The organism is Paenibacillus sp. y28 (assembly GCF_037137075.1).
In the GTDB taxonomy this organism is placed as follows: Bacteria; Bacillota; Bacilli; order Paenibacillales; family NBRC-103111; genus JBBBNV01.
Window position 1 is genome coordinate 57672 of record NZ_JBBBNV010000003.1, and the last position, 166793, is coordinate 224464.

General features: G+C 53.9%; 137 protein-coding genes, 17 tRNA genes, 1 rRNA gene and 2 pseudogenes (1 of these 157 only partly in view). 37 read left to right on the forward strand and 120 right to left on the reverse strand.

Translation table 11 applies throughout. The annotated features are described in order from the left end of the window. Both WBG83_RS04825 and WBG83_RS04830 read right to left on the reverse strand, forming a co-directional pair. On the reverse strand, window positions 1–329 hold the 5' end (the start) of the coding sequence (locus WBG83_RS04825) for a Gfo/Idh/MocA family protein (protein WP_336743194.1). The gene continues 694 nt to the left of window position 1, outside the view; 329 of the gene's 1023 nt are visible here — the first part of the coding sequence; its start codon is at window positions 327–329; its stop codon lies beyond the left edge, outside the window. Window positions 330–372: 43 nt separating this feature from the next. Then, window positions 373–1143 carry a sugar phosphate isomerase/epimerase family protein gene (locus WBG83_RS04830; RefSeq protein ID WP_336743196.1) on the reverse strand — a complete coding sequence of 257 codons (771 nt, stop codon included), beginning with the start codon at window positions 1141–1143 and terminating at the stop codon, window positions 373–375. Between the two features lie 124 nt (window positions 1144–1267). On the opposite strand from WBG83_RS04830, the gene WBG83_RS04835 reads away from it, so the two are divergent. After that, window positions 1268–2098, forward strand: coding sequence for a helix-turn-helix transcriptional regulator (locus WBG83_RS04835; protein WP_336743197.1), 831 nt, complete (start codon window positions 1268–1270; stop codon window positions 2096–2098). Window positions 2099–2251: 153 nt separating this feature from the next. Here WBG83_RS04835 and kduD read toward each other — a convergent pair whose 3' ends face one another. The 5 genes from kduD to WBG83_RS04860 form a co-directional block, all read right to left on the reverse strand. Next, window positions 2252–3013, reverse strand: coding sequence for a 2-dehydro-3-deoxy-D-gluconate 5-dehydrogenase KduD (kduD, locus tag WBG83_RS04840; protein ID WP_336743198.1), 762 nt, complete (start codon window positions 3011–3013; stop codon window positions 2252–2254). Window positions 3014–3379: 366 nt separating this feature from the next. Then, complete coding sequence (locus WBG83_RS04845; protein ID WP_336743199.1) at window positions 3380–4090, reverse strand: Crp/Fnr family transcriptional regulator; 711 nt, start codon at window positions 4088–4090, stop codon at window positions 3380–3382. A gap of 498 nt (window positions 4091–4588) precedes the next feature. Continuing rightward, entirely contained in the window at window positions 4589–5224 is a 636-nt protein-coding gene (mobA, locus tag WBG83_RS04850) for a molybdenum cofactor guanylyltransferase (RefSeq protein ID WP_336743200.1), read from the reverse strand. 267 nt (window positions 5225–5491) lie between these two features. After that, complete coding sequence (locus WBG83_RS04855; protein WP_336743201.1) at window positions 5492–6436, reverse strand: formate/nitrite transporter family protein; 945 nt, start codon at window positions 6434–6436, stop codon at window positions 5492–5494. Window positions 6437–6455: 19 nt separating this feature from the next. Next, the gene (locus WBG83_RS04860) at window positions 6456–6974 is read right to left on the reverse strand and encodes a hemerythrin domain-containing protein (protein ID WP_336743202.1); all 519 of its coding nucleotides are present in this window, start codon (window positions 6972–6974) and stop codon (window positions 6456–6458) included. Window positions 6975–7219: 245 nt separating this feature from the next. On the opposite strand from WBG83_RS04860, the gene WBG83_RS04865 reads away from it, so the two are divergent. The 4 genes from WBG83_RS04865 to WBG83_RS04880 all read left to right on the forward strand — a co-directional run bounded on the left by WBG83_RS04865 (window position 7220) and on the right by WBG83_RS04880 (window position 15845). After that, window positions 7220–8695 (forward strand): tagaturonate reductase, encoded by a 1476-nt coding sequence (locus WBG83_RS04865; RefSeq protein ID WP_336743203.1) that lies wholly within the window; start codon window positions 7220–7222, stop codon window positions 8693–8695. 22 nt (window positions 8696–8717) lie between these two features. Continuing rightward, window positions 8718–10232 carry a UxaA family hydrolase gene (locus WBG83_RS04870; RefSeq protein WP_336743204.1) on the forward strand — a complete coding sequence of 505 codons (1515 nt, stop codon included), beginning with the start codon at window positions 8718–8720 and terminating at the stop codon, window positions 10230–10232. A gap of 721 nt (window positions 10233–10953) precedes the next feature. Next, window positions 10954–11349 carry a hypothetical protein gene (locus tag WBG83_RS04875; RefSeq protein WP_336743205.1) on the forward strand — a complete coding sequence of 132 codons (396 nt, stop codon included), beginning with the start codon at window positions 10954–10956 and terminating at the stop codon, window positions 11347–11349. Window positions 11350–11462: 113 nt separating this feature from the next. Beyond that, complete coding sequence (locus tag WBG83_RS04880; protein WP_336743207.1) at window positions 11463–15845, forward strand: NEAT domain-containing protein; 4383 nt, start codon at window positions 11463–11465, stop codon at window positions 15843–15845. Window positions 15846–15982: 137 nt separating this feature from the next. Here the strand turns inward: WBG83_RS04880 and WBG83_RS04885 are convergent, their stop codons facing one another. The 5 genes from WBG83_RS04885 to WBG83_RS04905 form a co-directional block, all read right to left on the reverse strand. Further along, entirely contained in the window at window positions 15983–16531 is a 549-nt protein-coding gene (locus tag WBG83_RS04885; protein ID WP_336743208.1) for a hemerythrin domain-containing protein, read from the reverse strand. 255 nt (window positions 16532–16786) lie between these two features. Continuing rightward, the gene (gene pflA / locus WBG83_RS04890; protein WP_336743209.1) at window positions 16787–17560 is read right to left on the reverse strand and encodes a pyruvate formate-lyase-activating protein; all 774 of its coding nucleotides are present in this window, start codon (window positions 17558–17560) and stop codon (window positions 16787–16789) included. A 118-nt stretch (window positions 17561–17678) separates the two neighbouring features. After that, window positions 17679–19958, reverse strand: coding sequence for a formate C-acetyltransferase (pflB, locus tag WBG83_RS04895; protein ID WP_336743407.1), 2280 nt, complete (start codon window positions 19956–19958; stop codon window positions 17679–17681). A 68-nt stretch (window positions 19959–20026) separates the two neighbouring features. Then, complete coding sequence (gene adhE / locus WBG83_RS04900; protein WP_336743210.1) at window positions 20027–22639, reverse strand: bifunctional acetaldehyde-CoA/alcohol dehydrogenase; 2613 nt, start codon at window positions 22637–22639, stop codon at window positions 20027–20029. Window positions 22640–22759: 120 nt separating this feature from the next. Further along, on the reverse strand, window positions 22760–24037 hold the full coding sequence (locus WBG83_RS04905; RefSeq protein WP_336743211.1) for a class II aldolase/adducin family protein: 1278 nt from the start codon (window positions 24035–24037) through the stop codon (window positions 22760–22762). Window positions 24038–24414: 377 nt separating this feature from the next. Between WBG83_RS04905 and WBG83_RS04910 the strand changes: the two genes are divergently transcribed. Continuing rightward, window positions 24415–25491, forward strand: a complete 1077-nt coding sequence (locus WBG83_RS04910) for an acyltransferase family protein (RefSeq protein WP_336743212.1) — start codon at window positions 24415–24417, stop codon at window positions 25489–25491. A gap of 137 nt (window positions 25492–25628) precedes the next feature. On the opposite strand, the gene mgrA is transcribed toward WBG83_RS04910, so the two are convergent. Continuing rightward, window positions 25629–26618: an L-glyceraldehyde 3-phosphate reductase gene (gene mgrA / locus WBG83_RS04915; RefSeq protein WP_336743213.1), complete on the reverse strand. Its 990-nt coding sequence runs from the start codon at window positions 26616–26618 to the stop codon at window positions 25629–25631. A 126-nt stretch (window positions 26619–26744) separates the two neighbouring features. Between mgrA and WBG83_RS04920 the strand changes: the two genes are divergently transcribed. Beyond that, on the forward strand, window positions 26745–27617 hold the full coding sequence (locus WBG83_RS04920) for an AraC family transcriptional regulator (protein ID WP_336743214.1): 873 nt from the start codon (window positions 26745–26747) through the stop codon (window positions 27615–27617). 207 nt (window positions 27618–27824) lie between these two features. On the opposite strand, the gene WBG83_RS04925 is transcribed toward WBG83_RS04920, so the two are convergent. Next, window positions 27825–28235 carry a c-type cytochrome gene (locus WBG83_RS04925; RefSeq protein ID WP_336743215.1) on the reverse strand — a complete coding sequence of 137 codons (411 nt, stop codon included), beginning with the start codon at window positions 28233–28235 and terminating at the stop codon, window positions 27825–27827. A gap of 246 nt (window positions 28236–28481) precedes the next feature. Here WBG83_RS04925 and WBG83_RS04930 point away from each other — a divergent pair, with 246 nt between their 5' ends. From WBG83_RS04930 to tatA, 4 genes are all read left to right on the forward strand, one after another. Then, window positions 28482–29249: a gluconate 2-dehydrogenase subunit 3 family protein gene (locus WBG83_RS04930; RefSeq protein WP_336743216.1), complete on the forward strand. Its 768-nt coding sequence runs from the start codon at window positions 28482–28484 to the stop codon at window positions 29247–29249. A 23-nt stretch (window positions 29250–29272) separates the two neighbouring features. After that, window positions 29273–30997: a GMC family oxidoreductase gene (locus tag WBG83_RS04935; protein WP_336743217.1), complete on the forward strand. Its 1725-nt coding sequence runs from the start codon at window positions 29273–29275 to the stop codon at window positions 30995–30997. A 126-nt stretch (window positions 30998–31123) separates the two neighbouring features. Further along, window positions 31124–31885 carry a twin-arginine translocase subunit TatC gene (tatC, locus tag WBG83_RS04940; RefSeq protein WP_336743218.1) on the forward strand — a complete coding sequence of 254 codons (762 nt, stop codon included), beginning with the start codon at window positions 31124–31126 and terminating at the stop codon, window positions 31883–31885. 37 nt (window positions 31886–31922) lie between these two features. After that, window positions 31923–32114: a twin-arginine translocase TatA/TatE family subunit gene (tatA, locus tag WBG83_RS04945; protein ID WP_336743219.1), complete on the forward strand. Its 192-nt coding sequence runs from the start codon at window positions 31923–31925 to the stop codon at window positions 32112–32114. Window positions 32115–32299: 185 nt separating this feature from the next. Here the strand turns inward: tatA and WBG83_RS04950 are convergent, their stop codons facing one another. The 7 genes from WBG83_RS04950 to WBG83_RS04980 form a co-directional block, all read right to left on the reverse strand. After that, window positions 32300–34795 (reverse strand): glycoside hydrolase family 65, encoded by a 2496-nt coding sequence (locus WBG83_RS04950; protein WP_336743220.1) that lies wholly within the window; start codon window positions 34793–34795, stop codon window positions 32300–32302. Between the two features lie 245 nt (window positions 34796–35040). Then, window positions 35041–36522, reverse strand: a complete 1482-nt coding sequence (locus WBG83_RS04955; protein WP_336743221.1) for a helix-turn-helix transcriptional regulator — start codon at window positions 36520–36522, stop codon at window positions 35041–35043. 317 nt (window positions 36523–36839) lie between these two features. Beyond that, window positions 36840–38552 carry a hypothetical protein gene (locus tag WBG83_RS04960; protein WP_336743222.1) on the reverse strand — a complete coding sequence of 571 codons (1713 nt, stop codon included), beginning with the start codon at window positions 38550–38552 and terminating at the stop codon, window positions 36840–36842. Between the two features lie 46 nt (window positions 38553–38598). Next, window positions 38599–39897: an efflux RND transporter periplasmic adaptor subunit gene (locus WBG83_RS04965; RefSeq protein WP_336743223.1), complete on the reverse strand. Its 1299-nt coding sequence runs from the start codon at window positions 39895–39897 to the stop codon at window positions 38599–38601. A 25-nt stretch (window positions 39898–39922) separates the two neighbouring features. Continuing rightward, entirely contained in the window at window positions 39923–43036 is a 3114-nt protein-coding gene (locus tag WBG83_RS04970) for an efflux RND transporter permease subunit (protein WP_336743224.1), read from the reverse strand. Window positions 43037–43215: 179 nt separating this feature from the next. Continuing rightward, the gene (locus tag WBG83_RS04975; protein WP_336743225.1) at window positions 43216–44589 is read right to left on the reverse strand and encodes a sensor histidine kinase; all 1374 of its coding nucleotides are present in this window, start codon (window positions 44587–44589) and stop codon (window positions 43216–43218) included. Beyond that, entirely contained in the window at window positions 44589–45266 is a 678-nt protein-coding gene (locus tag WBG83_RS04980) for a response regulator transcription factor (RefSeq protein WP_336743226.1), read from the reverse strand. Before WBG83_RS04980 ends, WBG83_RS04975 begins: the two co-directional genes overlap by 1 nt. Window positions 45267–45311: 45 nt before the next feature. Between WBG83_RS04980 and WBG83_RS04985 the strand changes: the two genes are divergently transcribed. Both WBG83_RS04985 and WBG83_RS04990 read left to right on the forward strand, forming a co-directional pair. Beyond that, on the forward strand, window positions 45312–45971 hold the full coding sequence (locus WBG83_RS04985; RefSeq protein WP_336743227.1) for a DMT family transporter: 660 nt from the start codon (window positions 45312–45314) through the stop codon (window positions 45969–45971). A 158-nt stretch (window positions 45972–46129) separates the two neighbouring features. Next, the gene (locus WBG83_RS04990) at window positions 46130–46426 is read left to right on the forward strand and encodes a hypothetical protein (protein WP_336743228.1); all 297 of its coding nucleotides are present in this window, start codon (window positions 46130–46132) and stop codon (window positions 46424–46426) included. A 196-nt stretch (window positions 46427–46622) separates the two neighbouring features. On the opposite strand, the gene WBG83_RS04995 is transcribed toward WBG83_RS04990, so the two are convergent. Together WBG83_RS04995 and WBG83_RS05000 are read right to left on the reverse strand one after the other, a co-directional pair. Then, a complete protein-coding gene (locus WBG83_RS04995; RefSeq protein ID WP_336743229.1) occupies window positions 46623–49103 on the reverse strand; it encodes an S-layer homology domain-containing protein in 2481 nt (826 codons plus the stop codon). 293 nt (window positions 49104–49396) lie between these two features. Next, a complete protein-coding gene (locus tag WBG83_RS05000) occupies window positions 49397–50002 on the reverse strand; it encodes a TetR/AcrR family transcriptional regulator (protein WP_336743230.1) in 606 nt (201 codons plus the stop codon). Window positions 50003–50191: 189 nt separating this feature from the next. Here WBG83_RS05000 and WBG83_RS05005 point away from each other — a divergent pair, with 189 nt between their 5' ends. Then, complete coding sequence (locus tag WBG83_RS05005; protein WP_336743231.1) at window positions 50192–51400, forward strand: MFS transporter; 1209 nt, start codon at window positions 50192–50194, stop codon at window positions 51398–51400. Window positions 51401–51609: 209 nt separating this feature from the next. Here WBG83_RS05005 and WBG83_RS05010 read toward each other — a convergent pair whose 3' ends face one another. Continuing rightward, complete coding sequence (locus WBG83_RS05010) at window positions 51610–53091, reverse strand: oligosaccharide flippase family protein (protein ID WP_336743233.1); 1482 nt, start codon at window positions 53089–53091, stop codon at window positions 51610–51612. A 122-nt stretch (window positions 53092–53213) separates the two neighbouring features. Continuing rightward, entirely contained in the window at window positions 53214–54104 is an 891-nt protein-coding gene (locus WBG83_RS05015) for a LysR family transcriptional regulator (RefSeq protein WP_336743235.1), read from the reverse strand. A 192-nt stretch (window positions 54105–54296) separates the two neighbouring features. Between WBG83_RS05015 and WBG83_RS05020 the strand changes: the two genes are divergently transcribed. From WBG83_RS05020 to WBG83_RS05045, 6 genes are all read left to right on the forward strand, one after another. Next, complete coding sequence (locus tag WBG83_RS05020; RefSeq protein WP_336743237.1) at window positions 54297–55364, forward strand: branched-chain amino acid aminotransferase; 1068 nt, start codon at window positions 54297–54299, stop codon at window positions 55362–55364. 20 nt (window positions 55365–55384) lie between these two features. Beyond that, on the forward strand, window positions 55385–55603 hold the full coding sequence (locus tag WBG83_RS05025; protein WP_336743239.1) for a DUF2536 family protein: 219 nt from the start codon (window positions 55385–55387) through the stop codon (window positions 55601–55603). A gap of 80 nt (window positions 55604–55683) precedes the next feature. After that, on the forward strand, window positions 55684–56031 hold the full coding sequence (locus WBG83_RS05030; protein WP_336743240.1) for a YojF family protein: 348 nt from the start codon (window positions 55684–55686) through the stop codon (window positions 56029–56031). 41 nt (window positions 56032–56072) lie between these two features. Then, window positions 56073–56726, forward strand: coding sequence for a bacillithiol biosynthesis deacetylase BshB2 (gene bshB2, locus WBG83_RS05035; protein WP_336743242.1), 654 nt, complete (start codon window positions 56073–56075; stop codon window positions 56724–56726). A gap of 195 nt (window positions 56727–56921) precedes the next feature. Continuing rightward, a complete protein-coding gene (locus WBG83_RS05040; protein WP_336743244.1) occupies window positions 56922–58379 on the forward strand; it encodes a hypothetical protein in 1458 nt (485 codons plus the stop codon). Between the two features lie 351 nt (window positions 58380–58730). Continuing rightward, window positions 58731–59507: a Fic family protein gene (locus WBG83_RS05045; protein WP_336743246.1), complete on the forward strand. Its 777-nt coding sequence runs from the start codon at window positions 58731–58733 to the stop codon at window positions 59505–59507. A gap of 354 nt (window positions 59508–59861) precedes the next feature. Here the strand turns inward: WBG83_RS05045 and WBG83_RS05050 are convergent, their stop codons facing one another. The 4 genes from WBG83_RS05050 to WBG83_RS05065 all read right to left on the reverse strand — a co-directional run bounded on the left by WBG83_RS05050 (window position 59862) and on the right by WBG83_RS05065 (window position 64177). Beyond that, window positions 59862–60557 carry a metal-dependent hydrolase gene (locus WBG83_RS05050; RefSeq protein WP_336743247.1) on the reverse strand — a complete coding sequence of 232 codons (696 nt, stop codon included), beginning with the start codon at window positions 60555–60557 and terminating at the stop codon, window positions 59862–59864. A gap of 448 nt (window positions 60558–61005) precedes the next feature. Continuing rightward, complete coding sequence (locus tag WBG83_RS05055) at window positions 61006–61908, reverse strand: DMT family transporter (protein ID WP_336743248.1); 903 nt, start codon at window positions 61906–61908, stop codon at window positions 61006–61008. A gap of 74 nt (window positions 61909–61982) precedes the next feature. Beyond that, window positions 61983–62909 (reverse strand): dipeptidase, encoded by a 927-nt coding sequence (locus WBG83_RS05060; protein WP_336743250.1) that lies wholly within the window; start codon window positions 62907–62909, stop codon window positions 61983–61985. 26 nt (window positions 62910–62935) lie between these two features. Further along, complete coding sequence (locus WBG83_RS05065; protein WP_336743252.1) at window positions 62936–64177, reverse strand: aminopeptidase; 1242 nt, start codon at window positions 64175–64177, stop codon at window positions 62936–62938. 362 nt (window positions 64178–64539) lie between these two features. On the opposite strand from WBG83_RS05065, the gene WBG83_RS05070 reads away from it, so the two are divergent. Continuing rightward, on the forward strand, window positions 64540–65742 hold the full coding sequence (locus tag WBG83_RS05070; protein WP_336743254.1) for a hypothetical protein: 1203 nt from the start codon (window positions 64540–64542) through the stop codon (window positions 65740–65742). On the opposite strand, the gene WBG83_RS05075 is transcribed toward WBG83_RS05070, so the two are convergent. From WBG83_RS05075 to WBG83_RS05090, 4 genes are all read right to left on the reverse strand, one after another. Next, on the reverse strand, window positions 65743–66369 hold the full coding sequence (locus WBG83_RS05075; protein ID WP_336743256.1) for a hypothetical protein: 627 nt from the start codon (window positions 66367–66369) through the stop codon (window positions 65743–65745). It abuts the gene before it with no gap. After that, the gene (locus WBG83_RS05080) at window positions 66369–66563 is read right to left on the reverse strand and encodes a hypothetical protein (RefSeq protein WP_336743257.1); all 195 of its coding nucleotides are present in this window, start codon (window positions 66561–66563) and stop codon (window positions 66369–66371) included. Before WBG83_RS05080 ends, WBG83_RS05075 begins: the two co-directional genes overlap by 1 nt. Before the next feature lie 281 nt (window positions 66564–66844). After that, the gene (locus tag WBG83_RS05085; protein ID WP_336743258.1) at window positions 66845–67456 is read right to left on the reverse strand and encodes a nitroreductase family protein; all 612 of its coding nucleotides are present in this window, start codon (window positions 67454–67456) and stop codon (window positions 66845–66847) included. Window positions 67457–68015: 559 nt separating this feature from the next. Then, entirely contained in the window at window positions 68016–68975 is a 960-nt protein-coding gene (locus WBG83_RS05090) for a polysaccharide deacetylase family protein (protein WP_336743260.1), read from the reverse strand. Window positions 68976–69118: 143 nt separating this feature from the next. On the opposite strand from WBG83_RS05090, the gene WBG83_RS05095 reads away from it, so the two are divergent. The 3 genes from WBG83_RS05095 to WBG83_RS05105 are packed head-to-tail and all read left to right on the forward strand — an operon-like array spanning window position 69119 to window position 72690. Beyond that, on the forward strand, window positions 69119–70582 hold the full coding sequence (locus tag WBG83_RS05095; protein WP_336743261.1) for an FG-GAP repeat domain-containing protein: 1464 nt from the start codon (window positions 69119–69121) through the stop codon (window positions 70580–70582). A gap of 16 nt (window positions 70583–70598) precedes the next feature. Further along, on the forward strand, window positions 70599–71306 hold the full coding sequence (locus WBG83_RS05100) for a response regulator transcription factor (RefSeq protein WP_336743262.1): 708 nt from the start codon (window positions 70599–70601) through the stop codon (window positions 71304–71306). Then, on the forward strand, window positions 71293–72690 hold the full coding sequence (locus tag WBG83_RS05105; protein WP_336743264.1) for an ATP-binding protein: 1398 nt from the start codon (window positions 71293–71295) through the stop codon (window positions 72688–72690). Before WBG83_RS05100 ends, WBG83_RS05105 begins: the two co-directional genes overlap by 14 nt. 176 nt (window positions 72691–72866) lie before the next feature. Here WBG83_RS05105 and WBG83_RS05110 read toward each other — a convergent pair whose 3' ends face one another. The 4 genes from WBG83_RS05110 to WBG83_RS05125 all read right to left on the reverse strand — a co-directional run bounded on the left by WBG83_RS05110 (window position 72867) and on the right by WBG83_RS05125 (window position 76563). Continuing rightward, complete coding sequence (locus WBG83_RS05110; RefSeq protein WP_336743408.1) at window positions 72867–73262, reverse strand: MmcQ/YjbR family DNA-binding protein; 396 nt, start codon at window positions 73260–73262, stop codon at window positions 72867–72869. Between the two features lie 193 nt (window positions 73263–73455). Then, a complete protein-coding gene (locus tag WBG83_RS05115; protein ID WP_336743266.1) occupies window positions 73456–74499 on the reverse strand; it encodes an NADH:flavin oxidoreductase in 1044 nt (347 codons plus the stop codon). Between the two features lie 239 nt (window positions 74500–74738). Then, window positions 74739–75296, reverse strand: a complete 558-nt coding sequence (locus WBG83_RS05120; RefSeq protein WP_336743267.1) for a TetR/AcrR family transcriptional regulator — start codon at window positions 75294–75296, stop codon at window positions 74739–74741. A 166-nt stretch (window positions 75297–75462) separates the two neighbouring features. After that, the gene (locus tag WBG83_RS05125; protein WP_336743268.1) at window positions 75463–76563 is read right to left on the reverse strand and encodes a glycoside hydrolase family 88/105 protein; all 1101 of its coding nucleotides are present in this window, start codon (window positions 76561–76563) and stop codon (window positions 75463–75465) included. Window positions 76564–76715: 152 nt separating this feature from the next. On the opposite strand from WBG83_RS05125, the gene WBG83_RS05130 reads away from it, so the two are divergent. Then, window positions 76716–77552: a helix-turn-helix transcriptional regulator gene (locus WBG83_RS05130; RefSeq protein ID WP_336743270.1), complete on the forward strand. Its 837-nt coding sequence runs from the start codon at window positions 76716–76718 to the stop codon at window positions 77550–77552. 137 nt (window positions 77553–77689) lie between these two features. Here the strand turns inward: WBG83_RS05130 and WBG83_RS05135 are convergent, their stop codons facing one another. The 5 genes from WBG83_RS05135 to WBG83_RS05155 form a co-directional block, all read right to left on the reverse strand. Beyond that, a complete protein-coding gene (locus WBG83_RS05135; RefSeq protein ID WP_336743272.1) occupies window positions 77690–78058 on the reverse strand; it encodes a GIY-YIG nuclease family protein in 369 nt (122 codons plus the stop codon). A 22-nt stretch (window positions 78059–78080) separates the two neighbouring features. Further along, entirely contained in the window at window positions 78081–79289 is a 1209-nt protein-coding gene (locus tag WBG83_RS05140) for an MFS transporter (RefSeq protein ID WP_336743274.1), read from the reverse strand. Window position 79290: 1 nt separating this feature from the next. Further along, window positions 79291–79770 carry a DUF6530 family protein gene (locus WBG83_RS05145; RefSeq protein ID WP_336743276.1) on the reverse strand — a complete coding sequence of 160 codons (480 nt, stop codon included), beginning with the start codon at window positions 79768–79770 and terminating at the stop codon, window positions 79291–79293. Between the two features lie 339 nt (window positions 79771–80109). Beyond that, window positions 80110–80931 (reverse strand): TrmH family RNA methyltransferase, encoded by an 822-nt coding sequence (locus tag WBG83_RS05150; RefSeq protein WP_336743278.1) that lies wholly within the window; start codon window positions 80929–80931, stop codon window positions 80110–80112. 28 nt (window positions 80932–80959) lie between these two features. Next, complete coding sequence (locus WBG83_RS05155; protein ID WP_336743280.1) at window positions 80960–81622, reverse strand: potassium channel family protein; 663 nt, start codon at window positions 81620–81622, stop codon at window positions 80960–80962. A gap of 203 nt (window positions 81623–81825) precedes the next feature. On the opposite strand from WBG83_RS05155, the gene sspI reads away from it, so the two are divergent. Beyond that, window positions 81826–82038: a small acid-soluble spore protein SspI gene (gene sspI / locus WBG83_RS05160; RefSeq protein WP_336743282.1), complete on the forward strand. Its 213-nt coding sequence runs from the start codon at window positions 81826–81828 to the stop codon at window positions 82036–82038. A gap of 256 nt (window positions 82039–82294) precedes the next feature. Here the strand turns inward: sspI and WBG83_RS05165 are convergent, their stop codons facing one another. Continuing rightward, a complete protein-coding gene (locus tag WBG83_RS05165) occupies window positions 82295–82804 on the reverse strand; it encodes a GNAT family N-acetyltransferase (RefSeq protein ID WP_336743285.1) in 510 nt (169 codons plus the stop codon). Between the two features lie 419 nt (window positions 82805–83223). On the opposite strand from WBG83_RS05165, the gene WBG83_RS05170 reads away from it, so the two are divergent. Next, window positions 83224–84015, forward strand: coding sequence for an AAC(3) family N-acetyltransferase (locus WBG83_RS05170; protein ID WP_336743287.1), 792 nt, complete (start codon window positions 83224–83226; stop codon window positions 84013–84015). A gap of 398 nt (window positions 84016–84413) precedes the next feature. Here the strand turns inward: WBG83_RS05170 and WBG83_RS05175 are convergent, their stop codons facing one another. The 12 genes from WBG83_RS05175 to WBG83_RS05230 form a co-directional block, all read right to left on the reverse strand. Next, window positions 84414–85133, reverse strand: a complete 720-nt coding sequence (locus tag WBG83_RS05175; RefSeq protein ID WP_336743289.1) for a C40 family peptidase — start codon at window positions 85131–85133, stop codon at window positions 84414–84416. A 108-nt stretch (window positions 85134–85241) separates the two neighbouring features. Continuing rightward, window positions 85242–85490 carry a hypothetical protein gene (locus WBG83_RS05180; protein WP_336743290.1) on the reverse strand — a complete coding sequence of 83 codons (249 nt, stop codon included), beginning with the start codon at window positions 85488–85490 and terminating at the stop codon, window positions 85242–85244. Between the two features lie 40 nt (window positions 85491–85530). Next, window positions 85531–86265, reverse strand: coding sequence for a helix-turn-helix domain-containing protein (locus WBG83_RS05185; protein WP_336743291.1), 735 nt, complete (start codon window positions 86263–86265; stop codon window positions 85531–85533). 200 nt (window positions 86266–86465) lie between these two features. Next, on the reverse strand, window positions 86466–87572 hold the full coding sequence (locus WBG83_RS05190; RefSeq protein WP_336743410.1) for a Gfo/Idh/MocA family protein: 1107 nt from the start codon (window positions 87570–87572) through the stop codon (window positions 86466–86468). A 17-nt stretch (window positions 87573–87589) separates the two neighbouring features. Continuing rightward, on the reverse strand, window positions 87590–88309 hold the full coding sequence (locus WBG83_RS05195) for a ThuA domain-containing protein (protein WP_336743292.1): 720 nt from the start codon (window positions 88307–88309) through the stop codon (window positions 87590–87592). A 106-nt stretch (window positions 88310–88415) separates the two neighbouring features. Further along, entirely contained in the window at window positions 88416–89582 is a 1167-nt protein-coding gene (locus tag WBG83_RS05200) for a Gfo/Idh/MocA family protein (RefSeq protein ID WP_336743293.1), read from the reverse strand. A gap of 61 nt (window positions 89583–89643) precedes the next feature. Then, on the reverse strand, window positions 89644–90687 hold the full coding sequence (locus WBG83_RS05205; protein ID WP_336743412.1) for a LacI family DNA-binding transcriptional regulator: 1044 nt from the start codon (window positions 90685–90687) through the stop codon (window positions 89644–89646). Window positions 90688–91176: 489 nt separating this feature from the next. After that, complete coding sequence (locus tag WBG83_RS05210; protein ID WP_336743295.1) at window positions 91177–93510, reverse strand: putative bifunctional diguanylate cyclase/phosphodiesterase; 2334 nt, start codon at window positions 93508–93510, stop codon at window positions 91177–91179. 162 nt (window positions 93511–93672) lie between these two features. Further along, window positions 93673–94044: a hypothetical protein gene (locus WBG83_RS05215; protein WP_336743297.1), complete on the reverse strand. Its 372-nt coding sequence runs from the start codon at window positions 94042–94044 to the stop codon at window positions 93673–93675. Window positions 94045–94337: 293 nt separating this feature from the next. Then, a complete protein-coding gene (locus WBG83_RS05220; protein ID WP_336743299.1) occupies window positions 94338–95921 on the reverse strand; it encodes a peptide chain release factor 3 in 1584 nt (527 codons plus the stop codon). A 79-nt stretch (window positions 95922–96000) separates the two neighbouring features. Continuing rightward, window positions 96001–97068 carry a metallophosphoesterase family protein gene (locus WBG83_RS05225; protein WP_442955792.1) on the reverse strand — a complete coding sequence of 356 codons (1068 nt, stop codon included), beginning with the start codon at window positions 97066–97068 and terminating at the stop codon, window positions 96001–96003. Between the two features lie 102 nt (window positions 97069–97170). Then, window positions 97171–98193, reverse strand: coding sequence for a metallophosphoesterase family protein (locus WBG83_RS05230; RefSeq protein ID WP_336743303.1), 1023 nt, complete (start codon window positions 98191–98193; stop codon window positions 97171–97173). Window positions 98194–98316: 123 nt separating this feature from the next. On the opposite strand from WBG83_RS05230, the gene WBG83_RS05235 reads away from it, so the two are divergent. Both WBG83_RS05235 and WBG83_RS05240 read left to right on the forward strand, forming a co-directional pair. Then, a complete protein-coding gene (locus tag WBG83_RS05235) occupies window positions 98317–98634 on the forward strand; it encodes a cupin domain-containing protein (protein WP_336743305.1) in 318 nt (105 codons plus the stop codon). Window positions 98635–99156: 522 nt separating this feature from the next. Continuing rightward, window positions 99157–100239: a hypothetical protein gene (locus WBG83_RS05240; protein WP_336743306.1), complete on the forward strand. Its 1083-nt coding sequence runs from the start codon at window positions 99157–99159 to the stop codon at window positions 100237–100239. Window positions 100240–100523: 284 nt separating this feature from the next. Here the strand turns inward: WBG83_RS05240 and zwf are convergent, their stop codons facing one another. The 5 genes and pseudogenes from zwf to WBG83_RS05265 form a co-directional block, all read right to left on the reverse strand. Next, window positions 100524–102077, reverse strand: a complete 1554-nt coding sequence (gene zwf, locus WBG83_RS05245) for a glucose-6-phosphate dehydrogenase (protein ID WP_336743307.1) — start codon at window positions 102075–102077, stop codon at window positions 100524–100526. Window positions 102078–102458: 381 nt separating this feature from the next. Next, on the reverse strand, window positions 102459–103964 hold the full coding sequence (locus tag WBG83_RS05250; protein ID WP_336743308.1) for a hypothetical protein: 1506 nt from the start codon (window positions 103962–103964) through the stop codon (window positions 102459–102461). Window positions 103965–104192: 228 nt separating this feature from the next. After that, entirely contained in the window at window positions 104193–105734 is a 1542-nt protein-coding gene (gene wsfD / locus WBG83_RS05255; protein ID WP_442955795.1) for a glycan biosynthesis hexose transferase WsfD, read from the reverse strand. A 282-nt stretch (window positions 105735–106016) separates the two neighbouring features. Further along, the gene (locus tag WBG83_RS05260) at window positions 106017–106469 is read right to left on the reverse strand and encodes a GtrA family protein (protein WP_336743312.1); all 453 of its coding nucleotides are present in this window, start codon (window positions 106467–106469) and stop codon (window positions 106017–106019) included. Window positions 106470–106699: 230 nt separating this feature from the next. Then, window positions 106700–107635: pseudogene (locus WBG83_RS05265) on the reverse strand (glycosyltransferase family 2 protein); the annotation flags it as partial. A 169-nt stretch (window positions 107636–107804) separates the two neighbouring features. On the opposite strand from WBG83_RS05265, the gene WBG83_RS05270 reads away from it, so the two are divergent. Together WBG83_RS05270 and WBG83_RS05275 are read left to right on the forward strand one after the other, a co-directional pair. Then, window positions 107805–108191 carry a hypothetical protein gene (locus WBG83_RS05270; RefSeq protein WP_336743314.1) on the forward strand — a complete coding sequence of 129 codons (387 nt, stop codon included), beginning with the start codon at window positions 107805–107807 and terminating at the stop codon, window positions 108189–108191. A gap of 273 nt (window positions 108192–108464) precedes the next feature. Next, window positions 108465–109478 carry a cation diffusion facilitator family transporter gene (locus WBG83_RS05275; RefSeq protein ID WP_336743316.1) on the forward strand — a complete coding sequence of 338 codons (1014 nt, stop codon included), beginning with the start codon at window positions 108465–108467 and terminating at the stop codon, window positions 109476–109478. A 277-nt stretch (window positions 109479–109755) separates the two neighbouring features. On the opposite strand, the gene WBG83_RS05280 is transcribed toward WBG83_RS05275, so the two are convergent. From WBG83_RS05280 to WBG83_RS05355, 16 genes and pseudogenes are all read right to left on the reverse strand, one after another. Continuing rightward, a complete protein-coding gene (locus tag WBG83_RS05280; RefSeq protein ID WP_336743317.1) occupies window positions 109756–110640 on the reverse strand; it encodes a hypothetical protein in 885 nt (294 codons plus the stop codon). Window positions 110641–110748: 108 nt separating this feature from the next. Next, window positions 110749–112995, reverse strand: a complete 2247-nt coding sequence (locus tag WBG83_RS05285; protein ID WP_336743319.1) for a heavy metal translocating P-type ATPase — start codon at window positions 112993–112995, stop codon at window positions 110749–110751. 429 nt (window positions 112996–113424) lie between these two features. Continuing rightward, the gene (locus tag WBG83_RS05290; RefSeq protein ID WP_336743321.1) at window positions 113425–113628 is read right to left on the reverse strand and encodes a copper ion binding protein; all 204 of its coding nucleotides are present in this window, start codon (window positions 113626–113628) and stop codon (window positions 113425–113427) included. A 31-nt stretch (window positions 113629–113659) separates the two neighbouring features. Then, entirely contained in the window at window positions 113660–114001 is a 342-nt protein-coding gene (locus tag WBG83_RS05295) for a metal-sensitive transcriptional regulator (RefSeq protein ID WP_336743323.1), read from the reverse strand. A 77-nt stretch (window positions 114002–114078) separates the two neighbouring features. Beyond that, the gene (locus WBG83_RS05300; RefSeq protein WP_336743325.1) at window positions 114079–116520 is read right to left on the reverse strand and encodes an EAL domain-containing protein; all 2442 of its coding nucleotides are present in this window, start codon (window positions 116518–116520) and stop codon (window positions 114079–114081) included. An 87-nt stretch (window positions 116521–116607) separates the two neighbouring features. Next, window positions 116608–117750: a response regulator gene (locus tag WBG83_RS05305; RefSeq protein ID WP_336743326.1), complete on the reverse strand. Its 1143-nt coding sequence runs from the start codon at window positions 117748–117750 to the stop codon at window positions 116608–116610. A gap of 270 nt (window positions 117751–118020) precedes the next feature. Further along, window positions 118021–119379, reverse strand: a complete 1359-nt coding sequence (locus tag WBG83_RS05310) for an Nramp family divalent metal transporter (protein WP_336743327.1) — start codon at window positions 119377–119379, stop codon at window positions 118021–118023. A 109-nt stretch (window positions 119380–119488) separates the two neighbouring features. Then, window positions 119489–119674 carry a hypothetical protein gene (locus WBG83_RS05315; protein WP_336743328.1) on the reverse strand — a complete coding sequence of 62 codons (186 nt, stop codon included), beginning with the start codon at window positions 119672–119674 and terminating at the stop codon, window positions 119489–119491. Window positions 119675–119745: 71 nt separating this feature from the next. Further along, window positions 119746–119892 (reverse strand): annotated as a pseudogene (locus WBG83_RS05320) (slipin family protein); the annotation flags it as partial. Between the two features lie 377 nt (window positions 119893–120269). Further along, window positions 120270–121241 carry a helix-turn-helix transcriptional regulator gene (locus WBG83_RS05325; protein ID WP_336743329.1) on the reverse strand — a complete coding sequence of 324 codons (972 nt, stop codon included), beginning with the start codon at window positions 121239–121241 and terminating at the stop codon, window positions 120270–120272. 275 nt (window positions 121242–121516) lie between these two features. Beyond that, a complete protein-coding gene (locus tag WBG83_RS05330; protein ID WP_336743330.1) occupies window positions 121517–122848 on the reverse strand; it encodes a sensor histidine kinase in 1332 nt (443 codons plus the stop codon). Window positions 122849–122853: 5 nt separating this feature from the next. After that, complete coding sequence (locus WBG83_RS05335) at window positions 122854–123534, reverse strand: response regulator transcription factor (RefSeq protein ID WP_336743332.1); 681 nt, start codon at window positions 123532–123534, stop codon at window positions 122854–122856. Further along, window positions 123485–124087, reverse strand: a complete 603-nt coding sequence (locus WBG83_RS05340) for a ferric reductase-like transmembrane domain-containing protein (protein WP_336743334.1) — start codon at window positions 124085–124087, stop codon at window positions 123485–123487. Before WBG83_RS05340 ends, WBG83_RS05335 begins: the two co-directional genes overlap by 50 nt. A gap of 19 nt (window positions 124088–124106) precedes the next feature. Continuing rightward, window positions 124107–125129: an FAD:protein FMN transferase gene (locus tag WBG83_RS05345; RefSeq protein WP_336743336.1), complete on the reverse strand. Its 1023-nt coding sequence runs from the start codon at window positions 125127–125129 to the stop codon at window positions 124107–124109. Beyond that, the gene (locus WBG83_RS05350; protein ID WP_336743338.1) at window positions 125129–125512 is read right to left on the reverse strand and encodes a hypothetical protein; all 384 of its coding nucleotides are present in this window, start codon (window positions 125510–125512) and stop codon (window positions 125129–125131) included. The genes WBG83_RS05345 and WBG83_RS05350 overlap by 1 nt, the downstream gene beginning before the upstream one ends. A gap of 322 nt (window positions 125513–125834) precedes the next feature. Continuing rightward, a complete protein-coding gene (locus tag WBG83_RS05355) occupies window positions 125835–126029 on the reverse strand; it encodes a KTSC domain-containing protein (RefSeq protein WP_336743340.1) in 195 nt (64 codons plus the stop codon). Window positions 126030–126266: 237 nt separating this feature from the next. Between WBG83_RS05355 and WBG83_RS05360 the strand changes: the two genes are divergently transcribed. Further along, the gene (locus WBG83_RS05360; RefSeq protein ID WP_336743342.1) at window positions 126267–127526 is read left to right on the forward strand and encodes a hypothetical protein; all 1260 of its coding nucleotides are present in this window, start codon (window positions 126267–126269) and stop codon (window positions 127524–127526) included. Between the two features lie 302 nt (window positions 127527–127828). On the opposite strand, the gene WBG83_RS05365 is transcribed toward WBG83_RS05360, so the two are convergent. From WBG83_RS05365 to WBG83_RS05400, 8 genes are all read right to left on the reverse strand, one after another. Beyond that, window positions 127829–128479, reverse strand: coding sequence for a response regulator (locus WBG83_RS05365; protein WP_442955796.1), 651 nt, complete (start codon window positions 128477–128479; stop codon window positions 127829–127831). Window positions 128480–128499: 20 nt separating this feature from the next. Beyond that, a complete protein-coding gene (locus tag WBG83_RS05370) occupies window positions 128500–129528 on the reverse strand; it encodes a sensor histidine kinase (protein ID WP_336743414.1) in 1029 nt (342 codons plus the stop codon). Between the two features lie 42 nt (window positions 129529–129570). Then, window positions 129571–130218: a cell wall-active antibiotics response protein LiaF gene (gene liaF / locus WBG83_RS05375; RefSeq protein ID WP_336743346.1), complete on the reverse strand. Its 648-nt coding sequence runs from the start codon at window positions 130216–130218 to the stop codon at window positions 129571–129573. Between the two features lie 237 nt (window positions 130219–130455). Continuing rightward, window positions 130456–131136, reverse strand: coding sequence for a PspA/IM30 family protein (locus WBG83_RS05380; protein ID WP_336743348.1), 681 nt, complete (start codon window positions 131134–131136; stop codon window positions 130456–130458). A gap of 4 nt (window positions 131137–131140) precedes the next feature. Beyond that, complete coding sequence (locus tag WBG83_RS05385) at window positions 131141–131749, reverse strand: PspC domain-containing protein (RefSeq protein ID WP_336743350.1); 609 nt, start codon at window positions 131747–131749, stop codon at window positions 131141–131143. A gap of 2 nt (window positions 131750–131751) precedes the next feature. Further along, on the reverse strand, window positions 131752–132459 hold the full coding sequence (locus WBG83_RS05390; RefSeq protein WP_336743352.1) for a PspA/IM30 family protein: 708 nt from the start codon (window positions 132457–132459) through the stop codon (window positions 131752–131754). Window positions 132460–132637: 178 nt separating this feature from the next. Continuing rightward, window positions 132638–132949 carry a hypothetical protein gene (locus WBG83_RS05395; RefSeq protein ID WP_336743353.1) on the reverse strand — a complete coding sequence of 104 codons (312 nt, stop codon included), beginning with the start codon at window positions 132947–132949 and terminating at the stop codon, window positions 132638–132640. 296 nt (window positions 132950–133245) lie between these two features. After that, window positions 133246–133443: a sterol carrier protein domain-containing protein gene (locus tag WBG83_RS05400; RefSeq protein WP_336743355.1), complete on the reverse strand. Its 198-nt coding sequence runs from the start codon at window positions 133441–133443 to the stop codon at window positions 133246–133248. Between the two features lie 464 nt (window positions 133444–133907). On the opposite strand from WBG83_RS05400, the gene WBG83_RS05405 reads away from it, so the two are divergent. The 3 genes from WBG83_RS05405 (at window position 133908) to WBG83_RS05415 (ending at window position 137311) form a co-directional block, all read left to right on the forward strand. Beyond that, window positions 133908–134717: a C40 family peptidase gene (locus WBG83_RS05405; RefSeq protein WP_336743357.1), complete on the forward strand. Its 810-nt coding sequence runs from the start codon at window positions 133908–133910 to the stop codon at window positions 134715–134717. A gap of 242 nt (window positions 134718–134959) precedes the next feature. Next, entirely contained in the window at window positions 134960–135058 is a 99-nt protein-coding gene (locus WBG83_RS05410; protein ID WP_336743359.1) for a YjcZ family sporulation protein, read from the forward strand. 159 nt (window positions 135059–135217) lie between these two features. After that, window positions 135218–137311 (forward strand): ATP-binding protein, encoded by a 2094-nt coding sequence (locus WBG83_RS05415; RefSeq protein WP_336743361.1) that lies wholly within the window; start codon window positions 135218–135220, stop codon window positions 137309–137311. A 146-nt stretch (window positions 137312–137457) separates the two neighbouring features. Here the strand turns inward: WBG83_RS05415 and moaA are convergent, their stop codons facing one another. The 3 genes from moaA to WBG83_RS05430 form a co-directional block, all read right to left on the reverse strand. Beyond that, the gene (moaA, locus tag WBG83_RS05420) at window positions 137458–138462 is read right to left on the reverse strand and encodes a GTP 3',8-cyclase MoaA (protein WP_336743363.1); all 1005 of its coding nucleotides are present in this window, start codon (window positions 138460–138462) and stop codon (window positions 137458–137460) included. Between the two features lie 99 nt (window positions 138463–138561). Continuing rightward, on the reverse strand, window positions 138562–139311 hold the full coding sequence (locus WBG83_RS05425) for an AAA family ATPase (RefSeq protein ID WP_336743365.1): 750 nt from the start codon (window positions 139309–139311) through the stop codon (window positions 138562–138564). 69 nt (window positions 139312–139380) lie between these two features. Next, window positions 139381–139827, reverse strand: a complete 447-nt coding sequence (locus tag WBG83_RS05430; RefSeq protein ID WP_442955797.1) for a thiol-disulfide oxidoreductase DCC family protein — start codon at window positions 139825–139827, stop codon at window positions 139381–139383. 249 nt (window positions 139828–140076) lie between these two features. Between WBG83_RS05430 and WBG83_RS22570 the strand changes: the two genes are divergently transcribed. Further along, window positions 140077–140217: a hypothetical protein gene (locus tag WBG83_RS22570; protein ID WP_442955798.1), complete on the forward strand. Its 141-nt coding sequence runs from the start codon at window positions 140077–140079 to the stop codon at window positions 140215–140217. Window positions 140218–140362: 145 nt separating this feature from the next. On the opposite strand, the gene WBG83_RS05435 is transcribed toward WBG83_RS22570, so the two are convergent. The 7 genes from WBG83_RS05435 to WBG83_RS05465 form a co-directional block, all read right to left on the reverse strand. Beyond that, on the reverse strand, window positions 140363–140701 hold the full coding sequence (locus WBG83_RS05435) for a hypothetical protein (protein ID WP_336743368.1): 339 nt from the start codon (window positions 140699–140701) through the stop codon (window positions 140363–140365). Between the two features lie 301 nt (window positions 140702–141002). Next, window positions 141003–142541, reverse strand: coding sequence for an extracellular solute-binding protein (locus tag WBG83_RS05440; RefSeq protein WP_336743371.1), 1539 nt, complete (start codon window positions 142539–142541; stop codon window positions 141003–141005). A gap of 150 nt (window positions 142542–142691) precedes the next feature. Then, window positions 142692–145058 (reverse strand): helix-turn-helix domain-containing protein, encoded by a 2367-nt coding sequence (locus tag WBG83_RS05445; protein WP_336743372.1) that lies wholly within the window; start codon window positions 145056–145058, stop codon window positions 142692–142694. Window positions 145059–145143: 85 nt separating this feature from the next. After that, window positions 145144–146013: a carbohydrate ABC transporter permease gene (locus WBG83_RS05450; RefSeq protein ID WP_336743374.1), complete on the reverse strand. Its 870-nt coding sequence runs from the start codon at window positions 146011–146013 to the stop codon at window positions 145144–145146. A gap of 11 nt (window positions 146014–146024) precedes the next feature. After that, window positions 146025–147014 carry an ABC transporter permease gene (locus tag WBG83_RS05455; protein ID WP_336743376.1) on the reverse strand — a complete coding sequence of 330 codons (990 nt, stop codon included), beginning with the start codon at window positions 147012–147014 and terminating at the stop codon, window positions 146025–146027. Window positions 147015–147112: 98 nt separating this feature from the next. Next, window positions 147113–150529, reverse strand: coding sequence for a glycosyl hydrolase (locus WBG83_RS05460; RefSeq protein WP_336743378.1), 3417 nt, complete (start codon window positions 150527–150529; stop codon window positions 147113–147115). A 256-nt stretch (window positions 150530–150785) separates the two neighbouring features. Beyond that, complete coding sequence (locus WBG83_RS05465) at window positions 150786–151250, reverse strand: YhcH/YjgK/YiaL family protein (RefSeq protein ID WP_336743380.1); 465 nt, start codon at window positions 151248–151250, stop codon at window positions 150786–150788. 200 nt (window positions 151251–151450) lie between these two features. Here WBG83_RS05465 and WBG83_RS05470 point away from each other — a divergent pair, with 200 nt between their 5' ends. Continuing rightward, window positions 151451–151894, forward strand: a complete 444-nt coding sequence (locus WBG83_RS05470) for a flavodoxin (protein ID WP_336743382.1) — start codon at window positions 151451–151453, stop codon at window positions 151892–151894. A 216-nt stretch (window positions 151895–152110) separates the two neighbouring features. Here the strand turns inward: WBG83_RS05470 and WBG83_RS05475 are convergent, their stop codons facing one another. From WBG83_RS05475 to rrf, 26 genes are all read right to left on the reverse strand, one after another. Next, window positions 152111–153082, reverse strand: coding sequence for a Gfo/Idh/MocA family protein (locus WBG83_RS05475; RefSeq protein ID WP_336743384.1), 972 nt, complete (start codon window positions 153080–153082; stop codon window positions 152111–152113). A 212-nt stretch (window positions 153083–153294) separates the two neighbouring features. After that, window positions 153295–154611 carry an ABC transporter substrate-binding protein gene (locus WBG83_RS05480; RefSeq protein ID WP_336743386.1) on the reverse strand — a complete coding sequence of 439 codons (1317 nt, stop codon included), beginning with the start codon at window positions 154609–154611 and terminating at the stop codon, window positions 153295–153297. A gap of 121 nt (window positions 154612–154732) precedes the next feature. Next, a complete protein-coding gene (locus WBG83_RS05485) occupies window positions 154733–155764 on the reverse strand; it encodes a glycoside hydrolase family 88/105 protein (RefSeq protein ID WP_336743388.1) in 1032 nt (343 codons plus the stop codon). A gap of 40 nt (window positions 155765–155804) precedes the next feature. Beyond that, window positions 155805–156689: a carbohydrate ABC transporter permease gene (locus WBG83_RS05490; protein WP_442955793.1), complete on the reverse strand. Its 885-nt coding sequence runs from the start codon at window positions 156687–156689 to the stop codon at window positions 155805–155807. Window positions 156690–156695: 6 nt separating this feature from the next. Next, complete coding sequence (locus WBG83_RS05495) at window positions 156696–157592, reverse strand: carbohydrate ABC transporter permease (RefSeq protein ID WP_336743390.1); 897 nt, start codon at window positions 157590–157592, stop codon at window positions 156696–156698. 652 nt (window positions 157593–158244) lie between these two features. Beyond that, window positions 158245–159798, reverse strand: a complete 1554-nt coding sequence (locus tag WBG83_RS05500) for a response regulator transcription factor (protein WP_336743392.1) — start codon at window positions 159796–159798, stop codon at window positions 158245–158247. Beyond that, entirely contained in the window at window positions 159791–161563 is a 1773-nt protein-coding gene (locus WBG83_RS05505; protein ID WP_336743394.1) for a cache domain-containing sensor histidine kinase, read from the reverse strand. The genes WBG83_RS05500 and WBG83_RS05505 overlap by 8 nt, the downstream gene beginning before the upstream one ends. A gap of 487 nt (window positions 161564–162050) precedes the next feature. Then, entirely contained in the window at window positions 162051–164276 is a 2226-nt protein-coding gene (locus WBG83_RS05510; protein WP_336743396.1) for a heavy metal translocating P-type ATPase, read from the reverse strand. A gap of 483 nt (window positions 164277–164759) precedes the next feature. Then, window positions 164760–164842, reverse strand: a tRNA-Leu gene (locus WBG83_RS05515). 42 nt (window positions 164843–164884) lie between these two features. Then, window positions 164885–164961: transfer RNA gene (locus WBG83_RS05520), tRNA-Arg, on the reverse strand. 13 nt (window positions 164962–164974) lie between these two features. Further along, window positions 164975–165063: transfer RNA gene (locus WBG83_RS05525), tRNA-Leu, on the reverse strand. Window positions 165064–165078: 15 nt separating this feature from the next. Then, window positions 165079–165152: transfer RNA gene (locus WBG83_RS05530), tRNA-Cys, on the reverse strand. Window positions 165153–165162: 10 nt separating this feature from the next. Then, window positions 165163–165237: transfer RNA gene (locus tag WBG83_RS05535), tRNA-Gly, on the reverse strand. A 12-nt stretch (window positions 165238–165249) separates the two neighbouring features. Next, window positions 165250–165321, reverse strand: a tRNA-Gln gene (locus WBG83_RS05540). Between the two features lie 9 nt (window positions 165322–165330). Continuing rightward, window positions 165331–165406: transfer RNA gene (locus WBG83_RS05545), tRNA-His, on the reverse strand. 17 nt (window positions 165407–165423) lie between these two features. Further along, window positions 165424–165497: transfer RNA gene (locus WBG83_RS05550), tRNA-Trp, on the reverse strand. A 7-nt stretch (window positions 165498–165504) separates the two neighbouring features. Then, a tRNA-Tyr gene (locus tag WBG83_RS05555) sits at window positions 165505–165590 on the reverse strand. A 16-nt stretch (window positions 165591–165606) separates the two neighbouring features. Next, window positions 165607–165682: transfer RNA gene (locus WBG83_RS05560), tRNA-Thr, on the reverse strand. A 13-nt stretch (window positions 165683–165695) separates the two neighbouring features. After that, window positions 165696–165771 (reverse strand) — tRNA-Phe (locus WBG83_RS05565). A gap of 18 nt (window positions 165772–165789) precedes the next feature. After that, window positions 165790–165866: transfer RNA gene (locus tag WBG83_RS05570), tRNA-Asp, on the reverse strand. 35 nt (window positions 165867–165901) lie between these two features. Continuing rightward, window positions 165902–165975, reverse strand: a tRNA-Met gene (locus WBG83_RS05575). Window positions 165976–165989: 14 nt separating this feature from the next. Continuing rightward, window positions 165990–166065 (reverse strand) — tRNA-Val (locus WBG83_RS05580). 51 nt (window positions 166066–166116) lie between these two features. Beyond that, window positions 166117–166191: transfer RNA gene (locus WBG83_RS05585), tRNA-Glu, on the reverse strand. Between the two features lie 10 nt (window positions 166192–166201). Beyond that, window positions 166202–166290: transfer RNA gene (locus WBG83_RS05590), tRNA-Ser, on the reverse strand. A gap of 3 nt (window positions 166291–166293) precedes the next feature. Next, window positions 166294–166369: transfer RNA gene (locus tag WBG83_RS05595), tRNA-Asn, on the reverse strand. Between the two features lie 51 nt (window positions 166370–166420). Further along, a 5S ribosomal RNA gene (gene rrf, locus WBG83_RS05600) occupies window positions 166421–166537 on the reverse strand. Between the last annotated feature and the right edge of the window lie 256 nt (window positions 166538–166793).

The following is a 166793-nucleotide window of genomic DNA, read 5'->3' on the forward strand; positions in this document are numbered from 1 at the left end:
TCAATCATCGCTTCCGCCTCGTCGGACGTGGTGGCCATCGGCTTCTCAACAAGCACATGGACACCTGCATTAGCAGCCGCTATCGCCACCGGAGCGTGCAGTGCATTCGGAGTGCATACGCTCACCGCATCAAGCTGCTCCTTCGCCAGCAGCTCCTCATAGCTAGAGTAAGCACGGGCGCCGTACTGCCCGGCGTAAGCCTGAGCCCGTTCCAGCCGGATATCGCAGAAGGCCACCAGCTCGACCTCGGGAATGGCGGCATACTCCGGAATATGGCGGTGCTTCGAGATGGAACCGCAGCCGATAACAGCCACTTTTATTTTGGACATGATCGTTCGCTCCTTATCTTGGCAATTTACGTAGGCGAATGCGCTATTTCCAGCCCTTCGCACGCAGCCAGGCCATGCTTTCCGCCACGCTGTCCAGCGGCGGCCGCGGGCAGTTGTCCTGCTCCACGATAAGCCACTCCACGCCGGCTTCGACCGCTGCCTCGGCTACCGCCTGCAGGTCCACTATGCCGCGGCCCAGCTCAACCGTATCCAGGCCGGCCTGCGCTTGAGGCAGATAATCCTTCAGGTGCAATAACGGCAGACGTCCGGCATAACGGCGTATATAGGCCAGCGGGTCCTGCCCGGCATACTGAACCCAGCACACGTCCAGCTCCACCTGCACCGCAGCCGGGGTTGTATACGTGTACATGGCATCAAAGGCAAATTGTCCATCCACCTCGGCCTCAAACTCAAACGCATGGTTATGGTAGGCAAACGCCAGCCCCCGCTCCCGCACCGTGTGACCGGTCTGTTCAAGGAAGGCGTACAGCGCTTTCCAATCCGCCTCATGCCGGCGCTCCTCCTCTGCCACATAGGGGCAGATTAACACTTTGCCGCCAATCGTTTTCAGATACTCGATTTGACCGTCCAAATCCTCGCGAAGCGCCTTCAGACTCACATGGCTGCCGATGGCCTGAAGCCCCAGCTCATCCAGCAGCTCCTTCAGCTCGCCCGCATTTAGCCCGCCATAGCCCGCGAACTCAACTCCCTCATACCCAAGCGCGGCCACCTTGGCCAGCGTCGCTTTGAAATCCTGCGCTGTTTCCTGGCGCAGCGTGTACAGCTGCAACCCGATTCCCACGTTTCTTGCCATGCGGACACCTCCATACTCATCGTTAGCCAATCTGATTTCAATTTAAACCCAAATCCGATAAAATGAACATAACAAATCTAACTGTACCTGTACTATTTGATTGGGATTGGAGGACTGCTGTCAGGTGCCACGAAGCGAAGTGTTAATGTGCGGCTATTCGTTTCATAACGACAAATATTATACGGGGTACAAAAACGGCATCACCTCCTACCTGTTCCGGCTGCAAACCGAAGGCCGCGCCCAAGCGACCGTGTACAACGAATGGACGCCGCTTGAAGCAGGAGATCTCCTTCTGTACCGGCCGGGAGACTATTATGAGCTGCGAATCGGAGAGGAGCACGATGCTGCCGAGAACGGCGGCGATATTCAGAGCGGGGATTACTTCCTGTTTGCCGAGGGAGGCTGGCTGGACCGGTGGTGGGCGTCCTCCCCGAAGCCGCAGCTGGCGCGTATTGACCCGGATGACCGGCTTATCGGCCTATGGCGGCAGATGATCCTGGAGAAACGGCGGGCACAGGAGGAAAACACGGAGCTGACGGGCTACCTGCTGCATGCCTTCTGCCTGACCGTAGACCGGGCGCTGCGGGTACCGGAGGCAAGCCGGGGCCAAGGAAAAGCTTTTCTCGGGCTCCGCATGAAAAATTACATCCAGGAGCACGCCGGCCGGCCGTTCAAAATCGAGGATGTCGCCGGGCATGTCGGCTTGAGCGTGTCCCGCGCGGTTCACCTGTTTAAAGCCTGCTTCGGGGTCACCATCATGCAGCATGCCCTAGAGATTCGTCTGGCCGCCGCCGTGGAACGGATGAAGTACAGCACGATGACGCTGGAGCAAATCGCCGAGACGTGCGGCTTTGGGACGTATTCGTATTTTCACCGGGTTTTCCGGCATAAATATAGCCTCTCCCCGGCGGCTTTCCGGAAAGAGGCGAACCCGTATTTTCAGCGGAGAAAATAATGCAGTAGACAAGCTTCGCCGCCGGGTTCGACAGACCGCTGCTCCGTGCCGAGACGCGCGCTTGGAATTCGCACGTGTTGGGGTACGAAGCGGCGGTGGCAGCGGCTCAGCGGCATTAAGCGGTAAACGTCCCGCTGCGATGCAGGGGCAGCGTTAACGCGCCAGCCAGCCTCCGTCAACCGCCAGCGTATGGCCGTTGACATAGCTGGAAGCTGATGACGCCAGGAAAACGACAGGACCGGCCAGGTCTCCCGGAAGCCCCCAGCGCTCAGCCGGAATCCGGTCCAGTATCGCCTTGCTGCGATCCTCGTCCGCCCGGATCGGCGCGGTATTATGGGTCGCCATATACCCCGGGGCAATCGCATTCACATGAATATCATGCTTCGCCCATTCATTGGCCATCAGCCGGGTAATGCCCATGACGCCGCTTTTGCTGGCTGTATAGGAGGGAACCCGGATGCCGCCCTGAAAGGACAGCATGGACGCAATATTAATAATTTTGCCGCCGGTCCCCTGCTTGATGAATTGCCTGGCCGCCGCCTGACCGAAGAAGAAAACGGTTTTGACGTTGATGTTCATCACATCGTCCCAGTCCTTCTCGGTAAATTCAATCGCGTCGGCTCTGCGGATGATTCCGGCGTTGTTCACCAGTATATCCACCTTCCCGAAGGCCTCGACCGTTTGATCTATAATGCCTTGAATGGGGTCAAGGCGCATCAGATCGGCCTGAATTCCGAGAAATTTCCGGCCTCGCGCGCTGACCTGCAGCTCGGTTTCCGGCATCGCTACATAATCGACCCCGACAATATCCGCCCCGGCTTCAGCCAGGCCGAGCGCCATTCCCTGTCCCAATCCCGTGCTGGCCCCGGTTACAATAGCAACTTTATTAGAAAGATCGAATCTGGAAAGAATCATTGTTCAAGCCTCCTTGTGATATAATTCACATTTCTCCCCGCAAAATCCGGCCATTCTGTTCCCGGTTGAGAACGAAGGCCTGCGGAAATCGGTTTCGTTCCGCTTGCGGGCTGCCATGCCGCATATGCTGACGCATGGTCCTGCCGGCTGCATGAAGCAGACGCCTGTGTGCCGTAGCTCTCCCCTTTCTCGCCAGCACATTCCGGGATGCCTGTCTGACTGCGCCGCGGCTGGACTGCTCTGTCTTCTCCTCTACCATACCGCAGTCCGCGCCGCGCAGGCTGTATTTTTTCTCACACCTTGCTTTTGTTCAATCATGCATGATAACCGCATACGAAAAACCGGCTGAGTTCAGCCGGCCGTAATCTACATTCTGCACAGCTCGCGCGGGCAGTTCTCGCATTGACACACATTGCGCAAATAGTCCAAATCCCGGATGAGAATATGCCCATCCTGATATTCCACGACATTCTCCTTGCGCAAATCGCTCAGCATCCGGTTCACGCTCTCCCTCGTCGATCCGATCATATCGGCCATTTCCGTATTGCTCAGCTTTAAATCAATGAAGATTTCCTTCTCTCTTGCGGTGCCGTAAGAATTGCTCAGCCGGATGAGCAGCGAGCAGAGCGCCCCCATCTTGCCGAACATCATCAAATCCCGGAATTTGGTCTGCGTCAAGCGGTGCATCAGGCCCATCCATTTCATGAATTCAATGGCCAGGTCGCCATGCTGCCACAGCAGCACCTCCAAATCCTTTCTTTGAATGATCCCGATTTCCGAATCCTCCATAGCCTCCGCGCTGAAGGAATGAACCGAATCCTGGAACGGGTCCACTTGTCCGAACAAATCCCCGCTTTGATGCAGGTACATGGTCAAATCCCGGCCGGTATCCGAGCTTTTCAAAATTCTGACGCGTCCCGAGATGACGAAATACAGCTTCTGGGCAAGGTCCCCTTCCCAGAACAAGTAACTTCCTTTCTTGACTTCCTTGATATACATGATGCTTTTCAGCCGTTCAAAGTTTTCCTTCGATATAAAATCAAGAATTCCGTTCATTTGACTGTGCACCGCCGCCATCTCAGCCAGCCCCTTTCGTGCTTCTTCCTGGTTTTATTGTATGAAATTCGAAGGCGCATGAGTATCAGGAGATCTCCTGATTTTCACAGGAAAAAACCCTTATTAGCATGTGAGAAGAATCACACATAACAAAGGTTTATTTCCCGTATAACAGAACCTGCATCCTGTAACAGTTGCTTGTGCTGACGATGGTTACATTCCTCCATTTCTAGAATGACAGCCGCTATAACAGCAGTCGCCTATGCACGGGCAGGCAGCGCTTCGGTCTTCGGATACGGGCCGGGCCCGGCTCATCTCTGCGGCGGATTACCGGTATAATCGGTCATTTAACGGTAAAAATCGTTCTTGCAGGCGGTGAATCAGCCGTCATCGAAAAGCTTCTTGCAGCGCGATCCCGCTCCTTCATCCCATGAATAGCATGAATAGCATGAATAGCTCGGCCCGCAGCACGGATGCTGCACTAAGGGTTTTCCCTGACGCAGGCCGCGGCAAAAGCCCCTATAGCTCCAGACGCAGCTCCTCGGCTTTCACCGATGGCGAATTGAAGGAGGACGAGAGCGACTCGTAATCTTCACGTGTATCGATAGCTTCGACAAACCGGCAGCCAATCCCATGCTCCCGAAACGTCTGCTCCGGCACCTGGCCCCAGTGCAGTCTGTTCAGCCAGTCTTCCGGCACCGGCTTCTCCTGCTCAAGCAGCGCCGCTAGCGATGGAGCGCCGGATTTGCCGAACACGCCGTGGAACGGATGCGGCCTGCGCCCAATAAACGGAACCACGGCCTCCAGGCCTTGCTCCAGCTTGCTCTGCAGCAGTACGGCGGCGGCGGCGGAAATAAACGGCATGTCGCAGCTAACCACCCACACCGCCGGATTCTGGGCCAGCGTTAAGCCTGCATGCATACCGCTGAGCGGTCCTTTGCCGGGAAAATAGTCCGTTATAATGCGTATATCTCGCTCTACCGCCCTCAGGAACAGTCCCGGATCGTTAGTGACGATAATAATCTCGCTACAGCACCTTCTCATCTCACCGATTTGACGCTCAATTAACGTTCTATGGTCCAATAAGAGGAATGCTTTATGTTCCCCGTTCATTCCCCGGTTGGGTCCCCCGGCCAAAATCACTCCTGAAAGCATGTTCATCCTCTCCTTCACTGAATCTTCACAAAAAGTATAGATTCATTACAACATAGGAGCTGACGGTTAGCAGTGACATGCATCACCCGCCGGATGAGCAGTCTGTTAGCCTGTTCTTCAGGAGCTAGTCTTTTTTCATTGTTGATGATCCGCCCGGCCCCGCCGCACTGCCCGTTTGCCCTCCCCAAGCCGCCGGAAGCTGGTCAAAGCCAGTCCGGCGGCTTGCTGCCTTTGCCGCAATCGGGACGTTTCGTCTTCGCACTCTATTTAGTTGATATAGGAATCGGGCGGAAGGACGGCCTCCCGGGAGCGGACCGGGTATACCGGCGTTACCGCCTTTCCGCACCGCGCGCATCTCCCAGCGCGCGGTGTTTCGCTGCATGACGGCGGTCGGTCGACCACATCTGCGGCGCCCGCTTCCGCCTCGGTACCGGCCGCACCCGGCTTGGGCCGCATATACGCCAGATGGTACAAGCCCGCTACAAACAGCACGCCGCCGGCGCCGTTGCCCAGGAATACGGGAACAAAGTTGGCGGCATACTGCCCCCAAGTGGCATGCCCGGCAAAGATCGCGGCGGGAATCAGGAACATATTCGCCACAATGTGCTGGAAGCCGAGGGCTACAAACGCCATCGTCGGAAACCAAATGGCAAGCAGCTGACCGGCGCCGTCCTTGGCCCCATAGCTCATCCACACCGCCAAGGAGACGAGAAGATTGCAGCCGATGCCCGAAATGAAGGCCTGCAGGAACGGCTCCTCCAGCTTGGCATGCGTCAGGGCAAGCGTCTGGGCCAAATAAGGCCCGTGCTCTGTCATGCCGCCGAGATGGCCGAATACATAAGCGACGAGGATGGCTCCGGCAAAATTGCTTAAAGTAATCGCCGTCCAATTCGCCGCCCACTGCCGGCCGCTCACTTGTCCGGCGAAGCCGGCAAACGGCACCGCCATCATATTCCCCGTAAGCAGCTCCCCGCCCGCCACCAGACAAAGAATGAGCCCGATAGGGAAAACGGCGGCCCCGATGAAGAACCGGAAGCCCTCCCAGGAAGGCGGCATGCCCGCGCTGACACGAATAGCCAGAAGAAAGCCAAGCGAGATATACACCCCTGCGGCGAAGCCGAGAAGGAGCTGCGTACGGAGCGGCAGCCAAGCCTTGCGGCACCCGGCCTGAACCGTATGGAGTGCAATTTGGTCCGGTTTTGCGAACCCCATAGAAGCACCTCTCCCCCCGTTAAAATCCGAAGCCGTTCGAACGGTCGGCCAGCGCCGCGATAATTTCTTCCTCCTGGGCAAAATGCTGTCTCATCACGGCGGTCATTTGCAGCAGATACGAAGCAAGCTCCTGGGCCTCGGGACGGCTGACGGGCCTCGTAATCCGTTCCACCGGCTCAAAGTAAGCGTCGAAAAACTGCTCAGCCAGCTCATGCTCTTGCTTCATTAATGTAAACTGGGCCAGCTCCTCATCAAAATACCACGAGATCAGAGGAAACAGCTGCGCCTCCTCCCATTTCAGGTGCTGATCCAAATCCGTCCGGAAGGCCGCGGCCCTTTGCTTCAAGTCGCGCAGCGCTCCCGCCCAGTTCACGACCTTCTCGTCAAGGCCGACGGCCTGAGCCCGGACATGAAGCTCCTCGAGGCGCTCCTTCAGAAGCATATGCTCCTCCTCAAGCCGCTGAACCCATTCATTCAGCTGGTACAATGGATACACAACAGGCGTATACAAGGGGTGATAAGTGGCAGGCTGTCTCATGATTTATCCCTCCGTGAATGAGTAAAATTCAAACGTTGTTGTTGATACCCACAGTATATCGCGATAAAACCTGTAAGTATGTGAAATTAATCACATGACAAAAGCTGTTTTCTTCATCGTCTCATATTCCTTCAGCTTTGTGACTAATCTCACATGCGCTGGCAATGAATCATGCAACAATAGGAATTGTCAAAGGTTCTTGGAAGTTCCTGTATGTCTAATCAGCATAGAAACGGAGGATGCACATGATGATCATGAAACAAAAGCCGGGCGCCAAGCATCCGGAACGGGTATTACAGTTCGGAGAAGGGAATTTCTTGCGGGGGTTTGTGGATTGGATGATTCACCGCATGAATCAGCAGGGCCTGTATGACGGCCAGGCTGTAGTTATTCAGCCGATTGCCGAGGGCCTGTCCGATCAAATCAATGCGCAGAGCGGAATGTACACCCTGCTGCTGCGGGGGATGCTGCAGGGCAAAATGGTGGATGAAGCCGATTTGATTACTTCCATCCGCCGTGCCATCAATCCATATCACGATTATAAAGCGTTTCTTCACTGCGCATTAAACCCGGACCTGCGCATTATTGTATCCAATACCACGGAATCGGGCATTGCCTATGATCCCAAAAATCAATACTATGATGCGCCTCCTGCTTCGTTTCCGGGCAAGCTGACCGTATTTCTCCATAAACGCTTCAAGGCTTTTCAGGGAGACCCTGCCAAAGCATTCATTATTCTTCCCTGCGAGCTCATCGAACGCAACGGGGAACAGCTGAAGCAAATCATTGTCCGCTATGCCAACCAGTGGGGGCTTGGCGAGGATTTCATTGCATGGCTGGATCATAACCATTTCCTGAACACGCTCGTCGATCGTATTGTGACCGGCTACCCCAAAGAGGAGATGAAGCAGCTGACCGCCCGTTTCGGGTATGTCGACCATTTGTTTAATACCGCGGAGCCGTTCCATCTCTGGGTCATTGAAGGCGACACCCGGCTTGCCGAGGAATTCCCGTTGACCCAGGCCGGACTGAATGTCATCTGGACCGATAACATGACCCCTTACCGGACCCGCAAAGTGCGGATACTGAACGGCGCGCATACGATGACAGTGCTTGCAGCTTACCTGGCAGGCAAAGACACCGTCAAGGAATGCATGGATGATAAATGCATCTCGGCCTTTATGAATAAAGGGCTATTCGAGGAAATTATCCCGACGCTGGATCTGCCGAGAGACGAGCTGGAGTCCTATGCGAATGCGGTTATTGAACGCTTTGCCAATCCGTTCATTCATCATCATCTGCTCAGCATTGCGTTAAACTCGGTCTCGAAATTCAAAACACGGGTTCTGCCCTCCCTGCTGGAATACAAGCAGCGGACCGGCAATCTCCCGCCGATCCTCTGCTTCTCGCTGGCGGCACTCATTTTATTTTATCGTGAAGCCCGGTTTGAGAATGGAGTTCATTACGGAGAACGAAACGGCGGCAGCTATAAAATTCAGGATGATGCGCCGCATCTGGAACGGTTTCGGGAAATTTGGTCGGACTGCGACAACAGTCCTGCCGCATTGCGCCGCGTTGCGAAGCAAGTCCTGGCTCATGAGCCGTTCTGGGGAGTCGATCTGGATGCGACCGAGGGCTTGTCCGAACGGATTGCAGACGCGCTGGCACTTATGCTGGCGGAAGGTATAACGGAAGCAATGAAGCAGACGATTCGGGAATAATTTCGAAAGGACGTGCGGCTGGATGACTATCCCGAAGCAATATACGCTTATTCATGAATCCGACGACGTTGCCGTTGCCCTGGCACCGCTGAAGTCGGGAGATACGATCACGCTTCCTGCCGGGACGGTGCTTGCCGTCCGGGAGGACATCGACAAGGGGCACAAAATCGCGCTAAGATCCCGTGAGCCCGGAGACATGATATGCAAGTATGGCTTTCCCATTGGCCATGCCTCCTCCCGGATTGAAGCCGGTGAATGGGTGCATACCCACAATATGCGAACCAATCTGGATGGCGTGCTGGAGTATCAGTACACGCCGGAAGCTGCCGGGAAGCTGCCGACGGCTGCTCCCGGCTCCCCGGGCTGTCCCGAATTTATGGGCTACGTGCGCGAGAACGGGGACGTCGGCATACGCAATGAAATCTGGATCGTAAACACAGTCGGCTGCGTCAATAAGACGGCCGAGCTGCTGGCCCGGGAAGCCAATCAGACGTATGCCGGTTTAACGGACGGCATCTTCACCTTCTCCCATCCGTACGGCTGTTCACAGCTGGGGGATGACCATTTGTATACGCAGCGGATTTTGGCCGGTCTGGTGAATCATCCGAATGCAGCCGGCGTTCTGGTCCTGGGGCTCGGCTGCGAGAATAACAACATCGGCGAATTCCGGAAGCTGATTGACCCGGTCAACGAGCGTCGCCTGAAATTTTTGTCCATTCAGGAAACCGAGGATGAGCTGGCGGCAGGTCTGGAGCTGTTAGGCGAGCTTGTGGAGTATGCCCGAAGCTTCCGGCGTGAGCCGTGCCCCGTCTCGAAGCTTGTCATCGGACTGAAATGCGGCGGCTCGGACGCCTTCTCCGGCATTACGGCCAACCCTCTTCTCGGGCAATGCTCGGATTTGCTTGTCGGCTTCGGAGGGACGACCGTGCTGACGGAGGTTCCGGAGATGTTCGGGGCGGAAACCATCCTGATGAACCGGTGCAGGGATGAATCCACCTTTGAGGACACGGTGCAGCTCATCAACGGTTTTAAGGAATATTACGCCCGGCATAATCAGGTCGTCTACGAGAATCCTTCTCCCGGCAACAAAAAAGGCGGCATTACGACGCTGGAGGAAAAATCGCTGGGCTGTACGCAAAAGGGCGGCACCAGTCCCGTCGTCCATGTCATTCCGTACGGAGGACGGGTCCAGCCGGGCGGGCTTCAGCTTCTGGAGGGTCCGGGCAACGATATCGTCGCCGTCACCGCGTTAACAGCGGCCGGGGCTCACCTGATCTTATTCACAACCGGCCGGGGTACCCCGCTCGGGGCGCCTGTTCCGACGGTCAAGGTATCCTCCAATACGGAGCTGAGCCAGCGCAAGCGCAACTGGATTGATTTTAACGCAGGCAGCCTGCTTGAGAATCGCTCCTTAACCGAGCTTGGCGAAGAGCTGCTGGCTTACGTTCTCGACGTTGCGTCCGGAGAAAAGCATTGCAGCAATGAAAGAAACGGCTACCGGGAAATCGCCATTTTCAAAGATGGCGTAACGCTGTAATTCCTTTTTGAAGCGTAGTCCGCTGACTATTGGCTGAAGCTCATTTTGCTGCCTGCTGTTATTTGGCGTCAATCAAAACGGAAAACGAAAAGCGGTTCTTCTCTGCCGCTTTTCGTTTTGGTGTTAAGAAGTAAAAACAACCTGATACGGAGCTTTCGAAAGGAATAAAGCAGCGTGACGAAGACGCGAATACGAAGCTTTTTTCAATCACTGCAAGCGTTTTCAATTTGGAGATGTGACGATTTATTGACACTTTTTTCACACAGAAAAAATAAATTTTTTTACTCCTTCGCCATGTTAACGCCCAAGTCTCATCCCAGATAAATCAACGGCTTTCCCATAAAAATTGGCAGAAAAAGAGGCAAAAATACAGGGGGAATTTGGGATTGACACCATTTGGAATCCGAAGCTAAGATAGGGGTGTCGATAGTTGGTGCACACATTATCGGCTTTCTGAGAGAAGGGGTACTGCTTATTAGCGCTAATCAGCTACCTCGGGCCGCAGAAATTTTTTTTACACCTAGACTGATAATGATTATCATTATCCTACATAGCACGCTTTTTTCTGTGGCACCTATGTACATGGGAGGGAGGAACGGAGTCGGTTCAATTGTTTTACTAACTTGTTTTACTTGCTCAGGTTGTTGCTGCAGTTGATTTGCTTTCGTTCAATCCATCCTAAAATCAAAAAAATAAAACCAATCCAAGGAGTGTTTATTCCATGATGAAAAAAGCGTTTTCGATGATGATGCTCGTGTTCGTACTTGCTCTTGCAATCGCAGTTCCAGCTTCCGCTGCTTCCAAATCCTATCAGTTCTACTACAACGGCAATGCTTCTTCCCCTTACAACTCCCATGTCAACGCTTTTATCGCTGGTGACGCTGATGTAACTGGCACAACCGTTACGATCACCCTGGCTGGCGAGTACTACGACTTCCTGAACGCTGACAACGGCAGCGGCACTTTTGTAGCTGCAGATCAAGATGTTGACGCTAACGGCAATACGGTATTCACGTTCACTAACTCCAACCCGACTTCGGACATCAACGTACAACTGAACGTACAAGTTCCTGGTCAACACGCTGCAACCTATCCGTTGACTATCCACTGGAACTAAGCTTCCATCTGTAAAATTATAAAACATTGCCAAAACGAAAAGTGGTCATTTGACGACCGCTTTTCGTTTTGGCGTTTGGTCCAAGACCAAATGAAGAAGGAGTGCACTTACAGTTGAAACAACATGTAAAGAAATCCCTTGCCGCCTGGCTTTCGGCAGCCATATTTCTGTCTTCGCTCTTGTCTGCCCTGAACATTGGCGTGAGGACAGCAGAGGCGGCTGTCACCGTGCCGGATGGCGAATATTCGGTAAACTACCGGTACGTCAAAGAAAGCACGATGGATTCCTCTGCGGCCAACCCGTACTTGTATGTTATAAATTCCGGCAAACTTATCGTCAATAATGGTGTCATGCAATTTGAGCATGAGGTTACTCCCAAATATTGGGGCTACTTCGATTACATTGGCTTCCGCAAGCCGGGAGCAAGCAAAGCCGTCATTACGGATACAACCAAGCCGCCGGCTACAGGAACAGAAGGCTATCAGGCTTTGCCTGTCCGCAGTGCCGATAACGGCTCCGGCAGCTTGATTACCACCATCGATGTTGAGAATATTAAAGAATATCCCGATATTTTAATGCATATCGTTATCAAAAATTCACCGGATTACGGTGAGAACTTTGAATATGATCACTGGTATAACGTCCGTTTGGTGATTGATACGAGCACGCTGCCTCTGATCGGAGATGACGATGATGATGGCGAGAACGGCGGAAGCGGGTCTGAGCCGATTACCTTGCAAGCTCTGCAGGGGCTTGTCACGGTCGTTCAAACTGTCTACTCCGATACCTATGAAGGCACCGAGCTCGGCGAATATCCGGCCGGCTCCAAGCAGCCGCTTTACCTTCATCTTCAGGAAGCGGAAGCCTTCCTTGCTTCAGGCAATACCACAGATACAAGTCTGGTTATAGCCGTTTATAACCAACTGCTGGCCGCGTTGAATACTTATCAATCCCTTATGTATTCTGCGGACAAATCTATTCTGAGCGGGCTTATTGTCGTGGTTCAAGCGTTTGTCGATTCCATGGTTGATTTCGGGGAAACGGAAGGCAAGCTCGGCTACACGTACGCTCCAGTCACTCCCGGGGAGTTCTCACAGGGAACAAAAGGGTATTTGGTCGACAGGATCGCGCAATCGGAAGCCGTGGTGGCGAATACGAAAGCCACCCAAGCCGTGGTGGATAAGGCCGTCTATGACCTGGCTACGTATTATAATTCCTACAAGAATTATTATTACATTGCTTCTGAACCGCAAAAGCTGATTGTTCTGGATTCTCTGAGCTCTACGACCGTACCGTCCTCGAACTTTCCGGAAATTTTGGATACGACGGTCTTCATTCAAAATTATGGTTCATCTGACGCCTGGCTTGCCAATATCGCATTTGACGGCCAAGCCAGTATCAGCGAGGTGCTTCAATCCACCCCTAGCGCCAACGGCTCCTTTAGCATTTCAGGGCTAACCTATTCCAATGAATATTACCATGCCCAGGCAGTAACGAAGCAGACGAACGCCGAGCAGCAGGTGTACCAAGCCAAGATTACACGCAGCATCACGACGCAATACTTGCCCAAATGGCAGGGCTTTTCCTACCTGAAATACAAGCTGGACAATGAGACTAAAGAGGTTTATCTCAGCTACAATGCACCGCTGCTGGAAGCCTTGAATTCAGCGGCGGATGAAGCCCGGCTTCTTCTTGACGCATCCATGGCATCAGGTGATGACCAAGCCTTTGAGACCGCCAAGACAGAACTGCAAAGCAAGATCGATGCAGCCCGGACAACAGCGGCCAATCTGGCTTCAACCCGTCCGCAAATCACAACAGCCGATACGAATTTGCAAACCGCATTGACCAGCTTTAAAGCAGCGGCCGCCTATCCGCTTTATTTCTCCGCGGTCCATGCTGCGCAAGATGAATTCTCCACTGCGGACAGCTATTTCGTAAAACCGGCGACCATCTCCGCCGTTGACGGCGAGCTGTATGCGACAATGACGGTCAACGATAGCTCGGCGATAACAGAATTCCAGGTGAAATCCGGCGGAACGTATGTTGATTCCACCGTAGTAAGCGAGGATTCCGCCGCCAACACGCGGGTAATCAAATTCCCGGTAGACAGCTTATCCGCGCTGATTGACGCCAAGGTGCATATCGTGATCCCGGAACAAAGCTATGATTACACTCATGATATCCGTTTGAATTTTAATGGTGTAGATAATCGTGAGCTTTCACAGGCATTTGCAGAAGCTGCCGCTTTCAATCGTACTGCAGTCGCCGGCACAGAGCCGGGCCAATACCCTGCTGCTGCAAAAACCGCTCTGCAAACAGCCATGGCTGCGGCTGGAGCAGAAGCCTCCCGGCTGGACGGCACCAGTGAACAGTCTGCGGCAGCGCTGCAGGCCATTCAGCAGGCTCTGATTACGTTCAAGGCGTCTGTTATTGTTGAAACACCGGAGGAGCTTGCGGATGGAGACTACACCATCCCTTACACCATCTACAAAAAAGGCACCAGCGATCCTTCCGTTATGTATGATTATGTGGACAAAAACAGCGGCAAGCTCACTGTGAGCGGCGGCAAGAACTACGTCTCTCTCTCCTTAAAGCAAAGCGCTGAGATCAAGTCCTTTAAAACCGAGGTTAACGGCGCTCTGACCGAGACAGAGACTGTCAGTGAAGACACTGCTGCCAATACGCGCACGGTCCGTTTTGAAGTGCCGGATTTGGATTCCCGCTTGAACGGCTGGGTCAAAATTTACTGGGTTCTGCCTGAACCAATCGGCCTTTACGACCATGAATACGATGTGGAGCTTGGCTTCGGCACGCCGGTGCCGGTAGTCGTTGCTGTGGACAAAACAGAGCTGGCCAGCCAAATTGCTACAGCAGAAGCCAAGCTGGCTGCAGCCGTTGAAGGAACGGCAGCCGGGCAGTATATTGCAGGCTCCAAAGCCACCCTGCAAACAGCTATTAACGAGGCTGAAGCTGTTGCCACCAGCGCAGTCGCAACACAAGAACAGGTCGATGCAGCCGCGGCGGCGCTGAAAAAATCGGTTTCCAGCTTCCTTGCATCTGTCATCCTGGCCAATGCAAATTATAGCTTTAATTTGCCGGACACGATTAAGGATGGTTCAGGGACACCGCTGCTGAACTTCATTTCTCCCCAAGCGAGCTTCAACGTAAGCGGCGGTAAACAAATGGCAACCGTCAAGCTGCTTGCGGGTGTTACGTTTAAAAAGGTTCAATTGAAGCAAGCGGACGGGACGCTGGTAGATCTCGATGTCACCACGGAAGCCAAGCAAGCAGGTATCGTCCGCGTGCTTAGTACCGACAGCAGCACAACAGCCGTGACCTTTGAAGTTGCGGACCGGACAGCCGTTTATGTGCTCGGATTGCTGGATTCCGCGCAAACCGAGCGTACCTTTGAAATTGATTTCCCTGAGCTTACACTGGTAGCGGTAACGGATTCCAGCTCGGGCAGTGGCAAAAGCCGCTCCGGCGGAAGCAGCAGCTCTGCCGCAGCCGCCAAAACCTTAGCGGAAACACTGGAGGCTGGAAGCTATTCCATCAGCTACACGCTGCTTTCCAAAGGAACCGCACAGGCATCTGCCGCAAGCGAGTTCGTGAAGCAGCCAGCGAAGCTGGAGGTGAAGGACGGAAAGAGCTATGTTGTTTTAACTCTCGCCCATGATGAAGTGGTCAGCCTGAAAATTGCAGGCACCGACGGCGCTTGGACAGATGCGGAAACGGTGTCCGTCAACAGCAATTCAAATGAAAGAATCGTCCGCTTCCCGATTCAATATGCAACAACCAAAGTGACAGCCCAGTTTGTCCTTGCGGCCTCTGGCAAAGCCGCCGTAACGCACGAGGCAGAATTCAGCTTTGACAGCAGCAGCCTTCAAGCTGAAGCGGCTCAGCCTTCAGACAACGGGCAAACCGAAACACCGGGTCAACAGCCTTCCGCAGGAGGCAGCCTCCTTGACCTTCAAAGTCACTGGGCCAAAGCCAAAATCGAGCGCGCCGTAGAACTTGGTATTGTGAACGGCTACGAGGATGGAAGCTTCCGTCCGGATGCCAGCATTAATCGCGCGGAGTTCACGACGCTGCTGAGCAAAGCGCTCAAGCTGGAGCAAGGCGCCGGGGCGCTGAGCTTCTCGGATGAAGACAGCATTCCCGCATGGGTGAAGCCTTATCTTGCTCCTGTCGTGCAGGCGGGAATTATCGGGGGATATGAAGACGGCTCCTTCCGGGCTGACCGCGCCATCAGCCGGGCCGAGCTGGCTGTGATGATCGTCCGCGCCTTGAGCCTCGATGTAGACGCTAGCGCAGTATCCGCCTTTGCGGATGCAAGCAGCATCCCGCAGTGGGCGCAAGCTGAAGTTTCCGCAGCGTATAAGCTCGGCATGATTAACGGACGGGATAACAACCTGTTCGCCCCGAACGAAAGCGCTACGCGTGCTGAGGCAGTCTCTCTGATTCTGGCCCTTTACGACGCTGTGCAAAAATAATGTTGCTCTGCCGGACAGCTGGCATTCGATGAAGGCTGTCCGGTTTTTTACGTTCACAGCCCAGCCAGCCCCTGTCCGGGATCGGACAGGGGCTGGCTGGGCTGTATAATGATCGGTAGCTGAATGCCTCTTTGGCTTCACTGCGGCTCCCATGCCTCAATCGACACGACCTCTTCGGCTAACGGCAGCAGTATCCCCTCCTCCAGCTCCAAATGCTCCTTCACCAGCCGGCAGGCGTGCAGCAGCTGGTCTTTGGCACGTTCAAACACGTCCCACAGAAGGGCGGTTCCGGTCCAACAGCTGTCCGCCAGCTCAAAATAACCGTCCAAAAACGTCTTGGTCAGCTCGTGCTCTTTTTCAAGCATCCATAAGGAGGTCATCAGCACCGGGCGGCTCGGGATATCGAAGCAGCGGTTCACCATCGGGAAGAACTCACCATCCTCCCAGTCGGAATGCTCCTCAAGCTTCGCCACGAAGCCCAGGGCTGCAGCCTTCAGCTCTCCCAGCATCGGCGCAGCCTCCGGGGCCCCGAGGCTGCACATTTGTTTCATAATATCCTCTATATAAGAGATGGCTTCCCGCAAATCGGCATGATCGCGAAGATACCGCTGAAGCCGATTAGTCAAGAACCCGATCGAGACAGAGGTTCCTTCCTGCATCTTTAATTGAAGCTGCATTTGATCCATTCATCCTTCTCCTTCCAGGACCAGATAGACCGCCGTGTCTGTCTGGTTGTTTGCAAAACTGAATATGAACGGTGCCGCTAAAAGGAATGTCCTGCATCACTGGCTGCCCCCGGCGCAACGAAACCATGAAACGGGACGACATGCCGCCGTACAACCTAATGCCGGGCAAGGAGCGGCCTTTTTACTTGCGGCTCTGCATCATTCCCTGCGCCAAAAGCCCGCAGCCTGAATCGGCCTCGGGCTTTCATTTTCAGCTTAATTCACCTGCGTCAATGAATCTGATGTATTTATTATACCCGCTGCTGCTTCGGCTTGGACTGCTTCCATAATGATGCGCTGCGCGCGTTCCACCTCACGCTCGGAAGGGGTTGGCACTCCTTCCAGCGGGTAGGTCTTGTTGAGCTGCTGCCACTTGTAAACTCCCATCCGGTGGTACGGGAGCAGCTCGATTTTGTCAACTCCATTCAGTCCGCCAATAAACCGGCCGAGCGCGTGCAAATCCTCATAGCTGTCTGTAATGCCGGGAACCAGCACATGGCGAATCCACAGCTTCTGGCCCCGCTCCGACAAGTAACGGGCAAACCGCAAAATCCGGTCGTTCGGCTGACTCGTTAGAGCCTCATGCTTGCTCCGGTTCATCTGCTTCAAATCGAGCAGCACCAGATCCGTTACGTCCAGCAGCGCCTTGGCATGCTCCGGATCACAGAACCCGGAAGAATCAATCGTGGTATGAAGCCCGAAACGGGACTTGATTTCGTGAAATAATTGGGCAATGAACGGGGCCTGTAGTGTCGGCTCCCCGCCGGTTACTGTAATGCCCCCGCCGGAACGCTCGTAATAGGGCAAGTACGGCTCCAGCTCAGCGATGATGTCCTCCACGCTAACCTGTCTGCCGCCTGCCGTATCCCAAGTATCCGGATTATGGCAAAATCCGCACTGGAGCGCACAGCCTTGCATGAACAGCACAAAGCGAATGCCCGGACCGTCTACCGTTCCGAAGGTGTCAATGGAATGAATTCGGCCTTTCATGAGGGCACACTCCTTTCGGGCTTCTGCATCCAGGGACAACAGGCCGCTGCTTCAAGTATTCCTGTCTCTTAGCACGCGGCTCAGTCCCGGACTTCTTGTTTCTGGCCTTCATTTCTTTTTAGATAGCGCCGTGGAACGTGCGGTTAATAACATCCAATTGCTGCTCGCGGGTAAGCTTAATGAAGTTCACGGCGTAGCCCGAGACACGGATGGTGAGCTGCGGATAGTTCTCCGGATGCTCCATCGCATCAAGCAGCTGCTGGCGTTCAAATACGTTGACATTCAGATGGTGACCGCCGCTGACAGCGTAACCGTCAAGCAGAGATACGAGGTTCTTCACTCGCGTGCTCTCTTCCTTGCCGAGCGCCTTTGGCACGATGGAGAACGTATTGGAAATACCGTCGAGGCTTTGCTCATACGGGATTTTGGCTACAGAAGCCAGAGAAGCGAGCGCTCCTTTGCGGTCACGGCCGTGCATCGGGTTCGCGCCCGGCGCAAACGGTTCGCCCGCCCGTCTACCGTCCGGCGTGCTGCCGGTTTTTTTGCCGTACACGACGTTGGAGGTAATGGTCAGCACAGACATCGTCGGCAATGCATTCCGATAAGCATGATGCTTGCGCAGACGGTTCATGAACGACTCCGCCAGCTCGACGGCGATGCTGTCTACCCGGTCATCGTTGTTGCCGTACTGCGGATAATCGCCTTCGATTTCAAAATCCACGGCAATGCCCTTCTCGTTGCGTATCGGCTTCACCTTCGCATATTGAATCGCGCTCAAGCTGTCGGCGACCACGGACAAGCCGGCGATGCCGCAAGCCATGGTACGCAAAATTTCCCGGTCATGCAGCGCCATCTCGATCCGTTCGTAGCAATATTTATCGTGCATATAGTGAATTACGTTGAGGGTATTCATATACAGCCGCGCCAGCCAGTCCAGCACCTGGTCGTACTTGGCCTTCACTTCTTTATAATCCAGCACCTCGGATGTAATCGGCGCAATGGCCGGCCCCGCTTGAATACCCAGCTTCTCGTCTACGCCCCCGTTGATGGCATACAGGAGTGCCTTCGCCAAGTTCGCACGCGCCCCGAAAAACTGCATTTGCTTGCCAATCCGCATCGCGGATACGCAGCAGGCAATCCCGTAGTCGTCCCCGTAGTGCGGGCGCATCAGGTCGTCATTCTCATACTGAATGGAACTGGTTTCAATGGAAACCTTGGCACAATAGTTTTTGAAGTTTTCCGGAAGCTTGTCGGACCAGAGCACGGTCAAGTTCGGCTCCGGCGCCGGACCGAGATTGTACAGCGTATGCAGGAACCGGAAGGAGCTGCGGGTCACGCGGGTTTGTCCGTTCAGGCCCATGCCGCCGATGGATTCCGTCACCCAAGTCGGGTCGCCGCTGAACAGCTCGTTATAATCCGGCGTCCGCAGAAATTTCACAATACGCAGCTTCATGACGAAGTGGTCGATAATCTCCTGCGCTTCGGCTTCAGTAAGCGTGCCCTCGGCGATGTCCCGTTCGATATAGACATCCAGGAAGCTGGACACGCGCCCCAGGCTCATCGCTGCGCCGTTCTGCTCTTTAATGGCAGCAAGATAGGCAAAATACAGCCACTGCACCGCTTCTTTAGCCGTAGCCGCCGGCTCGGAAATATCGAAGCCGTACGAAAGCGCCATGCGCTTCAGCTCATCCAGGCTGCGGATTTGCTCCGAAATTTCCTCCCGCGCCCGAATAACCTCCTCAGTGATGGTATCGACCTCCAGCTGCAGCAAATCCTGCTTCTTGTCCGCAATCAGGCGGTTGACCCCGTAGAGAGCGACCCGGCGGTAATCCCCGATAATACGTCCGCGGCCATAAGCATCAGGAAGACCGGTAATGATTCCGGCTTTGCGGGCGGTCCGCATCTCGGTCGTATATGCGTCGAAGACGCCCTGATTGTGCGTTTTGCGGATTTCCGTAAACAGGCGATCCATGTCCTCCGGCAGCTTATAGCCGTAAGCCTCGCAAGCGTCTGCGGCCATGCGGATGCCGCCGAACGGCTGAATGGAGCGGCGGAGCGGACGGTCGGTTTGGACACCGACGATTTGTTCCTTCGCCTGATCGATATAGCCGGGAGCATGGGACGTAATCGTAGACACGGTGTTTACATCAATATCGAGCACGCCGCCTTTTTCCCGCTCCTGCCGCAGCAGCTCCCTGACCTGAAGCCACAGATCCGATGTCGCTTCCGTAGGGGGAGCGAGGAAAGCCTCACTCCCGGTATACGGAGTAATATTCGCTTCAATGAAGGAGTTGACATCAATTTTTTTGAGCCAGGCTCCCCGCTTGAAGCTTCGCCAAGGCGCCTTGCCGGATTGCGGAAGCGCCGGATTGGAATTCGTTACTTGTTCTTCCTTCATCACCATCTGGTGAACACCTCCAAGTGAAGTTATACAGGGTGCAGCATGGTTGTTATGACAAGACGCGATTACTCGAATTGCCCGTAGAACGCCTTGCGGTAAATCCCCGCAAGCTCCTTCACTAGCGGCATACGCGGATTCGCCGTGGTGCACTGATCCTCGAAGGCGCGGTCCGCCAGCTCCTCGACCCGGCCTTCAAACGTCTGCGGGTCGATGCCCAAATCCGCAAATTTCTCCGGAATGCCGAGCTTGGCATTCAGCTGCCGGATCGCGTCAATCAGGCTGGCTACCCCTTCCTGCGGCGTATCGGCCGGGAAGCCAAGGAATCGCGCAATTTCGGCATAGCGCTTGTCAGCAACAAAGTGATCATACTTCGGAAACGACGCGTACTTCGTCGGCTGCTGCGCATTGTAACGGATAACGTGCGGCAGCAAAATTGCATTGGTCCGGCCGTGCGCAGTATGGAATTCGCCGCCCCACTTGTGCGCCAGGCTGTGGTTAATCCCCAGGAAGGCGTTCGCGAAGGCCATGCCGGCGATGGTTGAAGCATTGTGCATTTTTTCCCGGGCTGCCGGATCGGCTGTGGCGAATGACTTCTCCAGGTTCTGGAACACAAGCTGTATCGCCTTCAGCGCCAAGCCGTCGGTAAAATCGTTCGCCATAACGGAGACATAGGCCTCAATCGCATGTGTCAGAACGTCCATTCCAGTGTCAGCCACTGCGGTTTGCGGCAGGGTGTATACATATTCCGGGTCCACGATCGCCACATCAGGAGTCAGCTCGTAGTCCGCCAGCGGATACTTCGTATGGCCAACCTTCTTGTCGGTAATGACCGCAAATGAAGTCACCTCGGAACCGGTTCCCGATGTCGTCGGAATCGCCACGAATTTCGCCTTGCGCCCAAGCCGCGGATACTTGTATACCCGCTTGCGAATGTCCATAAACTTCTGCTTCAGGGATTGGAAGCTCGTATCCGGGTATTCATAGAACAGCCACATCGCCTTGGCCGCATCCATCGGGGAACCGCCGCCGAGCGCGATAATGCAGTCTGGCTTGAACGAGGCCATCAGCTGTGTTCCCCGCTCCACCGTGTCGACCGAAGGGTCCGGCTCCACATCGGAGAATACCTCCACGGAAACCGGTGTTTTTCGCTTGCGCAGGTAATATTCCACCCGCTCTACATAGCCCAGCTTGACCATAGCGGCGTCCGTGACGATCAGCACCCGCGAAATATCCGGCATTTTCTCCAGATACTGCGTGGAGCCCTTCTCGAAATATACCTTCGGCGGCACTTTAAACCACTGCATGTTTACCGTCCGGTAAGCGACCCGTTTAATATTGAGCAAATTCACCGCCGTAACGTTGGAGGTAGTCGAGTTATGTCCGTAAGATCCGCACCCCAGCGTCAAGGACGGCAAATTCGTATTGTAAATATCGCCGATAGCCCCATGGGTAGAAGGCGCGTTGACGATGACGCGGCCGGTCTTCAGCTCTGACGCAAACCGGTCAATCACAGCCTGATTCGTCGAATGAATCACGGAGGAGTGGCCCATCCCGCCGTAAGCAACCACTTCGGCCGCCCGGCGAATGCCCTGCTCGCCGTTCTTCACTCTGTAGCAGGCCAGCACCGGACTCAGCTTCTCGGCTGACAACGGGAATTGCTCCCCGACACCCGCCAGCTCGGCGACCAGGATTTTCGTATCGGCCGGGACAGTTACTCCCGCCAGTTCGGCAATCTTCACGGCCGGCTGTCCGACGATGACCGCATTGACCGCACATTTCTCAGGATGGATGACGAGCCGGGAAACTGCATTCGTTTCTTCTTCATTTAAAAAGTAACAGCCTTGATCCTTCATCAGCTTTTTGGCTTCGTTATAGATAGCTTCTTCCAGAATGACCGCCTGCTCGGATGCGCAAATCATCCCGTTATCGAAGGTCTTCGACAAAATCAGGTCGGTTACCGCCTGCTTCAAATCAGCGCTTCGTTCAATAAAGCACGGGACATTGCCGGGTCCGACGCCAAGCGCAGGCTTGCCTGTGCTGTAGGCCGCCTTCACCATGGAAGAACCGCCGGTGGCCAGCACCAGAGACACGTCTGGATGGTTCATCAGCAGCTGGGTTGCCTCCACCGAAGGATTCTCAATCCACTGAATGCACGCCTCCGGCGCTCCCGCCTTCCGGGCCGCTTCCCGCAGTGTACTCGCCGCAGCGACACTGCACTGCTGTGCGGACGGATGGAAGGCGAAGACGATGGGATTCCGGGTTTTGACCGCAATCAGTGCCTTGAACATCGTGGTGGACGTCGGGTTCGTGACCGGAGTAACCCCGGCTATGACACCGACAGGCTCGGCAACCTTACGGTAGCTTTCATAGGCATTCTCCTCAACAATTCCAACCGTTTTGTCATACTTGATGCTGTGGTAGATGTACTCCGTCGCGAACAAATTTTTCGTAATTTTGTCCTCATACACACCCCGGCCGGTCTCTTCCACGGCCATCCTGGCCAGTACCATATGCTGATCGAGGCCGGCCAGCGCCATCTGCTGCACAATATGATCGATTTGCGCCTGATCCAGCTCCATAAAGGCCTGCTGCGCTTTTTTGGCCTCCGCCGCCAGACGGTTTACCTGCTCTTCTGCAGAGCCTGCCTCCACCTTCACTACATTCGCTCGCATCGCCATCCCATCGCCTCCCTTATAGGATACCATCCTTACAACTCCATGTTACTTTTTTCACAAGAGCAGGAATATGATGAAAATCACAGGCGCAGCTTTTTTCAAGAATGACCACGCCAATCCGGATTACAATTTGAAGGCGACATGAATTTCCTGAATTTTGTCATGATGAATCGGGACGATGTCTCCCAAGCACCGGGCCGATATGATAGCCTTGGCGCTGTACTCCGCCACCTCCAGCCGATCGAACGCCTGCAGCAGGCTGCCGCCGGTGACGATGACGCAATCGTTATGAGCCAGCACAATCGGGGTATCCTTCGTGAGCGCTGCGGCGATCTGCTTCGGCTCCAGGAACGTCGTCCCATAGGGCAGCTTCGGGATGTTCCGCAGCAAAATATAGCTCTCCGGAATGATTCTCGAATCAAACGGCGCATCCGTAACGGCAAATGCCATGATGCTTGGCGGATGGGCGATGAGAACCGAGTTCACATGGGGCTGGGTTTCATAAATATGCTGATGCAGCAGCACCGAGCGGCTTGGTGTTTTGCCAGCCTCCTTCCGCCCGCCGCGAATGGCGACCAAATCCTGCGGCTCCAAATAGTTGCGATCCTCATCAAACGGCGTAATCAGGAAGGAATTGCCGTCCAGCCTTTGCGAGAACGTTCCCTGTGTGCTGGTAAACAGACGCTGCTCATACGCCCGCCGAATCAGCTTGCACATTTCTTGACGCAGTGCCTTCTCCTGGTCTTCCACTCCGGCCGGGCTGAATTCCTCCAGCTCCGCATTTTGCTTCAGGCCTGTTCTGTCAACCGCCACCGAAACCGGCTGCCCTAAACGATGGGCTTTAATTTCCAGTCTGGCGCAAAAATCAAAGGTCTCGAACCGCTTGAACGCCTCGAACAAGTCCAGGCCCCCGACGACAACTCCGTGGTTTTCCAGCATGACGGTATTGATGCCTCGCGCAAATACAGAAGCGATATTGTCCCCCAATTGAACGCTTCCGGGAAGCGCGTATTCCGCCATCCCGACCTCTCCGCAGATGTAATAATCATTGGGCAGTATCGATAAATCCGGTATACGGCGCACGATGCTGAACGCGACCAATGCAGGCGGATGCGCATGAATAACCGCTTGAAGGTCCGGGCGCGCGCGGTAAATCAGCTGATGAAACGGGAATTCGCTGGACGGCTTATTCAAGCCGACGACCGTTCCGTCAGCCAGAACGCAAACCATGTCTTCGCGGGTAAGCGCCCCTTTGTCCACACCTGCCGGGGTAATCCAGATGTTCCCCTTCTCATCCCGGACGGATAAGTTTCCGCCGGACGTTGTTGTCATGCCGTACCCGTAAATCCGTTCCATCATCATCAAAAGCTGCTCTGCCGGATGCATGTGCTTCAGCTGCATAAATGGTCCCTCCACCATGGTATTTGAATCCATCTCATCTTTCATGTTTGAATCAACGCTTGTTTAGTTCTGTTTATGACTGTTTTTCTTGATTTAATTGTACTTCTTTCCTTTCGATTTCTATGTGATGTTTCGCACACCTGCTGCATGAGTTTTCGGGAAATGCGTAAAAAGAATGCCGGGGGAAAATGGGAATCTGCTCGGGTGCTGCTGACAGCCCTGACTGGATCATCATAATTACAAGCAGAGTTGTGAAAAAAATCACTTATTCCTGCAGGCTTCGGATGTATGCTTATTGTATACATGGAGCTGCTTCAGCAACATCTTCAGCCGCTTGCGGCTCTGCACTACTTATCCCCCGGAAAGCTGGAATGCAAATGACAACCCCGGTTACCGACAGAAATGAAGTGTTCTTTCTCAACACGCGGTTTTATTTGATTTTTCTGGTTGTGCTTGGCAATTTGCTGCTTCCCGTCCTCACGTCCGATGCGGGAACCTATGCTGTCGGCTTCACCATTTTTACGTTCCATATTCCTGTTTTTGTGCTGGTGACCGGCTTCTTCTCCAGACGCTTCCCGGAGAACCCTGACCGCTGGGGCGTCATTGTCAAAATCGGCTGCCAATATGTCATCTTCCAAACGCTGTATGCGGTGTTGGACTGGATGTTTTTTCAAACCTCCGGCACGATCTATTCCTTCTGGGCGCCATATTGGATGCTGTGGTTTCTGTTCAGCCATGTGTGCTGGAAGCTGCTGCTGCTCCTGTTCGTCCGCTTCAAGCATCCGCTCGTGCTTGCTGTCGCACTGGGCGTGCTGGCAGGCTATTTGCCGGTGGATGGCTTCTGGCTCAGCCTGTCGCGTACGTTTGTCTTTTTCCCTTTTTTTGTCGCAGGCTATTATTGTCCCGTGGAGAAGCTTCGGAAGCTGGCCCGCAGTCCGGCGGTTAAAATAGGCGCAGCCCTCTGGCTGGCCGCCCTGCTTGCTGTCCTGGCTTCATCCCCGCTTCGGCTGGATATCGGATGGCTGCTTGGCAGCATTACCAATGCCGGCTTGCAGCGGCCGGAATGGTACGCCGGAATATACCGCCTTGGCATTTACGGCCTGGAGGCAAGCGCTGGTTGCGCTTTTCTGATGCTGCAAACGGACCGGGACAGCCGAATCACAGACTGGGGCAAGCGCTCCGTGTATGTATTTTTGCTGCACGGGCTGGCCATCAAGCTGCTGTCGGCTGCCGGAGCATATACGCTTGCACAGCGCCTGCTTCCTCTTTCGGTGCTGCTTCCGGCGGCTGTTGTGCTGACGCTGCTGCTGGTCCAGCCGTGGGTCGCCCGGCTGACACACGCCGTTATTGAGCCTGATCCCGCGATATTGCTGCGTTTCAGCCTGTTCAAAGGCTTGTCCTTCCGGCTGCTCCCCCGCAAGCCTTCCAAGCGCCTGCGCATCCCGGGCAAATAAGGATAGAAAAAAGGCGTGTCCTCCCCATGTTCAGCCGAACATCGGTAATGGACATGCCTTTTGAGATTCGCTTTGCCTTTGTCACGGCGAGCACGTGCTGCTTCGCTGCATGACACCAGGCTGAGAATCACGCGCTTTTACCGCAAAATATGTTCAATCGCTGCCAGCTCATCAGCGCTAAAGCTGACATTGTTCAAGGCAGCCACATTGTCATCAATTTGGCTGACCTTGCTGGCCCCGATCAGCACGGAGCTCAGTCGGCCCACATGCAACGCCCAGGCAAGAGCAAGCTGGGCAATGGTCTGCCCGCGATCCTGAGCGATCTTTTGCAGCTTGCGGACCCGGGACAGCATATCTTCTGTAATCTCGGATGTATTCAGGAAGACGCTGCTTCCAGCTGCGCGGGAATCGGCAGGAATACCGTTCAAGTAGCGGTCCGTCAGCTTGCCCTTGGCCAGCGGGCTGAACGCGATTGAACCGATCCCTTCTTCCTCCAGCACCTGCTGCAGCCCTTCTTCCAGCGTACGGTTCAGCATAGAGTAACTCATTTGATGGATGAGGCAAGGCGTGCCCAGACGCTTCAGAATCGCTGCGGCCTCGCGCGTCTGCTCCGGACCGTAATTGGAGATGCCGACATAAAGCGCTTTTCCTTGCCGTACAGCATGATCCAGCGCGCCCATCGTTTCCTCCAGCGGCGTATTCGGATCGAAGCGGTGCGAGTAGAAAATATCAACATAGTCAAGCCCCATCCGTCTCAGGCTTTGATCCAGGCTGGACAATACATATTTCCGGCTGCCCCATTCCCCGTAAGGCCCTTCCCACATGCGATAGCCGGCTTTGGTCGAGATAATCAGCTCATCACGGTACGGCGCCAGGTCCTGCTTCAGCAGACGTCCGAAATTTTCCTCTGCCGATCCCGGGGGCGGTCCGTAGTTATTGGCAAGGTCAAAATGCGTAATCCCCAAATCGAATGAACGGCGTACCATATTCCGTCCATTCTCATACAAGTCCTGATCGCCGAAATTGTGCCACAGGCCCAGAGATACAGCCGGAAGCTTAAGCCCGCTTGTTCCGGTACGGTTATAGATCATGTCGGCATAACGTCCTGGGTTCGCTGCATATGTCATAATCTCTTCCTCCTCAGTCATCTTTCTTACCTAGTTTATCATAACAAGAATCGTTTCATTATGTTCTCAGGTTTGCGTTACATGGTATAATGTCTTCAAATTCAGGCAAGAGGACGGTAGCGTATTATGAGCGTCAGACGATACATTACATGGGAAGGGGCCGCCAAAAGCTCGGGGGATCTCCGTTTCTACTACGCAGGCCAGGAGGACTGCGCCCCCGGCCATTTCTGGGGTCCGGGCATCCGCGATCACTTCAAATTCCATTATGTCCACCGGGGCGCAGGCAGTGCCCAGCTCGGCGATAGGACCTATACACTGCGCGCAGGCCAAGGCTTCCTGATTGTCCCGGGACAGGTCGCCTTCTACCAAGCGGACAAAAGCGATCCGTGGACGTATTCCTGGATTGCTTTCGGCGGGGAGCAGGCGGAGGAGCAGGTCAGCCGGACCGGCTTATTGGCTCATCCGATTTTTCATGCGCGGGGGAACGTTTGGTTCGAAACCTTGTTTGATCAGGCGGTCAAAATCCAGGGCAGTGAAAAAAGCCGCGACCTTCGCTTTCAAAGCCTGCTTTACCGGTTTCTGGGCGAGCTGGTCGATATGGGGCCGCACAACGCGGAGCCGACCTCCGCCGGCGCGTCAACTCACCCCAAGGCCATTTATGTGGCCCAGGCGATGGAATTTATTCATATGCACTACGCGGAAAAAATCAGCATCGGCGATTTGGCCGAGCTGGTCGGCATCGATCGGAAATATTTATCCACGCTGTTCAAGGAAATTACCGGTCAATCTCCGCAGGCGTTCCTGCTGCAGCACCGTATGAATCAAGCCTGCGAGCTGATCAGGCATAGCATGCTGACCGTTGCGGAAATCGCCCGCTCGGTCGGCTACTTAGACCCGCTGCTCTTCTCCAAAATGTTCAAACGGACCGTCGGCATGTCCCCCCGCGCCTACCGCCAGCGGTACAACGGAAAGGAACGTATCGGCGCTGAGGATTTGTAGATAGACCGCCGGCTCCTGCACCGCTCCTTCATGAGCCGGTGAAGCCGCATGCCGTTGCTGACACGCGGCCCCGTCCGCTGCTCCAGCCGGCCGCTCGGGGCGGCCTCTTCAGACAGATACAGAAAACCACCGCGCGCTGCTTCCGGCGTGCGGTGGTTTTCTGTATCTGTCTTTTTTCCATTGGTGAGTCAGCCGTATCCGATAAAGTTATTTCTTCGCAGCGAGCCAATCGGCCAGTGTGCTGATATCCCCGTCGGACAGCCTGCCTTTAAATCCCGGCATGGCGCCCTTCCCGTTGGAAATCAGGGTGACGATTTGGTCCTTGCTGTATTTGCCCCCGACCTTTTGCAGACTCGGGCCGACCCCGCCCTCCAAATTGGCAGCATGACAGCCGATACAGTTGGCTTTGTACAAGGCCTCGCCGTTTCCGCCCGCTGTCGCGCCCGGGCTGGCAGCCGGACTTGTTGTCGTGCCCGGACTGGGGACAGGGCTCGTTGCCGTGCCGGGATTAGCGGTAGGGCTAGGAGTGGGAGCCGCTTCTTTTTTGGTGCAGGCCGTGATGGAGACTGCGGAAACGACCATAAGCGCGGCCGCAGTACAGGTCATCCATTTTCGCATCGTTAAAACCATCCTCCTCATAGTAAAAGGACCGCAGCTGCAAATTGCAGCTGACAATCCGTTTTCCTTGCGTTTTATCCGTCTTAGCTTATCCCGTCTTTTTTCCTTTCATTCAAATCGCACCCTTTGCCCGTTTTCATTCTATTTCATAATCAAGACATAAAACTCCAATTTTGTTACATACTACGTTTCAAACCCGCCAATACACCGTGGTTTCATCATTATGAAGCAAAGGGATGAGTATGGATGAGTGACCAACATAGGAATCAGCCGCAGGACGATTCACGGCGCCGCTTTCTGAAGTATTCCGGCACCGCCATTGGCGGAGCTATCGTAGGCGGGGTCATCGGCGGAGTATGGCCGCGTAAAACAGCCGCCCCCGAGACGCCTCAGCAAACACCGGCTCCGGGAGGAACCGGGACCGCTCCGCAATATAATCAAGCATTGATGTTTTTCAATCAGGAGCAGTTTACGGTGACCGAAGCGGCAGTAGAGCGGATTTATCCGGAGGACGAGAACGGCCCCGGTGCCAAGCTGCTCGGCGTCGCATTTTACATCGACCATCAGCTTGCCAGTCCATGGGGCTTGAACGCCAAGGAATACCGGATGGGACCGTTCGGCAAGGGCGAAACAACACAAGGCGAGTATGCTTCCATCAAGCGGCATGAGCTGTTTACGATGGGGCTGCAGGCCATGCAGGATGTTAGCAAATCCAAGTACGGCAAGCCGTTCCCGGAATTATCCGGTGAGGAGCAGGATGAGATTTTGAAAATGCTGGAAAAAGGGGAGCAGGTCGTCATCAGCGAGATAACGACGAAAACCTTCTTTAACCTGCTGCGGCAGATGACGATTGAAGGGGCCTATTCCGACCCGATGTACGGCGGCAATCTGAATATGCAGGGCTGGAAAATGCGTAAATACCCGGGCAATCAAATGAGCTATACCGCCATCATCGACAAGGACTTCACAGTCGTTGAGCCCAAGAGTCTCCATGAGCATTTAGCCGGACATTAATTTAACCGAAAGGAGCCATCCATATGGCCACCAGAATGCCAAAGGTCCCTGTCGTCATCGTCGGGATGGGCTGGGTAGGCGGGATTATCGCCGCCGAGCTGACCAAACAGGGAATAAAAGTTGTCGGGCTGGAACGCGGCAAGCCGAGGGAGACCAAGGACTATTATATGGTCCACGATGAACTGCGTTATGCCCAGCGGTACGAGTTGATGCAGGACTTATCCAAAGAAACCATTACATTCCGCAATACAGAGAAGCTTCAAGCGCTTCCGATGCGGGAATACGGCTCCTTCCTGCTGGGTGAGGGCGTCGGCGGGGCCGGAGTTCATTGGAACGGCCAAACCCTGCGGTTTCTGCCTTACGATTTTCAAATTTACAGCAAAACCGTGGAGCGCTACGGCAAGGCCAAAATTCCGGAGGGCATGACCATCCAGGACTGGGGAATCACCTATGACGAGCTGGAGCCTTACTTCGACAAGTTTGAAAAAATGGCCGGCATTTCGGGCGGCGATGAGCCGACTGAGCTGCTGGGCAAGCGATCCAGCCCGTATCCGACACCGGCGATGGTTCAGACCCCCGTGCTGAAGCTGTTTGAGGATGCAACCAAAAAGCTCGGCTACCATCCTTACATGTCGCCATCGGCCAACCTGTCCCAGCCGTATACGAACCCGGACGGCATCTCACGGGCACCCTGTCAATATTGCGGCTACTGCGAACGGTTCGGGTGCGAATACGGCGCCAAATCCGACCCGGTAGTCACCGTGCTGCCCGTCGCCCAAAAAACCGGCAACCTGGAAATGCGCCCCTACTCCTTCGTCACCTCCATCCTTAACGATGGCAAGAAGGCCTCCGGCGTCAAATATGTAAACACCGTGACGGGAGAGGAATTCGAGCAGCCTGCTGACATTGTCGTGATGGCCAGCTATTTGTTCAACAACGTCCGTCTGCTGCTGACCTCCAAGCTGGGCAAGCCTTATGACCCGGCAACAGGGCAAGGCGTAATCGGAAGAAACTACTGCTATCAGGTGCAGGGCGGACAGGCCACCGGATTTTTTGATGATAAGGAGTTCAACCTGTTTGCCGGGGCCGGGGCTCTGGGGATGGAGATTCCCGATTTCAACGGGGATAACTTCGACCATTCCAATCTGAATTTCATCCACGGGGCGGGCATTCGTATTTTCCAAACCGGCCAGCGGCCGATCTCATCCAACTCCGTACCGGCGGGAACGCCATCCTGGGGAGCGGATTTCAAGAAAAAATCGCTGTTCTATGCTAATCGTGTGGTAACTGTATCCAACCAGGGGTCCAACATGCCGTTCCGCCACCATTATCTGGACCTGGACCCGACGTATAAGGATGCTTACGGCCTGCCGCTTGTGCGGATTACATACGATTTCGAGGACCAGGATCGGGAAATGGTGAAATTCATGGCGGTGAAGGCGAAGGAAATTATGACCGAGATGAAGCCGACCACCATCGGCTCCTCCGATCAGCTCAAGCCCTATAACATTGTCCCGTATCAATCGACGCACAATACCGGTGGTGTTGTGATGGGGGCCGATCCCTCCACCTCCGCCGTCAATTCGTACCTGCAAATGTGGGATGCGGAAAACGTCTTTGTCATCGGCGCATCCGCGTTTGCCCACAACAGCGGCTATAATCCGACTGCTACCGTCGGAGCTTTGGCTTACCGGGGGGCGGAAGGGATAGCCAAGTATTTAAAGCAGGGCAGCGGCTCCGTCCTTTAGCCGTAAAGGAGGCGGCTCCGGTTGTCCTGATTCAGCGGCAGACGAAGCGCGGATGCCAGGACCTGGACCTTTTCCGGCCGCTCCAGCAGCCGCGCTGCGTTTAGCAAGTGCAAAGCAGGTGGTCAAATGGACCAAGAGGATTTAATTCTCCACTTAACCGAGGTGCGGCACAGGCTGCTCATTGTAGCCGGCTGGTTTATAGCTACGCTGTGTCTTGGCTTATACGTCTCCCCGCAGCTGCTGCTGCGGATGAAATCGATGCCTACAGCCGACGGCGTGCAGTGGAACGTGTTCTCATTTACAGACGGGCTGTTCATCTACATGAAATGCGCCTTCCTGTTCGGCCTGCTGTTTACCCTTCCGGTGCTGCTGTACCATGTATGGGCCTTCGTGAAGCCGGGACTGACCGACCGGGAAGCACGGAGTGCGCTGCCGCTTGTGCCGGTATCGTTCGTCCTGTTTCTGGCCGGATTGTGCTTCGGCTACTTCGCTGTATTCCCGATGATGCTGCGGTTCATGAAGCAGATGAATCAGAGCATTGGCGCGGTAGAAACGTACGGCATCGATCGGTATTTCTCGTTCCTGTTTGATGTGCTGGTGCCTATGGCCGTTGCCTTTGAGCTGCCGGTTGTGCTGCTCTTTCTGACCCGAGTCGGTCTTCTGACGCCTGACAGGCTGAAGAAGGTCCGCAAGTATGCCTATGTAGCGCTCGCGATTATCGGCTCCTGCATTTCTCCGCCGGATTTCATCTCGCATCTGTCCGTGACTGTACCGCTCATTGTACTGTTCGAGATCGGTGTTCTGGTGTCCAGCCGGGCGCTTCCGCCTCATCCGGATCAGACGGAAGCGGAGGAACGCTTAATCGTCAGAACTGAACCGGAGGCCTAGCCTCTCAGCCCGCAAGCAGAAGGAGGTGAACAAAACCATGTTCAACAACATTGGGGTATCCGGCCTGGCGATTATTTTGCTCATTGCGCTGATCGTGTTCGGGCCTTCCAAGCTGCCGCAGCTTGGACGCGCCTTTGGCGATACGCTGCGGGAATTCCGCAATTCCACAAGGGGAATTGCCGAGGAGCCGGAAGCTGAGCGCAAAGAGGAAGAAATCAAGCTTCTGTAGTGTGCCGCCGCTCCCAAGGTAAGCATCCAGCCAGCCGTCATGCAGCGAAGCACCGGACCCAGACGCGGTGCGAAATGAAAATCACCCGGCCCTTCCGCAGCCAGCGCTGCAAAAGGACGGGTGATTTTTGTATAGTTATGCTGATAGGAGGTATTGCCGGAATTTGCTCTTCGCGCCCCGTAGAATCAATCCAGCGGTGACAGCCCTTCCCAGCGAACAACCCATGAACCATCCTGCGGAAATCCCGGAGCATGGGGAAGCCGCTCCCCCGCGTGTCCGCCATTTACCCGGTTGTCCGCTGCAGCGCCGCTTGATGGATGGCTGCCGGTGCTTTCCGTGCCCCAGCCGCAAGCCATCATCGCCACAGCAATGAGCAGCCCGCCGTTTCCAGGCAAGTAGCTGGTCAGGCCCGGACGCTGATAGTTATGTCCGTTCGGCAAATATTTATTTTTGACCTGATCCATCAGGAGCAGGTCCACCGCTTGCTCCGGCTCACCGAGCCGCGCGGCCGTCATAGCCGCCATTGGGAAATCCCAGCCCCACGAAGTGTCCCAGCGCCAGAAACGGACGACCGTTTGCAAAGTGCGGCGCATCGTCTCCAAGTCAACCAGCGCACCGGGCAGCATTCCAAGCGCGCCCAGCATCGACGGATGATCCTGATTGAATCTGGTGAAGGACTCCGGGCAGCGCTCGTGTGCCCAATAGACAGAGTCCGTGCTCAGCCGCCCGGCATCCGAATAAGCCGATCCCGCTTCGATCGCCGCCTCTGCTGCTGACTCGGCGTTCGCCTGCGCTGCCTGAAGGTCTAAGCCTCCGGCAGGCGCTCCCCCTTCACGGACAGAAGCGGCGGAAGCCGGACTTACATCATGAGCCGCCAAAGCTGAAGCCTCACGGCCTTCTTCTCCCGTCACTCCCGGAAAAAGGCTGAATGCATCGAAGCCGGTGTCATCCGCAGCTCCGTGCGGATTCTCTGAATCGGTCGGCAGCCTCGTATCATCCACACCTGACGGGCCAACAGGCAGCGGGGAAAGATTTCGGCATATATGCGCCCAGCCTGCATCGCGGCTTAGACCCCTGCGCTCGCGCCACGTCTGTGCCAGCTCCAGCGCATAATGCCAGTATTCCAGCTCATAGGTCGGGTTCAAGGTAACGCCCGGAGCATGATTTTCTTGGGCGGGAATCATCGGAGGCCCGAGCACATAGCGTTGACCAGCTTCATCCCATACGGTGAACGATGCCATAAACTCCGCGCTCTCCTGTACGATATCCGCATACAGCTGCAGCGTATCTTCCGTCGGCTTGCTGCGGTAGACCAGCTCGGCGAGCACAATCGGGTGCGGCTGCTGCCAGATGAGCAGTGTCGCAATGGGGGACGGGCTTTGTGCTCCGTCCGGTCCGACCATCTTCGGCCAGCGGGCGCCGGAGTAGCCCTGTGATGCGGCGAGCCGCCTGGCCACAGGCAATATTTCATTATACCAGCCCATACTCCGCTCCAGAAGCTGTGTTCGCCCCCAGAGACCGAACTGAAGCGCGTGCCACCAATGCATCTCCAAATGAGGCTTGCCGTACCAGCTGTTGTACATCAGCCCGGTCTCCTGCGGTGGCAGCGATCCTGCACTGTGCAGCGCCAGATTGAACTGGGACAGAACAACCCGCCGCTCCAGCTCCACGGCGCGCGGGTCCGTGCTGCCGCTGAAGTCGACCGCTCCACCCTCGGTCCAAAACCGGGCCCAGTGCGATTTGCTGGCTGCCGCGATGTCGTTGAACGTCGTCAATTCCAGTACACGGTCTTGTCCCGGGCTAAATCCGAACGACAGCTCCAATACAGCAGCAGAAGCTTCCGAAGCCTTCGGGGCGTGAGCCTGATCGCTAAGCTGGCCGGACAAGCTTTCCCCGGTACGCAGCACAAATCGGTGCTCGCTTTCCTGATGCAGGTATCCTTGCGTCCATACCGCCGCCACTTGATAGCCGTCCTCATCCAATTGGCGTGTCCAGCGTGCGGAAGCCGGTGATGTCTGCTCCAGCTGCGTCCGGTGTCCGCTAGCATGATTCCAATTCAAGGAGATACTCTTCGCCCATTCGTTGGACTCGGCATCAGAGGCCGGGAAATCAAAGCGAACAGCAATCCGTCCCTCTGCAAGCAGCGGCGACTCAATCCGGATACCAATCTGATCGGTGTTCGGATGACAGCAGGTCCATACTCGAACCGGCTTCCCCTCAATTTCATATTTGCTTTCCAGCATGCCCTCCCACAAGCTCAAGGCTTGTTCCGGCTGCTTCAAATCCCCCGCCGCGGCCCGGCTCCCATCGGCAAGCAAGAACGATAAGCCGACTTGACCCAGCTGCATACGGTGCGGATTTTGCCGGAGCCAGTGATACGCCTCTTCATGTCCTGCGTCACTAACCGCATAGCCAACCTGACGGCCATAGGTTTCAAATTGCTGCAGGCTCAGCTCCTCTTCCGTATGCAGCCCCCGTCCGCCCGAATAATGCCAGCCCCAATGAGATTGGGTGCCAAGCGGAGTCACATATGCTTCGGGAAAGCTCTGCATCCCGGTAACATCCACATTGTATGCAAACTCCCCGTTACCGACCGCAAGCGGAGCAAGCGGCTCCACCCCGCGGATGACCGGATTGTGGCGGTTCACCAGCTTGAAACGGTCTATCGATTGCGTCGTCATGGTCTTCTCTCCCCTGTTTCTCAAATTCCGGCGCTACGTCCCACCACTCCGTCAATGGACGATATCAGAATTACCGTCATCATCATCAAAAGCAAACGCTTTCATCATAGCACAAATTTATTCTGTTGTCCCCCTTGCCTCGGTGTCCAGTCACGGTCCAGCTTCTATAAAACAGCCTACCTTGACTGTAACCAGGCTTAAACCTGCTCCGAGTCATCGAAGCAAACGACCGCCAGGACTGGCCCTCATGAGGACAAATGGCGCTGCTCTCTGTACTGTCCGGGCGTAATGCCCTCCATTTTCCGGAAATAGCGAATAAAGTTTTGTGCATTGTTGTAGCCCAGACGCTGGGCAATCTCTGTGATTTTCATGTCCGTTTCCCGCAGCATCTGCTTAGCCATCTTCAACCGGTACCGTGCCAAATAGTCGCTGAAGGTTTCCCCCGTCTGTTTGCGGAACACCTGACGCAGATAGTCCGGATTGAAATTAAGGCTGGCCGCACACGCCTCTAGAGTCAGCTCTGTATGATAATTTTCGTGGATCAGCTTTTTTATCTGATCGGATAGGAGGTGATCCTGGTTAGCCTCCTGCTGCGCGCGATATCGAACCAGCGGGCTTATCATTTCGGCTTTCAGCCATTGCTCCATCTCAACAGCCGATCGAAAGGAAAAAAAGCGTTCCAATAATGCAGACTCCTTCGGCAGCAGATGGCCCGTTCCATACCCGCCCGCCAGATCCATCAGGCTGATCAGCAGCTTCAGCAGAAACAACTGGCAGTCCCGGTAGCTCCCGCCCTGCCCGGCGGTAACGGACGTCATGAACTCGCTCAGCACCCCCTCGGACCGCTCTTGGTCCGCGGATTGAACGGCCTCCAGCAGCTCCACCTCCAAATGCTTCGGATAAATCGGTTGTCCGCCGGACGACTCCTCCATATCCTCAATCCGTAAAACAACCCCGCCGCCGCAGCGTATCCGATACTCCAGTGCGGTTATTGCGCCCCGATATGCCACAGCGCCATCCTTCATTTCCTGAAACACCCGACTCACTCCCGCACTGACGCTCAGCCCTAAATACTGCTTGACGGCCTGCTGTACCGCCTTCGCTTCTTCCAGCACCTGAGCCGCAAAAGCCTGCTCTTCCTGGGATGGCGCGCCTGCCAAAACAGCGACGCCACGGTTTAGCAGCACAGGACGCAGCCGCCGGGAGTCCGGAATGACCTCGGAAATAATATTATGCATGGCAAATAAGATGATATCCTCATCCACCGGTTCATAGCGGGTCTGCTCCAGACCGTCCGTCTGAAAAACAATGACCGCCAGCTGCGTCCAATCAGACACTCCGGCCTGTTTGATTTTCTCGGCAATCGCACTTCGACCGAGCTCTCCCTGCAGCAGCTTGATGAGGAAATACTCCTGGAGCTGGGCGGAATACATCTCTCCGCTCAAGTGCGGCTGCTCCCGAAGCCGCTGCAGCACATGGTTCGGGCTCGCTTCAGACTCCTCCGGCTTCCCGTCCTGGGAGTCCCCCCGTATCGTCCGGGATCGCCGGCCGAAGGCCAGATACATTTTGCGCGGCCTGTTAAAGCGGATTATCAGCAGCAAAGTGACAATCAACGCACAGAAAAGCGCCATAAGGATAGCCAATATATTGGGCTGCGCCAGCCCCATATCCAAACGTGCATACCGCAGGCTTGGAATCATGACGCTGACCACGTTTTCAGTTATCATGTGTCCCCCCCTGTCCGGCCGTTGCAGATCATTCGTCTACGAATGGTTAGCCAGCGATGTGCCGGCTGCCGCAGCATTCCAGGCATTGAAATGAAAGCAAGGTTTACGGCTGTGCCCTTCGACTTATGCTGTACAGGACTTTAGCCCGCAGCTTACCCCCACTATAATGAAAACAACCGATGCCGTCTACTCTTATTTTTTCCTCGGGGGGGCGTGCCCGCCATGCTGAAGGACGGCTGTACTCCCGGCGTTATTCATTTAGGTCGAATAAAAAAAACGGAAGCCTGTAAACAGGCTCCCGGTCTTTAAACACTACATTACTCTTCAATGGATTTAATAAAACGCTTCGCTTCCCCGTTGGCGGTTTGAATAACCTCATACAGGTTAATCGTCACCTTGGTCAGCTCATCTGCTTTGGAATTGGCGGTCAGCTTCTGCTTGCCGCTAATCAATTTATTGCTGCCGGTAAAGGAAGCGTCCGTCGAACCGATAATACGGCCCAGGTTATCCACCATTTCGAATCTCAGCTTGGAGAAGTTATCGTCAACGACAATGTTTTCCTCCTGCTTGATATCCAAATCAACCGTGATGTTGTACGTATACGTAAGCGGTGTTGTACCCAGCGTTGCGTAAGACAAATCAACATCCTTAAGCGTTACATTGAACGGATACAGCGACAGCGTGTCCCCGGTAACTTCCGGCTGAGCCGCTGTTTTCACAGCGGCAATCGCCGTTTTGAAAGGCGCCGCTGATTGTGTATCCATCAATTTCAGCGTCAGGTTATCCCCGGTCTCTGTTTTCGGCAGATTGAAGGAATAGCTGACCACATAGCTCAAGCCCGGATTCATGGTGGAGACTACGCTCAACTGGCGTGTGCCCGAATAGCTGGTGCCGCTTGCGCTGTCCAGCTCTGTTTGAAACGACGGGAACGGTGTCGGCACGTCACTGGTGTTCGTCAGCTTGAATTTTGCCACGGCTGTTTTATAGCCGGAATCTATATTCTCGTGCAGGTGAAGCTCCATGAGCGACACTTGGGTTTTGTTGTCAATCACCTTCGTCAGCGGATCAAACGGAATCGGTGTCCCGATGAAATATACACTTGGCGTAATTCCGTCAATTTGCTGCTGGGATGGCAATCCGACACGGAGCTTGCCTGTTCCGATTACGCTTTTTTCTGAACTGGACACGAACGTATCGGTGGTGGTAACAAGCAGGTTGGAAATCGTTACGCCGTTTTCAACCGGAATGGTAAAGTGAATATACTTTTTCTCCCCCGGCTCCAAAGTCAAGGAGTCGAGCTCGGTTCTTTGACCGTCGTACGACTTTTGATCGGACAACGCATCGATACGGAAGCCCGGCACCGTCTCGCGGCCTGTCCCCGGGTTCTCTGCCAGAACAGTAACCACTTTAACCGGACCATTAGCGGATTTCTGCTCCGAAATTCCGGTCGTGGAATAAACTAGCCCGGAGTTCACACCCGGAATAGCAAATGCTTGTCCCCATTCCACACCAGTGAGCTGCTGTCCTGGCGTACCGCCGGTTTCATAATAAACCTGCGATTCCGTCAGCGGAATTGCAAGCAGTGTCGTTTCTGTTTTGGGGTATGTGTATAAATCGACCTTCACGAAGGAAAGCTGATCGAGTGTGATTTGTTCTTTGCTGTCAATGACGGTTTTGTAAACCTGCTCGCCGATTTCATTCGGCTGCAGTGCCGCTTTATTGCCAGTGCTTGCCTTCAAAGTATACACCAGGCCGGATGTTGTGCGGACCTGAATATCATATTCGGGCACACGTGTCACAGCCGTGCCGCCATTGTACAAACGGACGGTCGCCGACAGCTGCAAGCCTGCTTCTACCGATTCGACAGAAACGCTTTTCACAGCAGTGCGGATCTCCGACGTTAAATCATAGCCTGTTGTCGGTACAACAATGACAGCGGTATTGTCCGCGGCCAGGGCCGGAAGTGCTCCCTGCAAAAGCATTGTGCCCAGTGCGATAGCGGTAATGCCTGTCTTCCAAGATCGTTTCATGTATGCGTCCTCTCCTTGCTCTAAAATGAATGCTTCACATGATGTATTAATTCTTCTTTGTCTCAGACGCAGAAGATGGGGATTGTGTTGCAGCTTCGACCTTCTGCCCGTCTTTTAACTGATTTTGCCCCGTTGTTACCAGCTGCTCGCCTTCCTTCACACCATCCAGAATTTCCTGGTAGGATCCGTTAATACGGCCCAGCTTCACTTTGCGTTTCGTGTAGTGGTCGCCCTCCAGCACAAAAACATAGGTGTTGTTATCCTCGCGCACAATGCTTAATGTCGGCACGACAACAACCTGCTGCTCAGCTTCTGTGTTGAGCTGCACCATGACACGGGTGCCGGGCTTCAGCTGGTGATCTGTGTTAGCGACCTCCAGCTCCAAGGTATAGGTTTTGGTTTCGGCACTGATGATTGGCGCCAGGTAACTAAGCTTGGCCATTTGCTTGTTATCCGGTGTATCTGGATTATAGTATACAAGCTCTTGTTTGTTTTTCACAAGCTGATAATTTGATTCGGTGAGCTCGGTTTTAATTTTGAGCGGGTCCACCTGCTGTACTTGTCCAACCTTGGCGCTGGCTGAGACCGTTTTCCCGCCGACAGCGGTAAAATCTGTAAGTATGCCGCTAACCGGCGCCCTTACACTATAATTTTCCAGGCTGCGCTGAGAATCCTCGAGTGACACCTTGGCCGACTCGGCCTGCGTCTCATACGTCACAATGGCGTTGGTGCTGTCATTGGCAGCCAGCTTGTTCTGAGCGGATTCCAGGCTTCGCTTCGCCGCCTCCACCTTCTGCTTGCCCTGATCCACCTCATGCTCTGTTACCGATCCCGCATCGAATTCGTTGCGGAGCTTGTTATAATCCTGCTCGGCATTGGACAAAGCCGTTGCCGCTGTTTCTACCGAATGAACCAGGTCTTTGCGGTTATTGACCTGATCCTCCTTGGCCTTCTTCAAATTTTGCTGCGCGCTTTGCAGCGACAATTCATTCTTGGCCCGGGAGGATTCGGCATCCCTGCTGTCAATCCGGAACAGCACGTCCCCTTTTTCTACATAATCGCCTTTGGATTTCAGCACCTCGACAACCTCTCCGCTCACTCTAGGAATGACATCCAGCGTGTTCATGGAGGTGAACTCGGCGACCTGCTCAATCGGCGCGCCGATGCTTTTTTTCGTAACCGGTTCTGTCTTCACTGCTCTTACCGACAATTGGGCTTCCGCCGGTCCATTCGCTCCCCCCGGACCCGAGCATCCGGCCGCAACGACAGCGGCAACCGTAACTACAGCAAGCATATGAAGCGGACGGTATTTTCTATTTCTAAGCTCCGTACTACCCTTTTTCATTGAATTGCCTCCTCCTCGTTGTTCTCTACACGTCCATAGTGCCGATCTGGGACTCGGCGTGATTTTTATTCCAGCCAAACAGGCGAGACGCCCAGTTTTTGAAGCCTTCAATTAATTCATAAACAATCGGAACGACCACCAGTGTCAGAAGCGTAGACGTAATCAATCCGCCGATAACGACAACGCCAAGCCCTTTTCCGATGAGTCCGCCCTCTCCCGAAATACCGAGCGCCAGAGGGATAAGCGCCATAATGGTGGCGCCGGCCGTCATAATAATCGGGCGCAGACGAACCTTGCCGGCCTCCAGCAGCGCCTCGCGGACCGTATAGCCTTCCTCACGGAGCTGCTGCGCGCGGTCGATAAGCACAATCGCGTTCGTAACGACAATCCCGATAAGCATCATAAATCCGATCATCGAGGTCACGCTAAGCGCTTCCCCGGAAAGGACCAGGCCGAGCAGACCGCCAATGGCCGCAAGCGGCAGGGAGAACAAGATGGCAAACGGCGCTGAGGCATTGCCAAATGCAAGCACCATAATCAAATAAACGACGGCTACCGCTACTGCCATAGCCAGATACAATTGCGAGAAGCTCTCGTTAATGTCCGAGGAAACCCCCTTCACCTCGCGCTGCACGCCATCCGGCAGCTGCAGGGAGGCAAGCTCGCGGGACACCTTCATGCTGACGCCCTGCTTATCCTCGGCGTTAATTTTGGCCGTTACCTTCAGCAGCTGGCTCTGACTCTCGCGCTGGAGCGACGCGGCTGATTGAACCTCCACAATCTTGGCGACCTCCTTCAAATACACCTTCGAGCCGCCGGTGCTGGTCAGTGGTATATTACCCAGCTTTTCCAGAGAGTCCTTATCGCTCAAATCCATAGAAACGGTAGTGGTATAAGTATAATTATCCAGCTTTGAATCTCCGAGCGATTGCTTCTGAATCCACGTCCGGGCGGTATCCCGCACAGTGGATGCATTCAGCCCATAAGCGCGGGCCTTGTTTTTGTCCACAATGATTTCAATTTCACTTTTCCCGTTGCTTAAGCTGTCCTCTACCTCGCTAAGCTCGGGAATCGTCTCCAGCTTTTCTTTGACCATGGCGGCCGCCGCTTCCAGCTTGTCCTGGTCTTCGCTTTTCAGATTGTAGGAGAAGTCGGTTGATGAGAAGCCTCCGCCCCCGCCAATCGAACGCGGTGTCACTTCCGACCCTTGCGGAAGCTCGGACAGGAGGAAGTTCTTCGTCTGCTGCTTTACCTTATCGGCATCTACGTTTTCATTGACTTCCACATAAATTTGCGCCATATAAGGCACTTGATCGCTGCCACGGTTGTAGCCGATCAGCGCCTCAACGAATTTAAACAGCTTGTCCCCGTTGGTATCCTTCGCATCCATCAACAGCGTCTCCAGCTCTTTGCTTTTCTCGTTCATCGCCGAGAACGACGTTTCGTAGGGAAGCTTGAGCTGGAAATACATAATGTTAGACGGCTTAGACGATGGAATAAACGACAGCTTGAGCATCGGCACTGTCGTCACCACCGTGACCACGAACAGGGCTGCGGAGATAAGCAGTGTTTTATAGCGGTGCTTCAGGCACCATTGCAGAACACCTTCATAGATTCTCATAAACCAGCCGGGCTGGGCATTCTCGTGCGAGGCGTGCGGTTTAATTTTGCTCCGCAGCACAAGCAGCTTGGCCAGCATCGGAATGACCGTCAACGCCACCAGCAGGGAAGAGAGCAGCGCGCACGCAAGGGTAATCGCAAACGGCCGGAACAGCTCCCCTACCGTTCCGCTGATAAATCCGATTGGCGCGAATACACTGACGGTTGCCAGCGTTGAGGAAGTAATTGCCGAGGCCACCTGCTTGGTTGCCAGCAGGATTACCGATTCTTTACGCTCCTGCGCCTTTTCCAGTGAGGAATACACATTCTCAATAACGACAATCGCATCATCCACGACCCGCCCGACTGCAATAAACATACCGCCGAGGGTCATCGTATTTAAGGTCAAATCGAATTCCCACATCAGCAGCAGCGTAATGAGAATCGACAATGGAATGGACACCAGAACGATCAGGGTCATTCGGACATTGCGCAGGAACACCAGGATCATCAGGGAAGAGAGCAGCGCCCCTACGATCCCCTCACGGAGCAGGCCGTGAATAGATTCGCGAATCTCAATGGAGCTGTCGTACGTGCTCTTGATTATCACATTCGGAAGCGAGGTTTTCCAGCCATCTGTAAGCTTGGTAAGCGCGTCGGAGAACTCGATGGCGTTGGCGCTGCCGGATTTGTACAGAATAATGCCGATCGCCGGCTGTCCGTCCATCCGGCCGATGAAGCTCGACTCTGTGACTGAACGCACATTGGCCAGCTGGGACAGCGTAACAATATCTCCCTTGCTTGTCGTAATCTCAAGCTGCTCCAAATCCTGAAGACTATTTAAATCCCCCCGCACCCGGGCCATCTTGTCATCGCCGTTGAGCTTCACGCTGCCGATGGAGGTTTTCGTCAGGGCGGCGTTAATGGCCGTCGTCACCTGGGACGGCGTCATGCCAAATACGCTCAGTGCATCCGCATCGAGCTCAATGTCCAGACTGGATTCACTGGATCCGATGACATCGATATGGTCCAGCCCCTTCAGGGCTTCCAAATTAGGCTCGATATGGTCCTCATACCGCTTGTTCAGGTCGGTCTGGCTCATGCCGTCGGCGCCGTTAATGACCAAATAGTTGGACGCCATGGACGAGACCCCGAAGGTGGAAACCTTGGGGGTACTTGCCGAAGCCGGAAGGGCTACCTCCTGCATCAGGCTTTCGATATCCTGCTTCTTCTTCTCGGTATCCACCCCTTGCTTGAATTGGACCCGAATTGTAGCGTTGTTGTCGCTGGAGGTTGAGCTTAGACTGTCCAAATCCTCAATATTGGCCAGCTTCTCTTCGATGGGCTTGGTCACTTCCTCCATAACGTCCTTCGGAGCCCCTGTGTAGGTGGCGCTCACCATGACCATCGGGAAGGAAATGTTAGGCATGTTCTCCACCTTCAGCTTGTCTGCGGCAAATATCCCGCTGCCGAACAGCAGGAGCATAATAATGAACAAGGCGGAAACATTTTTCATTGAAAATTGCGTAATGCGGTTCATCAGTGCACTCCCTTCATTGTATTGATGCGGCTTAGTTTGTCCTTTCCGTTTTCCACCTGCTTACCATACCGGACGATTATGAACGCAATATGAACAGCCGTGGGAGTTATTCCCACGGCTGAAGCACAATCGCTGGACACACTTTCATATCATAACGAAACAGGAAAGGCCGCGACTGCCTAAATCGGCTGCTGTTTCGATACGTAAGCGCGAATCGGCAAGGTTACGATAAAGACTGTGCCTTTGCCCGGCTCACTGCGAAGCTCGATATAACCCTCATGCAGATCGACAATTTTGCGGACAATCGCAAGACCAAGCCCGCTTCCTCCCAGCTCCCGGCTCCTCGCCCGGTCCACTTTATAAAACCGCTCGAAGACCCGCTCCTGCTCCTCCTTGGCAATGCCAATGCCGCTATCCCGGATCATAACCTTCATGCGATCCGTCAGAGGCTCCAGCCTGACATCAATCCGGCCTTGGGGCGGCGTAAATTTGATTGCATTGCCAAGCAGGTTAATCCACACCTGATTAAGCTGATCCGCATCCGCCGTCATCTTGACCTTGGGCAGGCTCAAATTCAGCTGCAGCTCCTTGGCCGACCATTGCGGCTCCAGGGCTACGGCAACCCGGCGCAGCTGCTCGTCCAGATGCAGGACAACCGGATGAAACGGGTGATGTTCGGATTCCAGGGAGGCAAGCTTCAACAGGTTCTCGCTTAAGCGCGACAGCCGCTCGGATTCCGTCCGAATAATGTCGATGTACTGATTTTTCTCCTCCTCGGGCATTTCCCTGGTCTGAATCAATTTGGAAAATCCGGAGATGGACGTAAGCGGAGACTGAATCTCATGGGACACATTGGATATAAAATCGCGCCGCATGTGTTCGATCTGCTCCAGCTCCTGAGCCATCTGGCTGAAGCTCCGCGCCAGTTCCCCCAGCTCGTCCCTCCGGCTCCGCCACTTGATCTGCACCTTGAAATCCCCTTTGGCAACGCGCCGTGTCGCTGCGGTCATCTGCTTAATCGGCCGAATGAGGAAGGTCGCCAAAATCAGAATAAACAAGCTGCCGGTCGCAAGCGAAACCACCTGCGAAATAACCTGCATTTCCTTCAGCTTCCTGGATTCGTCGCGAAACGCAGGCTGTACGAACAAGGCGTACGTTTTGCCGCCCCATTTCAGCGGATAACCGACAATAAACCGGACGTCCTTGTGATCACCCCGGTATATTTGATCCTGCAGCACCTGTTTAAACCCGTCCTCCGGGATAAACGGCTCCCCTTTTCCGGTTCCGAACTCCTGCCGGTTGCCTGCTGTATCCAGCAGCGTCACATAGTAGCTCCGGCTCCACTGCCTGGCCGCCAGGTATGTCCGCAAATCCATCTCCGGCATAAGCCGGTAAGTGCTCACAACGTCTTGGGCCGTGTTAAAAATCTCGGTCCGGAGCTCCTCATCGAACCGGTCCTTATACCAATAAACGGTCGTCCAGAAGGAAACCGTCATGCCAAGTATGACAGCCAGCAAAAAACAAATCACCACGCGCAAATACAGCGACAGCACTATATCCCCGCCTCCAGCTTGTAGCCAAGCCCGCGAATCGTCTTAATGATAAACCCGCTCGTCTCCTCCGGGAACCGTTCCCGGAGCCGCTTAATATGAACATCGACCGTGCGGTCGTCCCCTTCGAAATCGATCCCCCAGATTTGCTCAATCAGCTGATCCCTTGTAAAAATCTGGTTCGGATGCGAGGCGAGCTTGAACAGCAGCTCGAATTCCTTGGGCGGCAGCAGCATCGATTCGCCCTGAATCAGGACGCTAAAATAAAGCCGATCCATCTGCAGCCTGCCGATCCGCACCGTTTGCGAGGCTATAATCCGGTATCGCTTCAGCAGAGCCTTGACCCGCATCAGCAGCTCCATCGGATCAAAGGGCTTTACCAAATAATCGTCCGCCCCCAGTTGAAAGCCTCTGATCTTATCTGCGGATTCCGACTTCGCTGTCAGCATCAGCAGCGGAATATCCTTGTAATAGCTGCGAATTTCGCGGCACAGCTCCCAGCCGTCCATATAAGGCATCATCAGGTCCATAATGACCATGTCGACCGGTGTCTGTTCCATATACTGCAAGGCTTCGCGTCCATGCCCTGCCTCCAGAAGCTCGAAGCCTTCGTCCTGAAGCGTCGCCATAATCAGCCTGCGGATATGGACATCATCGTCTACTACAACAAGTTTGGTCATGTCCCGTTCTCCTCATTAGGAATAGTAAGAATTCACTGAACGATTTTGATCATAAAGCAGCCGCCTATTTATGGCAACATTTTGATCGGCCCGATACAGACCGTTATTTTGCTGATCATCTCCGTGCTGTGGTTTAAAGACAAGCTGTCCGTACGAGGCTGGATCGCCGCTCTCTTGTGTATCGCCGGAGTGCTGTGCATCAGCTGGAACGGCAAGCCGGTTTCCGCACTGTTTGGTGACGGGGGGGCATTGATAACGCTATTGTTCGTGATTTCTGCGGTCGGCTCGGCCTTTCATGTGCTCAGCCAAAAAATGCTCGCCTCCGATATGGACTCCGGCAGCATGAATTTTTGTATATTTGTGCTGTGCTCCGTATTTATGGCTGCACCAGTCCCGTTCCGCTTTGAAATGACCGGAGAGCCTGCCTTGGCTCCGATGGCCGCCTTGCTGATACTCGGGCTCATTACCGGGCTGAGCTTCTATTGGTTCTCCCAGGCACTGCGGGCCGTTTCCTTCCCCGTTGCCATCATTGTAAGCAATACCGCCGTGTTGTTCGGAATATTATGGTCCGGTGTCATTCATCATGATCCGATTACCGTCTACATCATTTCAGGCGCGGCTGTATTCGCCGCAGGGCTGGTCATTCTGAATTGGCCGGCGCGGCGCCCGGCAGAAGCGGATAAGCGCGAAGCCTCCTCCGCCTAACCGAAAACGGTGCAGAATGCCGTGGAAAATCTGCTGCGAGCGTCGGCATCACCGGCTACAGCCTCATTTTATAAACAGGTGTAACAAATATCACAGACAACGGATAGGAATAGACCTATACTAGTTAGAAACAAATTTTGACACATGGAGGATAGCTCGTGAAAATAGAACATATTATCCATTTCAAGGTTATCCGCAAAGGGGAAACAAAGCAGCTCCGAGGGCTTATTTATTTGGAGGAAAACCAGCTTCCCACGCTTCAGGATTATGAGCAGTGCCTCAAGCAGTGCGGTCACGACGTTCGTGTCGAGGACACGGAGAAATTTATTTTTAAGGCCTTTGATCACGGAGAAGAATACTTGATTGACGTGCTGGAGGATCACCAGAAGATGACGCGGGATCGCCAGGTTGAGAATTTGGCTTCCAATTTTATAAAAAAGGACCCCCTTCTTTAATACAGAAGCACTTGAGCAATGGCCGCTATTCACCGCCGAATCGCAGGCCCACGTCCGTTCTTTCATCGCACCTTGGGCCGATTGAGTGGCCGAACGAGCCATGATGGATGCGGCACATAAGCCTCTACCTCAAAAAAACGAAAAGCATGCCCCGTCCGGACCTCGTCCAGCCGGGGCATGCTTTATTGTTTATCGATTAGTAGTTCAGAGTTACCGTGCACCACGACCGCGCCAGCGTTGGCGAAACAAGCTCGATGCTGAAGCTTTCCAAATTTTTGTTCGCATAATCAAAGGAACCGTCCGCGTTTTTGGCATGTGGCTCATAATGCAGGCGGAACTCTTCATCCACCCAGATTTTGTCCTGCTGAGCTGCATCGTTTACGCTCCACTTCGGCGGGAACTTGTTATCCATGTCGATCATGACCTTAACCTGAAGCATATCCAGATTTCCGGAGAAATCCATCATTTTTTGGTCACTCGTATTTTGATACTTATGGCCAAATTGGTCTGTAGCTTGAATGAAATAGCGGAAGAATTGGCTCTCGTCCTTCAATTCCTCCCCGTTATTATCAGCAAAACGCAAAAATTCCCACACATACGGCTTGCTTGCCAAATAGTCGGAGCCCTTGATTTGCTCGACACTGCCATCCGGCTTGCGGATGCTGTACACCGTATTCAGATCGAAATTCATCGTCGGATTTTTTACGGCGACCGCTTTGGTCACAGGCTCATCCAGCTCCACCGTCAATTGTCGTTTGGTCAGCTTCTTGGTGCCGCCCGGCGTATAGAAATTCACATCAATATCAAACAGATCCTTCGGCTTCACGCCATACACGCGGAATACCGGAATATCCGAAGCATTCACGCTTTGCGCGCCCACCAGGTAGTCGCCGTCGATGCCCGTAATGCTTTGCACGACAGAAATCGGCTGGCCGGCATCATTTTTCAGAACCTTGGAGATGTCAACTCTTCTTCTTTTTTCGTCATATGCAACAATGTTTAATTCTTTTCCAAAATAAGGATATTTGCTGTTCAGCGTTTCAATATCCTGATCACTGGACACCTCGCCGCGCGCAAGCAAGTAGCTGCCGGAAGCAAAATGATTGCCGAGCAAGTCTATCTCATAAATCATGGTGGAATCGATATCCTTCCAGTTGTAGACACTCAGTGCCGCAGTACTGGAGGCAACCGGCGCTTTGGTCGCTTTATTCACGACAGTAGCCGTAAGCTCATACAGACTTCCTTCCGCATCAAGCACGGCATGGTTAGGCTTGAACATAAACTTCTGCTCTCCGCTCGGATCAATCGGGAGCTGCCAGGTATGCACCGATTGTCCCGCATCCTTCTGCTCATCCCACGGCGTATCGTAGAAAATGCCGCCAGCGCTCAAAATGCTAGGCTGGCCGGACTTCCGCTCCAGCTTGTACTCGATTTCATAGCTGCTGTCGTCCAGGGCGGAAGGCGCCTTCATCACCGCACCGTACTGGTCCTTCACGGTGAAGGTGAAGTTCTGCGGCTGGTCATTCTCCGCCAGTACGACCTGGTCCTTGTTGTTCACCTCAATCGTGGTCGGAACACGCATCGCCGTGACCTCAAATGCGCGGGTTGACGATGCATCGTTCACATGAGTCAGCTTCGCGGTTACGGAAGCTTCGCCTTCGGCTGTAACTTCTTTTAACACGATTCGGCCTTGGCCGACATAGCTTTGGCCTACAGCCCGATCATCGAGAACGACACCGCCCGTTGTGGAAACTTCGATGTAGCCGCTGCGGTACAAGGTTTCGACCTGGCTAGGAGAATACTCCTCGTTATTCGGTCCGGTCAGCTTCAGGTTAATAATCGGCGGCTGTCCGGTCGTGGATATTCTTCCGTCCGCATCATAATAACGATCGCCCACACTTACATTCACCGCACGGTCGATTTCAATTTTGACCGGCAGCACGGTAATCCCTGCAGGCAGCGCGGAATCAGCTACTGCGTTCGAATTGACAACCGGAGCCGCTTTCGTCTCCGCCGCATGCTTGGCCTCGAAGCTGGACAGCGCGAGCATTTTGCGTGTGGCATACACTTGCCCGCCGAAAGCCCCGACCGCCACATTGCTCATCAGCTTGTTATCAAGGGCCAGCGTAATATAGCTTCTGGCCCAGTCGTCTACGGTTGTATCCGCGCTAGGCACAGTGCCGTCCGTTTTCCACTGCAATCCGCGGATGAGGAATGCGGCCAGCTCTTGTCTCGTTACAGTTCCTGACGGGTTGTACATCTTCCCCTCGGGATCAACCCCCTCCGTCAGCCCGGCCGCCTTCAACGCCTCGATAAAAGGAAGCGCATAGCCGTTCGCCGGATCATCGATCGTTACATCCGAGAACGAAGAGACGGTCAGCGTTTTATCCACCGGCAATGCGAAAATGATTGCCGCTACCTTGGCGAATTGAGCGCGATTCATTTTGTCGTTCAGCCCGAATTCCTGCTCTGAAATGCCATTAAACACGCCAGCGCTAATCAGCGCATCGAATTTGTCCTTCACGTCCTGCGGTAACCCGGCTAGATCCTTGAAATCGCCGATTGATTTGACAGCCGAAGACTGATTTGCAGGAATGGCCGCGTTCTCCGCGTGAACCACCGAAGTAAATGCTAATGCCATAAGCGCTGTTGATACTAGAGACGATCTCCATTTCATTTCCCGCGCACCCTCTCTACTCCATGTTTTGAGATTTTCACCTGGCCCTTTGTCTAAAGAGCCCATCTCATAAATTATACAAGGGGGAAAACGTTTATTTATAAGCGCTTTCATGCAAATTAATAGGGGGAACGTATCTTTTATAGGCAATTTATACACGCTCCGTGCCTTTTTAAAGAAGCAGAATCCATTTTTCATTGATAATCTTGGAATTATATTGCCTTTTTTCAAAAAATAAAACCAGTTCCCGGAACATAAAAAAGAGCGCCAGGCCATGGCAGGCCGGATGCTCCTCAGCATTTATTTGAAAACAAACGAATAATGCTTGCTCTAAAGGGCTTATTGGTAAAAAAGCTTGCTCCGCGCGTCTGCGCAACGATTTTCGCATTGACGAAGGTGAAAAACAGCAGGGCCAGCTCCTGCGGGTCCTCGTCGATAAACAGCCCTGCGTCCTGTCCTTCGGCAATAATACCGGCAATACGCAGGAGGTTGTCCTCCAGCTTCTGTTTGATCGAATCCTTTAGCGACTCGGAGATAGAATCGGAGGCCATAAACTGATCCACAAACATTTGATGCCATACCGCATCGTTGCACTGCATACCATGAAACCGTTCCACAAGCGCAGCCAGCTTCTCATCCGCCCGGATCGGTCTGCTGCTGACATCCTCAATGGCGGATTTGACGGCGCACAAATTGATCTCCATTAAGGTAATATAGATTTCTTCCTTGGAAGGAAAATAATTATAGACCAGCCCGTGGCTCATACCCGCTTTTTTGGCGATGTCGGATATTTTGGTATCGGATAACCCTTGTTTCGCAAACAGCTCTAACGCAGCCGTCAAAATTTGCTGGCAGCGCTCCTTACGAACGTCCTGATCCCGTTCCACATTTCTTGCCATTGACCTCAAACCCGCTTTCCCATGATCTGAATCGTTCTCATGATAGGCCGGATGCCGCCAAAAAGTCAAGAATCAGGAAAACAATCTTTACAAATTGACTCTGAGTTAATCTGTGAATTATACTTGCAGATGGGATGCTTCATGCGAGAAGCGGATATCATTTCTTGATACACAAGAAAGGGGATTGGAATGGCAACGCCTACGAGTAAAAGCTCACCGCTGTTCTTCTTAATGTTGAACATGTTTATTACCATGCTGGGAATCGGGCTTATTATTCCCGTTTTGCCGGAATTTCTGAAGGAATTCGATGCCGGAGGCAAGGCTGCCGGGTATTTGGTCGCCGCGTTCGGCCTGACTCAATTTGCGTTCTCTCCGCTTGCCGGCGAATGGTCGGATAAATACGGGCGCAAAATGATGATTATAGCCGGACTCATCATGTTTACACTCTCCAATTTTATTTTTGCTATCGCATCCGAGATGTGGCTGCTGTACGTCTCCCGGCTTATCGGGGGAATCGGGGCTGCGGCCATTATCCCCGCTGTGATGGCTTATGTAGCCGACATTACGACCGAGGAACGCCGCGGCAAGGGAATGGGCTTGCTGGGAGCCGCCATGTCGCTGGGCTTCGTCATCGGTCCCGGTATCGGAGGATTCCTTGCAGAGCTTGGGCTGCGGACGCCCTTCTATGTATCTGCGGCGGTCGGGGCCTTCGCCCTGCTCTGCACCATCTCCTTCCTGCCGGAATCACTGCCGAAGGAAACGCAGCTCGCCCACCGCTCGGCCAAGGTGAAACGGGAGCCTATTTTCCGCCAATTCGCCCAGTCGTTCAAAGCGCCTTATTTTATACTGCTGCTGCTTGTGTTTGCCCTGACCTTTGGCTTGGCGAACTTTGAGGCGATTTTCCCGTTGTTTGTAGATGAGAAGTACAAGTTTACCGCTCGGGATATTTCGATTCTGATTACGATTGGCGCACTCATCGGAGCCGTGATTCAAGCGGTGCTCATTGATAAATTAATGAAGCGGTTCGGGGAAAAAACTTTGGTCAACGCCACCTTCCTGCTGTCCGCAGTCTGTCTTGTGCTCATGCTGCTGTCGGGCAGCTTCTGGTACATTCTGCTCATTACTCTGCTGTTCTTTACCTTTACTTCCATTATGAGACCGGCCATTAATACGCTGCTGTCCAAAATGGCCGGAGAAGAGCAGGGCTTCGTTGCCGGAATGAACAACGCGTATATGAGCGTGGGGAACATCTTCGGACCGGCGCTGGCGGGGATTTTATTTGATGTTCACATGGATTACCCGTATTTGTTCGGCGCCTTTGTTCTTTTGCTGAGCTTCATCATATCCGTCAGCAAAACCAAGCATCTCCGCGTTCAGGCCGTACCGCATAAAGGCTAATCGGGGACCGGGTAAACGCCGGCCTGTCCTTCATAAAGCAAGCCGGGTTCTGTGTTTTTTACGAAATTCCTGTCGTCATTACCACAAAAACAGGCATCGTCCTTTTCCAAGGATGATGCCTGTTTTTGTGCGGTTTCTTTTTTTCAGACGAGGCAGCGGCTGCTTCATCCCCGTTTGATGCTGAAATTTCTTCCGTTCAGCCGCTTGCGCTACCCCTTATGCCGCAGCATCCGGAGCGCGCGAATCTGTAACGATTTGGTCTCGATGTACAAGGTGCCCAGCAGCAGAGCAGCCACGCCCAGCATGATAAACACGGCGAACAGCGGCCCGGTATAGCGCCCCGCAAGCATGAGCAGCCCCATCGCCAGCGTCGGCAGCACCGGCTCGCCGTAAGCCCGCCACCAGTTCAGCACAAAGCCCTCATGATAAAAGAACCAGATCATCGCCAGCGCCGAAACCGCCCAGCCTCCCGTATACATCCAGACGGAGAGCACCGGATGATGACCTGCAGTAAACGGGACAATCGCAACGACAAATATACCGGCGACGATCATCACCCAGAAGTTAGCCTTCGTCCGTCCGAGCCCCGCCAGGATGCTTCCGCCGAGCCGGCCGACAGAAGAAAAGAAAATGCCCAGGGCAAGCAGCCGGATATACGTAGCCGAATCGCCGGAATTGTAGCTCTCCCCGAACAAAAATCCGTTGATTTCGTCCGGGAACAAACAGATTGCCAGTGTGAGCGGGTACAGAATCAGGTTGTTGTAGCGGATGCACAGGGTGCCCCGCCGCTTGCTCTCCTGCACGTCCCGCGAGCTTTCCGCGACAAAAGGAAATGTAACAATCATGAACGCCCAGGTTACAATGCCGATGAAGCCGGTAATCCGCAGCGCATTGGACAAATGGCCGACGGCGATGACCGAGCTGGACCCGATGAGCATGACGAGAAACGGCTGTTGAAACGCCTTGGCGATATTGCCGCCCCACATCGGAATCCCGTACTTCATCATCCGCCACATCTCGCGCACCGAAATCCGTCCCAGCCATACCGGCCGGTGCACACGCTGCACCTTCCACAGGATGAAAATTGCGGCCGCCACAGCGCCGATCCCCATCCAGAAGGAAACACACCAGAGCAGCGGCTGCTCCCCGACCGGCCATAACACCCCAAGCACCGTCCCAGCCGTGGAGAAAATGGTTGTGATGACCATAAAGAAGGCCTGTGTCCCGAACTCCCGGGTTCCGGAGAAGGACGATACACCAATATTAATGACCGAGTTAAATACGAGCATAATGGAGCTGATAATTAACGCATTTTGCAGCGAGGGCAGCTGGTATACCGCCGCGAGCAGCGGGGACAGGGCCGCCACAATCAAGCTCACCACCACACCGAAGAAGGCGCTCCCCGTCAGGGCCAAACGGAGCTTGGTTTTGACCGCCTCCTCCTTATCCGTTGAGAACGTATATACAAGTGCCGAGTTAAACCCGACATTCAGAAATAGCGCAATCATCCCGAAAATTTGCAGCAGCAGATTTACTTCGCCGAAGCGGACGGGATCGTTTAATACCCTTGCGACGATACTCGTCCCCACCGTTTGCAGCAGCTGGTTTATAAACAGTCCGAACACAATGATCGCTACACTCCGCAGCAGAAACCGCTGATTCGTCGTCAGAGAAAATCTGAGCCTGGTCATGTTGCAAGCACCTTCTTTACCGATTTGCCAATCAATTCCCGTTTATCGTATCAGATTCAACAGACAATTACATTAACAATTCGCGCCGGTCAACCGGCACAAGCTCAGAGAACAAATTGGCGTTAGCTCTGAAACATCGCAATAAACTGCCGGGCGCTTGCGGACAAATAACGGTCCTTCAGCCACAGCAGCCCGACATCCGATTGGAAATCCGCATCCGCAATCGTCAGCATCCTGATGTCCGGCAGCGGGAACGAGGCCATGACCGACTTCGGAAACACCGTCGCCCCGATTCCCGCGGCCACGAGGGAAATAATGATAGCTACACTGGAGCATTCGCCGATAACGCGGGGCTCGAAGCCATGCCGCCTGCATTCCTTCATCACTTTTTCATGCATCCCGGTCGTTCGGTCTGTTTTGAGCGTCAATAGCGGCACATCGGCCAGCTCTTGCATACGAATCGATTCGGTGGAAGGATTCAAGTCCCATTTGCGCGGAATAATGACGACGAACGGGTCCGAGGGCAGCGGAAGCACGGAATACGGCTGTGTGCCGGAAGGCGCCTCGAACGGCAGACGGGCCACAATCAGGTCGATGCTGCGCTTTTCAAGCTGGTAGGCCAGCAGGAAATGATCGCCTTCCGAAATTTTAAACGTGACCAGGGGATGCTTTTCCCGGAAAAGCTCAATTTTGCGCGGCAGCAGCGAAATACAGGAAACAACCGCGCCGATGGCCAGCACCCCCTTGATGCCGGCGTCCAGCTCCTTTACCTCGCGGATCGTCTCGTCGAATTCCCCCAGCAGCCGCTCGGCCTTTTGCCGCAGCAGCTCGCCCGCATGGGTCAATTCAAGCCGTTTGCCGAAGCGGTCAAACAGCTTCACCCCAAGCTCCTCCTCCATCAGCTTCAATTGGCGGCTCAGCGGCGGCTGCTCCATATTGAGCACCCTCGCCGCCCGCGTGATTTGATTTTCCCTGGCGATGGCCAGAAAATATTTCAGCTGCCGAAGATCCATCGTCATCCGCTCCGTTCCATACCTGATAGGTATGATTATCCCACAAAACAAATAGTTTGAATATGGCTATTGGTATGGTACGATTCTTTTTAAGACATCCTTGAAAGCGATCCCGCTCTCTTCCGACACGCAAGCTTTCAAAGGATTATTTTCGGCAAGACTAAGACTGATGAATTGGGAGTGGAATGTCAGATGGCTTATGAGATTGCAATACAAATCAGCTCGCGTAAAAAACAAAAACCGGAACCCGACGCACTCGGCTTCGGCAAATATTACACCGATCACATGTTCATTCTGGATTACGATGAGCCGAAGGGCTGGCACAGCCCCCGCATTGTGCCGTACCAGCCGATTACCCTGGACCCGGCGGCCAAGGTGTTCCATTATGGACAAACCGTGTTTGAGGGCTTGAAAGCGTATCAAACGGCAGACGGGCAGACCCTGCTGTTCCGGCCGCAAAAGAACTTCCAGCGCTTAAACCGCTCCAACCAGCGGTTAAGCATTCCGGCGATTGATGAAGAGCTGGCGCTGGAGGCTGTCAAGCAGCTGATCCAGACGGACCGGGACTGGATTCCATCGGCCGAGGGAACCTCGCTGTACGTCCGCCCATTCATTATCGCTACAGAAGCGGCACTGGGCGTTGCTCCTTCCAAGCAGTACAAATTTATGATTATTTTGTCCCCTGTCGGCGCCTATTACGCCGAAGGCATTCATCCGGTCGGCATTTATGTGGAGTCGGAGTACGTCCGGGCGGTCAAAGGCGGCGTCGGCGCAGCCAAAACGGCCGGGAACTATGCTTCCGGTCTCATCGCCCAGGAAGGGGCTTCCGAAAAAGGCTGCTCCCAGGTGCTGTGGCTGGACGGCGTTCACCGCAAATATATTGAAGAAGTCGGCAGCATGAACGTGTTTTTCAAAATCAACGGCACGGTGGTCACCCCGGCCCTGAACGGCAGTATTTTGGACGGCATCACCCGGGACTCCATCATCCAGCTGCTGTCCTCCTGGGATGTTCCTGTAGAGCAGCGGGCGATTTCGATTGATGAGCTGTACGAGGCTCACCGCAATGGCACACTGGAGGAAGCGTTCGGCACCGGAACCGCTGCCGTTATTTCTCCTGTCGGATCGCTATACTGGCAGGAACAGCAGCTGATGATCAACGGCGGCCAAACCGGTCCGCTGTCAGCCAAGCTCTATGATACACTCACGGGCATTCAACGCGGCGCACTTCCCGATCCGTTTGGCTGGATGGTACAATCGTAAGCAAGAGGTGAGTCGTCGGCATGGATTTTATAGTAGACAAGCTGGAAACGAAAATCGAGCTGTTTGAGGCTTATGATTTGAAGACGCTGGAGCGGCAAATTGCCGATCAGATCGAAATCAACAAAGCGCTGCTGCTGGACGTGTTTTCCGTGCAGCACCAGGTCACCTTCAATCCGAACGCAAACAAGCTGCTGTACAGCGCGGTCGTGCATTTTAAGGCCAAGCCAATGAAGCTGTAGCGCATTGCAGGACAATCCATCCAAGCCCCTTCCCTGATACCGGGGAATGGGGCTGTTTTCCATACGGGAGGTTTCGGGACATGCACACCATCAATCCGCAGGCTGTACAAGAGCTGCTCGACGAGCTTCGGAACGAGGACATCTATTTCCAGCTGGAAATGACGACCGGCGCTTACGCCGCCCATCGGGACAGCTCGAAGTTTACCGCCTCTACCTTCGTAAGCAACAGCCGCATCCGGTACACACAAGGCGCCATTGCCGGGTCAGGCCCTTATCGCGTCGGTCTGAAAACAGAGACCAGCTGGATTTATTCCGAAGGGCTGACCCACTGGGCGCCGCAGCAAGCCAGACGGCTTACCCTGGCAGGCCACGACGCAGAGGGCAAGCTCGTGGTGGGGCTGCAGCTCAGCCGTGAGCCGTTTTTATGAGCTTATGATTTTCACATACATACAAAAAGGGGGCGAATCACATGGAGCATCAACGGCATATCCTGGTTGTGCTGCCGCATCCGGATGATGAGGTCGGCATGGCGGGGACACTGGCTTGGCACATTCAAAATGGCACTCCGGTCACTTACGTATGCTTAACCCTTGGAGAGATGGGCCGGAATCTGGGCAACCCGCCCTTCGCCAGCCGTTCGACACTGCCGGCCATCCGTAGGCAGGAGCTGGAGGCATCGTGCAAAGCGATTGGCATCCAGGATGTAAGGTACTGGGGGATGCACGACAAAACCGTAGAATTCGAGCCGCGGGAGCCCTTCATCGCCCGAATTCAGGCCTTACTTGCCGAGATTTCCCCTTCACTCGTTTTGACGTATTACCCCGGCTACAGTGTTCATCCTGATCACGACGCCTGCGGCGCTGCCGTGATCGAGGCGGTCCGAAGACTGCCGGCCGGGGAGCGCCCCGCGGTGCACTGCACCGCCTTCGCCTCCAATCGCGAAGCCGCGCTGGGCAAGCCGGATATAAGCAATGATGTCGGAGCCATGCTGGAATTCAAGCAGGCCTCCTTACGGGCTCACCGATCCCAATTCCAAATCATGCTGCTCGGCCAGGCGGATGGTAGTCCTGAGCTGATTGCCCGGCTGAGCAAGGAAGCCTTCTGGACGTACCCGTTCTCGTAAAAAACAGAAGAGAAGGCCTCACGCATCACCTGGACGATGCGATCGAGGCCTTTTTGAGATGAGAATTTACATATTTTTACCAAGGGATGCGGCAATGAAGCCGTGACTATAAGTTCTTGTCATTTTCACAAGAAGCACTTCCAGTTATAATGAAAGGAAATAAACCCCATATGGGGGTTTCTCCAAGGAGAACCAATGAATCATAACCCGCCAGTAAAAAAGGCCAAGCCTCTGCAAATGGCAGCAGCCCCCGCTAGATCCAAAGGCGTAACCGGAACAGCATTACAGCCTTCCTCATCCCTGCATGGACGACTCACCCAGCTCCAACGGGTTATGGGCAATCAAGGTGTAAGACAAATGCTGTCTTCGATGCTGCAATCAAGAAATGCCTCTCAGGCTACGCCCAGTACCGCTCCCGTCCAGCGCTCACTGAAGATTGGTTCTAAAGAGGTTAGCGCTAAAGAGCTCCAAGAAAATGTAAGCGATCTCGAGCTGAGAGAGGTGATGAAGCTATGGATGGGGCGCGCCAGGGCGTACAGCTTCCGTGAGTGGGAAGCAGCTGAAACGGAAGCCCAAAAGGAAGTTGATGAATACGAAGAATATAAGGATCAAAATGAAGTCGATGAAGATAACGATCTGACAGATGCCGAACGTGTCAACATCTATTCGATGAGCCCCGAGCTGTTCGAGCAGATTAAAGGCTATGAAGATGATGTTCACGAAGTGATTGAAGGCGTCGGCATCGGCTTCATCGAGCTACTAGACATCCTCGCTCCTAAGAAAATTGACGATCTCTTGCAACAACAATCGGCGGCAGAACTAGTTGCCAGTGTGAAGGCCCTAAATAGTGATTCGCTAGCCCGGATTATCGGCGCAGCCAAAATTGAAAACTGGGTACATTTCGCAGCGACCTTCGGTCTCCCGCTTATTGCCACGCTCCCCCTCGAATCAGCAATCTCCTTAGTTATGGCCAAGGATGCCACGCGAGTAGGCTTGCAGGCCAATTGGGGCGCACTAGGGACACATTTCCAAAAGGAGGAGGACGGTGACCGAATTATTCGGTGGTCGAACGCCGGCGTGGCGGTCGCAAATATTGTAAGCGCCCTGACCTATATGGATGTGAAGCCGAAGCATGTAGACGTCCTGTTAAGCAAATGCCACAGCTTCGCCGATCTTCTCACCAACCTTCAGCGAGGCATCAGTGACTATGGACTCACCATTGGGCAGGTTATTGAAGTATGCAGTGCCCATCCGAATACAGCCATCGCGCTGCTGGATCCCTTTTTGCGAGTGAAAGCAACCGACATGCCCACGATCCCGGTACGGGCGATTCAATACCTGGCTGAGACTTATGGAATCGCCAACCCGGCAACCTTGCAAATCACCTATGATAGCTCCCGCCGAACGGAGAACGAAGTTACATATGGCGGCGCCTACCATATATACAAAGTTACAGTAGCCAATAAGAATCAAATCGAGGAAATTCACCTGCACGTGAACGGCACCGCCTGGAATTCAGCATCCATAGATATTACCCATTATAAAGCACCAGGCGGTGGCGGACGCGCGCAAATCATGGGAGGACCTATCGTTCCCCAGCTGCTCGGACTTGTGACCTCTGCAACCTTTAATAAGAAGGGGAAAGGCTGGTAGACTCAGCCTCTCGAAGCAAGCGGCAGCAGGGCAATCATAAGAGCTGCTGCATAGTTCTCTCGATTCTATGTGTCTACTCTATGGACAGACAGCCACCCGTCCGCTGAGAGAACTGGGTGACCTCCCACCGCCAATCGGAAAATGCTAGGATCGCGGTCTGCCGCCGCCGATGGCAAGGGAAGCTTCTCTTCGTTCATCCTCGTCTCTCCCTTCCTTAAAGCTACCAAACGCGGCTCACCGCATGCGTTCGGTATGAGGTCTTCAGAACTAAACCTTTCCGGAGTTCTCCGAAGGTTAATATCATCAAGCGATACGGGAATGTGCGTTTCCCTCAAGGCAGGGTAAGTACAGATGAAAGGTGATTTTGTTTTCAAAACCGGATATAATGATAACTGGCAGGAGGGATACAAAATGAAACCATTTCCAAATAAATATGCGCTGAACAAACAACAAAGCCTGTTTCTGGCTAAGAAGAAATGGGACGAAAATATATACTGCGGCATGAAGATGGAAAACAGGAATATTACCTTTCCGCAAACCCAAACAATACTGAACGGTGTCAATGTTCCTGGTGTAACGCTGGACGACATACAAGCCGTCCTGAATATGAGGGATGCCTGGCGTTATTTGTTGAACGCGATTGATGAGCCGACTTCGCTTCCCTTCATTTGCAAACTCAATGAATACGTCGCGAGAAATGAAGCGCTGGAATGGGGCGTTTTAAGAAACGGGCGTGTCGGAATTTCAGGTACGGATTATGTGCCGCCGCTCCCGGTGCAGAACGAGATCGAACAGGAATTGGCGGACTTACTGGCTGCGGACATGACCACAACGGAGAAAGCTATTACGGCTTTCCTATGGGGAGCGCGGCGGCAAATGTTTTGGGATGGAAACAAGCGAACCTCTCTTCTGCTCGCAAACAAGCTTCTTGTCGGCAACGGACATGGTATGCTGACCATTACCGAGAAAAATATGGAGCAATTTAACGAATTGTTTTCAGCCTACTATACGACGAACGATATGAGCGAAATCAAGCAGTTTTTATATGAACATGCGATCAGCGGCATTGACTTCGAGCCAGAAAAGCGTCGTGAGCCGGAGCAATCACGAGAAAGTGAACATGCATGAAAGCCTGATGCCCGAACTGGGCAGTCGGCTTTTTTATTGTGTGCAGGTGGAGAGATTTTTCTAGCCTACGAATGACCTTGAAGGACAACACAAGACGAATGTCTCGCGCTGTAGCAGCAAACACTGAATAGGGCTGGTCATATTTGCGTGATTAGGTCTTTGATCCGAATACCTTTTCCCTCAAACAACCGCTTCATGTATATCAAATCCTGTAGAGCCTTGCTTCCATTGATTATTAGGATTCCATCATCCATGAGACGGAGCCTAGCGGATTCCGAAAGAGGCTACCGGGTAGCCCTGCTTTCATCACAATCAAAATAAAACAAGCGTATCGATCCGCTCCTGGCTCGACAGCTACGCTTCCACCGTCAGCGACTCGCCCGGCTTCAGCACCCGGCCGTTCAGGCCATGCTCCTTCAGCTTCTGGACAAAAGCCTCGGCATCCTGGCGGATGAGGGAGAAGGTATCGTAATGCACCGGAATGACCAGCTTGGCGCCAAACCACTGAGCGGCTTGGAGAGCATCCTCCGGTCCCATCGTGAAATGGCCGCCAATCGGGATGAAGGCGACATCGATGCGATGCCGTTCGCCGATCATTTTCATATCCCCGAACAAGCACGTATCTCCGGTATGAAGGATGGTGAGCCCTTCGGCTTCAATAATAAAACCGCCGGGCATGCCGCCATAAATAATCCGCTGCTCCTCCTCGATCACAATGCCGGAACTGTGGAACGCCTGAATCATTTTGGCTTTGGCAAAGCCCAAATCCACGGTTCCGCCAAGATTCATCCCGGTCGTCTTGACCCCTTTCCATGACATGTAGGTCGCAAGCTCCAGCGTAGCAATAACCGGAGCATCATTCGCCTTCGCGATAGGCACGGCATCCAAAATATGGTCCGCATGGGCATGTGTCAGCAGCACCGCATCGGTCCGGATCTCCTCCGGCTTCGTTACGGCAAGCTCGTTCCCCCGTAAAAACGGGTCAATGACCAGCGATTTGCCGTTCGTCTGGATTTGCACACACGAATGTCCATGGTAAATCAATTCCATCTTCCATCCTCCTCCTTGTGTCGGTTGAATAATGCCAGTCTAGCGGCATACTGCATACAATGAAACTATGATTATTGTATACCAACGGTTGTCCATTTCCAAAAAAACCATCAGGATCGCACGCATAAATAACATGGCAGGCCTACCCGATCAATGACCGGATTCTTCAGATCGTACAAATCATCCTATCCGTAGGCCGGTTCATCACACCTGCATGACCTGCCGTTCCCGGCTCAAAAAAAGAGACCCGCAGCAACGGGCTGCAGGTCCAAGGTTTATATAAAATGAAAAGGGGGGTTCGGTATTTATTATAGGTGCTGTACCTTAAGCTAACCTGAAAGAAATATTTCAGTAATGTTACAAAATCTCAACCGATTAATCTCCGTCATGCGACACCCCACCGGCACTGGAAGCTGCAAGGTACGACCGCTTCGCCCTTCGGTCCCCCTTATTTCCGTTCATCCGGTTCCGGGACGGGCTGCGCTGCCGTTCTGCCTGTCAGATAAACCCCCGCAAACACAAGAAGTCCGCCCGCAATCTGCACGATCGTAATCGGCTTGCCTAAGGCAAGACTTAGAATAGCCGTGAATACCGTAATCAGATTCAAATAAATGCCTGCACGGCTGACGCCGATTTGGCGAAGGGCCGCGTTCCAGAATATGAAGGAGCCGACGGAGGGGAAGATGCCCATGTACACAATTCCCCAAGCCGCAGCAGCACTAATCGGCAGCGACAAGCCCCCGGAGAGAAAGAAAAACGGCGCAACCAGCAGCAGACCGATGAGGGCGGAGGCAGCCGTGGCAGCTATCGGCGGGAGTCCCTTCATTTTGCGCCCGGCGATGGAATAAAGCGTCCAGACGACAATCGCAAGCAGCATCAGCAGGTCCCCGGCGTTATAATCCATATGGAAAATTTGCTGCAGTTGGCCGTTCGTCAGGACGAGCAGCACGCCAAGCAGCGAAACCAGCAGCCCCAGCACCTTCATGCGTGATATGGATTCCTTCAGCAGCAGTGCCGAAAAAATGACTATCACTGCCGGGTTCATAGCATTCACCAGCGCGGCATTCATCGAGGTCGTGAACCGCAGCGCTTCATACAGCAGGAAGTTATAGCTGACAATGCCGAGCACAGCCAGGACGATCAGCGTCTTCCACCGCTTCCAGACGTCCCTCCACACAGGCCGCTCCACCCAATGCGCAATCGGGAATAAGAGGAAAATGGCGATGAGCCAGCGGCAAAACGTCATTTGCAGCGGGGTCAGCTCGGCCACGACATATTTGCCGAGAATGTAATTCCCGGCCCAAAACAAATTCGCCAGGAGAAGAAACAAAACAACCTTATAGTTGTTCATCGTTCACAGGACTCCCATCAGCCTTCAAGAAGCCCCCTGTGCAGAGGGCACTCCGTTCTATCCGGCGGCATCACCTATCTCGGTCGGCAGCGCAGAAAGTTCTCCGAAGCAAAGCCCCGCACCTCTTCCTCCTTATAATGCTTGAGCAGCTCGTTCATCAGATTCGGCAGCTTCCCGGCATGCTCCAGCCCGTCCACGAATTGTTCAATTCCGTCAAAATCGGAGCCGAGCCCGATATTCCGTACCCCGCCAAGCGAGCAGAAGTGGTCGATATGGCGGATGAGGTCGGTCAGCGCGGCCTGACCGTTCTCCTTCACAAAGGGCGGATAATACACCACATGAATCATCGCATCGCGGTCAAACAGGGCCTTCGCCTGCGCGTCATACAAGTTCCGCGGATGGTCGCATACCGCTCGGGCGTTGCAGTGGCTGGCTATCGGATAATCCGCCAGCTCCATGACCTCCCAGAAGCCTTTTTCGCTCAGGTGGGCTACGTCGGTAAACAGCTTGTGGCGGTTATTGAACCGCACAATATCCTTGCCGAGCACCGTCAAGCCGGCCCCGCGCGGCTCCAGCACCCCATCGGCGGCCAAATTGGCATCATTCCAGGTCAGCCCAATCGAGCGGACCCCGAGCTGGTACAAAATATTCAGCTGCTTTAAATCGCTGCCAATCGGCTCTGCTCCTTCAAGCGTCAGCATCGCGCCGATTTCCCCATCCTGCAGCTTGTCGAAGTCCTCCCATGCCTGGATATGGCGGAAATCCGGGTGTCTTCCAAGAACCTCGTCGTAAAAATAATGAATTTGGTCCAGCGCCGCCTGTAGCTTATGCTCCGCCTTCACCTCCGGCGGCACGAAAATGGCATAACACTGAACCTGAACACCGCCTTGAATTAACCGTTCCCTATTCGCCGCAAGCTCTTCGGACCGGCCATAATCCAGCGTTCCTCCCGACTCCCACAGCTTAAACAATGCATCACAGTGCAAATCAATGACCCGCATAGCTCCCGCTCCTTCCTTGGATTCAATTACAAGAACGCCTCTACCCAATTGCCTTGGCGAAACACCGGCTCCAGGGTTCCGTCCGGCAGCTCCCCGTCGATATCCAGCTCCGCCGAGCCGATCATAAAATCCGTATGCACCAGACTGACATTCCCTCCCCGGGCCAGCAGCTCCTCCTTGGTCAGCTTCGTTCCGCCGGTCAAGGTGAACGGGTACGCGCTGCCCATAGCGAAATGACAGGAGGCGTTCTCATCGATGCCGGTATTATAAAATATCCGGTTCAGCCGGGAAATGGGCGAATCGTGCGGCACAAGCGCAATTTCACCCAAATAAGCGGCACCCTCGTCGGTTGCAAGCAAATTCGTCAAATGCTCCAGACCGATCTCGGCGGTGTAGTCCACGATTTTCCCGTGTTGGAACGTAAACGAGAACCCGTCTACAAGCCGTCCGTTCAAATTAAGCGGCTTCGTGCTGCTTACCTTGCCATTCACGCCGGTTCGAAGCGGCATCGTATACACCTCTTCCGTCGGCATGTTCGCCACGAAATAAATGCCCTGCTCGTTCGTCATTCCTCCGCCATGCCAAAGATGGCCCTCCGGCAGCTCCACCGCCAGATCGGTACCGGGAGCGCGGTAGTGCAGCTTGGTATACTTTTTGGCGTTGAGCCGATCCTTAACCTGCTTCAGCCGGCCGATATGCGCCTGCCATGCCGCAACAGGATCATCCGCCTCCACCCGGTTCATGGCAAAGATCGTCTCCCACATCGCCTGCACCTGCTCATCGCCTTCAAGCTCGGGAAAAACCTTAGCCGCCCACGCGCGAGTCGGCGCCTTAATCAGACACCAGCTGAACCGGTTCGAACGGACATAGCCTTGGAAGGCTTCTCTGGCGACAGCAGCAGCCTTCGCGGCAGCCGATACCTTGCCGGAATCGATGCCTGCATACAGCTCTGGGTTCGGCACCTTAATATTCAGCAGCGCCCCGCCGTTTTCGGCCAGCTGCTCCAGCATCGGCGGAATCCATGGGGGATAAAACGCCATGGATTCCCCCGGGGCATACAGAAAGCGGCTCCGGGTAATTTCATCGTCATTCCACTCTACCTGTACGTACTTCGCCCCCGCCTGATAAGCCTTCCTGACGATCATACGGGTCAGCTCAGCGGCCTCCAGCGGAGACTCGACCAGCAGCACCTGCCCCGGCTGGATATTCACCCCTACACGCACGACCAGCTCTGCGTATTTCTCCAAACGTCGCTCCCACGTATCCATCGCATAATACTCCTTATTCGTTTCGTTCCGGCCGGGCGCCGGTGGAGTCACATCGGGTCTAGTTTACCACAATCAGCCAGCGTTTGTTCAGCTGCCGCCGTTATTCATGCCCGGGGAAAGCTCCGTTTAACGATGCATAGCCTGCTTTTCCAGAAAATCAGTGAACGCTGGAGCCGGAACCGGACTTATGCAGTGCAGTGCGGCGGGGGGAGGGGGACCGCTTTGACAGGCCAATTTTGTGATAAATATGATTTCATGCGCTTCAGCCAGGACAACGAGCTGAGCTTCATGTGCCACAGGTACCTTGTATTTTATCCATTTCTTAGTAAAATGGGGTAAATGTCGAAATAGGAGGGGTACAGATGAGCCTGAAAGAGGCAATACAAATGCTGCGTGACGGCAACCCGTCCGGCGGCCATGACGTGTACGAGGCGCTGCTGGAAGGGGAAGCTCTGGGAGAACATGCGGCAATCGTGAAGCAGTGGGCCTATGAGCACCAGGATGAAACGACGCGGCATCACCTGGTACAGGCCTGGAGCTTCCATTGCTTGCAGACCAAGGATCTGGCTTCATTAAAGCAGCTCATTCAATCGGGTGACGATGCCTATGAAAGAGCGTTGAACGCTTTTGAGCCTGCCTGGCGGCGGGACATGCTCCCGGACGGGGAGGAAATCCATGAGTTCCTGCTGGCAGGTCTGCAAAGCGAGTCCGTACAGGTCCGCTACAAAGCCTGCCGTGTCCTTTGCGATCTTGCCGATCGCCAGTATGACCTGGCTCCGCTCATGGATGCGGTTCTGCCCCTGCTGCATGATCATGCCAAAACGGGCTGGGGCCCTATTCTGGTTTCGTGGCCGGCCACGGCGGTTTTGTACCATGCCACGCTAAGGGAAAATACGCGTGAGCAAGCAGCGGCGCTCCTGAAAAAGTATATGACCGATCGGGATAAAAAAACCGCGCTTCGCTGCGCCTCATCCTATGCGCACTATTTGGTGGACCGGCAGGATTTCGAAGCCCTCGATTCTCTCCTTCATCATCCGCTGAAGCTGTACCGTCTAGGTGCCGCAGAAGGTCTGGCCCGGGCGATTTACGAGATTGAAGTCGAGCTTGACCTCTCCTTCATCCAAAACAATTTGACCAAAACAGCTGGAGGAAAGCTCAAAGCACGGCACCAGATCATCCAGGGCAAGATAACGGTCGAGCCCTTTGACTTCCCTCCTGTCCGGGACAGGCTCATTCTGCTGCTGCAGGACGCCGCTCTGGATATTCAGCAGACTGCAGCCGATGCGCTGCGCGAAGCCAGAATCAAGAAGAATCTGGATGTATCCGCCGCTATCCCGGCCCTTTGCCTCTGCCTGCACACCGGGAATGCTGCGGCCCAGCAGTCCGTCTGCCTCACCTTGTCCCGTGCGTTGTACACGGAGCCTGCGCAGACGATTGAAGCCGTGATCCGGGAGCTGGAGCAGCTGGAGTCTCACAGCAATAAGAAGGTCCGGCAGGAAGCCGCCTCCGCCCTGCATGCTGCAAGCTCCCAGCTAAGCAAACGCTTGGCGGAAGAATCGATATAACTACGTCATCCGTTCAATAACCTCATATTCCCGTTCACCATCGTCCCACACTTCGATCCACGGCTCCGCGTCCTTAAACGTGCAGATCAGCAGGTCACGGTCAATGTACTCCTCCCACTGGAAGCTGTCCGGCCACATATAATGCCAGCCGCCGAGCACGGCATAAATCTGATCCGAGTAGAGGGGACAGTATTTGTCGTAATACTCCTCGTAGCCCCCCGCCACCTCGGGGTCGCTTTCAGGCGCATTCGCCCACGCCATGACCTCCGGAGAGCCCGTGTAGGCAAATGCGTCCAGCAGAGGCAGCGACGGAGTCAGCCTGCCGTACAGCTTCGTCCCGCTTGTCTTCACTGTCCGAATGTCGGCATCGCTGCAGACGATGATGCTTTTGTCAGCGTGGTGCAGGTGGGTATACAAGCTCAGACAGCCGTGCCGCCGCCAAGCCTTCATAGGATCGGGCATATACCGGAAGTCCACCGTCATCCGGTGCTTGTACGGCCCTTCGATCGAGGCGCTTCCGTCCCCGCCCCAAACCGCGAGGAAATCGTCCGTCCCCTGCTCCGCATACAGCTCTATCGAAGGCCGGGCCAGCTTGCCCGCTTCCTCCATTAACGTTTCTACCTTCATCAATCTGTTCCTCCCGGAGGCAAAATAATCGGTTTATACGCAAGGCCCGTAAACACATTAAAAGCGGCAATCTCATCCGCCGCAGAATCCAGCCCCTGCTCCAGCAGCTGCTCCATGAACTCGATTTTGTTCTGGGGCAGCGCCAAACAAGCCACATCGCGTTCTATCGGCTCCAGTTCCTTCCGTAATGGCATGAAATTCAATCCTCTCTCTCCCAAAGGGTAGCAATGGCGGTATGTATACATACGTTATCTTCCTATTTTCGGCAAAGGTCCGTTTTTTGTTTACTCTTCACAGACGACTCGCGCCATCACGCGATAGAGACCGGCAGCAGTCCTGCCGCAGAAAAGACCCGCAGCGGTGGCTGCGGGTCTAGACCATCTATATCAAATGAAAGGGGGTTGTACTTAGTATAGGCCCGCTTCCTTAAGATAAGATGAAAAAAGGGTGTCCAATTCGTTACAATGTTCGTCGGTCAGGATGACACCTTACCTTCAAAAACCACCTCGCGGAGGCTTCTGCGGCCGCTCGGCACCTCGCGCTCCTGAATCGCCTCGGGAAGCTGGCTTTTCTCGCCCTGGTAGCCGACAGCAATGACGGCGTGCAGCTCCAAATGGTCCGGCACCTGCAGCAGCTCGCGCGCCTGCTGGCGGTCAAAGCCGCCAATCGCATGCGTAACGAGGCCTTTGATCGTTGCCTGCAGCGCCAAATATCCCCATGCCGCGCCACTGTCAAAAGCATGGGCTCCGTTCGGATCGCCGTTGGCCCGCTGCTTGTCGGAAGCAACCAGAAGCAGAACAGGGGCCTTCGTCGCCCACAATTTATTAAAGTCTCCAAGAAAGCTGTGAAATACCGCCAGCTGCTCCTCCGTCTTCGCTACAATAAACCGCCACGGCTGATCGTTATAGGAGGAAGGCGCCCAATGAGCAGCCTCCAGCAGAGAATACAGGTCTTCATCAGACACCTTCTGATCCGTAAAAGACCGGAGGGACCAGCGATTCAGAAACAGCGGGGCAAGATCATACTCCGATTTGCGATTGGCTTGGACCTCAGCTGTAAGAGCATTCACTACGTTCGGCAAACTCATTTTAAAAACACACCTTTCCTATCGGAATTATTTAATTAATGTAGCTCCTATTCTATCATGCTTGGCTAAACTTGGCAAAATAAAAATTGGGATAACCGGACTAATTGAAAGCGAGAACCATGCCCTTTATTTTCCTCGGATAAAAAAGGAGCCCACAGCAACGGGCTGTAGGCCAAAAGGTAATCTATATCAAATGAAAAGGGGGGTTCGAAATCTAGTATATCCGCCTTACCTTAAGACAAACTGAAAATTATATTTCAGTTTTGTTACAGCTGTGCTCCTTCAAGGGAAACGCGCGAAAGCAAAGCTGGTCGCTCATTAGCGGCCGTCTGGCCTCCCCGCGGGAGCATATCCTTGAGCTTACGCTTACCTGGTCAAAAGTCGTAGCCTTCCCGCCTTCAACGGCCATGGTGTGCGCTCCTATCGGTGCTGCATATCATCTGCATACATACCCGCCCCGCGCCTGGAAGCCTTGCGTTGCAGAAACAGAATACGCCCTGTGCGCAGTACGGCTTCAAGGCCGCCCGCGCACAGGGCGCCTGTGCCGCCGCTGCCGCTATTACAATTTATTTCCCTTCGCCGCCTCCAGCTCGGGAATCGTCACAAACGAATAGCCCTTCTTGCGCAAATCTTCAATAATGAGCGGGAGCAGCTCGACCGTGTGACTGATGCTTTTCCCGCCAAACGAGTGCATCAAAATAATTCCGCCCGGCTTGGTATGCTCATTCACCAGCTCCCGCATCGTCTTAACCGGAGTCCCCGCCCAATCACGGGTATCCACGGTCCACCCGACAATACTCCGGCCGCTGTCCTGCAGCGCCGGCCTCATCCTGTCGTCCACCGCCCCGTAAGGCGCACGGAACAGCTTGGGCGTAAATCCGACCGCCTCCCGAATCAGCTTATCCGTCTCATTGACTTGGTTCTGGATTTCCGCCTCGGTTATTTTCGTCAAATCGGCATGACTGAAGGAATGATTGCCAACCGCATGCCCCTCCTGGACAATCCGCTTCAACACACTTCCGAACCGCTTCGTCTGCTCCCCGACGACAAAAAACGTCGCCTTCACCTGATACTTATGTAAAATGGACAAAATCGCCGGCGTATACCGATCATCCGGTCCGTCGTCGAACGTCAGGGCGACCAGCTTCGTCCCTCGTTTGGCGCCGGAAGCCGCCAGCTGCTGGCCGTCGGGCTTCCCCAGCTCCCAGGTCCAGGGCGCCGTCACAGCATCCGCCGGAGCTGAGGACGCTGCTGAAGCAATTTCCGCTGTTTTGCTGCCGCCGGATGCCCCCGAATCGCCTTTGCCTTTGGCGTTCTTCTGTTGCACCGTATCCGATTCGATTTGCCCCGTCCCCGCAGCCAGGCCATCCACCGCCTCGACGTCCGCTGGAGCCGCCAGCGACTTGTTCCCCCATGCGCTCCACAGGCTTCTCGCACTACAGCTGGCGAGCAGGCCGACCATCGTTACAAACAGCAGTAAAATGACCCATCTGCGGTATTTCTTCCTTCTGCCTCGCATTGTTTGTCTCTCCCCATCGTCTTCATACCTCCATCATAAACGAGAGGCTCTGCAATATCGTTACAAAGTGGTAACAAACCCGGTCGAATCGTGTCATCGGCTGCCGAATCGGTTACAATAGACAAAGCAAAGGAGCTCGATCGATGAAAAAAAACTGGCTTTGCGGAATAGCTCTGGCCACCTTATTCACATCCGGCTGCAGCCTTGTTGCCGCACCGGGTGACTTGCTGCGCGCGCCCGCCCAAAACAACAGCGATCAGTCGATTTCACTGACTGTCAAGCAGTTCCTCCCGGCGGGCGCCCATCTGACGGTCCCTCTTCATCCACAGGCAGGCAGCGCCATCCGGCTGCAGGACCTCGACGCGGACGGCCAGAACGAAATCGTAGCTTTCTATAAAACGGATAAAACCGATTTTGAAGTCAACATTCTCCTGCTGTTCCAAAATGATGGACAATGGAGCAGGGCGGACGTCATTACCGGAATTGGCAAAGAGCTGGACTACGTCCAATTTGCCGATGCAACCGGGGACGGCATCCCGGAGATGCTGCTTGGCTTTGGCGGCGGCAATGGGCTCAGCCGGGAGCTGCATGTATATTCCTTGAAAAACCGGCAGCCGGTAGAGCTGTTCAAGCACACCTACGGTCAACTGGCGGTAGGCGATTTGAACGGAGACGGTGCGCCTGAGATTGCTCTGTTCGACAATGAGCTGAAAAAGGATAGTGAACAGCGCTCCAGGGTGCAGCTGTACGGCGCAAGGGACGGACGGCTGGAGAAATGGGCTGAGCGGGAAATTGAAGGAAACGTATACCGAACCCGGATCGGGAAAGCCGCCCCGGCCAAAAACGGCCTGTTTGCGGAAATCGCCATAGGCGCCCATGCTGCATATACCGCCCTGCTCAGCTGGGAGAACGGCAGGCTGTTCGATGTGCTGGCGACAGAGAAGCCGGCGTGGGAAGAGAAGGCTGGCAGCACCGACATTACGCTGGATCAGACGGATCTTCACCGCGACGGCCATATTGCTCCAAACCCTGTGTCGCTGAAGGATTATCCGCTGGACAGCATGGACACAAACGGGGACGGCATTATCGAGACCGGTGTGCTTGCAATACCGCCCGGGGCAGAGGACATGCCCCCGCTGGCAACTCCATACATTAGCAAATACTATCAATGGGACGGCGGCCTCCGGTTAAACTATACAGGAGAACGCTTTGACCAATGGGGCTACCATTTCCGCATCCCGCCGCAATGGGTCGGGCATTACCGGCTGGACATCCGCAGGGATACTCCGTTATCCTCCGGCGAGGTCCGCTTCCTGTATGTGCAGCACTCCACCGGCAGAGAGGCCCCCCTTCTGACCCTGCGAATGCTGTCCAAGCAGGAGTGGGCCAAGGAGGAGGCCGGTCTGCAGGACCAGCGGGACACCTACCGTGTGCTGGACCATATTAGACCGACTGAGACGAAACCGGAACCGAAGCTCGTTATCGCTTTCCTGCCGCAGGAGACGCCCGATCTGTATGGGACAGCCTTGCAGGAATACAAGCAGCTGCTGCTTTCACTTGAGGAGATTCAAGATCTGGCCCGCGACCGGCTGGATCCCGGGGAATAACGAAGGGAGATTTACCATGAAAATACTCGTGCTGGAGGACGAGAAGCCGATTCGCGACTTCGTCCGCATCAATCTGAAGCGGGAGGGGTTTGACGTCGTGGAGGCGGCCACGGGCGAGGAGGCCTTGCATATAGCCAGGCAGCAGGAGGATATCCAGATTGCCATCCTGGACGTCATGCTGCCGGGCATCAGCGGCTTTGAGGTGTGCGGCAGTCTGCGCCGGAATTACCCCCGTATCGGCATCATCATGCTGACAGCCAAGAGCCAGGAGCTGGACAAAATTACCGGGCTTGATTTCGGCGCAGACGATTATGTCGTGAAGCCGTTCAGCCCCGGCGAGCTGGTCGCGCGGGTAAAATCGCTCTACCGCCGGTTAAATCCCGCCGTTGCGGCGGTGAAGGAGCAGACGATCGACATTTATCCGTTTACCATACTGGTTGATCAGCGCAAGCTGCTGCGGGGCGAGCAAATGATCGTCCTGACGCCGAAGGAATTCGCGATCATTAAGCTGCTGGCGGAGAATGCCAATAAGGCGATTCACCGCGATGCGATTTTGACCGCCGTCTGGGGACAGTTTTTTACAGGCGATTTGAAAACCGTGGACGTGAACATTCGCCGCATCCGGCAAAAAATCGAGAAGGACCCCGCCCATCCGGAATTTCTGATTACGGTGTGGGGCTACGGGTATTTATGGCGGAAGGACGCCCGGCATGAAAGGAATTAGAGCCAGACTCATTGTACAAATCAGCGTACTGCTGCTGATGATCGTCCTTTTGCTGGAAGGGCTGTTCATTTTGTCCGTGCGCGCCTACTATTTCAGCAGCGCTACAGAGACACTGACGACACGCGCGGTTACGTCGGCGACCTTTTTCAATAAATTTCTGGAAGGCTATGAGCTGGAGGACCGTGCCCGTTACATCCTGGAGAACCTGACGCCGGAGGAATATGCCCGGATTGAAGTGCTTGATCCCGACGGGAAAATCGTCATTGACTCCTTCGGCTTCGCTTCCCCGGTCACGGTGCAGACACAGGATGTCAATATCGCTCTGAACGGCGGAACGGGCACCTACATCGGCCGCACGCCGATGTTTGACGAACGTATTCTGGCCGTTTCCATTCCGCTCAAAAACCTCGGCTCGATCATCGGTGTGCTGCGCTTCTCGGTCTCGGCCGAGCCGCTGTATGACACGGTGTTCAAAATCGCGTTGAACGCCATCGCCGTCGGGCTGTTCGTTATTTTGCTCGGCTTCGGCCTCAGCCTGATTATCGCCAAACGAATTGTGGACCCGATTGAGGAGCTGACGCGGATTGCCAAGCAGATGGCAACCGGCAACTTTGCGGCCCGGGCGGTCAAGCAGCATGAAGACGAGGTCGGAACCCTCGCGGAAACTTTGAATTATATGTCAGAAGAGCTGAGCAAAAACGAGAAGCTCAAGAACGACTTCATCTCCACCGTATCCCATGAGCTGCGGACCCCCTTGACCTCCATTAAAGGCTGGGGCGAGACGCTCATTGTCGGAGGGCTGGAGGACGAAGAGGAATCCCTGCTCGGCTTGGAGGTAATCACCGGGGAAACAAACCGCTTGATTGGGCTCGTCGAGGAACTGCTGGATTTCTCCAAATTTCAGTCCGGCGAAATGAGGCTGAACTTCCAGCCATCCGATTTGCGCGGGCTGCTGGAGGATGTGGAGCACCAGTACAGCTACCGGCAGAACACCAAGCATATCGAGCTGCGCGTCGATATTCCCGATCAGCCGCTGCTGGTTACCTGTGATAGAGATCGGCTGAAGCAGGTGCTTGTCAACCTGATCGACAATGCGTTTAAGTTTACGCCGCCCTATGGCGCAATTCAGCTCACAGCCGGACGGACAGACCGTCACATCAGCCTCACGGTTTCGGACAACGGGGAAGGCATTGCCCCCGAGGATTTGGTGAGAGTGGGCGAGAAATTTTTCAAAGGCAAGTCCAAGCAGTCCGGCAGCGGCCTGGGGCTGGCCATCTGCAAAGAAATCATCCAGCTGCACGGGGGACGGCTGCAAATCGAAAGCGAGCTCCAGCAAGGAACCCGTGTTACAGTAGAGCTTCCCTTGTCCGATACCGGGGAGTGACCTCGCGGCGGAGCGAAAGAACTTCTACGAAGCTTATCCCCCGATCGGGAGCCTGGGAAGATGACTCAACCAATCGTCAATTTTATTTTTCCGGGAATAGCCTGCTGTTGGCATTCAAAGGCCCAGGCCCAAAACCCCGGACTCATCAGAAGTCCGGGGTTTTCGGTAGCAATGTTTTATTGGAGCCGGTTGTTTGCCTCCGGGGCCTCCGTATTCCGGGCGCCTTCACCCGTAATTTCGGAACGGACGGCCTTCGGCAGCTTGCTTACCACCAGCGTGTAGGAATGATCAATCATGGCAAACAGCTCGTCCTGCGCCAGTGCGCTCATTACCGTTACGGTGTTCCAATGCTTCTTGTTCAGGTGATACCCCGGCCGCACCGCTTCGTGCTGCTCTCTCAGGTTCTCGGCGATGACCGGGTCGCATTTCAGAGAAATCTCCACCTTCTCCGGCCCCTCCGAAAGCAAAGCAAACATTTTGCCCCCCACCTTCATGACCAGCGGCTCCGGCCCGAAGGGGTAATCCTTGAAGGCCCCCTTTTTACTCAAGCAGTAGGCCGCAACCGCCTCCATGCCCAAAGGCGCTGCGTGCTGCAGTTCCTCGTTGCTCACAGGACAACCCTCTCTTCGCTCCATTTTTACCATCATACTATGTTTGCGAGCGATGCGCCATGAGGCTTGACGCGTGAGACATTCCGGCCGCTGTAAGCAAGGGGTATTCAAATGTGTGCTCCTCTGCGCCAGAAGATGCGAAGGTCTGAACAACTTAATAGAGCTTGCCTAACACTTCAGGGGTAAAAGGCGTCAATTCACCGGTACGGCCCTCGCGTACCTTGCTCGCCCACTCAGGATCGCTGAGCAAGGCCCGGCCGACGGCTACAAGATCGAATTCCCCGGACTCCAGCCGCTCGATTAGCCCCTCGATTTTGTCGACATTCCCGCCTTTGCCTTCTGTAAAAAGAGCAGTCAAATCACTGTCCAGACCAACCGATCCAACGGTGATGGCTGGTTTCCCCGTCAGCTTTTTGGTCCATCCGGCCAAATTCAGCCCCGAGCCTTCAAACTCCGGCTCCCAGAAACGGCGAGTGGAGCAGTGGAAAATATCGACGCCCGCATCCGCCAGCAGCTTCAAAAACGGCTCCAGCTGCTCCGGCGTTGCCGCCAGCTTGACCGAGTAGTCGGTGATCTTCCACTGCGAGAAACGGAATCCAATCGGGAAGTCCGGACCCACAGCGCGGCGGCAGGCTTCAATGACCTCGACCGCAAATCTGGATCGCGACAGCAGGTCGCTTCCGCCATAGCTGTCGGTGCGGGGATTGGTTTGTTCCCAGAAAAATTGATCGATCAAATAGCCGTGGGCGCCATGCAGCTCAATGCCGTCGAAGCCAAGCTCCTTGGCCGCGGAAGCCGCCTGTGCAAAGGCCTGGACAATGCCGGCAATGTCCGATTCGGAGTAATCGCCGACGTGCCCTTTGGCACCCATATGCCAAATTTGCGGGAAAATTTTGCCGCCTGCTTTATGTACCGCCGCCACGACTGTAGCCCAGCCGTTCAACGCCGCTTCTCCGTAGAAATGCGGCACATGATCCAGATTGGAGGCATCCGGGTGATCGATAATCGTGCCTTCCGTTATGATCAGCCCAACGCCATTTGCCGCCCTGCGTCTGTAGTAGTCAGCCACATTCGAACCCGGTACGCCTTCAGGTGAAAATTGCCGGGTCATCGGCGCCATAACGATACGATTGGCCAGCTCCAGGCTGCCCGCCGAGAACGGTTTAAACAAAGCTTGCACAGATGATGAGTGACTCATGCTTAAAACCTCCATTAGTTATAAATTATAAATTGGTGATATACTAATAAGCTTTCCAACTATTGTTGACTTTGCGGTCAACAAGCTGCCAAAAATAAAAGCATCGGCACGATGCTGCTGACCATTTGAATGGTTTTTCGCCTCGCCTGGAACAATCCCCCTGCTCCCGGCATCACCCCCTTGCAGGTATGGATGCAACAGGACATTTTGACCAAATGGTCAAAAACCCTGAAAAAAAATTACGGCTTAAGCAGCGCAAAAGCCGCATGTAACGCGATATCGATTCGTTCGTTGGAAGCGCCCGACTTTTCCGCCACTTTGGCACCGCTCCATACGTTGTTTAAATAGGCGGCAATCTCCTTGCTTGTCAGGCGGGTTGTAATCAACCCCTGCTCCTGGCCGCTGTGAACGATTTTTTCAATAATCTGCTCCAGCTCGTCAAGCATCAGGCTGATCTCCCGGGCTATCTCCTTATCCTCGGTTCCAAATTCCATGATGGAATTCACCATAAGGCAGGGCCCGCATTCGGTTTCGTTGTCTCGACGCAGCGATGCGTTCGTGATGGCCTTCAGCTTCTTTAAGGGGCAACTATCCTGAGAAGCCAGCTTCTCCAGTCTCGCTATGCTTTGCTCGCGATACAGCCTCAGCACCTGAATAAACAAGGCTCGCTTGTCCTTGAACAAGCAATAGAAGCTTTGCTTCTTCACCTGCGTTGCGCGGGTTAAATCCTCGTAGGACGTCGACTTAAAGCCTTTTGTCCGGAAAACCTCCATAGACTGCTGCAACGCGCGATCCACTTCAAATTCTCTTGGTCTGCTCATAGGAGCATATTAGCAGAATCTTGACCACAAAGTCAATAACTCCGTCATAGCAAAGCCAACCCATTAGTTGCTGTACCTATACCAATTTTCTGTACCTATACAAACAAGCCGAAGCCCGCAAGGAGGGCTCCAGCTTGTTTGACTATTGTTCAACCGGGCTTTGCGCCTGGCTCATTTCTATGCACATGAGAATAAAGGCGCCTGCGCCGTGCAAATCATTCTCGCTGGTCGGACGGGCAATATAATGATCGTAATCGCCGATCCCGGTCCCGATACAAATCTGGCCGATGACCACATTGTCGTTCTCATCGAATTTCAACGTATCAATTACACCTTGATAGCCCTTCCAGGCATAATGCAAATACTTGGCGTCCAGGTACCCTAACCGAACGGCTTTGGCAATGGCATGCACGTATAAGGAGGTGCAGGAATTTTCCAGCCAGTTATCCGGCCGATCTACTTTGTCGACTACCTGATACCATAAACCGGTAGCGGCATCCTGGTACTTGATCAGAGCGATGAGCAGCTCCTGTACAATGCCTGCCAGCGCGGCTTTATCCTTGTGATCCTCAGGAAGGTATTCGAACATTTCCAGCAGGGCGACAGGATACCATCCGATGGCGCGCCCCCAGAATTCCGGAGCCTGGCCGGTAACAGGGTCAGCCCATGCAGCCGCTTTGGTTTCATCCCAGCCGTGGTACAACAAGCCGGTAACAGGGTCCTTCGTATGCTTCTCCATCAGGAGCGCCTGGAAGGTCATCATGTCATAATATTCGGTTTCGCCGAATGTCTTCGCGAATTGGACTGCAATCGGCCCTGCCATATACAATCCGTCCAGCCACATTTGATTCGGGTAATGCCCTTTATGCCAAAATCCGCCGGATGGATTCGTTCTCCATGACTTTAACAGCGGCACGAGGGTGTGCAGCGCTTTCTTGTAACGTTCGTCCCCTGTCTGCTCATACAGGTTAAACAGCAGCACGCCCGGCTGGATGTCGTCCAATTCATCAGGCTTGTATTTCTTGATGGCGCCGTCCTCAAGAATCTGGCTGTCCACCCACCGCTTCAGATAATCATAATATTTATTGTTTCCTGTCTGCCGCCAGCATTTCTCCATCCCGGACAAAAACACGCCCTGATGGTAGTGGAACCGGTCCGGTGGCAGCAGCTCCGGCTCAAATTTGGCCATTAACGCCTCGCAGGCCTTTTCGGCCCACTGAATGGGGGATTTCGAAATCGTCATTGCACTGTCTCCTCCTTCTTGGAATTAAGCTTATCGTACCACATGAAAATGTACATTTTTTGCGGATTCCGATTTATTCTTCTTATATCTTGCGGCAAATCCGCAATACCGTATAATGAAAGAACAAACCCTAACGAGAGGCGGAGTACAGAATGGACGATCTGGAGTACAAAGACTGTACGAGATCCTTCGTGGTATCCCACCGAAAAGCACTAAGCCACCATATGCCGACGAACCATTTTCACAGTACCTACGAAATCTTCTATTTGATGTCCGGCAAGCGGGAAATATTTATTCAGGACCGCATGATGGTGATTCATGAGGGGGATATTGCCATGATTGCGCCCAACATCCTGCACCGGACTACGAATACGGAAATACACAAGCACGAACGGCTCGTCGTTAATATGCACGAAAGCCTTATGACCTCGATGAACAGCTCCCGGATGGACATTCTGCAGCCGCTGTTTGACAATGAGTACATGATTATCAAGTGCTCTCTGCAGGATCGGCTGGCCATCGATACGCTTGCGCACAGGATCATCCAGGAGGTGCAGGACAAGAAGCCCGGCTTCGAGATGTATACGCAAACCTTGGTTTTACAGCTGCTGATTATTTGCTGCCGGCATATCAAACAAAACAGCATCGAGCTGCTGGAGTTTCCAAGCCCGATGCATGAACGAATCTCGGAGGTTGTCCGTTATATCAACAACTGCTATATGGAGGATTTGTCGCTTCATTTGCTGGCGGACAAATTTTATGTCAGCCCCTATTATTTAAGCCGTTTTTTTAAAGAGGCGACGGGCTTTACATTCGTGGAGTATTTGAACAGTGTCAGGATTAAGGAAGCGAAGAAGCTGCTGGAGCGCTCGTCCATGAAGGTCAACCTGATTTCCAAAAAGGTAGGCTTCGGCAGTGTTACGCATTTTGGCAGAGTATTCAAATCTGTTACCGGATATGTGCCGCTCTATTACCGCAAAGGAAAGTAGCCGCGGATTCGGTTCTGGTTTGTTCTGCCGGCCAACACGACATTCAACGCTCATCTGAAAACCGCCTACATCATAAAACCCGCCCATGTGATCATTTGTGATCATTTGGCGGGTTTTGACGGGTTATTGCGCTGCAGCTACGTTGTTTCATTCCCCGAAGGCTTATTATAGCCCCTGTCTCCGTAAGGCTGCAGCTTCTCCAGCCATGACTTTTTCATTTGCTTGAGCTCCCAGCGTCTGTCGGCGACCTCGTCGGCCTTTTTCTGCTCCAGCACTTCATAGGAGAATGCTTCGCTTCCGAGCTCCTTCCAATCTTTTTGCAGCCGGGCATTTACGAATCTTCCGATATCCAGCTGGCTTTGAATCGCCAGCCATTTGTTCTTGAGGTTCGGATAGCTGTCTATATATATTTTACCGTTGGTTTTGTTCGTGATCTGAATAATACCCATGTAGGTCTTGATTTGCTTGTATTCCTCAAGAAGCTCCTTGCGCTTGTTTTTGTCCATCGTATTCTCTCCTTCCAGCCCGTCATGATGCCGAGCTCTTCTCAACCGCACTTCTTTTCTCAACAATCAGGGGAAGCAGCGAAATCGCCCCGGCAATAATGAGCCCGCCGCTTCCTGCATAAACCGTCAACAGGGATAGCGTATCCTTCATATAGCCGGAGATGAACATGCCGGCCACCATCATCCCCATAAAAACAGGCGTGATTGCGCCTGACACCCTTCCAATAAATGCCCCCTCCGTGTTGCGAACCATCAGCGACTGGATTCCGCCTTGAATGCAGGGGTAAACTAAACCGCTGATGACCAAAAGGACCATGGTCAGCCAAATCATCGTTGAAGCGCCTATTCCGATAGTACAGACGGCAGAGATAAGCAACCCGGTCAAGAGCATCAGCTGCGGCTTCGCTTTTTTTGCTATCCCCATGATGACGACTCCGCCTGCCAGCATCGCTGCTCCATTAGCCATCATCAGCCACTGCAGAAATGGTTTGTCCTGCCCTAACTTCTCCATAACGAGGAAAATCTGCAGCGGCTGAGTTAGCCCCGACGCCAGTCCGACAGCCGCAAAAGTTACGCTGAGCGTTCTTAAGGCTTGATTCTGCCTGATGTAGCGCAGTCCGGCCATCAATTCCTGAAGGAAGCCGCCTGCGTCTCCGGATTTCGGTTCCTCCTCATCGCGGGGAAGCGATGATAGTATCAGTGAAGACCCCAGGAACAAGACTGCGGTCAGGATCAGCGAGATACTGATTCCAAATCGCATAAAAATAAAGGTGCCGATCACCGGACCCAGAACCATAAAAACCGCGATAAGCGTTTGGGACACTCCCATTACGCTCTGCAGCTGCTCCATCGGCACATGCCGTTTGTACAGTTTCATGGCCGAAGGCTGGGAAAATTGAGACAGACTGGCGGAAATAAATGAGCCTATAAGAAGCGCGGCCCATCCGCCATTCATGACGGCAAGCAGTACGGCCACAACGGACAGGCAGGACAGCAAATCGCTCCATACCATGGTCCGCTTCGGGAGCCATCTGTCGGCAAAGGTTCCGCCAATAAGGCCGAATAAAAAGATCGGAGCGAACTCTGCAACCGAAATTAGTGATACATAGACCGGATTATTTTTTGTCAAATCGGTAACATAAAGAAGAACAGCATAGTTTCGTATCCATATTCCCAACTGCAGCAGCACCCGGGAGAAAATAATCGTCCTTACAAAAGGATTGGAAAACACGTTAATACCCCATATCTTTTAATATTCTTGATAACATGCGCAATCGTTCGCTGATCATCTCATCGTCATCACTGAGAGCTTGACTGAATAGCTTAATGTCTTCATTAATTCGCTCATTGTCTGTACATATCGCCACGTTCATGGCATCCCCTTGCAGGCCTACCCGATCGATGACCGGATTCTGCGGATCATACAAATGCTCATATCGGTACGCCTCCCGGAAATGAGCCATCGAGCGGCAAATCAGAATGGACAAATCCAGAACGCGATGGAGCGGCAGCTCCTCCGATTGCCTTGACCATTTCTCTCCCGTATATCTCCACACCTTAGCGGAAATATCGACCTTCCCTCTATCATTCCATTGGGCCAAGCCCAGGGAGAGGCCTTTGGCATCCGTGTTTCGGGCGATTCGTCCATCCACTTGATCATAATTTTCTGACACAACAACAGGCTTATGCTTTAAAGAAGTAGGGATTTTCATGTTTTTTCCTCTTTTCATTTACTAATTTACTAAATTACTTATTTACTAAATTACTGCTTTAGAATAACGCAGGTCTTCCCCTTTGTCAATCCGCCGGTTGTCATCCATTATTTTACATTCGCATTTTGCTGCAAATGAAGTTATCCATTGAAGCTTAGAACTGGCTTTCGGCAACGCAAAAAAACCGCGACCTCCCCCCGTTAACAAGGGTTTGGCCAGCGGTTTTTCACAATCCCGACAACAGCTATTTCGTTAAAAACAAATTCGGGTCCACTATCTAGAGCTCACCAGCTTGATATAAAGCATTTATAGTACGATTCTGATTAACAGGCACTAAGGCTAGCCTGCAAAATACCGCTGCCGCGTAGCCTCGAACAGCATAATCGTCGCCGCCATCGCTACATTCAGCGACTCCGCCTGGCCGCGCATCGGGATAATGACGCTGGTGTCCACCAGCTCCGTTACGCCGGCGGAAACGCCGTTTGCTTCGTGGCCGACCACGATCCAGGCTCCTTCACGCCAGTCGGTTTCGTAGCAGGTTTGCTGCGCCTGCAGGCTGGTGCTGACGATCCGGATGCCGCGGGACCGGGCTTCCGTCAATAGTGGTATCAAATCCGCCTGCACAATCGGCAGATGAAACAGTGAGCCCATGGTAGAACGCACCGTTTTCGGATTATATAAATCTACTGTGCCGCGCCCAAGCACAACCGCATCCGCCCCGGCCGCATCGCAGGAGCGGATAATTGTACCCAGGTTGCCGGGGTCCTGGACACCGTCAACGACGACGACCAAGGGGGCGTCCCCAAGCTCGAATAAGGCATCCGCCGCCTGATCCGGCTTACGTAGGATAGCAAGAACAGGCTGCGGCGTCTGGGCGTCGCTGCATTTGACCAAAATCTCGTCACTAACCTCCACCCACTCCAGGCTGTGTCCCGGATGCTCCTCCTGCCACAGATGCCATGCCTGCTGCAGCTCTTCCGCTCCTCTTGCAAAGGGCGAGACCAGAATCGTTTCGATATCCGCGGCGGACCGAAGCGCCTCCACCACAAGATGGGTTCCTTCTATAATAAACCGCCCCTGCTTCTCGCGGCCCTTGCGATCTAATAATTGACTCCACGTCTTCACACGCGGATTTTGTACCGATGTAATTATCGTTTCCATCTTCTTCTCCGTTTCACCCTGCTCCCTCTTACTCCCCAAGCGCACGCTGCAGCTGCTGCAGCTGGTTTTTTTTGCCGACTACCACAAGCATGTCGCCCTCCTGAATCAAATCCGTCGCTTGCGGGGCGATATTCATGCGGGACCCGGTTTTAATCGCCATGACGTTGCAGCCGAATTTCGCCCGTACATCCAGCTGGCGCAGATTTTTGCCGACCATGCTTGGCGCAGCCAGCATCTCCACAATGCTGTAGTCGTCCGACAGCTCAATATAGTCCAAAATATTCGGCGATACCAGATGCGTCGCCACCCGGTTGCCCATATCCCGCTCCGGGAACACAACCTTGTTCACGCCGATTTTAGCCAGCACCTTGCCGTGCAGATCAGTCTGCGCCTTGACGACAAGGAAGGGCACCCCTATTTCCTTAAGAACGATGGAGGTCAGAATGCTGGCCTGAATATCCTCCCCAATCGCCACCACGACAACATCAAAATTACGCACGCCCAGCGCACGAAGGGCCTCTTCATCGGTCGAGTCAGCCTGCACGGCGTGGGTCACCGTATGCGCCACTTCCTGGACACGCTGTTCGCTGGAATCGATAGCCAGTACCTCGTAGCCCTGATTGCACAAAGAATAGGCGACACTGGAGCCGAAGCGGCCCATGCCGATGACCACGAACGTTTTTTTCTTCATGCCGGATCTCCTCCCGACCTGGGATACAGCGCGGCGCTATGACCGCACAAAAAGCTTTTGTTCATTATACCATCAAGTCTGCAAGTGTGACAAAACCGGAGCCTCACCTGCACCCACCTTATTCCACAGCATGAACCGGACGCAAAGTGCGCATATTAGTTCACGAACGATTCGTAATCCTGTGCAGCGAAAGGATGAAGCGGATGAAGCTCGATTTACGGCAAGCCATTGTAGCGCGTGTATCCGGCAAATCGAATGAGGACTTGCACGACATTATTGCTGACTCCATTGATAATGAAGAACGTGTGCTGCCGGGTCTTGGCGTGCTGTTCGAAATCATTTGGAAGTACAGTGAGGAAACAACGCAGAACATGCTTGTGACAACCTTGAAAGAGCATTTACCGTCCAAAAGCTAAAAGCGGCGGGCCCTCATTGGCCACAGCGTCCAATCGCTGCAGCATGATGCAGGGCTTTACGCCATTTTCGCCCGAACACAGCCGCCGCCAGTCGCCCGTGCTGCTTCATGGTGCACAAACGGGAACGTGAGGTCTATTCTTCTAAAAGGTCCGGTCCGATCTGTCACGCTTCCAGTGGCAGCGGCTTATCTGCTAGAGCCTGATACATACGTTCCGGCTCGGACAGCTGGACGAAATGAACTTCCGAACATATTCTTTACCGGCTCGCTTCCCAAGCATACAGGCAGGTCAGTATCCCCCTGTTTCTGGTGTTATAGAATTGCTCCTCCTGCTTCATTCCAAGCTTCTCGGCAACCTTGCGGGAAGCCGTATGGTGAGCAGGCATATTCGCCACGATCCGGTTCAGCTTCAGACGGCTCATTCCATCCTGCAAGCAGGCTTTGGCCGCCTCAAGACCGTAGCCGTTGTTCCATTCGGGCGCATAAATAATATACCCCAAATCGACTTCTTCCCTGCCATTAACCTCCGTACGCGCCAAACCGCAATCTCCGATAAGCCTGCCGCCGCTTCTGGCGACGACAGCCATTCTGCCGAACCCGTGCTGCGCATGATGCGCGGTATGCCGCGCCATCCACTGATCCGCCTGTTCTCTCGTGAAGGGAGCAGGCCAGAAGCTCATCGTTGTCCCGTCCGAGAGCATTTCGTATAAGGCTTCCTTATCCTCCCATGAGTATGGCCGCAAAATGAGCCGGTCTGTTGTAATCACATGCAGCGCTCCCTTATATCCAATTTAATATCAGTGTCCTTCTTGGCTGAATTGTATCCCCTTCTTGCTGCACTATTGTCCTCAGATTATAACATATCGATCTAGAGAGCGTTCCCACCGTTCCAAATCGTGGTATAATCATACTCAGACTGTAAGCTTTAGACATAGCATTGCACCTGCACACGTTTACATGACAGTATCCGCAGGGTCAGAAAAGGGACCTTGCTGCCGGTGGAGTGATCACATACGGAACCGAAGCTCGCCGGAGGATAAGGAGTACTATGCCTGCAGTGCTGTTTCCGGGAAAACAGGACGATTGTCTGGAAAGCTTCGCACGATATTAATATGACGCATATAACCGTTCTGATGACGGTTGGCAGCAGCCCGAAATGACAGGAAACAACGAGGAGGACAACCAGATGCATACAAAAGCAAGTCTCATGCAGCAAATGAAGGACATGGAAATCGATCCGAACGGAACACTGTTGATACATTCTTCCATGAAAAGCCTTGGTGATGTAGAAGGAGGCGCAGATACGGTTCTGGATGTATGGATGGATTATATGCAGAACGGCCTGCTCGTCCTGCCAACCCACACCTGGTCCTATATTCACGCGGACAATCCTAAATTTTATGTTGGGGATTCACCTTCGTGCGTCGGAATACTGCCCGAATTGTTCCGCAAACGGCCGGGCGTTATCCGCTCCTGGCATCCTACGCATTCAGTGGCGGCCCGGGGACGGGATGCGGTAACGTTCACCTCAGGCGATGAGCGCTTCGATACCCCTTGTGCCCGCGGGTCGGCCTGGGGCAAGCTGCTTGACCGCACAGCAACCATTTTACTCGTCGGCGTCGATTTGCGACGCAATACGTTCATTCACGGCATTGAAGAGTGGATCGATATCCCGGGCCGGATGACGGACGGGCACCAAGCCTTGGTTACTGTGCTTGGCGACGGGACCGAAATCCCCGTTCCGTCCCGGAGACATTGCGGCTTGTCGTGGTCGCAGCACTTCTGGAAGGTCGAGCATGTGCTGGAAGCGCGCGGCGCACTCCGCAAGTCAGCGCTGGGCGATGCGGTGGTCCGTATTTGCCGGGCGGACCTGACGCACCGTATTTTGACCGATATGCTGCTTGAAGCTCCGGAGCTGTTCTCCACGAACGATCCGCTGGATGTCGAGCTGGCGCGCCAGTTCAGCAGCGGCAGCTAAACACTGCGCAGCCCAACTTGAATGTTAAATAGCTGTACCATTAGCTTATCTGGCCCATATGCTGCGGGGAACCTCCCACCCAGGTTTCAATTTTCGGGTTTTCGCACCGTGAGCAAATCCGGTACATAGCATAGTTAGCATAGGTTGCACGACATCTGTTCACCTGCTGCACCGGATAATGCCTTAGTAAAAATGTGGTTGATCACCATCATACAATCCCACACTGCGCGCCGGCAGCGAAAAAATAGTTCCGGCTAAAAAAACGATGAGCCCTGCATATTTGCAGAGCTCATCGTTTTTTATTTCACTGCCAGTATTTTGAAAAAATAACTTCCGCTCAGCTTGTGACCTCACTGCTGCCCATCCCGCTAATCTCCTCACCGGTACCGGGCAAGCGGCTAATAGACCTGCTTGGCCCCCAAATACCGGGGGCCCCAATAGCCGCTATCGATAGGCTGTACCGCAATGCCCGCAGAACGTGTGGATGAAATAAACTTCCCGTTTCCAATATAAAATCCGACGTGATTTACCTTGCCAGGCGTATTGGTGCTGAAAAATACGAGATCGCCCGGCATCAAATCGGCACGGTCAACCGGAGTACCCTGCTGGAACAGCTCGCCCGAGGAAAGACGATCGGCAGGCACACCCAGCTTGGTAAACATATAATAAACAAAGCCTGAACAATCAAAGCCTGTAGATGGGCTTGTCCCACCCCAATCATATGGCGTGCCGAGATATTCATTTGCTGCGGCCAGCAGCTGCTTTTTGACAATTGCATGGGAAATGGAGGTGCGTGTTGCGGAATCGGCCGCACCGGTTACAGGCAATCCGTAAGCCTCCTGGTAGGAGGAAACAGCCTGCACCGTTAGCGGGCCGTAGTAGCCAGTGTTGGAAGGGTACGTGAAATAGCCGAGCGTACCAAGCTGCTGCTGCAAGCTTGCCACCTCAGCGCTGGAGCTGCCGGAGGATAATGTTGCCTGTATTGTGGAAGCAGATGCCGTTGCGGCAAACGCAGTATTATTGAAGGCGCTTACAAGCGGTAATGCAGATATGACCGGCAATTGGGAGGCCAGAAGCAGTGCGCTGACGGTAACGACAATCGTTCGTTTTTTCATCATCATCCATCCTCTCTGGGTATCGTTCTTTATCGTCCCATTGTAAGAGGATTGAATAGAAACCGGCAACGCACAAATGATGGGAATCCGGCGTTATCCCACCGTCGTAATTTAGCAGAAAGCTTTCTTTCTGCGCTCTGCAAGACCCAGAGAAAGTCTGACATGCTCGGCGACTTCCGACGCACTTAAGTGCTGGAGCACCGTACTCGGCAGCGAGCAGCCTCTTAGCTGGCCCTTGATGCTGAACCGGATAATATCAAATTCGGGATAATGCGTAATGCGAACACTTTTTCCGCTTTGGCCGGTAACGATGCTGGCTATTTGCTCCGCAGCACAAAATTCATGTTTCTTATCGGACATGCTTCGTGTACGCTCCTTTCGTTTTCCAAGCCTTACGCATCTAGCCCCTGGTCGGGTGCATCTGATAGACGCGGCCGTTCAAATCCCCGTCCTCCGGCCAAACCAGAGGATTGGAGGGAATCTTTAATATACGATATGCTTCTCTGACCAAATCCTTGCCCTCTTCATACAGCATGGACGAAATTTTTGCCAGTCCGCTCCGCCGTCCCAGCCGCTCCAGCTGATGCTTCATCAGCATGGAATTGCAAAGCACTACAGCCTTGCAGCAGTAGGGAACCATCCATACCTGAAGCTGCTCCCAGAGCACATTAACTTCCGGCGAAAAAATGTACGGCTGCCCTTCCGCCACCATCGAGCGGTAATCCATAAGCAGCCTGATGTTCCCTTTGGTCAGTTGGGAGCATGCCTGCTTCAGATCAGAGCTTATTTTTTCCATATCCTTGGCGTTTAATACGCCCTTGACCTGCCAGGCAATAACTTTACCCAAGTAATCAATTTCCAGAACGAAACGTTCTTCCAGCGGCCTGCTCAAATCATTCTTCAAAAACGCCGAATGCTCCAGAAAACGCTCATCATTAAACAAATAACTAATATCGACATCCAATGCGCCGGAAAGCTTCTCGATGTTCTGAAGCGATACGTTACGTTCGCCCCGCTCAACGCCCCCGATATAAGAGCGGTCCAGCCCTGAGCGCAAGGCAAGCATTTCCTGTGTCATTCCCGATTTCATACGCAGCTCTTTGACGCGCAAGCCAAAATTGGTTAAAATACTCAACCCGGGCGCCCTCCTGCACTTGTCGGAAATTGTTGTTTCTTGCTATATCTATTGAACTATTATACAGGTTTTCGACAGATTATCGACGGACTATAAGTACCATTGCAGTTAACTTGGGTTTAAAAAATTAAACCCTTCTACAAAACAAAGGCTCTTTGTGGAAGGGTTTACATAATTTAGATTTAGGTCTATTTGTTCTATTACCGATCCAATGTAAAAGGCGCCAGCTTCATCGGCAGGGGATCGGGACGCTCGCAAGTGCTCTGCATCTCATAATGAACACCGCTGTCCGAAGCATCGTGGAAGGCCCACATGGCTTCCAGCACATGATATGCCAGCTCCCCGTTCGCCCGGTGCTTCCGGCCGCTGGAAATGGCGTATGCCATATCCGCCGCCGCGATGCCGCGGGTATTCTCCTCATAACCAAAAAGCAGCGGCTGCTCGGTCCATTCCTTCTCTCCGGTGCGGCGGAAGCGAACAGGACCGCCGAAGGTGTTCGGATCAGGCACCTGAAGAGTTCCTTCCGTCCCGTAAATTTCAATCCGCGGCAGATCGCTTCCTCCGAAAATATCAAAGCTTGTAATTAGCGTGCCGATGGCCCCTTGCGTGAACTGGAGAAGTCCCGCCACATGTGTCGGAATCTCAACCGGGATCAGCTGTCCCCGTTTCTTTTCACTGAGAATGGTCCGTTCTTCGAACGCTTTTCCCGTCATGCCGGTAATACGCCGAATCGGACCAAGCAGCGAGATAAGCGCCGTTAAGTAGTAAGGCCCCATATCGAACATTGGGCCGCCGCCGGCAGCATAGTAAAATTCCGGATCAGGGTGCCAATGCTCATGGCCCCGGCCCATCATGAAGGCTGTTGCGGCAACCGGCCGCCCTATAACGCCGTCATCCAGCAGCTTGCGGGCGGTTTGGATGCCGGCGCCAAAAAAGGTTTCCGGCGCGCAGCCGACAAGCAGGCCGCGTTCAGCCGCTGTCCGAATGACACGCTGTCCTTCCTCGCGTGTAACCGCCAGCGGCTTTTCCACATACACATGCTTTCCTGCTTCTAGCGCCTGTAAGCAGACAGAGGCATGCGCCTGAGGAATCGTCAGATTAATGACAATGCTGATTTCGGGGTCGGCCAGCAGCTCGCTGACCGTGCATGCTTTGGGAATATGGAACTCCGCCGCCTTCTCCTTGGCGCGATCCAAATCCATATCGGCGCATGCGGCCAGCTCAAGCACCTCGAACATTTGGCAGTTCTTCATATAAATACTGCTGATTTTGCCGCAGCCGACAATTCCAACCTTCACCGGCTTCAGTCCGCTTCCTGTTCCCATTAGTTGCTGTCTCCCATCCCGGTATAGTTTGCGTTCCCCGCTTGTCCGCCAGCAGCGAGCGCCTTGCCTTCCGCCGCCCATACCAAGCCGCGCCGCAGCAGCTCCTTCACCTCAGGCATGTCGACAATATCCGCATGGTGGCCGAGAGCGCAGTAATAAACCCGGCCCACACCCCAGCGCTTCGTCCATACCACCGGCATATCGACAGCCTTGTTCAGCGCATGCGGACCGGAGGCGACCGGAAACCGCGTCGTTGCCAGCACTTCCACAGCCGGATCTACATGCAAATAATACTGCTCGCTTGTAACCTGAAAATCCTGCAAGCCCTCGACCAGCGGACTGGAGCTGTGCTTGATGTTGACTGTATATTCCACGCCGTCATTGCCCGGATGAGCGACCCACTGTCCGCCCGTCATAAACTGCCAATCCACATTGGTGCGGAACGCATCGCACATGCCGCCGTGGCATCCGGCAATACCGGTCCCGGCCTGTACCGCCGCCGAGACATTGGCCGCCTGCTCCTTCGTAATTTCACCCATGGTCCACACCGGGACGATCAGGTCCAGTCCCAGCAGCTTCTCCGCATCCCCGAAAACATCCAGCGTATTCGCCACTTCCACCTCAAACTGCTCGTTTCGCAGCACATCCGCAAAAATCGCCGCCACCTGCTCCGGCTCATGGCCAGCCCAGCCTCCCCAAACAATAAGTGCCCGTTTCATGCTGCACGCTCCTGTCACGTTCGATTGGATAATAGAACTATTGCCGTCTCGCTTGTACTGCTTGTACTGCTTGGTGCTTGCCCGGTGCTCTCGATCACGTTCCCGATCACATCTCCGCGATTGTCACCCAGCGGCGCTCCTCAATTGAACGGTCCACCGCCTCCAGAACAGCTTGGCATTTGACCCCGTCATGGAAATTCGGCACCGGCTGGCGTCCCTCCTGAAGAGCATCGAGCAGCTCCACCGTCTCGTGAATAAATGTGTGCTCATAGCCGATTGTATGTCCGGCCGGCCACCACGCCTCGGCATACGCATGTGCCGGGTCCGTCGCCAGCACACGGCGGAAGCCCTGGACATCCGCCTCATCGCCGGTGAAATAAACCTCCAGCTCATTCATCCGCTCAAAATCAAACTTGACGCTGCCCAGACTGCCGTTGATTTCAAACGAATTCGTGCAGCGGTGTCCGGCTGCAAAGCGGGTCGCCTCGAAGCTGCCGAGCGCGCCGCTGGCGAAACGGGCCATGAACAAGGTTGCATCATCAACTGTAACAGGGCCTGTCTGCGCATCCTTGCCGCTTGTGCCTGTTGCCGAGAGCCCTGTCATGGAGCTTGGGAGCGGCCGCTCCTTAATGAACGTATCCGCCATCCCGATAACCTCTGTCATGTCCCCTACCAAATAGTGGGCCAAATCAATCAGATGCGCGCCTAAGTCGCCATGGGAGCCGGAGCCCGCCACTTCCTTCTGCAGCCGCCATACGAGCGGGAACGACGGATCAATAATCCAATCCTGCAGGAACCAAGCCCGAAAGTGAAAAATACGCCCCAGCCGCCCGGATTCAACCAGCTTCTTCGCCAGCTGCACGGCAGGCGCGAATCGGTAGTTGAAGCCGACCATATGCGTGACCCCGGCCGCTTCCGCAGCGGCGAGCATCTCGCGGGCATCGGCCAGCGTCAGCGCCAGCGGCTTTTCACAAAAAATATGCTTTCCGGCCTTGGCCGCCGCCAGCGCAATTTCCTTGTGGGCGTCGCTCGGTGCGTTAATGTCAATGAAATCAATATCGTCACGCGCAATCAGCTCGCGCCAGTCCGTCGTGTAGCCGTCCCAGCCGAATTGCTCCGCCGCTTGCTTGACACCGCTCTCATCCCGGCCGCAAATGGCCGCCATCACCGGCTTTGCCCGATCCGGAAAAAACATCGGTACACTGCGGTATGCATTACTGTGCGCTTTGCCCATAAACTTGTAGCCGACCATGCCGATCCGAACGTCCTTCATGCGGATTGCCTCCTCTTTTTCGCGGTTTGCCGCGTGTTAAAAATGGTTGTCTGACTGCTTCCTATTCCGCCGCCCCGCCCGGCACAGAGGATGCGCGAAGAACCAGCCGTGTCGGCAGCAGCAGCCGGAACGGCTCGGCAGCCCCTTCCTCCTCCGTACGCTCCAGCACCTTCGAGGCCGCAAGCTCACCCATATCATAAAATGGAACCTGCACGCTCGACAGCGCCGGCTCGGTAACCCGGGCCGCATCGGAATCGTCGTAGCCGACAATAGCCGGGAGCCGTGCCGGTGTAACTCCCTGCTCCCGCAAACCCTGCAAAAGCCCGATCGCCATCCGGTCATTGGCCGCAAACACAGCATCCACCGTATCCAGCATCGGCAGTAACGCTACAGCGGCGGCCCGGCCGCTCGTCCGGCTGAAGTTCCCTGTCAGCAAGAGGCGTTCCTCCATGACAATCCCTTCCGAAGCCAGTGCCCGGCGGTATCCTTCCAGGCGTTCGCCGCTGTTCGAATATTCCTGCGGTCCATTCAAAAAGGCGATACGCCTGTGCCCCTGATCCAGCAGATGGCGAACAGCCTCATAGCTGCCCTCCACATGCGCCGCGTCGATTTCGTTGAACGCCTCTCCCTCATAATGCTGGTTAATAAGGCAGAACGGGCGGCGGCTTACCGCCAGCTGCCGGAGCGCCTCCCGCTCTCCGGGAATATCCCGGGAGCCGAGAATGACACAAGCATCCACCTTCTGCATATGGAACAGCCGCTCATAATCCATCACCTCATCAGGCGCACGGAACAGCATCAGCAGGTCATAGCCCATCTCCCGGGCCTTGCTGCCGATCCCGCTCAGCACCTCCGAGAAAAAATACGTCGAAAACATATGCACCTTCGGCACATACGGCAGCACGACCCCGAGATTGCCGCTGCGTTTGCGGGCAAAGCTCTGTGCCAGTGCGCTCGGCACGTACCCGAGTGACCGGGCTGCTTCCTGCACCTTCTGCCGCGTTTCCTCCTTGATCGGACCAACGCCGTTTAACACCCGGGATACCGTCGCCTCGGACACACCGGCCAAATCTGCAACTTCTTTTCGTGATGCGATACAGCTCACACTCCTTGCTTCATTCAAACGATAACGGGCGTCATCTGTGCAGTCCTGCCTCGCAACCCGCATGTGAAAACAAAACCGTTCCAATTCGTAAATGTACACGCGTACATTTTCTCATGCTCCCATTAAAATGTCAACGCTGAAACCGGGCACGTTATAACTTGCGGACCGATATCCTGCAATCCCCTATGTCCTGCCTCCTATCCTGCATGAGAAACAAAGGAGTTTGAAGCATAAACCAGAACGGATTCCAGGACTTAATATAAAATGCCAAAAAAGCCGACGGACAATCCGGCGGCTTTTCCCGATAGGAGACAAGCAAGAGGATGGCCCATGCCGGATTAACCGCAGAGCTTGGCTCTGGATAGGGCTTGCAGCCGGACCGGCGTCAACAATAAAGCAGGCGTATAGGCTCGTCCCGGAACCGTGCGGGCAATCCACAGGACTTCCCGCGAACAGCCGCTGGGGACTGTGCAGCGCAGCCTTCCTGCCTTAAAGTGCACGGCGAAGCTCCGCAGCCTCCGCTGCAAGCAGCTCCTCCATGTCAGACTCGGGCAGCGGCCTGCTGCACAGAAATCCCTGGTACATATCGCAGCCCTGCTGCTGAAGCAGACGCAGCTGCTCCGGCGTCTCCACTCCCTCCGCCACAACCCTCTTGTTCAAGCTATGGGACATCGCAATAATGGCCCGGACAATAGAGGCGTTCTCTTCCTCCTCCGTCATAGGGTGAATAAACGATCGGTCCACCTTAATCGTATGCAGCGGAAGCATCTTCAGCTGGCTTAAGGAGGAGTAGCCTGTGCCGAAATCATCCACAGACGTTTTTACCCCCAGGCTGATGAGCTGCTGCAGCATAAACCGGGTAAAGCCGATATTGTTTACGGCGGTGCTTTCCGTAATCTCCAGGCAAAGCTGCTCCGGCGGGAGCTGCGTTTCCTCCAGAATTCGCTTCACCGTATCATGAAAATCCGGCTGCATAAACTGACGGGCCGACACGTTTACGGAGATGGTCAGCGGACTTGTCCGGCCATCATTCCAGCGCCTCGTCGCACGGCAGGCCTCCCGCAAAATCCAGTTGCCGATCGGAACAATCAATCCGATTTCTTCGGCCACCGGAATAAACTGGACCGGCGATATCAGCCCCATGTCGGGAGAGCTCCAGCGAATCAGCGCCTCCATGCCGACAATCCGGTTTGTCATAATGTCCACCTGAGGCTGATAATGAACGATGAACTCCTCACAGCCCATCGCCCCCCTCAAATGCTTCTCCAATTGAACACGCTGCTGAAGCAATTCGTCCATCCCGCAGCGGTACATCTCGTATTGGTGCCCGCCCCGGTTTTTGGCGCGGTACATCGCGATTTCCGCACTTTTGAGCAGCTGTCCTGCTGTAAGACCATCCTTAGGGTATATGCTGATTCCAATACTGGCCGACATGAAAAATTCATGTCCCTCTACCTCGATCTGAATCCCGAATACAGCCAGGATCGCATTGGCCAGCTCTATGATCCGGTCGTAGTCATCCGCCACATCCTGAAGCAGCACCACAAACTCGTCTCCGCCCGCACGTCCCAGCACACCTTCACCGCCAACGACATGCTTCATTAAGCCGGCCATCATCTTCAGTGCCCGATCCCCCGCTTCATGCCCAAGCGTATCGTTAATCAGCTTGAACCGGTCCAGATCAATGAGCAGAACGGCAGGGCGGGTATTGAGCTTGCCAGCCTCCATGAGCAGGCTGTTCAACCGCTCCTGAAGCTGCAAACGATTCGGCAGGTCCGTCAAGCTGTCATAATACGCCAAACGGTCGATTTTCTGCTCCGCCTGCTTCTGATCATGAATGTTGATCAGCCAGCCCAGCACATACATCGGGCGTCCATCCGGCTTGTATACCGCTTTTCCGGAGGACATGACCCAAATGTATTCGCCTTCAAAATTTTGAATGCGAAACGGAATGCCCCGGGGCCCCGTTTCCTTAAGGATAGCCCGCGTCCATTCCTTAAGCGCTTCCCGGTCTTCCGGATGCACCATCTCGAAGAACAGCGCGGGCGGCATCCTGCTGTAGCCGCCCGGAGCCTTCAAAAGGGAATGGATCGCATCGTTCCAATGTACTATGCCCGTATCCGCATCCCACTCCCAGATGCACTGGTCGGTTGTCGAAGAAACAATTTCATAGCGGCGGACATGCGGCGGAGAGAAATCATGACTCATAAGCACATACCGAATAACGACAGCCAGCAGCAATTGCCCGTACAAAATAACACTGATTGGCATATCGAGTCCAAGCTGGTGACCTGCCAGCAGCTCCACGGCCACAGCCGTAAGCCGCACGGCGCTGACAATCAGAAACAAGGTGATAAAAAAACGAATTCCCTTGTTCCATGCCCGCTTACGCCACAACCGGTACGAGACACAGCAAGAAAATAGGCAGTATACGGCCAATATGAAATACAATCCGTTCAGCAGCCATGTCTGCATAAACATGACCACAAATGGCCAAACGAGCAGCGGCCAGTAACAGGCGAGGAGCAGCATCCGATCCTCCTGCCCCCGGTTCCAATGAACAACAAGCCGGAATACATGATTGATTTGGCCCAAAGAAAGCAGCAATATCGGAGCGGACCAATACTGCAGAAATTCGGGCCCTATATCGGATAAAAACCGCATATATCTGCTGGCAAAACTAAAGCTGAGCACTATCATAGACACAGCCGCTATCCGGTACTCCAGGCCCCGGGGATTGCGGGTATACAATTCCGCAGCAAAATAACTAAAAAGCAATGCCGGTACAAGGTTTGCCACTGCAATCCACACCGATGTCAACATCCCGGTAGCACCTCATCTAGTTGTCATGTCTGTAAATTTTTCGACACCCAGGACTTTATCCCTGCATTTGAAATTATTTTTTTCAAGAATGTGTCGAATGGCGCAGTATCGCAGTTGCATTGACATCAGGCATAATAACTTAAGCTTCCCCGTCACGGTGAATCAGTTTTTGTACAGCAAGTAATACTTCTGCAGCAGGATTAGCACCGTCGTAATCGACAACAGCAGACTAATACTGTCCACAGTAAAAATCCCCTGCTTGATAAAAATACCGGCTAGCAAGCCGAAGCCCACGATGGCCAAATACGTGGTAAACCGGTAAGCGCGATGAAACCACCGGCTCTCCGAGTAGCTCCATTCCAGAAGGGTAACGGTAAAAATCGCCACATTCAGCGCCAGCATCCCCGTCTCCGACACCTTTTTCATGACGGGCAAAGGCGCTGTAAAGCATAACGAATAGACGGACATATAAATTTGGAATAATGACGTCAGCAGCAAAATGATCATGGTATGACGGTATAGCTTATGCTGCAACCTCTGAGCCCCCCTTCTCCTTTAACGAGCAGCCGGATAAACGGCAGCCGCAGGCTAACAAGCCCTGTTTACAAGCCGTTCAACAGGATAGCGCGCAAACGAAGCCTTATTCATCCCGGACTATATGAAAAAGCCCATTCGTTCTAGTAGACGAATGGGCCAGCTGTATCGTTTCGCACCACGCAGCGCCACGACGGGCGGTATGGCGACCTTGACGCTCTATCGCCGACCAGCGCATAATAATCCCAAGCCTGCCTGCAGCGCTGCTTCAGGCCCGGTTACACCTGCTGGCTTTACGGCGCATTCTCCAAAAACTTCGCAGTCGGATTTTTGTCCATCGCCGAACGCATCGCGTACTCGCTCTCGAACAAGGCCACATAATTGTCCTTTTTGTCCTTGACCAAGGTAGAGTTGACCCGGTACTTGGACGGATCGAGATTCTCGTCGACGACCCACCGGGCGAACTGGTACGGCATACGCTGAAGCTGGATGTCGACACCGTATTCGTTTTTCATCCGGTACTCCATCACCTCAAACTGGAGCTGGCCGACGACGCCGAGAATCATATCTTCGAAGCTGATTGTTTTAAACACCTGAATGGTGCCTTCCTCCGTCAACTGGTCAATCCCCTTCAGAAATTGCTTCTGCTTCAGCGCGTTCTTAATCGTAACCTTGGAGAACAGCTCCGGCGAGAAGGTCGGCAGCTCGTCGAATTCGACGCTGCCCTTGGCGCTGAGGGAATCCCCGATTCGAAAAATGCCCGGATCGAACAGCCCGATAATGTCTCCCGGGTATGCCTCATCGACAATATCCCGGTCCTGAGCCAGAAACTGCTGCGGCTGCGCCAGCTTAATGTCTTTGCCTGCGCGTACATGGCGGACCGACATGCCGCGTTCGAACTTGCCCGACACAATGCGGAGGAAGGCGAGCCGGTCGCGGTGCGCCGGATTCATATTGGCCTGGATTTTAAACACATAGCCGGTGAAGGTCTCCTTCGTCGGCTCGATTGGCCCCTCCGAGCTGTTTCGCGGCGTCGGCGCGGGAGCCAGCTGCAGGAAATTGTCCAGGAACGTCTGGACACCGAAGTTGTTAATGGCGCTTCCAAAAAATACCGGTGTCAGTTCCCCGGTCCGGATTTTCTCATAGTCATACGGATCGCCGGCCACATCGACCAGCTCCATTTCCTGCTTCAGCTGATCCGCCAGGAATTCACCTGCGATTTCCCGGATGACCGGGTCCTCGTAGCCGCTCACCGGACGAACCGTAATCTCTTTGTGATCATCGCCGTTAAACAGCTCTACGCGGGTCTTCATCCGGTCATATACTCCGCTCAGCTGCTTGCCCGAGCCAATCGGCCAGTTCATCGGATAGGAACGGATGCCGAGCACCTGCTCCAGCTCCTCCAGCAGGTCGAACGGATCGCGGCCTTCACGGTCCATTTTATTAATAAACGTAAAAATCGGAATGCCCCGCAGCCGGCACACCTGGAACAGCTTCTTCGTTTGGGCCTCGACCCCTTTGGCGGAGTCGATAAGCATCACGGCGCTGTCGGCTGCCGTCAAGGTACGGTACGTATCCTCACTGAAGTCCTGGTGGCCCGGGGTATCGAGAATGTTAATTTTGTGCCCGTTGTAATCAAACTGCATCACACTGGACGTAACTGAAATCCCCCGCTGCTTTTCGATTTCCATCCAGTCGGAGGTGGCGAATTTGGCCGCTTTGCGCCCTTTGACCGTACCCGCCAGACGAATCGCGCCCCCAAACAGCAGCAGCTTCTCGGTTAAGGTCGTTTTCCCCGCATCCGGGTGAGAAATAATCGCAAAGGTGCGCCGCTTCTGCACTTCTTGCGTCAAATTGTCGTTCACTGGCTTGCTCATGTTTTCTGTTCCTGTTCCCTTCATCACAGCAGGAGCCTCTCGCGCTTCTTCAAGCAGACTCCGCCGCGTTCCTGTTTTCTTATAATGTAGCAGATGTTAGAGGCACCGTCCACTCGGCTCCGGCAATCCATTCCCTGGTGCTGAATTCCCTCCCCCGCAGATGCACGCGATCGGCATAGACCTCCACATACAGGCCTTGCGAGGAATCCGGCCGCTCCAGCTGGTATTTGCGGTTGAGCACGCGGCTGACCGAAGAATTGTGGAACCAGTGGAAGGTTTCCTTCACATAATGATCCTCGGTATAAATAAAATCGCGGTGGTTATGTCCCGAGAACACGAACACATCGGGGTACGGCTTCAAAATTTCGCGGAACGCCTTCGCCCGAATGAGCGTGTGGTTGCCGCCGTCCTGCCCCTTGGGCGGAAGAGGCTGATGAATCATAACGAAGACGGGCTTCTTCCCGCCGTACTCCGCCATTTTCTGCTTAAACCAGGCCAGCTGCTCATCGGAATACCAGGCGCCCTCGCCGACGGACGGCTTTTCCTGAACATAGCACTCCTGAGACAACAGCAGCACGGGATACCCGTTGATAACCGCCTCGTTATAAGGCTTCATATAGCCCATAAAACGCTGGAACCGTTCGCGGCACATGCTGTCCGTCTTGCCGTTCGGCATCGTATCGCGGTTAAATCCGCCGCTTTGGTCCATCCAGATGTCGTAATAATCGTGGTTGCCCATGTTGGCATGAATCGGCGGCAGCTTGTAGCGTTTCAGAACACTGCGCAGCTCGTTATAATCCGTTTCCCGCCCGTAATCGGCCAAATCGCCGGTGAATATGATGCCGTTCACTGCGGAGCCGAAGCTTTTCGTCACATCGTCAAGCGACTGCTTCAAATGCTCGGAAGGCCCTCCCAGATCAGGATTAATGTGCACATCGCTGAGCAAAAATAACGACAGCAGCGGTCCTGTGCCATCTGCTGTCCTCGGCTGCTCAGCTTCGACGCCCCCCGCCGGCCCCGAATCAGGCTGGACAGGCACAGGGCTCCAGGCCGGGCGGCCCAGCTTGAACCAGCCAAGACCGCCGACTGCCAGAAACGCCGCTATCGCGAACAGCCGCTTCAAAAAATTGCGTCGATCCAAGTTCATCTCCCTCTCCGCCGTTTCTGAAAAGCCGTTCATCACGCATATGCTCGACCGACCGCCGTCATGCGGCGAAGCACCGCGCGCCGGGAGCTGCGCGCAGCATGGCTATACCTTTTGAAACGGAACAGTCCAGTCCGCGACATCATCCATCCACTGCTTCTTGCTGAAATCCCGCCCCCGGATGCTGATCTGGTTCTCATAAACCTGAACAAACAACCCCTGTGACAGACTGCCCCGTGTGCTGCGCACGCGCGTGACCGAAGCATTATTGAAGTGATGGAACGTTTCTTTCGTATAGCTTTGCGGGGACAGCTCCCGGTGCTGATGCCCGGAGAAAACAAACACGTTCGGATAAGGCTTCAATATCTCGCGGAACTTGATCGCCGGGATAACGCGATGTGTCCCGCCGTCCTTGCCCTGCTCCGGCAGCGGCTGATGAATCATGACCAGGACCGGGCTGCCATCCTTATGCGACTCCAGCGCCTTGCTGAGGAAGGCCAGCTGCTCATCGGAATACCAGGCCCCTTCGCCCACCTCGGGGTTTTCCTGCTGATATGTTTCCTGAGACAGCAAAATGACATGAACGGACCCAATCCACACCTCATGATACGGCTTCTGCAGCCCGAAGAAGCTTGTAAATCGATCCCGGGACATCTTGTCGGTTTTTCCATTCGGCATCGTCGCCGTGCTGAACTGTCCAGCCTTATCCAGCCAAATGTCATAATAATCATGATTGCCCATATTCGCATAAAATGGCGGAAGCTTATATGCATCCGTCATCGTGCGGAACAGCTTGTAGTCGCGATCGCGCCCGTAATCCGTCACGTCGCCGGTCAAAATGACAGCCTGCACATTCTCGAATTGAGACATATCTTCAAAGGCCATCCTGAGCCGTTCATTATAATCCGGCAGGTCGGGATTCACATGAGAATCGCTTATGATAAACATCGATACAAGCGGTGCCGTATTGACAGGCTCTGCCGGATTCGGATTCGTGGCCACCGGTTCGGACGGTTTGGGGTCGACCGCGCTGCTCCCCGGCTTCTCCTCCGCCGCCTGCATAATTAGCCGGAACAATACGCCCAGCATGCCGACAATCATCGTACACAGGAATAATACCCATTTCACAAATGCTCTGCGGGACACCACTTTCACATCGCTTTCGTCATTAAATTTTTGTACATTTATTATACCTTCTTTAGGTGGAAGTTGCACATCGGACATGGTATGATCCTAGCGGAGGTGATCCGGATGGGAAACATCGGGAAATGGGAACCGGCTGAACCAGGAGTCACACGTAAAATCCTGCAGCCCGGCACATCCCTCATGATGATGGAGGTCCATTTTGAGCCGGGAGCGGAGGGCTATGAGCACAGCCACCCTCACGAACAGCTGTCCTACTGCCTGAAAGGAAGCTTCGAGTTCCGAATTGACGGAGAGGTGACGCTGCTCAAGGCTGGCGAGTCCATCGTGATTCCAAGCGGTGCCCGCCATGGCGTGAAGGCGCTGGAAGCGTCCGCTCTGCTGGACGCGTTTACCCCGCTGCGTGAAGATTTGATTAAACGTTAAACGGACACCCGTCCGGACGGGAAGCCGAATCGGCAGCGAGAATAGGGCCTGCCTTCGGCTTTTTGCTGCGTCATAGAACGAACTCACCAGACACAGGAACCATGCACCGCAAGCAATCGATCGATACCGGATACAGGATTCATCCCCCGTTTTTGCCAAGTCCGCTGCTTCGAGTCTTCCGCCTCATGCCAGTCTCCTCCGTAGTCCGCCGCCGCCCTGCCTTACGCTCATCAAACCCATGAAGCCCATGAAGTAAATTCCGTGGTTCATCCTCATCGCCTTGTTGTTCTGGAATTTGCTTGAAACGCAGAGCCCGGATAACCCGTATATAGCAGGGGCATCATCTTCCCCCTTCATTAACGTCCTTTATGACGTCCTGTGCGCTGCCTTGTCCCCTTCCTGTCCTTTCCAGCTTGGACGGCAAGAAGCGGCATTAGGTTACACTGGCATTCAGCCGGACAGGTCCGGCTCCGAGGGCGCGATTTATCGTTATACTATATTATCACTACGGGAGGATTCCCCTTGAAAGACGAACAGCCTCAAGCCACCGGCAAGCCCGGCCTGCTCCTATTTTATTGGAAAACCTCAACGTATCATATTGTCCTGTTATCGGCGCTCGTCTTGTACCTTGTCGTATACACCAAGCCGTGGATGGTCGTGTATGACTTTACAGCGCTGTTCAGCCGATTGGCCGCTCAGTTTCTGCTCGGCTTCGTTGAAGGCATTACCTTGTTCATTCCGCTTATACTGGCTGTCCTGCTTATCCTGCTCGTGCTGCGCCGTCAGCGGGTGAAGGTGCTGGCCATCCTGAGCGGCATCGTCATGCTGCTGTACTGGCTTGTGCCCTTTGCCGTCCTGCTGCTGGGCCAGAGCCTGCTGTCCTATTCCATGAGCTTCTCCTTTTATTTAATCCCGGCGGCAGCGCTTATCATTTTGGCAACCGCGATCCTGATGCCGGAGAGGCGTATGATTGAACAGGACCAGTACCGCATTCTTCAAAAAGAAATCCGCCTGAAAAAATATAACCTGTTCATTCTCGGCATGAACGCGCTGCTGCTTATTCTGATGCTGGCGTTCCCGGCCGTACAGTTCACGGACGAAATCAGGACCGTTCTCAAAACCGGCCGCCCGATTCATCAGCTCGTATCCGGCACGCTGAGCCTTGATTTCGATGTCAATGCCCTGTTCTTGAAGCTGAAGCTGGGCATTACCGTAATGAACGGGCTGATCAAAATTATTCCTGCAGTGTTCACCGTCATATACTTCATGAAGCATGTTCGCAGTAACGAGGACGTTCCGCTGAACAAAACAGCGACGATTTATGTGCTGTATACGTTCGTCGCTCTCTGGTACTCCACCCAGTTTTTGAACAAAATCATTGTCGTGTCCAACTTTTATTACCTGTGCGCCGGCATCTCGGCTCTTTTAATTTTGCTTCGCTTCCTGGTGTATGTGCCTGTGCCCGGTTCCGTAGCAGCGGCCTGGGATCAATCCAGAACTGCGGCCCGGCGGCTGCAGCAGCGATCCGTCTCCGCCTGGAAACGATTCTTTCCAGGCACCAAGGACGGAGACAGTCAAGGCCAGGACAGTCCGCCGTTGATTTAGCAAGCCTGAACGCTTCTCCTTCTCATAGGCTCCACTTGCAACTACCCGCGACGAATACGATGACATGACAAAATCCCAACCACTTTCAGAAAAAGTGAATTGGGATTTTGTCTGTTTCATGTATCGGCTCATCTCTTGAACATGCGGGTGAAGCAAGCCTCCTTCCGTCGCTTCAGAGCCGGATTCTTCATAGAAACGAGGGGTTCCCATAAGCATCCGTCCGAAGCAAGGGTCCAATGCCCCTCCCCGCCTTGGGCTTGCTTGTTCACAGGGGCTACTAAAGCTTAGCTGGTTGCCGGGACCCAGACAACTTCGCTCTCGTCCTGCCCGTTGACCGGCCACCAGTGGAAGCCGTCCTGATGCAGCAGCTTATCGGCTGCCTCCGGTCCCCACGAGCCCGCAGGGTAAAATTTCAAATCGCTTTGATCCTGTGCCCAGCCGCTGGCGATCCGGTCGATAAACGTCCAGGCAAGCTTCACTTCATCCCAGCGGGTGAAGTAGGTCGAATCGCCGCGAGCCGCATCATAAATGAGGCGCTCGTACGCTTCCGGCGTATTGATGCCGATTTGGCAGCTTTGGCAGAAGTCCATAGCAATCGGCACGATGGACCACTCCGAGCCCGGGCGCTTGGCGTTCATTTTCAGGTAAATGCCTTCGAGCGGGTTGACACGGAAGACGAGCAGATTCGGCTTCAGGTCGGTTTTTTGAGCGAAATAGACGTTCTCCGGCATGTTCTTGAACTCGACCACGACTTCCGTCGTTTTCACCGGCAGGCGCTTCCCTGTCCGCACATAGAACGGAACGCCGGCCCAGCGGAAGTTATCCACCATGATTCTGGCAGCGAAGTACGTCTCTGTGACGGATTCCGGGTTTACCTTGTCCTCATTGCGGTAAGCCGGGAGCTCCTTGCCCTTCGACTGGCCTTCGGCATACTGGCCGCGTACCACATTGCCCTGCACATCCGCCGTGTCTTCATACAGGCGCAAAGAACGAAGCACCTTCACCTTCTCATCGCGGATATCCTCCGGATGCATCCGGCTTGGCGGCTCCATCGCCATCATCGTCACCATTTGCAGCATATGGTTTTGGCCCATGTCGCGCAGGGCGCCGGAATGGTCGTAGTATCCGCCCCGCTCTTCCACACCGACCGTTTCACTCAGCGTAATCTGAATGTTAGCGATATGCTTGTTATTCCAGAGCGGCTCGAAGAAAGCATTCGCAAAGCGAAGCACTTCAATATTTTGAACCATTTCTTTTCCGAGATAGTGGTCAATCCGGTAAATCTCTTCTTCGCGGAATACTCCGCTAAGCTCTTCGTTCAGCTTCTCCGCAGACGGCAGGTCATAGCCGAACGGCTTCTCGATGACAAGACGGTTCCAGCCCGCCGACTCCAGAATGCCCCCTGCCTTCAGATTATGGGCCACCGTACCGAACAGCTCCGGCGCCAAGGCCAAATAAATGAGACGGTTGCCTTCAATTCCGAACTTGCGGTCAAGCTGGCCGGTCAGCTCGTTCAGCTGGCGGAAGCCCTCGACGTTGTTCGTATCCAGCGGCATATATTCGAAATGGTCTGCAAAACGCTCCCAGTTATCGTCATTGTCCACTTTGTAGCGTGCGAATTCCTTAATCGAATCCAGCACATCCTGACGGAACTCCTCATTGGTCCGCTGCCGGCGCGCTAATCCGACAATAGCAAAGTTCTCTGCCAGCTTCCCTTCACGATATAAGGCGTAAAACGCCGGAAACAGCTTGCGCCGAGCCAAATCGCCTGTTGCACCGAACAGCAAAATGACGGCGCCGGCGGCTTGAATTTCGTTTTGATTTCCTTCCATGGTCATGTTCTTCCTCTTTCTTTCTGTATAGAGTGGGTTTATCGAAAATTTTCATTTAGTTTAGCATAGATGAACTTCGGTCGCTATTCAAGTTTTTATATGAAACGGATAAGAATCTTTTATAGGAAGCTCTCGGACTAGCCGAGCCCGCGCAGGCTTAGGCTGCACTGCGCCGGCTGGCTGATGCCATTGTCAAAGAACGAACGCCATCGCCGCATGGACAATGGTTGCTGGATGAAGCACCGGATCATCCGCTTTGGACACGTTACAGGGACAATACGGGTGCAGGCCCCCAAACACCTTAACCCGCCGGCCGGTCCGTCAGGGTGGATTATCCATTTGGCCGAGAACTCCTTCTGACTGGCTTTCTTTCGGCGGACTGCCTGCTCAGCTGCCCGTCATTGCGGCATTCAGCGATCCGACAGTCTCCGATGTCAGCGCGCAGCGGCCGGCGGCCTGTTCCCGTACCAGGTCCGGGCTCGGCGCGGCATATACCGTATTTAGGATGGACGCCTCAATCGGCCCGCCGGCCAGCGGATTGTGATCCAGCGTCAAATCCAGCCGGTATTTATCCGGCCTCACCACCGGACGGGCCACCGACCAGAAGGCCAGACGGAAAAATTGGCGCAGCCCCGGCAAATCTCCCTTGTCCCTGCTGTTATATACAACACGCCCGTCACTCAGGCGCGTCACCATAAAATTAGCATGCAAATTGCCGAAGTAATAGCCTCGCTTGCTCGGCTTTGCAGCCCCGGGTGCTATAGAGCCGCGGTACATGCCGACAAGGGCATTCCCGTAAGCGTCCACAAAGCGCTGCTTCGTATAAAACACCCCGTACGCCTTGTTCACACACGTCGGATCTTCCTCCGGGACGTAGCGGATACCGAGCTTTTTGACATACGTTTCCAAAAGCGCATGATCCGGCTTATAGTAGTCCAGCGAAAGCTTCTTGCCGGCCTTTACTTCGCAGCTGGCATCCGCCTGAACCGTTATACGGTCCGCAGTGTTCTCGAAGATATAAATCCAGTTCTCCCCGCCTTCAGGGTCCTTCACCTCAACGTCCATCCAGCAGCTGTATTCCCCGGCGGAGACATAGAGCTCCCGGCCGACCAGAACTTCACCGCTCCGGCCCAACGTCTGCTCGGTTCCTTGATTGTATAAATACATCCGCCCGTTCAAAATCCCGTCAGCTGCCGTATCCGCAGCCAGTGTCACCTTACCCGCCGTACGCCCGTCGAATGTCTGAGCGCAGGCTCCGTTGATGGGCACCGACCATTTTGCCTGAAAATATGTACCGGACTCAGCCCGGCTGTAAGCAAACAAATGATAAGCGCCAGGCTCCAAATAAGCTGTAATCCCGCTTTGCCCCATCTCGCTAAGAACCAAGCCCGGCGCGATAGCCGCCCCCTGATCATCCGTAACGGTGGCGTAATAGGTTGCAGCTGCAAGAAGCTCTCCCCGATTATCCGTGCAGCCCAGCTTCACGGGCACAGCGCCTGCGCCATGCAGCGTCAGCAGGCCGCTGCCTTGGAATGGGCTCCGGTACACAAACGGGCAGCTTTCGGCGGTGAAGAGCGGATGAAATACCCCCTGGACTACGACCATGATATCCGCCAAATTCAACGGTAATCCACCGCTTACATGCACCCTGCCTGACCGGTCCGTCTCTTCGGACCCTATCAGCCGGTACGAAGGCGAAACGGCCGCTTCCCCGGGCTTCGCCTGCTCCCGGCAGTACAGCGTCACCCGGGCTGCCGAAGCAGGCTGTCCCTCGGGGTCCAACACTTGTATCACCGGACTTGTATCCGGCTCATACCACGCTTCACAAGAGAAGCCGCTCTGTTTGTCCGGCCGGCTTGCGAATGAATGAACCTGCTGCAGCTTGACCATCACCTTTCTGGGCCGCCTGATTGCTTGCCGCCTGCAAACCCTGTCCTCTGCGCAAGAGGTAAAAGGTTGATTTTGCGCCTGCGGCAAATCAATCATTCCGGTATTTTTCTTGTCAGTATATGATAATAATTGATAACGATTATCATTGTTAATTTGTTTTTTATACAGCAATAAACCGTATGTCTCCGGCTCCTCTATCGCCGGGCACATACGGTTCATCCATCTGCTGCATTACGGCAGCCAGCCGGAAGGTACCGCCGGGCGCACTCTCCGGACCAACCGATGAACCCCCCACACTGCCGCTGTTATTAGCATCAAGTCCAGACATACCGTAAACAAAAACAAATGCTTGCTCAAATCCGCCTCTCCGCTTCCGAGAAACGGCACCACAAACTGCAGCACAGCCACGGCCGGTATCACGAGCAGCACGTCCAGCTGTGCCGCTGCAGCCTTGCCTTTTGCACGCAGACGCTCCAATCCCCACCCTGCCAGCCACAATCCGAAGAAGCTGGCTTGAACCGCGAAGGAGCCCGGCAGCCAGCGCTGCTTCGCCCCGCTCCACCAGTCAAAGGACGGGGTGATTGCGCCGTACTCCTTCCCCGCTCCCCGCTCATAGTTGCCCAGATACCCGGGGCGGCTCACTTTTCCGGCCTGGGCGGATTTGTTGAGCTTGTCCAGAAGATGCTGCGGATGGGTGGCGTAAAAGGAGGCCACCTTGAACACGCTGATGTTCGACAGCAGCGCGTGTGTTAAATCCGGATCCCTTTGCGGAATTGCGGTGCCGGATTGGAAATAATCCGTTCCTGCCAGCACCGTGTATCTCGCATCCAGCCCCAACTGCTCCAAATCCCGCTCAGGGAGTGGAGAATCCTTCAAAATACCGGTAAAAACCGACTGATATAAATTGATAACCCGGATTTCCTTGGCATCGAGCAGAAAGATGCCCGCCGACATCAGCGCCAGCACTCCGGCGCAAGCAGCCGCCAGCCGCGATCCGCAGCCATGCCGAATGCCCTTCATGCGCCTGACCGGCAGCGCTCTGTCCACATCCGTGCTCAAACCACCGGCAGCCGTACTGCTTCTCGACGCTTGCAGCCTGCCCAGTCGCAGCAGCAGCAGCGCAAGGACCAGTCCAATCGGAGCATTCTGCACCTTGGCACCGACAAGCAGTAATCCAGCCGCCGCCACGAACAGCAGTCCGCCTGGCGTCCGCCCCTCCCGGTGCGCGAAGCGCAGCGCTAACGCGAGCGTCAGGAGCAGAAACATAAGCGAAGCAGGTTCCCCGTAGAGCGAATTAAAATAAGCTGCATAACCCACATCCGTGAACACAAGCACGAGCAAAATGCCCAGCAGCACCGCCGCAGCCCGGCTTAATGCTTGCCCTGCGCTGCGCAGCAGCAGGAAGCAGGCTGCCAGCAGGAGCGCGGTGTAAATGCCAGCTACATAGCGAACATCCAGCAAGGCTTGTGAGCCAAACAGCACCGCCATCCCCCGGGCGAGCCAAATAATTGGCAGCTGAGTGGACACATAAGCCCCATGGCCAAACGGCACCAGAGCAAACCAGCGGCTCATATAGCCAAAAAAACGATCCCGGTGCGTCAAGGCGTTCGGATCATAGTCCAGCCCGGACGTCCGCATCACACGTTCGAAATCCCCATTATCCGCCAGCCCGATCAGCGGCGGAATAAACAATTGAATGATGAGTACAGCAGCCGCAGCCGCTATAGTCAGCCCCTCCCATGAGAACACTTGGCTAAGCCATCGGCGCCTCATGTGCTTCACTCTGTCCTTTCTCTTCTTTTGAAGAACTTTTATTTATCCATCATTGGATATTCATGGATTTCCATTCTTTATTGTTACGTTTAACCCTTGCTTCCATTCATCTAATTTCCGTATTTTTCATGTGCCATCCCCTGCAGAAGGTGATTGACCACCGACATGCAGCCCCCGCCTGGCGCGCCGGGGCCGCACGCGTGCGAGCTGAGTCAATCGCCCCTATCTTCTAAAAAGCAAAGCGCCGCACGCTGAAAGACTGCGTGCGGCGCATCGGCCCGGCTATTTTGTTTTCGAAGATACTCGAAAGGTAAAATATTTATGCCCCGCATAATTGCTGAGCGTGTAAATGACCGCCCCCAGCAGGGCTGCGCCGTTTTTTTCCCACAGCTCAGTCGCTGACTGGCTCCCGAGCGCCCCGAGCATACTCACCAGCATCCGGCTAATCCATAAAGATATCCCGTACGATAGGAAGTAACAAACCACGATGACCAGGACAAACCGCCAGAAGCTGCTTGCAAGCCCGGCTTTGGAACGAAACGTAAACGTCCGGTTCAAAATATAGCTCACGACCGCGCCACTGGCATTGCCGAGAAAGGTAGCCCACCAGTAATTTAAGCCTGCCCAATTAAGCAGCAGCAGCGTGCTGCCAAGTCCAATCAACGTATTAATTACACCAACCAGCAGGAAGCGGACAAACCGCTGTCCGGCCAGCCGCATCACAAGCGTCTTCACTGGATGCCCACTCCTTCATTGCTGTCCCGCTGCGTTTCATGTCCTGTTCGCTGCCCGCGGCTGCCTGTACGCTGCCTCCCGGTTTCCCCTCCGGCACCGTTCTCCCCCGCCTTCGCCTCGCTTAAGAAGCTTACAGGACCGCCTGCCGCTCCGTTGGCCGGATCGGGCTTCATTAGATCTCCCTGCGGCGCTCCTGAAGATGGGTGGCCGGCAAGTCCCACGGCCTGGGCAATCGCGTATAACGGACGCTGCTTGACCTCCCGGTAAATTTTCCCGATGTATTCGCCGATAAGTCCCAGCGCCAGCAGCTGTACTCCGCCGATAAACCAAATCGATACCATGAGCGAGGCCCAGCCGGTGACCGTATTGCCCCGCAGCTTGTCCACCACGGCATACAGTCCTGCGAGAATGCTGACTGCGAACAAGACGAAGCCCGCCGCCGTCACCAGGCGAATCGGCGTTACGCTCAGCGAGGTTATGCCGTTGATGGCGAAGGACAGCATCTTGCGCAGCGGATACTTCGATTCCCCTGCAAACCGTTCATGACGATCATACAGCACCTCAGCCGAGGAGAATCCGACCATCGGCACCATCCCCCGCAGGAACAAATTGACCTCCTTAAACCGGGCAAGCTGCTCCAGCGCCCGGCGGCTCATCAGCCGGTAATCGGCGTGATTGTAGGTCATATTGACTCCCATGGAGCGCATTAACCGATAGAAGCCAAGCGCCGTTGTCCGTTTAAACCAGGTATCGGTCGCCCTGCTGCTGCGAACCCCATACACGATCTCATAGCCTTCGTGGTATTTGCAGACGAATTCACGAATCGCTGTGACATCATCCTGCAAATCCGCATCAATGGAGATGACACAGTCCGCGATATCCTTGCTGTACATCAGCCCTGCCAGCAGGGCCGCCTGATGGCCGCTGTTACGGGCCAGCTTCAGACCGCTTACCAGCCGATTGGACTCGTGCAGCTGTTCAATCAGCGTCCATGTCCGATCCTTGCTTCCATCATCCACAAATACAAGCAGGCTTTGCCTTGCAACCAGCCGTTCCTCCATCAGGCCTTTCAGGACAGCCGTCAGCCGCCGGACCGTTTCCGGCAGCACCTCCTCCTCGTTATAGCACGGTACCACGATGTGCAGAACCGGAAGCGCCGCATTCATATTGGACATCATAATCCCCCTTATTCCCCAACAAGCTTCTTCCTTTTTAATAATGTACCACAAAACAGCAATTGGTAGAAAAATGAAATCGCTGGGCGTTTATCCAGACCACGCCTTCATCCGGTGCATATGTTGAGATGAAACAAATTCTGAGGAGGTGTCCCTTGCAATGCATGTGATTCATCCTATTTGTGAAGAGAAATGCAAACCGTTTTATGGTCGTCCGGTCTGTGTCGTAATGCATGACGGTACCCGTTATTTCGGCACATTAAGCCGCCTTCACAATAACGAGCTCATCCTGAATGAAGCCGCTCCGGCCGGTATAAGCCATAAAAGCAGTCTTACAGCCGCTCCAGCCAAAAAAAGCAAAAACAAAAAGCATACCAAGGCCGCCGGAGCGGCGCAGGCTCCTGCCACAGCAAAGCTGTCCAGCTTCGGGCCTTATCCATACGGGGGGTATAATGGTTACGCAGGGTACAGCCCCTACGGGTTTGGCGGCGGCCGGGTGGCGCTGGGGTTGGCCTCCATCGCCCTGCTATTCCTGCTGCTCATTTAACAGCCTGCCAAACCGATCTATAGGCAGTGTCCCCGCGCGTGGAGTAGCGCGGGGATACTGCCTTTTTGCCATGCCGTCCTCCTGGCGCTGGATGCTGCTGAGACGGCTTTATGGCCTTCTTCACTCCGCGCTTGACGCTGCCGAACCGGCGGGCGGCTGGTTTTATTTTTGGAATGAATGGATAAACCCGCCACGCTTTTTGATATAATGTACCTAACAGACCGCTCACCGACATTCATCCGGAATGTCCATTCGAAGGAGGACCATACCCGCATGCAGCAGCACTCCCACAACGGGCCCGAACGAGAAAGCTGGCTCAGCCTAATCAAGAAAGGAAATATGTCCTCCGCTACGGCGGCCATCGGCAACACCGGCTTAGCGATTGTCAAAGCCATTGCCGCCTCCAGCACCGGAAGCGGCGCCATGTTCGCCTCGGCCATGCACTCGGTTGCAGATGCAGTGAATCAGGCGTTTGTTTTTTCCGGCAGCGTGCTCGCGGAGAAGAAGGCCACGTCCAAATTCCCCACAGGCTTTGGCCGGGTCATTCATATTTTTTGTATGGTGGCCGTGATTGTCGTCACCATTATGGCCTACGAAACGATCCTGGAGGGCATCCATCTGCTGCAGCATCCGGCGGCATCCTCGGGATTCTGGCTGAACCTTATTATTTTGCTGCTCTCTCTGGCTGTAGACGGGTATGTATTGATTAAGGCTATGAAAGAGGTTGTACATGAGGCCCGGGTCGATGCCAAAGGGCTTGCCGTTTTGGGTGCAGCCTTCAAGCATGTCGGACGAGCCGCCCCTCCGACCAGGCTGGTATTTTATGAGGATTTGGTAGCTACAGCAGGCGCCTTGCTCGCGCTTGTCGCTGTTGTCGTCACTGCGCTTACCAATTTTGCGTATATGGATGGCATCGTGACCATCCTGATCGGCCTGTTGATGGTCGGCGTGGCGTTCCGGGTAGGCTACGATAACATGGTCGGGCTAATCGGAGTAGCGGCGCCTCCCGAGGTAGAGGACCGGGTGGCCAAGCTGATTCTGACTTCGCTGGACGTAACCGACATTTATCAGCTTCGCGTGCTTCAGGAAGGCCGCTACTACCATGTCGACGGACTTATCGAGCTGAAGGCAGGACTCACCCTGGCCGACGCCGACGATATCAAGTTCAGAATTCGCGACAGGCTGCTGGGCGATCCGGACATTGCCGATGTAACGCTTGGCATTATTGAGGATGACGGGATCAAGAAATGGGCCCCCGTCCAAAGCAAAGCCTCCGAACCGGTATAGCCGGGCTCGGAGGCTTTGCTTTCTACACACTCTATCACGTTTCTCCTTCCTGAACCCTGTGAATCAGGGAAAAGCGCGCAGCAGAGCAGCCTTGGAGAGGGTAGCGATAACGTACTTCCTTCCAGGAGCATTTTAACAAAATGGAAAAATGAGCGGGCGTCAGAGGAGCAACAGCGCCCGACGTTCTGGAGGCTTGGTCGCTTGGGGACCTGTTGTTCAGCCAGCCGGTTACCAAGCTTCCCGCCTCTGCCATCACGGGCCGCTTGCGGTCTACGCTCTATGGCACCTTCACCACAAACGGGACAGTGAGCACCTTGCCGTTATGCTGAAATTGACCCCATATTTTGTATACACCGCTATGCGGGAAGGCCGTCATAAACTTGGCATCCGGTCCCTTCGCCTTCTCGTCCACCGGATGCACATGCAGATAGTTCCCGGCATCCTCGCTCAAAATGACGACATGACCGACAGCGCCAAGATAGGGCTCCAGGTTCGTTACGGACTGCTTCGTTTGGGCGTCCTGAATATGAAAGGCAAGACCCAGATCCATCCCCGCCATCAAATGATCAAACGATAAGGTAATCTCCTTGCCGTCCACCGTTTTTGTGAGCGATGTGTCCGGAGCAACCGGCTGCCTGGCCGGGGCTGTCCCTTCAACCTGAATCCACTGGGACCGGCTTAACGCGCTCATCCCGCTCGGCACAATATCGCTAATCAATTTGTATTCCCCTGCAGCCGGAAATTGCGTCGTGATTGTGAATTCACCCTTGCTTTTATATTCCGGATGAAGGTGGCTAAAGAAGGACAAATCCTTGCTGACGATGATAAGATGCATCAGCTTCTCGTGCTGCAGGTCGAATCGGTCTATGCTATTTCCCTGCTGATCCTGAACATGCATCGTCAGCACAGCATCCTGCTGCGGCAATACCTTGTCCGCGGTCAGCTTGAACTGCACCTTGACCCCGCTGGCGGCTGCCTCCCCGGGCCCGGCGTCCTGGGAGTGCCGGCCATGCCCGCCTCCCGCCGGATCACTGTGCGCCCCGTGCTCTGCCGGTGCCGCCGCCTCCTTGGACCCGGTTCCGTTAGACCCCAAGGGGGCACATGCGCTGGCCAGCACAGCGGTTAGAGCTGCAAGAACGGCAAGCTGTTTCATTGTTTTCATCATTTCCTCCTAAAATGGCCAGGATGCTTTCATTTACAATCCGGCGCTGCGGACTTAAACTCCAACATGCGTTGGGGCCTGTAGCATACCCGTTTTGAACCGGGCGATTTATGATGCTCCCCGTTTAACCCGCTGCAGGCGAAGGGCATTGAGCACGACCGATACAGAGCTGAGCGCCATCGCGGCGCCCGCAACCCACGGGGCCAATAGGCCCGCTGCGGCGACCGGTATGCCCAGCGTATTGTAAGCCAAAGCCCAGAACATATTTTGTTTGATGTTGGCCATCGTGCTGCGGCTCATCTGTACCGCGTCTACAATAGCCGTCAAATCCCCTCGCATAAGAGTGATATCGGCTGCTTCCATGGCAATATCCGTCCCGGTTCCCATGGCCAGTCCCACATCCGCCGTGGCCAGCGCCGGCGCATCATTGATGCCGTCCCCAACCATAGCGACCTTGCCGCCGAGCGCCTGCAGCCGCCGAACCTCCGCCGCCTTGCCCTCCGGCAGCACCTCGGCAAGCACGGTTCGTATCCCGACTTGTCTGCCGATAGCCTCTGCTGTCCGCTTGTTATCCCCGGTCATCATGATCACGTTCATGCCCATTTGCTGAAGCTGCCGCACAGCGTTCGGAGAGGTTTCCTTCACAGCATCCGCAACCGCAACCAGGCCCGCGAGCTGCCGGTTGACTGCAACCAGCATCGCCGTTTTCCCTTCCGATTCAAGCTGCGCAATATCGGCCTCCGCCTCTCCGAAAGAGATGGCTTCACGGTGCATCAGCCTGCGGGTGCCGATATGCACATCGTTGCCCTTTACTACTGCATATATACCGTAGCCGGGTATCGCCTCGAACTGCTCCGGTGCCGAAAGCTCGATCCCTTTTTTGGCAATTCCAGCTACAATCGCTTCTGCAAGCGGATGCTCCGACGGCTTCTCCGCCGAGCCGATAAGCTGCAGCAGGCCAGCTTCATCCGCACTGCTCAAGCGTATATCCGTCAGCTCGGGCTTCCCTTTGGTAAGGGTCCCGGTTTTATCAAGCACGATCGTATCCACATGCTGCATAGCCTCCAGATGCTCCCCGCCCTTGAACAGCACACCCAGCTCCGCCGCTCGGCCCGATCCGGCCATAATAGAGGTCGGGGTTGCCAAGCCAAGCGCGCAGGGGCAAGCGATAACGAGAACTGCAATCGCTTTTTCCAGCGCCGAAGCCAGCTCCCCGGGCGCAAGCCATACATACCACAGAAGAAAAGCGGCCGCCGCCAGACCGACGACTATGGGTACAAAAACGCCGGAGATCACATCGGCAATACGCTGGATCGGCGCTTTGGAGCCTTGGGCCTCCTCTACGATTCGAATCATTTGCGCAAGCGAGGTTTCCTTGCCAACACGTGCAGCCCGGATAGTCAGGCTTCCGTTTTTGTTGACTGTTGCCCCGATGACCGCATCGCCCGCCTGCTTCTCCGCAGGTATACTTTCCCCTGTCAGCATGGATTCGTCAACGGCGGAGGTCCCTTCCATCACTTCTCCATCGACCGGGATTTTCTCGCCGGGCTTCACCAAAATAATATCTCCCGGCTGCACGGCCTCCACCGGCACGTGGACCTCTTGCCCGCCGCGAAGCACCAGCGCTGTTTTGGCCTGCAGTCCGATCAGCTTTTTAATGGCCTCCGAGGTACGCCCCTTGGCTAACGTTTCAAACAGCTTGCCGAGCAGAATTAAGGTAATCAGGATGGCACTGGTTTCATAATACAGGTCCGGAGCGTGATGGGTTTCTGCAGATCCGGCCCATTGGACTGTCAAGAACAAACTGTACAAATACGCCGCAGACGTGCCAAGCGCTACAAGCACATCCATATTGGCGCTTCTGCTGCGCAGCGCCTTGTAAGCCCCGACATAGAACTGCCAGCCGATCATGATCTGCACCGGGGTGGCAAGCCCCAGCTGCACCCAGGGATTCATGAGAAAGGCCGGCAAATAAATCCAGGAGGTAAAGGAAAAATGGCTGACCATCGCCCACAGCAGCGGTAAAGACAGCACTGCCGAAACAAGCAGCTGGAGCTGTTTATGGCGGATTTCCTGTTTCTTGCCGCTTTCCCGGTCAGCCTGCTCCTCCTGAAAGACCGCATGGTAGCCAAGCTGCTCCACCTTGGCAATCAGCTGTTCCGTGGAGAGCTGGTCCCCATTGTATTCCACGCGAGCTGTTTCCAACGCGAAATTCACCGCCGCCCTCTGAACGCCGGGCAGCTTGCCGAGGCCCTTCTCAATCCTTGCGGCGCATGCGGCGCAGGTCATGCCCGTAATTTGAAGCGTAGCTTGATCCTGTGATTGCTGCTGTCTGTCTTCCGCTGTGTGTTGCATAGTCATCTTCTCCTTTTGCCGTGGGACAAGGAGTCCGTTCTGCCCGGACCGCCTTCCCCAGTTCACCCTGTTGTCCGCCAAAATACCCATAGGGGGTATATTTTCGATAAAAAAATATTGCATTATAAAACAGTGCCTGAACAAACCGCATCTAGTGAAGGCTGCGAGGCCGGTAGGCCGTTTAAGCTTTATTCGCGTGGTGCCTGCCTTCTCACTCGGTATCCAGTCTACGTTCACGTACTCCATACGCCCTATCAGAAACTCTCTTTCGGCTGCTGATCCGGCATTACTCGCCGTTCATGGGCAAAGCCGACGAGCCCCCCTTTACCCAGCTTTGTCCGCCGCCGGATAAGATGACAACTCCGCCATGGAACGTGATGATACGAATGTGCCATCTAGGATAACAGCCGCCGCTGCCCGGCGGCAGCCCTACGACACAATATCGTAGCCTTGATCCTCAATGGCAAGCTTGATTTGCTCTACGGATACCTTCGAATCATCATATTCCACCGCAACGGTTTTGGCTGCCAAATCAACCTTGCCCGCCGCGCCAAGCTTCTTCACCGCGCCCTCCACCGAGCTGACGCAGTGTCCGCAAGACATCCCCTCGACCTTCAATGTTACAATAGCCATCACACAGCACTCCTTTAACTTAAGCTTTCGTCTATTTGATTAGTTTATTCATGGTTACCATCAGCTCTTTAATGACCTCATGGTCGCCTTCTTGAATCCGTTCCACAACACAGCTGTTCATATGATGCTCCAGCAGCAGCTTCCCGACACTGTTCAACGCAGCCTGCACCGCCGCGATTTGATTCAGCACATCGTCACAGTACGTGTCCTTCTCGATAAGTCCCTTGACCCCGCGGATCTGCCCTTCAATGCGGTTGAGGCGGGAAATCAGATTTTGCTTCGTTTTCTCAGAATGATGGCTTTTACGCCCGCTTCCGGTGCTGCTGCAGCAGTTGTCCGTTGTCGCCGCGTGCTCCTCCAGGTCATGCCCCATCCTGATGCCTCCTTCCTTGCTACACCTTAGTTATATCATACCCCCATGGGGTATGTAAAGAGACGGTGCGCAAACAATCACACCGCCCGTTGTGGCAAGAAAAACTGCTTCTCCACATCTTCAGCCGATAGCGGCTGGCTGAAATAATAGCCCTGAATTTCACGGCACTCCTTTTCGGTCAAAATATCAAGCTGGGCCTTTGTCTCAATCCCTTCGGCAACCACATCGAGATTCAAATGCTGGGCCATCGAAATAATCGTGGCGACGATCGCCTGATCGTTCTCATTCAGGGAAATATCCGTGATGAACGAACGGTCGATTTTAAGCTTATGGATCGGGAAGGTTTTTAAATAACTGAGCGAGCTATAGCCTGTACCGAAATCATCCAAGCTTATCCGAATGCCGATTTCCGACAGCTCCTTCAAAATGCCAGTTGAAATCTTGGCATCCATCATCATGCTTTCCGTAATTTCCAGCTCCAGAAATTGGGGAGCCAAATCCGTCTCCTTCAAAATGGCCTGAATATAATCGACCAGATGCGGCTGATGAAATTGCTGCGAGGACAAGTTAACCGAAACCGGAATTAACGGCCCGCCGGCCAGATGCCATTCCCGCATTTGCCTGCACGCTTCACGGAGCACCCAGGTGCCAATCTCAATAATTAATCCCGTTTCTTCTGCAATGGGAATAAAGAGTCCCGGAGAAATAATCCCCTTCGTTGGATGCTGCCATCTGACAAGCGCCTCCACCCCGATCATCAGATTGTCCCGCGTATGGATTTGAGGCTGGTAATAAACGATTAGTTCATTGCGGTCAATCGCCTTGCGCAGCTCCGCTTCCAGCTCAATCTTCTCCAGCAGCTGATCATCCAGCATGGGGGAATAAAATTGATGTCCGTTTTTCCCCTTCTTCTTGACCTCATACATCGCGGCGTCGGCTTTTTTGAGCAGCTCCACAGAGCTTGTCCCGTGCTGAGGGAACAGGGCCGTTCCAATACTGGCCGAAATATAGAAATCATTATCCTTCAAATAAAAAGGCTGCTGCAGCGAATGAATAATTTGTTTAGCCAGAGCATCAATCTCCGCCTCCGCGCCGTCCTGCGTTGTACGGCAAATTAACGTAAACTCGTCTCCGCCCATCCGGGCGAGAGTCGCCTCATGATCCGCAATCCCCGTGCTAATCCGGTCACTGACCATTTGTAAAAATAAATCTCCGTATGTGTGGCCCAGTGAGTCGTTAATCATTTTGAAGCGGTCGATGTCCAGAACCATGACGCCAAACGATCCGCCTTGGCTCTCCCCTTCCTCAATATATTGCAGCAAAAGCTCATTGAACATTCTGCGGTTAGGGAGTCCCGTCAATTCATCGTGATACGCCAAATGCTTGATTTTATCCTTGGCCTGCTTCTCCGCCGTGATATCCCGGACAATCAGATGATTGCCGACCAGCACGCCTTCAATTTCAACCGGAACGTTCATCACCAGCAGCTCCGTACGTCTCCCGTCCGCATGCTGAATGGAGGTTTCACAGGTTGTACCCTGCTCCTTGAAGGACTGGCAATAAAACGATCTGGCCCGCTCCTCATCCTCATCCGGGAATGAAGTGACCAGCTCCGAGATATGCTTGTTCAAGTAGGCTTCGGCCTTCAGCCCGGTAATACTCAGAATCGCAGGGTTCATGCTCATAATTCGGCCTTGAATATCTATGGAAATGATGCCGTCCCCGTTATTTCTGTACAGCGATCGGTACCAGCGCTCGTTCTCAAGAATAACCAAATCTTTATGAAGCAGCCGTTTATTCACAAAAATTCCTAGCAGCGTCAGACCGAGCAGCATAAACGTAGATAAAACGATGATGTACGCGATCATTTCCGATTGAATCTGCATGCCGGAGTCATACCTGGGATGCTGACCCGGATGAAACTGAGCCGCCATCATGCCCGTATAATGCATCCCGGCTATCGCGGCTCCCATAATTAGCGCACTGCCGAGCTTGTACAGAAACGCATATTTGGACTTGGCCTTACGGAAATAAAACAACAGCCATAACGCAACAACCGACGCCGTAGCGGCAATACAAATGGACAAACCGACCAGCCAGCCGTTATATGTAATCTCAATGAGCATCGCGGCCATTCCGATGTAGTGCATGCCGCATATCCCCGCAGCCATCAGCAGGCCCGAAATCAGCAGCTCCCGGAGACCCAGCTTATTGCGGCCGACGGTAAACAAGGCAACGCAGGATACCAGAATTGCCAAAACAACGGATAAAAGGAACAACGGCACATCATAGGCGACCTGCACCGGGAGAGCCAGAGCAAGCATTCCGACAAAATGCATCGACCAAATGCCCAGGCCCATTGCCACCGCCCCGCAAACAAGCCATACGACGCGGCTTTTCCCTTTGGCTGTACTGATTCTCCCCGCCAAATCCAGAGCGGAATAGGATGCGGTGACAGCGATAAGATAAGATAGGAAAACAAGAAACTGATTATAAGTTCCGTGTACATGATAGTCCACTTTGACTCACCTCGCTTGAACATTCCAACCTTTAGTATACTGAAACGGTTTGAAACTTTTCTGAAACATCGTCACCGGCCGGGCGGATCAGCTGTCATGGAGCTGTTCCTTGCTGCGCCACAAGCTGTACCATTGCAAAACGGTTTGCTGCGGCACCGCGTCGAATTCCTTCATCAGCATGTCTTGCAGCAATGTAAACTGCCGTTCTACAGAGAACCTGTCCTGGAGCCGGTCATATAGCTGCATCAGTTCAAAGTAAATGTATTCTTCACGCGGAAGACGCTTCTGCATCTGCAGATAAAAAGCCGCCGCCTCCACCAATCGGCCATTTGACATATAATGGTCCGCGATTTGGCCGGCATGACGAAGGCAAAGCGCGCGAAGACGGCGTTTCTCCGTTTCCGCCCACAAATAGTGGTAATCGGCCAAATAATCTCCGCGGAACAACTGCATCACCTCAAGATGGCGGTCTAGCGTCGTTTCGGATAAGGCCGGCAGCTCCAGAAGCCGGTTCTCCCAATCCTCACTGTCCAGCCCTGTTCCGTTCAGCTCCAGCATATAGCCTTCATCGCAGTTGATAATCGATACCGAGCATCCTAAATCACTAATAAATTTCCGCACCTGGTAAATTGCCGTATACAGCTGCGTAATTCCCTTTTTCCCTTCAATTCCCGGAAACAGCTGCTCTAAGATAACCTGCTTGCGCACCGGCTGCCCGCGGTGATGAAGCAAATAGGCAAACAGCTCCTGCGCCTTGTGTGTCTTCCACCGGACATTGACCGGGCCATGATTCATCCGTTCAAGCTGTAAAGCTTGAAAGCAGCGAATGTAACAGCCTGGCGTCGGAATAGGTTCCATACGCTGTCGGAGCTTCTCTTGTACGGCAAGCCGTGTTATCGTTTTCAGGAGCCGATCCGGAAACAGCGGCTTCACCAGATAATCCTGCGCGCAAAGCTCAAAGGCTTTGACCGCATAATCATCATAGGCTGTAACAAAAACGATTTGAGTATCAGGCAACCGGAGCAGCACCTGCTCCGCCAGCTCGATACCGGTCATTTCCGGCATATCGATATCCAAAAATACCGCGTCGGGCCGATCCCTGCAAATTTGCTCCAGAGCCTTCTGAGGGTTGAGATGCTGCCCGATAATACGGATATTGTCCAGCTCCAGCAGCTCTGCGGCCAGCTGTTGAAGCGCCAGGGGTTCATCATCAACCAATATGATATCCATTCAGAATCACCTTTTTCTACGGTTCTGGGTCTCATCTCAACGGCGGGTACTCCCCTGACGTTCGGTAAAGCCATTTCAATTTCTCTGTATAGGAGTACACTATGAATATACTAGTATTTGTTTATATTTAAAATAGCCTCTAGATCACATTCTGATAGAGCTAAATGATCAATGAGCACTACAAATGACTAGATCAAAAATACCGCGGGGCATAAGCCGCCGCGGCATAAAGGGAGTGAAACTGTGTATTCGCACAACCTTCAGGGGCCGTTACGAAGCGAACAACGTTCCGTATAACAGGTAAATGTTCAGCATCGCAATGAGAACCGCTATCGTCCAAGAAATGATACCGAGCCATTTGGGTGCGGTAAATGGACCCATTTTACGTTTATCCGTGGTGAACTTCACAAGCGGGATCACCGCAAATGACAACTGCAGGGATAGAATGACCTGACTGAGAATGAGCAAATCCGTGCTGGCCTGCTCCCCGTACAGTCCGATCACAACGATGGCCGGAACGATCGCAATAAGACGGGTAATCAAACGCCGGAGAACCGGATTGAGGCGGATGTTCAGGAAGCCCTCCATCACGATTTGGCCGGCCAGGGTTCCAGTCAAGGTAGACGATTGCCCGGAGGCCAGCAGCGCTACTCCGAATAAAACACTGGCCAGCCCTGTTCCGAGCAGCGGCGTCAGCAAATGATACGCATCCTGAATTTCGGCTACCTCCGTATGACCGCTCGTATGGAATACCGCAGCAGAAAGCACCAGAATACCAGCATTGACGAACAGGGCCAGCGTGAGCGCAATCGTTGAATCCAGGGTCGCAAACCGGATAGCCGAGCGCTTGCCGGGTACGGAATCCTCATACCGCCGGGTCTGCACAATGGAAGAATGCAGATACAGATTGTGCGGCATCACCGTTGCGCCAAGAATGCCGAGTGCAATATAGAGCATCTCCGGATTGCTTACAATTTGGGGATTTGGCACGAAGCCGTGCATGACCTCGCCAAGATCCGGCCTGGAAAGAAACATTTCCACAGCGAAGCAGGCAATAATTGTCGCGATTAAGGCAATCACAATGGCCTCAATATATCGGAAGCCCCGATTCTGGAGCAGCAGCACTAGAATAACATCGAAGGCTGTCATGATGACCCCCCAGATGAGCGGCAGGCCAAACAGCAGCTGTAGGGCAATGGCCGAACCGATAACCTCGGCCAGATCGCATGCGGCAATCGCAAGCTCGCACAGCACCCACAATGCCAGGTTGACCGGCTTGCTGTAGTGATCCCGGCACGCCTGCGCCAAATCCCGCCCGGTGGCAATACCAAGTCTTGCAGTAAGCGACTGAAGCACAACCGCCATTATATTGGAAATTAAAATAACCGACAGCAAGGAGTAGCCGAACATCGCCCCGCCCGCCAAGTCCGTGGCCCAGTTTCCCGGGTCCATATAGCCGACAGCCACCAGGTAGCCCGGACCTGCAAAAGCGAGCAGCTTGCGGAAAAAGCTGCCTTTGACCGGGACTGCCATCGATTGATGCACCTCCGGCAAGCTCGGAGTGTGAGAATTTTGTCTCCAACCTTGGCTTTCCGGTTTGGATTGTTGTTGTTGTGTTGCAATCCCCATGTCTCTCACCCTCTGTTTTTGTTTCTCACCACCAAACTTGTTGCCCTAGCGCAACTTTTGGTCAAAAAAATAAAGCCATGTTGTTTAAAGCGTGATGTATGGCTTTATCCTACAACAAAACGGCCGCGCCGACAATATAAATTTCATCCATGGAAAAAGAGGAAACGGGCGGGAATATAAGACCCATACGGCCAGTCCCGCCCAATTTCTTACCGCGCGCCTTCGTGCATTCCGCACCGCGCGCAGCTCCCAGCGCGCGGTGCTTCGCTGCATGACTGCGGTCGGTCGACCACATGCGCTCCCGGCCGCGCGATGCGAAGCCGCACGGCGGCCAGCCGGCACATACAGTGCGTCCCGTTTATTCACTCAGCCCTGCTTTGCGCTTCTCTCCCCCAGCAAGGAGTTTAGCTGCTCCAGCAAATTGCCGCCGCCGGTCAGCGAAATCGTACCGATTTTTTCGCATATTTTCTCCAGAAACTCCAGCTCCTTCAGGCGGTACAAGGTCTGGTTGTCTAGCTCAAGTTCACAGCCGCATTCCTTCCGGTTCAATTAAGAAAACCGGCCTCAAATGACGAGGCCGGCTTGTCCGCCGTTGAAATCTGTATAACCATTCGATTCGGGCACATCATATCTGGCATTTGCACGCCCGTGCCTTGCTTATCAAATCATTCCGCAAACGCGATCCGGCCGAGGAAAAATGTCTTCCTTACTATGGCCCGGATCGCCTTTACCGGCTCTATTTCTTATATTTACGGCTCATTCTCCAACAAAACCAGGCGCAGACGATAATAACGACGCCGACTACGGCCCATTGACTGGCATTCATGTTCGCTCAACCGCCTTTTTGTCCAGCTGACACGATTCATTGTACTGTCCAACCGCCTCTCGCGTCAACGAGTGTCCCCGGATTGCTTATACTGTCCGGGGGTCATGCCCTCCTGCTTGCGGAACGAGCGGATGAAGTTTTGGGAATTGTTATACCTCAGCCGTTCGGCAATTTGTTTGACCGTCATGCCGGAAACCTTCAGCCAATATTTCGCTGCGCGGTGCCGGTACCCGGCCAAATAGCCGGTGAAGGAGATATGCGCCGCTTTTTTAAACACGGAGCTTAAATAATTGGCATTGTAGTGCAGCCGGCGGGCGCAAATCTCAATGCTCAAGTCCGTATCGAATTCCTCGTGCACCATACGGATCATCTGACTTGTCAGCTGCTGCCGACGGGAATCGGATTTGCTCGCGAGCACGTCCAGGACCGGATGCAGGACCGTATCCATCAGCCACGCCCCAAGGTCATCCTGATTGGGTAACCGGATTATTTGCGCCAGCAGCGTTCCACGGGCCGCTTCAAACCGAATCGAGCATACCCCAAGCGACTGCGCATAGCTGATACACTGCATAGTCAGCCGTACATAGGCAAAGCGGACCTCATCGAGCCTGTCCATGCTGCTCAGCGACCTGGCCCCCTCCGCCGCTCGTTTCGTAAATACCGTTAGCAGCTCGTTCAGCCTTTCGCGCCGCAGGCCCTTTACCGCCTCTAACAGTTGCTCCTCGATATCCTCAGGGTACGAAACGGATGGGCCTGCAGCCGCCGGATAGAACAAGCCCCGCTGATTCTCAATCGGATCAGGCTTGCTGCCGGGGGACAACAGCCATGCAGATCTTCGGTCAGTCCGCCTCTCTTGAGCAAGGCATCGTCTTCGAAAAGAAGAGCCAGCCCGCAGCGAGCGGGCCGCCCGCTTGCGTTCCCGTGCCCATGCTGCTTTTCCCCATGTATATGCGGCACGAGGCTGCTCCTCCCTGGGCCAAATCCGGTTCAGCCGGGCTGCAGTCTGGCCTGCATAGTCCTGTAACGTTCGTATCATCCACGGTTACCCTCTTTCAAGTCTGCGGCAAGATTGCAGACGGCACCATTCGCAATGATCGGCGTGCGGTGTTCGGCTGCATAACAACGGTCGATCGACCACCGTTTCTCTCTTAAGGATGGAGCAAAGAAACGGCTAACCCCATTCCAATCAAGGGAGCCGTCCGCGCCATATACTCCTCAACAGTACTTGAAAATAAGGGCTTCGTCTGTGTAGCGTATTGTGCAAAACATGCCAGACTTTGCTTTTTTTGTCCTGTTGGTTTACGCGGGTGTTTATGCCCTGGGACCTCCCCTTGGCAGTCTCACGATAAAAGTGCTGCCCCTGCCGGGTTCACTCTCCGCGGTGATTGTGCCCCCATGCGCATTCACAATCCATTTTGCGATAGAGAGTCCCAAACCGGTCCCCCCATTCTCGCGAGAACGCGCTTTATCCGTACGGAAAAACCGTTCAAAAACAAACGGCAGCTGCTCAGGCAAAATTCCAATGCCCGTATCCTTCACACGGAAGCACAGCTCTTTATCCGAACTATCCAGCGTAACCTCAATCTCTCCGTGCTCCGGCGTATATTTGATAGCATTGTCGATTAAGATCACAAGCAGCTGTATCGTGCGCTCCACATCAACTACAGCTGTGTCATTTTCGGGCTTTGTTTGTGTCCAATTGAAGCTCTGCTGCTTCCGGTCGGCAAGCGGCCGAAGACGGTCCATGACTTCGAGCACAAGCCGCGCAACATCGGAGCGTTCCGGCTTAAGCAGCAGCTCGCCCGAGTCAGTCCGGGCCAGGGTAAGCAAAGATTCCGTCAAGCGTATCATGCGGCGGACCTCATCCTCCATATTAGCAAGCACCGTTTGATGAAATGCAGGCAGCGCTGACTTGGAGTCGGCCAAAATTTCAACAGAGGACTGCAGCACACTGAGCGGCGTCCGCAGCTCATGCGACGCATCCGCGGTAAAATCCTGCTGTCTTTTAAAGGAGCGCGCGATAGGCTTCATCGCTTTTCCCGCCAGAAGGTACCCGCCAAGGGAGGCCAGAAGGAGCAGCATGAGGCAGACAACAAACAATACCAGCCGCATCTGCTCCAACAGCCGCGCATGATCCGTAATATCCAGCATCGTCACGAGCAAACCGCTCCCTTCAGGAAGCTCCTTGGCAAAAACCAAAAATGTTCTCTTGGCCTCCCTTGCTTCTATTGAAAAAAGCCGGCTGGTTCCGGACTCTGGATTCCGCTGCTTCCACTGCTGAAGCGCCTCCTGAAAGGGCGCTTCTGTTGAGGAGGCCAAGACAGGCTCTCCTGTTTTATCCGCAATGGCAACATACTGGCCGGATTGGATAAACTCAAATTCGGCGCCTTTATTCCGCCGTTCTCCCTCTCCCCGCCCTTCTCTTTTGACCTCCCCGCTTCCGGGCTTCGGTTGCCCGCTTTCGGACTTGTGGTGCTGAAATACTTGCTCCGCCTTGGCCATCACCGCTTCCAGCGCGGCTTCCTCATTGCGCTTCAGTGTTCCGGATAGCAGCACGTAGAACAACGCCGTCAGCAATAAGAGAATGACCGCCAGAATAAGGCTAAAAAACACCGACAGGTTCCGTCTTGTTTTCTCAAACAAAGGGGTCACTCCTTTAAGGCAAGACGATACCCGATGCCCCTCACATTGTGTATGATTTTGTCCGGGAACGGGTCGTCTATTTTTTTGCGGAGCAGCTTAACGGTTGCATCCATTGTATTTGGAGTGACCTCGGCCTCCATCCCCCACACCTGGTCCATCAGCCGTTCTCTCGGAATAATTTGCCCTTGATAACGAATCAATACCTCCAGCATTTGAAACTCACGCCGTGTCAGTGTCACCGGCTGGCCGTCCCGCTTTACCTCATGGGATACATGATTCAGCTCCAGCACCTCACCCAGCCGGCTGACGTTCCCGCTCCAGCCTCCGACATTACGCCGGCCCAAAGCAAGCAGACGGGCCTCCAGCTCCTCAAAGGCAAAGGGCTTCACAAGATAATCGTCAGCACCGGCATGAAGCCCTTCCACACGGTCCGGGACTGCATCCCGCGCCGTAAGCATCAGCACCGGCGTCCGGTCCCCTTTGGCGCGAAGCATCCGGCACAATTCAACGCCGCTCCTGCCCGGAATCATCCAATCCAGTATATACGCGTCATAGCTTCCCAGATCCATATAATGCTCCGCCTCTTCAGCATGCTGCGCCCAATCTACGGTATGGAACTGCTGGCGAAGCTTGTACTCAATCAGCATGCCCAGCTTTGTGTCGTCCTCCACGAGCAAAATACGCATTACGCTGTCCCCCTGCCTGTTTGATTCCGAGATACACACGAAGTCCTGTCAATATTACCACGATAGCGCATGTAAGTCCGTATAATGCTATCACCAGGGGGGCCTTTGAATCCGTTCCCGTACCGAGTCCGTGAAGCATGGCCAGCGCAAAAACCGGATATGCGCTCAAATGAAAAACACGCCACAGCTTCTGTCCGAACAAGCCTTTGAAATCCGTTGTAACGATAAGCAAAAGCAGCCCGTATAGGGCAAGTGTCCCCATTCCGTTAAAAATCGGACGGTGGGATGAAGTAAAAGGGATAAGCAGCTCGGATAAGGCAAACGGCTGATAACGATCAATTACTAATACAAGCACATGGATGAGAGACAGCACAAGACCGATGTTGGAAGCACTGCTATGGATGCGATACAGCCTCGCCTTCTCCGCCCCTCTCCAAAAAGGCATACTGCCCATAATTCCCGTTGCCACCCCGATAAAAAGCAGCGCATACGCGGCAAGTCCGCAAACTCTGATAATCCACCAGGTCGGCAAGCTGGTTAATAACTGTGCCATCTTCATTTCCTCCTATCGGTTAGAGTGTCACAAAAGCAAGCTTTCCTTCAAAGCCCTTCCACTGCGCGTTATATTGCTGCGAGGTGCCGATATATCTACGCTCCCCGCGTTCGGTCACGATCAGAAACTGGTAAGCGGGCGCCAGTCCGGCGCTCCTCAGCCAAATCTCTCCCGCCTCGGAGCCAAGCAGCAGTACCGTTTTGGCATATACCTCACAGGCTGACACGTCTTGACCGATTACAGTACACTGCACGATATCGCTATCTCCCGGCAGCATGGTACGGGGATCGATCAGATGATGCATTTCCCCGCGAACCGTCCGCCAGCGCCGCTTCATCCGGCTGGATGTGGCCGCAGCGCCATAAATCAGATTCACTACAGCTATGGATTGCTCAGGGCAAAACGGATCGGCCACCTCAATCGGCCAAGGACTGTCCGGTGTACCGCCCCATACCGCAAGATCGCCCCCGGCGTCAAGCATACCGGCCGTTACCCCTGAATCCCGGAGCCTTGCCGTCATCCGATCCACTGCCCATCCCTTCACAATTCCGCCCAGATCCAGACCTCCCGACTGTGGAAGCTTCACTGCCCCCATACCTTCGTCCAAAGCCCAATCCTCATCCCGGGCATCCAGGCTGTTCATGCCAGCTTGACCCCCATAAGGCGGCTGCTCGCCGAACGGATTATGGCCTGCCGGTTCGCGCTGCAGGCGTTCAAAGCTGTCCGTATACCCGGCCCGCATCAAGGCTTGAAGCACAAACGGATTGAAGATTCCACCTGTCTTCCGTATAAAATACCTGCACAGCTGCAGCACCTCCAGCATATTAGCCGACACCAGCATCGGGCGCCCGTCTGAGCGGTTTAAACGGGATAGCTCGCTTGCTCTGAGAAAGCGGCTGAAGGTCTGTTCCACATAAGCAAACCATTCCCGTATCCATCGAGAATCGTCACGCTTCGGGCTTGGTTCCGAAGGCAGCACAGCGGTGATGCTTGTGTTCAGCGCCTGGAACTCCTCCATGGCATACCGTTCCTCCTGCATCATCAGGACCCTCTTGTTTTTCCTGTCGGTTTTTGTGAGACCGACGGCGGAGTCATACCGGATGAGGAATCTTGAGATTGCCCGCTGCGTCCATAGCTTTGGCCGGGAGTTCCATTTCCGGGCAGCTCGGATGAGCTGCCGCTCCGCGCTGTATATCGTTTCCCGCGGCCTTCTGCCGGACGTGTTCGGTCGAATTCATTCATTCCTCCATTATCAGGGGCAGAGGCTTGCGATTTATTGTTCAATGCAGATGAGCCTGCGGCCTGCTGCACAGCGGATGCGAACGCCGGATCGCTCTTCGCCTGCTGGAAAAGCAAGGCTAATGAAAGCGTACAGCCTGCTCCAATGCCCCACTTGATTAATTTTTTTCTCGTTCCTTGACGCATATGCTTCAACTCCTTGCCTAACATGAATTTACTTCACCCCCATCATAACGAACCAATCTGAAAACAGGATGAAAAAAGCATTCCGGTAAAAAGTAATTGTCGATGACGCATACTTTTTTCCGAAATGCCCGTAGAATGGTCCTAATGGAAGGAAGCTCCTTCCACAGCTGCATGGCCGCCAGTGCTTGTCCGCCTCCGGCTGTAGCTGTGCCGGTCCAAGCTTCAATTGAGGCGCATTCAGCAAAAAATACCGCCCCGTCCGTCTCCCGGATGAGCGGTATTAAACTGCTTGTCTGCAATACGTCCCTTTAAGTAAGCGCATTCACTTGCGCTGCCGCAGCAAGCTCAGCATCATGTCGTACTGATTTTGCGCTTGAAGCAAGCCTTGATAATCATCCTTCGTCACTGCATCGACCCATTGTATTTTTCCCGTTGCGTACTTAATCATCAGCTGGGCGGATTGCTCATCATAGCCGATTCCATCGATCTGTCTGGATTGAAGAGGAACGTAATCCATATTTTTCTAACCCTCCGTTTCACTTGAGTAGAGCCGAGTAACTAGCTATGACCTTCGTGTGTGCAGTAAGCTGGCGCCCGTTCCGTCATAATTTAACTATATGGCGCTTTACCGTAAAAAATTACTGCATTTCACCGGATTTCATGCCATTGCAGCAGCGGCTTTCCTCTTACCGGAGCAACGGGTGCATGATATAATATCTATCATAAATGAAGGATTTGCAGGAGGTGAATCTGTATGAAAATCAACACCATTCAACGCGTGATGCCGTACCGGCAGTACAGCCAGTTTTATTCGCTCGTACAGGCGGCCAAAGAAAGCAAACGGAGCTACGGTCGCGGCTCGGCACTGACCTCCTACCAATATCGCGAGCCGGTGCCGAGCCCCGCGCAAACCGCCGCAGAAGCGGCCAGACGGACGGTGGAATATGCGCTGCAAATGAGTGAAACGGCTTCCACGCTTATCGAAGGGGCGCCCTTCTCCGTATTGAACAAACGCAGCGCGGAATCAGATCAGCCGCAAGTGGTTTCCGTGGCGGCCAGCGACGGCTCTGCGCCTGCGCAGGAAGAACTGACTGTCAGCCAGATTGCGGGAGAACAGCGCAACACAGGGAATATTTTTACCGCCAAAACCGCTTCGGCTATTGCTGAGGGCAACCATGAATTTACCCTGACCATTGGCGGCCGAACCGTGAATCTGTCCGTGTATGTGACACCGCTGGAAACGAACCGGCAGGCTCTGCAAAAAGTCAGCAATACCATCAACCGGGCCGGTGCCGGAGTTATTTCCAGGCTTACAGCTGATCCGCAAAGCGGGACGGTCCAGTTAAAGCTGATATCCCAGCTGCCGGGTACGGCACAAGCCTTCGGCTTTAGTGACGTCACGGGCAGCATCGTGTCTACCGCCGGCCTCAATTCGGTAACGACTCCCGCTGTCGATGCTGTCTACACAACCCGCGACGGCTCAACCCATACATCTGTCAGTAATGAGGTGTCCTTACTCGGAGGTAGCATTAAAGCAAAGCTTCTTGCAACAACTTCACAGCCGGCACGGATTACTGTCACGCCGGACGCCGGGCAGGTCGTGCAGCAGCTGCAGCGGCTGGCAAGCAGCTACAATCATTTTCGCCAAACCATTCAGGACAACAGCCCCGCCCTGCAGCAGGCTCTGGCCCAGGAATTTGATCAAGCGCTGGAGCAAGCGCAGCTTGGAGATATTGGTCTTAACCGGCAAACCGACGGTTTGCTTCAAGTGAATGAGTATGAGCTGCGGGAGGCTTTGAACCGCGATCTGACCGACACGGTTGAGCTTATTGGGGGAAATGAGGGGATTGCCGCCAAACTGAAGGCAGCAGCCGATGGGGTTCGGGAGCTGCCGGTCATGGATTTGCTAAACCAGCGGCAAGCAGGCCTAAAAAACTATGCTTCCTACCTGGCTACTGCCAAGCAGGCATCCACCATGCCTGTACGCGGTCTAATCGTCAATGCCTTCTATTGAAGGCGGTAACAGCTTGGAGCAAAACAAGCAGCGGTCTTCATGATCGTGCGTCTGCGGAAGGGGCCGCTTTTGCAGCAGGTCCCGTTCACTAAACTAAATTGCTGCTGAACGACAAGGCGGCCTGCTCCCGCTCCGAAGGGCTTAATCGACTGGAGGTTTACGCGCGGCTGGAGGTAAAGCAGCACGTACAGCAAGTCTACAACATGCCGTGCCCGATCCTGCCGTTATGTAACAAAGCTTATCTCAGCACTTATGCCCGAAATAAGCAGCGAAGTGCTTCTTGGCGCTCGGCCTCGGCCGGATTATTGCTCCTCGCCGCTCAAGCCATGCTTGAACGCATAAATCGCTGCCTGGGTGCGATCCTCGACCCCGAGCTTCGCCAATATGTTCGTGACATGGAATTTGACCGTCTTCACACCGATAAACAGGGTATCCGCTACGTCCTGATTGGATTTGCCCTGTGCAATGAGGCGGAGAACCTCCATTTCCCGATCGGTCAGCTCCTCGTGCGGCTTCGGGGCCTCCTTCGGCTGGCGGAACCGGTTCATCAGCTTGGATGCGACCTGGGACTCCAGTACGGATTGGCCCTTCGCTGCCGAGCGAATGGCCTGGGCTATCTCGCCGGCGCGGGAGGTTTTGAGCAGGTAGCTGAACGCGCCCGCTTCAATGACGGGCACAACCTTCTCATCATCCAAAAAGCTGGTCAGCACGATTACCTTGCAATCCGGGTGCTGCTGCAGTACGCGGCGGGTCGTTTCGATTCCGTCCATGCCCTCCATGACCAAATCCATCAGCACAACATCCGGCTTGTATTCGGCTGCCAGACGAACGCCTTCCGCTCCGCTGCCCGCTTCCCCTACAACCTCAATGCCGTCCTCTGTCCCAAGCACAGCCGCCAGGCCAATTCGAACCATCTCGTGATCATCCACAAGCAGCACCCTGATGGGGTTCATTTGCTCCTGATCCTGTTCCATTACGCAGTTTCTCCTCCTTCGGGCACGATCGGCACCCGGATTTCGATGCGGGTTCCTTTCCCCGGCGCCGTAATCATCTGTATTGTCCCGCCGATTTCATTGACCCGCTCCTGCATGGATACGAGACCGTAGGACGTATGCTTCTTCTCTTCCAAATCAAAGCCGACCCCGTTATCGCGGATCGTCAGCCGGACACTATCCTCCGGGTGCTGCAGCCGCAGCTCGATTTTATCCGCCTTGGAGTGGCGCAGCGCGTTGGAGAGCGATTCCTGAACGATACGGAATAAGTGGTCCTCAATTCCCTTGGGCAGCCGGATGGTTTCATCCATTTCCCAGGAAATCTCAAACGGCACTTTGACCTGAAGCTCCTGCAGCAGCTCACCCAGCCCCTGGGATAGTCGTTTCCCCTCCAGATGGACCGGACGAAGGTGCAGCAACAGCGCGCGCATCTCCGATTGGGCAACCGATGACATTTCCTCGATCAATTCTATTTGCCGCTTCGCCTTGTCGAAATCCTTCTCCAGCGTGCGCCCCACCGCTGTAGCCGTCATGGAAATGGCGAACAGCTGCTGACTGACCGCATCGTGAAGCTCCCGGGCCAGCCGCTGCCGTTCTTCTACAATGGCAGACACCCGGGCCTTCTCGGCCAGCTCGGCATTGCTGGTCGACAGCCGTTGAAGCGAGCCGACCTGCTCCTCCCACTTGACCTGAATGCGGCCAAGCTGCTCGCTGAGCCGGCCGATTTCATCATCGCCAAGCGGCGGGGCTTGACGCGGCAGGCTGCCCTTCTCCAGCAGCAGCATGCGGTCATGCAGCTCCTCCAGCCGGCGCTTGATACGGCTGCTGTACAGGAAGCCGTACGCCGCGCCGAAGGCCAGCGCAAGCCCGATCAGCAGCAGGCTGAGCTCGACCCCCTCCTGCCAGGTGCTGAACTCGCGGAGATAGCCGTACCGGCGCAGCACGTAGACAACCGCAGCGAACAGCACGAGGCTAAGCAGCATTGCTTCGCCCATGCTTCGCCATATCATGTTGGTCAGTTTACCGCGCAAGACGACTCCTCCTTTGCCGGACTACAAAATCCGAATATCGATATCGCCAATCATAAACGCCAGCTGCAGCCGGACACGGTGCTCGCAGGTATCGAAGTTATCGGAGCGCCAAACAAACTTGTTGGCGATTCCCGCTTCTTTTCGACCCGCCGCCTTCACCTCTCCCATCCAGACATAAGCCTCCGCTTCAACGCCCCAGTCCTCAGGAAGAATTAGATGGACGTCCCCGATAATGCCCTGCAAAAAAATTTGGGTCTCCTTCTCTTCCGGAATTGCAAGCGACAAGTCCAAGCGGAATTCGCCGATGGCGCACCAAATGCCGGTGTGCTTCAGAATCCACGGCCCCCGGTCACGCTTGAAGCTGCCGATAATATGCGGCCTCGGCTCCCGGGCGTAGGGCGGTATCTTTTTTTTGCTTCGCACATAAAACACGCCAATCGAAATCATCGCCAGCGCCAGCACAACCCCCATCTGTGCGCCAAATAAAATGAGCAGGCCAATCGCGGCAATGACAAACCCGCTTCGCCCCGGCTCACTGGCAATCCGGTATACCCCGATGAGGAGCAGCACGAGAGCGGCGATGGTCATGAAGTCCAGTACCTTGCTGGCCAAAATAAATACGCCCGCTGCAAGAAGTACAATTGCCGTGTTGCGTTTGCTTTTCACCATGCCGCTCCCCCTTTCATGCTGAATCAACCGGGTAAACGGCTTTGCCCCAGAAAAGGCGGTACCGTTTACCTGCTGTACTTGAACTGTAATTTTGGTCAGCAAGGCCGTCAAGGCCCGAGAATCAACAACTTAGGACCAAGCCCGCAGCAGCTCGCTGAGGCCAGCGGTCGGTGGCTTGGTCCATGTATTAGAATATCATAAGTTGGGTTCTCTCAAAAGCCGTGGCCCGCAATTCACTTACAGGTTGCTTCTCATACGCTCCAGCTCGGCTTCCACCTTTTGACGGCGGGCCTCATCGGCAGCCGCCCAGCCTGCGGCACCCGCTGCTCCGGTTACAGGTCCGATGCCCGGCTTGCGAAGCATCTCCGCTTCTACCTCCATCTGCATAATTTTTTCTTCGATGCGGTGGAAGCCTTTGGACGCATGGCCGCTTTCCAGCGTGTGTACGGCAGTCACACTGGCCATTTTCTTTTGTGCTTCCGCCATCTGCGCCCGGGCCGTCAGCTCGTTCTTTTTGTTGCGGAGCTGATAAAATTGCTCCTTCATATCATGAAGCTGGTGCTTCAGCTCAGATGCCTGGGCAACCGCCTGCTCGTGCAGCTCCGCATACTCGGTAACCTTTTGGTCAAAATACAGCTTCTCCTCCAGCGCTTGGCGCGCCGCCGCATCCTGTCCTTCACGCAGCGCCTGCTCCGCCTGCCTCGAGCGCTCGTCGCTCAGCCGGACGGCTTCCTCATACCGCTGCTGCAGCTTGCGCTCGCTTGCGATTTGACGGGCAACCGTAACTTCAGCGCGAGCAATGTCCTCTTCCATATCGCGAAGATATTGCTTCAGCATCATGATTGGGTCCTCTACCTTATCAAGCAGCTCATGCACCGATGCTTTTGTCATATCGCTAATCCGTTTGAATACTCCCATTGTATTATTCTCCCTTCTCTTCGTTCACAGATTTAGTTTGTTCCATTTTGGCGACCTTGGCGCGCAGCTCTTCCAGCTCCCGCTGCATCGCTTTTTTTTCAATATCCGGCATCATATCGTCCAGCGGATGCTGGACATTCGGGCTTTGCTGCGGCTGCTTCCAATTCATCGTACCCGATCCGGGGCCTTGATGCGGCTGCTTCCAGCCTTGCTGCCACTGCTCGCCGTAAAATTTGCCCCAGCGTCTCATTTGCTTCGCCCAGCGGCGGGCGGACTTGGAATCGAAGCCGTATTCCCCGCCGAATGGACCATTGTGTCCGAACGGGCCGCTTGGTCCGTGATTGCCTTGATAGCCGTGTCCCTGCTCAGGGCCGTATTCCGGGCCGTAGCCGTGTCCCTGCCAGCCGCCGTATCCATATCCTGCGGCTACCGGCTCCTTCGGAATTACAAGGCTTGCCAGCACATAAATGGCAATCATGGTTCCCGCCGAGAATATCGCTGTGATGACAAAGATTAAACGCAGCAGTGTAGCGTCAACATCAAGCAGTTCAGCTAACCCGCCGCATAGACCGAATAATTTCTTATCCCGCTGCGAACGGTAAATTCTCTTCATATCTAGTTCCATCCTTCCTGAGCCAGTTTGCTGCGCAGCTTCTCCAGCTCCCGGTCAACCGCCGCCGAAGCGCCAGGCATAACGGGTGAGGCAGGGGGAGCAGCATAGCGGCTGCCTTCCGGCCGCACCCCGAACGGTGTCGTCGAGCGCAGCTCGTTAAAGATTCTCATCTCGGACTCCAGCTCGCTTACCGCGTCCTCGACCCGGTACAGCAGTCCATGAGACGAGCGGCCCTCCCAGCCTGGGCCAGCCTGCATTTTGCGCTGCAGGCGGAGCGATTCCAGACGGGCCAGCACCACCTCGCGTTTGGCCAGCACTTCGTCATATTCGGCCTTCAGGGCCTGCATTCGTTCCTCCAGCTCGATAATGGCCGGCTGGCTTTCCTCATACAGGCGCCGGTACTGCAGAGCCTGCTCCTCATAGCGCAGCTTCTCCTGCAGAGCCATGCGGGCCGCAATCTCTTCGCCGGCCTTCACAGCCAGTGAAGCCTGCTGCTCCCGCTTGTCCCGAAGCTGCTCCGCTTGAACCATCTGCTGACGCAGGGTAGCGGCATGATGCAGCAGCTGCCTGTACAAGGCTTGCGATTGTTCAAGCTGCTCCCGCTGGCCGCTTAAGAAGCGGTCAATCAGCCGAACCGGGTCATCCGAGGATTCCAGCATTTCGTTCAACGTTGCCGCGGTCATATCGCGAACTCTTCTCCATATGCTCATTTGTTGTTCCTCCTAAGTTATCAAGTGTTCCTGCGGGCTTGCCTGCTCTAACCGGCGGCCTCCGGCCGGGTTAAGGGATACGCCCGCGGATGCAATTTTGTCTCCTGCATCAGGCGGCCTCCGGCGCTGCCGCGCCTCCATCCCTGCTTTCTTTCCACCGGCCATCTAATCGGCCTTCTTAAAGGTAGCTTGTTTTCCGCTTCAGCAGTATAATTCCGCCAATTACAAACCCTGCCGCCAAAATCCAGGGGATGAGGCCGGACAACTTGCCGAGCACACACAAAGCACCGATTACGAAGAGCACCCCGCCGATGAACCTGCGTTCATTCATCCACCCGATATACCCGAGTCCCATCAAGATGAACGGGAACAACCAGCTCATCAGGATTCCAAGACCAAAGCCCGTCTTTCCAAGCACCATCAGGATACCGCAGCCAATCAGCAGTAGTGCGAATCCGCGTTGTTTCGTCATGCGCATTTGTTTGCTCACCGCCTTTCCTTCGTTTGTTGTCGCTTGCTATGTCTTTATTGTAGTCGGAAACACTTCTGCCCAAAACGGACCCCGGACGGTTTCTGCTGCTGGACCTTAGTCTAGGATGCAGCAGGACCTGCGGGGAGCAAGCCGGACGAGCCGCTTGTTTCAAGGCCCCGCCATCGCCACAATCGTTTTGCCGTCCGAAGCTGATGCCGGCCATCTGCAGCCCGATAATGAGTGTCTAGCCCGGCGTAGCACAACAAAAAACGGCGGTCCGCAGACCGCCGCTAGTCATGAATGGCACTATCCTATTAAAAGAAATCAGCTAAATACGTATTTGCCGCAGGAACCAGCTCCTCCAGCAGCCGGACTGCTGAAGCATCCGCCTGCAGCCGGCCGATTTGCGCCAGCAGCCCCGGACGCTGATAGCCGAGCATAAGCGCTGTTAAGGTTTGAATATCACAGGCCGCTTGCACCGGCACCGGTTCATTCGGCTCCTCCATCAACATACCGGGGCCTGCTCCAGCTTCTTGTTCCGGGCGGCCGTTACCGGACAAGCTGGCCTTTATCCATTAAATAAATTCTCTTCTATTTTCATGTGTCGGCGGTAATCTTTCAATCCTGATTCTAGATATAGTACGACATTCCCAGAATAAGGCTGGGAATGAAGCTGCCCGTCTCAAAAATAAGCCCGCTGTCCCAATTTCCGCATACCGGTTCGGGCTTCAGAGCGAATAGGCCCATTTTCACTTTAAAATCACGGAATGTATTTCCAGCATCACACAGTTCCTTACAGCCGCTCTCCTTGATTTCCCTGTGCTCATGGACTTTGGTCGCAGCATGGCAGAATTGCCAATTTCCAATTTTCCAATTGGAAACTATTACAACTGAACTTCCAATTTTCCACGTGCTATGATTGATATCGGACGGACTTTCCAATACCCACACACATTTGAGGAGGTAGTAAAGAGTCATGAAAAAACAGCTCATAGCATCCTTGCTTGCCGCGTCCTTTTGCTTATCAGGAGCCATCGCCCTTCCACAAGGGGCGGAAGCCGCTTCGTACGTTTCCGCATCTGTCGGACAAACTCTTGTTGTCAACAAATCCGTTTCTTTTCGTAAAGCCGCTAGTACAAGCAGCACGATGATTCGTTATTTGAAGGCCGGTGAGAAGGTAACCATTCTCGGCTCGCCCAATCAATATTGGTACCAGGTTCGTGATCAAAACGGACAATCCGGGTACGTCAGCAGTAAAACCGAATATGTATCCTTAAGCAGCGGTTCTTCCGGTTCCGGCTCTGGTTCTTCCGGTTCCTCCGGTTCTTCGGAATCAGGCAGCACAAGCTCCGCCTCCGTAGAGAAAATGATTTCCGCCGGTATGAAATACCTCGGCACTCCTTACGAATACGGATCAAGCCGGAGCAATACCTCGACTTTTGACTGCTCTGACTTCGTCCGTCAAGCGTTTAAGGATGGTCTCGGGATCACCCTTCCTGCGGATTCCAGAGGACAAGGCGCCTATGTGAAAGATAAAGGAAACTACACGACCGATTACACCAAGCTCAAGCGCGGAGATTTGGTCTTCTATTCCGCCTACAAAGGTTCAAAAGCCTCGGATTACGCAGGGGTCAACAAAGCAACAGCGACCATTACCCACGTATCCATTTACTTGGGTGACGGCAAGCTCTTGCATACATATTCGAAGGCGTCCGGCGGCGTCATTACAGATACGCTTGACGGTCATTGGCAGTACCGCTTCCTGTTCGGGGGCTCGGCACTCTGATTTCCGGTATTCAGGTTCCAGCTTTCCCAGGCAGCGCCTGCATGGATAGCGGATGGTCTGGCGGCGTCATCCGATGCCGACCTGCGGCTGGGGTGTCGCACACGATGCAAAAGCAGCTGGCATGGTAATCAGCAGCGCAGGTAAGCCGCCGCTCGCGACAAACTCCCAGCGCCCCCGTACAGGAGTCCAAACCTCCGCTAACCGTCCCGAATATGCTGATAGCATCCAGTATAGGAAGGGGGATGACAATGGGCGTGGGCTGCAACGTTTTCACTTCTACGGCTGTCATTCTGGTGCTCTATATTTTGCTTGTTATTATTCTAAGAAGTTTCCCGTACTAATCTTTCCGTTTGTTCTGAAATCCGGAAGCTGAACCTGGCTTCCGGATTTTGCTTTTCAAGGAACAGCAACTTGCGTTATGATAAAGTGTATCCGCTTTTTTTAGTAACAATTGGATGGCTCATTGAAGTTCGTTACGAAACCGCCGAGGTTGATAAAATATGATGAATAGCTGGTGCAGCAGGAAACGGAAGCAAGCTTTATTTGTCTTCCTTTTATTTTTTATGCTCATACTGGCCGGATGCACAGTGAAGCCCCCTTCTTTCGATATGGCCAAGCAGGGGGTGGCCGACCTGCGCGGCTGGTCCTTTATGCAGCAGGGACCTGTCAATTTAGACGGGGAGTGGGCCTTCTATTGGCAGAAGCTTCTGTCTCCTGAGCAATGGAGGGAAGCAGAGGACAGCGGAGCAGCCCCCGATTGGATTGAGGTGCCCGGCTCCTGGAACGAGCAGGTGCTGCGGGACGGCACAGTGCTTCCTGGCGAAGGGTACGGAACGTATCGGCTGCGGGTGCTCCTTCCGCAGAACGGTCCGCCAGCGTACGCAATTACGGTGCCTGGCGTATCAACAGCCTATCGCTTGTGGGCCAATGGGGAGCTGGTTATTCAGAGCGGCGAGCCCGGGACTAACCGGGAAGATGCTGTAGCCGAGGACAGCAAGCGGATGGTAATTCTGCATGAGGCCCATGGTGAGGTGGATCTCATTCTTCAAGCCTCCAATTTCGAGCACCGGCGAGGGGGAGTTTGGCAGCCAATCAAAATCGGCACGCCGCCCCAGCTTCAGCTGCGTTCTCTTCGCCTGGATGCCGCCGATATTCTCGTGTTCAGCTGCCTGCTTGTCGTCGGCCTGTACCATCTGGCCTTTTACGCACTGCGCCGGGAAACGAAGACTCCGCTGTTTTTCGGTCTGTTTTGTCTCATTACCGGACTGCGTTCGCTTCTGGTCGGGGAATATGTGCTTGGGCGGCTGTGGCCCCATTTTCCGTATGCGATCGATATGAAGCTGGAGTACATGACGATTATAATCGGCATTCCGCTTTTCGTCCGGTTCATTCATTCGCTTTACCCCGAGCCGTTTCACCGCTTGATGCTCATTATTCCGGAGCGTCTTTGCTTGGGGTGCGCCGTATTCGTCGCGGTCACTCCCACCATTGTGTTCACGCAGTGGCTGCTGTTGTTCCAAACTCTGGCGCTCGTTATGGCTTCTTATCTGGTTTATGCCATTGTATGCGCCATCCGCAGCCGTCAAGAAGGAGCCTGGTTAATCGGGCTTGGCTTTGTGCTCTACGCGTTGTCTGTCTTAAACGATATTTTGTATTTCAACGAAACCTTGTGGACGGGCAGCTATTCCCCAATCGGCCTGCTGCTGCTGATTTTTGTCCAGGCGGTTGCCCTGGCTCGGAAAATTGCCGGATTGTTTGCGGATCTGGTCAACATCAACGCTTCCCTGGAGCAAAAAATCAAGGAACGCACCCGGTCCCTGGAAGAGTCCGAAGAGGCGCGGCGCTACCTGGTTTCGAACATTTCCCATGAGCTGCGGACTCCGCTGACCTCGATACGCGGCTACGTGGAGGCGATCTTGGACGGTGTCGTGCGGCAGCCGGAGCAGCAGGAGAAAACGCTGCGGCTCGTTCAGGACAAAACACTGACCCTGCAGCGGCTTGTAGAGGATCTGTTCGAGCTGGCCCGGCTGGAAGCCCGGCAAAGCCCTTTTCATTTCCAGGCGTTATCCGTTGACCAAGTGAAATTCAGTGTGCAGGAGAAATATGAATTTGACGCCGAGTCTGCAGGCATCTCCCTAACCGTCCACGGCCCTGGGGAACGTGTTTGTATATGGGCGGACAGCGAACGGCTGGAGCAGGTGTTTACCAATCTGATTTTCAATGCCATTAAATATACCCCGGCTGGCGGGAAAATTACGGTTCGGATGGAAATCCAGCAGCCTGCGGAGAAGACGGAGAACGATCGTTTAGATGAACGCCCCGTTTTAAAGGAACACGCGCCTAAGCTTCTAATCACCGTGGAAGATACCGGCAAGGGAATCCGTAATCAGGATTTGCCTTACATATTTGACCGATTCTATAGAGGAGATCCTGCCGCGCCCTCCTCTTTGCCGAAGAGCGGCGGACTGGGGCTTGCGATCACAAAGGAAATTGTGCAGGCCCACGGCGGATGCATCTGGGCGGAAGCCTCCGCAGACGGCGGCAGCCGCTTCTGCTTCACCGTGCCAATCAAGCAGGAAGAACAGACCGATTAGCTTTAGCTGCCGGCATCTCCCCTGCTTCAGCCATCCCCCCGAGGGCCAAGCTATCGCCCATGCCGGGCGCACAATCAAAATCCGGCCCAAGGACGCTGTGCTGCAGCTCCTTGGGCCGGATTTTCGTTTATCCGTGTAAACAGGGATTAGCCTCCGATTTGCGACATGCGCCGCACAGTCGGTGTGTGGGACTGAGATTGTCTGCGAAGTGCTTCCGCCATTTCATGATTCAACGGCTTCACGCCAAGCGCCTTGAAAAACAGCTGCGCCACCGCCTCGTCATTGCCAATTACGCCGCGGACATTAAATTCATCGGTCCAGTACAAGCACGGCTTAATGCTGCCGTCCGCCGTCAGCCGGAGCCGGTTGCAGGTTTCACAGAAATGGTCGCTTACCGGATGGATGAGGCCGAATCGGCCCTTCGCTCCCCGAATCAGGTAATTATGGCTCGGTCCGTTTCCGTAAACCTCCCCGGTGCTTTCCACAGCCCAGCCCCGGGTAAGACACCGCTCCAGAACTGTATTCAGCGGCAAATACTTGCTGCGCCAGCCGTCATCATCATGGCCGATAGGCATGTATTCAATAAAGCGAACATTGATCTCTTCATCGATCGTCCATTGGAGGAAATCGTCGATTTCATCCTCGTTGAGTCCCTTCATCAGAACCACATTGATTTTAATCGGATGAAAGCCGACCCGGATGCTCTCCCGAACGGCGCTCATTACCCGCTGCACATCCCCGCCACGAGTGATAAGCGCGAATCGGTCGGGCCGCAGTGAGTCAAGGCTAATATTCACCCGGGTCAAGCCGGCGGACTTAAACTGTGCGGCCCGGTTAGCCAAATAAATTCCATTGGTCGTGAGCGCAATATCTTCAATGCCCGGAATTTGGGAAAGCATGGCTACCAGCTGAGGCAGGTCCCTGCGAACCAGCGGCTCGCCCCCGGTCAAGCGCAGCTTGCGCACCCCATAGCCTGCCAGCACGCGGACAACCTCCCGGATCTCGGCAAAAGAAAGCAGCCTCTCGTCGGGCTCGAACGCCATGCCTTCTTCAGGCATACAGTAAACACATCGCAAATTGCAGCGGTCGGTGACCGAAATTCGTAAATAATCGTGCACCCGGCCGAAGGAGTCAACAAGCTGAACTGACATTGGCCCCGCTCCCCCCTGTTTTCTTGTCAAGTTTCCTGACAATGATGTACTCCTATCCTACCTGATCCGTTCTAAAAAAGCTACCGTCAGAAAAACAAATCAAGCCTCAAACAAATGCTTCAGCATCCGTTCCCGTTGCGTCATAAACTGAGAGTATACCTCGTAGTGCTCCGTTTGCTCCAAGGTACACTTCTCTAGGCCAGCAGAGGTAATATAATAAAGCAGCGACTCGGGATAAGCCATCAATATCGGTGAATGGGTGGCAATGATGAATTGGGAGTCCTGCTGAACCAATTCATGAATCCGGGACAGTAAGGATAGCTGACGCAGCGGGGAAAGAGCGGCCTCCGGCTCGTCCAGAATATACAGGCCTTTCCCGGAGAAGCGGTGTACGAAGGCTGCAAAAAACGATTCTCCATGCGACTGCTCATGCAGAGACACCCCGCCGTACGAATCGATAATCCGGCGTCCTCCCGGCTCCCGGTCCAGCTCCTCAATTTGCGTCGCCAAATTATAATAGCTTTCCGCCCGGAAAAAAAACCCGTCCCTGGGCTTAGTCATCCCCCGTACAAGCCGAAGGCGCTCGTGCAAGGAAGAGTGGGACGCGCGCGTCGCAAACGAGAAATTCAGCGTGCCTCCCTCCGGATTAAAGCCCCAGGCTACGGCAATAGCTTCCATCAGCGTCGATTTGCCTGTTCCATTCTCCCCGCAAATGTATGTTACCTGTGGATGAAAGCTCAAATCCTCCAGCGACCGGATGGCGGGCAGGTTATAAGGATAGCGCGTAGGGTTCTCCTGCTGCATCAGCACTAAAGAGCGGAGATATGCCGTTTTGGCGGTCAGCGTCATCACGTGGCCTCCTTTTTTCCTTATACAACCATGTTGCTCTGTCTATAGAACCACTCAACTCCACCGGCGCTATAGATCCAAAAAACGGCTGCGCACGTCTTTCGTCGGCATCAGGCAGCTGTCGGCCTTGCCGAACCAGCGATATCGCCGCATGGCAACCCAGTCATAAATCGCGTCCCGCAGCGGACGGGGAACGGCCAGCAGCAAAGCGGCGCAGGGCCACAGCCCGGACAGATGGCGGGCCGCTCGCAGCGCTGCCGACGATTTCACATACAGCCTGCCTCGTTCCAGCAAAATGACGCTATCCGGCATCTGAGACAGGGGGAGCGTGAACATGGCATCCGCCTGCACTTGAGCCTGACGCTCCTCCGCTCCGGTTCCCGAATCGGAACCATTCCGGCTAGGGTCCGGTTGGCGCCCGATCCTGCCGTGTACCGCCTCCATAACGAGCCTGCGGCCAATATCGGACTGCAGCGAGGCGAAATGAATGTACCCGCGCTTATCCCGCGGTATAATAAATTTAACAGCGCCATGGCATAATTGGCATTCCCCGTCATACAGCAAGACGGCGTCCCTTCGGACAAGACCATGATCATGCTTGTATCGGGCTTGAGCGTTCACCCGGATACACCTCCTGTCTGCTTAGCCGGAATCGCACGCCCGGCGCGCGCATAAGCAATTCGTCAATACACGGTGGTCTTTCAAGCCTGCTACAGGCCTGCGGCGGGTCCGCTCCAAGCAAGCCCGGAGACACTGTAGCACTGGCTGAAGGAATGGTATTACTTGTACACTTATCATAGCACAATCCTGTGCCGCGGCGACATTCATCACCTGCCGTGGCCGCTGCAGCAGGCGGAGGCGGCGCTGCCCCTAAAATGCGAACCTGACACACATCTGAAATGTTAGCTGTTCAACTTATTCCTCTCGCTTAGCCGCACTGCGCGCAGCTCCTCAAGCCCAGTGTCGCACCGCATGATGGTGATCCATCACTGGCCGTCATGCTATAAACAAAGCCCGCAGGCTTATTAAAGCCTACGGGCAAACACGCCGTTTATAAATCTATCGTACCGTTTCCGTCCGTGATACGGCTTTCCGCAGCCTTTACAGCAGCATAATCCGCAAGAACGTGATCCGGCACAGCAGCTATGCTGGAACCGCCGGCCGCTATCTTGTCTCCCCTGCCAATCGGATCGTCGGCAGCCGCTGCCTCGATCGTAATTCCCTCAGCCGCACCGGCCGTTGCCGCACGATCCTCCGGGACCCCAAACATACCGATAATGACACTCACGAATGTGGTAAAAATGACGACTTTCATCAGGCTGATCGTTTTCATCTTCCATCCCCGCTTTTTTGTATAGTTGACGTTTCGTTTCAACGAATTTGATGTCATGCTGTTTGACCTGCTTTTAGAATAGCCTGTAAATCTTAAGCGGACCTGAGTTTTATCTGAACGGTTGCTGAAAGTTTAGGGGGACCTTCCGCCGAAGCATAAACCGGAGCAGCACAAAAACCGGGCTCGCCGGCGGATCTCAGTCCATTCCGCGGCAAGGCCCGGTTGTTTATCGCTGTAAGGTTTGCTTCGCTCGTTGTAGGGTTTGTTTCGCTCGTTGTAGGGTTTGCTTCGCTCGCTGTAAGGTTTGTTTCGCTCGTTGTAGGGTTTGTTTCGCTCGCTGTAAGGTTTGTTTCGCTCGTTACTTGATGCCGTTCCGTTTCTTGTAAGCCTCTGTCATCTCTTCGCTCATCTTCACAATATTCGGATCGTTCCTCATTTTCTCAACGTAGGCATCCCATGCCGCGATCGGCTCCCGGCCCAAAATAATTTTGGTTTTCAAATCCTGCAGATTTTTTTGGAACTCCGGCAGAACCTGCTGCGCGGTAGGAGAATACAGCCCGATGCTGATATCCGCTACGCTCGATTTGGCGCGGTCATCCTGAATTTTGCGGAATAACGTATCCGCCTCCTTGGAGAAGAAGCTTTTCGTAGAGCTGGCATACGGATCGGCTACATATACGATTTGATTAAAATCAGGTCCCCCGTGCTCGTTCAGCTTCGCCTGATCGACCACCTTGACGCCATCCTTCACCGTGTGATCGACGCCCTCGATGCCATACGTTTGAATGGCAAACACGTCATCGTTCATCCACGTATCCAGCAGCTTCAGGATACGCTTCATTTTGGCCTCAGGCACGGTTTTTGGAATGGTCAGCACCCCGGCATAGCCCGGTCCTTTCGGGTTGAAGCCGTTCAGACTCGTCAGCGGATAGAAATCCGTCTCCTTAATCGTCGGGACCGTCTTCTTCAGCTCGGTGATATAATCCATCATCGTGCCCGCTTTATCAACGATAATTCCCGCCTTGCCAGCCTTGAACATATCCTTAAGCTGGGTCCCCTTCAATGAAGCGAAATCCTCGGGGATTAGCTTCTCCTGATTCATTTTGATTACATATTCAAGTGATTTGCGCTCTTCCGGCAGCAGGTCCTTATACACCATTTTGTTGTCGACCCATTTCCAGTTGCCGTTAATGCCTGCCAGCGAATTGCCGATGTTTCCGAAGGTTCCCATATCCGTGAGATTCACGTTTCCGGCCAAGCCGATGGTATCCTTTTTGCCATTTTTGTCGGGATCGTTTTCTACAAACGCTTTCATAACCTGGTACAGCTCATCCACTGTCGTCGGCGGCTTCAGGCCGAGATTGTCAAGCCAGTCCTTACGAACAATGAAGAAGCTATCCGCTTCAGACGGACGGGGACGGGGAATGCTGTAATTGCGCCCATCCTCCATTTTCGTTAAATCCCAGGCCGTTTTTGAAATTTTGGAGGACAAATTCGGGTAATCCTTGATGTAATCCGTCACGTCCCAGAAGGCGCCCTGCTTCGCCATCGAACGGAATACCGGCGAGAACGGCTCATCGATGTACGTCAGCTCCGGAATGTCTCCCGAGGCGAGAGTGACATTCAGCTTGTCTTTGTAGCTGTTGGAGGAGACCCACTGGATGTTCAGCCTGGCGTTCGTAGCCTCTTCAATTAATTTCTTGATCGCATTGTCATCTGAAGGCGGTGTTGGGTTCAGCAGGATCGTCATGATGTTTACCTGGAGCGGAGAATTGTCCTGCGCGGCTCCCCCGGAAGCGGTACCGGACGTGGTACCGCTTCCGCCGCAGGCCGAAAGCAGTCCGGCAAGCAGCACACTGGCGGCAAGTCCGGCGAACTTCAGTTTGTTCCATTTCACTGGCGATCTCCCCTTCGTTTCCTGATTATAGTCAAGGCTCAGGTTCTAACGTAACGCGCGAAACGATTGCCAACAAGCATACATTTTTGCAGTCCGGGGATGATGGCCATTATCCTTTATTGCAGCGCTTTCACCTTGTTGCAGCACCCTTTATTTCGAGCTCTCCCGGCTCATTTCCCGGTATTGGCCCGGGGTCACCCCTTCGTACTTTTTGAAAATCCGGTTAAAATACGTCTGCTGATAGCCGCTTTTTTCGGCGATATCGTTAATTTTGTAGTCGGTGCTGCGCAGCAGCTCTTTGGCCGCATCCATCCGGATGCTCGTCAAATAATCAATGAAATTGATCCCCGTCACCTGCTTAAACGCCCGGCTCAGCGTGAAGGGACTCGTGCCGAAGTGCTCCGCACAAGCATCCAGTGACAAATCGGTCATGTACCGCTCCTTCAGGTATAGAATCACCTTCTCGACCATCTGCTTCAAATGGAAATCCTGCTTGCTGATGAGCTCATAAACGAATACGCCGACCACCTTGAATTGGAACCACTTCAGGATGTCCTCCGAATCCTTCAGATCGCTAAGCTGCCCGAACGGATTGGCCCCGTCGAACAGCTGCACCGGATTAAGCCCCGATTCCAGCATCGCGTGCAAAATGGTCCCCAGCAGCTGCAGCATGCCCTGATGCACCATAAGCTCCGTCGCGCCCCCCGCGGACAAATCGTCCAAAAACTGGCGGATAAGCGTAACAGCCTCTTCCTCGGAGCCCATACGGATGGAGTGGACAATTTCTTTTTCCAGCGAGAACGGGTATGTGAACTCCCGCTGTGTGCCAACCCGCTCGAATTGACCGTCGTCAATAATTTGGCTTTCGTCCAGCAAATCGCGGTAGCCCAGCGCATGTCTGGCTTCCTCGAATAAATACGGAATCTGCTTCATCTGATTGGAGGTGCGGCTTATGGAAACCGTCACCTGGAGCTTCAAATTGCGTTCCACCTCCTCCAGAATCGTCCGGGCCAGCAGCTGCAGATCCGTCTGCACCTTCTTGGCCGCGGCCTGGCCCGGCAGCATTAGCAAAATACCGCCCGACATATCGTGGAAATTGAGCGCCTCAGCCTGCAGCCCCTGGTTCGCTGCCAGCTCCCCAGCAATGTTCGTAGCAGCGAAAGTCACCAGCTCCTCATCACCGGATGCGAATTTTGCTTCAACCCGGGAAAGTCCCCGCATCCGGAGCATCATCACAGCAAACTGCACATCACCGGCTTCCCAGCCGAAATGATAAAACCGTTCCCGGATTTCGGCTTCGTTCAGCGAAAACAAATAGCCCTGCACCAGCTGCAGCAAGAAGCTTTCCCGCACAAGCGGCATTTGCCGGTCCAATATTTCACGCAGCGATTTGCTCTCGGTCGCCAGACTGTTCCAGTGCTTCTCAATCCAGGCAAATTCGTCTTTTTCCTGTGAGCGGTCCAGCGCGCCGCGCCCGCCAAGCAGCGTTCCCATTAATCGGTCGATGGGGGAATACAGCCGCACGGAAGCAAACCAGGACAATAGAAGCGCCAGCAACAGGCCGGCGGCGCTCATACCCAAAATAACCTTGGATATAAATAATACCGGACTCGTCACGGTCGTCAGCGGCGCGGCGGATACGAAGGTCCAGGCGCCGCCCAAGCGGCTGAAGGTGCCGCAGGAGACCGAATATGTAATGCCTTTGTACGTAAACAGGAACGGCTCTCCCGCAGGCCCGCGCCGGATCACCTCCCTGCGCAGCGCTTCATCCAGCGGGCTGGGCGGCGTATCGCTGGTAATGAGCCACTCCTTATCCTCGCCAAGCAGCAGCGTAGCGCCCTCATTATATGGTGTTAGCGTTTTCAAAAGTTCATTCAGCTTATTCATATCCAGCGTCGCTACAAGAACTCCGAATGGCTCAAGGCCACCGCCGGACAGCTTGTTGATTAATGTCAGCCTTCCGCCTTCCCCGGGGCTTCCGCCCGGTCCTGTATCCTGCATCCCGCTCCAGAGCACCGATTTGCCCTGCTTCAGGAGAGCGGCATAATTCGCCATGACACCCGGATCGCTTAAATAGCTGTACCGCTCCTTATTCATCACCAGCGGACGCGGCTTCTCCAAATAAATGTCGACATTGCCAATCAAGGGATGCGAGCCCTCAATGACGATAAGCGTACGGAACAGCTCCTGCACCTGCCCGTATTTGTACACAAAATCGAGGCTTTTCAGCTTGTCATCGAAATTGGTGTCAAACGACCAGTGGGAGAAGGTCAGCTCCAGAAACGAAAGCTGGTCATCGATGTTTTTGGCCCGCTGCCAAATTTGATTTTGGTGCAGAGCCTGCAGCTCGCTTTCGATTTTGCCCGTCACCGACCAGTAAATACCTGCTCCCGTAATAAGACCCGGTATGCTGGCAATCAGCAGAATCATAATCAGGCTCGTACGGTAAAATCTTCTTCGAAAGCCGACGTCTTGCTTTTTCAACAACTGCCATGATTTGAATACGCCTTGCAACAATTCGGATCACCTGCCAAGAATGGAATAAAGGGCCATACCTTCATCCTATACCGGAGCATAGAGAAGGCACAACCCCTTTCCCAGATTATCCCTTAACCGAGCCAACCATCGCTCCTTTGGCAAAATGCTTTTGCAGGAACGGGTATACGGCCAGAATGGGCGCGGTTGCGACCATGACCGACGCCATTTTGAGCGTTTCCGCCGGCGGCGGCTGGACGAACACATCCGAGGCACCCAAATCGCTGCTGGTGGCGTTGAGCAAAATATTTTGCAGAAGCACCTGAATCGGCCATTTGCTCGAATTGTTCAAATACATCAGGGCGCTGAAAAACTGATTCCAGTACCCGACCGCGTAAAACAGCCCGAAGGCGGCTAGCGCTGGCAGTGACAGCGGCAAAATGATGCGCACCCAGGTCGATATTTCGTTGCAGCCGTCAATGGAGGCCGATTCCTCCAGCTCCACCGGGATGCTGTCGAAGAAGCTCCGCATCAAAATCACGTTCCACCCGCTGGCCAGGGCCGGAAGAATAAGCGCCCAGACGCTGTTAATCAAGCCCAGCTGGCGGACCAGCATGTAATGAGGAATAATGCCCGGGCTGAACAGAATCGTAAGCACAATCGCCATCATGAACCACTTGCGCCCGCGCATTCTTCTGCGTGATAAAGCGTAAGCAAGCGAGGCGGTGACAACAAGACTGCAAGCGGTTCCAACTGTGGCCAGAAAGCCGCTGTTTCCCAGCGACCGGAGAAACGATTTAGTAGACAGCAGGTACTTGTAGGAATCCACGGACCAAACCTCTGGAAACAGCACAAACTTTTTGTGCAAATATTCGCTTGGGTCTGTAAACGAAACGATAAACACATAGTACAGCGGAAAAAAAGTGAGCAGCGCGACGATCCCCAGCAGCGTCACATTGCATAGATTGAATAACCGGTCCCCAAAGCTTTTGACCATGCCGCTCCCTCCTAATATACGCCCTCTTCTCCGAATTTTTTGGCAAGCTTGTTCGCCAGCATGACAAGAACGAGCCCTACGGCTGATTTAAACAAGCCGACTGCGGTACTGTAGCTGAACTGCCCTTGCTGAATCCCGACCCGGTATACATAGGTATCGAACACCTCGGCCACCTTCGATACGGCCCCGTTATACATGAGGAAAATTTGCTCGAAGCCGATGTCCATAATGTGACCGAGCCGCAAAATCAGCAGAACGATAATGACACTGCGGATCGAAGGAAGCGTTACGTGCCAAATTTGGCGAAGCCGCCCGGCTCCATCAATCTTCGCGGCCTCATACAGCTGCGGGTCGATGCCCGCCATTGCCGCCAGGAACACAATGGTTCCCCAGCCGGCCTCCTTCCAGATGGATTGGGCGGTCACCATAATCCAGAACAAATCCGGATTCGTCAAAAAGTCAATCCGCTGTCCGCCAAAAAACTCGATGACCTTGTTCACCAGCCCCTCCCCTTTGGCAAACATCAGGAACGTCAGGCCGGCGATAATGACCCAGGATAAAAAGTGCGGCATGTAGATGATGGATTGCACGAAGCGCTTGTACATTTCCCCCCGCAGCTCATTGAGCAGAAGTGATACGACAATCGGCAGCGGAAAGAAAAAAATCAGATTTAGCAGGCTAATGGCCATCGTGTTGCGGAACAGCAGAAAAAAGTCAGGATTGGAGAAGAATCGTTCAAAATGCTCCAGACCAACCCACGGGCTATTCAGCATCCCGGCAAACGGCGAATACTGCTGAAACGAAATGAGCACGCCCCACATCGGCACATATTTGAAAAGAAGAAAAAATAACAGACCGGGCAGCGCTAAAACATAGAGCAGCTTATCGCGCCGCAAATCATGAAGCAATTTTTTGACGTAGCCTGTCTTTAATCCGGCTTTGGCCAAGGGCTTGCCGCCGGAAGCCGTTCCGGCAGCGGGCTGATGCTTTAAATGCTCCATATCGATGGCTCCTTTCTGAAATTGGCAGGGCCGCTATGCTGTCTACAGGCCCTGCCGGCATGCAGTAACGTTCGGGGACTGACTTCTTCAACAGAGTTTTATTGGCCCGGCTTCAAGCGGCCTTCAGCATGTTCAACGGGAATGACCGTATGAGCCTGATAATCAAAATATTTCCCCTCGATAAGCCCAATCAACGTATTGGTCACCCGGACTTCAACATCGTTGCTGCCTGGACGCAGCAGTGCCGATGCCCCTTCCCAGCGGTACGGGGACCACGGGCGCACCCCCAGCGAATGGCCGTTCACCGCCACTTCGATGCAATCATGCAGCGGCCATTCGCTCAGATCCAGCTCAAACACATCTGACTCGGGCAACTGCTCCAGGAGCAAGGCTTTCCGGTAAGTAAGCTGTCCGGCATAGTACGGGTAGCCCTCGCAAGGCTCCATCGTAACCGTCCCCGCTGCAGAAGGCGGCTCCGTCATTACCGGCCTCCGATCGGCATCAAAGGCGACTCCGAAATCTCCCCGCAGGTAAATGGGGTCCGTGACGCCGTCCCAATCGTGCTGGACCTCGACCTCAATCCTCAGCTCATTGCAGCCTGTCTGCAGCAGCTTCGTAATATCGCAGGCAAGGTTGGCCGGGTCGTATACCATCTCCTGGCGGAAATCATCCCGTGAAATCACCTGGCCGTTGACATACATCAGCCATACGCCGGATACTGCGGAACGGTCCATCATCAGCTGGCATTTCTGCGGCAGCGCATCGACTGTGAAGGCCGCTGCGTACGTGCAGGATACCGGATACCGGAAGCTCAAATTCATCGGTGTTCCAAAAATTTGATCAAACCGCAGCGGATACGTTACCTGCTCCTTCAAATCGGCGCATTGATCGATAAAGGTTTTGGCTTGAACCGTGAACATCTCCGGGCTCAGCTGCTCCATCGCCAGCCGGAACGTCTCGAAACGGATGATGTTGGGCTCCGCTGCTTCCAGCAACCACGGCCCCGCCGGTGTGACCGGGAAGCGATGCGGCTTGCTCCAATCCGCCACGGGCCGCATATCCGAAGCCCGTACGCTTTCATCCGGCGCCGCCTCGTCCTGAAGCGTAATTTCAATACAATGCGATTCATAGCCGCTAAAAGCTAGGTCCAGCCGCCATTCCCCGTCATGATGCCGAGCAGCGAGCGGGCGGGCCAGGCCAGTCTCCAAATCGAGCCGCCGGATCGATTCAATCCGCTTTTCTTCTCCGTGCTTGCCAGCGGCTTGCGCACCCAGCAGACGAGGATCAATGCGGATCAGCACATCGTGGCTTCCCCCCTCCTGATTGCTGATGAACACCGCGGCCTTGTTCTCCGCCAGCCAGCGGGTCTGCATCAGGAAGGAGCGGCTCGCCGTCTCCAGTCTGACCGCAGCCGGAGCCAGCTCGTTCAGCAGCCGTACCAGCTCATCCAGCGCAGTGTCTACATGCGCCGCCCCATCCCTGGCGATGAAATAGGCGCCAGCCGGGCTGCCTTGGCGAAGCAGGGGCGCCGACGCTGTGGCTACCGCTGCCGAGGAGGCTCCTGCGCCGCCCGCTTGGGCGGCTGTCGCGCCGGCCTGACGCCCTCTGCGGCCGTAAGCCTCCTTCAAGGCCAGCGCCGCTTCGGCTTCCCTCCAGTAGTCAAGCTGCTCCTGCCGGGCTGCCCCGAACACCTGCAGCAGCTCCGCCTCGGCCGGACTGCCGGGCTCAATCGGCTCATAAGGCAGCAGACCGAAGCTGATTACGGTGCCGCCCTCCTGCATAAACTGCTGCAGCTTCGCCCAGGCTTTGGCCTCAAGGTTCGTCATCGGAGGCAAAATCAGCAGCTCGTATTCGGCCTGTCCCAGCTTCACGGTCCCGCCGCTTATATCCGCTTCCGCCAGCAGCTCCGAATCGAGATGATCGTAGTCCATCCGCTCCTGAAGCAGCCGCTTCGCCAGTGCCGACCAATCCTGCTTCAGACGCTCCAGGCGCGCCTCCTCAGCCTCTGTAACGCCGCAGTATCCGTATCCATGCAGCGGGTTGCCCAGATGCGTCCAGAGCGACGTTGCAGGGTCTACAATCGCCATGCGGATATGTGCCCTGCCTTCGCTCATTACATAGCTAATCCGGCTCGTATAGTCCGCCAGAGCGCGGAAGTGCGACCAGTACGGATTTTGAAAAAACTGCGACGGCGGAGCGTCATGCTTGGCCATGGCATCCATCGTGTAATAAAAAGCATGGAAATTGTAAAAGTTCGTTCCCAGCGCCGCCATCCGGTCAATCATCCACCGCGCATCCTGCAGCGTCATCGACCAGCCTACACTGTGGAAGCACTCAATGAGGTTTCTTTCCCGGCCAAGCTGCCGGGCCAGCGAGCTGACCATCTTCGGATTATCACGCATCCGTCCCGCATAGCGGTCAAGCACCCACTCCAGCGAGCGGCCGAGCTTCTCATGCGCGCTGTCCCCGCCGACAACATGGCTGAACAGCTGCGTCGTCATCCGCATCGCCGGCACCTCGGCCACATACTGCAGCCCGTTGGCCTCACACCAGTCATGCACCTGCTTGTGATACGACTCTCTCAGCAGCAGATGTACAGTCTGGAAATAATCGTACCGGTGCTTCGCCGCATTCGGAGCCGCTTCGTCCACAAGCGCCGGCAGCACGTCCGTCAGCGCATAACCGCAGCGGGCTTCAAAAAACTCCGCCACCTGCGGCGACCACGGCACATTGCCGAGCAATCCAATCTCATCCGTGAACATTCCCTTAATGACTGTGCCGAAATATTCACCGACCTCGCTCTTATACCGTTCGTGCGTCAAACGGATAAAGGTGGCCATCGCTTCCTTGTTGCAGGGATCGACGAACGTGCCGTAATATTTAAAGTCATCGATTTCCCGCTCCAGGAACACATGCACCTCCCACTCCCCCGGCGGAACGGCCCATTGGAGGCGAAACACCGTCCGGTAGGTGAAAAAGCGCTTTTGATTATAAGCCGTAAGGCCCGTTTTCTGAAAAACCGGATCGGCCTGATGATTACCGATGAAGCTGCGTATCTCAACAGCCGCCTCCCAGAGCTTCCGTCCTGACGAATCCAGCGGCACCGCCCGGGCCGATATAACTCGCGCCCAAGGCAGCTCCATGCGCAAGGTCTCCCCGCCGCTTGCGCGCATCGAGCGATGCTCCAGTGTCTGGTGCTTCGCCTCCGGATGCAGCAGCGTAACCTCCCCGCCCGCAATCCCGCTCGGATACGGATATTCATCGTACAGCCATACATCCATGCCGTTTTCCCTGGCCTCGTCAAGAGCAACCCGAACCTTGTCAAACCAGACCTCCGACAAATAAGGCACAGTCAATCCCTGACGGGGGCACAAAAAGAACCCCCCGACTCCTTTTTCACGCATTTCCCTGATTTGCCACTGAATCTGGCTGTCTTCCATCTCCCCGTTCCAAAACCAGAACGGATGAATACCAAACGCAGCGGCTGGCTGCTGAAATTGCTGCTCGCTCCACATCCCAAGGTCCCCTTCTTTCATCCCGGAATAACAGCTGATCATGGTTTATCGTCATTGGCCCTGACTATGCTTTTTACTATAGGAGGGGGCGGCGGCAATCCGCAATTTGATTTTCTTGATCCGTCGTTGAACACGGTTTGCACTTTCTTGCTTTACATGAACTTCCTTGTGTGCGGAAAGCACAAACTCCCGGCCGCCGCCGCATAAGCGGCAGCAGACCGGGAGCTCCGGGAACATCATAATTCCTGATCAGGTTTTATTTTTCATTCGATTCCTTACGGACCTTGATGACAACCTTACGTACAGGAACCGGCCCGTCCACTTGTACACATGGATAATGAACGTCATTTTCCGTGAGCACTGTAAACAGCCCTGGCTTCAGTGTGTACCACAAGCCTTCGCCTTCAAAAACCTCCAGATCCTTCTGCGGGTCATAGGCGGTCTTCACCTGCATCGTATTCAGCGGAGCCCAGCCCATGCGTTCTTCCCCGCTTACCAGCGCCTGGATGTCCCAGTATTCCCGGTGCGCTTCCCAGAAGCTTTCTTCCTCCGTCTTGCTGGTATATTCCTGCACAATCGCGATAACGTCCGTACCCTGCAGTTCTGTTCTGCCGAGCGGCAGCTCAGAGAAATCCGTTTGCTGCAGATAGGTAAGCGCTAGCTTCATCCGCTCTCCCATACCGTAATAAAGCGGAGCCCGGTGCAATTGATCCAAAATCATATCTAGCCATCTCCTTTAATCGTATGCCTTTTATTGTATCATACCTGTTGGACACAAACAGCCCTGGGAAACGAATCACACAACAAATAAAACTCAATCATACCGAGAATGATTCCTATTGTCAATATTGACAATGATAATGATTTTCAATATCATCATACTAGTAAACAGCTTCATTATTTGGAGGAGTGAGCAAAATCATGGCATCATTATTGGTTTATGCCAGCATGACCGGCAATACACAGGATATGGCGGATGCTGTTGCTGCAGGCGTACAGGAAGCAGGCGGAGAAATCGAACAAAAGGACGTCATTGACGCTTCCGCATCAGAGCTGGAGCAAGCCGATGGAATCCTGCTCGGTGCGTATACCTGGGGAGACGGCGATCTGCCGGATGAATTTTTGGACTTTTATGAAGAAATGGACAATGTAGATTTGACTGGTAAAATCGCCGCCGTCTTCGGCTCCTGCGATTCCGCCTATCCGGCTTATGGGGCTGCGGTAGACCTGCTGATTGAAAAACTGCGTGAGCGCGGTGCTGTCGTGCTGCAAGAAGGGCTTAAAATCGAATTATCCCCATCTAATGAAGAAACGGAAATTTGCAAGGAATTCGGCCGCACCTTCTTCAAAAATCTTTCTGAATAAACGGATAACGGTTTCCTTGTCCCCAAACACCGGAAGCTTATTATTCCAGGCTTCCCTTATTGCTAAATAAGGGAGGCCTGTTTCCATGAACCCGCGGCATTCAAAAATCATACTGAACAAGCCTGGCCCGGATGTGCGACATCCCAGGGACCAGGCTTATTTGTATCGTATGACTCATACCACACTTGAACTTGCAGGCGGTTCACTTTTTATGGCTTACAACAATGGAAGCAGTATGCGTTCTTTTTGTCCGGTCCTCCCCGATTCGTTCGCATAATGCACCATCGCCTGTGACTTCATGTAGTCCCTGCCGCTGGATTCAGGCTCACGCCCTTCTCCAAGTGCCGCAAGAAATTCGGTGAGCGTATCCGGCGCGCTGATGTCCCCATCGTTATCCAGCCGTTTGGTCGTCCCTTCTCTGCACACCAGGATGACTTCGCTGCCGCCCAGCTCCAGGGAGCCCTCCGTGCCTTCAATGCGCCACATGCCGCGCCAAGTGGTCGGCGTGCTTCTGGAGGTCAAGGAGCCGCTGTAATGCACGCGAATATCCCGCTCCAGCTCCATAAAAACATGCGCATTCGTCACTGCGCCTTCTTCATTCCAGCCCCCTGCTGCCTGATACAGCTCGGCTCGGACCGCCCGTGCCTCCACCCCGGTTAAATATCGAATCATATCGAAATGATGAATTCCGATGTCATTAAGAAGATGAACCGGATATTGGCGGCCGGGCTGGCGGTGGTAGCGGCTGAACAGCACCTCGATATGGGAGATTTGTCCGATCGCTCCAGCGTCAATCAGCTGCTTCAGCTTTCTGACGGAAGGCTGGCAGCGGTAGTTTTCAGCAATCATGAACGGGATGTTCAGCGCAGACGCCAATTTAACGATTTCAATGGATTCCTCGTAATCGAATGAAATCGGCTTTTCGCACAACACGGGAATGCCCCGCTCAAACGCTGCCCGATTTACAACAGTATGAGCCATCGGCGATGTAACATTCACCAGAAAGTCGGGCCGATGCTCCTCCAGCGCAGCCTCCAGAGACGTGTAGAAGGGCACCTCCGTCCCCTCCAGCTTCTGCTTCATGGATTCGTTCCGTTCCACGACAGCCGCGACAATGACCGGCTCCTGCTGAAGCCGTTTAAACCATTTGAACCCCGCTTGACCAAGTCCGACAAGCACTGCTTTCATCTGCTGCATCCTCCTGCTTTGTTCGCTAGTATGAAATACGCGTACAATGTACGTGCGTACATGTATCATACACCGAATCCGCCCGAATTGCTGCCTCTGCCGTAATTTCAATTTTGCCGCGGACGTTGATTAACGCTATCTATGACAGCCATCTTCCTTTTCGCCTGCTGCGGATAAAAACAGCCGATCCCGGAGGATCGGCCTTGTTGGGCTTACTTTTTGTTTTTCGCCAGAATGGCGGAAGCGTCTTTTCTGAACTTCGCTGCGGCATCTTCAGGCGTCGTCTTTTTGTACAAAATTTGCTCATTCAAATCATTGATCAATTTGGTGATTTCAGCCGCGCCTACAGGCTCCGGCGGATCCAGCGGGCTGCTGTTTTGCTCCGCCCATGTGATATAGTCGAACACCTTCGTTTGGGTTGCATCCAGCGTAGGCTTCAAGGAATCTTTAATTTTGGACGAAATCGGAATGCCTCTCTCGCCTTTAATGATTTGGTTCGCTTCTACGTCGTTGGTCCAGAAGTCGATGAATTTCATCGCTTCCTCTTTTTGCTTGGAGTTCTTCGCAATCGTGAAGTACATGCTCGGCTTCATGAACAAGCCTTGCTTCGCGCCAGGACCCGGCATTGGATGAATTTCCAGATTGCGTTTAGCTACTTGGGAAATCAAAGCAAATTGGTTCGACCAAGCAAATGTGGAAACCGCTTCGCCTGTTGCCGCCAAATCCTCTTCCGGCGTTCTTTTATTTGTCGCCACCTTATCCAGCTTGGCAAGCAGACCTGCATCATATAAGCCCTGGTACATTTTGAAGTAGTCTACGAAGTATTTGTCATCCGTATAGCCCAGTGCCGCACCGTCATTGCTGTACAGATGCTGGCCTACCGTACGCAGGTAGTAAGAAAAGAATACTTCCGGTTTGAAGTCCATCGTCAACAGCTTGTTGGCTGCTTTCAGCTTGGGAGCCATTTTGAGCAAATCATCGAACGTCCAATCCTTGGATGGCGCATCGATTCCGGCTTTTTTGAGCGCATCCACATCAAGCGTGGTTGCCAGCGCATTCACGCCCAATGTAATTGCATACTGCTTGCCGTTGTACTTGCCGCCGTCCAGTGTCGTCTGGTTGATGGAGCTTTTATCGAACAGCCCTTTTTGAATGAGCGGATCAAGCTCTTCCAATTGGCCTCTGCCCGCGTATTGAGCCAGATAGGAGATATCCATGGAGATGACATCCGGCAAATCGTTTGCTGCCGCTTGCGGAGCAAGCTTCTTCCAATACTCATCAAAGGATGCATATTCCGGCGTGATTTTCACATTCGGGTGCTTCTTCTGGTAAAGCTCGATAACCTTCAAGGTATAATCGTGTCTTGCTTGGCCGCCCCACCAGGCTACCCGCAAATTAACCTGATCCTTACCGTCTCCGCCGGAGCTGCCTGCTTGTGACTGGCCGCCTGAATTACCGGACGGGGCTGCGCCGCCACATGCTGAGAGAACGAGTGCAACCGCTAATAAAAGCAGGATTACCTTTTTCATCTTTGTACCCCCTCAATTCATGGAATAGGATATTGCAATACCTTCATTTTAACCTGTTCCCCAATTTCTTAAAGCCAAAAATCCGTTATTTTTGTTCAAAAAGCAGTCATCTTGAAAACGCTTAATATGGATTTTGGCGATGCTGCAGAACACTGGACAAGAACGCCAGCGCCAGGCCCTGACCCCAGCCCTGAATGCGCTTGTGGGGCACCCCTTTATATCCGTCGGCATCCCTCATCACAGCCGTTCCCGCAGAAACCTGCGTCACGGTGCCGTCCGGCGCGATTTTGTCCAAAATTCCGTGAAGAGCCTTCTGCACCGCCTTATTGTACAGCTTTCCTTGCGCCGCAAGCGCCGCGGCAATACCTGCCGATCCCGACGTTTCCTCATAAGAATCCGGATCATTGACAATGGTATGCCATAGCCCGTTCTCGGTTTGCAGCCGGACAAGCGCAGCAAGCTGATCACGCAAGGAGCCTTCAATAATCATAAACGACGGATGCGTCACATGCACAATATCAAGCGCTCTTGCCATCGTAAACGCCGCCCATGCATTGCCGCGGGCCCAGTTGATGCCGGACATCCGGCTTTGGGCCAGATGATCCCACCCATGATAATACAGATTCGTTACAGGGTCCTGTAAATAATTCTCATGGCCGTGATACTGCTTGAGGCCGTCCTCCAGATAATCTTCCCTATCCAGCATGGCACCTATACGGATAAGGAAATAACCGGCCATAAACATCGTATCCACCCAGGCCTGCTGCGGGAAATTGTACGATTCCGAGTTGACCGTATGCTGGAAGACGCCTTCGGCGAACCGTTCCGCATCATGCTTGAGAAACTCCGCCATCTGAATGGCGATGTCCATATACGTTTGCTCGCCGGTAGCCTTATAAAGCGTAAGCAGCGTGTGCCCGATCGAAATGCCGTTGACCGACAGCTTCGGCAGACCATCCTCCAGCTTTTCATCCACCCATGCTTTGAGCAGGGCAAGATACTCCTTGTTACCTGTCGCTTCATACGCCTCGGTAACGCCGTAAAAGGCGACGCCCCCCGGCCAATCCCAGTCAAAATCCATCTGGAAGGTGCGGTGAACGACCTTGTCGATCACCTGCTTGATTTCTTGTTCATCAAAAACGAGTGCTGGCATAATTGTGTTTTGCTCCTCTCATCGGCAGCTCTGCGCAGGCTTATCCTTTCAAGCCGCTGGTGCTGATGCCTTCAACAATGTATTTTTGGAAAATCAGGAAGACGAGGATAACCGGAACCAGAGACAATGTCGCCATGGCGAACATGCCGCCCCAGTTCGAGATGCTTTCTCCGTCAAGGAACATCTTGAGCGCAAGCGAAACCGGATACATTTGAGCTTTATTCAGATACAGCACCGCATTGAAGAAGTCCTCCCACCGCCAGTAGAACGAGAAAATCGTAGCCGTGACGAGCGCCGGAACAATCAGCGGCAAAATAATGCGGAAGAAAATGCCGTATTTCGAGCAGCCGTCCATTTTGGCCGCTTCATCCAGCTCATGCGGAATCGTACGGATAAATTGCATAATCAGGAAAATGAAAAACGGAACACCAAAGAAAAACGGCACAATCAGCGGTTTGAAGGAAGACAGCCACTGCAGCTTGGCAAACATAATGTACTGCGGAATAATCGTCACGTCATGCGGCAGCATCAGCGTCATCATGACACAGCCGAACCAGAAAGCACTGCCGAAAAACTTAATGCGCGCAAATCCGTAAGCGACCAAAGCCGACGACAGAACCGAACCGATGGTAGCAAAAATAACGATAATAAACGAGTTTTTGTAGTAGGTGGCGAATGAAATACCGCCGATTCCTTTCCAGCCCGAAACATAGTTGTTCCATTCCAGCTTGCTTGGAATTAAAGTATACGCCTGTGTGAATATTTCACTGTTGGGCTTCAGCGAGCTGGCCGCCATCCACAAAATCGGATAAATCATCAGCAAGGACAACAAACCGACGATAATATGATAAAGGTAAGGTCTCCACGCTCTGCTGCCTCGTGTGCGGGTCACTTTGCCGACCGCTTGATTCGTCACTGTAGACATATGCAATCACTCTCCTTTGGACTCGTAGTGAACCCAGTATTTCGACGATTTGAAAATAACGAGTGTAATGACGGCAATAATAATGAGCATCGCCCAAGCCATTGCAGAGGCGTATCCCATCTCGAAGAATACGAATGCACGGCGGAACAGGTACAGCGAGTAGAGCAGCGTATTGCCAAGCGGCGAGCCTTCCCCGTTGGAAATAATATAAGCCGGGGTAAAGGTCATAAATGCCGAAATCGTTTGCATAATCAGGTTAAACAAAATGATAGGGCTCAGCAGAGGCAGCGTGATTTGGAAAAACTTGCGGATGCCTCCGGCGCCATCCACCGCCGCGGCTTCATAGTACGATGCCGGAATGTTCTTGAGACCCGCCAGAAAAATGAGCATGGATGAGCCGAACTGCCACACCGATAACAAAATCAGCGTCCACAATGCTGTAGCCGGGTGCCCGATCCATGAAACGTCCGTATGAATGCCGATAACGCCCAGGAACGAGTTAACCAATCCTTTTTCTCCGAAAATTTGCTTCCACATAATCGACACGGCTACGCTGCCGCCAATCAGGGACGGGAGGTAAAAGGCTGCGCGGTACAAGCCGATCCCGGACATCGCTTTATTCAGGATCATCGCTACAAACAGCGCAAAGGCCAAACGAAGCGGCACGCTGGCAAAGACATAGGTCAACGTGACCTTGAGCGACTTCCAATACATTTCATCGTCCATGAGCATCTTCTGGTAGTTGTCCGTTCCGATCCACGTCGCGGAAGACAGCAAATCATACTGTGTAAAAGAAAGATATAATGAGGAAAGGATCGGATACAGCGTAAAAATCAAAAAACCGAGAACAAACGGCGAGATAAATACGTATCCGACCACATGATTATTCTCTCTTAATCTCATAGTGTCCAACTCCTAATCTGGATTGTCTGGCTATCCTATCTCTTGTCTTTATTATAAAAACACCGGCGGCAGGAATGAATTTAAAAAACCGAGAGAAATGTTCAAAAAACAGGGGAATCCATTCATGAGGCTATTCCGCCATACACCCGCTTCTGCTGCCTAACAGCCCGATTAGTTTCAGTCAATGGTATCCGTTCTATACGTTCCCTCAACAATTCCTCCTTTCTCAGACGCGCCTCCAGCGCGATCGAATCCCAAGCGTGCGTGGCGGCACTCGCGGCGGCGGGTCGAACCCCACGCCGCATTCGCATTCGCCTTTTCCATGAACTTTCGGTAGGCGGGCACTTGCTTACAGACTTGGACGCCAGGGTTCTCCAAGACCAGGCTTCTCCAAGCGGCGCCATGCCTTGTCTCCGGCCCTCATGACCTACAAAAAAGAGGCCGACTCATGTCAGCCCCCGCCTAATATCTTATTCAGTCCTTATTCAACCTGATTACCATGTGGTCGACCGACCGCCGTCATGCAGCGAAACACCGCGCGCTGGGAGCTGCGCGCGGTGCGGAACGCCATCGAAGCTTTAGCTCTGCCGGCTGCCCTGAAGGTCTTGCTCTGTCCACCAGCAAGCCGCCCGCTCCCTTATTCCCTCCCTGCTTATGGATTCCGTTTGTATTCAGTTGGCGTCAGGCCGGTATACTTCTTAAACACCTGACTGAAATACTGCGGATTTTCACCGAAGCCCAGCTTGTCCGCCAGCTCGAATATTTTTACATCGTCTGACGCCTCAATAAGCTCAATGGCCTTGTTAATCCGAATTTTCATCACATAATTGGAGAAACGCTCGCCCGTTTCCTTTTTAAACAGCTTGCCTACATAATCCGGATTCATGAACAAAATCGTCTGGGCAATCCAGTGAATGGACAAATCCGGGTTCCCCATATGCTCGTTTATCGTCTCTATAACCTTTTGAATAATGGCTGAGTGCTTGTTTTTATTTTTCTCATAGTGATACAGTGTAATTTCCTCGGCAACCTGCCGGAAAAAAGCCTCAATCGTCTGCAGCGTATGCATTTCCGCCAGCACAGGCAGCTTCTGCATGAACTCTTCCATCCGGTCGGCTTCGCCAAGCCGAATCATCGCCATGTACATCTGAATCACATACGATTTCGTCATCGGAATGCTGAGCCGGAGCCCGTTCAAGCTGTTGAAAATATGCTCGATTTCCCCGCTCGCTTCATCCCACTGCCCGGTCTTGACCGCCATATACAGCTGCTCGCTGTCAAAGCTGAAATCCTCGTCCTTCACAGCATCGGGCATCCACACATCCTGCTTTGTAATCAGGCTGCCCTCACCGAGGTAAAAACGGTAATTGATGCATTCAAGCGTTTCCCGATACAGCTTGCGGGCCCCGGCAATGGTGTCCGGTTCACTAAGCGCAATCGTCGTGTCTTTCTTATAGTATTCCTTAAACGTTTTGCGGATTTCCACAATCCGTTCCTGGAGTGTAGAGGCTGTATCCTCCTCTTCTTCAATCAGAATCAGCACATGATCTCCAATGGTCGTGCTCAATATCGTTTTGCCCAGAATGTCCTCTGCAATATTCTTAATCGCAAACATGTGCTCGAACTCGAAATCGCCCTCCAATTGAAACAAAATAAGCCGGATTTTTTGAGCCTGAGAATTTAAATCGAATAACTGCCGGTAATACTCCCAATCCTTCGTTCCATACGTTTTATTGGTCACGAACTCCTTGAGAAACTGTTCCTTTACGTGCGGTAATATTTTTTGCAGGCCGTATTTCATATTTTGGATAAAATGCTCCCGGGTCTCCGATGTGCTAATCTCCTTGGCGCATTCCTTCAAAGCGTCCATAATGACATTCTCATTACAAGGCTTCAGCAAATAATGCTTGACCCCGTACTGCATCGCCGTGCGGGCATACTCAAACTCGCTAAAGCCGGAGAGCAGAATAAACTGTGTGTTCGGATACAGCTTTTGGCTTTGTGCCACAAGCTCCAGCCCGTCCATGCCGGGCATTTTGATATCACTGATAACAATATCCGGCAGATGCTCCGCCATGCGGTCCAGCGCTTCCAGGCCGTTGCGGGCCGTTGCGGCCAGCACGGTGCCGCACGCTTCCCAATCGACCACATTTGAGATCCCTTCCAAAATAATCCGTTCATCATCCACCAGCATCACCTTATACACGTCTGCACCTCGTCTCATAAGGCAGCCGGATTTGGACAGTTGTCCCGCGGCCCGCCTCGCTTTTAATCTCCATGCCATACAAGTCGCCAAAGGCTATTTTAATCCGGTCGTCAATGTTGCTCAGCCCGATCCCCTTACCCTTCGTAATTACTTCCCTGCGCCGCAGCTTGTCCAAATATTCGGGAGTCATTCCCGGACCGGTATCGGTAACATACAGCTTCAGCCCGTCTTCTTCAGCCGCGGCCCGGATAGTAATCGTACAAGGCTCCAGCATTTTTTCCACGCCGTAATGAATCGCATTCTCCAGCAGCGGCTGCAGCGTCAGCTTCGGAATACAATAAGCTTGCAAATTCTCCGGAACCTCCATCCGGAAATCGAGCCGCTCTTCAAACCGGTAGCGCTGAATCGTAACATAATTTTTTACAATCTCCAGCTCCTGATCAATCGTAATCAGCGGTTCCTTCAAACTGATGGAATTACGCAGCAGGAAGCCCAGCGCTTCCACCATATTTGAAATTTGGGCTTGCCGGTTGACCTTGGCCATCCAGTTAATCGACTCCAGCGTATTATACAAGAAATGCGGATTAATTTGCGCCTGCAGCGCTTTAAACTCCGTTTCCTTTATCGTGAGCTGCTTGGCGTAATTTTCTGTAATGAGATCGTCGATTCGCTGCACCATCGTATGGAATGTGCGATGAAGCAGCCCTACCTCGTCCATCGGGAGCGGATCAGGGAGCGGCTCCTCCAGCTTGAATTCTCCTTTTTGGACAAGCCTCATTTTGGAGATCAGCCGTTCAACCGGCTTTGTAATGCTGCGGGCAAACCACATGCCCAGCGCGATAACGAGGCCGAAAATAATAATAAACTCTATGAACACCAAATTTTTAGTCGCCGTAATCCGCTCGAAAATTCGGTCGAACGGGATAATATTCCAATACGCCCACCCGGTATAGGAAGATTGCACGCTCGCAACGAAAACCTTCTGCCCGTTCAAATCGGTAATTCCGTAATCCCGCCCGAGATCGTCCGACAGCTCCGGCAAATTGGCGATCGTTTCCGTGCTGCGCGGGAACAAAATCTCCTGCCCGGCCGTGACGACAAATTCACCTGTTTGCCGCTCGGAGCCGCTTGCGACATTATGCACTACCTTCTCCAAATCGATGCGGATAAACAACGTACCCAAATCGTCCAAGCTGAAATTCGTATCAAAAAAAGCCCGGACCCGTCTTGCGGCGACGAGGGAAGCATCATAATCGTTCGGATAGATCCAAGTCAGTTCGCCAGCCCGCTTTTTTGTGACCTCATCAATTTCAACCTTCCGATCGGGCGGGGTAACCAGAGCATTGCCGGCCGCGTATTCTCTTCCGTCATAATCTAAAAGCTGAATCGAGGTAATGAAATTTTCCGTATTCGCATAAACGCTCATCCGGTCCGTGATATCCCTGGAAATTCGCAGCCGCTCATAATCGGACAGCTGCCCCGATTTCAGCGTCCTCAGCGCCTCCTGCAGCTGCATATCTGCGATCATGCTGAACGATAGCTTTTCCACCTTTTTAAGCTCATTCTCGATGCTGGTGGAGGACAAATTCAGAACCTGAGACGATTTCTCATAAATTTGCTCATCATAAATAGAAAACGCATATTGATGAACGCCTAACGTAAACACAAATGCGACAATCATAATGACCGATACGAGGAACGAAATTTTATGTTTAATACGCCAATTCGCATATAACGCCCTCAGCGATACCCTGAATCGTTTCATGCTCAGTTCTCATTCCTCTCCGCCTTCGCTGCCGATTCCTGCATGAATCGATTGATCCTGAACGAACCGATTGATCCTGCACGAATCGATTTCATTGTAACCCGATCAGCCTGCAAACTCCAACTTTGTTTCAACTGTGCTATGCGGCTTGCTGCATAATGGCGCTCGGCTGCCAGCGCCAGCCCGTTCTGCCTTTCGGCTAATACGTTCCCGTAGTACTAAAACCACCGACAGTATTCGCTTACTGCTGGTTGCAATAAAAACAGTCCATCGCTTTATCGCTGCATCCCCCATTTGAAAGCATGGATTTTCACACAAAAAGAGTACCGCAGCCTTCGCAGGCGCAATACTCCTGTACAAAATATAGACTGTCGGATCATTTACTTCCTTACCTTGCGCAGCTCCCAGCACGCGGTGTTTCACTGCATGACGGAGGTCGGTCGACCACAGGCGTTATTGTCCTGACCCTTGAACACGCTGCAGCTGCTTATGAGCTTTGCATCTTCTGCAAACGCAGCGCGTTTAATACAACGGATACTGAGCTTAGCGCCATAGCCGCTCCGGCAACCCATGGAGCAAGCAGGCCGGCCGCCGCAATCGGAATTCCCAACACATTATAGCCCAGCGCCCAAAACAGATTTTGTCTAATGTTCTCCATCGTCTTGCGGCTAATGTATATCGCCTCAGCCACACTTTCCAAATCTCCGCGCATCAAAGTGACATCGGCCACCTCCATCGCCGCATCAGTTCCGGTTCCCATCGCCATCCCGATATCGGCCGCCGCCAATGCCGGAGTGTCGTTAATACCGTCACCAACCATGGCGACCTTCTTGCCCTGCGCCTGCAGTTTTTTTACAATATCAACCTTGTCCTCCGGCAGCTGCTCGGCGACTACTTTACTGATTCCGGCCTGAGCGGCAATGGAGGCGGCTGTCCGCTTATTGTCCCCCGTTACCATAATGGCTTCGATTCCAGCTTGTTTAAGCCGGGCAATGGCTGCCGATGAGGTAACCTTAATCCTGTCAGCGACAGCGGCCAGTCCCGCACAGCGGCCATTTATAGCCACCAGGATGACCGTCTTGCCCTCTATTTCCAGCTTCTCTACGAAGCTTTGAACATAGTCCGCCTTAATATCGTATTTCTCCAGAAGCCTGCTCGTCCCTGCAACCACAACACGTCCGCGGATAACTGCACGTACCCCAAAACCGGGCAGCACCTCAAACTCATCCGGCTGTTCTCCATAAATCCCTTGCGCTGCAAGACCTGCAACCACCGACTGAGCCAATGGGTGCTCCGAGCATCGCTCTGTACTGGCCAGTAACCGCAAAAAAACCGTCTTATCCATATTAATAGCAAAAGCATCGGTTAATTCGGGCTTCCCTTTTGTAACCGTTCCGGTTTTGTCCAGCAGGAGCGTATCGATACGATGTGTCGCTTCCAAAAATTCGCCGCCTTTAAACAAAATGCCTCGCTCCGCCGCGCGTCCGGACCCGGTCATAATCGCGGTGGGCGTTGCTAATCCCAAAGCGCATGGACATGCAATAACGAGAACAGCAATAGCCTTCTCCAGCGCTCCGGACAAAAATCCAGGCTCCAGCCACAAATACCACACGAGGAAAGTTAATAAAGACAGAATCGTCACCACAGGAACGAATAGACCGGATAGCGTGTCGGCAATACGTTGAATCGGGGCTTTGGAGCCCTGCGCTGCTTCTACCGTTTTCATAATTCGGGACAGCGCCGCTTCATGGCCAACATTCGTAGTCCGGATGAGCAAAGTGCCGGACAAATTCAGAGTCCCTCCGAAAACGGCATCTCCATAAGCTTTATCAATCGGCAGGCTTTCACCGGTCAACATCGATTCATCCGTGCTGGACCGTCCCCTGATGATTTCCCCATCCACGGGGATGCGCTCCCCAGGCTTCACGAATACAATATCGCCCGGCTTTACCTCCGAGATGGGGAGCATCACCTCACGATGCTGTTGAAGCACAACCGCTTGACGTGCCTGCAGCCCCATCAGTGCCTTTAAAGCCAACGTTGTTCTACTTTTGGCTCTTGCTTCAAACGCTTTTCCAAGCAATACCAAGGTAATAAGCAAAGAGCTTGTTTCAAAATACAAAAGCGGAGCATGGCGATCAGCTTCTTGAAGGAACCAGTTCATCGTATTCACCACGCTGTATAAGAAAGCCGAGGTCGTTCCCAATGAGACCAGAACATCCATGTTGGCGCTTCCGCTGCGCAGTGCCTTGAAGGCTCCCACATAAAACGGCCAGCCAATAATAAATTGAACCGGCGCCGCTAAGACCAGCTGCATCCAAGGCTTCAGAAACAGCATTGGAACCGGAATAAAGGCCATGAATGGAAAATGACCCGCCATAGCCCAAAGCAGCGGAAAAGACAGCAAAGCGGATATGACAATCCGCCAAAATTGCCTTGTCCATTCCGATTGCCGATAACGTTCAGTTTCAGTCTGCTCAGGCTCTAAAATTGCGGAGTATCCAAGCTGCACGATTTTTTGTTGAAATGCATGGACCTGTATTTCCTGAGGATTGTATGCCACACGAGCCGTCTCCAACGCTAAATTGACCGTCGCTTCCGTTACACCGGGCAGCCGGGACAATCCTTTTTCAATTCGAGTCGCGCAGGCCGCACAAGTCATTCCCTGGATGAACATTGTGCTGAGTCTCGTCGTCGTTCCCGAATGCTGCATGCAATTCCACGCCCCCCCTTCATTACTAAGCCTAGCCTTTTGAAAAGCATACCAATGCACAATTGTGACCGTATATTAAAAACGTTCCGTATCATCGTCCGCATTCCATAAACCAGTCATGGCTTCATCTCCGCCTCCCCGGTATGAAAGCATGGACTTTACCAGAAAAGATAGCCACATCCACACATTCAAGACACTCTTATATAGCCAATCCCCTTGTCTAATATGTACGATCAATTTCAAGGGATAGAACTGCTCTGTTAAGATTTCGTATACGTTCGTTTATCAAAGAGGGAGTTTGTGTGAAAGAGGCCGCTTTCATACTGGGGATGCACTAGAAAGTCATGACGGCACTAGAAGCTACTCGAACAGCATGAAGGTGAAATCCCATGAAGATCCTTGTAGGCATAATAATGAATCAACCTTATAGACAATAAAAAAACAAGACGCAACTAGTAATCTAGTTGCGTCTTGTTTTTTTGATGCCGGTGAAGGGACTTGAACCCCCACTCCCTCTCGAGAAACGGATTTTGAGTCCGTCGCGTCTGCCATTCCGCCACACCGGCAAATATTAAAAAGTAATTCGCTTTCAATCTTAAAAATAAAAATGGCGTGCCCTAAGAGATTCGAACTCCTGACCTTTTGATTCGTAGTCAAACGCTCTATCCGGCTGAGCTAAGGGCACATCCAAAAACAACTGGTGCCGAGAACCGGACTTGAACCGGTACGATAGTCACCTATCGCAGGATTTTAAGTCCTGTGCGTCTGCCAATTCCGCCATCCCGGCTTGGTAAAATAATTGTGGAGGCGCCACCCAGACTCGAACTGGGGGTAAAGCTTTTGCAGAGCTCTGCCTTACCACTTGGCTATGGCGCCATCAAAATCATGGAGCGGACGACGAGATTCGAACTCGCGACCCTCGCCTTGGCAAGGCGATGCTCTACCACTGAGCCACGTCCGCATAATTATAAAGCTGGGGATCTAGGATTCGAACCTAGGCATGACGGAGTCAAAGTCCGTTGCCTTACCGCTTGGCTAATCCCCAATGGGAATATGGGGCGATCGAAGGGAATTGAACCCTCGAATGTCGGATCCACAAACCGATGCGTTAACCACTTCGCCACGATCGCCACGGTATTAGATTACTTGGCAGGGGCAGCAGGAATTGAACCCACACTAACGGTTTTGGAGACCGCTGTTCTACCTTTAAACTATGCCCCTATAAAAATGGTGGAGGATGATGGATTCGAACCACCGAACTCGTCAGAGAACAGATTTACAGTCTGCTGCGTTTGGCCACTTCGCTAATCCTCCACGCTATGAAGTTAAATGGTGCCGACTAGAGGACTTGAACCCCCAACCTACTGATTACAAGTCAGTTGCTCTACCAATTGAGCTAAGTCGGCACATAATTCTAAATGGTGGCTCGGGACGGAATCGAACCGCCGACACGAGGATTTTCAGTCCTCTGCTCTACCGACTGAGCTACCGAGCCTTGTATGATGAAGTTAAATGGCGGAGCCGACGGGATTCGAACCCGCGGTCTCCTGCGTGACAGGCAGGCATGTTAGGCCTCTACACCACGGCTCCGCGTTTGTTTCCGAAGTTCATCTTCGAAAATTAAGTTGCGGGGGCAGGATTTGAACCTGCGGCCTTCGGGTTATGAGCCCGACGAGCTACCGGGCTGCTCCACCCCGCGTCAATAATATTCTATGGTGGAGGCTGAGGGGATCGAACCCCCGACCCTCTGCTTGTAAGGCAGATGCTCTCCCAGCTGAGCTAAGCCTCCAAATAAAGCAACGAAAATCAATATACCATAAACTTACTTATATTGCAATAGTGGTGACCCGTAGGGGATTCGAACCCCTGTTACCTCCGTGAAAGGGAGGTGTCTTAACCCCTTGACCAACGGGCCTTACTAAGAACGGAGAGAGAGGGATTCGAACCCTCGAGACGCTTGTGACGCCTACACGATTTCCAATCGTGCTCCTTCGGCCAACTCGGACACCTCTCCATATGGCTCCCCGAACAGGACTCGAACCTGTGACAACTCGATTAACAGTCGAGTGCTCTACCAACTGAGCTATCAGGGAATAGTGACTGTATGTTTTCACATCGCAGTCGCAACAAATATTTATTTGTCGGCTTGGCAACGTCCTACTCTCCCGGGACCCTGCGGTCCAAGTACCATCGGCGCTGGAAGGCTTAACGGTCGTGTTCGGGATGGGTACGCGTGGTTCCCTTCCGCCATCATCACCAAACCTGCAAGCTTTATGAAGCAAAGCTGCTTCGGAAGCTTGTTTTCTTCGAAGAGCTCCCTCTTCGAAAATGCTGCAAGAAAATCTCCAGCCTTATCCAAGGCATGCAGCTTCTTGCTCAAGGGATTCCTCCCTGAAAACTAGATACGAAACGTTCCATCCATCCATGTTTGGTTAGCTGATGTATCTTGGATAAGCCCTCGACCGATTAGTATTCGTCAGCTCCACACGTTACCGCGCTTCCACCCCGAACCTATCT

Excerpts from the sequence above, each read along its gene's own strand:
- WBG83_RS04830 (WP_336743196.1), bottom strand. The coding sequence starts at position 1,143 with ATGGCAAGAAACGTGGGAATCGGGTTGCAGCTGTACACGCTGCGCCAG.
- kduD (WP_336743198.1), bottom strand. The coding sequence starts at position 3,013 with ATGATTCTTTCCAGATTCGATCTTTCTAATAAAGTTGCTATTGTAACC.
- WBG83_RS04845 (WP_336743199.1), bottom strand. The coding sequence starts at position 4,090 with ATGGCGGCGGTGCACAGTCAAATGAACGGAATTCTTGATTTTATATCG.
- mobA (WP_336743200.1), bottom strand. The coding sequence starts at position 5,224 with ATGCTTTCAGGAGTGATTTTGGCCGGGGGACCCAACCGGGGAATGAAC.
- WBG83_RS04855 (WP_336743201.1), bottom strand. The coding sequence starts at position 6,436 with ATGGGGTTCGCAAAACCGGACCAAATTGCACTCCATACGGTTCAGGCC.
- WBG83_RS04860 (WP_336743202.1), bottom strand. The coding sequence starts at position 6,974 with ATGAGACAGCCTGCCACTTATCACCCCTTGTATACGCCTGTTGTGTAT.
- WBG83_RS04865 (WP_336743203.1), top strand. The coding sequence starts at position 7,220 with ATGATGATCATGAAACAAAAGCCGGGCGCCAAGCATCCGGAACGGGTA.
- WBG83_RS04870 (WP_336743204.1), top strand. The coding sequence starts at position 8,718 with ATGACTATCCCGAAGCAATATACGCTTATTCATGAATCCGACGACGTT.
- WBG83_RS04875 (WP_336743205.1), top strand. The coding sequence starts at position 10,954 with ATGATGAAAAAAGCGTTTTCGATGATGATGCTCGTGTTCGTACTTGCT.
- WBG83_RS04885 (WP_336743208.1), bottom strand. The coding sequence starts at position 16,531 with ATGGATCAAATGCAGCTTCAATTAAAGATGCAGGAAGGAACCTCTGTC.
- pflA (WP_336743209.1), bottom strand. The coding sequence starts at position 17,560 with ATGAAAGGCCGAATTCATTCCATTGACACCTTCGGAACGGTAGACGGT.
- pflB (WP_336743407.1), bottom strand. The coding sequence starts at position 19,958 with ATGAAGGAAGAACAAGTAACGAATTCCAATCCGGCGCTTCCGCAATCC.
- adhE (WP_336743210.1), bottom strand. The coding sequence starts at position 22,639 with ATGGCGATGCGAGCGAATGTAGTGAAGGTGGAGGCAGGCTCTGCAGAA.
- WBG83_RS04905 (WP_336743211.1), bottom strand. The coding sequence starts at position 24,037 with ATGCAGCTGAAGCACATGCATCCGGCAGAGCAGCTTTTGATGATGATG.
- WBG83_RS04910 (WP_336743212.1), top strand. The coding sequence starts at position 24,415 with ATGACAACCCCGGTTACCGACAGAAATGAAGTGTTCTTTCTCAACACG.
- mgrA (WP_336743213.1), bottom strand. The coding sequence starts at position 26,618 with ATGACATATGCAGCGAACCCAGGACGTTATGCCGACATGATCTATAAC.
- WBG83_RS04920 (WP_336743214.1), top strand. The coding sequence starts at position 26,745 with ATGAGCGTCAGACGATACATTACATGGGAAGGGGCCGCCAAAAGCTCG.
- WBG83_RS04925 (WP_336743215.1), bottom strand. The coding sequence starts at position 28,235 with ATGCGAAAATGGATGACCTGTACTGCGGCCGCGCTTATGGTCGTTTCC.
- WBG83_RS04930 (WP_336743216.1), top strand. The coding sequence starts at position 28,482 with ATGAGTGACCAACATAGGAATCAGCCGCAGGACGATTCACGGCGCCGC.
- WBG83_RS04935 (WP_336743217.1), top strand. The coding sequence starts at position 29,273 with ATGGCCACCAGAATGCCAAAGGTCCCTGTCGTCATCGTCGGGATGGGC.
- tatC (WP_336743218.1), top strand. The coding sequence starts at position 31,124 with ATGGACCAAGAGGATTTAATTCTCCACTTAACCGAGGTGCGGCACAGG.
- tatA (WP_336743219.1), top strand. The coding sequence starts at position 31,923 with ATGTTCAACAACATTGGGGTATCCGGCCTGGCGATTATTTTGCTCATT.
- WBG83_RS04950 (WP_336743220.1), bottom strand. The coding sequence starts at position 34,795 with ATGACGACGCAATCGATAGACCGTTTCAAGCTGGTGAACCGCCACAAT.
- WBG83_RS04955 (WP_336743221.1), bottom strand. The coding sequence starts at position 36,522 with ATGATAACTGAAAACGTGGTCAGCGTCATGATTCCAAGCCTGCGGTAT.
- WBG83_RS04960 (WP_336743222.1), bottom strand. The coding sequence starts at position 38,552 with ATGAAACGATCTTGGAAGACAGGCATTACCGCTATCGCACTGGGCACA.
- WBG83_RS04965 (WP_336743223.1), bottom strand. The coding sequence starts at position 39,897 with ATGAAAAAGGGTAGTACGGAGCTTAGAAATAGAAAATACCGTCCGCTT.
- WBG83_RS04970 (WP_336743224.1), bottom strand. The coding sequence starts at position 43,036 with ATGAACCGCATTACGCAATTTTCAATGAAAAATGTTTCCGCCTTGTTC.
- WBG83_RS04980 (WP_336743226.1), bottom strand. The coding sequence starts at position 45,266 with ATGACCAAACTTGTTGTAGTAGACGATGATGTCCATATCCGCAGGCTG.
- WBG83_RS04995 (WP_336743229.1), bottom strand. The coding sequence starts at position 49,103 with ATGAAATGGAGATCGTCTCTAGTATCAACAGCGCTTATGGCATTAGCA.
- WBG83_RS05000 (WP_336743230.1), bottom strand. The coding sequence starts at position 50,002 with ATGGCAAGAAATGTGGAACGGGATCAGGACGTTCGTAAGGAGCGCTGC.
- WBG83_RS05005 (WP_336743231.1), top strand. The coding sequence starts at position 50,192 with ATGGCAACGCCTACGAGTAAAAGCTCACCGCTGTTCTTCTTAATGTTG.
- WBG83_RS05010 (WP_336743233.1), bottom strand. The coding sequence starts at position 53,091 with ATGACCAGGCTCAGATTTTCTCTGACGACGAATCAGCGGTTTCTGCTG.
- WBG83_RS05015 (WP_336743235.1), bottom strand. The coding sequence starts at position 54,104 with ATGGATCTTCGGCAGCTGAAATATTTTCTGGCCATCGCCAGGGAAAAT.
- WBG83_RS05020 (WP_336743237.1), top strand. The coding sequence starts at position 54,297 with ATGGCTTATGAGATTGCAATACAAATCAGCTCGCGTAAAAAACAAAAA.
- WBG83_RS05025 (WP_336743239.1), top strand. The coding sequence starts at position 55,385 with ATGGATTTTATAGTAGACAAGCTGGAAACGAAAATCGAGCTGTTTGAG.
- WBG83_RS05030 (WP_336743240.1), top strand. The coding sequence starts at position 55,684 with ATGCACACCATCAATCCGCAGGCTGTACAAGAGCTGCTCGACGAGCTT.
- bshB2 (WP_336743242.1), top strand. The coding sequence starts at position 56,073 with ATGGAGCATCAACGGCATATCCTGGTTGTGCTGCCGCATCCGGATGAT.
- WBG83_RS05040 (WP_336743244.1), top strand. The coding sequence starts at position 56,922 with ATGAATCATAACCCGCCAGTAAAAAAGGCCAAGCCTCTGCAAATGGCA.
- WBG83_RS05045 (WP_336743246.1), top strand. The coding sequence starts at position 58,731 with ATGAAAGGTGATTTTGTTTTCAAAACCGGATATAATGATAACTGGCAG.
- WBG83_RS05050 (WP_336743247.1), bottom strand. The coding sequence starts at position 60,557 with ATGGAATTGATTTACCATGGACATTCGTGTGTGCAAATCCAGACGAAC.
- WBG83_RS05055 (WP_336743248.1), bottom strand. The coding sequence starts at position 61,908 with ATGAACAACTATAAGGTTGTTTTGTTTCTTCTCCTGGCGAATTTGTTT.
- WBG83_RS05060 (WP_336743250.1), bottom strand. The coding sequence starts at position 62,909 with ATGCGGGTCATTGATTTGCACTGTGATGCATTGTTTAAGCTGTGGGAG.
- WBG83_RS05065 (WP_336743252.1), bottom strand. The coding sequence starts at position 64,177 with ATGGATACGTGGGAGCGACGTTTGGAGAAATACGCAGAGCTGGTCGTG.
- WBG83_RS05070 (WP_336743254.1), top strand. The coding sequence starts at position 64,540 with ATGAGCCTGAAAGAGGCAATACAAATGCTGCGTGACGGCAACCCGTCC.
- WBG83_RS05075 (WP_336743256.1), bottom strand. The coding sequence starts at position 66,369 with ATGAAGGTAGAAACGTTAATGGAGGAAGCGGGCAAGCTGGCCCGGCCT.
- WBG83_RS05080 (WP_336743257.1), bottom strand. The coding sequence starts at position 66,563 with ATGCCATTACGGAAGGAACTGGAGCCGATAGAACGCGATGTGGCTTGT.
- WBG83_RS05085 (WP_336743258.1), bottom strand. The coding sequence starts at position 67,456 with ATGAGTTTGCCGAACGTAGTGAATGCTCTTACAGCTGAGGTCCAAGCC.
- WBG83_RS05090 (WP_336743260.1), bottom strand. The coding sequence starts at position 68,975 with ATGCGAGGCAGAAGGAAGAAATACCGCAGATGGGTCATTTTACTGCTG.
- WBG83_RS05095 (WP_336743261.1), top strand. The coding sequence starts at position 69,119 with ATGAAAAAAAACTGGCTTTGCGGAATAGCTCTGGCCACCTTATTCACA.
- WBG83_RS05100 (WP_336743262.1), top strand. The coding sequence starts at position 70,599 with ATGAAAATACTCGTGCTGGAGGACGAGAAGCCGATTCGCGACTTCGTC.
- WBG83_RS05105 (WP_336743264.1), top strand. The coding sequence starts at position 71,293 with ATGAAAGGAATTAGAGCCAGACTCATTGTACAAATCAGCGTACTGCTG.
- WBG83_RS05110 (WP_336743408.1), bottom strand. The coding sequence starts at position 73,262 with ATGGAGGCGGTTGCGGCCTACTGCTTGAGTAAAAAGGGGGCCTTCAAG.
- WBG83_RS05115 (WP_336743266.1), bottom strand. The coding sequence starts at position 74,499 with ATGAGTCACTCATCATCTGTGCAAGCTTTGTTTAAACCGTTCTCGGCG.
- WBG83_RS05125 (WP_336743268.1), bottom strand. The coding sequence starts at position 76,563 with ATGACGATTTCGAAATCCCCCATTCAGTGGGCCGAAAAGGCCTGCGAG.
- WBG83_RS05130 (WP_336743270.1), top strand. The coding sequence starts at position 76,716 with ATGGACGATCTGGAGTACAAAGACTGTACGAGATCCTTCGTGGTATCC.
- WBG83_RS05135 (WP_336743272.1), bottom strand. The coding sequence starts at position 78,058 with ATGGACAAAAACAAGCGCAAGGAGCTTCTTGAGGAATACAAGCAAATC.
- WBG83_RS05145 (WP_336743276.1), bottom strand. The coding sequence starts at position 79,770 with ATGAAAATCCCTACTTCTTTAAAGCATAAGCCTGTTGTTGTGTCAGAA.
- WBG83_RS05150 (WP_336743278.1), bottom strand. The coding sequence starts at position 80,931 with ATGGAAACGATAATTACATCGGTACAAAATCCGCGTGTGAAGACGTGG.
- WBG83_RS05155 (WP_336743280.1), bottom strand. The coding sequence starts at position 81,622 with ATGAAGAAAAAAACGTTCGTGGTCATCGGCATGGGCCGCTTCGGCTCC.
- sspI (WP_336743282.1), top strand. The coding sequence starts at position 81,826 with ATGAAGCTCGATTTACGGCAAGCCATTGTAGCGCGTGTATCCGGCAAA.
- WBG83_RS05170 (WP_336743287.1), top strand. The coding sequence starts at position 83,224 with ATGCATACAAAAGCAAGTCTCATGCAGCAAATGAAGGACATGGAAATC.
- WBG83_RS05175 (WP_336743289.1), bottom strand. The coding sequence starts at position 85,133 with ATGATGAAAAAACGAACGATTGTCGTTACCGTCAGCGCACTGCTTCTG.
- WBG83_RS05180 (WP_336743290.1), bottom strand. The coding sequence starts at position 85,490 with ATGTCCGATAAGAAACATGAATTTTGTGCTGCGGAGCAAATAGCCAGC.
- WBG83_RS05195 (WP_336743292.1), bottom strand. The coding sequence starts at position 88,309 with ATGAAACGGGCACTTATTGTTTGGGGAGGCTGGGCTGGCCATGAGCCG.
- WBG83_RS05200 (WP_336743293.1), bottom strand. The coding sequence starts at position 89,582 with ATGAAGGACGTTCGGATCGGCATGGTCGGCTACAAGTTTATGGGCAAA.
- WBG83_RS05210 (WP_336743295.1), bottom strand. The coding sequence starts at position 93,510 with ATGTTGACATCGGTGTGGATTGCAGTGGCAAACCTTGTACCGGCATTG.
- WBG83_RS05220 (WP_336743299.1), bottom strand. The coding sequence starts at position 95,921 with ATGAGCAAGCCAGTGAACGACAATTTGACGCAAGAAGTGCAGAAGCGG.
- WBG83_RS05225 (WP_442955792.1), bottom strand. The coding sequence starts at position 97,068 with ATGAACTTGGATCGACGCAATTTTTTGAAGCGGCTGTTCGCGATAGCG.
- WBG83_RS05235 (WP_336743305.1), top strand. The coding sequence starts at position 98,317 with ATGGGAAACATCGGGAAATGGGAACCGGCTGAACCAGGAGTCACACGT.
- zwf (WP_336743307.1), bottom strand. The coding sequence starts at position 102,077 with ATGACCATGGAAGGAAATCAAAACGAAATTCAAGCCGCCGGCGCCGTC.
- wsfD (WP_442955795.1), bottom strand. The coding sequence starts at position 105,734 with ATGAGGCGCCGATGGCTTAGCCAAGTGTTCTCATGGGAGGGGCTGACT.
- WBG83_RS05270 (WP_336743314.1), top strand. The coding sequence starts at position 107,805 with ATGCATGTGATTCATCCTATTTGTGAAGAGAAATGCAAACCGTTTTAT.
- WBG83_RS05275 (WP_336743316.1), top strand. The coding sequence starts at position 108,465 with ATGCAGCAGCACTCCCACAACGGGCCCGAACGAGAAAGCTGGCTCAGC.
- WBG83_RS05280 (WP_336743317.1), bottom strand. The coding sequence starts at position 110,640 with ATGAAAACAATGAAACAGCTTGCCGTTCTTGCAGCTCTAACCGCTGTG.
- WBG83_RS05285 (WP_336743319.1), bottom strand. The coding sequence starts at position 112,995 with ATGCAACACACAGCGGAAGACAGACAGCAGCAATCACAGGATCAAGCT.
- WBG83_RS05290 (WP_336743321.1), bottom strand. The coding sequence starts at position 113,628 with ATGGCTATTGTAACATTGAAGGTCGAGGGGATGTCTTGCGGACACTGC.
- WBG83_RS05295 (WP_336743323.1), bottom strand. The coding sequence starts at position 114,001 with ATGGGGCATGACCTGGAGGAGCACGCGGCGACAACGGACAACTGCTGC.
- WBG83_RS05305 (WP_336743326.1), bottom strand. The coding sequence starts at position 117,750 with ATGGATATCATATTGGTTGATGATGAACCCCTGGCGCTTCAACAGCTG.
- WBG83_RS05310 (WP_336743327.1), bottom strand. The coding sequence starts at position 119,379 with ATGGGGATTGCAACACAACAACAACAATCCAAACCGGAAAGCCAAGGT.
- WBG83_RS05315 (WP_336743328.1), bottom strand. The coding sequence starts at position 119,674 with ATGTGGTCGACCGACCGCAGTCATGCAGCGAAGCACCGCGCGCTGGGA.
- WBG83_RS05325 (WP_336743329.1), bottom strand. The coding sequence starts at position 121,241 with ATGATACGAACGTTACAGGACTATGCAGGCCAGACTGCAGCCCGGCTG.
- WBG83_RS05335 (WP_336743332.1), bottom strand. The coding sequence starts at position 123,534 with ATGCGTATTTTGCTCGTGGAGGACGACACAAAGCTGGGCATGCTGATT.
- WBG83_RS05340 (WP_336743334.1), bottom strand. The coding sequence starts at position 124,087 with ATGGCACAGTTATTAACCAGCTTGCCGACCTGGTGGATTATCAGAGTT.
- WBG83_RS05345 (WP_336743336.1), bottom strand. The coding sequence starts at position 125,129 with ATGATGCAGGAGGAACGGTATGCCATGGAGGAGTTCCAGGCGCTGAAC.
- WBG83_RS05350 (WP_336743338.1), bottom strand. The coding sequence starts at position 125,512 with ATGCGTCAAGGAACGAGAAAAAAATTAATCAAGTGGGGCATTGGAGCA.
- WBG83_RS05355 (WP_336743340.1), bottom strand. The coding sequence starts at position 126,029 with ATGGATTACGTTCCTCTTCAATCCAGACAGATCGATGGAATCGGCTAT.
- WBG83_RS05360 (WP_336743342.1), top strand. The coding sequence starts at position 126,267 with ATGAAAATCAACACCATTCAACGCGTGATGCCGTACCGGCAGTACAGC.
- WBG83_RS05365 (WP_442955796.1), bottom strand. The coding sequence starts at position 128,479 with ATGAACCCCATCAGGGTGCTGCTTGTGGATGATCACGAGATGGTTCGA.
- WBG83_RS05370 (WP_336743414.1), bottom strand. The coding sequence starts at position 129,528 with ATGATATGGCGAAGCATGGGCGAAGCAATGCTGCTTAGCCTCGTGCTG.
- liaF (WP_336743346.1), bottom strand. The coding sequence starts at position 130,218 with ATGGTGAAAAGCAAACGCAACACGGCAATTGTACTTCTTGCAGCGGGC.
- WBG83_RS05380 (WP_336743348.1), bottom strand. The coding sequence starts at position 131,136 with ATGGGAGTATTCAAACGGATTAGCGATATGACAAAAGCATCGGTGCAT.
- WBG83_RS05385 (WP_336743350.1), bottom strand. The coding sequence starts at position 131,749 with ATGAAGAGAATTTACCGTTCGCAGCGGGATAAGAAATTATTCGGTCTA.
- WBG83_RS05390 (WP_336743352.1), bottom strand. The coding sequence starts at position 132,459 with ATGAGCATATGGAGAAGAGTTCGCGATATGACCGCGGCAACGTTGAAC.
- WBG83_RS05400 (WP_336743355.1), bottom strand. The coding sequence starts at position 133,443 with ATGTTGATGGAGGAGCCGAATGAACCGGTGCCGGTGCAAGCGGCCTGT.
- WBG83_RS05405 (WP_336743357.1), top strand. The coding sequence starts at position 133,908 with ATGAAAAAACAGCTCATAGCATCCTTGCTTGCCGCGTCCTTTTGCTTA.
- WBG83_RS05410 (WP_336743359.1), top strand. The coding sequence starts at position 134,960 with ATGACAATGGGCGTGGGCTGCAACGTTTTCACTTCTACGGCTGTCATT.
- WBG83_RS05415 (WP_336743361.1), top strand. The coding sequence starts at position 135,218 with ATGATGAATAGCTGGTGCAGCAGGAAACGGAAGCAAGCTTTATTTGTC.
- moaA (WP_336743363.1), bottom strand. The coding sequence starts at position 138,462 with ATGTCAGTTCAGCTTGTTGACTCCTTCGGCCGGGTGCACGATTATTTA.
- WBG83_RS05425 (WP_336743365.1), bottom strand. The coding sequence starts at position 139,311 with ATGACGCTGACCGCCAAAACGGCATATCTCCGCTCTTTAGTGCTGATG.
- WBG83_RS05435 (WP_336743368.1), bottom strand. The coding sequence starts at position 140,701 with ATGACATCAAATTCGTTGAAACGAAACGTCAACTATACAAAAAAGCGG.
- WBG83_RS05450 (WP_336743374.1), bottom strand. The coding sequence starts at position 146,013 with ATGGTCAAAAGCTTTGGGGACCGGTTATTCAATCTATGCAATGTGACG.
- WBG83_RS05455 (WP_336743376.1), bottom strand. The coding sequence starts at position 147,014 with ATGGAGCATTTAAAGCATCAGCCCGCTGCCGGAACGGCTTCCGGCGGC.
- WBG83_RS05460 (WP_336743378.1), bottom strand. The coding sequence starts at position 150,529 with ATGTGGAGCGAGCAGCAATTTCAGCAGCCAGCCGCTGCGTTTGGTATT.
- WBG83_RS05465 (WP_336743380.1), bottom strand. The coding sequence starts at position 151,250 with ATGATTTTGGATCAATTGCACCGGGCTCCGCTTTATTACGGTATGGGA.
- WBG83_RS05470 (WP_336743382.1), top strand. The coding sequence starts at position 151,451 with ATGGCATCATTATTGGTTTATGCCAGCATGACCGGCAATACACAGGAT.
- WBG83_RS05475 (WP_336743384.1), bottom strand. The coding sequence starts at position 153,082 with ATGAAAGCAGTGCTTGTCGGACTTGGTCAAGCGGGGTTCAAATGGTTT.
- WBG83_RS05480 (WP_336743386.1), bottom strand. The coding sequence starts at position 154,611 with ATGAAAAAGGTAATCCTGCTTTTATTAGCGGTTGCACTCGTTCTCTCA.
- WBG83_RS05485 (WP_336743388.1), bottom strand. The coding sequence starts at position 155,764 with ATGCCAGCACTCGTTTTTGATGAACAAGAAATCAAGCAGGTGATCGAC.
- WBG83_RS05490 (WP_442955793.1), bottom strand. The coding sequence starts at position 156,689 with ATGTCTACAGTGACGAATCAAGCGGTCGGCAAAGTGACCCGCACACGA.
- WBG83_RS05495 (WP_336743390.1), bottom strand. The coding sequence starts at position 157,592 with ATGAGATTAAGAGAGAATAATCATGTGGTCGGATACGTATTTATCTCG.
- WBG83_RS05505 (WP_336743394.1), bottom strand. The coding sequence starts at position 161,563 with ATGAAACGATTCAGGGTATCGCTGAGGGCGTTATATGCGAATTGGCGT.
- WBG83_RS05510 (WP_336743396.1), bottom strand. The coding sequence starts at position 164,276 with ATGCAGCATTCGGGAACGACGACGAGACTCAGCACAATGTTCATCCAG.